Origin of the sequence: Lysobacter sp. cf310, assembly GCF_900114355.1 — a bacterium.
Classification (GTDB): Bacteria; Pseudomonadota; Gammaproteobacteria; order Xanthomonadales; family Xanthomonadaceae; genus Lysobacter.
On record NZ_FOSS01000004.1, the window covers coordinates 358,335 to 589,020 of the forward strand.

The 230,686-nt window shown below is 69.7% G+C and carries 180 protein-coding genes and 2 pseudogenes (1 of these 182 running past the window's edge); 129 read left to right on the forward strand and 53 right to left on the reverse strand.

Annotation, left to right across the window (positions count from 1 at the left end; all coding sequences use genetic code 11):
- From BMZ45_RS16155 to BMZ45_RS16180, 6 genes are all read right to left on the reverse strand, one after another.
- A protein-coding gene (locus BMZ45_RS16155; RefSeq protein WP_343124210.1) for an MlaA family lipoprotein crosses the window boundary here: on the reverse strand, window positions 1-64 show its start. The gene continues 1,268 nt to the left of window position 1, outside the view; only the first 64 of its 1,332 coding nucleotides appear in the window; it begins with the start codon at window positions 62-64; its stop codon lies off the left edge, out of view.
- A 74-nt stretch (window positions 65-138) separates the two neighbouring features.
- Window positions 139-420 (reverse strand): STAS domain-containing protein, encoded by a 282-nt coding sequence (locus BMZ45_RS16160; RefSeq protein WP_091637555.1) that lies wholly within the window; start codon window positions 418-420, stop codon window positions 139-141.
- Window positions 421-422: 2 nt separating this feature from the next.
- Entirely contained in the window at window positions 423-1,079 is a 657-nt protein-coding gene (locus BMZ45_RS16165) for an MlaC/ttg2D family ABC transporter substrate-binding protein (RefSeq protein WP_091637556.1), read from the reverse strand.
- Complete coding sequence (gene mlaD / locus BMZ45_RS16170; RefSeq protein WP_057161652.1) at window positions 1,076-1,654, reverse strand: outer membrane lipid asymmetry maintenance protein MlaD; 579 nt, start codon at window positions 1,652-1,654, stop codon at window positions 1,076-1,078. Before mlaD ends, BMZ45_RS16165 begins: the two co-directional genes overlap by 4 nt.
- A 37-nt stretch (window positions 1,655-1,691) precedes the next feature.
- A complete protein-coding gene (locus tag BMZ45_RS16175; protein WP_056177300.1) occupies window positions 1,692-2,441 on the reverse strand; it encodes an MlaE family lipid ABC transporter permease subunit in 750 nt (249 codons plus the stop codon).
- On the reverse strand, window positions 2,441-3,229 hold the full coding sequence (locus BMZ45_RS16180) for an ABC transporter ATP-binding protein (RefSeq protein WP_091637557.1): 789 nt from the start codon (window positions 3,227-3,229) through the stop codon (window positions 2,441-2,443). The genes BMZ45_RS16175 and BMZ45_RS16180 overlap by 1 nt, the downstream gene beginning before the upstream one ends.
- A gap of 320 nt (window positions 3,230-3,549) precedes the next feature.
- On the opposite strand from BMZ45_RS16180, the gene recC reads away from it, so the two are divergent.
- The 3 genes from recC to recD are packed head-to-tail and all read left to right on the forward strand — an operon-like array spanning window position 3,550 to window position 12,352.
- Complete coding sequence (gene recC, locus BMZ45_RS16185) at window positions 3,550-6,885, forward strand: exodeoxyribonuclease V subunit gamma (protein WP_091637558.1); 3,336 nt, start codon at window positions 3,550-3,552, stop codon at window positions 6,883-6,885.
- A complete protein-coding gene (locus BMZ45_RS16190) occupies window positions 6,882-10,538 on the forward strand; it encodes a UvrD-helicase domain-containing protein (protein ID WP_091637559.1) in 3,657 nt (1,218 codons plus the stop codon). Before recC ends, BMZ45_RS16190 begins: the two co-directional genes overlap by 4 nt.
- Complete coding sequence (gene recD / locus BMZ45_RS16195) at window positions 10,535-12,352, forward strand: exodeoxyribonuclease V subunit alpha (protein ID WP_091637560.1); 1,818 nt, start codon at window positions 10,535-10,537, stop codon at window positions 12,350-12,352. Before BMZ45_RS16190 ends, recD begins: the two co-directional genes overlap by 4 nt.
- Before the next feature lie 259 nt (window positions 12,353-12,611).
- Here the strand turns inward: recD and BMZ45_RS16200 are convergent, their stop codons facing one another.
- Window positions 12,612-13,697, reverse strand: a complete 1,086-nt coding sequence (locus BMZ45_RS16200; protein WP_091637561.1) for a LysR family transcriptional regulator — start codon at window positions 13,695-13,697, stop codon at window positions 12,612-12,614.
- A 168-nt stretch (window positions 13,698-13,865) separates the two neighbouring features.
- Here BMZ45_RS16200 and BMZ45_RS16205 point away from each other — a divergent pair, with 168 nt between their 5' ends.
- The 12 genes from BMZ45_RS16205 (at window position 13,866) to folE (ending at window position 29,078) form a co-directional block, all read left to right on the forward strand.
- The gene (locus BMZ45_RS16205) at window positions 13,866-14,135 is read left to right on the forward strand and encodes a DUF2798 domain-containing protein (RefSeq protein WP_175489107.1); all 270 of its coding nucleotides are present in this window, start codon (window positions 13,866-13,868) and stop codon (window positions 14,133-14,135) included.
- Window positions 14,132-15,073 carry an SDR family oxidoreductase gene (locus BMZ45_RS16210; protein ID WP_091637563.1) on the forward strand — a complete coding sequence of 314 codons (942 nt, stop codon included), beginning with the start codon at window positions 14,132-14,134 and terminating at the stop codon, window positions 15,071-15,073. The genes BMZ45_RS16205 and BMZ45_RS16210 overlap by 4 nt, the downstream gene beginning before the upstream one ends.
- Window positions 15,070-16,296: an efflux RND transporter periplasmic adaptor subunit gene (locus BMZ45_RS16215; RefSeq protein WP_091637564.1), complete on the forward strand. Its 1,227-nt coding sequence runs from the start codon at window positions 15,070-15,072 to the stop codon at window positions 16,294-16,296. The genes BMZ45_RS16210 and BMZ45_RS16215 overlap by 4 nt, the downstream gene beginning before the upstream one ends.
- A gap of 172 nt (window positions 16,297-16,468) precedes the next feature.
- Window positions 16,469-19,636 carry an efflux RND transporter permease subunit gene (locus BMZ45_RS16220; RefSeq protein WP_091637565.1) on the forward strand — a complete coding sequence of 1,056 codons (3,168 nt, stop codon included), beginning with the start codon at window positions 16,469-16,471 and terminating at the stop codon, window positions 19,634-19,636.
- A 100-nt stretch (window positions 19,637-19,736) separates the two neighbouring features.
- Complete coding sequence (locus tag BMZ45_RS16225; RefSeq protein WP_091637566.1) at window positions 19,737-20,474, forward strand: SDR family oxidoreductase; 738 nt, start codon at window positions 19,737-19,739, stop codon at window positions 20,472-20,474.
- Window positions 20,468-21,931: an efflux transporter outer membrane subunit gene (locus tag BMZ45_RS16230; protein WP_091637567.1), complete on the forward strand. Its 1,464-nt coding sequence runs from the start codon at window positions 20,468-20,470 to the stop codon at window positions 21,929-21,931. The genes BMZ45_RS16225 and BMZ45_RS16230 overlap by 7 nt, the downstream gene beginning before the upstream one ends.
- A 444-nt stretch (window positions 21,932-22,375) precedes the next feature.
- A complete protein-coding gene (locus BMZ45_RS16235; RefSeq protein WP_175489108.1) occupies window positions 22,376-23,449 on the forward strand; it encodes a 7TM-DISM domain-containing protein in 1,074 nt (357 codons plus the stop codon).
- Between the two features lie 270 nt (window positions 23,450-23,719).
- The gene (locus BMZ45_RS16240) at window positions 23,720-23,965 is read left to right on the forward strand and encodes a hypothetical protein (protein WP_139215540.1); all 246 of its coding nucleotides are present in this window, start codon (window positions 23,720-23,722) and stop codon (window positions 23,963-23,965) included.
- A gap of 241 nt (window positions 23,966-24,206) precedes the next feature.
- Entirely contained in the window at window positions 24,207-25,358 is a 1,152-nt protein-coding gene (locus tag BMZ45_RS16245) for a 7TM-DISM domain-containing protein (RefSeq protein WP_217643222.1), read from the forward strand.
- Window positions 25,359-25,441: 83 nt separating this feature from the next.
- Window positions 25,442-26,596, forward strand: coding sequence for a 7TM-DISM domain-containing protein (locus tag BMZ45_RS16250; RefSeq protein ID WP_254776682.1), 1,155 nt, complete (start codon window positions 25,442-25,444; stop codon window positions 26,594-26,596).
- Between the two features lie 140 nt (window positions 26,597-26,736).
- A complete protein-coding gene (locus BMZ45_RS16255; protein WP_175489111.1) occupies window positions 26,737-28,398 on the forward strand; it encodes a sensor domain-containing diguanylate cyclase in 1,662 nt (553 codons plus the stop codon).
- 86 nt (window positions 28,399-28,484) lie between these two features.
- A complete protein-coding gene (gene folE / locus BMZ45_RS16260) occupies window positions 28,485-29,078 on the forward strand; it encodes a GTP cyclohydrolase I FolE (RefSeq protein ID WP_091637573.1) in 594 nt (197 codons plus the stop codon).
- A gap of 160 nt (window positions 29,079-29,238) precedes the next feature.
- Here folE and BMZ45_RS16265 read toward each other — a convergent pair whose 3' ends face one another.
- Both BMZ45_RS16265 and gltB read right to left on the reverse strand, forming a co-directional pair.
- Window positions 29,239-30,762, reverse strand: coding sequence for an FAD-dependent oxidoreductase (locus tag BMZ45_RS16265; RefSeq protein ID WP_091637574.1), 1,524 nt, complete (start codon window positions 30,760-30,762; stop codon window positions 29,239-29,241).
- 277 nt (window positions 30,763-31,039) lie between these two features.
- Window positions 31,040-35,497: a glutamate synthase large subunit gene (gene gltB, locus BMZ45_RS16270; protein ID WP_175489112.1), complete on the reverse strand. Its 4,458-nt coding sequence runs from the start codon at window positions 35,495-35,497 to the stop codon at window positions 31,040-31,042.
- A gap of 404 nt (window positions 35,498-35,901) precedes the next feature.
- On the opposite strand from gltB, the gene BMZ45_RS16275 reads away from it, so the two are divergent.
- Both BMZ45_RS16275 and BMZ45_RS16280 read left to right on the forward strand, forming a co-directional pair.
- On the forward strand, window positions 35,902-37,158 hold the full coding sequence (locus BMZ45_RS16275) for a TCR/Tet family MFS transporter (RefSeq protein ID WP_091637575.1): 1,257 nt from the start codon (window positions 35,902-35,904) through the stop codon (window positions 37,156-37,158).
- A gap of 68 nt (window positions 37,159-37,226) precedes the next feature.
- Window positions 37,227-37,475, forward strand: coding sequence for a hypothetical protein (locus tag BMZ45_RS16280; RefSeq protein ID WP_139215541.1), 249 nt, complete (start codon window positions 37,227-37,229; stop codon window positions 37,473-37,475).
- 194 nt (window positions 37,476-37,669) lie between these two features.
- Here BMZ45_RS16280 and BMZ45_RS16285 read toward each other — a convergent pair whose 3' ends face one another.
- The 6 genes and pseudogenes from BMZ45_RS16285 to BMZ45_RS16310 all read right to left on the reverse strand — a co-directional run bounded on the left by BMZ45_RS16285 (window position 37,670) and on the right by BMZ45_RS16310 (window position 42,693).
- The gene (locus tag BMZ45_RS16285; protein ID WP_091637577.1) at window positions 37,670-38,104 is read right to left on the reverse strand and encodes a barstar family protein; all 435 of its coding nucleotides are present in this window, start codon (window positions 38,102-38,104) and stop codon (window positions 37,670-37,672) included.
- Window positions 38,101-38,535 (reverse strand): ribonuclease domain-containing protein, encoded by a 435-nt coding sequence (locus tag BMZ45_RS16290; RefSeq protein WP_091637578.1) that lies wholly within the window; start codon window positions 38,533-38,535, stop codon window positions 38,101-38,103. The genes BMZ45_RS16285 and BMZ45_RS16290 overlap by 4 nt, the downstream gene beginning before the upstream one ends.
- A gap of 60 nt (window positions 38,536-38,595) precedes the next feature.
- Entirely contained in the window at window positions 38,596-38,916 is a 321-nt protein-coding gene (locus BMZ45_RS16295) for an I78 family peptidase inhibitor (protein ID WP_091637579.1), read from the reverse strand.
- 97 nt (window positions 38,917-39,013) lie between these two features.
- On the reverse strand, window positions 39,014-39,310 hold the full coding sequence (locus BMZ45_RS16300; protein WP_175489113.1) for an I78 family peptidase inhibitor: 297 nt from the start codon (window positions 39,308-39,310) through the stop codon (window positions 39,014-39,016).
- A gap of 72 nt (window positions 39,311-39,382) precedes the next feature.
- Window positions 39,383-40,141: pseudogene (locus tag BMZ45_RS16305) on the reverse strand (ribonuclease H-like domain-containing protein); the annotation flags it as partial.
- A gap of 119 nt (window positions 40,142-40,260) precedes the next feature.
- Window positions 40,261-42,693, reverse strand: coding sequence for a DEAD/DEAH box helicase (locus BMZ45_RS16310; protein WP_091637582.1), 2,433 nt, complete (start codon window positions 42,691-42,693; stop codon window positions 40,261-40,263).
- 176 nt (window positions 42,694-42,869) lie between these two features.
- Here BMZ45_RS16310 and BMZ45_RS16315 point away from each other — a divergent pair, with 176 nt between their 5' ends.
- From BMZ45_RS16315 to BMZ45_RS16345, 7 genes are all read left to right on the forward strand, one after another.
- Window positions 42,870-44,549 (forward strand): NAD(P)/FAD-dependent oxidoreductase, encoded by a 1,680-nt coding sequence (locus BMZ45_RS16315; RefSeq protein WP_091637583.1) that lies wholly within the window; start codon window positions 42,870-42,872, stop codon window positions 44,547-44,549.
- A gap of 4 nt (window positions 44,550-44,553) precedes the next feature.
- Window positions 44,554-45,192: a DUF938 domain-containing protein gene (locus BMZ45_RS16320; protein WP_091637584.1), complete on the forward strand. Its 639-nt coding sequence runs from the start codon at window positions 44,554-44,556 to the stop codon at window positions 45,190-45,192.
- Window positions 45,193-45,301: 109 nt separating this feature from the next.
- The gene (locus tag BMZ45_RS16325; protein WP_091637585.1) at window positions 45,302-46,969 is read left to right on the forward strand and encodes a serine hydrolase domain-containing protein; all 1,668 of its coding nucleotides are present in this window, start codon (window positions 45,302-45,304) and stop codon (window positions 46,967-46,969) included.
- A gap of 135 nt (window positions 46,970-47,104) precedes the next feature.
- Window positions 47,105-49,000 carry a M61 family metallopeptidase gene (locus BMZ45_RS16330; RefSeq protein WP_091637586.1) on the forward strand — a complete coding sequence of 632 codons (1,896 nt, stop codon included), beginning with the start codon at window positions 47,105-47,107 and terminating at the stop codon, window positions 48,998-49,000.
- Window positions 49,001-49,291: 291 nt separating this feature from the next.
- Entirely contained in the window at window positions 49,292-50,287 is a 996-nt protein-coding gene (locus BMZ45_RS16335; protein WP_091637587.1) for a helix-turn-helix transcriptional regulator, read from the forward strand.
- A gap of 65 nt (window positions 50,288-50,352) precedes the next feature.
- Window positions 50,353-50,943, forward strand: a complete 591-nt coding sequence (locus BMZ45_RS16340) for a hypothetical protein (RefSeq protein ID WP_091637588.1) — start codon at window positions 50,353-50,355, stop codon at window positions 50,941-50,943.
- Window positions 50,944-51,031: 88 nt separating this feature from the next.
- Window positions 51,032-51,217, forward strand: coding sequence for a DUF1272 domain-containing protein (locus BMZ45_RS16345; RefSeq protein WP_217643223.1), 186 nt, complete (start codon window positions 51,032-51,034; stop codon window positions 51,215-51,217).
- Window positions 51,218-51,439: 222 nt separating this feature from the next.
- On the opposite strand, the gene BMZ45_RS16350 is transcribed toward BMZ45_RS16345, so the two are convergent.
- Window positions 51,440-55,132, reverse strand: a complete 3,693-nt coding sequence (locus tag BMZ45_RS16350) for an indolepyruvate ferredoxin oxidoreductase family protein (RefSeq protein ID WP_091637590.1) — start codon at window positions 55,130-55,132, stop codon at window positions 51,440-51,442.
- A 374-nt stretch (window positions 55,133-55,506) separates the two neighbouring features.
- Between BMZ45_RS16350 and BMZ45_RS16355 the strand changes: the two genes are divergently transcribed.
- The 3 genes from BMZ45_RS16355 to BMZ45_RS16365 all read left to right on the forward strand — a co-directional run bounded on the left by BMZ45_RS16355 (window position 55,507) and on the right by BMZ45_RS16365 (window position 56,888).
- The gene (locus tag BMZ45_RS16355) at window positions 55,507-55,863 is read left to right on the forward strand and encodes a hypothetical protein (RefSeq protein WP_091637591.1); all 357 of its coding nucleotides are present in this window, start codon (window positions 55,507-55,509) and stop codon (window positions 55,861-55,863) included.
- A gap of 3 nt (window positions 55,864-55,866) precedes the next feature.
- Window positions 55,867-56,205 carry a hypothetical protein gene (locus BMZ45_RS16360; protein ID WP_091637592.1) on the forward strand — a complete coding sequence of 113 codons (339 nt, stop codon included), beginning with the start codon at window positions 55,867-55,869 and terminating at the stop codon, window positions 56,203-56,205.
- 344 nt (window positions 56,206-56,549) lie between these two features.
- A complete protein-coding gene (locus tag BMZ45_RS16365) occupies window positions 56,550-56,888 on the forward strand; it encodes a hypothetical protein (protein WP_139215542.1) in 339 nt (112 codons plus the stop codon).
- 214 nt (window positions 56,889-57,102) lie between these two features.
- Here the strand turns inward: BMZ45_RS16365 and nagA are convergent, their stop codons facing one another.
- From nagA to BMZ45_RS16380, 3 genes are read right to left on the reverse strand one after another with little or no spacing between them, the layout of a single operon-like run.
- Window positions 57,103-58,245 (reverse strand): N-acetylglucosamine-6-phosphate deacetylase, encoded by a 1,143-nt coding sequence (gene nagA / locus BMZ45_RS16370; RefSeq protein ID WP_091637594.1) that lies wholly within the window; start codon window positions 58,243-58,245, stop codon window positions 57,103-57,105.
- Window positions 58,245-59,255 carry an SIS domain-containing protein gene (locus BMZ45_RS16375; RefSeq protein WP_091637771.1) on the reverse strand — a complete coding sequence of 337 codons (1,011 nt, stop codon included), beginning with the start codon at window positions 59,253-59,255 and terminating at the stop codon, window positions 58,245-58,247. The genes nagA and BMZ45_RS16375 overlap by 1 nt, the downstream gene beginning before the upstream one ends.
- Window positions 59,256-59,290: 35 nt before the next feature.
- On the reverse strand, window positions 59,291-60,043 hold the full coding sequence (locus BMZ45_RS16380; RefSeq protein ID WP_091637595.1) for a GntR family transcriptional regulator: 753 nt from the start codon (window positions 60,041-60,043) through the stop codon (window positions 59,291-59,293).
- 148 nt (window positions 60,044-60,191) lie between these two features.
- Here BMZ45_RS16380 and zwf point away from each other — a divergent pair, with 148 nt between their 5' ends.
- From zwf to eda, 5 genes are all read left to right on the forward strand, one after another.
- Window positions 60,192-61,709 (forward strand): glucose-6-phosphate dehydrogenase, encoded by a 1,518-nt coding sequence (zwf, locus tag BMZ45_RS16385; RefSeq protein WP_091637596.1) that lies wholly within the window; start codon window positions 60,192-60,194, stop codon window positions 61,707-61,709.
- Window positions 61,693-62,448 (forward strand): 6-phosphogluconolactonase, encoded by a 756-nt coding sequence (gene pgl, locus BMZ45_RS16390; protein ID WP_175489114.1) that lies wholly within the window; start codon window positions 61,693-61,695, stop codon window positions 62,446-62,448. Before zwf ends, pgl begins: the two co-directional genes overlap by 17 nt.
- 130 nt (window positions 62,449-62,578) lie before the next feature.
- Window positions 62,579-64,411 (forward strand): phosphogluconate dehydratase, encoded by a 1,833-nt coding sequence (edd, locus tag BMZ45_RS16395; RefSeq protein ID WP_091637597.1) that lies wholly within the window; start codon window positions 62,579-62,581, stop codon window positions 64,409-64,411.
- A 101-nt stretch (window positions 64,412-64,512) separates the two neighbouring features.
- Window positions 64,513-65,193, forward strand: a complete 681-nt coding sequence (locus BMZ45_RS16400; protein WP_091637598.1) for an HAD family hydrolase — start codon at window positions 64,513-64,515, stop codon at window positions 65,191-65,193.
- Between the two features lie 167 nt (window positions 65,194-65,360).
- Window positions 65,361-66,008 (forward strand): bifunctional 4-hydroxy-2-oxoglutarate aldolase/2-dehydro-3-deoxy-phosphogluconate aldolase, encoded by a 648-nt coding sequence (gene eda / locus BMZ45_RS16405; RefSeq protein WP_091637599.1) that lies wholly within the window; start codon window positions 65,361-65,363, stop codon window positions 66,006-66,008.
- A gap of 262 nt (window positions 66,009-66,270) precedes the next feature.
- Here eda and BMZ45_RS16410 read toward each other — a convergent pair whose 3' ends face one another.
- The 3 genes from BMZ45_RS16410 to BMZ45_RS16420 form a co-directional block, all read right to left on the reverse strand.
- The gene (locus BMZ45_RS16410; protein ID WP_056177210.1) at window positions 66,271-67,314 is read right to left on the reverse strand and encodes a LacI family DNA-binding transcriptional regulator; all 1,044 of its coding nucleotides are present in this window, start codon (window positions 67,312-67,314) and stop codon (window positions 66,271-66,273) included.
- 136 nt (window positions 67,315-67,450) lie between these two features.
- Window positions 67,451-68,170, reverse strand: coding sequence for a class I SAM-dependent methyltransferase (locus tag BMZ45_RS16415; RefSeq protein ID WP_091637600.1), 720 nt, complete (start codon window positions 68,168-68,170; stop codon window positions 67,451-67,453).
- Between the two features lie 91 nt (window positions 68,171-68,261).
- Window positions 68,262-69,578, reverse strand: coding sequence for a sugar MFS transporter (locus tag BMZ45_RS16420; protein WP_091637601.1), 1,317 nt, complete (start codon window positions 69,576-69,578; stop codon window positions 68,262-68,264).
- 433 nt (window positions 69,579-70,011) lie between these two features.
- On the opposite strand from BMZ45_RS16420, the gene BMZ45_RS16425 reads away from it, so the two are divergent.
- The 9 genes from BMZ45_RS16425 (at window position 70,012) to BMZ45_RS16465 (ending at window position 85,666) form a co-directional block, all read left to right on the forward strand.
- The gene (locus tag BMZ45_RS16425; RefSeq protein WP_091637602.1) at window positions 70,012-71,019 is read left to right on the forward strand and encodes a glucokinase; all 1,008 of its coding nucleotides are present in this window, start codon (window positions 70,012-70,014) and stop codon (window positions 71,017-71,019) included.
- Between the two features lie 137 nt (window positions 71,020-71,156).
- The gene (locus BMZ45_RS16430) at window positions 71,157-73,895 is read left to right on the forward strand and encodes a TonB-dependent receptor (protein ID WP_091637603.1); all 2,739 of its coding nucleotides are present in this window, start codon (window positions 71,157-71,159) and stop codon (window positions 73,893-73,895) included.
- Window positions 73,896-74,046: 151 nt separating this feature from the next.
- Window positions 74,047-76,440 (forward strand): family 20 glycosylhydrolase, encoded by a 2,394-nt coding sequence (locus tag BMZ45_RS16435; protein ID WP_217643224.1) that lies wholly within the window; start codon window positions 74,047-74,049, stop codon window positions 76,438-76,440.
- Between the two features lie 138 nt (window positions 76,441-76,578).
- Window positions 76,579-77,220, forward strand: a complete 642-nt coding sequence (locus tag BMZ45_RS16440; RefSeq protein ID WP_175489115.1) for a tetratricopeptide repeat protein — start codon at window positions 76,579-76,581, stop codon at window positions 77,218-77,220.
- A gap of 269 nt (window positions 77,221-77,489) precedes the next feature.
- Window positions 77,490-78,683, forward strand: coding sequence for an EAL domain-containing response regulator (locus tag BMZ45_RS16445; protein ID WP_175489116.1), 1,194 nt, complete (start codon window positions 77,490-77,492; stop codon window positions 78,681-78,683).
- A gap of 10 nt (window positions 78,684-78,693) precedes the next feature.
- Entirely contained in the window at window positions 78,694-81,579 is a 2,886-nt protein-coding gene (locus BMZ45_RS16450; RefSeq protein ID WP_091637605.1) for an ATP-binding protein, read from the forward strand.
- 230 nt (window positions 81,580-81,809) lie between these two features.
- Entirely contained in the window at window positions 81,810-83,540 is a 1,731-nt protein-coding gene (ggt, locus tag BMZ45_RS16455; protein WP_091637606.1) for a gamma-glutamyltransferase, read from the forward strand.
- Window positions 83,541-83,610: 70 nt separating this feature from the next.
- Window positions 83,611-85,275 (forward strand): putative 2OG-Fe(II) oxygenase, encoded by a 1,665-nt coding sequence (locus tag BMZ45_RS16460; protein WP_091637607.1) that lies wholly within the window; start codon window positions 83,611-83,613, stop codon window positions 85,273-85,275.
- A 28-nt stretch (window positions 85,276-85,303) separates the two neighbouring features.
- A complete protein-coding gene (locus tag BMZ45_RS16465) occupies window positions 85,304-85,666 on the forward strand; it encodes a gamma-glutamylcyclotransferase family protein (RefSeq protein ID WP_091637608.1) in 363 nt (120 codons plus the stop codon).
- A gap of 195 nt (window positions 85,667-85,861) precedes the next feature.
- On the opposite strand, the gene BMZ45_RS16470 is transcribed toward BMZ45_RS16465, so the two are convergent.
- Window positions 85,862-87,067: a TCR/Tet family MFS transporter gene (locus BMZ45_RS16470; protein ID WP_091637775.1), complete on the reverse strand. Its 1,206-nt coding sequence runs from the start codon at window positions 87,065-87,067 to the stop codon at window positions 85,862-85,864.
- Window positions 87,068-87,208: 141 nt separating this feature from the next.
- Here BMZ45_RS16470 and BMZ45_RS16475 point away from each other — a divergent pair, with 141 nt between their 5' ends.
- The gene (locus BMZ45_RS16475; protein ID WP_091637609.1) at window positions 87,209-87,832 is read left to right on the forward strand and encodes a TetR/AcrR family transcriptional regulator C-terminal domain-containing protein; all 624 of its coding nucleotides are present in this window, start codon (window positions 87,209-87,211) and stop codon (window positions 87,830-87,832) included.
- A gap of 235 nt (window positions 87,833-88,067) precedes the next feature.
- On the opposite strand, the gene BMZ45_RS16480 is transcribed toward BMZ45_RS16475, so the two are convergent.
- Window positions 88,068-89,558, reverse strand: coding sequence for an AAA family ATPase (locus BMZ45_RS16480; protein ID WP_091637610.1), 1,491 nt, complete (start codon window positions 89,556-89,558; stop codon window positions 88,068-88,070).
- 125 nt (window positions 89,559-89,683) lie between these two features.
- On the opposite strand from BMZ45_RS16480, the gene BMZ45_RS16485 reads away from it, so the two are divergent.
- Window positions 89,684-90,592: an AEC family transporter gene (locus tag BMZ45_RS16485; RefSeq protein WP_091637611.1), complete on the forward strand. Its 909-nt coding sequence runs from the start codon at window positions 89,684-89,686 to the stop codon at window positions 90,590-90,592.
- A 73-nt stretch (window positions 90,593-90,665) separates the two neighbouring features.
- On the opposite strand, the gene BMZ45_RS16490 is transcribed toward BMZ45_RS16485, so the two are convergent.
- Window positions 90,666-93,101: a S8 family serine peptidase gene (locus BMZ45_RS16490; protein ID WP_175489118.1), complete on the reverse strand. Its 2,436-nt coding sequence runs from the start codon at window positions 93,099-93,101 to the stop codon at window positions 90,666-90,668.
- Between the two features lie 464 nt (window positions 93,102-93,565).
- Between BMZ45_RS16490 and BMZ45_RS16495 the strand changes: the two genes are divergently transcribed.
- The 12 genes from BMZ45_RS16495 (at window position 93,566) to BMZ45_RS16550 (ending at window position 106,176) form a co-directional block, all read left to right on the forward strand.
- Window positions 93,566-94,699, forward strand: a complete 1,134-nt coding sequence (locus tag BMZ45_RS16495; RefSeq protein WP_091637613.1) for a hypothetical protein — start codon at window positions 93,566-93,568, stop codon at window positions 94,697-94,699.
- Between the two features lie 419 nt (window positions 94,700-95,118).
- On the forward strand, window positions 95,119-95,748 hold the full coding sequence (locus BMZ45_RS16500) for a ParA family protein (protein ID WP_091637614.1): 630 nt from the start codon (window positions 95,119-95,121) through the stop codon (window positions 95,746-95,748).
- A gap of 185 nt (window positions 95,749-95,933) precedes the next feature.
- A complete protein-coding gene (locus tag BMZ45_RS16505) occupies window positions 95,934-96,410 on the forward strand; it encodes a SixA phosphatase family protein (RefSeq protein WP_056177173.1) in 477 nt (158 codons plus the stop codon).
- Window positions 96,401-97,024 carry a YceI family protein gene (locus BMZ45_RS16510; RefSeq protein WP_254776669.1) on the forward strand — a complete coding sequence of 208 codons (624 nt, stop codon included), beginning with the start codon at window positions 96,401-96,403 and terminating at the stop codon, window positions 97,022-97,024. The genes BMZ45_RS16505 and BMZ45_RS16510 overlap by 10 nt, the downstream gene beginning before the upstream one ends.
- Complete coding sequence (locus tag BMZ45_RS16515; RefSeq protein ID WP_254776670.1) at window positions 97,021-98,955, forward strand: phospholipase D family protein; 1,935 nt, start codon at window positions 97,021-97,023, stop codon at window positions 98,953-98,955. The genes BMZ45_RS16510 and BMZ45_RS16515 overlap by 4 nt, the downstream gene beginning before the upstream one ends.
- A 676-nt stretch (window positions 98,956-99,631) precedes the next feature.
- Window positions 99,632-99,823, forward strand: coding sequence for a hypothetical protein (locus tag BMZ45_RS16520; RefSeq protein WP_056177169.1), 192 nt, complete (start codon window positions 99,632-99,634; stop codon window positions 99,821-99,823).
- 230 nt (window positions 99,824-100,053) lie between these two features.
- On the forward strand, window positions 100,054-100,488 hold the full coding sequence (locus BMZ45_RS16525; protein WP_091637615.1) for a hotdog fold thioesterase: 435 nt from the start codon (window positions 100,054-100,056) through the stop codon (window positions 100,486-100,488).
- Between the two features lie 67 nt (window positions 100,489-100,555).
- Window positions 100,556-101,362, forward strand: coding sequence for a lysophospholipid acyltransferase family protein (locus BMZ45_RS16530; protein ID WP_091637616.1), 807 nt, complete (start codon window positions 100,556-100,558; stop codon window positions 101,360-101,362).
- Between the two features lie 77 nt (window positions 101,363-101,439).
- The gene (locus BMZ45_RS16535) at window positions 101,440-102,429 is read left to right on the forward strand and encodes a YheT family hydrolase (protein ID WP_091637778.1); all 990 of its coding nucleotides are present in this window, start codon (window positions 101,440-101,442) and stop codon (window positions 102,427-102,429) included.
- A gap of 284 nt (window positions 102,430-102,713) precedes the next feature.
- On the forward strand, window positions 102,714-104,786 hold the full coding sequence (locus BMZ45_RS16540; RefSeq protein ID WP_091637617.1) for a tetratricopeptide repeat protein: 2,073 nt from the start codon (window positions 102,714-102,716) through the stop codon (window positions 104,784-104,786).
- Window positions 104,787-104,861: 75 nt separating this feature from the next.
- Window positions 104,862-105,485: a YbhB/YbcL family Raf kinase inhibitor-like protein gene (locus BMZ45_RS16545; RefSeq protein ID WP_091637618.1), complete on the forward strand. Its 624-nt coding sequence runs from the start codon at window positions 104,862-104,864 to the stop codon at window positions 105,483-105,485.
- Window positions 105,486-105,576: 91 nt separating this feature from the next.
- Entirely contained in the window at window positions 105,577-106,176 is a 600-nt protein-coding gene (locus BMZ45_RS16550) for an RDD family protein (protein ID WP_091637619.1), read from the forward strand.
- A 58-nt stretch (window positions 106,177-106,234) separates the two neighbouring features.
- Here the strand turns inward: BMZ45_RS16550 and BMZ45_RS16555 are convergent, their stop codons facing one another.
- Both BMZ45_RS16555 and BMZ45_RS16560 read right to left on the reverse strand, forming a co-directional pair.
- Window positions 106,235-107,047 (reverse strand): META and DUF4377 domain-containing protein, encoded by an 813-nt coding sequence (locus tag BMZ45_RS16555; protein ID WP_091637620.1) that lies wholly within the window; start codon window positions 107,045-107,047, stop codon window positions 106,235-106,237.
- A gap of 141 nt (window positions 107,048-107,188) precedes the next feature.
- Window positions 107,189-108,058 carry an undecaprenyl-diphosphate phosphatase gene (locus BMZ45_RS16560; protein ID WP_091637621.1) on the reverse strand — a complete coding sequence of 290 codons (870 nt, stop codon included), beginning with the start codon at window positions 108,056-108,058 and terminating at the stop codon, window positions 107,189-107,191.
- Between the two features lie 259 nt (window positions 108,059-108,317).
- On the opposite strand from BMZ45_RS16560, the gene glnA reads away from it, so the two are divergent.
- The 7 genes from glnA (at window position 108,318) to BMZ45_RS16595 (ending at window position 114,503) form a co-directional block, all read left to right on the forward strand.
- Complete coding sequence (glnA, locus tag BMZ45_RS16565; RefSeq protein WP_056177149.1) at window positions 108,318-109,727, forward strand: type I glutamate--ammonia ligase; 1,410 nt, start codon at window positions 108,318-108,320, stop codon at window positions 109,725-109,727.
- A gap of 64 nt (window positions 109,728-109,791) precedes the next feature.
- A complete protein-coding gene (locus BMZ45_RS16570; RefSeq protein WP_091637622.1) occupies window positions 109,792-110,247 on the forward strand; it encodes a GNAT family N-acetyltransferase in 456 nt (151 codons plus the stop codon).
- A gap of 202 nt (window positions 110,248-110,449) precedes the next feature.
- Complete coding sequence (locus BMZ45_RS16575) at window positions 110,450-111,235, forward strand: TorF family putative porin (RefSeq protein ID WP_091637623.1); 786 nt, start codon at window positions 110,450-110,452, stop codon at window positions 111,233-111,235.
- A 28-nt stretch (window positions 111,236-111,263) separates the two neighbouring features.
- Entirely contained in the window at window positions 111,264-111,602 is a 339-nt protein-coding gene (locus BMZ45_RS16580) for a P-II family nitrogen regulator (RefSeq protein ID WP_091637624.1), read from the forward strand.
- Between the two features lie 91 nt (window positions 111,603-111,693).
- Complete coding sequence (locus BMZ45_RS16585; protein ID WP_343124211.1) at window positions 111,694-112,995, forward strand: ammonium transporter; 1,302 nt, start codon at window positions 111,694-111,696, stop codon at window positions 112,993-112,995.
- 263 nt (window positions 112,996-113,258) lie between these two features.
- Window positions 113,259-114,119 (forward strand): helix-turn-helix transcriptional regulator, encoded by an 861-nt coding sequence (locus tag BMZ45_RS16590; protein ID WP_091637626.1) that lies wholly within the window; start codon window positions 113,259-113,261, stop codon window positions 114,117-114,119.
- A 24-nt stretch (window positions 114,120-114,143) separates the two neighbouring features.
- Complete coding sequence (locus tag BMZ45_RS16595) at window positions 114,144-114,503, forward strand: VOC family protein (RefSeq protein ID WP_091637627.1); 360 nt, start codon at window positions 114,144-114,146, stop codon at window positions 114,501-114,503.
- Window positions 114,504-114,513: 10 nt separating this feature from the next.
- On the opposite strand, the gene BMZ45_RS16600 is transcribed toward BMZ45_RS16595, so the two are convergent.
- Entirely contained in the window at window positions 114,514-115,446 is a 933-nt protein-coding gene (locus BMZ45_RS16600) for an AraC family transcriptional regulator (RefSeq protein WP_091637779.1), read from the reverse strand.
- Between the two features lie 240 nt (window positions 115,447-115,686).
- On the opposite strand from BMZ45_RS16600, the gene BMZ45_RS16605 reads away from it, so the two are divergent.
- The 3 genes from BMZ45_RS16605 to BMZ45_RS16615 all read left to right on the forward strand — a co-directional run bounded on the left by BMZ45_RS16605 (window position 115,687) and on the right by BMZ45_RS16615 (window position 122,766).
- Window positions 115,687-118,896, forward strand: a complete 3,210-nt coding sequence (locus tag BMZ45_RS16605; RefSeq protein ID WP_091637628.1) for an efflux RND transporter permease subunit — start codon at window positions 115,687-115,689, stop codon at window positions 118,894-118,896.
- Complete coding sequence (locus BMZ45_RS16610) at window positions 118,893-120,038, forward strand: efflux RND transporter periplasmic adaptor subunit (protein ID WP_091637629.1); 1,146 nt, start codon at window positions 118,893-118,895, stop codon at window positions 120,036-120,038. Before BMZ45_RS16605 ends, BMZ45_RS16610 begins: the two co-directional genes overlap by 4 nt.
- Window positions 120,039-120,132: 94 nt before the next feature.
- Entirely contained in the window at window positions 120,133-122,766 is a 2,634-nt protein-coding gene (locus BMZ45_RS16615) for an amino acid adenylation domain-containing protein (RefSeq protein WP_091637630.1), read from the forward strand.
- A 20-nt stretch (window positions 122,767-122,786) separates the two neighbouring features.
- On the opposite strand, the gene BMZ45_RS16620 is transcribed toward BMZ45_RS16615, so the two are convergent.
- Complete coding sequence (locus tag BMZ45_RS16620) at window positions 122,787-123,557, reverse strand: Crp/Fnr family transcriptional regulator (RefSeq protein ID WP_091637631.1); 771 nt, start codon at window positions 123,555-123,557, stop codon at window positions 122,787-122,789.
- Between BMZ45_RS16620 and BMZ45_RS16625 the strand changes: the two genes are divergently transcribed.
- Window positions 123,556-124,320 (forward strand): class II aldolase/adducin family protein, encoded by a 765-nt coding sequence (locus BMZ45_RS16625; RefSeq protein WP_091637632.1) that lies wholly within the window; start codon window positions 123,556-123,558, stop codon window positions 124,318-124,320. The genes BMZ45_RS16620 and BMZ45_RS16625 overlap by 2 nt on opposite strands.
- A gap of 70 nt (window positions 124,321-124,390) precedes the next feature.
- Window positions 124,391-125,278 (forward strand): bile acid:sodium symporter family protein, encoded by an 888-nt coding sequence (locus BMZ45_RS16630; RefSeq protein WP_091637633.1) that lies wholly within the window; start codon window positions 124,391-124,393, stop codon window positions 125,276-125,278.
- Between the two features lie 33 nt (window positions 125,279-125,311).
- Here the strand turns inward: BMZ45_RS16630 and BMZ45_RS16635 are convergent, their stop codons facing one another.
- The 3 genes from BMZ45_RS16635 to BMZ45_RS16645 form a co-directional block, all read right to left on the reverse strand.
- Window positions 125,312-126,637 carry a hypothetical protein gene (locus BMZ45_RS16635; RefSeq protein WP_254776671.1) on the reverse strand — a complete coding sequence of 442 codons (1,326 nt, stop codon included), beginning with the start codon at window positions 126,635-126,637 and terminating at the stop codon, window positions 125,312-125,314.
- A 68-nt stretch (window positions 126,638-126,705) separates the two neighbouring features.
- On the reverse strand, window positions 126,706-127,932 hold the full coding sequence (locus BMZ45_RS16640) for a M56 family metallopeptidase (protein WP_091637634.1): 1,227 nt from the start codon (window positions 127,930-127,932) through the stop codon (window positions 126,706-126,708).
- A gap of 2 nt (window positions 127,933-127,934) precedes the next feature.
- Window positions 127,935-128,315, reverse strand: coding sequence for a BlaI/MecI/CopY family transcriptional regulator (locus BMZ45_RS16645; RefSeq protein ID WP_217643225.1), 381 nt, complete (start codon window positions 128,313-128,315; stop codon window positions 127,935-127,937).
- 116 nt (window positions 128,316-128,431) lie between these two features.
- Between BMZ45_RS16645 and BMZ45_RS16650 the strand changes: the two genes are divergently transcribed.
- The 3 genes from BMZ45_RS16650 (at window position 128,432) to BMZ45_RS16660 (ending at window position 129,851) form a co-directional block, all read left to right on the forward strand.
- A complete protein-coding gene (locus BMZ45_RS16650) occupies window positions 128,432-129,151 on the forward strand; it encodes a glutathione S-transferase N-terminal domain-containing protein (protein ID WP_091637636.1) in 720 nt (239 codons plus the stop codon).
- A gap of 74 nt (window positions 129,152-129,225) precedes the next feature.
- The gene (locus tag BMZ45_RS16655) at window positions 129,226-129,606 is read left to right on the forward strand and encodes a VOC family protein (RefSeq protein WP_091637637.1); all 381 of its coding nucleotides are present in this window, start codon (window positions 129,226-129,228) and stop codon (window positions 129,604-129,606) included.
- Window positions 129,607-129,650: 44 nt separating this feature from the next.
- Window positions 129,651-129,851, forward strand: a complete 201-nt coding sequence (locus BMZ45_RS16660; RefSeq protein ID WP_139215543.1) for a hypothetical protein — start codon at window positions 129,651-129,653, stop codon at window positions 129,849-129,851.
- A gap of 82 nt (window positions 129,852-129,933) precedes the next feature.
- On the opposite strand, the gene BMZ45_RS16665 is transcribed toward BMZ45_RS16660, so the two are convergent.
- Window positions 129,934-130,377 (reverse strand): MarR family winged helix-turn-helix transcriptional regulator, encoded by a 444-nt coding sequence (locus BMZ45_RS16665; RefSeq protein ID WP_091637639.1) that lies wholly within the window; start codon window positions 130,375-130,377, stop codon window positions 129,934-129,936.
- A 158-nt stretch (window positions 130,378-130,535) separates the two neighbouring features.
- Between BMZ45_RS16665 and BMZ45_RS16670 the strand changes: the two genes are divergently transcribed.
- The 12 genes from BMZ45_RS16670 (at window position 130,536) to BMZ45_RS16725 (ending at window position 142,296) form a co-directional block, all read left to right on the forward strand.
- Window positions 130,536-131,330, forward strand: a complete 795-nt coding sequence (locus BMZ45_RS16670) for an alpha/beta fold hydrolase (protein ID WP_175489119.1) — start codon at window positions 130,536-130,538, stop codon at window positions 131,328-131,330.
- Between the two features lie 320 nt (window positions 131,331-131,650).
- The gene (locus tag BMZ45_RS16675; protein WP_091637640.1) at window positions 131,651-132,745 is read left to right on the forward strand and encodes a sensor histidine kinase; all 1,095 of its coding nucleotides are present in this window, start codon (window positions 131,651-131,653) and stop codon (window positions 132,743-132,745) included.
- A complete protein-coding gene (locus BMZ45_RS16680; protein ID WP_091637641.1) occupies window positions 132,742-133,356 on the forward strand; it encodes an ANTAR domain-containing response regulator in 615 nt (204 codons plus the stop codon). The genes BMZ45_RS16675 and BMZ45_RS16680 overlap by 4 nt, the downstream gene beginning before the upstream one ends.
- Before the next feature lie 177 nt (window positions 133,357-133,533).
- Window positions 133,534-134,529 carry a hypothetical protein gene (locus BMZ45_RS16685; RefSeq protein WP_091637642.1) on the forward strand — a complete coding sequence of 332 codons (996 nt, stop codon included), beginning with the start codon at window positions 133,534-133,536 and terminating at the stop codon, window positions 134,527-134,529.
- A gap of 9 nt (window positions 134,530-134,538) precedes the next feature.
- Window positions 134,539-135,102, forward strand: coding sequence for a GTP-binding protein (locus BMZ45_RS16690; protein ID WP_091637643.1), 564 nt, complete (start codon window positions 134,539-134,541; stop codon window positions 135,100-135,102).
- The gene (locus BMZ45_RS16695) at window positions 135,099-135,488 is read left to right on the forward strand and encodes a roadblock/LC7 domain-containing protein (protein ID WP_091637644.1); all 390 of its coding nucleotides are present in this window, start codon (window positions 135,099-135,101) and stop codon (window positions 135,486-135,488) included. Before BMZ45_RS16690 ends, BMZ45_RS16695 begins: the two co-directional genes overlap by 4 nt.
- Window positions 135,489-135,563: 75 nt before the next feature.
- A complete protein-coding gene (locus tag BMZ45_RS16700; RefSeq protein WP_091637645.1) occupies window positions 135,564-135,923 on the forward strand; it encodes a hypothetical protein in 360 nt (119 codons plus the stop codon).
- A gap of 159 nt (window positions 135,924-136,082) precedes the next feature.
- Window positions 136,083-138,473, forward strand: coding sequence for a putative bifunctional diguanylate cyclase/phosphodiesterase (locus tag BMZ45_RS16705; protein WP_175489120.1), 2,391 nt, complete (start codon window positions 136,083-136,085; stop codon window positions 138,471-138,473).
- Between the two features lie 100 nt (window positions 138,474-138,573).
- A complete protein-coding gene (locus BMZ45_RS16710) occupies window positions 138,574-139,635 on the forward strand; it encodes a two-component system sensor histidine kinase NtrB (RefSeq protein WP_091637647.1) in 1,062 nt (353 codons plus the stop codon).
- On the forward strand, window positions 139,632-141,044 hold the full coding sequence (ntrC, locus tag BMZ45_RS16715; protein WP_091637648.1) for a nitrogen regulation protein NR(I): 1,413 nt from the start codon (window positions 139,632-139,634) through the stop codon (window positions 141,042-141,044). The genes BMZ45_RS16710 and ntrC overlap by 4 nt, the downstream gene beginning before the upstream one ends.
- 91 nt (window positions 141,045-141,135) lie before the next feature.
- Window positions 141,136-141,702 (forward strand): superoxide dismutase family protein, encoded by a 567-nt coding sequence (locus BMZ45_RS16720; protein ID WP_091637649.1) that lies wholly within the window; start codon window positions 141,136-141,138, stop codon window positions 141,700-141,702.
- Window positions 141,703-141,804: 102 nt separating this feature from the next.
- Window positions 141,805-142,296 carry a GNAT family N-acetyltransferase gene (locus BMZ45_RS16725; RefSeq protein WP_091637650.1) on the forward strand — a complete coding sequence of 164 codons (492 nt, stop codon included), beginning with the start codon at window positions 141,805-141,807 and terminating at the stop codon, window positions 142,294-142,296.
- Window positions 142,297-142,317: 21 nt separating this feature from the next.
- Here the strand turns inward: BMZ45_RS16725 and BMZ45_RS16730 are convergent, their stop codons facing one another.
- Window positions 142,318-143,232 (reverse strand): hypothetical protein, encoded by a 915-nt coding sequence (locus BMZ45_RS16730; protein WP_091637651.1) that lies wholly within the window; start codon window positions 143,230-143,232, stop codon window positions 142,318-142,320.
- Between the two features lie 137 nt (window positions 143,233-143,369).
- On the opposite strand from BMZ45_RS16730, the gene BMZ45_RS16735 reads away from it, so the two are divergent.
- From BMZ45_RS16735 to BMZ45_RS16745, 3 genes are all read left to right on the forward strand, one after another.
- Window positions 143,370-144,647: an acetyl-CoA C-acetyltransferase gene (locus tag BMZ45_RS16735; protein ID WP_091637652.1), complete on the forward strand. Its 1,278-nt coding sequence runs from the start codon at window positions 143,370-143,372 to the stop codon at window positions 144,645-144,647.
- A gap of 128 nt (window positions 144,648-144,775) precedes the next feature.
- Window positions 144,776-145,282: an O-acetyl-ADP-ribose deacetylase gene (locus BMZ45_RS16740; protein WP_091637653.1), complete on the forward strand. Its 507-nt coding sequence runs from the start codon at window positions 144,776-144,778 to the stop codon at window positions 145,280-145,282.
- 123 nt (window positions 145,283-145,405) lie between these two features.
- Entirely contained in the window at window positions 145,406-145,966 is a 561-nt protein-coding gene (locus BMZ45_RS16745; protein WP_091637654.1) for a hypothetical protein, read from the forward strand.
- 30 nt (window positions 145,967-145,996) lie between these two features.
- Here BMZ45_RS16745 and BMZ45_RS16750 read toward each other — a convergent pair whose 3' ends face one another.
- The 3 genes from BMZ45_RS16750 to BMZ45_RS16760 are packed head-to-tail and all read right to left on the reverse strand — an operon-like array spanning window position 145,997 to window position 149,060.
- Window positions 145,997-147,250, reverse strand: a complete 1,254-nt coding sequence (locus BMZ45_RS16750) for a heme biosynthesis HemY N-terminal domain-containing protein (protein WP_091637655.1) — start codon at window positions 147,248-147,250, stop codon at window positions 145,997-145,999.
- 9 nt (window positions 147,251-147,259) lie between these two features.
- Window positions 147,260-148,285 carry a uroporphyrinogen-III C-methyltransferase gene (locus BMZ45_RS16755; protein ID WP_091637656.1) on the reverse strand — a complete coding sequence of 342 codons (1,026 nt, stop codon included), beginning with the start codon at window positions 148,283-148,285 and terminating at the stop codon, window positions 147,260-147,262.
- Window positions 148,286-148,322: 37 nt separating this feature from the next.
- Window positions 148,323-149,060, reverse strand: a complete 738-nt coding sequence (locus BMZ45_RS16760) for a uroporphyrinogen-III synthase (RefSeq protein WP_254776672.1) — start codon at window positions 149,058-149,060, stop codon at window positions 148,323-148,325.
- 103 nt (window positions 149,061-149,163) lie between these two features.
- Here BMZ45_RS16760 and BMZ45_RS16765 point away from each other — a divergent pair, with 103 nt between their 5' ends.
- From BMZ45_RS16765 to BMZ45_RS16790, 6 genes are all read left to right on the forward strand, one after another.
- Window positions 149,164-149,622, forward strand: a complete 459-nt coding sequence (locus BMZ45_RS16765; protein WP_091637658.1) for a YiiD C-terminal domain-containing protein — start codon at window positions 149,164-149,166, stop codon at window positions 149,620-149,622.
- Window positions 149,623-149,695: 73 nt separating this feature from the next.
- Complete coding sequence (locus BMZ45_RS16770; RefSeq protein WP_091637659.1) at window positions 149,696-150,112, forward strand: hypothetical protein; 417 nt, start codon at window positions 149,696-149,698, stop codon at window positions 150,110-150,112.
- A gap of 100 nt (window positions 150,113-150,212) precedes the next feature.
- Entirely contained in the window at window positions 150,213-150,650 is a 438-nt protein-coding gene (locus tag BMZ45_RS16775; protein WP_091637660.1) for a rhodanese-like domain-containing protein, read from the forward strand.
- Between the two features lie 160 nt (window positions 150,651-150,810).
- Window positions 150,811-151,323 (forward strand): protein-export chaperone SecB, encoded by a 513-nt coding sequence (secB, locus tag BMZ45_RS16780; protein WP_091637661.1) that lies wholly within the window; start codon window positions 150,811-150,813, stop codon window positions 151,321-151,323.
- 25 nt (window positions 151,324-151,348) lie between these two features.
- A complete protein-coding gene (locus BMZ45_RS16785) occupies window positions 151,349-152,392 on the forward strand; it encodes an NAD(P)H-dependent glycerol-3-phosphate dehydrogenase (RefSeq protein WP_091637662.1) in 1,044 nt (347 codons plus the stop codon).
- Window positions 152,393-152,492: 100 nt separating this feature from the next.
- Window positions 152,493-154,028, forward strand: coding sequence for a hypothetical protein (locus BMZ45_RS16790; RefSeq protein WP_091637663.1), 1,536 nt, complete (start codon window positions 152,493-152,495; stop codon window positions 154,026-154,028).
- A gap of 126 nt (window positions 154,029-154,154) precedes the next feature.
- On the opposite strand, the gene BMZ45_RS16795 is transcribed toward BMZ45_RS16790, so the two are convergent.
- The 3 genes from BMZ45_RS16795 to rtcR form a co-directional block, all read right to left on the reverse strand.
- Window positions 154,155-154,757: an outer membrane beta-barrel protein gene (locus BMZ45_RS16795; protein WP_057161580.1), complete on the reverse strand. Its 603-nt coding sequence runs from the start codon at window positions 154,755-154,757 to the stop codon at window positions 154,155-154,157.
- A 237-nt stretch (window positions 154,758-154,994) separates the two neighbouring features.
- Complete coding sequence (locus BMZ45_RS16800; RefSeq protein ID WP_057161581.1) at window positions 154,995-155,549, reverse strand: OmpO family porin; 555 nt, start codon at window positions 155,547-155,549, stop codon at window positions 154,995-154,997.
- Window positions 155,550-155,841: 292 nt separating this feature from the next.
- Window positions 155,842-157,464: an RNA repair transcriptional activator RtcR gene (gene rtcR, locus BMZ45_RS16805; protein WP_091637664.1), complete on the reverse strand. Its 1,623-nt coding sequence runs from the start codon at window positions 157,462-157,464 to the stop codon at window positions 155,842-155,844.
- A 293-nt stretch (window positions 157,465-157,757) separates the two neighbouring features.
- On the opposite strand from rtcR, the gene BMZ45_RS16810 reads away from it, so the two are divergent.
- Both BMZ45_RS16810 and rtcA read left to right on the forward strand, forming a co-directional pair.
- Window positions 157,758-158,984 carry an RtcB family protein gene (locus BMZ45_RS16810; RefSeq protein ID WP_091637665.1) on the forward strand — a complete coding sequence of 409 codons (1,227 nt, stop codon included), beginning with the start codon at window positions 157,758-157,760 and terminating at the stop codon, window positions 158,982-158,984.
- Window positions 158,985-159,065: 81 nt separating this feature from the next.
- The gene (gene rtcA, locus BMZ45_RS16815) at window positions 159,066-160,085 is read left to right on the forward strand and encodes an RNA 3'-terminal phosphate cyclase (RefSeq protein ID WP_091637666.1); all 1,020 of its coding nucleotides are present in this window, start codon (window positions 159,066-159,068) and stop codon (window positions 160,083-160,085) included.
- Window positions 160,086-160,162: 77 nt separating this feature from the next.
- On the opposite strand, the gene BMZ45_RS16820 is transcribed toward rtcA, so the two are convergent.
- From BMZ45_RS16820 to BMZ45_RS16855, 8 genes are read right to left on the reverse strand one after another with little or no spacing between them, the layout of a single operon-like run.
- Window positions 160,163-161,686: a glycosyltransferase family 87 protein gene (locus BMZ45_RS16820; protein WP_175489121.1), complete on the reverse strand. Its 1,524-nt coding sequence runs from the start codon at window positions 161,684-161,686 to the stop codon at window positions 160,163-160,165.
- A 49-nt stretch (window positions 161,687-161,735) separates the two neighbouring features.
- Window positions 161,736-162,500 carry an HAD family hydrolase gene (locus BMZ45_RS16825; RefSeq protein WP_091637668.1) on the reverse strand — a complete coding sequence of 255 codons (765 nt, stop codon included), beginning with the start codon at window positions 162,498-162,500 and terminating at the stop codon, window positions 161,736-161,738.
- The gene (locus BMZ45_RS16830) at window positions 162,497-164,593 is read right to left on the reverse strand and encodes a glycosyltransferase 87 family protein (protein ID WP_139215544.1); all 2,097 of its coding nucleotides are present in this window, start codon (window positions 164,591-164,593) and stop codon (window positions 162,497-162,499) included. Before BMZ45_RS16830 ends, BMZ45_RS16825 begins: the two co-directional genes overlap by 4 nt.
- Window positions 164,590-165,177, reverse strand: coding sequence for a phosphatidylinositol-specific phospholipase C/glycerophosphodiester phosphodiesterase family protein (locus BMZ45_RS16835; protein WP_091637670.1), 588 nt, complete (start codon window positions 165,175-165,177; stop codon window positions 164,590-164,592). The genes BMZ45_RS16830 and BMZ45_RS16835 overlap by 4 nt, the downstream gene beginning before the upstream one ends.
- Complete coding sequence (locus BMZ45_RS16840) at window positions 165,174-165,893, reverse strand: glycosyltransferase family 2 protein (protein WP_217643226.1); 720 nt, start codon at window positions 165,891-165,893, stop codon at window positions 165,174-165,176. Before BMZ45_RS16840 ends, BMZ45_RS16835 begins: the two co-directional genes overlap by 4 nt.
- Window positions 165,890-166,696: a class I SAM-dependent methyltransferase gene (locus BMZ45_RS16845; protein WP_056177051.1), complete on the reverse strand. Its 807-nt coding sequence runs from the start codon at window positions 166,694-166,696 to the stop codon at window positions 165,890-165,892. Before BMZ45_RS16845 ends, BMZ45_RS16840 begins: the two co-directional genes overlap by 4 nt.
- 57 nt (window positions 166,697-166,753) lie before the next feature.
- Window positions 166,754-168,412, reverse strand: a complete 1,659-nt coding sequence (locus BMZ45_RS16850; RefSeq protein ID WP_091637671.1) for an NTP transferase domain-containing protein — start codon at window positions 168,410-168,412, stop codon at window positions 166,754-166,756.
- Between the two features lie 28 nt (window positions 168,413-168,440).
- Window positions 168,441-169,475, reverse strand: a complete 1,035-nt coding sequence (locus tag BMZ45_RS16855; RefSeq protein ID WP_091637672.1) for a class II aldolase/adducin family protein — start codon at window positions 169,473-169,475, stop codon at window positions 168,441-168,443.
- 405 nt (window positions 169,476-169,880) lie between these two features.
- Between BMZ45_RS16855 and BMZ45_RS16860 the strand changes: the two genes are divergently transcribed.
- The 12 genes from BMZ45_RS16860 to BMZ45_RS21345 all read left to right on the forward strand — a co-directional run bounded on the left by BMZ45_RS16860 (window position 169,881) and on the right by BMZ45_RS21345 (window position 192,887).
- A complete protein-coding gene (locus BMZ45_RS16860; protein WP_175489122.1) occupies window positions 169,881-173,228 on the forward strand; it encodes a non-ribosomal peptide synthetase in 3,348 nt (1,115 codons plus the stop codon).
- Window positions 173,221-176,556: a non-ribosomal peptide synthetase gene (locus tag BMZ45_RS16865; protein WP_091637674.1), complete on the forward strand. Its 3,336-nt coding sequence runs from the start codon at window positions 173,221-173,223 to the stop codon at window positions 176,554-176,556. The genes BMZ45_RS16860 and BMZ45_RS16865 overlap by 8 nt, the downstream gene beginning before the upstream one ends.
- Window positions 176,557-176,587: 31 nt before the next feature.
- Entirely contained in the window at window positions 176,588-181,093 is a 4,506-nt protein-coding gene (locus BMZ45_RS16870) for a non-ribosomal peptide synthetase (protein ID WP_091637675.1), read from the forward strand.
- Window positions 181,090-182,421 (forward strand): MFS transporter, encoded by a 1,332-nt coding sequence (locus BMZ45_RS16875; protein ID WP_175489123.1) that lies wholly within the window; start codon window positions 181,090-181,092, stop codon window positions 182,419-182,421. The genes BMZ45_RS16870 and BMZ45_RS16875 overlap by 4 nt, the downstream gene beginning before the upstream one ends.
- 17 nt (window positions 182,422-182,438) lie before the next feature.
- Window positions 182,439-182,645, forward strand: coding sequence for an MbtH family protein (locus BMZ45_RS16880; RefSeq protein ID WP_091637677.1), 207 nt, complete (start codon window positions 182,439-182,441; stop codon window positions 182,643-182,645).
- A gap of 22 nt (window positions 182,646-182,667) precedes the next feature.
- The gene (locus tag BMZ45_RS16885) at window positions 182,668-183,525 is read left to right on the forward strand and encodes a DUF6875 domain-containing protein (protein ID WP_139215545.1); all 858 of its coding nucleotides are present in this window, start codon (window positions 182,668-182,670) and stop codon (window positions 183,523-183,525) included.
- On the forward strand, window positions 183,518-184,861 hold the full coding sequence (locus tag BMZ45_RS16890) for an FAD-dependent oxidoreductase (RefSeq protein WP_091637679.1): 1,344 nt from the start codon (window positions 183,518-183,520) through the stop codon (window positions 184,859-184,861). The genes BMZ45_RS16885 and BMZ45_RS16890 overlap by 8 nt, the downstream gene beginning before the upstream one ends.
- Before the next feature lie 483 nt (window positions 184,862-185,344).
- Window positions 185,345-190,174: an RHS repeat-associated core domain-containing protein gene (locus BMZ45_RS16895; protein WP_091637680.1), complete on the forward strand. Its 4,830-nt coding sequence runs from the start codon at window positions 185,345-185,347 to the stop codon at window positions 190,172-190,174.
- The gene (locus BMZ45_RS21330) at window positions 190,158-190,544 is read left to right on the forward strand and encodes a hypothetical protein (RefSeq protein ID WP_139215546.1); all 387 of its coding nucleotides are present in this window, start codon (window positions 190,158-190,160) and stop codon (window positions 190,542-190,544) included. Before BMZ45_RS16895 ends, BMZ45_RS21330 begins: the two co-directional genes overlap by 17 nt.
- 354 nt (window positions 190,545-190,898) lie before the next feature.
- Complete coding sequence (locus BMZ45_RS21335; RefSeq protein WP_139215547.1) at window positions 190,899-191,699, forward strand: transposase; 801 nt, start codon at window positions 190,899-190,901, stop codon at window positions 191,697-191,699.
- 195 nt (window positions 191,700-191,894) lie between these two features.
- Window positions 191,895-192,242 (forward strand): hypothetical protein, encoded by a 348-nt coding sequence (locus BMZ45_RS21340; RefSeq protein ID WP_139215548.1) that lies wholly within the window; start codon window positions 191,895-191,897, stop codon window positions 192,240-192,242.
- 330 nt (window positions 192,243-192,572) lie between these two features.
- The gene (locus BMZ45_RS21345; protein WP_139215549.1) at window positions 192,573-192,887 is read left to right on the forward strand and encodes a hypothetical protein; all 315 of its coding nucleotides are present in this window, start codon (window positions 192,573-192,575) and stop codon (window positions 192,885-192,887) included.
- 736 nt (window positions 192,888-193,623) lie between these two features.
- On the opposite strand, the gene BMZ45_RS16900 is transcribed toward BMZ45_RS21345, so the two are convergent.
- Both BMZ45_RS16900 and BMZ45_RS16905 read right to left on the reverse strand, forming a co-directional pair.
- Window positions 193,624-194,112, reverse strand: coding sequence for a DUF302 domain-containing protein (locus tag BMZ45_RS16900; protein WP_175489124.1), 489 nt, complete (start codon window positions 194,110-194,112; stop codon window positions 193,624-193,626).
- A 214-nt stretch (window positions 194,113-194,326) separates the two neighbouring features.
- Window positions 194,327-194,806: a tRNA (cytidine(34)-2'-O)-methyltransferase gene (locus BMZ45_RS16905; protein WP_091637682.1), complete on the reverse strand. Its 480-nt coding sequence runs from the start codon at window positions 194,804-194,806 to the stop codon at window positions 194,327-194,329.
- A 213-nt stretch (window positions 194,807-195,019) separates the two neighbouring features.
- Between BMZ45_RS16905 and BMZ45_RS16910 the strand changes: the two genes are divergently transcribed.
- The 20 genes and pseudogenes from BMZ45_RS16910 to ubiB all read left to right on the forward strand — a co-directional run bounded on the left by BMZ45_RS16910 (window position 195,020) and on the right by ubiB (window position 221,762).
- Window positions 195,020-197,899 (forward strand): M16 family metallopeptidase, encoded by a 2,880-nt coding sequence (locus BMZ45_RS16910; protein WP_091637683.1) that lies wholly within the window; start codon window positions 195,020-195,022, stop codon window positions 197,897-197,899.
- Between the two features lie 488 nt (window positions 197,900-198,387).
- On the forward strand, window positions 198,388-198,615 hold the full coding sequence (locus BMZ45_RS21350; RefSeq protein ID WP_139215551.1) for a hypothetical protein: 228 nt from the start codon (window positions 198,388-198,390) through the stop codon (window positions 198,613-198,615).
- 18 nt (window positions 198,616-198,633) lie between these two features.
- Window positions 198,634-199,758, forward strand: a complete 1,125-nt coding sequence (locus BMZ45_RS16915) for a hypothetical protein (protein WP_091637684.1) — start codon at window positions 198,634-198,636, stop codon at window positions 199,756-199,758.
- A gap of 369 nt (window positions 199,759-200,127) precedes the next feature.
- A pseudogene (locus BMZ45_RS16920) lies at window positions 200,128-200,448 on the forward strand (DUF4156 domain-containing protein); the annotation flags it as partial.
- Window positions 200,449-200,718: 270 nt separating this feature from the next.
- Window positions 200,719-201,735, forward strand: a complete 1,017-nt coding sequence (locus BMZ45_RS16925) for a 3-oxoacyl-ACP synthase III (RefSeq protein ID WP_056177001.1) — start codon at window positions 200,719-200,721, stop codon at window positions 201,733-201,735.
- A 170-nt stretch (window positions 201,736-201,905) separates the two neighbouring features.
- Window positions 201,906-202,148: a hypothetical protein gene (locus tag BMZ45_RS16930; RefSeq protein ID WP_217643227.1), complete on the forward strand. Its 243-nt coding sequence runs from the start codon at window positions 201,906-201,908 to the stop codon at window positions 202,146-202,148.
- Window positions 202,149-202,268: 120 nt separating this feature from the next.
- Complete coding sequence (locus tag BMZ45_RS22030) at window positions 202,269-202,760, forward strand: hypothetical protein (RefSeq protein WP_254776673.1); 492 nt, start codon at window positions 202,269-202,271, stop codon at window positions 202,758-202,760.
- A 67-nt stretch (window positions 202,761-202,827) separates the two neighbouring features.
- Window positions 202,828-204,666, forward strand: a complete 1,839-nt coding sequence (locus BMZ45_RS22170; protein ID WP_091637686.1) for an XVIPCD domain-containing protein — start codon at window positions 202,828-202,830, stop codon at window positions 204,664-204,666.
- A 226-nt stretch (window positions 204,667-204,892) separates the two neighbouring features.
- Entirely contained in the window at window positions 204,893-205,525 is a 633-nt protein-coding gene (locus tag BMZ45_RS16945; protein WP_091637687.1) for a biofilm formation regulator BacA, read from the forward strand.
- Between the two features lie 25 nt (window positions 205,526-205,550).
- The gene (locus BMZ45_RS16950) at window positions 205,551-206,243 is read left to right on the forward strand and encodes a PspA/IM30 family protein (RefSeq protein ID WP_091637688.1); all 693 of its coding nucleotides are present in this window, start codon (window positions 205,551-205,553) and stop codon (window positions 206,241-206,243) included.
- Window positions 206,244-206,344: 101 nt separating this feature from the next.
- Window positions 206,345-207,001 carry a hypothetical protein gene (locus BMZ45_RS16955; protein ID WP_217643228.1) on the forward strand — a complete coding sequence of 219 codons (657 nt, stop codon included), beginning with the start codon at window positions 206,345-206,347 and terminating at the stop codon, window positions 206,999-207,001.
- Between the two features lie 75 nt (window positions 207,002-207,076).
- Window positions 207,077-209,056: a flotillin family protein gene (locus BMZ45_RS16960; protein WP_091637690.1), complete on the forward strand. Its 1,980-nt coding sequence runs from the start codon at window positions 207,077-207,079 to the stop codon at window positions 209,054-209,056.
- Between the two features lie 127 nt (window positions 209,057-209,183).
- Window positions 209,184-214,502 carry a DNA repair ATPase gene (locus BMZ45_RS16965; protein ID WP_091637691.1) on the forward strand — a complete coding sequence of 1,773 codons (5,319 nt, stop codon included), beginning with the start codon at window positions 209,184-209,186 and terminating at the stop codon, window positions 214,500-214,502.
- On the forward strand, window positions 214,502-215,203 hold the full coding sequence (locus BMZ45_RS16970) for a phospholipase D-like domain-containing protein (RefSeq protein WP_091637692.1): 702 nt from the start codon (window positions 214,502-214,504) through the stop codon (window positions 215,201-215,203). The genes BMZ45_RS16965 and BMZ45_RS16970 overlap by 1 nt, the downstream gene beginning before the upstream one ends.
- A 145-nt stretch (window positions 215,204-215,348) precedes the next feature.
- Window positions 215,349-216,242, forward strand: coding sequence for an alpha/beta fold hydrolase (locus BMZ45_RS16975; RefSeq protein WP_175489137.1), 894 nt, complete (start codon window positions 215,349-215,351; stop codon window positions 216,240-216,242).
- Window positions 216,243-216,404: 162 nt separating this feature from the next.
- A complete protein-coding gene (oleC, locus tag BMZ45_RS16980) occupies window positions 216,405-218,105 on the forward strand; it encodes an olefin beta-lactone synthetase (protein ID WP_091637694.1) in 1,701 nt (566 codons plus the stop codon).
- The gene (gene oleD, locus BMZ45_RS16985; protein ID WP_091637695.1) at window positions 218,102-219,091 is read left to right on the forward strand and encodes a 2-alkyl-3-oxoalkanoate reductase; all 990 of its coding nucleotides are present in this window, start codon (window positions 218,102-218,104) and stop codon (window positions 219,089-219,091) included. The genes oleC and oleD overlap by 4 nt, the downstream gene beginning before the upstream one ends.
- A 93-nt stretch (window positions 219,092-219,184) precedes the next feature.
- Window positions 219,185-219,343, forward strand: a complete 159-nt coding sequence (locus tag BMZ45_RS16990) for a DUF1328 domain-containing protein (RefSeq protein WP_082576384.1) — start codon at window positions 219,185-219,187, stop codon at window positions 219,341-219,343.
- Between the two features lie 98 nt (window positions 219,344-219,441).
- Entirely contained in the window at window positions 219,442-220,101 is a 660-nt protein-coding gene (locus tag BMZ45_RS16995) for a ubiquinone biosynthesis accessory factor UbiJ (RefSeq protein WP_091637696.1), read from the forward strand.
- Window positions 220,098-221,762, forward strand: coding sequence for a ubiquinone biosynthesis regulatory protein kinase UbiB (gene ubiB, locus BMZ45_RS17000; RefSeq protein WP_091637697.1), 1,665 nt, complete (start codon window positions 220,098-220,100; stop codon window positions 221,760-221,762). The genes BMZ45_RS16995 and ubiB overlap by 4 nt, the downstream gene beginning before the upstream one ends.
- A gap of 209 nt (window positions 221,763-221,971) precedes the next feature.
- Here ubiB and BMZ45_RS17005 read toward each other — a convergent pair whose 3' ends face one another.
- A complete protein-coding gene (locus BMZ45_RS17005) occupies window positions 221,972-224,770 on the reverse strand; it encodes a M16 family metallopeptidase (protein WP_091637698.1) in 2,799 nt (932 codons plus the stop codon).
- Between the two features lie 98 nt (window positions 224,771-224,868).
- Here BMZ45_RS17005 and BMZ45_RS17010 point away from each other — a divergent pair, with 98 nt between their 5' ends.
- Window positions 224,869-225,600 carry a pseudouridine synthase gene (locus tag BMZ45_RS17010; RefSeq protein ID WP_091637699.1) on the forward strand — a complete coding sequence of 244 codons (732 nt, stop codon included), beginning with the start codon at window positions 224,869-224,871 and terminating at the stop codon, window positions 225,598-225,600.
- Window positions 225,601-225,624: 24 nt separating this feature from the next.
- Here the strand turns inward: BMZ45_RS17010 and BMZ45_RS17015 are convergent, their stop codons facing one another.
- Window positions 225,625-226,149, reverse strand: coding sequence for a DUF2059 domain-containing protein (locus tag BMZ45_RS17015; protein ID WP_091637700.1), 525 nt, complete (start codon window positions 226,147-226,149; stop codon window positions 225,625-225,627).
- A 120-nt stretch (window positions 226,150-226,269) separates the two neighbouring features.
- Here BMZ45_RS17015 and arfB point away from each other — a divergent pair, with 120 nt between their 5' ends.
- The 3 genes from arfB (at window position 226,270) to BMZ45_RS21355 (ending at window position 228,945) form a co-directional block, all read left to right on the forward strand.
- The gene (arfB, locus tag BMZ45_RS17020; protein WP_091637701.1) at window positions 226,270-226,686 is read left to right on the forward strand and encodes an alternative ribosome rescue aminoacyl-tRNA hydrolase ArfB; all 417 of its coding nucleotides are present in this window, start codon (window positions 226,270-226,272) and stop codon (window positions 226,684-226,686) included.
- A 10-nt stretch (window positions 226,687-226,696) separates the two neighbouring features.
- Complete coding sequence (locus BMZ45_RS17025; RefSeq protein ID WP_091637702.1) at window positions 226,697-227,305, forward strand: lysophospholipid acyltransferase family protein; 609 nt, start codon at window positions 226,697-226,699, stop codon at window positions 227,303-227,305.
- 269 nt (window positions 227,306-227,574) lie between these two features.
- Entirely contained in the window at window positions 227,575-228,945 is a 1,371-nt protein-coding gene (locus BMZ45_RS21355) for a glycosyltransferase (RefSeq protein ID WP_175489126.1), read from the forward strand.
- Window positions 228,946-229,715: 770 nt separating this feature from the next.
- On the opposite strand, the gene BMZ45_RS17035 is transcribed toward BMZ45_RS21355, so the two are convergent.
- Entirely contained in the window at window positions 229,716-230,684 is a 969-nt protein-coding gene (locus BMZ45_RS17035; RefSeq protein ID WP_091637703.1) for a LysR family transcriptional regulator, read from the reverse strand.
- Between the last annotated feature and the right edge of the window lie 2 nt (window positions 230,685-230,686).

Genomic DNA, 230,686 nt, shown 5'->3' on the forward strand with positions numbered 1-230,686 from the left:
GCGCGTTGGCCGCCAGCGGCAACAGGACGAGGGCGAGAGCGATTACGGGGGAGGGGGAGCGCATGGTCGCAGTCTATTCGCTAAGGGCGGCCCGGCCATGTCCCTGAGGCGATGGCGACCGCAACGGTGTGTTCGGGATCAGCTGGAAAAGCCCAGTCCCTCGTCGAGTCGGTACGCGGCGCGCAGCTCGGTCAGACCGGGCGGCGTGCCGATCACGCTAACGCCGGGCGCGCGCGCGGCGAGTTCGGCCAACAGCGCCAGACCGGCGCTGTCGACCTCGCTGACCGCGCTCAGGTCCAGCCGGCGCAGATCCTTCAGCAGCGGCTGCGTCTGCCGCCACAACGCCGCCACCGCCGCGCGCTCGAGCGCGCCGGCGAACACCAGCGCCTCGCCTTCGCGTCGGACCGTGGCCGCGCTCATGCTCAGTTGCCCTGGGCCTGGGCCTGCAGACGGCCGGCCTGGATGTCGGCGGCGACCTGGGCGATGGTCTTCTGCTTGAGCGGGGTGTCGAACTGGTTGCGGAAGGTCTGCACGAAGCTCACGCCTTCCACCATCACGTCGAACACCTTCCAGTTCGCGCCGACCTTGCGCATCAGGTAATCCACCGGCACCGGCTCGCCGCCCTGGCGCAGGTATTCGCTGGACACCTTGACGATGGCGCCGCCGCGCAGCGGAGTCTCGGACTTGATCCGCACCTGCAGCTTGGCGTTGAAGTCCAGCAGCGAGGAACCGTAGCGCTGCATCAGGCTGGTGCTGAGCGCGTCGGCGAACAGCTTGACGTCGGCGTCGGAGGCGCCGCGGCCGTGCGCGCCCAGGACCAGGCGCGCCGCGTAGTCGCGGTCGAACATCTGGTTGAACTCGGTGGCGATGAACTTGCTCAGCGCGCCGCGGTTCTTGGTGAACTCGGCGCGGCGCGCTTCCAGCGTGCTCAGGATGCGGGTGCTGTTGCTCAGCACCATCTGGCTGGGCGATCCGGCCGGCGCGGTCGCGGCCGGCTGCGCGGACTGCGCGAACACGATCGCCGGCGCGGCGGCGAGCAGCGCCGAGGCGATTACGAGGGAAATGAGGTTGCGCTTCATGGCTTGCTCTCGTCGTGGGTGGGGGCGGCGTCGCCCTTGGGGGCATCGCCTTGTAAATACGCCGGCACGTCTTCGGCGGCGGGGGTCGCGGCTTCCTTCTTGTCGCCGCCCTGGGCACCGCCACCGCTGAACATGTATTTGCCGACCAGCTGGATCAAGTCCACCGCCGGCTGGGTCAGGAAGATCTCGTCGCCGGGCTTGAGCGGCTCCGGATCGCCGCCCGGGGTCAGGCCGATATAGCTCTCGCCCAGCAGGCCGCTGGTGAAGATGCCGGCCGAGGTGTCGGCGGGCAGGTCCTTGTACTGGCTGTTGATCGCCAGGGTGACCTTGGATTCGAAGGTCTTGGGGTCGAGTTCGATGTTGGCGACCTGGCCCACCGCGACGCCGCCGATCTTGACCGGCGCGTTCGGGCGCAGCGCGCCGATGGTGGTGAAGCGGGCCTTGAGCGCGTAGCTGTCGCCGCCGAAGCCCCACTTGCCGTTGGTGGAGGCGATCGCCAGCACCAGCAGCGAGGCCAGGGCGAGCAGCAGGAACGCGCCGACGGCGAATTCGATGCGGGGACTGCGGACGGACATGAGGTAGGTCTCCGAAACTCTATGCGCGGGCGGTGCTTTACTTAAACAACAACGCGGACATGACGAAGTTGAACATCAGCACCAGCAGGGACGCGTTGACCACCGCCTTGGTGGTCGCGACCGAGGTGCCTTCGATGGTCGGTTCGGCGTGGTAGCCGACGTAGGCCGCGACCAGCGCCGCGATGGCGCCGAACACGCCCGACTTCAACAGGGCCACGCAGAAGTCGTCGACGAAATCGACGTTGTCCTTCAGCGCGGGCCAGAAATAGCCCGGGTCCAGGCCGATCACGTGCACCGCTTCCAGATAGCTGGCGGCGATCGCGAAGCTGCAGAAGAACCCGGTCAGCAGCGGCACGCTCAGCACCGCGGCCCAGAAGCGCGGCGCGACCGCCTTGCCGACCGGATCGATCGCCATCAGGCCCAGCGCGGTGATCTGGTCGGTGGCACGCATCAGGCCCAGCTCGGCCGCGATCGAGCTGCCGGCGCGGCCGATGAACAGCAGCGCGGTCAGCACCGGGCCCAGTTCGCGGTACAGCGACAGGCCCAGCAGGGTGCTCAGCGAGTTGCTGGCGCCGAAGGTGGCGAGCGTGCGGTAGCCCTGCAGGGTCAGCACCAGGCCCACGAACGCGCCGCCAACGGCGATGATCGGCAGCGAACGTGCGCCGATCTTGTAGATTTCGCGAATCAGCTCGCGGAAGAAGTCCGGGGTCGGCTTGGAGGCCCGGAACACCGACAGGGTGAACAGGCCGGCGCGGCCGAGCTGGCGGGTGGCGTCGACGAAGGCCATCACGCGGCCTCCGCCGTGCGCGGCGCGGCATCGAAGGCGATCGGGCCGTCGGGCTGGCCGCGCAGGAACTGCTGCACCAGCGGGTCGCTGCTGGCTTCCAGCTCCGCCGGGGTGCCGGAGAAGACGATGCCGCCGTTGGCGATCACGATGGCGTGGTCGGCCACCGGCAGGGTTTCGTGCACGTGGTGGGTCACGATGATGCTGGTCAGGCCCAGGGTGTCGTTGAGGCGGCGCACCAGGCTCATGACCACGCCCGAGGCGATCGGGTCCAGGCCGGTGAGCGGTTCGTCGTAGATCATCAGCGGCGGGTCCAGCGCCAGCGCGCGCGCCAGCGCGACCCGGCGCGCCATGCCGCCGGACAGTTCGCGCGGATAGGCGTCGGCGGCCGCGCGCAGGCCGACCGCGTTGAGCTTCATCAGCACCAGGCGGCGGATCAGCGCGTCCGGCAGATCGGTATGGGTGCGCAGCGGCAGCGCCACGTTCTCGGCCGCGGTCAGGTCGGTGAGCAGGCCGTTGCCTTGCAGCAGCACGCCCAGGCCCTTGCGCAGCTCGAGCAGGGCGCGCGAGCGCTGCGGCACTTCGCGGCCCAGCACTTCGACGCGGCCCGCGGCCGGCGCGAGTTCGCCGGTCAGCGCCGACAGCAGGGTCGACTTGCCGCTGCCGGAGGGGCCCAGCACCGCGACGATGCTGCCGCGCGGCACCGACAGGTTGATGTCGCGCAGCACGGCGCGGCCGCCGCGATCCAGTCGCAGGTCGGTCAGGCGGACGATGGGCGTTTCGGTCGTCATGCTGGGGGGCGTCATCCGGAAAGGTGCGGCCGCACGCGGCCCGCGCGGGGTCGCAAGTTTCGGCAGCTTGGCGGGCTGAGGCTGAACGGGGGATGCAGCACGGTCATTGTCGCAGGTTCGGCGGCGACGCTACGCAAGCCGACGTCGTCGTCGTGTCGGCCGATGTTGAGGGGGCGGGATTAAGACGGTTTTAAGCGCCGTGTTCCAGCCGGTCGCGCCGTCGCGCTCGATCCGTCGCTCCGGCTTTCGCGGGAATGACGAATCGGTGGTGCCCTTGGGGCATCGCTTTTCCGCAATCCCGATTCCGGCAAGATGTCGCGATGCCCGGCCGTCCCGACTTCCGCCTCTACCACTCCAATGCGCTGGACGTGCTGGCCGGATTGTTGGCGCAGGAACTGCGCACGCCCGCGCCCGGGCAGTCGGCGCTGGCGCCGGACGTGGTGCTGATCCCGCAGGTGGCGATGCGGCGCTGGTTGCAGGCGACCCTGGCCCAGGCCTACGGGATCGCCGCCAACCTGGAATTCCTGACCCCCGGCGAGTTCGTCCAGCGCGCGCTGGACGCCAACGTGCGCGGGATCGAGGACGACATCGGTGCCGAGGCGCTGCGCTGGCGGCTTTACAAGGAGCTCTCGCATCCGGCCGCGCTGCGCGAACCGGCGCTGGCCGAGCTGCGCGCCTATCTGTCCGGCGCCGACCCGCTCAAGCCCTGGTCGCTGGCCGGCGAGCTGGCGGGCCTGTTCGAGAAGTACCAGGCCTGGCGCCGCGACTGGCTGCGCGCCTGGGACGAAGGCCAGGACCGCGACGACGCCCAGGCCGCGCTGTGGCGCCGCGTCGCCGGCGCCAGCCGCTACCGCGCGCGCCGCATCGGCGACTACCTGGCGCGCTACGGCGGCGACGGCGCGGACGTGCCCGACGGCCTGCCGCCGCGCTTGTTCGCCTTCGCCACCCTCAACGTCTCGCCCGATGTGCTGCGCGTGATCGCGACCCAGGCCCGCGCCGGCGTGCTGCATTTCTATCTGCCCACGCCCAGCCGCAAGTACTGGGGCGATCTGGCCAGCTACGGCGAACGCCTGCGCCTGCTCGATGCCGACGCGTCGGCGCAGGAGGCCGACGAGAACCCGCTGCTGCAGGCCTGGGGCGCGGCCGGCCGCGACTTCATGGCGGTGCTGGGCGGTTACGAGGTTGTGCACCCCTCGGGCGAGATCGCGGCCTACGCCGATCCCGAAACCGACCCCGCCGACGATCCCGCGCGCGACAGCCTGCTGCGGCGCCTGCAGCGCGACCTGCTGCATCGGCGCGCGCCGGCGGTGCCGGGCTGGCGCGCGGCGGTCGATAGCGCCGACCCCAGCTTGCAGGTGCACGCCTGCCACACCCGCCTGCGCGAGGTGCAGGTGCTGCACGATCAACTGCGCGGCCTGCTCGAGGACCCGCGCTTCGATCCGCCGCTGCAGCCACGCGAGATCGCCGTGCTCGCGCCCGACATCGATCCCTACGCGCCGCACATCGCGGCGGTGTTCGGCGGCCTGGCCGGGCGCCCGGGCTTCATTCCGTATGCGCTGGCCGACGTAAGCCCGCTCGCGGCCGAGCCGCTGGCCGACGTGTTCCTGCGCCTGCTCGCGCTGCCGGTGTCGCGCTTCGGCCTCAGCGAGATCCTCGACCTGCTGGCCGCGCCAGCGATCGCCGACGCCGCCGGCCTGGATGCGCCGGCGCTGGAGCGCATGCACACCTGGCTGCACGAGGCCGGCGCGCGTTGGGGCATCGACGATGCCCACCGCGCGCGTCACGACGCCCCGGCCGACGACGCCTACACCTGGCGCTTCGCCCTGGACCGCCTGCTGATCGGGCACGCCAGCGGCGGCGACGAGGCCATCGCCGGCGTCGCGCCCTATACCGAACTCGAAGGCAGCGCGCTGGACGCGTTGGACGCGCTGATCCGGCTGTTGCGCGTGCTCGCGCGCAACGAGCGCGCGCTGGGCGCGGCGATGCCGCCCGCGCAGTGGCGCGACCGCCTGCTGGGACTGCTGCAGGCGCTGCTGCCGCGGCGCCCGCACGACGCCGGCGATCAACGCACCCTGGAGCGCCTGCGCCTGCTGGTGGAGACCTTCGCGCGCGAGGCCGAACGCGCCGGTTTCGATGCGCCGGTGCCGGCCGAAGTGGTGCGCGCGCATTTCCGCGCCGCCCTCAGCGAGGCCGACACCCGCGCGCCGCTGCTCACCGGCGGGGTGAGCTTCGGCCGCATGGTGCCTATGCGTCTGATCCCGTTCCGCGCGATCTGCCTGCTCGGCATGAACGACGGCGACTACCCGCGCCGCGACCCGGTCGGCGGCCTCAACCGCCTGGCCGCCGAACTGGGCACCGCCGCGCGCCGCCACGGCGACCGCTCGCTGCGCGAGGACGATCGTTTCCTGTTCCTGCAGTTGTTCATGGCCGCCTCCGAGGTGCTGTACCTGAGCTACCTGGGCGCCGATCCGCGCGACGGCAGCCTGCGCGAGCCCTCGCCGCTGGTGTCGGAACTGCTGGACGTAGCCGCGCGCTATCACCAGGCGCCGGACGCCGCGCGCGCGGCGCTGACCGTGCGCGAACCCTTGCAGCCGTTCTCGCCGGCCGCGTTCGGCGCCGGCGATCACGGCGAGGCCGCGCCGGAACCGCGCCGCTACAGCTATCGCGGCGAGTGGCAACCGGCCGCGCAGGCCGGCGGCGAGGCGCGTATCGAACTGGGGCCCTGGATCGACGCGCCGCTGGCGCCGCTGGAAGCGACCACCGCGCCGGCCGTCGCCCTGGCCGATCTGCGCGCCTTCCTGCGCGATCCGCCCGGCGCCTTCCTGCGCCAGCGCCTCAACCTGCGCCTGCCCGACGCCGGCGCCGCCGTCGACGATGTCGAGCCGCTGCTGCTGCCCGGTCGCGGCCTGCAGCGCCAGCAACTGCAATACGCGGTGTACGAGGCCTTGTTGGCCGGACGCGGCCAGGATCTGCAGGCGCAGCTGCGCGCGCGCGCTTTGCTGCCGTCCGGGCCCTTGGGCCGGCGCCAGCTCGACAGCCTGCTCGCCGAAGTGCGGCCGTACGCCGACGCCTTCGCGCAGTGGCGCGAACAGCAGGCGCCGCAGTCGCAGCACTTCGAACTCGAGCTCGGTGCCGGCCGCCTGCACGGCCGTGTCGACGATCTCTACGCCGCCGGGCTGGCGCGTCTGCGCTTCGGCAAACTGCACGGGCCCGCGCAGATCGCCCACGGGCTGGATTGGCTGGTGCTGTCGGCGCTGGGCGATGCGCGCCCCTTGGCGCAGTTCGCGGAGGCCGCCGGCGGCGTCGGCCCGCAGCTGCGCGCCGCCGCATCGCCCGCGCGGGCGCGCGCCGCGTTGGACGCGCTGCTGCGCCTGCGCGCGCACGGCCTGCGCGAGCCGTTGCCGTTTCTGCCGCGCGCCGGTTGGCTGTGGTACGCGGCCGATGCGGAGGGCCGCGACGCCTGGAACCAGGCCGCGCTGCAATGGCACGGCGGCAGCCACAGTTGGAGCGAAGCCGACGCCAGCGGCGCGCGCCTGGCCCTGCGCGGCCGCGATCCGTTCTCGACCGACATCGATCTGGCCGAGGAATTCCGCGCCATCGCGCGCCTGGTGTTCGACGCGGTCGTGCACGCGCGCAGCGAGGACGACGCGCGATGAGCGGGCACACGCGCGATCTGTTCGAGGAACGGCCACCGCCGCCGGCGTCCGGCGCGGACGACGCCTATCTGCATCTGCCGCTGCACGGCCTGCAGCTGATCGAAGCCAGCGCCGGCACCGGCAAGACCTACACCCTGGCCACCCTGGTCACGCGCCTGGTGATCGAGCGCAGCCTGCGCGTCGGCCAGATCCTCGCGGTCACCTTCACCGACGCGGCCACCCAGGAACTGCGAGAGCGCCTGCGCAAGCGCCTGCTGCTGGCCGCGCGCATTGCCGCCGACGATCCGGCTCTGCCCATCGGCGAGGACGACGGCGAACGCGCGGTCACGCGCGCGCTGATCGCCGCGCGGCGCGACCAGGAAGCCCCCGCCGCCCTGCGCGCGCGCCTGGCCCGCGCCGCGCGCGAGATCGACCTGGCCGCGGTGGTGACCATCCACGGCTTCTGCGCGCGCGTGCTCAGCGAACACGCCCTGGAAACCGGCCAGGCCTTCCTGGCACCCGAGATGATCGGCAGCGATCGCGAACTGCGCGACGAGGTCGCGGTGGACCTGTGGCGTTCGCTGGGTACCGACGCGGTCGCGGCCGAACTGCTGCAGGCGCGCTGGCCGGCCGGCCCCTCGGCGCTGGCGGCCGACCTGGGGCCGCTGCTGCGCGCCGCGCGCCTCAAGCCCGCGCTGCCCGTGCCCACGCCCGATCCCTGGCCGCTGCTGCAGGCGCGCGCGGCCGTCCTGCGCGACCGCTATCGCCAGCACGGCGCACAGGCCTTCGACGATATCGAAGCCGCGATGGCGGCCAAGGTGCTCAACGGCCAGACCTGGCGCGCCGAATTGCCCGCCGCGCTGCGCGAGGCGCTGACGCGCTGGTGCGCGAACGAAGATCCCGCCGCGCGCATCGAGCCGCGCATCGACCGCATGACCCCGGCCGCGCTCGCCGAGCGCACCAACAAGGGCAAGCAGGCGCAGACCCCGAGTTCGCCGCTGTTCGTCGCCATCGCCGACTATCTCGAAGTCGCGACCGCGCGCGCGCAATGGCTGGACGCGCAAGGCCTGGCCCTGGTCCACCGCGTGCGCGAGGAAGCCGCCGCGCGCCTGGCCGAGCTCAAGCGCGTGCGCCGCGTGCAGACCTACGACGATCTCATCGACGGCGTCGCCCAGGCCTTGAGCGGCCCGCATGCGGCCGCGCTGGTGGCGCGTCTGCGCGCGCAATACGCGGTCGCCCTGGTCGACGAGTTCCAGGACACCGACGCGCGTCAGTGGGCGATCTTCGAACGCGTGTTCGGGCCCGACGGGCGCGAAGGCGGCAGCCTGTTCGTGATCGGCGATCCCAAGCAGGCGATCTACGGCTTCCGCGGCGGCGACGTGCACACCTATCTGGCGGCCGCGGCGCAGGCCGAGCTGGCGCCGCCGCTGCTGCGCAATTTCCGTTCGCGGCCGTCGCTGCTGCGCGCCGTGCAGGCGCTGTACCAGCGCGCCGGCGCGGACGCCTTCGTCGACGCGCGCATCCGTTTCCTCGCGGTCGAACCCGGCGGGCGCGTGGCGGACGAGGCCCTGCTGCGTCACGGCCGGCGCGCGCCCGCGCTGACCCTGCGCCGCCTGCCCGCGCCCGACAACGGCGCCGCCGCGAAAAGCCGCACGCAGTGGAGTGCGCCGGAGTCGCGCGAGCTGGCCACGCGCGCCTGCGTGGCCGCGATCCACGCCTGGCTCGCCGATGCGCGCAAGGACGAGGCCACGCTCGACGGGCGCGCGTTGCAACCGGCCGACATCGCCGTGCTGGTGCGCAGCCACGACGAGGCCGCGCGCATGCAGCGCGCCCTGGTCGCCGCCGGCATCCCCGCGGTCGCGGCCGGGCGCCAGAGCGTGTTCGCGACCGAGCAGGCGCTGGAACTGCTGGCCCTGTTCGAGGCCCTGCTGCAGCCGGGCGATCACGGCCGTTTGCGCGGCGCCCTGGCCAGCGTGTTCCTGGGCCTGGACGCGCGCGCGATCGCGCGCATGGACGCCGAAGACGCCTGGCAGCGCGACTGGCAGCTGCGCGCGCTGGAATGGCGCGAGCGCTGGCAGCGCCACGGCCCGCTGGCCCTGGTCGCCGACCTGTGCGCGCAACAGGCGCCGCGCCTGCTCGCCCTGGGCGACGGCGAGCGCCGCCTGACCAACCTGCTGCAACTGGGCGAGGTCCTGCAGGAAGCCGACGCGCAGGCGCTGGGCCTGCACGGCCTGGTCGACTGGCTGCGCCTGCGCATCGCCGAGGCCGACGACAACGACGAACAGCAACAGCTGCGCCTGGAGTCCGACGCGCGCCGTGTGCAGATCCTGACCCTGCACAAGAGCAAGGGCCTGGAGTTCGGCCTGGTGTTCCTGCCGTTCGCCGCGATCGGCCGCGAGCCGCGCGGCGGGCGCCACTGCGAATACCCCGACGACGACGGCCGCGTGCTGCAACTGGAAGGCGAGCACGACGACGCCGGCACGCCACCTTGGAGCGAGGCGCGGGTCCGCAGCGCGCGCGAGTCGGCCGCCGAGGACGCGCGCCTGCTCTACGTCGGCCTGACCCGCGCCCGCCACGCGCTGTGGCTGGCGACCGGGCCGCTGTACCTGAGCGCCACCACGCCGCTGGCGCCCATGCTGGACGCGCCCGAAACCCTGGACAGCGGCGACGCCGGCGATGTCGAGGTCGACGATCGCGCGCTGGAAACACGCCCGGCACCGCTGCCCCCGATCGCACCCGCGGCGGTGCCGCCCGCGCGTAGCCTGCGCCGTGGGCTGCCGCGCGATTGGTGGGTGCACAGCTTCACCCAGCTCACCCGCGAGGACGCCGGCAGCAGGGTCCAGGACGAACGCGGCGCCGAGGATGAACCCGAACCGCTGGCGCTGCCCGCGCCCAGCGAACTGCCGATCGACGTGATGGAACTGCGCTTCTCCGGCAGCCGCTTCGGCAATGCCGTGCACACCGCGCTGGAGCGCTGCGACTTCGCGGTCTGGGGCGATTGGCGCCGCCTCCGCCTGGTGCCGGAGGGGCAGGAGCCGCTGTTGCGCACCGCCCTGCACGAGCAGGGCTACACCGATGCCGATATCGACAGCGGCGGCCTGGACACGCTGGCGCGCCTGGTCGGCGCGACCCTGACCGCGACCCTGCCCGAAGGCGCGCGCCTGGCCGACCTGCCGCCGGCCGCCTTGCGCGCCGAGATGGAATTCCATTTCGCGCTCAACGATGCCTCGACCACGGCCCTGCTGGAACTGCTGCACGCGCACGGCTGGCTGCGCGCGCGCCAGGCCTTCGGCCATCGGCGCCGGCTCGACGGTCTGATGACCGGCAAGATCGACTTGGTCTATGCGCACGAGGGCCGCTATTACCTGCTCGACTACAAGACCAACCGCCTGCCGTCCTACGACGCCGCCGCGATCGAGCGCGCGATGGACGACAGCGAATACACCCTGCAGTCGCTGATCTACACCCTGGCCCTGCACCGCTGGCTGCGCTTCCGGCTCGGCGCCGACTACGACTACGCGCGCGATTTCGGCGGCACCCGTTATCTGTTCTGCCGCGGTCTGGATCCGATGCGATCCGATGAAGAAGGCGCGGGCATCCACGCCGAGGTGCCGCCGCGCGCGCTGGTCGAGGCCTTGGACGCGCTGTTCGGCGGCGCCGGAGGCGCGTCATGAGCCTGCTCGACGCCCTGCTGCGGCGCGGCCTGGTGCGCAGCGTCGATCACGCGCTGGCGCAGTCGCTGCGCCGGCTGGATCCGGCCACGCCCGAACTGGTGCAGGCCGGCGTCGCCCTGGCCGCGCGCGCGATCGCCGACGGTCACGCGGCGTTCGATGTCGCCCGCCCCGACGAAGCGCTGGCGGCGGCGGTGCTGGTCGAACCCGCGCAATGGCTGACGGCCTTGCGCGGCTCGCCCTGGATCGCCGAGCCCGCCGACGACGGCGTCGCCGATCCCGGCGCACCGTTGGTGCTGGAGCGCGGTTTGCTTTACCTGCGCCGCTACCGCGAATACGAACGCCGCCTGGCCGCGCGCCTGCGCGCGCTGGCCGCGCAGGCGCCGCCGCCGGCCGACACCGCCGCGCTTGCGCCCTTGTTCGCGGCGCTGTTCCCGCACGCCCGCGACGGCGACCGCCAGGCGCGCGCCGCCGCCCTGGCCCTGGCGCGTTCGCTGCTGCTGGTCACCGGCGGTCCCGGCACCGGCAAAACCACCACGGTCGCGCGTCTGTTGCTGCTGTTGATCGCGCAGGCCCAGCGCGCGGGCGCAGCGCCGCCGCGGATCGCGCTGGCGGCGCCGACCGGTCGCGCCGCCGAACGCATGGCCGAGAGCCTGCGCGCCGCTTCGGCGACGCTGCGTCGGCTGCCCGGCGTCGACCCGGCCTGGTGCGATGCATTGCCGACCGAGGCGCGCACCTTGCACCGCTTGCTCGGCAGCCTGCCCGACAGCCCGCGCTTCCGCCACGACGCGCGCGACCCGCTGGCCTACGACGCGGTGGTGATCGACGAAGCCTCGATGGTCGATCTGCCGCTGATGTGCAAACTGGTCGAGGCCGTGCCCGACGGCGCGCGCCTGATCCTGCTCGGCGACCGCGACCAGCTGCCGTCGGTGGAAGCCGGCGACGTGCTGGCCGCGATCGTCGACGCGGCCGGCGAAGACGAGGCGTTGCCGGCGCCGATCGAACGCCTGCTGCAACCGCTGCTCGGCGAGGGGTCGATCGCGGAAACCGCCGGCGCGCCGCTGGCCGGTCACCGCGTGCATCTGCAACGCGGTTACCGCCAGGCCGACAGCCTGGACCTGGCGCCGCTGGCCGAAGCCACGCGCGCCGGCGATGCCGACGCCGCGCTGGCCCTGCTGCGCGACGGCGCGCTGCGCGGCGTGAGTTTCCACGAGGACGCGATCGATCCGCTGTCCGGCACCGGCCGCGAGCGCCTGCTCGGCGAATGGCGCGCGCTGGCCGCGGTCGACGATCCCCTGCAGGCTTTGGCGCTGGCCGGCCGCGTGCGCTTGCTGACCGCGCTGCGCGACGGCGCGCAGGGCGCCGCGCCCTTGAATGCGCGCATCGAAGAGGCGCTGGCCGGCAGCCATCGCGCGGCCTACTTCCATGGCCGCCTGCTGCTGATCACCGAGAACAGCTACCGCCACGGTCTGTTCAACGGCGACATCGGCGTCTGCCTGCGTCCGGCCGACGGCGAGGGCAGCGTGGTCTGGTTCGCCGGCGGCAGCGAAGGCGTGCGCGGCTATTACCCGGCGGCCTTGCCCGCGCACACCGGCGCGTTCGCGATGACCGTGCACAAGGCCCAGGGCTCGGAGTTCGACCGGGTGTGGCTGCAACTGCCGCGCGCCGACGCGCGCAGCCTGTCGCGCGAATTGCTCTACACCGGCATGACCCGCGCGCGCCGCGAGCTGCATCTGTGCGCGAGCGAGGCGGTGCTGCGCGCGGCGCTATCGCGCCACGCGATGCGGGTGTCGGGCTTGGCGGAGCGCTTGCGCTAGCCCCGCTCCCGCCGGTTATCAGTCCCTTCTCCCGCTGGCGGGAGAAGGTGCCCGAAGGGCGGATGAGGGCAGCGCATGAGGTTGAAGCCAAGCGCCTGCACCGACCCTCACCCCGCCAGCGGGAGAGGGGCTAAAGGAAGAGCACATCGGACTCGTAGGGTGCGGTGATAACCGCACCGGCGCGCCCGGCCGGGTATGGCATTGGCGCGGTTCGCTACGCTCACCGCACCCTACGGCCGCAGTCGCATTCGAAGCCGGCTCAGGCCAGCTCCGCATCCTCGCTGTCGAGCCGGGCATTGGCCACGATCGCATCGACCTCCACTTCCGGCGACGCCTTGCTTGGCCGCTGCTTGGCGACCTTGGCCAGCTCGGCCGCGATCGCCGCCGAAGCGTCCTCGGAGGCCTTGCGGAAGCGCTGGCGGTCCGGGCACAGCACCTGCATGTAGTCGGCGTCGAAGTTCAAACGCTCGACCAGGAAGTCGACGAAGGCGCGCACCTTGGGCGACTGCACCTGGCCGCGCGGGAACACCGCGTTGAAGTCCATCTCCGGGCCGGTCCAGCCGGCCAGCACGCGCTGCACGTAGCCTTGCTCGGCGTAGGCCTTGACGGTGACGTCGCTGGCCAGCATCAGGCCCTCGCCGCACAGCAGCGCGCCCTTGAGCGCGCCCGGGTCGTTGGCCACCAGCACTGGATCGACGCGGTAGTCGATGCTGCGATCGCCGTCGCTGAGCGTCCACACGTAGGCGCCGTTGCGCCGCGATTTCTGCATCGCCAGGGTGCGGTGATGCTGCAGGTCGTCCGGGTGCAGCGGCTCGCCGTGGCGGGCCAGGTAGTTCGGGCTGGCGTAGACCTGGGTGCGGAACACCGCCAGGCGGCGCGCGATCAGGTTGGAATCGGGCAGCTCGCCCACGCGCAGGGCGACGTCGATTTCCTTGTCGATGATGTCCAAGGGCTCGTTGGTCAGCAGCATCTCCAGGCGCACCTCGGGATGGCGCGCATGGAATTCGCCCAGCAGCGGCGCGATCCAGGTGATGCCGACCGAGTAGGGCGCGGTGAAGCGCAACCAGCCGCGCGGGCCGCCCTGGAGCTGGCCGACCGCGCTTTCGGCCTCGTCCAGCTCGCGCGCGATGCGCTGGCAGTGTTCGAAGTAGATGTTGCCGGCCTCGGTCAGGCCGAGCTTGCGGGTCGTGCGATGCAGCAGCTGCGCACCCAGGCGCGTCTCCAGGTCCTGCACCTTGCGGCTGACCGTGGTCTTGGGGAGCCGCAGCGCGCGCGCCGCGGAGATGAAGCTGCCGTGCTCGACCACCTTGACGAAGATCAGGGTGTCGTTGAGATCGCGGGCCATGGGGGACTCCGGATGTGGGATGACGGGAGGGGCCGTCTCGGGACTGGCTAGGGGGCCGAGCCGGGCATTAGCCCGATGTCGGGACAATTATTCCCTGAATCAACGGCTAATCAAGTGCCGTTTGGACGCCTAATCTTTGCCGCACACCCGAAACCCCCTCCCGCCCCCATGTTGACCGCCCGCCAAGCCCGCCTCGCCTTCCTGCCGCTGATGATGATAGCGATGTCAGCCTTGATCGTGCTGGCCGCCATCGTATTCCGCCAAGGCCTGTCCGAAGGCACCGAAGAAGCCTGGATGCTGGCCTGGGTGCTGGCTTTCACGGTCGCCCTGCCGACCGCGATGCTGGTGCTGCCGGCGATCAACGCCCTGCTGTCCCACCACACCCGTCGTGAAATCGTCCCGCTGATGGGAGAAAAAATCCCGGGAGCGGGACAATGAAATCCCCCCTGGTGATCCTGGGCGCCACCGGCGGCGTCGGCCGCGGCGTGGTCCGGGCCGCGGTCAAGGCCGGTTGGCCGGTGATCGCGGTGGCCCGCGGCGGTCGCGAGCTCAAGCTGTTGCAGGCGGCCTACCCCGAGGCCGACCTGACCGTGCTCAGCGGCTCGGTCGCCAGCGACGCCGACGGCGCCAAGCTCGCGCGCGCCCTGCGCAAGCTCGGGCGCCCGCTGGCCGGCGTGGTCGCCGCGGTCTGCGGCAGCAACGAGCGCGGCCGCCTACTCGATCACCCGGCCGCGTTCCTGCGCCGCAAGCTCGACGAAGACCTGCTGCCGCACCTGGCCGCCGCCCGCCACCTGCTGCCGCTGCTCGCCGAGGGCGACCGCGGCGGCAGCTACGTGCTGATCGGCGGCCCCGGCAGCGAACACCCCTGGGCCGGTTACGGTCATCGCTCGATCGGCGCGGCCGCCCTGCGCATGCTCGCGCGCGTGCTGCACGACGAGGCCCGGCAGATGTCGGTGCGCGTGCAGCTGCTCGCGGTCGACATGCCGGTGCGCACCGAGCTCAACGACTGCCATGCCTGCCCGGAATGGCCCAGCGCCCTGTCGATCGGCCAGCGTGCGCTGGCGCTGATCGAACAGGCCGAACAACGCAGCGAACCGGCGCGCGCGATCGTCACCTACGCGCGCACGCTCGGCCCCGGCACGCTGCCTTCCTATGCGGTCGATCTGTCCGACGACATCGACCTCGAACCCGCACCGCCCGCGGCCCAGACCGCGCGCTTGCAGCCAGCCGCCGCCGAATCGACGACGCCAGCGACCGCTACGCAAGATCCGGATAGCCCCGTCGACTCCAAAACGCAACGCTGTCTGCAAGACGCACGCGCGCTGCTGAAAGCGATCACCACTTCGAAAACCAACCAGGAACCCTCCCCACAATGAGCCCTCGCAAAGTCCTCGCCCGCTCCGGCCGCGCCGGCCCCGGGCTCCCCGTACTCGCGCTGGCCGCGAGCGTCGTCATTGCGCTGGCGATGGCCGGCTGCGGCAGCCAGGCCGCCGAATCCGAAGGCGGCGGCATGCCGCCGCCGGCGGAAGTCAGCGTCGCCCAGGTGCTGAGCAAGCAGGTCCGCCAGTGGGACGAATTCACCGGCCGCGTCGCGGCGGTGGAATCGGTCGAACTGCGCCCGCGCGTCAGCGGCTACGTCGAGCGCGTCGCCTATAAGGAAGGCCAGGAGGTCAAGAAGGGCGATCTGCTGTTCGTGATCGACCAGCGCCGCTACCGCGCCGAGCTCAACCGCGCCCAGGCCCAACTGGAACGCGCGCGCGCCGAAGCGCGTCTGGCCCAGACCCAGGACCAGCGCGCCCAGACCCTGGTCGAGGCCAAGGCGATCTCGCGCGAAGAGTTCGAGACCCGCCGCGCCGCGACCACCCAGGGCAACGCCGGCGTGCGCGCCGCCGAAGCCGCGGTGGCCTCGGCCCAGCTGGACCTGACCTTCACCGAAGTGCGCGCGCCGATCAGCGGCCGCGCGGGCCGTGCGCTGATCACCGTCGGCAACCTGGCCCAGGCCGATCAGACCCTGCTGACCACCCTGGTCTCGCAGGATCCGATGTACATCTACTTCGAAAGCGACGAGCAGACCTACTCGCGTTACAACGACCTGGCCCGCAAGGGCGAGCGCGCCGAGAACAAGAACCCGGTCCGCGTCGGCTTGGCCAGCGAAGCCGGCTATCCGCACGAAGGCGCGGTCGACTTCACCGACAACCAGGTCGATCCGACCACCGGCACCATCCGCGCCCGCGCGGTGGTGGCCAATCCGGACCGGATGTTCACGCCCGGCATGTTCGCGCGCGTGCAGCTGGAAGGCAGCGGCGACTTCAAGGCCATGCTGATCGACGACAAGGCCGTGCTCACCGACCAGGACCGCAAGTACGTCTACGTGCTCGGCGCCAAGAGCGAAGCGGTCCGCAAGGACGTGGTGCTCGGTCGCATGATCGACGGTCTGCGCGTGGTCCAGTCGGGCCTGGCGCCGACCGACAAGGTGATCGTGCACGGCGTGCAGAAGATCTTCTTCCCCGGCGCGCCGGTGGCCCCGAAGACCATCGTCATGGGCGCGTCCGCGCCGGTGCCGGGTCAGCCGGTCGCCAGCACCGCCGGCGCCAAGTGACGCACGACCGTATGACTGCGGACCGCTAGCCGAACACTAAGCACAGGCAGGCCGCCGACGTCCCGCACGCGCGGGCGTCGGCCGCCTTCCGGCCAGGTTTCCGCAATCAAGGCCGACGCCGCGGCGTCGGCCGGGGACTCATGCGGCTACATGCCGCACCAAGGAATCCGTTATGGACTTTTCCAAATTTTTCATCGATCGGCCGATCTTCGCTGCCGTGCTGTCGATCGTGATCTTCGCTGCCGGCCTGATCGCGATACCGATCCTGCCGATCAGCGAATATCCCGAAGTGGTACCGCCCTCGGTGATGGTGCGCACGGTGTACCCGGGCGCCAACCCGAAGGTCATCGCCGAAACCGTCGCCACGCCGTTGGAGGAAGCGATCAACGGCGTCGAGGACATGATGTACATCAAGTCGGTCGCCGGTTCCGACGGCGTGCTGGCCATCACCGTCACCTTCCGCCCGGGCACCGATCCGGACGACGCGGCGGTGCGCGTGCAGAACCGGGTCAGCCAGGCGCTGGCGCGACTGCCCGAGGACGTGCGCCGGCAAGGCGTGACGACCCAGAAGCAGGCGCCGGTGTTCCTGATGGTGGTGCACCTGACCTCGCCCAACGGCAAGTACGACACCCTGTACCTGCGCAACTACGCCCGTCTGCACGTCAAGGATTCCCTGGCGCGCCTGTCCGGCGTGGGCGACGCGCAGATCTTCGGTGGCGGCGACTACGCCATGCGCGTGTGGCTGGACCCGGACAAGATCGCCTCGCGCGGTCTGACCGCCAGCGACGTGCTGCGCGCCATGCGCGAGCAGAACGTGCAGGTCTCGGCCGGCCAGCTCGGCGCCGAGCCCATGCCCAACAGCGACTTCCTGACCCTGATCAACGCCAAGGGCCGTCTGCAGAGCGAGGAAGAGTTCGGCAACATCGTGGTCAAGAGCGGCAACGATGGCGAGATCGTGCGCCTGTCCGACGTCGCCCGTCTGGAACTGGGCGCCGGCGATTACAGCCTGCGTTCGCAGCTGGACGGCAAGAACGCGGTCGGCATCGGTATCTTCCAGTCGCCGGGCGCCAACGCCCTGGAGATCCAGGAGCAGGTGATCGCCAACATGGATCGCCTGTCCAAGAGCTTCCCGGAAGGCATCAAGTACGAAGCCGTCTACGACACCACCATCTTCGTGCGCGATTCGATCAAGGCCGTGGTGACCACGCTGCTGGAGGCGATCGCGCTGGTGGTGCTGGTGGTGATCCTGTTCCTGCAGACCTGGCGCGCCTCGATCATCCCGCTGCTGGCCGTGCCGGTCTCGGTGGTCGGCACCTTCGCCGCCCTGTACCTGCTGGGCTTCTCGATCAACACCCTGACCCTGTTCGGTCTGGTGCTGGCGATCGGCATCGTCGTCGACGACGCGATCGTGGTGGTGGAGAACGTCGAACGCAACATCGAGGAAGGCCTGACCCCGCTGGCCGCGGCGCATCAGGCGATGAAGGAAGTGTCCGGCCCGATCGTCGCGATCGCGCTGGTGCTGTGCGCGGTGTTCGTGCCGATGGCGTTCCTGTCGGGCGTGACCGGTCAGTTCTACAAGCAGTTCGCGGTGACCATCGCCATATCGACGGTGATCTCGGCGATCAACTCGCTGACCCTGTCGCCGGCCCTGGCCGCGCGCCTGCTGCGTCCGCACGGCGCCGAGAAGGACGCCCCGTCGCGCCTGATCGATCGTCTGTTCGGCTGGATCTTCCGTCCGTTCAACCGCTTCTTCGCGTCCAGCTCGCAGAAGTACCAGGGCGCCGTCTCGCGCGCGCTGGGCAAGCGCGGCGCGGTGTTCGTGGTGTACGCGGTGCTGCTGGTCGCGACCGGCTTCATGTTCAAGCTGGTGCCGGCCGGCTTCATCCCGCTGCAGGACAAGCTGTACCTGATCGCGGCGGTGAAGTTGCCGGAAGGTTCCTCGATCGCGCGCACCGACGCCCTGCTCAAGAAGGTCACCGACATCGCCGGCAAGATCGACGGCGTGCAGAACACCATGGCCTTCCCGGGCTTGAACGCGGTGCAGTTCACCAACACGCCCAACACCGGCGTGGCGTTCCTGCCGCTCAAGCCCTTCAGCGAGCGCAGCCGTAGCGCGGTGGAGATCACCGCCGAGCTCAACCAGAAGATCGGCGGCTTCCAGGAAGGCTTCACCTTCGCCCTGATGCCGCCGCCGATCCTCGGCCTGGGCAACGGCGCGGGCTACCAGATGTTCATCGAGGACCGCAGCAACCTGGGTTACGGCGCGCTTCAGAACGCGGTCAGCGCGTTCCAGGGCACGGTCATGCAGACCCCGGGCATGGGCTATGCCAACAGCACCTACCAGGCCAACGTGCCGCAGCTCGACGCCGAAGTCGACCGCGTCAAGGCCAAGGCGCAAGGCGTGCCGCTGACCGAGTTGTTCGACACCCTGCAGACCTACCTGGGCTCGGCCTACGTCAACGACTTCAACCAGTTCGGCCGCACCTGGCAGGTCATCGCCCAGGCCGACGGTTCGTTCCGCGACAGCGTCGAGGACATCGCCAACCTGCGTACCCGCAACGACCGCGGCGAGATGGTGCCGATCGGTTCCATGGTCAGCGTCAAGCAGACCTACGGCCCCGACCCGGTGCTGCGCTACAACGGCTACCCGGCCGCCGACATCGCCGGCGACGTCGATCCGCGCGTGATGTCCTCGGCCCAGGCCATGGACGTGGTCAAGGACGTGGCCGCCAAGGTGCTGCCGCACGGCATGGAAATCGAATGGACCGACCTGAGCTACCAGCAGGCCAGCCAGGGCAATGCCGCGCTGATCGTGTTCCCGTTGGCCATCCTGCTCGCGTTCCTGGTGCTGGCGGCGCTGTACGAAAGCTGGACCCTGCCGCTGGCGGTGATCCTGATCGTGCCGATGTGCATGCTGTCCGCGCTGCTCGGCGTGTGGCTGACCGGCGGCGACAACAACGTGTTCGTGCAGGTCGGTCTGGTCGTGCTGATGGGCCTGGCGTGTAAGAACGCCATCCTGATCGTCGAGTTCGCCCGCGAACTGGAACTGCAGGGCAAGGGCATCGTCGAAGCCGCGCTGGAAGCCTGCCGCCTGCGTCTGCGTCCGATCGTGATGACCTCGATCGCCTTCATCGCAGGCACCGTACCGCTGGTGCTGTCGCATGGCGCCGGTGCGGAAATCCGCTCGGTCACCGGCATCACCGTGTTCGCCGGCATGTTGGGCGTGACCCTGTTCGGTCTGTTCCTGACCCCGGTGTTCTACGTCGCCCTGCGCAAGCTGGCCGGCAGCAAGCCGCTGGTCAACCACTCCGCCGATCACGTCGCCTCCGCGCATGCCTGATCGGCGCACGCCCACGATGCAAGGTCTGGCGGTGGATTCCTCCACCGCCGGGCCCTCGGACCGGATCCGGTCCGTCCCCCACGAATCAAGGAATTCCCCCATGGCTAACCCACACGCTTCCAAGATCGCGCTGGTCACCGGCGCCACCCGCGGCATCGGCCTGGAGACCGTGCGCCAGCTCGCCAGCGAAGGCGTGCACGTGCTGCTGGCCGGCCGCGATCGCGGCAAGGCGGTCGAGGCCGCGCTGCAGCTGCAGGCCGAGGGCCTGCCGGTCGAGGCGATCGCGCTGGACGTCACCAGCGACAGCAGCATCGCCGCCGCCGCCGAAGAGGTCGCCGCCAAGCACGGCCGCCTCGACATCCTGGTCAACAACGCCGGCGTGTTTCGCGACGACGGCCAGCTCAAGCCCTCGCAGCAGAGCCTGGACATCTGGCTGGAAACCTTCAACACCAACCTGTTCGGTCTGATCGCGACCACCCAGGCCTTCCTGCCGCTGCTGCACAAGGCGCCGGCCGCGCGCATCGTCAACGTGTCCAGCATCCTGGGCTCGATCGCGTTGCACCAGGACCCGGCCTCGCCGATCTATCACTACAAGGTGCCGGCCTACAACGTGTCCAAGACCGCGGTGAACGCCTGGACCGCGCACCTGGCCTACGAGCTGCGCGACACCCCGCACAAGGTCAACACCCTGCACCCCGGCTCGGTGAAGACCGACATGAACGCCAACGGCGACATGAGCATTCCCGACGGCGCGCGCACCAGCGTGCGTCTGGCTCTGATCGATGCGGCCGGCCCCAACGGCGGCTACTACCACCTCGAGGAATCCCTGCCATGGTGATCCGTACCCTGGCGCTCGGCGTCGCCGCGGCGCTGCTGAGCGCGTGCGCGGTCGGCCCCGACTACGTGCGCCCGACCCTGGCCACGCCGGACAACTTCGCCCACGCCGGCGAAACCGCCGTGGTCGCCGCCACCGCGGCGTCCACCACCGCCAGCCCGGAAGCCGACATCGAGTTCTGGCGCGGCTTCAACGACCCGATGCTGACCCAGCTGGTCGACGACGCGCTGTCGGCCAACCACGATCTGCGCATTGCGCTGTCGCGCTACGACCGCGCCAACGCGTTGTTGCGCGGCGCCAAGTTCGATCGCTTCCCGACCTTGACCGCCAGCGCCAACGGCCAGGACGCGCGTTCCAGCAGCGACCAGATGCCGGGCGTGCCCGCCGCCGGCCGCGACAACGAAAGCTACAGCGCCGGCGTCAACGCCAGCTGGGAACTCGACCTGTGGGGCCGCGTGCGCCGCAACGTCGAGGCCCAGCGCGCCGACACCTGGGCCACCGCGGCCGACCTGCAGGCGCTGCAGGTCACCATCGTGGGCGAGGTCGCCAGCGGCTACGTCGAATTGCGCGGCCTGCAGGAACGCCTGCGGGTGGCGCGCGAGAACGCCGACAACCAGCGCGAGACCCTGCGCCTGGTCGACGCGCGCTTCAGCGCCGGCCGCGGCACCGAGTTCGACACCTCGCGCGCGCGCGCGCAGCTCGAAGCCACGCTGTCGCGCGTGCCGGCGCTGGAAGCCCAGGTCGCCGTCGCCATGCACCGCCTGGCCGTGCTGACCGGGCGCACGCCCGACGCCCTGATCGCCCAACTGGAACCGCAGCAGCCGCTGCCGGCCCTGCCGGCGCTGCTGGACGCGGGTACCCCGGGCGATCTGCTGCGCCGCCGTCCCGACGTCGCCGCCGCCGAGCACCGCCTGCACGCGTCCACCGCGCGCATCGGTGTGGCCACCGCCGACCTGTTCCCGCGCTTCACCCTGGGCGGGCTGATCGGCAGCCAGGCGATCGACAGCAGCGCGCTGTTCGAGCGCGCCAGCGAAACCCGTCTGGTCGCGCTGGGCATCGATTGGTCGTTCCTGGACATCGGTCGCGTGCGCGCGCGCATCGCCGCCAGCGATGCCGACGCCGCCGGCGAACTCGCGCGCTATCAGCAGACCGTGCTGCTGGCGCTGGAAGACACCGAGAACGCGTTGGTGCGCTATGGCCGCGCGCGCGTCGAGGACGGCCATCTGGAACGCGCCGCGATCGACAGCGCCAAGGCCGCGCAGCTCGCGCGCGTGCGCTACGAGGCCGGCGCGGCCGACCTGTTCGAAGTGCTGGACGCCGAGCGCACCCAGCTGCAGGCGCAGGACGCCTTCGCCGACGGCCGCACCCGCAGCGTCACCGGCGCGGTCGCGCTGTACAAGGCGCTGGCCGGCGGTTGGTCCTCGCGCACGCCCCTGCGCGAAGACGTGGCCTCGCGTTGAGTTGACGGTTTTGCGGCGGTCGGCCCGGCCGTCGCACGGCCCGCCTCCTGGTGGCGGGCCGGTTTTTCGCGGCTTGCGACGTTTCGGTCGATCGGACGTCGCGCGATGTTGGACCGATGGAACGACCGGCGGTCGGCGATGGCGCGACCCGTCAGTTCGATGCGGCGCCGCGCCGTCGTTCCGTCTTTTTTACCGATGAGCCGACGGATGGCGTCAGTCCCTCCCCCTCGAATGCGTCGCCGCCGGCTCATCGGTCTTCTTTTCCGCCACCGTCGTCGCGCAATGCCCAGCGAACGCCCTGAAAGCGGGCTCAACGGCTAGAATCTCCACCGCGATCGCAGTGGGAACCCGGGCATGCGTGGACATTGGACCTCGGCTTGGATCGCATGCCTGATTGCGCTGGCCGCAGCCTGCGCGCCGCCCGCTGCGGCGCAAGCTCTGACAGTGGAGTTGCTGAAGGTCGAGCGCATGCAGCGCGAGCGCCCGCTAGATGCCGCCGTCGTCGCGCGTTGGACCGCCGCAGTGCCGGCCGATGTGATCCGCATCGAAGTTCCGCGCAGGGCGGCCGGGCATTGGCTGCGCCTGAGCGTCGATCGCGACATCGGCGCCGACGAACAGCGCTCGTTGTCGATCGAGGGCGCGCGCGTGTTCGGCATGCTGCGCTATTACGCGCCCGGTACCGACCGCTTGATCGAGATCAGTCCGGTGGCGTCGGGGCAGGCGACCTTGCTGCGAATGGGCTGGGAGTTGCCCCTGCCGCAGGGATGGAAGCGCGGCGACCCGGTCTACGTGCAGATGCAGGGCCGGATCTCCAGCGCGTTCGCGATCAGCCTCTCGACGCGCGCCGAGCTGGCGCGTCGCTACGAGAGCGACCGGCGCTTCGCCGTAGTCACTTACTCCATTCTGCTGCTGATGACCCTGTTCGTCGCCGCATTGTGGGTGGCCACGCGCGAGACTGTGTATCTGCTCTATAGCGCCTACATGGTCTGCATGTCGGCGTACATGCTGTTGCTGTCGAGACTGATCGACATCCAGTGGGACCCGATGATCGTGCGCGACGGCGTCGGATGGGCGGCGGCGACGTTGGCGACGGTGTTCCAGCTCGCCTTCAGTCTGCGCTTCCTGGACCTGCCGCGCTGGGCTCCGCGCATCTCGATGGTCTTGCGCGCGATCGTCTGGATCAATGTGGCGTGGCTGCTGGTGCTGGCGCTGGCGTTCCGCCAGGTCTATTTCTACTGGTACATCGTTGGCAACGCCCTGCTGCTGCTGGCGATACCGCTGCTGCTCTATGCCGCCTTCAAGGCTTGGCGTCGCGGCGCCGAGTTCGCGGGCTACTACCTGCTGGGTTGGACCCCGTTGATGGTCTTCGCCTGCTTGAGCGCGCTAAAGGCCTTCGGCGTGGGTAGCGCCGAGTGGGCCGAGCGCGGCCTGGTGCTGGCGGTGGTGCTGGAATCGGGCGTGCTGATGATGGCGCTGACCCAGCGCGCGGCCGCGCGTCATCGGCGCGCGGCGCCCTGATGGCTTGGGCTCTGCCGAGACGGTAGAGGCGTAAGAGCTCGGCGGTGCGAGGCCACGAGCGCGCCGGGTGGATCGCGATGGCCCTGCCGGCGCGCACGACACGCGTGCAAAGGGCGGCCGCGGTGACCACGGGGACTACTCCGAGCGCCTGGCGACGCGCGCGGCAAGAATCCTTGCTCCTGTCCCGGTGGGGCGTCGATCCGGCCCGATCACTGCAAGCGCGACGGCTACGCCTGCATCCGCATGCAGGGCGAATGCCCGACCTTCAGCGTGCGTTTCCTCGATCCGACGCGGCCGCTGTCGCGCGCGGCACGCGCGTTGCACCTCCTCCTGCAAGTGAATTTGTTGTGGCCTCTACCTCGTTTTATGGCACGCAACATCACCAAGCATCGCGAGCGCCTGAGCGGAAACGCCGTGCCGCTATCGGCCTTCCCGACCGTGATCCACGCCGCGTCGCGGCCGCATGGCGCGGCGCCGAATACGCCGGCGGCTACCGGGTCGGCCGGATGCCGCTGATGATCTTCGCCGGTCTGATCCCGGCCAAGACCTTCGACGTCGACACCCTCCGGTTGCGACGAGCATGGCCTGGTATGGCGGAGTCGGGCGCGCCGATGAGGGCCGCGAATCAGCGCGCGGCACGTTGTCGGCGCATGTCGCAACGGCGGCCGGCACGGCCGTGAATGGTTAGACTCGGCCCTGCGCAGCGTGGGAGTCGAAGTGGGCCATGAGAAGGATCTTGGCGACAGTGTGGCTGGGGGTGTGGCTCGCGCTGGGGGGCGGGCCCGCGGCGGCGCAAACCGTGACGGTCGAGCGTCTGCAGGTCAAAAGCGCGCAACTAAAGCCCCCGGCCGCCGACACGCCGGTGCTGCAGCGCTGGACCGCGATCGCGCCCGCCACCCGCACCCGCGTCGAACTGCCGCGCCGACGCGGGGGGCATTGGCTGCGCCTCACCGTGGATCGCGATGTCGCCGCCAGCGAGCAGCGGGTGGTCGTCATGCAGGGCGCACGCGCTTACGGCATGGTCGGCTACTTCCCGCCAGGCTCCGAGCGGCTGCTCCTGCTGGGTTACACCCGCGAGGACGGACCGATGATGCTGCGGCGCGGTTGGGCGCTGCCGCTGCCGGAGGGTTGGAAACGCGGCGATGCAGCCTATGTGCTCACCAAGGGGCGTGTGCCCAGCGTGCTGAACGTGGGGTTCCTTACCCGCGCCGAGCTGGCGCAGCAGCGCGAAACCGACCGGCGTTACGCGATCGCCGCGTACGGCGCGATGCTGTTGATGACCCTGGTTGTGGCGGGGTTGTGGTTGTCGTTGCGCGAGGCGGTGTACCTGCATTACTGCGGCTATCTGATCAGCGTCTCGATCTACACGCTGATGATGTCCGGCTGGATGAAGGTACCGCTGAGTTGGGGAGGATTGGCGGTGCAGTACAACGCCGCGCCCTGGGTGGCCGCGACCATGGCCACGATGTTCCAACTCGCCTTCACCGTGCGCTTCCTGGATCTGCCGAAGCTGTTGCCGCGCGTGGCCACGCTGCTGCGCGTGATCGTGTGCGCCAATCTGGCGTGGCTGGCGATGCTCTTCATCGCTTTCGATCACCTTTACCAGACCTGGTATCTGGGCGGAAACGCTTTGTTTCTGCTGGCCATCCCGGTGGTGATCTATGCGGCGATCGCCGCATGGCGGCGCGGCGCTGAATATGCGGGCTACTACCTCCTGGGCTGGACCCCGTTGATCCTTTTCGCCGGCATGATCGCGGCCAAGACCTTCGGCATCGGCAACACCGATTGGGCCGAACGCGGGCTGCTGCTGGCGATCGTGCTGGAGTCGGGCATTTTGATGATGGCGTTGACCCAACGCGCGGCGGCCCGTCACAGACGGGCACTGAAAGTGAGGCCAGCGCCGCCCTGAGTCGTTAGACTGCCGCCAGGAACAGGCGGCACGAGACCGGCATGCGAAGGGACGTGAAGGCAGCATGGATCGCGATTTTGGCCGTGCTGTTAGGCCTGTTCGCGACGGCGGCCGGCGCCCAGACGCTGACGATCGAACGTCTGCAGGCCGACGGCGGCGGTTGGGCGCGTCCCGACGCCGGTCGGGCCGTCCAGCGCTGGACCGCCGCGGGCCCCGACGTCCCGTTGCGCATCGAGCTGTCGCGCAACCGCAAAGGCTACTGGCTGCGCTTGTCGGTCGATCGCGACATCGCGGCCGCCAGCCGGCGCGTGGTGGTGCTGCGCAGTCCGCGCGCCTACGGCATGGCCGCCTACTACCCGCCCGGATCGGAGCGTCTGTCGCTGATCGGTTACGTGCGCGACGACGGCCCGCAACTGCTGCGGCGCGGCTGGGCGCTGCCATTGCAGGAGGGTTGGAACGCCGACAACGTGGCCTACGTCCATGTGTCCACGCGCAACGCCACCACGCTCGACATCAGTCTGGCCAATCGCGACGACCTGGCGCGCGAACTGGAGAGCGACCGGCGGTTCGCCATCGTCGTCTACGCCCTGATGCTGACGATGACCCTGGTGGTCGCCGGCTTCTGGGTGGTTTCGCGCGATTCGGTGTACCTGTACTACTGCGGCTACATGATCTGCCTGTCGATCTATCTGCTGTTGATGACGGCCTGGATCAAGATACCGGCCGAATGGTTCGGTTCGGCGGTGCAGCGCGACGGCGCGGGCTGGTTCGTCGCCACCTTGACCACGATGTTCCAGCTTTGCTTCACGGTGCGTTTCCTCGAACTGCCCCGTCTGCTGCCGCGCGCGGCGAGCGCCTTGCACGCGATCGTGTGGGCCAACGCGATCGCGCTGGCGGCGCTGGTGCTGATGTTCGATTTCGTCTATCAGTACTGGTTCGTGGTCGGCAACGGCCTGCTGCTGCTGGTGATTCCGATCATCGTCTACGCCGCGATCGTGGCCTGGCGGCGCGGCTCCGCGTACGCGGGCTATTACCTGATCGGCTGGACGCCGCTGATGCTGTTCGCCGGGCTGGTCGCCGCCAAGACCTTCGGCCTCGGCAATTCCTACCTGATCGAGCGCGGCCTGCTGCTGGCGGTGGTGATGGAAACCGGCGTGCTGATGATCGCGCTGACCCAGCGCGCGGCCGAGCGGCACCGCCGCGCACAACGGCAGACCAGCGAGGGCGGTCGCCGCTGAGGCCGCCGGTGCGCGCGTCGGCCGCGGCGAGCCCCGATCGCGCACTGCCGCCCGCCGATGCGGCCGAGCGCGTCTGCAGACGCTAGACTCCATCCATGCCGCAGGGGAATCGACGGATGCGCAGGATCTGGGGGAGCGTCATGCTCGCGCTGACGTTGGCGTTCGCCTGCATGCCGGCCATGGCGCAATCGCTGAAGGCCGAGTTGCTGCTGACCGAAGGCGAACTGGACGGACCGCCGGCCTCGGCGCCGGTGACCGCACGCTCCATCGCCGAGACGCCCGGCGACCTGGTCTACCTGACCATGCCGCGCCGCGAGGCCGGCTACTGGATCCGCCTGACCACCGATCGCGATATCGCCGCCAGCGAAAGCCAGCTGCTGGTGCTGCGCGGCGCGCGTGCGCGCGGGCCGGTCACCTATTACCCGCCCGGCGCGCCGCCGCGCATCGTCAACGACGCCGAGAACGGCGGCCCGGTGCTGCTGCGGCGCGGTTGGGTGCTGCCGCTGCCCAATGGCTGGACCCGCGGTGACGTCGCTTATCTGCGCGTGGGCGGCAACACCGCCGAGGCGCTGAGCCTGCGCCTGGCGACCGTGCCCGAGCTGGCGCGCCAGGAACGCGGCGACTCGCGCTTCATGGTCGCCGCCTTCACCGCGATGATGCTGATGGCGGTGGCGATGATCGCGATCTGGTACGCCTTCCGCGACCTGGTCTACATGGCCTACGGCGCCTACCTGGCCTGCGCGGCGATCTATCTGCTGCTGGTGTCCGGCGACGCGGCCGAGATGTGGGGCCTGGCCGGGCTGGCCAGCGGGCGCCTGACCGTGACCTGGACCCTGGCCACCTTGGCCACGATCTTCCAGCTCGGTTTCAGCCTGCGCTTCCTGGAGCTGCCGCGCCTGCTGCCGCGCCTGGCGGTGCTGGTGCGCACGGTGCAGTGGGCCAACATCCTGTGGCTGGCGGTACTGCTGGCGCTGCGCGAGCGCGTGCACGACTTCTGGTACATCGGCGGCAACGCCCTGCTGCTGGTCGGCATTCCGCTGATGTTCGCCGCCGCGATCATGGCCTGGCGCCGCGGTGCGCCCTATGCGGGCTACTACCTGCTGGGCTGGACGCCGCTGCTGCTGTTCGTCGGCGTGCTCGCGGCCTATCCCTTCGGCGTCGGCCGCGCCGAGTGGGCCGACCGCGGCCTGGCGCTGGCGGCGGTGCTGGAATCGGGCGTGCTCGCGCTGGCCCTGAGCCAGCACGCGGCCAACCGCCACCGCCTGTCCCTGCTCGCGCGCCAGTCCGGCGACCGCGACCCGCTCACCGGCACCCTCAACGCCTCGGCGCTGCGCCTGCTGCTGGAGACCTGGTCGGCGCCGGGCAGCCTGGGCCTCAAGCATCACGGCCTGCTGCTGCTGGACCTGGACGGCTTCGGCGAGATCAACGCCCGCTACGGCCGCGCGATCGGCGACGCCCTGCTGCAGCAGGCGCTGGCGCGCATCCGCGGGGTGCTGCGTCCGGACGACACCATCGCGCGCATGGGCGGCGACAGCTTCGCGGTGGTGGCCGAGTGCGAGCGCGTGGATTGCGAGCTGCTGGGCCGGCGCCTGGCCGACGCCTTCGGCCAGCGGCCGTTCCGCATCGACGGCCACGAGATCGCGGTCAGCGCCAGCGTCGGCCTGGCCATGGCCCAGCGCGGCGAGCCCGTGCAGAGCCTGCTCGACCGCGCCGAGCACGCCCTGCTCAGCGCCCGCAACGCCGGCCGCAACACGGTCGGCATCGCGCCCGCGGCGGCGCTGCCGGCGCTGGAAGCGGGCTGAGCCGGCACGGGCACGGAACACAGTGTGTTTCCGATGCTTGAGCGCAGTGGAGTAGGATGCCCATCCCCCATTGCTGAGGCCGCGTCATGGCCGACGACAAGAACAAGCCGTCCCGCGATCAGGCCGAGGCGGCCGTGCGCACGCTGTTGGCCTGGGCCGGCGAAGACCCCGCCCGCGAGGGCCTGCTCGACACGCCCAAGCGCGTGGTCGAGGCCTACGGCGACTGGTTCAGCGGCTACGACGACGACCCGCGCGAGTACCTGGCGCGCACCTTCGAGGAAGTCGCCGGCTACGACGAGCTGATCGTGCTGCGCGACATCGAGTTCGAAAGCCATTGCGAGCACCACATGGCGCCGATCATCGGCAAGGCCCACGTCGGCTATCTGCCCAACGGCAAGGTCGTGGGCATCAGCAAGCTCGCGCGCGTGGTCGAGACCTATGCGCGCCGCTTCCAGGTCCAGGAAAAGATGACCGCGCAGATCGCGCAGTCGATCCAGGACGTGCTGCAGCCGCTGGGCGTGGGCGTGGTCATCGAAGGCGCGCACGAGTGCATGACCACGCGCGGCGTGCACAAGCGCGGCGTGAGCATGATCACCTCCAAGATGCTCGGCACCTTCCGCGAAGACGCGCGCACGCGCGCGGAGTTCCTGCGGTTTATCGATGTGGGGCCAGGGCGGTAAAGGCTGCCCTCATCCGCCCTCCGGGCAGCTTCTCCCGCAGGCGGGAGAAGGGACAGCAAGGCTTCGTGCTTCAGTCTTTTCCGCTCTGAAGCCCCTCTCCCGCTAGCGGGAGAGGGGTTGGGGTGAGGGCGCGCGGGGCAGCAAACTCACCTTGAGACTCTCAACCCATTTCCGTAGCCAAGATCTCCAGCGGCGCCACCACCGCCGCCTCCCGCAGCAACGCCACGATCCCCGCCGCCGCCTCGCGCCCCTCGTAAGCGGCCGTCACCACCAGGTCCGCGCCGCGCACGCCGTCGCCGCCTGCGAACACGCGCGGATGCGTGGTTTGATACGGCCGCGTCTGCGCCGCACCGTTGCGGCGCGACTTGCAGCCGCCGGTGTTGGGCACGCGGATGCGGCCGTCGCTTTCCAGCTCGATGCCGTGCGCGGCCAGCCAGGCCGGCGGATCGGGCTGGAAGCCGAACGCGATCACCACCACGTCCGCGTCCAGCACCGACTCGCTGCCCGCCACGATTTCGGCGCGCTGGCGGCCGCGCGCGTCGGGCGCGCCCAACACGGTCTCGGCCACGCGCACGCCGCTGACCCGGTCCTCGCCCAACAAGGCCAAGGGCTGACGGTTGAACAGGAAGCGCACGCCTTCCTCGCGCGCGTTGGCGACTTCGCGCGCCGAGCCGGGCATGTTGGCCTCGTCGCGGCGGTACACGCAGCTGACCTCGGCCGCGCCCAGGCGCACCGCGCTGCGCACGCAGTCCATGCCGGTGTCGCCGCCGCCGAGCACGACCACGCGCTGGCCGCGCAGGTCGGGCAGTTCGATATGGTCTTCCCAGCCCGCGATCGCGCGGCCGGCAGTCATCGCCTCGCCCTGCACCAGGCGCCCGTTCTGGACCAGGAACGGCAGCGCCGGCAGCACGTTGGCCAGGTCCTGGCCGGGCAGGCCGCCGTCGGTGTAGCGGTAGCTGCCCAGGCCCAGGAACACCGCGTCGAAGTCGCTCAGCAGGGTGTCGAAGGCGACATCGCGGCCGATCTCGACGCCGAGGCGGAACTCCACGCCCATGCCTTCCAGTACCTCGCGCCGGGTCGCGATCACCGACTTCTCCAGCTTGAAGCTGGGAATGCCGAAATGCAGCAGCCCGCCGATGGCCTCGTAGCGGTCGAACACCACCGCGTCGATGCCCGCGCGCGCCAGGCGGTCGGCGCAGGCCAGCCCGGCCGGTCCGGCGCCGACCACGGCCACGCGCTTGCCCAGGCGCTGCACGGTCGACAGGTCCGGGCGCCAGCCGCCGTCCAGGGCCTTGTCGACGATGTACTTCTCGACCGCGCCGATGGTGACCGCACCGAAGCCGTCGTTGAGCGTGCAGCTGCCTTCGCAGAGGCGATCCTGCGGGCACACGCGGCCGCAGATCTCGGGCAGCGGATTGGTTTCGTGGCACAGCGCAGCGGCTTCGTCGATGCGGCCTTCGCGCGCGAGTTCCAGCCAGTTCGGTATGTAGTTGTGCAGCGGGCAGGCCCAGCCGCAGTAGGGGTTGCCGCAGTCCAGACATCGCCCGGCCTGCTTCTTGGCCTCGGCCTCGCCGAAGCGCCCGTACAACTCGCCCCAGTCGCCGCCCTGACGCAGCGCCAGCGGAATCCGCGCCGGCATCTCGCGCGGCGCTTCGCGGAATTGGAACACCTGCTTCTTGCTCATCCTGCCTGACCCCGTGGGCTGCGTTGTCGCGTGCGGTCTGGGGTATTCGCAGTGAAAGCAAATCCCCCCCGGCCAGCAGGCATAGCCTGCTGGCGTTCGGTGGCGTACGAACCTGCGGTTCGTAAGCACGCCACTTCACCCTTTTTCAAAGGGGGGAGACGTACCGGTTTGTGGCGTGACGCGCAGACTTCAGGCGGCGACGAAAACCCAATTGCCTTCCCCCCCTTTGAAAAAGGGGGGCAGGGGGGATTTGCTCTTGCTGCGAAGACGATCGAATTCATGCTGCGCTCCTTAGCGTTTCCGCCAGCGACTCCAAGCTCGCCGCCTTCGGCTTCACCAGCCAGAACTTGCCCATGTAGTCGCGCATCTCGTCCAGGATCCGGCGCGCCCACACGCTGCCGGTGAGTTCGACGTGGGTCTCCAGCAGATCGCGCAGGTGCGAACGGTGGTGCTCGAAGCCGTCGGCGGAGATGCGCAGGATGTCGATCAGTTCGTGGTTGTAGCGGTCGACGAAATCGCGCTCGGTGTCCAGCACATAGGCCATGCCGCCGGTGAAGCCGGCGCCGAAGTTCAGGCCGGTGCGGCCCAGTACCGCGACCACGCCGCCGGTCATGTACTCGCAGCAGTGATCGCCGGCGCCTTCCACCACCGCGGTCGCGCCGGAGTTGCGCACGCCGAAGCGTTCGCCGGCGCGGCCGGCCGCGTACAGCTCGCCGCCGGTGGCGCCGTACAGACAGGTGTTGCCCAGGATCGGCGTCTCGTGGGCGACGTAGCGCGCGCCGCCGGGCGGGCGCAGCACGATGCGGCCGCCGGCCATGCCCTTGCCGACGTAGTCGTTGGCCTCGCCCTCGAGTTCGAAACGCAGGCCGCCGGCCTGGAACGCGCCGAAGCTCTGGCCGGCGGTGCCGGTGAAGCGCAGGTCCAGCGGCGCGTCGGCCATGCCGCGGTCGCCGTGCAGGCGCGCGATGCGCCCGGACAGACGCGCGCCGATGCTGCGGTCGGTGTTGCGGATCGGGTAGGCGTACGCGCCGCCGCGCTTGTGCGCGATCGCGTCGGCCAGTTCCAGCTCCAGTTGCGCGGACAGCCCCTCGGGCTCGATCGGCGGCGCCGGCATGCCGCAATGGCCGCCGTGGCTGAGGCCGGAACCAGCCAGCAGCGGCGCCAGGTCCAGGCGCTGCTGGCGCGCGCTGTCGCCGTCGCTTTGCAGCAGCAGATCGGTGCGGCCGACGATCTCGCCCAGCGTGCGCACGCCCAACGCGGCCAGCCACTGGCGCACTTCCTCGGCCAGCAGGCGGAAGAAGTTCTCCACGCGCTCGGGCAGGCCGGTGAAGTGATCGCGGCGCAGCTTGTCGTCCTGGGTGGCCACGCCGGTGGCGCAGTTGTTGAGGTGGCAGATGCGCAGGTACTTGCAGCCCAGCGCGATCATCGGCGCGGTGCCGAAGCCGAAGCTTTCCGCGCCCAGCAGCGCGGCCTTGACCACGTCCAGGCCGCTCTTCAGGCCGCCATCGGTCTGCAGGATCACCCGTTCGCGCAGGTCGTTGGCGATCAGGGCCTGGCGCGCTTCGGCCAGACCCAGTTCCCAAGGCGTGCCGGCGTAGCGGATCGACGACAGCGGGCTGGCGCCGGTGCCGCCGTCGTGGCCGGACACCGTGATCAGGTCGGCGCCGGCCTTGGCCACGCCGGTGGCGATGGTGCCCACGCCCGCGTGCGAGACCAGCTTGACCGAGATCAGCGCCTGCGGATTGACCTGGCGCAGGTCGTGGATCAGCTGGGCCAGGTCCTCGATCGAATAGATGTCGTGATGCGGCGGCGGCGAGATCAGGCCGATGCCGGGCATCGCGAAACGCAGGCGCGCGATCAGTTCGTTGACCTTGTGGCCGGGCAGCTGGCCGCCTTCGCCGGGCTTGGCGCCTTGGGCGATCTTGATCTGCAGCACTTCGGCGTTGACCAGGTACTCCGGGGTGACCCCGAAGCGGCCGGAGGCGATCTGCTTGATCTTGGACACCTTGTCGCTGCGATAGCGCGCGGGGTCTTCGCCGCCTTCGCCGGAATTCGAACGCCCGCCCAGCCGATTCATCGCGATCGCCAGCGCCTCGTGCGCCTCCGGCGACAGCGCACCCAGGCTCATCGCGGCGGAGTCGAAGCGCTTGACGATCGCCGACACCGGTTCGACTTCGTCCAGCGGGATCGGGGTCACGCCCTCGCTGCGCAGTTGCAGCAGGTCGCGCAGCGCCGCGGTCGGTCGTTCGTTCACCGCCTCGGCATAGGACTGCCAATCGGCCCAGTCGCCGCTGCCGACCGCGCGCTGCAGGCGGGTGACCACGTCGGGATTGAACAGGTGGTATTCGCCGCCGGGCACGTAGCGCAGCAGGCCGCCGATCTCGGGCAGGCGGTTGGCGTCCCAGCCCTGTTCGGCCAGGTGCGCGGCGTCGGCCTGCAGCTCGGCGAAGCCGGCGCCGCCGATGCGCGAGGGCGCGCCGTCGAAGCACAACGCCACCACTTCGCGGTCCAGGCCGATGATCTCGAACAGCTGCGCGCCGCGATAGCTGCCGATGGTCGCGATGCCCATCTTGGAGATGATCTTGAGCAGGCCCTTCTTGATCCCGCGCCGGTAGCTGCGGCCGATCTGCGCGACTTCGCCGTGCTTGGTCTTGAGGATGCCGCGCACGCCTAGGTCGTGCAGGGTCTGATAGGCCAGATACGGATACACCGCGGTCGCGCCGAAGCCGAGCAGGCAGGCGAAGTGGTGCGGATCGCGCGCGGTGCCGGTCTCGACGATCAGGTTGGATTCGCAGCGCAGGCCGGTGCGCACCAGGTGCTGGTGGACCGCGCCGGTCGCGAGCAGGGCGTGCAGCATCAGCGCGTCGCGACGCGGCCGGCGGTCGGTCAGGATCAGCAGCACCACGCCTTCGCGCGCGGCCGCTTCGGCCTCGGCGCAGATCCGGTGCAGCGCGGCCTTCAGGCCCTCGGCCGGATCGAAGTTGAGGTCGATGAAGCGATGCGAGCGGTCGAACGGCGCCAGCGCCAGCAACTGACGCAGCTTGCGTTGCGCCAGCACCGGCGAGTTGAGGTGGATGTGGCCGACGTTGCCGGGCCCGTCGACGAAGACATTGCCCTCGCGGCCCAGCTGCACCGCCAGCGACATCACGCAGTCCTCGCGCAAGGGGTCGATCGGCGGGTTGGTGACCTGGGCGAAGGCCTGGCGGAAATGGTCGTAAAGCGGACGCACCTGCTGCGACAGCACCGCCATCGGCACGTCGTCGCCCATCGAGCCGGTGGCTTCCTGCTCGGTCTCGGCGAGCGGGCGCAGCACCTGCTCGCGCTCCTCGCGGCTGAGCTGGAACAGCTTCTGGAAGCCGGCCAGGGTGTCCGGGTCGAAGGGCTCGGCGGCCAGGTTGGGATCGATCAGCTCGCTGTGCAGGTAGGTCATGCCCTGCTTGAGCCAACGCTTGTACGGCGCGCGCGCGCGGTTGATGCGGTCGATCGCCTCGGAGTCCAGCAGCTCGCCCTGATACAGATCGGCGGCGATCATCTCGCCCGGGCCGAGCTTGCCCTTGGCCTCGATCTCGCTGGCCGGCAGTTCCCACACGCCGGCCTCGGATGCGATCAGGAAATGGCGGTCGCGCGAGCGCAGCCAGCGCGCCGGACGCAGGCCGTTGCGGTCCAGCGTGCAGGCGGCGTAGCGGCCGTCGCAGGTGACGATGCCGGCCGGGCCGTCCCAGGGTTCGGTATTGAGCGCGTAGTACTCGTAGAACGCGGCGAGGTCGGCGTCCTTGTATTCCAGCGACTGGGTGGCCGGCGGAATCAGGATGCGCATCGCTTTCAGCAGGTCCATGCCGCCGGCCTGCAGCACCTCCAGCATGTTGTCCAGGCTCTGCGAATCCGAACCGTCGGTGCTGACCACCTGGTCGAACTCGCGCAGGTCCAGGGTCGGCGTGCGCCAGGCGTGCGCGCGCGCCTGCGCCCAGGCGCGGTTGCCGGCAATGGTGTTGATCTCGCCGTTGTGGGCGAGCAGGCGGAATGGCTGCGCCAGCGGCCAGCGCGGCGTGGTGTTGGTGGAGAAGCGCTGGTGGAACACCACCGCGCTGGCGACCAGGTCTTCGCGCCGCAGATCGGGATACAGCTGGGTCAGGCGATCGGGCAGGACCATGCCCTTGTAGCCGATGCTGGCCGAGGACAGGCTGACGACGTAGAAGTCCTGGATCGCGCGCAGGCGCTGCTCGGCGCGGCGCCGGGCCAGGAATAGCGAACGCTGGAAACCGGCCGGATCGAAGGGCGAAGCCGCCTCGACGAACACCTGCTCGATGCGCGGCATGGTGCGGCGCGCGAGTTCGCCGCAGGCGCTCAGGTCCACCGGCACGATGCGCCAGCCGGCCAGGCGCAGGTTCTCGTGCTCCAGGGTCTCAGTGAGGGTCGCGCGCGCCTGCGCGGCTTCCGCCTCGTCGTGCGGCAGGAACACCAGGCCGGCGCAGTAGTGCGCGCCCAGGGCGATGCCGCTTTCGCGCGCGAGCGTGCGCAGGAAGCTGTCGGGATGGCGGATCAACAGACCGCAGCCGTCGCCGCTGAGGCCGTCGGCGGCGATGCCGCCGCGGTGGGTCATGCGTGCCAGCGCTTCCAATGCGCGGTCGACCAGCGCGCGGCTGGGGCGGTCGTCTAGCTGCGCGATCAGGCCGAAGCCGCAGCTGTCCCGCTCGTCGCGAGGGTCGTACAGCATCGCTTGCTGGTTGGCTTGCATCGCTGCTCCGGAAGGCTCTCGGGGAACACGCCCGCGCGCTCGGCGCGGGCCTGTAAGAACACGGATGGATCGCTTGCTAGCTGCACGCGCGGGCAGACCTGCCAAGGGCGCGGGACAAGTCCCGTACCAGCGTGTCGTGACCGAGCGTGATTCGAATAAATCACAATTTGTGCGATGCGGCAATTCGTTCCGGTATGCGTTTGCGCGCGCTGGCCGCGAGGGCCTGGCAAGCGCGCGTGCCGGCCTCCGCGGTGCAGGCGCAAGTGCCTGATCGCAATCGTGAAATCCGTCGCGACGCGGGCAATTAGTAACGTCGGAAACCATCCCCGCGCGGGCTTCGGCACGGGTCGTGCGCGGCCGCGCGCGCTAGACTGCGCCATCGCTTCCGCTTCGACGCCCCCCACGTGACCGCATCCGTTCCCGGCGCGCGCCGCGCCGCGCTCGTTTTCATTTTCATTACCGTGCTGATCGACGTGCTGTCGTTCGGCCTGATCATTCCGGTGCTGCCGCGCCTGATCAAGGAATTCGCCGGTGGCGACACCGAACACGCGGCCTATTGGATCGCGGTGTTCGGCACCTTGTTCGCGGCGATCCAGTTCGTGTGCGCGCCGATCCAGGGTTCGCTGTCGGACCGCTACGGTCGCCGTCCGGTGATCCTGCTGTCCTGCCTGGGCCTGGGCCTGGACTTCATCTTCATGGCCCTGGCCAACACCCTGCCGTGGTTGCTGGTGGGCCGCGTGATCTCGGGCATCACCTCGGCCAGCTTCAGCACCGCCAACGCCTACATCGCCGACGTCACTGCGCCGGAAGAGCGCGCCAAGAGCTACGGCATGATCGGCGCCGCGTTCGGCCTGGGTTTCATCGTCGGGCCGGTGATCGGCGGCCAGCTCGGTCACTTCGACGTGCGCCTGCCGTTCTGGTTCGCGGCCGGTCTGGCGCTGTTGAACTTCTGCTATGGCTTGTTCGTGCTGCCCGAATCGCTGCCGCCGGACAAGCGCAGCGCCAAGTTCGACTGGTCGCACGCCAATCCGGTCGGCTCGCTGGTGCTGCTCAAGCGCTATCCGCAGGTGTTCGGCCTGGCCGCGGTGGTGTTCATCGCCAATCTCGCCCACTACGTCTATCCCAGCGTGTTCGTGCTGTTCGCCGATTACCGCTACGGCTGGGAGGAGCGCGAGGTGGGCTACGTGCTGGGCGTGGTCGGCGTACTCAGCGTGATCGTCAACGTGGTCTTGATCGGGCGCGCGGTGAAGGCGTTCGGCGAGCGCCGTACGCTGTTGCTGGGCCTGGGCTGCGGCGCGATCGGTTTCATGGTCTACGGCTTCGCCGATGTCGGCTGGCTGTTCCTGGTCGGCCTGCCGATCAGCGCGCTGTGGGCGATGGCCGCGCCTGCGACCCAGGCCTTGATCACGCGCCAGGTCGGCGCGGACGTGCAGGGCCGCGTCCAGGGCGCCTTGATGAGCCTGATCAGCCTGGCCGGCATCGTCGGCCCGACCCTGTTCGCGGGTAGCTTCGGCTACTTCGTCGGCAAGTCCTCGCCGGTGCACCTGCCGGGCGTGCCCTGGTTCATCGCCTCGAGCCTGCTGGTGCTGGGCGTGCTGATCGCCTGGCGCTATGCGCGCACCCAACCCGTCCCGGCCCACGTGGTCGCCGAGACCGCCTGACCGACGGGCCTTGCCGTCGCGCCACGCGCTGCGGCAAGGTCGGGTTTCCCCTCGTCACGGAGCCGTCCATGTCCCCGTTGCCCGCCCGCCTGTCACTGCTCGCGCCGCTGCTGTTGCTGGGCGCCTGCGCCAGCTCGCCCGACTATCTGGACACCAATGCCGCGGTCGACGCGCGTCCGGAATGCACCAGCCAGCCCGACCGCCCCGGCGAACCGGTGCCCAGCTGGTGCGAGCGCAAGCAGGAAGTGCGTTGGAGCGACAAGGAAGACAAGATCGATCTGAAGGGCAAGGACGACAAGGGCGACGATCGCCGTTGAGGTCTTCGCGCGTTCGATGCGCGCGGCGCGGTTCGATGCAGGGCATCGGTGCGGTGCGCCTGCGGCTTACCGCAGCCTGCGGCATCCACTGGCCGACTCATCTTCCTAGGGTGCGGCGCTGACCGCACCCTCGCGCAACCCGCCATCGCGGCGAAGGTGGCGTGGCGCGCAGCGTTCGCGCGCCCTGCGCGCCATCACCCCATCGCATCCAAGCGTTCGCTGGGCAGCGGAAACAACGCCCAGAACGGTTTGCGCGCCTCGGCCCATTGCGCCGAAGCCTCGTTGAGGATGTCGAGCAGGACCGCGGCGTCCTCGCCGGCCTGCGCCTGCCAATCCTGGGCGCGCTCCAGCAGCAGCAGATAGCCGCCGGCTGGCAACCAGGACAGGTCTTCCAGGCTGTCGGCGAGCGCGTCCCAGTTATGCCCGAACCAATCCGGGAAATTCAGCGCCGCCGCCATGCGCCGCAGCAGTTCGCGCTTGTCGCCGCAGCCGTCCAGGTCGATGCGCGCGACCGCGAACTCCAGGAACGCGCCGGCCTCGGCCAAGGCCTCGGTGTCGGCCGCATCGACGAAGTAGGCGCCGGCCTGGGCCGGATCGGCGAGCAGCTCGCGCAGCTCCTGTGTCTTCATGGCGACGCCCCGCTGGGATCGAAGCGGCGGAAGCTGCGGTAGTGATCGTCGGTGTAGTAGTACTCGCTGGGCGGGTCGCCGCCGGTGACGATGCGGCGCGCGCCGCGATCGCTCTCGCCCGGGGTTTCGACCGTGTACTCGCGGTAATAGCCGCGCGGTTGCGGCGGCAGGCGACGTTCGCGGTTCTGGAAGGTGCCGCCGTCCTGGCGATGCTGGTAGGGCCCGCCGCGCGCGATGCGCGCCAGCACCTCGTGAGCTTCGGCCGGCAGGAAGTCGGTGGCGGCGTTACCCGCCGCGGCCGGCGCCGGCGCGGGCGCCGAACGCGTGGCGGCGCTCGGCGCGCTCGGCGCGGGCAGGGGCGTCGGGCGCTGCCACCACAGCCACAGGCCGAGCAGGACGAGGGCGGCGATCAGCCAGGGCGCGCGACGCATGCGGAACTCCGAGCGGGGTCGCCGCCGAGTCTAGCGCGCGTCGGCGCCCGTGCGCGGGCCTCAGCCGCAGCGCAGATGGGTGATGACGTTGTTCTCGTCGACGTCGATGTTGAGGCGGCCTTCCTGGTACTCCATGGTCACCATCTGGCCCGGCTTGAGCACGCGCGCATTGCGCGCGCCGGCATCGGTGCGCGCGCGCTCGACCACGTCGGCGCTTGCGGTTTTGCCCAGCGCGGCGGCCTTGGCGGCGTCCGCGTTGCAGGTCAGCTCTTCCGGCGGCAGGGGGCGCGACATTTGCGGCGGATTGGCCTGGCTGGCGCAAGCGCCGAGGGCGACCACGGCGAGGGCGCCGACGGCGAGTGCGATACGGATAGAGGGCATGGCGGGGCTCCGGTTCGTGGGGCGCGCTCAGGGGTGCGCGCCCGTGGCTGTGCCGAAGATTAACCCGCCGCCGTGCGTTCTCGTTTCGAACTACCGCTCAACCGCAGCGCAGGCCGGTGATCGCGCCGCGGTCGTTGAGGTCGATGTTGATGCGGTCCTGGCGGTAGTCCATGGTCGCGCCCATGCCGGGCTTGAGCACACGCGCGTCGCGGCTGCCGGTGTCGCGCAGGATGCGGTTGGTGGTGTCGTCGTCGATGCCGCGGCCGATCGCCCAGCGCGCGCCTTCGGCATTGCATAGTCCGCTGGGCGGGACCGCGGCGCCCGGCGGCGGCGGGGCGGTGGCGCAGGCGGTCATCGACAACAGCAGCACGGCGGGCAGGACGAGGCGCGACATGGCACGGCTCCGCGAGGATGAGGTGGGCGCAGCCTGCGGCGACCGGCGTGTGCGCGGCATGAAGGCGCCGCCTCAGTGCGGCGTCGCGGCTTCGGCCTCGACCAGGCGCTGCAGCAGCCGCGCCAGGGTCACCACGTCCTGGTGGTTGTGGGCGACCACGCGCCGCAACAGGCCGGCGCCGCCGCCGCGCAGGTAGTGCAACCACGCGGCCGGCGCCTGCGAGCCGGGCAGGTCGTCCTCGCGCACGATCCGCAGCAGCTCGCGCTCGACCGTGGCCAGGCGGCAGTTCTCCCACGTGCCGCGGTAGCGGCGCCGGGTCGGGAACAGCAGGTCGACGTGGTCCAGCGCCTGCAGCGGATCCTCGAGGCGGGCCAGGCGATAGCGCGTCTTCAGCAGCGGCGCGTCGTAGCAGCGGCCGTTGTAGCTGGACAGCACGGTGTCCGGGCGCAGCCACTGGGCGAAGGCCTGCAGCATCGCCGGCTCGGCCGCCAGCGAGGCGATCAGCAACTGGCGCACGCGCAGGCCGTCGCCGTGCAGCGGATCGCGGTGCCAGTCGGCGGCGCCGATCATGAAGGCGCGGGTGCCGGTGCCGCCGGCCAGGCCGGTGGTCTCGGTGTCGAAGAACAGCAGCCGGCGCGGATCGACGCGGTCCTCGGCGCGCTTGGCGAAGGCCAGCGACAACGCCTGCGTGGGCAGCTCGCAGGGCAGATGCTGCTGGATCAGGCGCAGGCCGGGCGCGATCTCCTCGCCGGGCAGCTCGCGGTCCAGCGGCGCGCGCGGGGCGGCCCACGCGTTCGGCGCGCGCTCGCGCACGCCGAGCAGGCGGCGCAGCTGTTCCAGGCTGTGTTGCGTGTCGGGCGCTGCGGCCGGCGCGGGCGTGGGCGCCGGCATCGCTGCCGGCGCTCCGCGCGCCTGCCGTTGCAGCATCCGCAGCTTCTCGGCGCTGACGCTCATGCCGCCGGGTCCGCGCGCAGCAGGCTCAGCACCTGGCGCGCCAGCGCCTTGGGCGTGGCCGCGCCGTCGCGCTCGTCGGCGGCCAGGGCCGGGCCGACGCAGGCCGGGCAACCGGCGCGGCAGTCGCAGCGTTCGACCAGCTCGGCCGCGCGCGCCAGCAGTTCGGCCTGGCGCGTCCACAGCGGTTCGCTGAGGCCGACGCCGCCGGGAAAGTTGTCGTACAGATAGACCGTGGGCACGAACTGCTGGACTTCCGCCAAGGCGACCTCGCCGCCCTCGACACCGCGCAGCTGACCGCGGCCGTTGCGGTCGGCGGCGGCGAACCAGGCGCCGTCGCCGTTGCCGACCGCTTTCTGCAGGTCGCGGGCGTCGGCCATCACCGCCACCGTCGCGACCACGTGCAGGGCGTGGCCGGCGCCGAGGAACCCGTCCAGCGCGTCCTGGCGCGAAGCGAAGGCCGAGCGCAGCACCGCCGCCGGCAGCTGCCACCACACCGCGGTGGTGTGCAGCTCCTGGTCGGGCAGGTTGACCGGACCGTAGCCGATGTTCTCGTGGGTGTAGTAGCGGATCTTTTTGTAGCCGGCCACGCGCCGGACCACGTGCACCTCGCCGTGGTGGCTGTCGCCGAGGCCGGCCTCGCCACCGTCGAAGCGCTCCAGCACCTTGAGCTTGGTGTAGTCGATCGAGTCGGTGTAGTAGTCGACGTGGGTGCGGGTGACGTAGGCCTTGCGCCCTTCCCAGTCCAGCTTCTCCACTTGGTACGGCGTGGACTGGATCATGTGGATCGCGCCTTCGTACAAGGTCAGCGCCGCGGCCGAGTAATCGACCTCGGCGATGATGGTCTGGCGGCCGTCGCTGCGGTCGACCACGACGAAGTTGCCGTCGGCGACCGAGCGCAGGCTGACCGCATTGGCCGGGTAGCTGTCGGCGATCCATTCCCAGCGCTCGCCCTCGCGGTGCAGCACCTCGGTTTCCGCCAGCGCCTCCAGATACACCTGCGGATCGATCGGGCCGTAGGCCTCGCCGACCTGGAACGGCAGCTCGAAGGAGGCGCAGCGGATGTGATCGAACAGGATCAGCGGCTGGTCGGGCGCGATGCGCGCGTGCTCGGGCGGGCTGTCGGCGAAGAACTCCGGGTGCCGCACCACGTACTGGTCCAGCGGCTGCGAGCTCGCCACCAGCACGCCCAGGGCCGGACGCTGGCGGCGGCCGGCGCGGCCGAAGCGCTGCCAGGTCGCGGCGACCGAGCCCGGATAACCGTTGAGCACCACCGCATCCAGGCTGCCGATGTCCACGCCCAGCTCCAGCGCCGAGGTCGAAACGATGCCGTCGACGCGGCCGTCGCGCATCGCCCGCTCGGCCTCGCGGCGCTCGCCGGGCAGGTAGCCGCCGCGGTAGGCGCGGATCCGCGCCGGCTTGCGCGGGTCGTGGTCGAACACGTCCTTGAGGTACTTGGTCAGCACCTCGACCATCAGCCGGCTCTGCGCGAACACCAGGGTCTTGAGCCCGGACTTGATCGCGATGCGGGCGATGCGGTTGCTCTGCGAGCGCGCCGAGGCGCGCAGGCCGAGGTCGGCGTTGACCACCGGCGGGTTCCACAGCAGCACGTGCTTGTCGCCGCTGGGCGCGCCGGAGTCGACGATCGCGCGCACCGGCGCCTCGATCAGGGCCTGGGCATGCGCCTGCGGATTGCCGATGGTGGCCGAGCACAGGATGAACTGCGGATTGGCGCCGTAGAACGCGCACACCCGCTTCAAGCGCCGCAGCACGTTGGCGACGTGGCTGCCGAACACGCCGCGGTAGGTGTGGACCTCGTCGATCACCACATAGCGCAGGTTCTCGAAGAACTGCGCCCACTTGGTGTGATGCGGCAGGATCGCCTGATGCAGCATGTCCGGGTTGGAGACCACGATGTCGCCGTGCAGGCGGATCGCCTGGCGCGCATCGCCCGGTGTGTCGCCGTCGAAGGTGAAGGCCTTCACCCCGAGCTCGCCGGCGCGGTTGAGCTCCAGCAGTTCGGCGACCTGGTCCTGGGCCAGGGCCTTGGTCGGGAACAGATACAGGGCCTTGGCGGCGCCGGCCATCGCCGCCGACAGCACCGGCAGGGTGTAGCACAGCGATTTGCCCGAGGCGGTCGGGGTGACCACGGCGACGTGTTCGCCGGCCTGGGTCGCGGCCCAGGCCTCGGCCTGATGGCTGTACAAACGCTCGATGCCGCGCGCGCGCAGCGCCGCGCGCAAGGCCGCGGGCACGTCTTCGGGCATGGGCGCGTAACGGCCCTCGCGCCCGGGCAGCACGTAGTGGCCGGTGATGCGGTCGGCGTAGCGGCGGCCCAGGGCCTGCACCAGCGCGGCGCCGTCGCCGCGCAGGCCCTGCGCCGGCACCAGGCCGCGTTCGTCGTCGTCGTGACGCGCCAATGCCTGTGCCATGTCCGCTCCTGCCTGGGGTGAGCAGGGAGTTAAGCCCGCGGCCGTCTCAGCCTGTGAGACGTTCAGCAAGCCGGAGGGTGTCGCTACAGACCGTCGATTCGACGGCCGCGCCCCAGCCCGCGCGCGGCGCGACGGCCCCGACCCGCTAAAATGCGCCACCGTCCAGGCCCTGGCCCATGCTCCGACTCACCGACATCAAGCTGCCGCTGGACCATGCCGAACCGGCGCTGGCCGACGCGATCCTGGCCCGGCTGGGCATCGGCGCCGACGAGCTCAACGGCTACACCGTGGTCAAGCGCAGCTACGACGCGCGCAAGCGCGGCGCGATCGTGCTGATCTACACGGTGGACGTGGACAGCCCGCGCGCGCCCGAACTGCTGCAGCGCGCCCAGGCCGAGACCGCGTCGGCGAGCGGCGCGGGTTCGCCGATCAAACTGGGCCCCGCGCCGGACACCACCTACAAGTTCGTCGGCCGCGCACCGGCCCAGCTGCCGCTGCGGCCGCTGGTGATCGGTATGGGCCCCTGCGGCTTGTTCGCCGCCCTGGTGCTGGCGCAGATGGGCTTCCGCCCGATCGTGCTCGAACGCGGCAAGGCGGTGCGCGAGCGTACCGTCGACACCTTCGGCCTGTGGCGCAAAAAGGTGCTGAACCCGGAGTCGAACGTGCAGTTCGGCGAGGGCGGCGCCGGCACCTTCTCCGACGGCAAGCTGTACAGCCAGATCAGCGACAAGCAGCACCACGGCCGCAAGGTCCTGACCGAGTTCGTGGCCGCGGGCGCGCCCGAGGAAATCCTTTACGTCAGCAAGCCGCACATCGGCACCTTCCGCTTGGTGTCGATGGTCGAGCATATGCGCGCGACCATCGAGGCCTTGGGCGGCGAGATCCGTTTCTCGCACCGCGTCGACGACCTGCTGGTCGAGACCGATGCCGCCGGCGTGCGTCACGTGCGCGGCGTGACCCTGGCCAGCGGCGAGCAGCTGCGCGCCGACCACGTGGTGATGGCCCTGGGCCACAGCGCGCGCGACACCTTCGCGATGCTGCATGCGCGCGGCGTGTACGTGGAAGCCAAGCCGTTCTCGATCGGCTTCCGGGTCGAGCATCCGCAGTCGCTGATCGACCGCGCCCGCTTCGGCCCGCAGGCCGGGCACCCGATCCTGGGCGCGGCCGACTACAAGCTGGTCCACCACTGCCGCAACGGCCGCTCGGTCTACAGCTTCTGCATGTGCCCCGGCGGCACCGTGGTCGCCGCCGCCAGCGAGCCCGGGCGCGTGGTCACCAATGGCATGAGCCAGTACTCGCGCAACGAGCGCAACGCCAACGCCGCGATCGTGTGCGGGATCACGCCCGAGGACTACGCGCCCTACGGCGAGGGCCCGCTCGCGGGCATCGCCCTGCAGCGGCATTGGGAAGCGCTGGCCTTCGAGCTGGGCGGCGGCGAGTACGAAGCGCCGGCGCAGCTGGTCGGCGATTTCATCGCCCGCCGCGCGTCCAGCGAATTGGGCGAAGTGAAACCTTCCTACACGCCCGGCGTGCGTCTGGGCAGCCTGGACGCTTCGCTGCCCGGCTATGCGATCGACGCGATCCGCGAAGCGCTCCCGGCCTTCGACAAACAACTGCGCGGTTTCGCCATGCACGATGCGGTGCTGACCGGCGTGGAGACGCGCACCTCGTCGCCGGTGCGCATCGCGCGCGGCGCCGACGGCCACAGCCTCAATACGCGCGGCCTGTTCCCGGCCGGCGAAGGCGCGGGCTACGCCGGCGGCATCCTCTCGGCCGGCGTGGACGGCATCAAGACCGCCGAGGCGGTGGCGCTGAGCCTGCTGGCCGATCTGTCGCGCGCCGGCGCGCACGCCTGAGCGCATGAGCGACAAGCCGCACTCGCCGTCCTGCGAGCGCAACCGCGAGCCGATCCTGGCGGTGCTGCAGCGCTACCTGCCGGCGCGCGTGCAGGTGCTCGAGATCGGCAGCGGCACCGGCCAACACGCGGTGCATTTCGCCGCGGCGATGCCGGGCTGGGTCTGGCAATGCTCCGACCGTGCCGAGTATCTGCCCGGCATCCGCGCCTGGCTGGACGAGGCCGCGCTGGCCAATACGCCGCCGCCGTTCGAACTGGCGGCGGTGACCGCGCCGGCGCCGGGTTTCGCGCCACCGCCGCCCATCCCCGCCGACCCGATCGCGCGGCGCTCCGGCTACGACGCCGTCTTCAGCGCCAACACCCTGCACATCATGGACTGGCCGCACGTCGAGGCGACCTTCGCCGGCCTGGCCACGGTGCTGGCCGACGCCGCGACCGTGGCGATCTACGGCCCCTTCAATTACGCCGGCGCCTACACCAGCGACAGCAACCGCGACTTCGATGGCTGGCTCAAGCAGCGCGATCCGGTCTCGGGCATCCGCGATTTCGAAGCGGTCGACGCGCTCGCGCGCGGCATCGGTCTGGGCCTGGTCGCCGACGTCGCGATGCCGGCCAACAACCGTTGTCTGATCTGGCGGCGCTGATCCGACACTGGCGGGGCGCGCGGTCCTGAACGTATCGTCGCCTCGACGGCAGGGACGCTCGATCGACGGGCGTGGTCCCGGGCGCCGTCGTCTCACGGAGCTTCCCCGCATGCGTCTTTGGATTCTGTCCCTCGCGCTGGCCGCCGCATCCCTGCCCGCGTTGGCCGCCGCGCCGCCCGGCGCGGCCGAGGTCGCGCGTTTCGCCGAACGCCAGCTGCAGGACAACTACCCCGCCGACGGCCCCGGTGCCGCCTTGCTGGTCGCGCGCGGCGACCAGGTGCTGTTTCGCGGCGCGCGCGGCGAAGCCAGCGTCGAGCTGGGCGTGCCGCTCACGCCCGACAGCGTGTTCCGGATCGGCTCGGTGACCAAGCAGTTCGCCGCCGCCGGTCTGCTCAAGCTGGTCGAAGCCGGCAAGGTCAAGCTGGACGATCCGCTGTCCAAGTATTTGCCCGACTATCCCAACGGCGCCCAGATCAGCGTGCATCAGCTGCTCAATCACACCTCCGGCGTGAAGAGCTACACCGGCATTCCAGGCGTGATGGCCGGGCCGATCCGCATGGATCTGAGCACGGCGCAGCTGATCGACACCTTCAAGAACTTGCCGACGGATTTCGCGCCCGGCACGCAGTGGGCCTACAACAATTCCGGCTACGTGCTGGTCGGCGCGGTGATCGAAGTCGCCAGCGGCCAAGCCTGGCATGCGTATCTGCAGCAGGCGCTGTTCGAACCGCTGGGCCTGAAGCACACCCGCTGGGGCGACGACCACGCCCTGATCCCGGGCCAGGTCCAGGGCTACACGCTCAGCCAGGGCCGTCCGGCGCCGGCCAACTACGCCAGCATGAGCCAGCCGCACGCGGCCGGCGCGCTGGTGTCCACGGTCGACGATCTGCTGCGCTGGAACCGCGCGCTGCACGAAGGCAAGGTCGTGCGCGCCGATCTCTACGCCAAGATGATCCAGCCCGAAGGCGCGGCGCTGAAGGAGCACTACGGCTACGGCATCGAGCGTACCCGCCTGCGCGACGGCGACCTGCTCGCGCACGGCGGCGGCATCTTCGGCGCGATGTCGTTCCTGCTCTACCTGCCCGGCAGCGACGTGACCGTGGCGATCGTGCAGAACAGCGACAGCGTCGCGCCGGGCAAGCGACCGCCCGAGGTATTGGCGCGCAAGCTCGCCGCCTACGCGCTGGGCCAGCCCTATCCAGAGGCCCAGGCGACGGCGCCGGATCCGGCATACCTGAAATCGCTGGAGGGCGTGTACCGCTCCGACGCCAAGACCGCGCGTGCGATCCAGGTGGTCGACGGCCGCCTGGTCTCGCAGCGCTTCGGCGGCCAGCGCGTGACCATGGCCGCGATCGGGCCGGACGAGTTCCTGTTCGAGGACGGTCTGAGCCGGCTGCGCTTCGAGCGCGACGCCAAGGGCGCGATCACCGGCACGCGTTTCTATGCCGATGGCGAAGGCGAGGGTTCGTTCTCGCCGCGCACCGACGAGCCGCTGCCCGCGGCGACCGTCGCGATCGCGCTGCCCGCGGCCGCGCGCGAACGCGTGGCCGGGCGCTACACGCGCGAGGGCATGGTGCTCAACGTGTTCCAGCAGGGCGAGCAGCTGTTTGCGCAGATGGCCGGCCAGCCCTCGTTCGTGCTGGCCGCGAGCTCGCCCACGCGCTTCGCCATCGACTCGGTCGGCGCGGTGCTGGAGTTCGCGCCCGAGTCCGGCCCGGCCCAGACCCTGACCCTGCGCCAGGGCGGCGCGGTGCTGGAGTTCCAACGCGTGCCCTGAGCCCGCACTGCCGCCCGCGCTGTGCCGGACGCGGCATTCCGCGCGGCGGGCGCCGAAACGTGACCTATGGGAGGGGAGCGCGCGGCCAGCGCACGTAGGATGCGGATTCGTCCTCGTTACGCCGGAGCCGCTTCCATGTCCGTACGTCCGTCGCTCGCCGCGCTGCCCTTGCTGATCGCGGCGCTGCTGCCCCTGTCGTCCGCCGCCCAGACCGCGCCGCCGGCCGACACGCCGTACCCGGGCACGCTGACCCTGGAAGTCGACGCCACCGATCTCGCCCACCGCGTATTCCATGCCAAGCAGCGCATCCCGGTGCAAGCCGGCCCGCTGACCCTGCTGTATCCGCAGTGGCTGCCCGGCAACCACTCGCCGACCGGTCCGATCAACAAGCTCGCCGGGCTGGTCGTCACCGGCAACGGCCAGCGCATCGCCTGGACGCGCGATCCGCTCGACGTCTACGCCTTCAAGCTGGTCGTGCCCGAGGGCGTGAGCACGATCGAGCTCGCATTCGACTATCTGTCGCCCACCGGCGGCGATCAGGGCCGGGTGGTGATGAGCCAGGACCTGCTGAGCCTGCAATGGAACGCGGTCGCGCTGTATCCGGCCGGTCACGACGCCGGCCGCATCCAGATCGCGCCCTCGCTGAAACTGCCCGCGGGTTGGCAATCGGGCACCGCGCTGGAAGTCGAATCGCGCCAGGGCGACACCCTGCGCTACAAGCCGGTGTCGTTCGAGACCCTGGTCGACTCGCCGCTGTTCGCGGGCCGCTACTATCGCCAGATCGATCTCGCGCCCGGCGCCAAGGTGCCGGTGCGATTGAACGTGGTCGCCGATCACCCCAAATACCTCGAGGCCAAGCCCGAGCAACTCGCCGCGCACCGGCGCATGGTCGAGCAGGCGCTGCGCCTGTTCCGTTCCCAGCACTACGATCACTACGACTTCCTGTTCTCCCTGTCCGACCAGATCGGCGGCATCGGCCTGGAGCACCATCGCTCCAGCGAGAACGGCGTGGACCCGGCGTACTTCACCGACTGGGACAAGAGCGCGTTCGGCCGCGACCTGCTCGCGCACGAATACACCCACTCCTGGAACGGCAAATTCCGCCGTCCGGCCGACCTGGCCACGCCCAACTTCAACGTGCCCATGCAGGACAGCCTGCTCTGGGTCTACGAAGGCCAGACCCAGTACTGGGGCTATGTGCTGACCGCGCGCGCTGGCCTGTGGAAGCCGCAGACCGCGATGGACGCGTTGGCGATGACGGCCGCGGCCTACACCACCGACCGCCCCGGTTTCGCCTGGCGCAACGTCCAGGACACCACCAACGATCCCATCATCGGCCTGCGCCGGCCGCAGGCCTACCGCAGCCAGCAGCTCAGCGAGGAGTACTACTCCGCCGGCCAGCTGATCTGGCTGGCGACCGATGCCAAGCTGCGCGAGCTCAGCCGCGACCGGCGTTCGCTGGACGATTTCGCGGCCGCGTTCTTCGGCGTCGACGATGGCAGCTATGCGGTCAAGACCTACACCTTCGACGACGTGGTCGCGACCTTGAACGGCATCGCCGCCTACGACTGGGCTGCGTTCCTGCGCCAGCGTCTGGACGCCAACGCCGCGCCGCTGGACGGCCTGGCCGCGAGCGGCTGGAAGCTGGTCTACACCGACAAGCCCAGCGACTACGTCAAGCAGACCGAGGGCGCGCGCAAGGTCACCGATCTCAATTGGTCGCTGGGCCTGATCGTGTCCAACAAGGACGCGTCGGTCTCGTCGGTGCGCTGGGACGGCCCGGCCTTCAACGCCGGCCTGGCGCCGGGCTCGACCCTGCTCGCGGTCAACGGCTACGCCTTCGAGGGCGAGCGCCTCAAGGACGCCATCACCGCGGCCAAGGACAAGGGCGAGCCGATCGAACTGGTGGTCAAGCAGGGCGAAGTGGTGAAGACCGTGCGCATCGATTACCGCGAAGGCCTCAAGTACCCGAGCCTGGAGCGCATCCCGGGCACGCTGGATCGACTGACGAAGATCCTGGCACCGAAGTAAACGATTGCGGCGTCGGCGTCGGCGTCGGCGTCGTCGGCATCGGCCTCGGCGAAGGCTCGTTCGCGCGACGTGGTTTCGCGCCTTCTGTGGGAGCGGCGTAAGCCGCGATTGCGCAGTGGCCGAAGTTTCGTAATCGCGGCTGACGCCGCTCCCACAGGAAGCTGCGCGGCAGTCGTATGCCGTCCCATACGACTGCCGACAGGTCGGCCGCCACCGCGCGCCCGTTGATCGCCGCTGGCCCTTGGCGTAAATAACTGCCACCGCCTGTCATCTTTCCGGCGAGGAGGCACGATGCGCGCCAGTCGCCTGCTGAGCATCCAGATGTTGTTGGAAACGCGCGGCCGCATGAGCGCGCAGGCGCTGGCCGACGCCCTGGAGGTCTCGGTGCGCACCTTGTATCGCGACATCGACCAACTCTGCGCCGCGGGCGTGCCGATCTATGCCGAACGCGGCCGCAGCGGCGGCTTCGAGTTGATGGAGGGTTGGAAGACCACGCTCACGGGCCTCACCGCTTCCGAGGCGCAGGCGGTGTTCATGACCGGCCTGGCCGGGCCGGCCTCGCAGCTGGGCCTGGGCCACGAGGTCGCCGACGCCCAACTCAAGCTGATGGCGGCGTTGCCCACGCACCAGCGCCAGGATGCGCAACGCATGCAGGCGCGTTTTCATCTCGACACCCTGGAGTGGTACCGCGAGAACGACCCCACCCCGCATCTGGCCACCGTGGCCAGCGCCGTCTGGGAGGAACGCCAGCTCGCGATCGACTACCTGAGCTGGCGCGGCGAAGCGCGGCGCCGCGTGCATCCGTTGGGCCTGGTGCTCAAGGCCGGCGCCTGGTACCTGGTCGCCGCGGTCGACTCCAAGCCGCGCACCTACCGCATCTCCAACATCCTGCAGGCGCGCCGCCTGGACGCGCGCGCGCTGAGACCGCGACGTTTCGATCTGGCTGCCTACTGGGCCGCTTCGCTGCGCCGCTTCGAGCAGGACCTCTATCGGGGCAACGCGACCGTGCTGGCCACGCCGGCCGGCCTGCACGAATTGGCCAAGCTCAGCGCGGCGGTCGCGCGCGCGATCGCCGTGTCGCCGCGCCAGGCACAGGCGGACGGGCGCCTGCGCGTGACGATCCCGATCGAAACCGTGCAGCACGCCACCGGCCAGCTGCTGCCGCTGGCGCCGCAGGTGGTCGCGATCGAGCCACCGGCGCTGGTCGCGGCGATCGCGCAGCAGCTGGACGAGATCGGCGCCTGCTACGGCCTGCGACACAGGCGGCCGGGTCGGCCTAAAACCTGACCGTCGCTGTCAGGTATGGCCGGTTAGCTTGATCGCGAACCCAGCCACCGCCGAGAACCGCCGCCATGACCGACAACCCGCAGCGCCGTACCGTGCTCAAATCCGGCGTAGCCGGCGTACTCGCCGGGCTCGCCGCCGCGCCCTTGAGCGCGCTCGCGGCGGCCGCACCCGTCGCCGCCGCGCCCGAGGCCAAGCCCGTGCCGGGCACCGGCAAACCCGGCGAGTTCGACTTCCTCGCCGGCGAATGGCGCATCCACCACCGCCGCCTCAAGTCGCCCGGCGTCTGGGACGAGTTCGAGGGCGAGGCCACCTGCTGGACCATCCTGGGCGGCGTCGGCAGCGTCGAGGAACTGCGCATTCCCGCGCGCGACTTCAGCGGCATGGGCCTGCGCCTGCTGGATGTGGAGAACAAGGTCTGGTCGGACTTCTGGGTCAACGCGCGCTCCGGCGTGCTGACCGCGCCGGGCATGCCGGGCCGTTTCGTCGACGGCGACGGCGTCTTCGAGGCCGACGACGTCGACAACGGCCAGCCGATCAAGGTGCGCGGCGTCTGGGACCGCATCACCGCGCACTCCTGCCGCTGGTACCAGGCGGTCTCGCGCGACCAGGGCAAGACCTGGGAAGAGAACTGGCTGATGGACTGGAAGCGCGTTTGAGCGCCACTTGCGGCGGCGGTCGTCGTGGCCGTCGCAGCGCGCTACCCTGCGCGCATCCGTCGCGCCCGAGGCCGCCCGCATGCTCGAAATGAAATCCCAATGCGAACGCTGCAACGCCGCCTTGCCGCCCGACAGCGCGGCGGCGCTGATCTGCAGCTACGAATGCACGTTCTGCGTCGACTGCGTGCAGGGGCCCTTGGGCGGCGTGTGTCCCAATTGTGGCGGCCAGCTGCAGCCGCGTCCGACGCGCGTCGCCAAGTCGGCCACCGCGTAGGCGCTTGCTCTTCTGCGGGAGCCAGGGTTCGCGGTCGCGGCTTGCTCCGCTCCTACAGGCAGCTCTCGCATCGCAACGGGTCCGTGCCGTGTTCCGCTTTGGGGTAGGAGCGGCGCAAGCCGCGACCGCGACCCTTGGGCGGCATCGTAGCGACCTGCCGCCCGCGCAAAAAGAAAGCCCCGCATCCGCGGGGCTTCCGGTAACGGCGATCGTCGAAGCCGCTTACGCCGCCTGCACGATCCGCAGCGGATTGCGGTACTGCTTGATCAGCTCCGCTTCGCGCTCCTTGGCCTTGTGCAGGTGCGCTTCCTTGACGTGGCCGTAGCCGCGGATCTGTTCCGGGATCGAGGCGATCTCGGCCGCCAGATCGGCGTTGCCGTTGTCCAGGGTGCCCAGCAGCTCGCCCACGGTGCGCTCGTAGTCGGCGATCAGCTGGCGCTCCATCTTGCGCTCCTCGGTGTAGCCGAAGATGTCGAGCTTGCCGCCGCGCAGCTTGCGCAGCTTGGCCATCCACTTGAACGCGGTGAACACCCAGGGGCCGAATTCCTGCTTGATCAGGCGGCCCTGCGCGTCCTTCTTGGCCAGCAGCGGCGGGGCGAGGTGGAACTTGAGGGTGTAGTCGCCGTCGAACTGCTGCTGCAGGCGGCGCTGGAACTCGCCGCTGGTGTACAGGCGTGCGACTTCGTACTCGTCCTTGTAGGCCATGAGCTTGAAGAAGTATCGCGCGACCGCCTCGGTCAGGTCGGTCGAACCCGGCGCCTTGCGCTGCTCGGCCTCGCGCACCTTGGCGACGAAGTCGGTGTAGCGCTTGGCGTAGTTGGCGTCCTGATAGTCGGTGAGGAAGGCGACGCGGCGCGAGATCAGCTCGTCCAGCGAACGCGACAGGCGCAGGTCGTCCAGCGGCAGGAAGGCGACGTTGTCGCTGTCGGCCTGGGCCGGCACGTGGCGCAGTTCGTCTTCGTTGCGGGTCGCGCGCGGGGCCGAAGTGGCGCCCCATTCGTTGCCTTCCCACTCGCCCGGCGCCAGGTGCGGCAGGTCGTGCGGGGTGGCCTCGGCGCGGGTCGGCGCGTTGCGCACCAGGCCGGCGGCCTCGGCCACGGCGGCCGGATCGACCACCGCCAGACGGCCCCAGGCGAAGGCGGTCTTGTTCATCTCGATCGCCGCGCCGTTGAGTTCGACCGCGCGCATCAGCGCATCGAACGCGATCGGCACCAGGCCGCGCTGCCAGGCGTAGCCGAGGATGAACAGATTGGTCGCGATCGCATCGCCCATCAGCGCGGTGGCCAGCTGGGTCGCGTCGACCACGTGCGGGTCCTGGCCGCCCAGCGCCAGCTTGACCGCGGCGACGATGTCGGTGGCCGGGAACTGCATGTCCGGACGGGTGGTGAAGGTGCCCGGCATCGCCTCGTAGCTGTTGAGCACGACCGCGCTGCGGCCGGCGCGCACCTTGGACAGCGCCCAGTAGTCGTTGACCACGACCATGTCGCAGCCCAGTACCAGGTCGGCCTCGCCGGCGGCGATGCGCACGGCGTGGATGTCCTGCGGGGTCTTGGCGATGCGGATGTGGGTGGTGACCGCGCCGCCCTTCTGGGCCAGACCGGTCTGGTCGAGCACGGACGCGCCCTTGCCTTCCAGGTGCCCGGCCATGCCCAGCAGCGCGCCGATGGTGACCACGCCGGTGCCGCCGACGCCGGTGATCAGGATGTTCCAGGGCTGATCCAGCGCGGGCAGCTGCGGCAGCGGCAGATCGCTGAGGCGGTCCTTGGCGTTGCTGCCCTTCTTCTTCTTCAAGCCGCCGCCGTGCACCGTGACGAAGCTGGGGCAGAAGCCGTTGACGCAGGAATAGTCCTTATTGCAGTTGGACTGGTCGATCTCGCGCTTGCGCCCGAACTCGGTTTCCTTGGGCAGCACCGACACGCAGAACGACTTCTTGCCGCAGTCGCCGCAGCCTTCGCAGACCAGGCTGTTGACCATCACGCGCTTCTGCGGATCGACCATCTTGCCGCGCTTGCGGCGACGGCGCTTCTCGGTGGCGCAGGTCTGGTCGTAGATCAGCACGCTGACGCCCTTGACCTCGCGCAGGCGCTTTTGCACCTCGTCGAGTTCCTTGCGGTCGTAGAACTCCATTTCGCCCGGGAAGATCTCGCGCTTGTGCCACTTGGCGATGTCGTCGGACACCAGCACGATGGTCTGCACGCCTTCGCTGCGCACCTGGTGCGCGATCTGCGGAACCGACAGGGTGCCGTCGACGGGCTGGCCGCCGGTCATCGCGACCGCGTCGTTGTAGAGGATCTTGTAGGTGATGTTGACGCCGGTGGCGACCGACTGCCGGATCGCGAGCGAGCCGGAGTGGAAGTAGGTGCCGTCGCCCAGGTTCTGGAACACGTGCGGCGTTTCGGTGAACGCCGCCTGGCCCGACCAGGTCACGCCTTCGCCGCCCATGTGGGTGAAGGTGTCGGTGCTGCGGTCCATCCAGGTCACCATGTAATGGCAACCGATGCCGCCCAGCGCGCGCGAGCCTTCCGGCACCACGGTGGAGGTGTTGTGCGGGCAGCCCGAGCAGTAGTGCGGCACGCGCGGGAACGCGGCGCGCGGCAGGGCCAGTTCGGATTCCTTCTCCTCCATCCAGCGCAGCACCTCGCGCATGTGCTCGCTGTCGTGGAAGCGCTGGATGCGGCGCGCGATCACGCCGGCGATGCGGGCCGGGGTGAGTTCGCCGGTGGACGGCAGGATCCACTCGCCGCTCTCGTCGTACTTGCCGACGATCGACGGGCGCTGGCCGCCGTCCCAGTTGTACATCGACTCCTTCATCTGGCTTTCGATGAAGGCGTGCTTCTCCTCGACCACCAGGATGTCCTGCAGGCCGCGCGCGAACGCGCGCAGGCCGACCGGCTCCAGCGGCCAGGTCATGCCGACCTTGTAGACGCGGATGCCCAGCTCCGAGCAGGCGCGCGCGTCCAGACCCAGGTATTCCAGGGCCTGCAGCACGTCCAGGTAGCTCTTGCCGGTGGTGATGATGCCCAGGCGCGCGTTCGGCGAATCGATGACCAGGCGGTCGATCTTGTTGGCGCGCGCGAACGCCTGCGCGGCCTTGACCGCGTACTGGTGCAGGCGCATTTCCTGATCCATCGGCGGATCGGGCCAACGGATGTTGAGGCCGCCCGGCGGCAGCTGGAAGTCGTCGGGGGTGACGATCTGCAGCGCCAGCGGATTGACGTCGACCGAGGCCGAGGACTCGACGGTCTCGGCGATGGTCTTGAAGCCGACCCAACGGCCGGTGTAGCGCGACATCGCCCAGCCGACCAGGCCCATGTCGAGGATGTCCTGCACGCCGGCCGGGTTCAGGATCGGCATCATCGCGCTGACGAATTCGCCTTCCGAGCCGTGCGGCAGGGTCGAGGAGCGGCAGGCGTGGTCGTCGGCCGCCAGCGCCAGCACGCCGCCGTACTTGCCGGTGCCGGCCGCGTTGGCGTGCTTGAACACGTCGCCGGTGCGGTCCACGCCCGGGCCCTTGCCGTACCACATGCCGTACACGCCTTCGACCTTGGCGCCCGGGAACAGATTGGTCTGCTGGGTGCCCCAGACCATGGTCGCGCCCAGGTCCTCGTTGAGGCCGGGGGTGAACTTCACGCCCGCCGCCTCCAGATGTTTGCGCGCGCGCCACAGCTCCAGGTCGAAGCCGCCCAGCGGCGAGCCGCGATAGCCGGAGATGAAGCCGCCGGTATTCAGGCCGGCGGCCTGATCGCGCAGCCGCTGCATCAGCGGCAGGCGCACCAGCGCCTGCACACCGGACAGGTAGATGCGGCCTTCCTGACGGGTGTACTTGTGCTCCAGCCCGTAGTCCGGGTCGAGGACGCTGTTGGTCAGGGAGGTGTTCGCCGACGAGGGCGAGCTGAGTTCTGCGGTGCTGGTCATGGCGGGCTCTCGCGGCGGTGCCGCGGGTGGGCTGGCGGGGGAGGGACGACGGCGTCCGGCCGGGAGCCGGCGACCGCCGGGTCCGAGCAAAGACTCGGAATTATAGCCTTTGTGCGTATGGCGGCCGCGAGGCGGGTCGCCGCGGCCGCAATGGCCGAGGCGAAGCGGGCCTGCAGGCACGCGCAATGTGGCGGTGGTTTCAATTGAAACCGATTCCGCGCGGCCGCTCGCGTTCGCCGCGCCCTGTCGCTAAGGTCGCGCCCATGCGCGTGTACCTCGACGACGAATGGACGACCCTGGACGGCTGGGTACGGGTCTATTGGCCGGGCCCTAACGTCGCTGGCGCGAACGGATAACGGATCTGGAGTCGCAGCGTGGCCCAAGACCTCTACTGCTGGCGTTGCGACAAGGTCATGCCGATGCTGACCGAAGAGGAGTGGGCGGCGATGGAGCCGGTGCTTTCCCAGGCCATCGAGCGTGTTCAACGTCATCGCGCGGCCACCGGCAGCGACCTGGTGGAGGCGTTGCAGGCTTGCCGCAACGAGGCGCTCGATTTCTACGAGCGCTTGACCGGCTTTCATGAGTCCAACGCGAATGCGCTCTGGCATCACCGGTTGTCCTTGTACGGTCCAGCGTGTACCGGCTGTGGCAAGCCCTTGCGCACGCCGCAGGCGAGCTTTTGCCCGGCCTGCGGCGCGAAGCGCTCCGAGCTTGCATCGGGGAAGGGCTAAGCCATGAGTCGTTCGCCCGTGCCCGCTCATGCCACGGTGCTGTTCGAACTGACCGCGCGCACGCAGTCGGGTAACGTCAAGCGTGTGTTGTCCGGTTACCGGCCGCTGTACGCGATCGGGGCCGACGAGTGGACTTCCAGCTATCACGAATTTATCGGTGTGCCGCATGTGGAAACCGGCGGCCGTGCGCGTGCGGACGTGTGGTTTCTAGCGCCGGAGCAATATCCCGGCACGCTATGGGTGGGTCGCGTGCTGAAAGTGGCGGAGGGCTCACGCGATGTGGGCGTGGCGACGGTGTTGGCGGTGCATCATTCGGTGCTCGTGCGAGAGGGCAGTAGCTAGGCCAGGGCCCAGTTCTCGTGCAGGCGGACGCCGGTATCGGCGCTCGCGACATCGTGGGATGGATTGAACGATCGTTGTTCTCAGGCCCATGCGACATAGGCGCCGTTTTTTGATCCTGGCCCCACCAAGGGGGGCGCGCCGCCGTAGGATGCGGTGAGCGCAGCGAACCGCATCGCGCCGGAACTCGCGCGATCGCATCTGGAGGGCGGTTGAGCGACGCCAGCGCCGGATAGGGCGACGGTGCGTTTCGCTACGCTCAACACACCCTACGGCGTGACGGACCCCGTTCGGCGATGCGGCCAACCGGTGCGTCGGCATTGCGGGCTGCCGTTAAGATGCGCGCCATGAAAAACATCCTGATCGCCGCCTGCGGCGCGCTACTGACGGCCTGCGCCACCACACCGCAAGACTATCCGCTGGAACAACTGCAACACTTTGTGGGCACGCCCTACTCGGAGCTGCAGACGCGTCTGGGGCCGCCGCATCGCGAGAAGTCACTGGACGACGGAGTGATGGCCATCTGGGGTGGCAACGTAACCGGCGTCGAGGCGACCCTGGCCAACGACAATTGCCAGTTCGTGTTCGTGATTGGACCCGACCGTCGGGTGCGCTCGATCGATCTGACCGGTCGCGCCTCGGTGTGTCAGCGCTTCATCGACAGCAAGCGATTGGACCAGCCGTAAGCTCGCGCCGGAGCGTCCGATCTGCGCGGTAGGCGATCTGCGCAGGATGCGATGAGCGCAGCGAACCGCATCGTGTTCGCAGTCGTGGTCGATTCGTGAGTTGCGCGGCCGTGCTGCGAAGGCGCGGCGGGCGGCGGAGTGGCGCGATGGTGCGGTTCGCTGCGCTCACCACACCCTACGGGTGGCGCGGTTTGCGCGCTACCCGTACGCGAAGTCAGGCCTGGCCACCGATCCAGGTGCCGGCGACCTGCAGCGCTTCGTCCAGCACCACCAGATCCGCGCGATACCCCGGCGCGATTCGGCCCAGTTCGTGCCCCAGCCCCAGGAACTCGGCCGGATAGGTCGAGGCCATGCGGCAGGCTTCGTCCAGCGGCAAGCCCAGGCGCTGCACGGTGTTGCGCACCGCGGTGGCCATATCCAGCGCGGAGCCGGCCAGGGTGCCGTCGGCGGTGCTGCACTTGCCGTCGCGGCAGGTCATGGTCTGGCCGTAGAGCACGAAATCTTCGCGCTCACCGCCCACCGGCGGCATGGCGTCGGTGACCAGCATGATCTTGCCGCGCGGCTTGGCGGCGATGGCGATGCGCAGCGAGGCGTCGTGCACGTGTTCGCCGTCGACGATCACGCCGCACCAGCTGTTGGGGTCCTCGATCGCCGCGCCGACGCCGCCGGGTTCGCGGCTGCCCATCGGCGTCATCGCGTTGAACAAATGAGTCACGCCGCGCACGCCGTGGGCGAAGGCCGCGCGCAGGCGTTCGTAGTCGGCGGCCGTATGGCCGGCGCAGACCAGCACACCGCGTGCGGCCAGGGCCTGCAAGGTGGCGTCGTCGAAACGTTCCGGTGCCAGCGTGAGCATGGTCCTGCCGACGCCCAGCGAGGCGATGCGGTCGAGTTCGTCCGCGTCCGGGGTGTGGAACTTGTCGGGGTTGTGCACGCCCTTGCGCGCGCTGGCCAGGTAGGGGCCTTCGAGATGGATGCCGAGGATGCCGGGCACGCCCTGCGCGATCGCCTCGCGTACCGCCGCGATCGCGCGCAGCATCACCGCGACGTCGTCGCTGATCAGGGTCGGCATCAGGCCGGTGCTGCCGTAGCGGCGATGCGCCTGGGCGATGCGGCGCAGGCCGTCGACATCGGGCGCGTCGTTGAACAGCACGTCGCCGCCGCCGTTGACCTGGGTGTCGATGAAGCCGGGCACCAGATACCGGCCTTGCAGATCGATCGTCTCGGCACCGGCCGGCGCGGCGCCCGGGACCACGGCGACGATGTGGCCGTCCTCGACGATCACGCACAGGTCGGATTCGAAACCGCGTTCGCTGAGCACGCGGCCGTTGACGAAGGCGGTGGCGACGGAAGCGGACATCAGACGGTCTCGGTGACCTTGTTCAGATGCGGCGGCAGATCCGGATTGTGCCCGCGCGCCACCGACAGCGCATTGGCCGCCTTGTAGAAGCTGGCCACGGTCAGCAGCGGCGTCATCGCCGGATGCTGCGAGCGCGCCAGCGGCAGGCTGCCCGCGCCCGAGCGCCCGGGCGCGGCCAGCCACACCGGCGCGCCGCGCGCGCGGAACTCCTCGGCCACCGCGACCGTGCCGTCGCCGGTGCCGTCGTCCTGGGCGAAGGCCAGTACCGGGAAGCCGGGGCCGACGATCGCCATCGGGCCGTGCTTGACCTCGGCGCTGCTGAAGGCCTCGGCGTGCAGGCCGCAGGTTTCCTTGAACTTGAGCGCGGCTTCCTGCGCCGCGCCCAGGCCCAGGCCGCGCCCGACCACGAACAGATTGCGCGCGTCGACCAGGCCTTCGACCAACGGCGACCAGTCCTGTTCGAACGAAGCGCGCAAGGCCTCGGGCAGGGCATGCACGGCGTTGAACAGGGTGGCGTCGTTGCTCCAGCGCGCGGTCAGCTGCAGCAGCGCCGACAGCGAGCACAGATAGCTCTTGGTCGCCGCCACGCTGGTCTCCGGGCCCGCGTGCAGGCCCAGCACCGTGTCGGCGATAGCGGCCAGCGGCGAATCGAGCACGTTGACCAAGGCCAGCACATGCGCGCCGGCGGACTTGGCGATCTCGGCGTTGCGCAGCAGGTCCGGGCTTTTGCCCGATTGCGAGATCGCCACGAACAGGGCGTCGTCGAGCTTGGGCTGGATCGCGTAGACCGAGCCCACCGAGGGCGAGGCCGAGGCGGTGACCAGGCCCAGCTGGGTCTCGAACAGATACTTGCCGTAAGTCGCGGCGTGATCGGAACTGCCGCGCGCGCAGGTGACGATGAAGCGCGGCGGGCGCTGGCGCAGGCGATCGCTGAGGTCGTCGATCGCGTCGGCGTTGGCCGCGAACTGGCGTGCGACCGCGTCGCCGGCTTCCTGCGCCTCGGCGTACATGCGCGTGCTCGTCGGGTCCAGCAGGGTCTGTGTGCTCACGGCGTGGTTTCGCTCTGCAGTTCGGCGACGAAGTCGTAGGCGTCGCCGCGGTAGAAGGATCGGGTGAATTCGACGACGCGGCCGTCGTCGAGGAAGGTGCGGCGTTCGATGAACAGACCGGGCGCGCCCTCGGGCAGGCCCATCAGCCGCGCCTGTTCGGCGTCGAAGGCGATCGCGCGCAGGCGTTGCAGCGCGCGCGCCGGACGGATGCCGAGCTTGGCGAAAGCTTCGTACAGCGAGTTCTCGACCAGGCTGGGATTGGGCAGCACCGCCAGCGGCACCACCGTGCGCTCCAGCGCCAGGGCCACGCCGTCGGCGGTGCGCAGGCGGTAGTAGCGGATCACCGAGGCGCCCGGCGACAGGTTCAGCGCCATCGCCTCCTCGGGCGTGACCTCGCCGACGCCGCGCTCCAGGAAGGTCGAGCGCGGGTCCAGCCCGCGCGCGCGCAGATCGTCGGTGAAGCTGGTCAGGCGCGAGAAGGATTTGACGATGCGCTCGGCCACGAAGGTGCCCGCGCCCTGGCGCTGCACCAGCAGGCCGTCGGCGACCAGGCCGGCGATGGCCTTGCGCACGGTCACCCGCGACAGGTCCAGCAGCTTGCCCAGCTCGCGTTCGCCGGGCAGGGCCTGGCCGGCGGTGATCTCGCCGTTCTCGATCGCGTGCTGCAGGGTCCGACGCAGGTGCTGGTAGGCCGGCGCGCGACGCGTCTGGGCCTGGCGGCGGAACTCGCTGACGAGGTAGGGCTCCATGGGGAAAAGATACCAGTCACAGACCACTGGGGGCAACCTGGGCTTTGACCGCCAAGTTAAACGGTTGATTCTAGGTTAATTTGCTTAACTGGTATCTCACTGGTATCTTTCCTGGTATGGTTTTGCCCATACCAGTCCGAGCCCGTCCATGAGCGTGTATTCCGTGCCGTCCCCGTCCCAGGCGCCGCATTCGGCGCCGCTGGCCCCCTTCGACCTGGTGATTTTCGGCGGCACCGGCGACCTGGCCATGCGCAAGCTGCTGCCGGCGCTGTTCCACCGCTATGCCGACGGCCAGATCGTCGCCGGCACCCGCATCGTCGCGATCGCGCGCGACAGCCAGAGCGACGACGACTACCGCGGCCGGGTGCGCGAGGCGCTGGCCCAGTTCGGCAATCTCGACGCGCGCGAGTCCGACGCCGTCGACGGTTTTCTCGCGCTGCTGCTGTACCGCCGCCTGGACCTGAGTTCGGACGCGGCCTGGCCGGAGTTCGCGACCGAGTTCGCCGGCGACGAACGCGTACGCGTGTTCTACCTCGCGGTCGGGCCGGACCTGTTCGGCGTCGTCGGCGACCGTCTGCAGTCGCACGGCCTGGTCGGGCCGAAGACGCGGGTGGTGGTGGAGAAGCCGCTGGGCAAGGACGGCGCCAGCGCCGACGCGATCAACGACGCGCTCGGGCGCGTGTTCGCCGAAACCCAGATCTTCCGCATCGACCACTACCTGGGCAAGGAGACGGTGCAGAACCTGACCGCGCTGCGCTTCGGCAACGCGCTGTTCGAGCCGCTGTGGAAGGCCGAGCACATCGACCACGTCCAGATCACGGTAGCCGAAACGGTGGGCGTGGAATCGCGCGCGCCGTATTACGACAAGTCCGGCGCGCTGCGCGACATGGTCCAGAACCACCTGCTGCAGCTGCTGTGCCTGGTGGCGATGGAGCCGCCGTCCTCGCTGGCCGCCGACGCGATCCGCGACGAGAAACTGAAGGTGCTGCGCGCGCTGCGCCCGATCGAGAACGGCAACGCCGCTCAGTTCACCGTGCGCGGCCAGTACAAGGCCGGCGCGGTCGACGGCCGCGCGGTGCCGGGCTATGCGCAGGAGCTGGGCGCGAACTCGCACACCGAAACCTTCGTCGCGCTCAAGGCCGAAGTGAAGAACTGGCGCTGGGCCGGCGTGCCGTTCTATCTGCGCACCGGCAAGCGCCTGGGCGAGCGGGTGTCGGAGATCGTGGTGACCTTCCGCCAGGTGCCGCATTCGATCTTCGAGGAGCTCACCGAGCAGGACCCGTCCAGCCGCCTGGCGCCGAACAAGCTGGTGCTGCGCCTGCAGCCCGACGAGGGCGTGAAGCTGTGGCTGATGAACAAGGTGCCGGGCCCGGGCGGCCTGCGCCTGCGCCACGTGCCGCTGGACATGAGTTTCGCCGCGGCCTTCGGCGGCCGTCAGGCCGACGCCTACGAGCGTCTGCTGATGGACGTGGTGCGCGGCAATCCGATGCTGTTCATGCGCCGCGACGAGGTCGACGCCGCCTGGAAGTGGATCGACCCGATCCGCGCCGCCTGGGCCGCCGCCGCCGAAGCGCCGCGCCCCTATACCGCCGGCAGCTGGGGCCCCAGCGCCGCGGTCGCCTTGATCGAACGCGATGGGAGGACCTGGCATGAAGATGCAGGCTGAGCGCTTGACCGTGATCGAACCGCTGCCCCTGCCGCTGCACGAGCGTCTGTTCGAGGATGCCGGGCAACTGGCGCAGGCCTTGGCCAAGCAGGTCGCGGCCGATCTGCGCGGCGCGCTCGCGCGCCACGGCGAGGCCTGCATCGCACTGTCCGGCGGCAACACGCCCAAGCGCTTCTTCGAGGCCTTGGCGACGCAGACGCTGGATTGGGCGCGGGTGACCGTGCTGCCGGTCGACGAACGCTGGCTGCCGCCGGAGCATCCGCGTTCCAACGAGAAGCTGCTGCGCGATCACCTGCTGCGCGACAACGCCGCCGCCGCGCGTCTGTTGCCGATGTACCGCCCCACCGAAACCCCGGAAGCGGCGCTGATGCCGGTGCTGACCAAGATCGCCAACGAAGGCCTGCCGCTGGATGTGGCGGTGCTGGGCATGGGCGAGGACGGCCACGTCGCGTCGCTGTTCCCCGATCTGGGTCGCGACAATCCGGGGCTGCGCGAGATCGGCCTGCAGCCGCGCGGACGCGCGCCGGTGATGGCGGTGCGCACCGAGGCCATGCCGGAGCCGCGCATGAGCCTGACCCTGAGCGCGATCTTCACCGCACCGGCGCTATACCTGCATATCGAAGGCGCGAAGAAGCGCGCCTTGCTGGACGCCGTGCAGCGCGATCCGCGCAGCGTTCTGCCGATCCGCTCGGTGCTGGCGGGCGCGCCCGCGCCGCCGACCTTGTATTGGAGTCCGTGATCGCCACGGACCTCATAGGCCGCGCCGCCGCGGAGTTCGCCCCTCCCACCCGCGGCGCGCTGTCGCCCTATGCTGGACGGCGTACCGATCCGGACCTCCATCGCCAGCGCTTCGCAGCCAACGAGTCCCCGTGAACACCTCATTGCATCCCGTAGTCGCGCAAGTCACCCAACGCATCGTCGAACGCAGCCGCGCCCGCCGCGACGCCTACCTCGCGCGCATCGACGCCGCCCAGGGCGGCGGACCGCAGCGCCGGCGCCTGTCCTGCGGCAACCTCGCCCACGGCTTCGCGGCCTGCGCGGCCGGCGACAAGCAGGCGCTGCGCTCGGGTCACGCGCCCAACCTGGGCATCGTGACCTCCTACAACGACATGCTCTCGGCGCATCAGCCGCTGGAGCGCTTCCCCGATCTGCTCAAGGCCGCCGCGCGCGAGGCCGGCGCGACCGCGCAGGTCGCCGGCGGCGTGCCGGCGATGTGCGACGGCGTGACCCAGGGCCGCGAGGGCATGGAGCTGTCGTTGTTCTCGCGCGACGTGATCGCGATGTCGACCGCGATCGCGCTGTCGCACGACATGTTCGATGCCGCGCTGTACCTGGGCGTGTGCGACAAGATCGTGCCGGGCCTGCTGATCGGCGCACTGCACTTCGGCCACCTGCCCGGCATCTTCGTGCCGGCGGGGCCGATGACCTCGGGGCTGCCCAACGACGAGAAGTCGCGCGTGCGCCAGCGCTACGCCACCGGCGATGCGACCCGCGACGAACTGCTGGAAGCCGAGGCGCGCAGCTACCACGGCCCCGGCACCTGCACCTTCTACGGCACCGCCAATTCCAACCAGATGCTGATGGAGCTGATGGGCCTGCATCTGCCCGGCTCCAGCTTCGTCCACCCCAACACGCCGCTGCGCGACGCGCTGACCGCGCAGACCGCGCTGCGCGCGGCGCAGATCACCGCCCTGGGCGAGGACTACCGGCCGATCGGCCGCATCGTCGACGAGCGCGCGATCGTCAACGGCGTGATCGGCCTGCACGCCACCGGCGGTTCCACCAACCACCTGCTGCACCTGATCGCGATCGCCGCGGCGGCCGGGATCGAGCTGCGTCTGGAGGATTTCGACGCGCTGTCCTCGGCGATTCCGCTGCTGGCGCGCGTGTACCCCAACGGCAGCGCCGACGTGAATCATTTTCACGCAGCCGGCGGTCTGGCGTTCCTGATAGGCGAGCTGCTCGACGCCGGTCTTCTGCATGGCGATGTCGAGACGGTGGCCGGCCCCGGCCTTAACCGTTACCGCGTCGAAGCGCGGCTCGAAGGCGATGGGCGCATCGCCTACGTGCCGGCGACCGGCCGCAGCGGCGACCCCTCCGTACTGCGTCCGGTCGCCGAGCCGTTTCGCGCCGACGGCGGCCTGCGCGTGCTGGTCGGCGAACTCGGTACCGCCGCGATCAAGGTCTCGGCGGTGCCCGAGGACCGCTGGGTGGTCGAGGCGCCGTGCCGGGTGTTCAGCGAGCAGCACGAGGTCAAGCAGGCCTTCGAACGCGGCGAGCTCGAGCGCGACGTGGTGGTGGTGGTGCGCTTCCAGGGCCCGCGCGCGAACGGCATGCCGGAGCTGCACCAGCTCACTCCCACGCTGACCGTGCTGCAAAAGCGCGGCCATCGCGTCGCCCTGGTCACCGACGGCCGCATGTCCGGCGCCTCCGGCCAAGTGCCGGCGGCCATCCACGTCACACCCGAAGCCGCCTGCGGCGGCCCGCTCGCGCAGCTGCGCGACGGCGACGTGGTCCGCGTGGACGCGATCGCGGGCACGCTCAGTCTGCGCACCGAGGACGATTGGACCCAGCGCGAACATGCGCGCGCGGATCTGTCTTCGCACCATGTCGGCATGGGCCGCGAACTGTTCGCCGCGTTCCGCGATTACGCCGCACCGGCGGATCGGGGAGCGGGGGTGTTTGCGCGGGATGAGGGATAAGGCTGCGTTGGCGGCCCGTCTTTTCGGCAAAAGAACAAAGCGAAGCAGAATCCGCAAACCGCAACATCCGCACTCACCCTCGCCATCGCCCTGGAGCCCCCATGCCCGCCCCCGTCCGCACCGCCTTCCTGTTCGACCTGGACGGCACCCTGGTCGACAGCGTTTACCAGCACGTGCTGGCATGGAAGCAGGCCCTGGATGCCGACGGCATTCCGCTGTCGGTGTGGCGCATCCACCGCAAGATCGGCATGAGCGGCGGTTTGTTCACCAACATTCTGCTGCGCGAGACCGGTATCGACATCACCCCGGAACGGGTCGAGCGTCTGCATAAGCTGCATGCCCAAGCCTACGGCGCACAGGCCGCGCAGATCCGGCCGCTGCCCGGCGCGGTCGAACTGCTGGCCTACCTCAGCGCGAACGAAATTCCGTGGTCGATCGCGACCAGCGGACGCATGGAAACCGCGCGCCACAACCTGGTCGCGCTCGGCGTGGATCCGGAGAAAGTGCCGGTGATCACCCGCGACATGGTCCGCCACGCCAAGCCCGATCCGGATCTGTTCCTGGCCGCGGCCGACAAGCTGGGCGCCGACATCGAGCATTCCATCGTGGTCGGCGACAGCATCTGGGACCTGTTGGCCGCGCGGCGCGCACGCGCGCTGGGCGTGGGCCTGCTCTCGGGCGGTTACGGCCAGGACGAGCTCGAGCGCGCCGGCGCATTCCGGGTCTACGAAGACCCGGCCGATCTGCTCAAGCACATCGATGAGGTCGCCGCGCGCGCCTGAGCGTCGGCGGCGGTCGCGCGGCGACTGGCGCAAAGCGCAACGAGCCGGGTGACCGCCGGGTGCGCAGCCTCTACGATGCGGTTCGCTGCGCTCACCGCATCCTGCGCCGTCGACACGCCGCATTGCGTTTCGCCACACCTGCCGTGCATCTATCCATGGAGCTTGCAATGAACTCGATCCACGATCTGCAGGAACGCATCGCCGCGGTATTGGCGCTGGCGCCGGTGGTGCCGGTGCTGGTGATCGACGAGCTCGCGCATGCGGTACCGCTGGCGCGCGCCCTGGTCGCCGGCGGCCTGCCCGCGATCGAGGTGACCCTGCGCACGCCGGTGGCGCTGGACGCGGTGCGCGCGATCGCCAACGAAGTCGAGGGCGCCGCGGTCGGCGTCGGCAGCGTGCGAAGGCCGGCGGATTTCGCCGCCGCGCAGAAGGCCGGCGCGACCTTCGCGGTGTCGCCGGGCGCATCGGCCAGCCTGATCGCCGCCGCGCAATGCACCGACCTGCCCTGGTTGCCCGGCGCGGCCACCGCCTCGGAGGCCATGACTCTGGCCGATCAGGGTTACCGCTATCTGAAGTTCTTCCCGGCCGAGTCCATCGGCGGCACCGGCGCCTTGCGCGGCCTGGGCGGGCCGCTGCCGGAACTGCGTTTCTGCGCCACCGGCGGCATCGGCCCCGACAACGCGCCGCAGTACCTGGCCTTGGCCAACGTGCCCTGCGTGGGCGGCTCCTGGGTGTGCCCGCCGGCCGCGGTTCAGGCCGGCGACTGGGCCCAGATCGAAACCCTGGCGCGCGCGGCGTCGCAACTGCGCCGCTGATCGCAAGCTTAATTCGCTGCAGTGTAGGAGCGGCGCGTGCCGCGACCGCGCAGGCCGCCGAAGATTCGCAATCGCGGCTTACGCCGCTCCCACACGAAGCCAGCGCATCGCGCATGGATAGCGATGAAACGTCGTGCTCTCTGTGGGAGCGGCGTAAGCGCGATTGCGCAGTAGCCGAAGTTTCGCGGCCGCGGCAGGCGCCGCTCCTACGCCAAGGCTAGGGGCCTGAGGCTGTGAGGCTGGGCGTCGCTGATTGGCGCGCTCAAGCCTGCGGCGGACGCGGCGGCGCGGTCGAACCGCGCACCACCAGGATCGGGCTGAAACCTTCGTTCGCCGGCACCTGCAAGGGCTGGTCGGTTTCGCGGCGCAGGTCGGCGATCAGGCGGTAAGCGGCGTGACGCGCGATTTCCTCGGTGGCCTGGCGCGCGGTGGTCAGGGTCGGCCAGGACTGCTTGGAGAACGGGCTGTCCTCGAAGCCGGCGATCGACAGGTCGTAGGGCACGTGCATGCCGCTGGACTTGGCCGCCGCCAGCACGCCAGCGGCGATCTCGTCGTTGCTGCCGAAGATCGCGGTAGGCCGGTTGGGCAGCGCGAACAAACGGCGCGCGCCGCGGAAGCCGTCGTCGAAGGAGTAATCGCCCGGCAGCACCAGATCTTCGTCCTCGCCGATGCCGTAGTCGGCCAGCGCCTGGGCGTAGCCCTTGTAGCGCTCCCAGCTGGAACGATGCGACTTGCCGCCCCAGAGGAAACCGATGCGCTGGTGGCCGAGCTGGATCAGGTGTTCGGTGATGTCGTAAGCGGCGTCGCGGTCGTCGACCCAAACGCAGGGCGAGCCGTCCTTGGGGTCTTCGGCGGCGGAGACGATGCGCACCAGGCGTATCCCATGCGCGACCAGTTCGCTGACCAGCTCCATGCGTTCCGACATCGGCGGCGCCAGCACCAGGCCGGCCAGGCGCGCGCCCTGGACCAGATCGATCAGGTCGGCGGCCAGCAGCGGCGAGGACGAATCGCAGGGATGGATCTGCAGGCCGTAGCCGGTTTCGCGGCAGGCGGCGAGCACGCCGTTCTGCACGCTGATGATGTAGTAGGGGTTGGGGTTGTCGTAGACCACGCCCAAGGCATACGGCATCGCGCTGCGCAGGCTGCGCGCGGACGGGTCGGGGCGGTAGTCGAGCTCGGCGATCGCCTGGTTCACGCGCGCCCGGGTGCGGGCGCGCACGCTGGGTTCGTCGTTGATGACCCGCGATACGGTTTTCAGCGAGACCTGCGCGCGTTCGGCGACATCTTTGATCGTGGGTCGGCGCACCGCTGCCTCGGGGTAGTCGATCGGAGTCGCCGCCGCGTTCGCACGCGTGGGCGTTGCGCCTAGCCTACTCGGGCGCCGACGCGACGCAAGCGGCGCGCGCGGCCGGCCGGCTTAGGCACAGGCGCACGCTGGCGGTTCAGGTGTCCAGTTCCAGGGTCACGTCCTCGAACGCCCGGGTCTTGCGGATCGCCAGCTGGTAGCCGCGTTCGACCAGCTCGTACTGGCCTTCCAGCGTGCGCAGCAGGCCGTCGATGCCCAGCTTGGGCGTCTGCGCGGCGATGCGCGCGATCGCACGGTCCTGCCAGCGCTTGCCCAGCGCGCGCCAGAACTCGCGCACCAGCTTGTTGGGTTTGCTGGCCTCGTAATAGGCCGGCGGCATCCACAGGTAGTCGTCGAAGATCATCAGCCCGCCGACCTTGAGCAGCGGCCAGGACATCACGCCGTCGGCGAGCGCGCCGAACGCGGTATGCCAGCCGTCGACGTAGATCATGTCGTAGGGGCCGCGCACGCGGCCCAGCTGCTCGGCGCTGGGACCGGCGTACTCGGTCACCCGCTGCTTCCACGGTGCGACGTTGGCGCGGAAGCGCTGGTGGTAGTCGCCCTGCAGCGGGTCGGGGCGGAACAGGTCGATGCAGTCGATGCGGCTGTCGGGCTGGGTCAGCACGTTCTGCAGCAGCCACACCGTCGAGCGGCCCTCGAAGCTGCCGATCTCGAGGAAGCGCAGGCCCGGGCGGTCGCGGAAGCCGTCCAGCCAGCGTTCCCAGTTGCGCACATGGGCCTGGAACCAGTCCTTGGTGTACTGCGTGTCGCCGCCGGCGGCGCCGGTGGCGATCGAACTCGTATCCGCGTGCTGCATAAGTCCTGGCTGACCCTGGCGCCGGTATCGGCCGCCTATGGTATCGGCGTTCGCGACGGACCGGAGGTGCGCCCGGTCCGTCGCGTCGCGATCAGCCGCGCTGGGTCGCCGCGGCGCCGACACTGGCGCTGCGACGCAGTCCGACGCGATAGCCGCGCAGGGCGAAGTACAGGATGTAGAGGTAGCAGGGGATCATCAGCAGCGCGAACACGGCCTGGAAGTCGTAGTGCTGCTTGAGCGCGGCGAACAGCAGCGGAATCGTCGCGCCGCCGGCGATGCCCATGATCAGCAGCGCCGAGCCGTACTCGGTGAAGCGGCCCAGTCCACGGATCGCCAGCGGGAAAATCGCCGGCCACATCATCGCGTTGGCGAAGCCCAGCGCGGCCACGAAGCCGACCGAGACGATGCCGTGGGTCAGGTAGGCGCCGATCGTCAGGGCCACGCCGAGCACCGCCGAGTAGGTCAGGTAGCGCTCCTGCGAGATGAAGCGCGGGATGGTGACCAGGCCGACCAGGTAGCCGACCAGCATCGCGCCCAGCGTGAACGAGGTGAAGAACTTGGTCTGGTCCAGCGGCAGGCCGAAGCCGTGGCCGTAGGTGCCGATCGCATCGCCGGCCATCACCTCCACGCCGACGTAGGTGAAGATGCACAGCGCGCCCAGCCACACGTGCGGAAACTGGAACAGGCTGGTCTTGCGCGTGGACGCGCCGTCGCCGCCGTCGGCATTGGCGTCCTCGGCGCGTACGTCCGGCAATGGCGAGAACAAGATGCCGACTGCCAGCACGGCCATCGCGCCGGCCATCGCCAGATAGGGCGTGTGGATGCGCGCGGCGAATGCGTTCAACAGCGCCTGCTTGCCGGCGGCGTCGGCGGCGGCGATCTGCGCGGTCAGGTCGCCCATGCCGTGCAGCACCAGCGCGCCCAGCACGATCGGCGCCAGGATGCCGGCGACCTTGTTGCAGATGCCCATCACCGCGATGCGCTGGGCGGCGCCGTCGATCGGGCCGAGGATGCTGATGTAGGGATTCACCGCGGTCTGCAGCACCGCCAGGCCGGCGCCGATCACGAACACGCCGGTCAGCGCGCCCGGATACCAGCGCTGGGTGGTGAACTCGCCGAACAGCGCCGCGCCCACCGCCATCAGGAACAGGCCCAGGGCCATGCCCTTCTTCATGCCGGTCTTCTTGAGGATCACCGACGAGGGCAGGGCCAGGCAGAAGTAGGAGATGTAGAACGCGAACGGAATCAGGAAGGCCGCGGTCTCGTTGACGTCGAACGCCAGCTGCGCGAACGAGATCAGCGGGCCGTTGAGCCAGGTGACGAAGCCGAAGATGAAGAACAGCGCGCCGACGATCGCGATCGAGCCGAGATAGCGCTGCGGCGGGCCGCCGGTATTGGGCGTGGACATAGTGTTCAGGACTCCCCTCCAGGAACGCGGGGAGCGCCCCGCGGCGTTACGGCACTATCGCATTTGACCTGCACGACATCCGTTGGCTCAACGGTGTCACAACTTTGTCCGACAAGCCAGAAGGGGGCCTGAAACCCAGCCGGGGCCGGGCCCGCCGGAGCGCGTCCTTATGCTGCGCCGCATCATGGTAAATGCCGCCAGTTCGCAGTTTTCGTGCATTTGTTAGGGTCGTGTGACCTCAAGTTGACAACGTTGTCAAATGGTGGGCAATCTCGGCTCCGCCAGCGGGGGCTGGCCGGGATCAATGGAGGGAAGCGATGCAGTGGGATACCAAGCGGACGGCGGTTTCGCCCCGTGCAGCGCAGCCGATGCGCGCCGTCAGGGCGGACGGTCAAAACGCCGTCGCCGCAGCCACCGTCGCGGAGCGGACCGCATGAGCGCTGCCAGCAAGCTGGCTCCGGCCGCGTCCCCGTTCATCGCCGCCGACGTCGGCGGCACCCACACCCGGGTCGGCCTGGTGCGCGCGGGCGGTCCGGGCGAAAGCGCGGTCGCGGTGCTCGCGCATCGCAAGTACGTGTGCGCCGACTACCCCAGCCTGTCCGCGATCCTGGCCGACTTCCTGGCCGGCGCGGGCGCCGGCGCCGGCGCCGACCGGGTCGCGATCGCCTGTGCGGGCGTGGTCCTGGACGATGCGGTCATCAATTCCAATCTGCCCTGGCGGATTTCGCTGTCCGAGCTGCGTCGCGAGCTCGGCCTGCGCGAAGTGCTGTTCATCAACGATTTCCAGGCCGCCGCCCACGCCGCCCAGTGCATGGCGCCCGGCGATTCCACCCTGCTCACGCCCGGCGTCAGCGATGCCGCGCCGGGTCCGGTGCTGGTGATCGGCCCGGGCACCGGTCTGGGTGCGGCGGTGCGCATTCCGTTCCGCGACGCCACCGTGGTGCTGCCGACCGAGTCCGGCCACACCGCGTTCGCGCCCGGCGGCGCGCGCGAGATCGAGATCCTGCGCTGGATGCAGCAGCGCGGCGCGCACGTGTCCACCGAGCACCTGGTATCCGGTCCCGGTCTGGTCAACCTGTACGACGCGCTGTGCGCGATCGACGGCGTCGAACCCAGCCTGCGCGCGCCGGCCGCGATCACCCAGGCCGCGCGCCGCGGCGACGCGATCGCGCGCGAGGCGGTGCTGACCTTCTGCGCGCTGCTGGGCAGCGTGATCGGCGACCTGACCGTGGTCAGCGGCGCCAAGGCGGTGTTCATCGCCGGCGGCATCCTGCCGCAGCTCAAGGATTTCCTCGACGCCAGCGCTTTCCGCGAGCGCCTGCTCAACAAGGGCGCGATGCGCCCGGTGTTGGAGCGCGTGCCGGTGCGCCTGATCGAGAACGAACAACTCGGCGTCATCGGCGCCGCCAGTTGGTACCTGGAGCACGCCAATGAGGCCTGAGCCCGGCAGCGCGCTTCGCGTTATCCGCTGAATTGCCGGCGCCGGCCACCAACGGCGCTGGAACAGACGTACCAGGCTTCGCCCAATCGACGCAGATCGAGCGGCGGAGAGGACCATAGCCCGAGGGAGAGAACCCAATGAAAGTTCGCAAGACCATTCTGTCCGTCAGTATCGTCGCGGCCCTCGGCTTTGCCGGCCAGGCCGTGGCGCAGGACGCAAGCACCGCATCGCAGGACGCCAAGGACCTGGACACCATCGTGGTCAAGGGCATCCGCGGCGCGATCGAGCAGTCGCTGGACACCAAGCGCGACGACGTCACCCGCGTCGAGGTCATCACCTCCGAAGACATCGGCAAGATGCCCGACAAGAACGTCGCCGACTCGCTCGCGCGCGTGCCGGGCGTGAACATCTCGGCGGCCAGCGCCAACGAGGGCGCGTTCGACGAGAACGACCGCGTGTCCATGCGCGGCACCAGCCCCAGCTTCACCCAGACCCTGATCGACGGTCACAACATCGCCTCCGGCGACTGGTTCGTGCTCAACCAGACCGGCACCGTGGGCCGCAGCGTGAGCTACTCGCTGCTGCCGTCGGAACTGGTCGACAAGGTGGTGGTGCGCAAGTCGTCCGAGGCCAAGCTGGTCGAAGGCGGCGCGGTCGGCACCGTCGACATCGTCACCCGCAACCCGCTCAACTTCGAGAAGGGCTTCAGCATCTTCGGTTCGGTCGGCGGCGTTTACGCCGATCAGCCCGGCAAGACCGACCCGCAGATCTCGGTGCTGGGAAACTGGAAAAACGAGGACGGCACGTTCGGCATTACCGTGCAGGCCTTCAGCGAAGAACGTCATCTGCGCCGCGACGGCCAGGAAATCCTGGGCTACGAGCAGATCGGCGCCAACACCGCCGCCGGCCTCGCCCATCCCGACCTGGTCGGCGTGTTCTTCCCGACCATGATCGGCTCGGCGCTGTTCGAACAGGAGCGCAAGCGCACCGGCGGCATGTTCACCGCGCAGTGGAAGCCGGCCGACAACTTCGAACTGGAGGCCAACTACTTCCGTTCGGACATGAAGGCCGACAACTACAATCGCAACTACCTGATCTGGGGCGCGCGCATCATCAACGGCACTGCCGGCAACAACGGTCAGGTGCCGCTGCCGGGTTACGTGGTGCGCAACAACACCCTGGTCTCGGCCGACTTCGCGCCGACGCCGGGCGCCAACCCGTCCAATGCCTTCGGCATCTACGACCAGATCTCGCGCCCGGGATCCAAGTCCAGCACCGAGTTCTTCAGCCTGTCGGGCAAGTGGGACGTCAGCGACAAGCTGCGCTTCTCGGCCCAGGCCGGCACCTCCGAGGGTCACGGCGAAACCCCGACCCAGGACGTGGCCGAGTGGGACGTGGGCCTGAACAGCGGCGGCCACTGGCGCCTCAACGGCGTCGGCGCGGCCGACTGGGGCCTGGGCAACGCCAACACCGGCGCGCCGGGCATCCCCAACACCGACTACCGCCTGGATTGGATTTTCGGCTTCAACGACATCGACGTGGAAGACAAGGAAGACTGGGGCCAGATCGACGGCACCTACTTCTTCGACGGCGGCCTGGTGACCTCGATCGACTTCGGCGTGCGTCAGGCGCGTCATGAGCGCAACCTCGACCAGGTCACCGCGCAGGGCCCGAACTTCGCCCTGCCGGAAGATCCGTTCAATCCGGCCACCTGGCCGCAGGGCTACACCAACTACCCGGGCGATTTCGCCAGCGGCATCGGCGGCAACTTCCCGCGCAACATCTGGTACTTCTCGCCGGAAAGCCTGGCCAGGTTCGCGCGCCTGGCCAACCGCGATCCGGTCTCGCGCTTCTACTTCCTCGGCGCCTACGGCCTGGAGGAAAAGAGCACCGCCGCCTACGGCCAGCTCAACTTCCAGGGCGAGCGCTGGACCGCCAACATCGGCCTGCGTTATGTCGAGACCCAGGAAGACGTCACCAACTACGTGAGCACTTCGGCCACCGATCCGGCCGCGATCACCACCTCAGCGTTCGGCGCCTACAAGACCGTGCTGACCAAGAACACGTACAAGGACTGGCTGCCGAGCGCGAACCTCAAGCTCGACATCACCGACGACGTGGTCCTGCGCCTGGCCGCTTCGCGCACCCTGACCCGGCCGGACTTCTCGGCCATCGCGGGCGCGGTCTCGCTGAGCCCGCCGGCCGCGGTCAACGGTGTCGGTACCGGCACCGGCGGCAACCCCAACCTCGCCCCGATCCTGTCGACCAACCTCGACGCGACCGTGGAGTGGTACTACGGCGAGCGCGCGCTGTTCTCCCTGGGCGTGTTCAGCATGAACATCGACAACTACGTCTCGCTGGCCAACGTGCGCCGTCAGTACCTGACCATCGACGCGCAGCGTCCCAACGGCGCCATGGTCGACTACGACCTGACCATTCCGGTTAACTCCGGTGCCAAGGTCAACGGCTTCGAGATCGCCTGGGAAGGCCCGATCGGCGACTACTTCGGCGCGTTCGCCAACTACACCTACGCCGAGGGCGACACCGACGACGGCACGCCGATGCTGGGAACGTCCGAGAACACCTACAACGTCGGCCTGTGGTTCGAGAACGATCGCTTCAACGCCCGCGTCAACTACACCTACCGCTCGGAGTTCTACAGCGGTCTGGACCGTGCCTCGTCGTTCTACCAGGACGATATCGACAGCGTGTCGGCGTCGTTCGGTTACAAGATCAACGACCACATGGCGCTGAGCCTGGACGCGATGAACCTCAACAATCCCAAGACCAAGTACTACGCCGAGAACAAGGATCGCCCGCGTTCGATCTACGAGAACGGCCGTCAGTACTACTTGAACTTCCGCTTCAACTACTGAGGTCCGGGCGTGGGGTGCGGCACGCCGCACCCTGCGATCCAGGCACTACCGCGCCTTCGGGCGCTCCGGTAGCTTTCAGCTGCGACAACGGGCCCGGTTACGCCGGGCCCGCTTGTTGTATGAGTGTCGGACGGACAACGAGGGGGCGGGAATGAGCGGTAAACGCATGCGCGCGGCGGTGGCCGCGGCGGTAGCGCTGTCCATGGTGACGGCGATCACATTGTCGGCCTGCCAACGCGGCGGCCAGGACGCGACGGCGGACGTGCCCGCCGCCCAGGCATCGCAGATCACCCCGGTGATTCCGTTGCCGGCCAAGGTGCAAGCGCGCGAGGGCGCGTTCGTGCTGGACGTGAGCACGCGCCTGCAGGCCGCCGGCGGCAACGCCGATGCGGCGCGGATCGCACGCGACTTCGCCGCGCGTCTGCAGCGCCTGCGCGGTTTCGCGCCCAACGTCGACGCCAGCGGCAACGCCGCCGGCGAGGCCGCGCACACCGTCGTATTCGCGATCGATCCTCAGGCCGCGCTGCCCAACGACGAGGCCTACAACCTCGACATCGGCCCGCAGGGCGCGCGCATCGAAGCGCGTGCGCCGGCCGGTTTGTTCTACGGCGCGGTCACGCTGTGGCAGCTGGCCACCGCCGACGGCGGCCGCGGCGCGGCGACCATCGCCGCGCAACGCATCGAAGACGCGCCGCGTTTCGGCTGGCGCGGGCTGATGCTGGATTCGGCGCGCCATTTCCAGAGCGTCGAACAGGTCAAGACCCTGATCGACCAGATGGCGCTGCACAAGCTCAACACCTTCCACTGGCATCTCACCGACGACCAGGGCTGGCGGATCGAGATCAAGAAATATCCCAAGCTCACGCAAGTCGGCAGCTGCCGGATTCCGGCCGGTGCCTCCGGCCACGACCCGGTCACCGGCGCGCCGATTCCGTACTGCGGCTACTACACCCAGGAACAGATCCGCGAGGTGGTGCGCTACGCCGCCGAGCGCTATGTGACGATCGTCCCCGAGATCGAGATGCCGGGCCACGCCCAGGCCGCGATCGCCGCCTATCCCGAGCTGGGCGTGAGCGACGTGCTCAAGGCGCCGCCGCCGGTATCGCCGGACTGGGGCGTGCACACCTATCTGTTCAACACCCAGGACAGCACCTTCGTGTTCCTGGAGGACGTGCTGGCCGAAGTCACCGCGCTGTTCCCCGGCCGCTACATCCACATCGGCGGCGACGAGGCGGCCAAGGACCAGTGGCAGGCCTCGCCCAGCATCCAGGCGCAGAAGACGGCGCTGGGGCTGAAGGACGAGATGGCGATGCAGAGCTGGTTCGTGGCCCGCATCGAGAAGTACCTGGGCAGCCACAACCGCAGCCTGATCGGCTGGGACGAGATCCTCGAAGGCGGCCTGCCGCCGCGCGCGACGGTGATGTCCTGGCGCGGCATCAAGGGCGCGGTCGAGGCCGCGCGCGCCGGACACGACGTGGTGCTGGCGCCGGCGCCGGACCTGTATTTCGATCACGTGCAAAGCGACAACGACGACGAGGCCACCGGCCGCCTGGCCGCGATGACCTTGAAATCGGTGTACGGCTTCGAGCCGGTGCCGGCCGAGCTCACGCCCGACCAGGCCAAGCACGTGCTGGGCGCGCAGGCCAATCTGTGGACCGAGCATAAGCGGAGCTTCGAGGCGGTCGAGCGCGCCTACTTCCCGCGCACGGCCGCGTTGGCCGAAGCGGTGTGGTCGCCCAAGGGCGCACGCGACTGGGACGGCTTCCTGCGCCGGCTGGTGCCGCAGATGGGGCGCTATCAGGCGCAGAAGGTTCAGGCGTCGGATGCGGCGTTCGCGGTGCGCTTCGAAGTAGAGCGCGACGGCCAGGGCCAGCCCCTGCTGAAGCTGTCCAATCAGGTCGGTTTCGGCCAGATCCGCTATCTCGAAGGCAAGGGCGAGCTGAGCACGCAGTCGCCCTTGTATGGCGCGCCGCTGGCGCTGCGCCCGCCGACCGTGTTCCAGGCCGCGACCTACGTCGACGGCCGCGCGCTGTCGGCGCCGCGCCGCTACGCGCCGGCCGATCTGGCCGCGCTGAGCCAGCGCACCGGCAACCGCCTGCGCCAGTGCAAGGGCGGCTTGAACCTGCGCATGGAGGACGACGCCCCGGCCGACGGCATCGGCGGGCGTTCGCCGCGCGCGACCCTGTTGGCCGACGTGTTCGATCCGTGCTGGATCTACGAAGGCGCGGCGCTGGACCAGGTCGGCGCGATCGAGGTCCGGGTCGGCCAGGTGCCCTTCAATTTCCAGCTCTGGCACGACACGCCCAAGGTCGTCACCCGCGCCGCCAACGGGCCGGAAGGCGCGTTGGAAGTGCGTGCCGACACCTGCCAGGGCGCGCCGATCGCGGTGCTGCCGCTGGGTTCGGCGCGTCGCACCGCCGGTCTCACCACGCTGCGCGCCAAGCTCGCGCCGACCGCGGGCACGCACGACCTGTGCCTGGTGTTCGCCAGCGGCAGTCACGATCCCTTGTGGGCGATCGAGCGGGTGACTCTGCAGCCGCGCTGAGGCGGCTTCCCCGCCTGCACGCCCCGGCCCGCGCCGGGGCGTCGCCCTGCCCGATTCAGCGCAGAAAGCGTGATGAACGGCCCGATCCGGGCCCCGCTCGGGTTAGCATGTAGGGGTATCACGGGGGATCCATCGATCATGCGAATTCGTAGTGTGTTGTTGACGGCCGTGTTGGCCGTGTCCGGAACTGCCGCGGCCCAGACCGCCACCGCGCCGCTGCCCAAGCCCGCCGAGTTCTATTTCGACGCCGACGCCAACACCACCAAGCCGGTGGTGGTCGTGCGCGAGACCGGCGAAGTGGCGATGCAGAAGCTCAGCCGCATCATCGAACGCAAGGCCGGCGCCGACGCCGAAGCCGCGCAGCTCGCCCACCTGGCGATGGAAGCCGGCCGCGTCGATCTCGGCCGCCAGCTGTATGCGCGTTCGCTGTCCGGCCTGGACGCCACCGACGGCATCTGGCGCTCGGTGATGTGGAACTACGGCTGGGACCTGTACCGCGCCGGCGACGACAAGGGCGCTTTCGAACAATGGCGCGTCCTGGCCACCACGCGCGGCGTGACCGGCAGCTGGATGCCGCCGACCTTCGCCCTGGTGCTGTGGTCGATGGGCCGCAAGGACGAGGCCGTGCAGTGGTACGCCGCTGCCGTGCGCACCGAGCCGCTGCAGTGGAGCAACACCGCGCAGTACGCGCGCCTGCTGCCGGCCTGGACCGAGGCCGAGCGCAAGGCGCTGGCGGAAGTGCAGGCGGCCTGGGCGGCCAATCCGCCCAAGTATCCCTAAGCGCGCACGCGTCGCGATCCAACAAAAGCGGAGCTTCGGCTCCGCTTTTTTTATGCGTCGCAGGTGCCCGTCTGCCTGGCCGGCGGCCGGTGGCCTCGCCCTGAAAGGCAGGCGGGGCGGGCATCCGGGCCCCGTGCCCTCGTCCATGCCGGGGCCGCGACCGTTCGTCGGCGCCATTCCCGTTGAACGCTATGCACGGATACAGTCGGGCCGTTGCGATCGCGCCGCCCCGCATCGTGGCCACGGCAGGGCTCTCACCAGGGAACGGCATGTCGATTACGACGCTTAGCGTGATGGTGGTGGAAGATCACGGGTTCCAGCGCCGCATGGCGCTGCGCCTGCTCGCCGAGCTGGGCGTGGTCAACGTGCTCGAAGCCGCCGACGGCGCCGGCGCGCTGCGCCTGCTCGAGGAAGTGCGCACGCCGCCGGACGTGATCCTGGTCGATCTGGACATGCCCGGCATGGACGGCATCGAATTCATCGACCATGTCGCCCAGCGCAGCCTCGCGCGTTCGGTGGCGGTGGTCAGCGCGCTGGATCCGGCCCTGCTCAACACCGTGCAGACCATGGCCCGCGCCTACGGCCTGCGCGTGCTGGGCAATGTCGAAAAACCGCTGACCCTGGCCAAGCTGCAGCAGGCACTGGAAGGCTACGAGCATGCCTTGCATGCCGCCGAGACCGACGAGCCGGTCGAAGTCACGCCGCTGCTGATCCGCGAAGCGCTGGCGGCCGGCGAGATCGGGCCGTGGTTTCAGCCGCAGGTCGAATTCGGCAACGGCAAGCCGGTCGGGGTCGAGGCGCTCGCGCGCTGGCGCCGCCACGACGGCAGCATCGTGCGGCCGCAGCACTTCGTGCCGATGATGGAGCGCGAAGGCCTGGTCGATCTGCTCACCGATCACATGCTGGTCGAAGGCTGCCGCTGGAAGCGCCGTTGGGACCAGCAGGGCATCCGCCTGAATCTGTCGGTCAACGTCTCGCCCGCGACCCTGGCCGACAGCGGCGCGGCCGACCGCTTCCAGCACCTGGTGCGCGAGGCCGGGGTGGAGCCGGAGGAAGTGGTGCTGGAGATCACCGAGAGTTCGCTGATGAGCGACGCCGCGCGCGGTCTGGGCGTGCTCGCGCGCCTGCGCCTGAAGGGCTTCGGCCTGTCGATCGACGATTTCGGCACCGGCTATTCCTCGCTCTCGCAGCTGTCGCAGATTCCGTTCACCGAACTCAAGATCGACCAGGGCTTCGTGTCCGGCGCCAAGGAACAGCCGCGCAAGCGCGCGGTGATCGAGGCCAGCCTGGACCTGGCGCGCAAGCTCGGTCTGGACGTGGTCGCCGAGGGCGTGGAAACCGTCGACGACTGGCAGATGCTGGCCGAGTTGGGCTGCGGCATGGCCCAGGGCCATCTGATCGCCGAACCGGTGCCGGGCGAGGATCTGCCCAGCGTGCTCGGCCGCTGGCGGCGGCCGGAGTAGAGCGCGCCGCATGCGCGCCTGGCTGGGCTCGCTCAGCATCCGGCGCCAGCTGTGGGCCTTGTTCGGCCTGCTGCTGCTGACCGGCGCGACGGTGCTGGTGATCGACGAGATCGCCCAATACCGCGCACGCGAATCGCTGCTGACCCTGCGCGACGATTCGCTGCGCAGCCTGCGCCGGATCAAGATGGTCTCCGATGCCTACGGCCTGGACGTGGTCGACACCACTTTCCGCGTGCGCAACAACCTGGTGCCCTGGCGCGAGGGCGTGGCCACCATCGACGAGGCGCGCGAACGCATCGACGAAAGCTGGGCGGTGCTGGCGCAGCTGCCGCGCACGCCCGAAGAGCAGGTCCACTTCCGCGCCGCCGCCGAGGCACGCGTGGCCGCCGACGCGGCCGCCGCCGAATTGCGCGCGATCCTGCTGCGCGAGGACATCGATGCCCTGGGCGCGTTCGCCGACACGCGTCTGTATCCGGCCATCGATCCGGTCACCCAGCGCCTGAAGCTGCTGTCGGATCTGGCCCTGGTCGAGGCCGACAGCGTGGTGCGCGACGACATCGTGCGCAGCCGGCGCACCAGCGCGCTGCGCATCGGCCTGTCGGTGCTGGCGCTGCTGATCGCGGCCGTGGTCGGGCGCAAGGTGCTGCGCAACGCCTACCGCGGGGTCGAAAGCCTGACCTGGCTGGCGCGACGCATGCGCGAGCACGACTACACCGCCGTGCCCAAGCACGAGCCCAGCGGCGAGCTGGCCACGGTGATGCAGGCCTTCATGGAAATGCGCCGCGACGTGCTGGGCTTCGAGAACGAACTCACCGGCCAGCTGATCCGCAACGAACGCACGCGCGCCGAACTCGAGCGCCGCGAGCAGTTCCAGCGCTCGCTGCTGGACGCGGCCCAGACCGCGATCGTCGCGGTCGACGCGCGCGGCCAGTTCAGCCTGGTCAATCCCTTCGCCGAGCAGCTGCTGGGCTGGCACGCCACCGACCTGCTCGCGCGCGAGCGCCTGCACGCCCTGTTCGAGCCCAAGGCCCTGCAGACGCTGGCGTACGAACTCGGCGACCGCCTCGGCCGGCCGGTGCTGGCCGATTGGACCGCGCTGCGCGAGCTGGCGCGCATGCGCGCGGCGCCGCGCGAGATGATGCTGCGCCATCGCAACGGCACCTGGGTGCCGGCGCTGGTGGCGGTGTCGGCGATGAGCGAGCCCGACGGCGGCGACGGCGGCTTGTTGCTGGTGGCCGCCGACCTCAGCGCGATCCGCCGCCTCGAACGCGAACTGCGCGCGAGCGAGGCGCGCGCGCAGGAGGCCAGCCGCGCCAAGTCCTCGTTCCTGGCCGCGATGAGCCACGAGATCCGCACCCCGATGATCGGCGTGACCGGCATGCTCGAAGTGCTCGCGCATTCGCGCCTGGACCCCGACCAGCGCCGCGCGCTGAACGTGATCCAGCAGTCGTCCGCCTCGCTGCTGCAGATCATCGGCGACATCCTGGATTTCTCGAAGATCGAGGCCGGCCGTCTGGAGCTGTCGCCCACCGTGGTCGCGCTGCCGGCGTTGTTGCGCAGCACGGTCGCCAACTACGCGGGCGCGGCGTCCAGCAAGGGGCTGAACCTGTTGTGCGAAATCGACCCGCGCGTCGGCCCGGCGCACCGCGCCGACGGACTGCGCCTGCGCCAGGTGATCGGCAACTTTCTGTCCAACGCGCTCAAGTTCACCGCCGAAGGCCTGGTGCAGGCGGCGCTGGAGTGGCAGTCCAGCGCCAAGGACGCCGACGGCACGGTGCGCGACACCTTGTGCTTCCGCGTCACCGACACCGGCATCGGCGTCGGCGAGGAACAGCAGCGTCATTTGTTTCAGCCCTTCAGCCAGGCCGAGGGCGACACCACGCGCCGCTACGGCGGCACCGGCCTGGGCCTGGCGATCTGCCGGCGCCTGGCCGAGCTGATGGGCGGCGAGGTCAGCATGGAAAGCCGGCCGGGCCTGGGCACCAGCATGCGACTGGTGGTGAGCCTGGCGCGCGCGCCGGAGTCGGAACTGCCCGCAGAGCCCGACGGGTCCGAGCCGCCAGCCACGATCGCGCCGCGCCCCATGCCCAGCCTGGAGCAGGCCGAGCGCGAGCGCAGCCTGGTGCTGCTGGCCGACGATCATCCGACCAACCGCATGGTGATCGCGCGCCAGCTCGCCCTGGCCGGTTACGCCAGCGAATCGGCCGAGGACGGCCTGCAGGCGCTGGAGCGCTGGCGCAGCGGTCGCTACGCCCTGCTGTTGTCGGACGTGCACATGCCGGGCCTGGACGGCTATGCCCTGGCGCGCGCGATCCGCGAGCAGGAGCGCAGCGAAGGCCTGACGCACACGCCGATCGTGGCCCTGACCGCCTCGGCCCTGAAGGGCGAGGCCGAACGCTGCCTGGCCGCGGGCATGGACGACTACCTGAGCAAGCCGGTGTCGGTGCCGCAGCTGGCGACCTGCCTGCAGCGCTGGCTGCCGCACACGCGGCCTGGCGACGGCAAACCCGCGGGCACGGGCGCGACCGCGGCGACGGTCTTGCCGCAACTGGATCGCGATCAGGCCTTGGACACCGACGTGCTGGCCGCGCTCACCGGCGGCTCGCCCGCCGAGGCGCACAGCCTGCTCGAGGAATTCCTGGCCGCGACCGCGCAGGACCAGGCCGCCCTGCACGCCGCGCGCGAGGGCGGCGACACCGTCGCGCTCACCCGTCAGGCGCACAAGATCAAGGGCGCCGCGCGCATGGTCGGCGCGACCGAACTGGCGCAGGCCGCCGCCGCCCTGGAAGCGGCCGGGCGCGACGACGACTGGCCGACGATCCTGCCGCTGGCGGCCGATCTGGACACCGCCCTGCAGCACCTGCGCCTGGTCGCGGCGCAGATGCCGTCGGGCTGATATCGGGCGCGGCGGACCGGACCTCGCGTTGCATCGCCCCGTCCAGGCAGGAGCGGCGCAAGCCGCGACCGCGCAAACGCGAACGTCCGCGCCGATCAGGCGCACGCGAGACCGCGCATGCCACGCGCGATCGCCGCATACACCGCCGTCGGGACCCCATCCGCCAACCGCGTCGCTCCCTCGCGCGCCGGTCTGCGTTATCGTCGCGGTCCGATCCGCGGAGCCGCGCCATGACCTCACGCCTCGTGCCCCACCGCTTGCCGCTGCTCCTGCTCGGCATCCTGCTCGCCGCCGGCCACGCCGCGCCGGCCGCCGCCGCCGACCGCGTCACCGGCAAAGCCTTCGCGACCCGCAGCGAGATCTACGCGCCGCATGCGATCGCCGCCACCTCGCATCCGCTGGCCACCCAGATCGCGCTGGACGTGATGAAGCAGGGCGGCAGCGCGGTCGACGCCGCGATCGCGGCCAACGCCGCGCTCGGTTTGATGGAACCCACCGGCAGCGGCATCGGTGGCGACCTGTTCGCGATCGTCTGGGATCCCAAGACCAAGCAGCTCTACGGCTACAACGGCTCCGGGCGTTCGCCCAAGTCGCTGAGCCTGGCCGAGTTCCGCAAGCGCGGCCTCAGCGACGTGCCGTCCTACGGCCCGCTGCCGGTGACCGTGCCCGGCGCGGTCGATGCCTGGTTCGCCCTGCACGGCCGCTTCGGCCGCAAGTCGATGGCCGACGACCTCGCGCCGGCGATCCGCTACGCGCGCGAAGGCCATCCGGTGCACGAGGTGATCGCCTACTACTGGAACGCCTCGGTGCCGCGCTTGTCGAAGTGGCCCGGCTTCAAGGAGCAGTTCACCATCGACGGGCGCGCCCCGCGCACCGGCGAGACCTGGAAGAATCCCAACCTCGCCGCGACCCTGGAGAAGATCGCCAACGGCGGCCGCGACGCGTTCTACAAGGGCGACATCGCGCGCACCATCGACGCCTACTTCAAGGCCAACGACGGCTACCTCAGCTACGACGACCTGGCCTCGCACCAGGGCGAGTGGGTGGAGCCGGTCAGCAGCAACTACCGCGGCTACGACGTCTGGGAACTGCCGCCCAACGGCCAGGGCATCGCCGCGCTGCAGATCCTCAATATCCTGGAAGGCTACGACCTCAAGGGTTACGGCTTCGGCAGCCCCGAGCACGTGCATCTGTTCGCCGAAGCCAAGAAGCTGGCCTTCGCCGATCGCGCGCGCTGGTACGCCGACCCGGCCTTCGGCAAGCTGCCGGTCGAACAGCTGATCTCCAAGCGTTATGCCGAACAACGCCGCAAGCTGATCTCGATGGACAAGGCCGCGCGCGAGGTGCAGCCGGCCACGCCCAAGGAGCTCGACGAGGGCGACACCATCTACATGACCGTGGCCGACGCCGACGGCATGATGGTCTCGCTGATCCAGTCCAACTACCGCGGCATGGGCAGCGGCATGGCCGCGCCGGGCCTGGGCTTCATCTTCCAGGACCGCGGCGAACAGTTCGTGCTCAAGGAAGGCCACCCGAATTCGTTCGCGCCGGGCAAGCGTCCGTTCCACACCATCATTCCCGCCTTCGTGACCAAGGACGGCAAGCCCTGGCTGTCGTTCGGGGTGATGGGCGGCGCGATGCAACCGCAGGGGCATGCGCAGATCGTGATGAACCTGATCGACTTCGGCATGAACCTGCAGGAAGCCGGCGACGCGCCGCGCATCCAGCACGACGGTTCCACCGAACCGGCCGGGCAGGCCACGGTGATGAGCGACGGCGGCGAGCTGGATCTGGAAACCGGCTATTCCTACGAGACCGTGCGCGAGCTGATGCGCAAAGGCCACAGCGTGCGCTTCGCCAACGGCCCTTACGGCGGCTACCAGGCCATCATGGTCAATCCCCACGGCGGTTACGTCGGCGCCAGCGAATCGCGCAAGGACGGCCAGGCGGCGGGCTACTGATGAGCGATCGCGGGGCGCTCGCGCGACGGCGTTCGGGCGATCGTCCCGCGATCGGCGGCGGCAGGCCGACATGAGCGCCGTTGCGGCTCTGCTGCGCGAAGCCTACGCGGCCTTGCAGCGCGGCGATGCGGCGCAGGCGCGCCTGCGTTGCGCAGCGGTGCTCGCGCAGGATCCGAGCAGCTTCGATGCCTGGCGCATGCTGGCGGTGGCCGCGCAGGCGCTGGGCGACGCGCAGGCCGGCCTGGCGGCGGCGACGCGCGCTCAGCAACTGCGACCGGACGATGGCCCGGCCGCCTTGGACCTGGGCACGCGCCTGCTGCACGCCGGCCAGGCCGCGGCCGCGGCGCCCTTGCTGCAACTGGCTATGCGGCGTCTGCCGCAGGATGCGCGCGCGGCGTTCCGCTACGCCAACGCGGTCTTTCAGTTGGGCGATTACGCCGCCGCCGCGGCCGGGTTCGGCGCCGCGACCCAGCGCGATCCGAATTGGCCCGAGGCCTGGAACAACCTGTCGGCCGCGCACAGCCGACTGCAGGAATATCCGCAGGCGATCGCGGCCGCGCGCAATGCCTTGCGGCTGGCGCCGCAAGACCCGGAAGCGCACCAGGCCTTGGCCGTGCTGCTGTCCAATCTGTTCGATCGGTCTTCCTTGCAGGAGGGCCTGCGGTCGGCCGAACGCGCCCTGCAACTGGACCCGAACCTGGCCGCGGCGCATCGCAACGCCGCGGTGCTGCTGCGCAAGCTCGGCGAGCCCGCGCGCGCCGAAGCGCATGCGCGCCGCGCCCTGCAGTTGCAGCCGGACCATCCCGCCAGCGTCGAAATCCTCGGCGATCAGTTGATCTTGAACGGCCGCGGCGGCGATGCCGCCGCGATCTACGCCGCCGCGCTCGCGCGCGGCCTGGACACGCCGGTGCTGCAACGCCAGCACGGCATCGCACTGCTGCACGCCGGCCGGGCCCAGGCCGCGCACGAGCAGCTGAGCGCGGCGCTGCGGCGGCAAGGCGACGACCAGCGCAGCATCGCCCACCTCGGCGTGGCGCTGGCCGCCGATGGCCGCGTCGCCGACGCGGTCGACCTGCTGGGGCTGCAACGTCACATCCACGCGGTCGATCTGGCGCCGCCGCCCGCTTACGCCGATGCCGCGGCCTTCCATGCGGCGCTGGCGCAAGACATCCGCCGCCACAGCCAGCAGCGTTGGGAGCCGGCCGGACTGGCCGCGCGTCAGGCTTATCTGAGCGGCGACCTGCTCGTCGACCGCACCCCGGCCATCGTCGGTTTCGAGCAGCGTTTGCGCGCGGCGATCGACGCCTTCATCGCCGATGCGCAGCGGCGCATCGCCGCCGCGGACGCGCGCGACGACGTTTTCCTGCGCAACGCGCCGCGGCAGTACCGCCTGCACGTATGGGCGACCCAGGCCGCCGAGAGCGGCTACATCGACACCCACATCCACGAAGACTCCTGGCTGTCGGGTGCGTACTACGTCGAGCTGCCCGAGGCGATCGCCGACGCCGATCTCAATCAAGCCGGCCCCGATCACGCCGGCCCCGATCACGCCGGTTGGATCGAGTTCGGCCGACCCTATGCGGGCCTGCCGCAATGGCCGTCGGACGCCTTGCGCCTGGTGCGTCCGCACGTGGGCCGCCTGCTGCTGTTTCCGTCCTATGTGTTCCACCGCACCTTGCCCTACCGGGGCCGCGGCGAACGCATCAGCATTTCCTTCGACCTCGCGGCCGCCTGAGCGTCGCCGCATCCGCCCGGAACGCCGCATGAGCAGCGACGACGCCCGCGACCACGCCCTGTTCTCCTACGGCACCCTGCAGGACGACGGCGTGCAGCGCGCGACCTTCGGCCGCCTGCTGCACGGCCAGGCCGACGCCTTGCTCGGTTATCGGCGCAGCCTGCTCAAGATCGAGGACGCCCAGGTCGTGGCCACCAGCGGCCAGGCCTACCACCCCATCGTCGAGCGCAGCGACGACCCGGCCGACACCGTGGCCGGCACGGTGTTCGCGATCACCGCCGCAGAGCTGCGCCATGCCGACGCCTACGAAGTCGACGCCTACGAACGCGTCGAAGCGCCTTTGGCCTCAGGGCGACGCGCCTGGGTGTACGTGAAACGCAGCGGCGGCTGATCCGGTCGCTGGTTTCGATCACCGCTCAGCCGTCCCCTTTGCAAAAGGACGATTTATTTTTCGAGCCGCGCTTCCCGCCCGTAGGATGCGGTGAGCCCCAGGCGAACCGCATCGTCGCGCCGCTACGAACGCCCGCGCTCTCCGCCGACATCGTCGCGCAAGCTCGTAACTGCACGCCGCCACACACCACCGGCCTCAGCCCGTCGCGGCATCGGCGCTAGCGCCGCGTGCGGCCAGCCCGCGCGCGCCACGCAGGAGCGCACGCAAGGCCGGAATGCACGGCACATACAGCGCCGCGCCGACGACCCAGGCCCAGCCGTTCCAATGCCCGGCACCGGCGACGTAGACCGCGCCGAACACCAGCGGCCCGATCACCGCGGCCAGGCTGGCGAGGCTGGCCAGCACGCCCTGCAACGCGCCCTGGCGCGCTTCGTCGGTGCGCGCGCTGGACATCGCCAGCAAGGCCGGCCCGCCGATGCCGCCGCCCGCGGCCAGCAGCAGGCCGGGCGCCACCGTCCAGCCGCTGCGCGCGAATGCGAAGGTCAGATAACCCAGCACGTCGCTGACCACGCCGCCGACCAGGCTGCGGGCGGGGCCATAGCGTTCGCTGATGCGGCCGGTCGCCAGCGCCTGGAACAGCGCGTGCATCACGCCGAACGCGGCCAGCGACAAACCGACCGCGGTCGGGTTCCAACCGAAGCGGTCGTGGCCGTAGATCGCCCACAGCGTGCCCGGCACCTGCCCGGCCAGCTGCATGGCCAGGTACAGCCACAGCAGCGGCGCCAGGTCCGGCAGCCGGCCCAGTTCGCGCAAGGAATGCCAGGGCACCAGATCGCGCAGCGCCGGCGCGCGGCCGCGTTCGCGCGCCGGCTCGGGCAGCGCCAGCCAGGCCAGGCCGAAGTTCAGCGCCGCCAACGCGGCCGCGGCCGCGAACGGCGCGCGCAGCCAGATCGCGCCGAGCAGGCCGCCGATCACCGGCCCGGCCACCAGGCCCAGGCCGAAACTCGCGCCCATCCAGCCGTAGCGGCGGGCGCGCTGGGACTCGTCGGAGATGTCGGCGATGTAGGCGCCGGCGACCGAGCCGCTGGCGCCGCTGAGGCCGGACATGGCGCGGCCCAGGTACAGCAGCGACAGCCAGGGCGCGCAGGCCATCAGCAAATAGTCCAAGGCGCTGCCCAGCAGCGAGAACAGCAGCACCGGGCGGCGGCCATAGCGGTCGCTGAGCGCGCCCAGCGCCGGCGCGCACACGAATTGCATCAGCGCGTACAGCGCGGTCAGGGCGCCGGCGTGCAGGGCCAGATTGCGCTGCAGGCCGAAGGAATCGAGCAGCTGCGGCAGGACCGGCGCGATCAGGCCCAGGCCGATCGCGTCCAGCGCGACCGTGGCCAGGATCAGGGCCAGGGCGTAGCGGGTAGGGGACCGGGTCGGCGGCGCGGTCCGGGTGGGGGATGGGGTGCTCACGGCATTTCCCTATCAGTGATAGACGGTGCGCATGCTAATCTATCGCCGATAGAGGAACAAGGCCCCGACGGCCGGAGCGCGATGAAACTGCAACGGGACAAGGTGGTGGCGGCTGCCCTGAAGCTGCTGGACGAGGTCGGCATGGACGGCCTGACCACGCGCCGCCTGGCCGAGGCGCTGGGCGTGCAGCAGCCCAGCCTGTACTGGCATTTCAAGAACAAGCGCGAACTGCTCGATGCCCTGGCCGACGCGATGCTGGCCGAGCAGCGCCCGGTGGATCGCGCCGCCTACGCCGACTGGCGCGATTGGATGACCGCCCAGGCGCACGAGTTCCGGCGCTGCCTGCGCGCGCACCGCGACGGCGCGCGCGTGCACATCGGCACGCGCCCGCAGGCCGGCGAGTTCGGTGACGGCGAGGCCGAGCTGGCCTATCTGGTCGAGGCCGGCTTCGCCCCGGCCGACGCCTTGCGCGCGATGATTTCGCTGAGCTACTACACGATCGGCTGGCTGCTGGAAGAACAGGCCGCGACCGAAGCCGGACGCGGCCCCGGGCAGGCGCCGATGGCGCCGGATCCGCAGCGCTATCCGTTGCTCGCGCAGGCGCAGACGGTGTTGAGCCAGAACGACACCGAGGCCGACTACGACTACGGCCTGCGTGCGCTGATCGCGGGGTTCGAGGCGTTGATGGTGCGGCCGCAGGCGTAAGCGCTCACCGCGTCGCATCGCCAAGCGCCACGCAGGATGCGGTGAGCCCAAGGCGAACCGCATCGTCGCGCGACTTCGTAGCGATGCGACGGTGCGGTTACCGCCGCACCCTACGACACACGCTTTTCTCACGAAGCACGCGGAGCGCGCCCGCCTCGGGCCCCGCTTCGCAGGATGCGGTGGGCCCTAGGCGAACCGCATCGTCGCGGCGCCATAGGCACCCACGACCCACCGATCAATCCGCCGGCACCGTCCGCGAGCGCGCCCACTCGCGCAGGCCTTCGACCTGCTCGGCCATCATCACCGACAAGGGACGGGTCTGCTTGAGCTCGGCGCGCAGCTGGAAATCCGCCATCGGCGCACCGGCCGCATGCGCGGCGTACAGCGCCGCGACGATGGCCTGCTCGATCTCGGCGCCGGAGAAGCCGTCGCTGGCCGCGGCCAAGGCGGGCAGATCGAAACTGTCCGGCTCCAGCGAACGCTTGCGCAGATGCAGCGCGAACAATTCGATGCGCGCCGAGGCGTCGGGCAGGTCGACGAAGAAGATCTCGTCGAAACGGCCCTTGCGCAGCAGCTCCGGCGGCAGCGCGTCGATCTGGTTGGCGGTGGCGACCAGGAACACGCGCGACTTGCGCTCGGCCATCCAGGTCAGCAGATAGCCCAGCACGCGCCGCGACACCCCGCCGTCGCCGTCGCCGCCGTCGCTGGCCAGGCCCTTCTCGATTTCGTCGATCCACAGCACGCAGGGCGCGAGTTGTTCGGCCGAGGCCAGCGCCGCGCGCAGGTTCTTCTCGGTCTCGCCGTGGAACTTGTCGTAGAGCGTGCCGAAGTCCAGCCGCACCAGCGGCACGCCGAAGCCGGCCGCGACCGCCTTGGCCAGCATGGACTTGCCGCAGCCCTGCACGCCCAGCAGCAGCACGCCCTTGGGCGGGTCCAGTCCCGGCGGCGGCTCGCCGCCGGTGAACACCGCGCGACGCTGCTCGACCCAGCGCTTGAGCCGGCGCGCGCCGGCGACATCGCTCATGCGCGCGCTGTCGTATTCGTAATGCAGGTGCCCGGAGCGGTTGAGCAATTCGAACTTGAGCTTGGCCAGTTCCGGCAGGTCGTCGGCGGCGATCGCGCCGTCGCGGAAGATCAGATGGCGCGCGATCCGGCGCGCATCGACCGGGTCCAGGCCCTGCAGGTTGCGCACGATCTGCTTGACCACCTCGGCATCGGCCTCGACCCGGCGCCCGCCGTGCTCGCGCATGTAGTTCTCGGCTTCCTCGCGCACCAGCTTGAGCAGGGCGTTGGCGTCGGGCAGGCGCGGGGTGTAGCGCACCGCCAGCGAGTCCAGGTCCGGCGGCAGTTCGACTTTGTGCCCGATCAGCACCAGCACGTGCGGCTGGCAGCCGCGCCGCTGCACGATCTCGCGCAGCTGGCGCTGGGTGCTGGCGTAGCCCAGATAGGGATGGGCGTCGAACAGCAGGTAGATGCCGCGCTGGTCGGCGTCGCGGATCGCCTGCAGGGTCGCCGAGATGTCGGGCGCGACCCGGGTCTCCTCGTCGTCGCGATCGAAATCGACGCGGCGCAGGCCCTCGGTGATCGACCAGCGGTACAGCGCGCGCCACACCTGCATCAGCGCCTGCCGGAACAGTTCGACCACGCGGCTTTCGTCGCGGGTCTCGATCACGATCAGGGAGGTATTGGCGCGGATCAGCGCGGTCAGGTCTTGCAGGTCGGTCATGGAGGGATCTTCGAGGTCGCCGCCATGATATCGGCCCGGAGCGCGCGCCGCAGAGCGCTTGAGCGCGCGGGCCGCAACCGCGACCATGGCCCATCGCGCCCTGCGGCGCGCCGACCGCGAACGCGATGGCCTTCGACGCCTTTGCCCTGGTGCTGGCGATGCTGGCGCTGGGCTATCTGTTCCAGCGCCTGCGCGCGCTGCCGGACAACGCCGCCCAGACCTTGAACCTGGTGGTGCTGTACGTCTGCCTGCCGGCCGCGGTGCTGCGCTACGCGCCGCGCCTGCACCTGGAGCCGGCCCTGCTGGGTGTGGCCGCCGTGCCCTGGCTGCTGCTGGGGGCGACGGTGATCCTGGTCGGCGCGCTGTCGCGCTGGCTCAAGTTCCGCCGCGACGAGCACGCGGTGCTGCTGCTGACCGTGGCGCTGGGCAACACCAGCTTCCTCGGCTATCCGCTCACCCGCGCTCTGATCGGCGAGCACGCGCTGCCCTACGCGGTGGTCTACGACCAGTTCGGCGCCTTCCTGATCCTGTCCACCTTCGGCCTGTGGGTGCTCGCGCGCTACGGCGGCGACACCGCGCCGAACGCGCGCGACATGCTGCGCCGGGTGCTGCGCTTCCCGCCGCTGTGGGCCCTGCTGATCGGCTTCACGGTGATGCCGGCGCAGCCGCCGAGCTGGATCGCCGGCGGCCTGCAACGTCTGTCCGACGCCTTGCTGCCGCTGGCGATGCTCACCATCGGCCTGTCGGTGAAGCTGGCCCTGCCGCGCGACGAACTCAAGCCGCTGCTGTCGGGCCTGGCCTTGAAGCTGGCGGTGATGCCGGCGCTGGCCTGCGTGCTGGTGCCGTGGCTGGGCCTGCACGGCGAGATGGCGCGCGCGACGGTGTTGGAATCGGCGATGCCGCCGATGGTCACCGCGGGCGCCTTGGCGATCGCGCATCAACTGGCGCCGCGCCTGGCCGCGGCCATGGTCGGCTACGGCCTGCTGTTGTCGCTGGCGACCCTGCCGCTGTGGGCGCGGGTGGCGCTGGGTTGACGCGAAAAAAGCGGCGCCGGATCGCTCCGGCGCCGCCGACCTGCCCGCGCACGGGCCGCGGGCGTGGTCTGGCTCAGTTCACGGTCGAGCAGGTCGCGCTGTTGGCGCTGCGCAGCTGGTCGTAGCTCAGCTGGCCCGCCGGCAGCGGCGAGGCCTGCGCCGGTAGCAGGCTGCGGTACGCCGGTGCGTACAGCGCCGACAGGAAGCAGGCCTGCGACTGGGCGTGGAACTTCAAGCGCCCGTTGCCGAAACTGCTGTCGAAGCCCACCGCGCCCAGATCGTTGCCCTGAGTGCCGGCCACCTGCACCAGCGAGTCGTAGGTCGCATCGGCCAGCAGGCTGCGGCGCTGGCTCAACAAGGCCGCACGATCGGCCTTCTGCTGCGCCGTGGCGTTGGCCGGCAGCGCCGCCGGCTCGGTGGCGTGGCTGAGCTGGCGCTGGTGCTGCAGACCCAGCGCCGCCAACGCGGCGATGTGCGGAGCGGCGGCGGAGGTGCCGTTGAACGCGTTGTCGCCGTAGGACACCGTGTCGACATTGGCGAAGCTGCCCAGGTCCGGCTTGGCGTTGCCCGCCGCCTGACCGGCCGGGCGCGCGCCGCCCGCGGCCAGCACCGGCCCGCGCGAGCTGTACGCTTCCAACGCCGAATCGGCCGCGTTCAATGCCGCCACCGTGATTACGCTGGCCGAGTCGGCCGGATGCAGGATCGAGCGCTCGTTCTGGGCGTATTGCAGCGGCAGCTTGCCGGTGGTGATGCGCAGGAAGTTGGCCGCGCCGGCGCTCTTGCGCACCACGCGCAACGCGAACATGCCGCCGCCGGAGATGGCCGCGCCGCCCAGGCTCAGGCCGCGGTAGGCGTCGACGCAGCGCGCGGTGGCCATGTTCGAGGACGGCACGAAGCTGAAGCCTTCCAGCGGCTCCTGTCCGGCACCGCCGTTTTGCGATTGATCGGATTGCGTGGCCGCGACCCAGCCGGCCGGCGTGACGATGTTGCCCCAGCGGCCGGTGACCGGATCGCGCCCGAAGGTCTGGGTCTGGTCGCGCCAGCGCACCAGTTCCAGACGGTAATCGGTATCGACGAGGTTGCCGTTGGACACCCAGTCGTTCCAGCTCAGGTAGGCGGTGATGGGCAACTGGTTGGCGACGGCCGCGCCGGCCGCGGTGAAGAGCGGGTAGCACTGAGCGAAGGCGGCGCCCTGGCCGACATTGATCGAGAGGATGTTGGTGTCCTGGACGCCCGCGGTGGCGGTGTCGAAGTCCTGCGCCACGTTGGCGATGGCGGCGCCGCCGCTGTCGCCGTCCCAATGCGCCTGGGCGTGGTTGCCGGCGGCGTTGATCACGATCACGCCGTTGCGGCTGGCCGCGTCGATCGCGTCGTACAGGCCCTTGTAGACGCCCGAGGTGGCGGTGCCGTCGCCCGGGGCGCCGGCGATGCCGCCCTGCGAGGCGGTGATGACCTGGGCGCGCGGTTCGCCTTGCGGCTGGTTCTGCGCGTTGAGATTGGCGGCATCCTGGATGCCCCTGACCCAGTCGGCGTTGGCGCCGGCGTCGTAGACCCGGAACTTGGCCTTGGGGGCGATGTCGTAGACGATCTCGGTGACCGCGTTGCCGTGTTTCGCGCCGCCCGCGCCGAACGCCTTGCCGGTGGGCGGGGTCATCACCAGGTTGTCCGGCTCGGCGGCGGTGTTGCTGGGCCACTCGCCCGCATTCTGCAGCGCCGCGACTTCGCCGGCGGTGTTGCCGAACTGGTCCATGATCGCGATGGTCAGGCCTTCGCCCTGCAGGTTCTTGCGCAGCGCTTGCGGCAGCTCGGCGGCATTGCCGAGCGCGCGCAGCTGGTCGATGCCGCTGGCGGTGGCGCCGTCGGAGAACGCGACCGTGTCGGCCATGTGCATCAGGTCCACGCCCGCGACGGCGTCCTGGCCGGCCACCCATTCCAGTTGCGCCAGCGGCACCAGCGCTTCCAGCACCGGCGAGCCGGGGATGTCCTGGGCCTGGATGCCGCCGGCGCGCAGCACGGCAAGCAGTGCGCCCGAGGCCTGGGCCAGCAGGTGCGGGTTCTGGATGGCGGCGTAGTCCAGCGCCAGGTCGACGTTGACTTTGACCTTCTCGCCTTCGCGCCAACGCAGCGGGATGCCGGCGCGGTCCAGCGCGGCGATCTGCGCGCGCACCGACGCGACGGTCGTGGCCTGCGCGGAGGGCGTGCCCTGTGCGGCGGCCGCGAGCGCCTGCGCGCGCAGCTCCGGAGGCAGCGTCTGCACGGCCTCCAGCAACTGGCCGGCGCCCAGCTTGGCCTGCGCGGGCGAGCGCGGCGTCGGCGCGGTGTAAGCCACGCGCAGCGAGGCCGGGGGCGCGGCGATGCCGCTGGCATAGGTGCCGGTGCCGGCGTTGCCGTTCGTCTGCGATGCGGTGTCGTGGTTCGGAGTCGCATCGCGTTGCGTCCACAGCAGCACGGCGGCGCAGGCCGCCGTCAATCCGATCGCTGCGTTCTTCTTCAAAGTCGCCTTCTTCATTCGAGGTGTTCCTGATGACGGGCCGTAGGGGATCGCTGCGCCGCACGTTCGTGCGCACATAGGGAGACGGCGGATGGGCGTGGGCGATCGTTCGTGCCGAGCGCGACGCTCTTCGTCGCGATCGAAGGGCGGCGCTGTCGCTCGGCACACTTTGTGTAACGCGGGGAGGTCGGCCACCCCTACCCGAAAATTTCTCTACTGGAAAATTTTTTGCTGGGATGTCACGTCGCGTTCGTCGTTAGTGCGGCCAATACACACAAAATTTGTGTAGAAGGTGCGCCACGGAAAGGGCATCGACGAGCGCTCGCGCACGCCGCGATGGGCGCCACCGGTTCAGCGCAGCGCACGCTGGCGGGCGGGGTTGGCGTCTTGGCCGTGTGCGCCGGCTGTGCTCTGCTGCGTATCGCGGTGGACGCAATCAGCGGCATACAGGGACGAGGTCGATGAAGGGACGAAGGGCTTGGATGGGGATCGCGCTGCTGGCGGGCTGGGCGATCCTGGCCGTCGTCGGCCTGCGCCTGCTCTCGTCGCCGCCCGCGCAAGCGCGCGGCGCGGGTGTCGCGGTCCAGAACTCGGCCGCGCCGGAATCGCCGCCCGCGACGGCGGCCGAGTGCGATCCCGGGGTCTGGATCGACCAGTACCGGGAGGCCGGCGAGGCCTACGCGCGCGGCCTGCTGACCCAGCCCGACGCGCGCGCCCGCCTGATCGCGGCCAGCCTGCTCGGTCACTACGCGGACGACACGGATGCCCGCATCCAGGCCGCCGCCGCTTACGCCGACGCCGTGCGCTACGGCGCCGACGACCCGCTGGTGCGTTGGGTCGAAGCGCTGCGCTGTCTGGCCGCGTCCGCGGACTGCGACCCCGATGCGGCCTTGCGGCGCCTGCAACAACTCGAGCCCGACAACGCCGCGGTCTGGTTGCTGGGTTTGCAGGCGCGCAATCGCGACGAGGCGGCCGCGGACGCCGTGCTGCAGCGTGCGGCCAGCGCGCGCCGTTATCGATTGTTCGATTCCGAGTACGCGCAGGAGACGACCCAACTCCTGCGGCGCGTGCCCGGCCCGGCGATCGGCGCCTGCGCCGCCGCGCGCATGCGGCCCGAGACCGGCTACGCCGGCACCCAGGCCGGCGCGGTCGGATTTCTGGCGCAGGACTTCGTGAGCGCTCTGCCGACGCCCGTATTCACCCAGTTGTCCGCACTGTGCGCGCAGCCTCCGCCGCGACGCCGCCAGGCCTGCATCGATGTGCTGAGTCGGATGGCGACCGACGCCGACGACCTCGCCAGCCGCGGTCTGGCCACGGCGCTACTGGTGGGCTCGATCCCCGACGATTCCGATGCGCTCTGGCGCGAACGCCTGCGTCGCGATCGCTGGCTGGCCTTGCGCCTGTCCGAGTCCGCCGATCGTTTGCGCGCGGAGCAGCCCCTGCGTCTGTTGCTGGAGGGCGAGATCCCCGGATTCGAATCCTGGCTGGCCGAAACCGGCCAAGCCGACGCTCCGCCGCCGGACTGGCTGCCGTCCGATCCGGGCAGTCGCGCCTTGATCCTCACCGGCCGACCGGATTCCAGCGCCGCGGAGGAGTACCGCTTGGCGCCGCGTTAGGTTCGTGCAGCCCCGCTGAGCGGCGGCGCGCGTCGCGCGCCGATCACCACCGCATCCACCACGTCCATGAGCTCGGCAACGTCATGCACGCGGCCTTGGACGAACTGCCGCCATGGGCGGCGTCCGCATGCGCAAGGCGTATGCCGCGGCGTCCGACGTGACGATCAGCCGACGCAGCCGGACGGGTCCCTGCGGGTGTTCGCAAAGGGCGAAAGGCCGGTCGCGGAGGCCTGGCGGGTCGAGCGCGGCCGGCGCGTCGACCCGCCACGGGGCTGGTTGCCGGGACCATCCCACGCGGCGTGCGCCGATCCAGACCGTCCGCCGTCCGCCCCGGGCCACGCCGCCCCCGGCGCCCGCCCCGCGATAGCCCCAACCCCACCCCCGGTGTACGCTGCGGCTTCCGCCTAGAGGGAGCTCGCATGAAGACCGTGCTGGTGGCCAGTTCCAAGGGGGGCGTGGGCAAGACGACCATCGCCACCCATCTCGCCGCGCAGTCGGCGCTAGAAGGCCTGCGCACCGCGCTGGTCGATGCCGATCCGCAAAGTTCCTCCACCCGATGGGCGCAGCGCCGCGCCACCCTCGACAGCGCGGTACTGCCGCTGGACGGCACGCGCCGCAAGGCCTGGCGCAAGGGCCTGCCCGAGGACACCCAGCGGGTGGTGATCGACGCCCCGGCCGGCGCGATGGCCGAGGACCTGGAAGCCTTCCTCGAGGTCGCCGATGCGGTGATCGTGCCGGTGCAGCCCTCGACCCTGGACATCGAAGCCACGGTCCCGTTCCTGGACACCCTGGCCAAGCACCCGCGCGTGCGTCGCGGCCAGCTGCGCGTGGGCCTGGTCGGCAACAAGCTCAAGCCTTGGACCAACGCCTCCCAGCAGGCGGTGGAGCTGCTCAGCGAATGGCCGTATCCGGTGGTCGGGCAACTGCGCGACAGCCAGGCCTATGTGGTGATGACCGCGCTGGGTAAGAGCCTGTTCGACTACCACTCCGCGCAGATCCGCGAGCACCAGGCCGATTGGCAGTCGTTGCTGAAGTGGCTGAAGAAGTAAGCCCGAGCGGCAGCGCGCGCACCCCATGAAGGCAGTGGCGTATTGAGCGTGCCCCACGTCGCCGCGTTCACACGACCGGCGCAAGCCGACGGCTACCTTTCTGCGTCGCCGACAGGCATCCTCCTTCCCAAGGGCTGCGCGTTCGCGCGCGGCGCGTCCCCTTCCACTCGTCAGCGGCCTAATCCATGCGCGAATTGATCCTGCTCCGCCACGCCCATGCCGAGCCGGCCGCCCAAGGCCAGGCCGATCTCGACCGCCCGCTGTCGGCCGAGGGGCTGGCCGAAGCCGAGGCCGCCGGCCGCTGGCTGGCCCAGAACAAGCTGGTGCCCGACTGCGTGCTGTGCTCGCCCTCGCGCCGCACCCGCGAAACCCTGGAGGCGGTGTTGGCCGCGATCGGTTACGTCGATCAGCGCATCGAACCCTCGATCTACGAAGCCACCCCGGGCACCCTGATCGCCCTGGCCGATCTGCATGTCGAAGCCGAGCGGCTGATGCTGGTCGGCCACAACCCCGGCCTGGAGCGTCTGGCCGCGTTGCTGCACAGCGGCCAGTCCGGCGACTACCGCGGCATGCCGCCGGGCGGCATCGCGGTGCTGAACGTGCCGGCCGAGACCAGCCTGGAGCCGGGCGTCGCCCAGCTCAGCGCCTTCTGGTGGCCGTGAGGCCGCAGCGACCTAAGGCCGCACGCACCCCCGCCGCGATCGGCTTCCTGCTTTGCGCCCTGGTCTGCGCCCCGCTCGCGGCGCAGACACCGGCGCCGTCGTCGTCCGGTTTCGATCCGTTCTACACCCGCTTCGGCTTCGAGCTGCGCACGCGCTGGGGCCAGAAGGTGGAAGGCGCCTTCCCCAGCTACGAGGGCGAGGTCACGGTGCTGCCCGACGGCCGCCATCAGGTCCGCATCGCCCTGGCCACCGGCGCGGTCCAGGTCGGCGATTCGACCCGCTACACCGAGCTCGCGCGCGGCCGGCGCTTCTTCGACTCGGCGCGTTTCCCGCGCATCGAATTCCTGTCCGAGCCGCACCCCGCCGAATTGGTGCGCGCAGGCGGTAAGCTGCGCGGCCGCCTCACCCTGCACGGCGTCAGCCGGATGGAAACCTTCGTGCTCGCGCCCTCGACTTGTATGAGACCCGGCAAGGACTGCGACGTGCTCGCCCACGGCAGCGTCAGTCGCGACGACTACGGCCTGGACGGCTGGCAGCTGGCCTTGAGCGACCGCGTGCGCTTCACCCTGCGCGTGCGTCTGAAGAACGATCTGGTCGGGAGCGCGGCGCCGTGAAGCCCTGGCAGCGGATCGCGATCGCCGCGCTGGCGCTGAGCTTGTCGGCCTGCGCCGGCCTGTCGCGGGTGCAGCGCGATCGCGCCTCCGAGATCGCCCTGGCCGCGCGGCCTACCCAGATCGATTGCGCCGCGCCCAACGCCTGCGCCCAGCCTTCGCCGCTGCGCGATCTGGCCGCGCGCGCGCTGGACGAATCCACCGCGCAGGCGCCGCGCCACTACGCCCTGATCCTCGACCACGGCCAGGACGCCCTGCTCGCGCGCATCAATCTGATCCGCAGCGCGACCACCGCGATCGACCTGCAGACCTATATCTACGACGAAGACGACGCCGGCCGGCTGGTGCTGGACGAGCTGATCGCGGCCGCGCGCCGCGGCGTGCGCGTGCGCCTGCTGCTGGACCAGCTGGCCGCGCTCAAGCACCTCGATACCTTGGCCGCGCTGTCCGGCGCGCACGCCAATTTCGAGGTGCGCCTGTACAACCCGGTGCTCAAGCGCGCGCGCATCAGCTACCCGCAGTACCTGCTGGCCGCGGCCTGCTGCTGGCGCCGCCTCAACCAGCGCATGCACACCAAGCTGCTGCTGGTGGACGGCGCGGTCGGCATCACCGGCGGGCGCAACTACCAGGACGACTATTACGACTGGGACGACGAGTACAACTTCCGCGACCGCGACCTGCTGGTGGCCGGCCCGACCGCGCAGGTGATGGACCAGGACTTCGTGCGCTTCTGGGACGACCGCCGCAGCGTGCCGGTCGAGCGCCTCAAGGACGTGGGCACCTACCTGCTGCGCAGCGGCGTGCCGGCGCTGCCGCCGGCGAACTTCGAGCGCCCGGCGCGCGCCCAGGCCATGCGCCGCGACGCCAGCGATATCGAACTGGTGCGCGCGCGCCTGGTCGCGCGCGCGCTGCCGGTGGGCGCGGTCAGTTACATCGCCGACTCGCCGGACAAGCACCGCGGCAACGGCATCAACGGCTCGCAGTCCTCCGCTTCGCTGCGCGGCCTGATCGAATCGGCGCAGCGCGAAGTGCTGCTGCAGACGCCCTATCTGGTGCTGTCGGATGCCGCCCAGGACCTGTTCCGCGATCTGCGCAAACGCCCGCAGCCGCCGCGGGTGATCGTGTCCACCAACAGCCTGGCCGCGACCGACGCCTTCATCGCCTACGCGCTGTCGTACAAGTACAAGCGCCGTTACCTGCGCGAGTTCGGCTTCGACATCTACGAGTACAAGCCGTTCCCCGCCGACGCGCCGATCGACATCGCCGCCACCGGCGCGCCGCTGCCGGATCTGGGCCTGGACCTGCCGCCGCAGCCCGAGCCCGCGGCGCTGCGGCGCGAGCGCCTGGACCGCTCCAGCGTGATCTCGCGCGCCCAGTACCGCACGCCGTTGTCGCGCGAGTACGCGGCCATGCGCTACGCGCGCCGGCGCGCCAACGAACCGGTGCCGCTCAAGCGCGCCGGCGTGCGCATCGGCATGCACGCCAAGTCGATGGTCATTGACGAACGCATCGGCGTGGTCGGCACCCACAACTTCGATCCGCGCGGCGACCGCTACAACACCGAGAGCGCGGTGGTGATCGACGACGCCGCCTTCGCCGCCGAACTGGCCGCCAGCATCCGCCGCGACATCGCGCCGGCGAATTCGTGGGTGATCGCGCGCCGCGACAAGCCGCCGGTGTTCTCGGGGCTGGAGTACTCGATCACCAAAGTGTCCGAGCATCTGCCCTTGTTCGACCTGTGGCCGATCCGCTACGCCACCAGCTACGAGTTCGTGCCCGGGCCGAACTGCCCGCTGCCGCTGTACCGCAATCAGCCGGGCTTCCGCGCCTGCTACCGCCCGGTCGGCGACTTCCCGGAGGTCAGCCTGGGGCCCAAGCGCCTGATCACGCGCATGTTCACCGCCTTCGGGGCGGGGCTGGCGCCGATTCTGTAGTCGGCTGGGGCGGCCTGCGACCGCTTAAAGCAAATCCCCCCTAGCCCCCCTTTTTCAAAGGGGGGAAGCAAGGCCTGTGGCCGCTTATGGTTGCCAGGCCTTGAAGCATTGCGCTCCGACGCGTGCTCCCACCCGCCGCGAATCAGTTCCCCCTTTGCAAAGAGGAAAGCAAAGCCTGTGGTCGCTTATAGCCGCCACGGACTCCGAAACACTGCGCTCCGACGCGCGCTCCCACCCGCCGCGAATCAGTTCCCCCCTTGCAAAGAGGAAAGCAAAGCCTGTGGTCGCTTATAGCCGCCACGGACTCCGAAACACTGCGCTCCGACGCGCGCTCCCACCCGCCGCGAATCAGTTCCCCCCTTTGAAAAAGGGGGGCTAGGGGGGATTTGCTCCACCCCCAAGGTGCCGCTCCAGGCCCCAACCCGCCCCTCAACCCCCGCCACAGCCCCTCCCGGCGCGGTCACACCCGTCCGTATAGGTCGTCAGTCATGGGCGGATCGATGCAACCCCTGGCCCGCAAACCTCATCTCTATCAACAAGTTCCAGTGTTGCAGCCCCGCCGCAGGTGCTAGGTCTTAGGTGGGGTGACTTCCGGCATATGGAACAAGAGCTCAGGTGTTGTACTCTACCAACACACCGAAGCACTATCACTCCCCCACCGACCAAGGACACCGCCATGAACGTCTCCAAGCTCTTCGACCGCAACGTCGCTTCCACGAGTTCCCAGAACCGTACGGCTCCCGCCGCCCCGGTCCGCCACGTCCATCGCGAACGCGACTTCGGCGTCGGCTACGGCAACAGCTCCGGCTACGCCAGCAGCCGCCGCTACACCAACGACTGGGCGCAGCCCCGCTTCCGCTTCGCGTAATCACGGTGTCCTCCTGGTCGTGTGTCGGTCCGCTCCATAACGCCGGGACCGGCGCGCTGCGCCCCTCTCCACGCAGTGCGCCGGTCGGAAGGCCGAGCCCGCCGACGGTAAGCCCCACGAACACCGTCCCTCCCCCTAAACGCAGGGCAGCCCCGATTCCCGGCTAAGGAATCCCCCGGCTGACCCTGCGTTCTTTTTTTCCCGGGCCGCGCCTGGGCTATCGTGGCGGCATGAAAGCCAGCGACCGCCCCGTCTTCCGCAAGCCCAGCACCCTGGAACAGCTCAACGCCAGCTCGCGCAACACCGCGATGGAGCCCTTGGGCATCGTCTTCACCGAGATCGGCCCCGACTATCTGCGCGCGACCATGCCGGTCGACGCCCGCACCCACCAGCCCTACGGCCTGCTCCACGGCGGCGCCTCGGTGCTGCTGGCCGAAACCCTGGGCAGCTCGGCCGGGATGATGGCGGTGGGCGAAGGGCAGGGCGTGGTCGGGATCGAGATCAACGCCAACCACTTGCGCGGCGTGCGCGAGGGCACGGTCACCGGCACCGCGCGGCCGCTGCACCTGGGCGGGCGCACCCAGGTCTGGGAAATCCGGATCGAGGACGAGGCCGCGCGCCTGGTCTGCATCTCGCGCCTGACGGTGGCGGTGATCGCGATCTGAACCGGCGTCTGCCGCGATCGGCGCGTCGCGCTCGCCACGCCCTCGGCGCTTCGGTATCGTGCACACAATGAATGCGCCGTCTCCCCACGCCGGCGCGGCCGCGCGCTCCGGCGCGTCGTCCGCGCGCGCGCTGCGTTACCTGATCCGTGTGCCGCTGCTGTCGTGGCACCTGCTGGTCGACCTGCCGCTGGTATTGCTGCTGATCACGCCCCTGACCGCGGGCATCCGGGTCGGAGACGAGCGCCTGGAACATCGCGCGATCCGGGCCTGGTCGGCCGGGCTGATGCGCATCTTCGGTTTCCGCCTGCGCCGGGTCGGCACGCCGCTGCCGGGCGCGGCCATGTTCGTGGCCAACCACGTCAGCTGGATCGACATCGAGGCGCTGCACAGCCAGCGCATGATGGGCTTCGTCGCCAAGCGCGAGATCTCCAGCTGGCCGGTGGTGGGGTGGCTGGCCGCGCGCGGCGAGACCATCTTCCATCACCGCGGCAGCACCGAGTCCCTGGGCGGCGTGCTGCACGAAATGCTGGCGCGTCTGCGCGCCGGGCGTTCGGTCGGCGTATTCCCCGAGGGCGGCACCCGCGGCGGCGGCGAGATCGGCCCCTTCCACGCGCGCATCTTCCTGGCCGCGGTCGAGGCCGGCGTGCCGGTGCAGCCGGTGGCGCTGCGCTACGGCGACGGCGGCAACGCCCAGGCCGTGGTCGCGTTCCAGACCCGCGAAAGCTTCTTCGCCAATTTCGTGCGCCTGCTGGGCGAACCCTCGCGCAGCGCCGAGATCCATTTCCTGCAGCCGATCCTGCCCGGCGAGACCGACGGACGCCGTCGCATCGCCGACCTGGCGCGCCAGCGCATCGTCGAGGCGATGGGGCGTTGAAAGCCGGGGCCGGCGATCCCTACGATGGCGCTACGCGTACCCGCCGCGCACGCCCCCACGATGCCGCCGCCCCGATGCTGACCGCCGCCGACTACCGCCCGCCCCGCTGGCTGCGCAACGCGCATCTGCAGTCGGTGCTCGGCTCCAGTCCGCTGCGCCGCCGCCGCGCCGAACGCCGCCTGGCCGAACTCGGCGCCACCACCACCGAACACCTGATCGACGGCGGCGATGGCGTGCGTTTGCACGGCCTGCACAGCGTCGTGCCCGGGGTCGAGCCGCGCGGCCTGGTGCTGCTGCTGCACGGCTGGGAGGGCAGCGCGGATTCCAACTACATGCGCATGACCGCCGCGCAGCTGCTGGGCCGCGGCTTCGAAGTGTTCCGGCTCAACTTCCGCGACCACGGCAACACCCACCATCTCAACGAAGGCCTGTTCCATTCCAACCGCATCGGCGAAGTGCTGCACGCGGCCTGCGATGTCGCGCGCCGTTTCCCGTGCCGGCCGATGTCGGTGGCCGGTTACTCGCTGGGCGGCAACTTCGCCCTGCGCCTGGCCCTGCAGGCGCCCGAGGCCGGGCTGGCGCTGACCCACGCGGTCGCGGTGTGTCCGGTGCTGGATCCGGCCCGGACCATGGAATCGATGGAGCAGGGCCTGCCGATCTATCTGTGGTACTTCGAGCGCAAATGGCGCGACTCGCTGGCGCGCAAGCGCGAGCTGTTCCCGACCTTCCACGATTTCGACGACCGCACCCTGGGCCTGCGCATGCGGCCGCTGACCCAGTGGATGGTCGAGCGCCACACCGACTACGGCACCCTGGACCGTTATTTCGACGGCTACTCGGTGGCCGCCGATCGCCTGGCGCGGCTGCAGGTGCCGGTGAGCATCCTGATGGCCGAGGACGACCCGGTGATCCCGGTCGAAGGCTTCCGCGCGCTCACGCTGCCGGCGAACGCGAGCCTGGAGATCGCGCCCTGGGGCGGGCACTGCGGCTTCCTGGAGAGCGCGCGCCTGGACGGGTTCGCCGAGCGGTGGATCGCGGATCGGCTGGAAGCGGTGGCTTCGGCCTAGGCCATCGCCCCGAAGCGGGCCATGCTCCCATTCGCGGCGACCACAGGCAGGGCGAGGCTGAGAGGCTGCCCGGAGGGTCGCGGTCGAGGTTGCAGCTCGGCGCCTGCGACCGCTCTCACCCCAACCACCCCGGTCCGGCGCAGCGGTCGGGCGCCCGGCGCAGCGCGAGCCTGCGGCCCGCATTCCGCAAGCGGGAAAGGGGTTTAAGGGCCGCCATACCCCAGCGCCCGCCCCGCCCCGATCCTCCCGCTACAATGCGGGTTTGGCCTGAAGTCCCGAATCCCATGTACGAGACCACCCTCGATGCCCTGCGCCGTGGCGCGGCGGCAGAGGCACTGTCCGCCGCCCAGGAACTGGTGGCGGCGCAGCCGCAAGACCCGCACGCTCATCGTCTGCACGCTGCCGCCTTGCGCGCCAGCGGCGATCGCGACGCCGCCATCGCCGCGATCGATCGCGCGATCGCGATCGCGCCCGAGGACGCCAACCTGCATCTGGAGCGCGCCGGCCTCTTGCTCGACGGTCGTCAGCTCGATCAGGCCCAGGCCGCGCTCGCTCAGGCGATCGGCCTGGACCCGAACCAGTTTCCCGCCTACGTCGTGCAGTCGCAGCTGGCGATCTCGCGCGGCGATCTCGACGAGGCCGAACGCCTGATCCGCACCGCCGCGCGCATCGCGCCGGATCACCCGCAAGTCGCCGCCGTCGAAGGCAGCCTGCTGCTGCGTCGCGGCGACGCCGACGCCGCGCTGGCTCTGCTCAGCAGCGCCGCCGAGCGCGCGCCGGACGAACCGCAGCTGCGTCACGCGCTGGGCTTCGCCTATCTCGCCAAGGGCCACTACGCCTTCGCCGAGCAGGCCTTCCGCGGCATGATGGAGCGCTCGCCGGCGTCCTCGAAGTCGCTGCGCGTGCTGCTGGTCGAACTGATGCGCCTGCAGGGCCGCGCGGTCGAAGCCGCCGACGAACTCGCGCCGCTGGTCGAGGCCGATCCCAGCCCCGGCATGCAGCGCTGGCTGGGCGAGATCGAACTCGAAGCCGGCCGCGCCGACAGCGCGCTGCCGCGCCTGCGCAACGCGCTCGCCGCCGAACCGCGCGACCGCCGCACCCTGTCGGCGCTGATCGAAGTCTGGCGCCGCCTCGGCGACGCCGACGACGCGCGCGCCACCCTGGAAGCGGCCCTGGCCACGCATCCGCAAACCGACGACCTGTGGCGCGCGCGCCTGCTGTTCGAACCCTTCGCGGGCGACGAAGCGCGCGTCGTGGTCGAACGCTGGATGGCGGCGATGCCCGACTACATCCCGGCCATGGAAGCGCGCGCCACCATCCACGATCACGCCGGCGAGCGCGAACAGGCAGACGCCATCGCCCATCGCATCGTCGAGCTCAATCCGGGCGACACCCGTTCGGAGCTGCGCATCATCGACAGCCTGATGCAGAGCGATCCCGACGCCGCGGTCACGCGCGTGGAAAGCCTGCTCGCGCGCGCGCCGGACGAACAGGTCAAGCTGACCCTGCGTCACTTGCTCGCGCGCACGCTCGACAACGCCGGCCAGCCCGGCGCGGCCGCCGCGACCTGGGCCGAACTGCAGGCCGAAGTCGCGTCGCAGCGCCTGCCGCTGCCGCCGGTGACCACGCCGCGCACCAACTGGCCGGACCTGACTCCGTTGCCGGAGAACGCGCCGGGCGTGTTGCTGCTGTGGGGCCCGCCGGGTTCGCTGGTCGAGCGCATCGCGCTGACCTTCGACCTCGCCCAGGGCCCGCTGCGCGCCGACCGTTTCGGTTCCAACCCGCCCAACGATCCGCTGCAGCGCTACGGCACCGCCGAAAGCCTGCTCGACGGTTCGATGGATCCGGCCTACCTGGTCAACCTGTGGCGCGCGGCGCTGCCGACCCGCGGCATCAACGACGGCGCGATCTTCGACTGGCTGCTGTGGTGGGACAACGCGCTGCTGCTGGCGCTGCGTCCGCACCTGCCCGAAGCGGTGCTGATGATCGTGCTGCGCGATCCGCGCGACATGCTGCTGGACTGGCTGGCCTACGGCGCTCCCGCGCCGTTCAAGCTGGAGTCGCCGGAAGCCGGCGCGCGCTGGATGGCGATGGTGCTCAACCAGGTCGCCGCATTGCACGAGCAGGACCTGTTCCCGCACCGCCTGATCAAGCTCGACGCGATCTCGCAGAACCCGCAGGGCATGGCGGACGCGATCGCGCAGGCGCTGGACATCACCATCGCGCCGATGCCGCCGGAAGCGGTCGGCCCGCAGCGTTTCGCCCCCGGCCATTGGCGCGCCTTCGCCGAGCCGCTGGCCGAAGCCTTCGCGGCGCTGACGCCGGTGGCCAAGCGTCTGGGCTATCCGGAAGCCTGACGCGCATCGGCGCCGCGTTCGCGCGGCGCCGAGGGCGTAGAACCCGCAGTCATCATCCTTCGCCAGGGAGGCGGTATGCGTATCCACAGCGACAGTTTCGAACGCGGCCAGCGTCTGGCCGCCGAGTTCGCCGCCGGTCAGCCCAGCGCCGACGGCTACGGCTTCGCGCCCAACCGCAATCCGCATCTGGCCTGGATCGACGTGCCCGCCGGTACGCGTTCGTTCGCGCTGCTGTGCATCGACCCCGATGTGCCCACGGTGGCCGAGATGGTCGGCCGCGACGACGTGCAGATTCCGGTCGCGCAGCCGCGCGCCGATTTCTGCCATTGGGCGATGATCGACCTGGCGCCGGAGCTGCGCGAGATCGCCGCCGGCAGTTGCAGCGACGGCGTGGTCGCGCACGGCAAGGCCGATCCGGCCGGGCCGGACGGCGCGCGTCAGGGCCTGAACGACTACACCGGCTGGTTCGCCGGCAATGCCGACATGGCCGGCGACTGGCGCGGCTACGACGGCCCGTTTCCGCCGCCCAACGATCTGCGTCTGCACCGCTACTTCTTCCGCGTGTTCGCGCTCGACGTCGACCGCCTGGAGCTGCCGCAACGCTTCGGCGCCGCCGCCGTGCTGCGCGCCATGCACGGCCATGTGCTGGCTGAGGCGGCGACTTACGGGACCTACAGCCTGAATCCCGCGGTCGCCTAGCCGGCCTGCGTTCGCGCGGGCACGAGGGCGCGTCCCTCTAGGCGCCCACGCATCGGAACTGTTAGTTTTCCCTCATTCCTGGGGGGGAACGATGGACGAGCACAATCCTTACAGCGCCTCGACGGCGGCGATCTCCGACGCGCCGGAACTGTTGGACGTCGAGTCCACCACCAAGGTGCGGCGCTTCTTCAACTGGTTGATCGACAAGATTCTCCTCTATGCCTTGTGGGCCGTGGGCGGCGGAGTCGCCATCGCGATCTACGGCGAGCCGGTGCAAATCTGGTTCGAGGAGCTGCATTGGAGCCTCGACTACGCGCTCAGCTACCTCACGATCGTCGTCTACTACACCTTCATGGAAGGCGCGTTCGGCTTCACCATCGGCAAACTGATCACCCAGACTCGCGTCGTCGACCAGTACGGTCGGCAGCCCACGTTCTGGCGGGCCTTTCTGCGCAGCCTGGCACGCATCATTCCGTTCGAGCCGTTCTCGTTGTTGATGAGCGACGACGAGAACCGTCGCGGCTGGCACGATTCCTTGGCCAAGACCTATGTGATCGACCGTCCGCGCGGCGGCGCGCCCGTAGGCAAGCCACGTCATTCGATCAGCGCACAGTTCGGGGATGGCGTGCTGCCGCAGCACGCGCACGCGGCGGGCGTAGAGGCGACTGTGGCCGCTCCGGCTTCGCCTTAGCGGCCGTCACGCACTCGCCCGCGTAAGGGCGAGTGCGTTCCGCGATGCGTGGCGGGGCTTACTTCGAGACCTGCTCGCTCTCGACCACCATGTCCAGCACGTAAGCCACCGACGAAGCGTCGGCCGGCGGGTTCTTGATGTCGTACTTCTTCACCCGCAGCACGTTGCGCACGCCCGGTTCGTGGGTGTAGCCCTCGATGTCCTGGTACAGCGGCTGCCAGGCGGCGTCGCTCTTGATCGCCACGCCGTTGGCCTCGTAGCGGCGCTCGCGCACCTGCAGGCACTGCATGTTCGGGATCAGCGGGTGCGAGCACGGCGCGCGCTGCGGCGCGACCTCGAAGAACACCGTGCTGCCTTCGCCGCCGTAGCGGGTGGCCGGCGTCGGGCTGCCTTCGAAACGCAGCTGGTCGCCGTTGGCGGCGGTCAGCAGCAGACTGGGCGCGTCGCCGCCTTCGATCCGTGCCGGCAGCGCGCCGCGCAGGCGTTCGCCGATCGCGCTGTCCAGGTCCATCAGGCGCCGGTCCTGGCAGGCCATCAGGGTCTGCGCCATGTCGCTGAAGCTCAGCGTCTTGGCGTCGCGCGTATAGCCGCCGTTGGCGCCATTGCAGCCGCCGCTGACGCTGACGCGCTTGCCGTCGAAATCCAGCTGCAGCGGGCGTTTGGGATCCGGCGCCAACACGGCGATGGGCTGGCCGGCCTTGTCCTGCGCACTGGCCAGGCGCCAGTGATACGCGTCCAGACGGACGTCCGCGCTCGCGGTGCTGGCGGCGGCGCCGCTATCGGTGGCGACGGCGTTGCCGCCTTCGGGCGCGGTGTTGGACGCGCAGGCGGCCAGAGCCAGGCTGAGCAGGGCGGGGGCGAGGATCTTCATGGGTGCGTTTCCGATTGCGATGAACGAGCCGATACGAACGCAGCGGCGTAGCCATAGGGGTTGGCCCCATTCATCGTCGTTCAGCTCGCGACAAGGATGGGTGAAATCCGCAACGGTGAGCCCTGCGTGGGCGCTCGCGAATCAGCTGCCCGACGGCATCAACAGCAGCAGTGCCGCACCCAACGCGAAACGGTAATAAGCGAATGCGGTGAAGCGGTGGCTCTGGATGTAGTGCAGCAGCCATTTCACCGCCACGAACGCGGTGACCGCCGAGGCCACGAACGCGACCGCCAGCGCGGCCCAGTCCTCGTTCGCCGCCGCCGGCGTGCCGATCACGTCCAGCAGTTCGTAGGCGGTGGCCGCGAACATGGTCGGAATGCCGACCAGGAACGCGAATTCGGTCGCCGCCGCGCGGCTGGTGGTGCCCGCGAGCAGGGCCACGAAAATCGTCGCGCCCGAGCGCGAGGTGCCCGGGAACACGCCGGCGATCACCTGCGCCACGCCGACCAGGATCGCCACCGTCCAGGTGATCGTGGTGCGCTCGCCCAGGGTCTGCGCGCGCTTGGCCGCGTAGTGCTCGGCCAGCAGCATCCAGATGCCGCCCAGCACCAGCGCCCAGGCGATCGGCAGCACCTTGTCGGGCAGTTGGAAGCCCAGCTTCTTCACCGCGATGCCCAGCACCGCGGTCACGCCGAACGCCACCGCCAGCTTGAGCGCGTAATCGAAGTTGACCTTGCGCTCCAACGCCAGGGCTTCGTCGTAGGTATCCCGTTCCTTGAGGATGCGCTGCTGGGTGTACGGCAGGAAGCCGGTCGCGAGTTGCCACAGGCGCTGCCGGTAGATCAGCACCACCGCCAGGATCGCGCCGGCCTGGATCGAGATGTTGAACAGATCGGAGCGGGCGCCCAGCCAGTGCTGTGCGATCAGCAGGTGTCCGGTGCTGGAAATCGGCAGGAATTCGGTGATGCCTTCGATGATGCCGAGCAGCAGCGCGGCGAGCAGATCGGTCATTGAGAGGGTTCGTGCGAGGGAAGGGCGGTAACGGTGCCGAAGCGGCAGCAGGATATCCTAAAGGACGAATGCACTTAGTTGGTGCATTTTCTTAGAATTGCGCACCACTATGGATCAATGTTGCGACGCTGCGCGATCTATCTGTATTTGAATCAATAGCTTGCGATCAATCAAAACTTGGCACGCAGCTTGCTTTATCTAAGCCCAGGCAGCACTCCACGCACCGCACGCCCATTCCCTCCCAATCCGGATCCAGTCCATGTCCCTCGAACACGTCGAAAAGCTCATCAAGGACCACAAGGTCGAATTCGTCGATCTGCGCTTCACCGACATGCGCGGCGTCCAGCATCACGTGACCTTCCCCAAGTCCATCGTCGAGCCGGCGCTGTTCGAGGACGGCAAGATGTTCGACGGTTCGTCGATCAGCGGTTGGAAGGGCATCAACGAGTCGGACATGATCCTGCTGCCCGATTCGACCACCGCCTTCCTGGATCCGTTCACCGCCGATCCGACCCTGGTGCTGACCTGCGACATCCTCGACCCGGCGACCATGCAGGCCTACTCGCGCGATCCGCGCGGCGTCGCCAAGCGCGCCGAGGCCTACCTCAAGTCCAGCGGCGTCGCCGACCAGGCCTTCTTCGGCCCGGAGCCCGAGTTCTTCATCTTCGACTCGGTGCGCTACGCCAATGAAATGGGCCACACCTTCTTCCACATCGATTCGGAAGAAGCGGCCTGGAACTCGGGCAAGGAATACGAAGGCGGCAACAGCGGCTACCGTCCGGGCGTGAAGGGCGGGTACTTCCCCGTCGCTCCGCTGGATTCGCTGCACGACATCCGCGCCGAGATGTGCAAGACCCTGGAGCAGGTCGGCATCGAAGTCGAAGTGCACCACCACGAAGTCGCCAATGCCGGCCAGTGCGAGATCGGCACCAAGTTCAACTCGCTGGTCGCCAAGGCCGACGAGCTGCTGACGATGAAGTACATCATCAAGAACGTCGCCCACCGCAACGGCAAGACCGCGACCTTCATGCCCAAGCCCATCGTCGGCGACAACGGCAGCGGCATGCACGTGCACCAGTCCTTCGCCAAGGGCGGCGTCAACCTGTTCAGCGGCGACGGCTACGGCGGCTTGTCGCAGCTGGCGCTGTGGTACATCGGCGGCGTGTTCAAGCACGCGCGCGCGATCAATGCCTTCACCAACTCGGGCACCAACAGCTACAAGCGCCTGGTGCCGGGCTTCGAAGCGCCGGTGATGCTGGCCTACTCGGCCCGCAACCGTTCGGCCAGCTGCCGCATTCCCTACGTGGCCAACCCGAAGGCGCGCCGCATCGAGATGCGCTTCCCCGATCCGATCCAGTCGGGCTACCTGACCTTCGCCGCGCTGATGATGGCCGGCCTGGACGGCATCAAGAACCAGATCGACCCGGGCGCGCCCAGCGACAAGGACCTGTACGACCTGCCGCCGGAGGAAGAGAAGGGCATTCCCACCGTCTGCCATTCGCTCGACCAGGCTCTGGAAGCGCTGGACAAGGACCGCGACTTCCTCAAGGCCGGCGGCGTGTTCACCGACGACTTCATCGACAGCTACATCGCGCTGAAGATGCAGGAAGTGACCAAGTTCCGCGCTGCGACCCATCCGTTGGAATACCAGATGTACTACGCCGTCTAACGCGCGCCGGGGACGGCGGCCCACGCCGCCGTCCCGCGTTGCCGCACCGCAGTCAGGAGCACCGATGCAGATCCGTGCAGGCGAACTGGACCATCCCGAGGTGATCGCGCTGCTGCGCGAACACCTGCAGGGCATGGCCCAACTGTCGCCGCCGGAAAGCGTCCACGCCCTGGACCTGGACGGATTGCGCCAGCCCGAGATCAGCTTCTGGAGCGCCTGGCAGGACGGGCAATTGCTCGGCTGCGGCGCGTTAAAGCAGCTCGATGCCGGGCACGGCGAGATCAAATCGATGCGCACGGTTTCGCGGCATCTGCGCAAGGGCGTGGCGGCCGCGATGCTGGATCACCTGATCGACGAGGCAGGGCGGCGCGCCTATCGGCGGCTGAGCCTGGAGACGGGTTCGATGGACGGCTTCGAGCCGGCGCGCAGGCTGTATGCGCGCTACGGCTTCGAACCCTGCGGACCCTTCGCGGACTATGTCGACGACCCCAACAGCGTCTTCATGAGCAAGCACCTGTAGACGCACCCGACGGCCCGTGGCGAAAGCTACGGGCCGTTCGCTTTTCCAGTCCACCACCACAACCAGGAGGTCTCAACGACGGGCTCGCCCCGCCGCAAGGCGACTGCGTCCCAAAAAAGCCCGGGCAACGACGAAACGCCCGCGCCGCAACAGCACGAAGCACTGACCGGGGAGGGGCCACCGCTTATGAGGAGCCTGCGTCATGTCGTCTCGTACCAACGCCTGCACCACCGCGACCGCGCACGCCGCGCTCGCTCTGTCCGTGTTCGCCGTTTGCCTGGGCGCACCGGCACTCGCGCACGCCGGTACCTCGGGTTCGGTGAGCTTGACCAGCGATTACATTTTTAGGGGAGTGTCGCAGACCAACCAGGAGCCGGCCCTGCAGGGCGGCATCGAATACGCCGCCGACAGCGGCTTCTACGTCGGCGCCTGGGGCAGCAACGTGAGTTGGCTGTCCGACACCGTCGTCGTCGGCGACGACATCTCCAGCAGCCTGGAGCTGGACGCCTACGCCGGTTACCGCGGCAAGGCCGGCGAGCGCTTCGCCTACGACATCGGCGCCTTGTACTACTGGTATCCGGGCGACTACCCGGGCGGTTTCAACAGCCCGAACACCGCCGAGTTCTATCTGGGCGCCACCGTCACGCCGGTGGAGACCGTCGCCCTGGGATTGAAGTACTCCCACGCCCTCACCGATCTGTTCGGCTACGCCGATTCGGACGGCAGCGGCTATCTCGACGCCTCGGTCAACTGGACCTTCCAGCCCGGCTGGACCTTGAACCTGCACGGCGGCAAGCAGTGGATCAAGAACAACGACGCCTACGAATACACCGACTGGAAAGTCGGCGTGACCAAGGCCTTCGACCACGGGTTCTCGATCGCCGCCGCCTACACCGACACGGATGCGGAGCAGGCGCTCTACACCAACGCGCACGGCAACGACATCGCCGGCGACGCGTTCACCCTCACCCTCACCAAGGCGTTCTGATGCGCCAACGCACCTACGGAGCTGCGAGATGAAACTGATCACCGCCATCATCCGGCCGTTCAAGCTCGACGAAGTGCGCGAGGCGCTGACCGAGGTCGGCGTTTCCGGCATCACCGTCACCGAGGTCAAGGGCTTCGGACGGCAAAAGGGACACACCGAGCTGTACCGCGGCGCCGAGTACGTCGTCGATTTCCTGCCCAAGCTGAAGATCGAATGCGCGGTCGCCGACGGCCTGCTCGAGGCCGCGCTGGAAGCGATCCAGAACGCCGCGCGCACCGGCAAGGTCGGCGACGGAAAGATCCTTGTGCTGCCGGTAGAGAGCGCGGTGCGCATCCGCACCGGCGAACTCGACGACGACGCCCTCTGACCCTGACGCGAGATCCGATATGAAGACGCATGCATTGAAGTCCCGCTCGCGCGAGCGGTCGTTGCCCACCCTGGCCCTGGGCGCGCTGCCCCTGGCCGCCCTGCTGGCTCCGCTGGCGGCGCGCGCGCAGGACGCCGCCGCCGCGGTCGAGCCGGTGGTCGACAAGGGCGACGTCGCCTGGATGCTGACCTCGACCCTGCTGGTGCTGTTGATGACCGTGCCCGGACTGGCCCTGTTCTACGGCGGCCTGGTGCGCTCCAAGAACGTGCTGTCGGTGCTGATGCAGGTGCTGGCGGTGTTCTCGCTGATCGTGCTGTTGTGGGTGGCCTACGGCTACTCGCTGGCGTTCGGCGGCGGCGGCCCGTGGATCGGCAGCTTCGACAAGCTGTTCCTGGCCGGCGTGAACAAGGAAACCCTGACGGCGACCTTCACCGCCGGCGTGTCCTTGCCGGAGTACGTGTTCGTCGCCTTCCAGTCGACCTTCGCCGGCATCACCGGCGCGCTGATCGTCGGCGCCTTCGCCGAACGCATCAAGTTCTCGGCGGTGCTGCTGTTCTCGGCGCTGTGGTTCACCTTCGCCTATCTGCCGATCGCGCACATGGTCTGGTACGGGCCCGACGGTTATCTGTTCGCCAAGGGCGCGATCGACTTCGCCGGCGGCACCGTGGTGCACATCAACGCCGGCGTCGCCGGCCTGGTCGGCGCCTATTTCGTCGGCAAGCGCGTGGGCTACGGGCGCGAGGCGATCAAGCCGCACAACGTCGCCTACACCATGATCGGCGCCTCGTTGCTGTGGGTGGGCTGGTTCGGCTTCAACGCCGGTTCCAACCTCGAAGCCACCGCCGGCGCGGCCCTGGCCTTCCTCAACACCTTGCTAGCGACCGCGGCCGCGGCGCTGGCCTGGAGCCTGGTCGAGGCGGTGATCAAGGGCAAGCCGTCGATGCTGGGCGGGGCCTCGGGTGTGGTCGCCGGCCTGGTCGCGATCACCCCGGCCTGCGGCACGGTCGGGCCGATGGGCGCGATCGTGATCGGCGCGATCGCGGGCGTGGTCTGCGTGTGGGGCGTGCACGGCCTCAAGCGCCTGCTGCGCGCCGACGACGCGCTGGACGTGTTCGGCGTGCACGGCCTGGGCGGCATCGTCGGCGCCCTGCTCACCGCGGTGTTCAGCTCGCCCTCGCTGGGCGGCTACGGCCTGGGCGCGGGCAACGACAGCATCGCCGCGCAGTTGGGCGTGCAGGCGCTGAGCGTGGGCATCACCGTGCTGTGGTCGGGCCTGGTGTCGGTGCTGGCCTTCGCCGTGGTCAAGCTGGTGTTCGGCCTGCGCGTGGCGGAGGAAGCCGAACGCGAAGGCCTGGACATCACCTCGCACGGCGAATCGGCCTACGAGCATTGACGATGACGGGCCGGAGGCACGCCTCCGGCCCGGCAGGCGGCGCGCGCCGCCGACCCTTCGCAGCAGCGGCGCGGAGCGCGTCCGACTGCAAACGCCGTAGCGGCACGAACCGTAGCCTGCGCGTCTCCGCGCCGCTGCTGCGAAGGATCGGCCTCCCCCTTTGAAGAAGGGGGGCGAGGGGGATTTGCTCCTGCTCTGCAAGCGCGTCGTCCACGCAGACCGCCGACCCTACGCGCCGACACCCACGGTGCTAGCATCCGCCCATGCACGTCGCCACGCTGCTGCAGGGCCCGCTCACGGTGGTCGACTACCGCTGCCAGTCCGGCCCGGAGGACGCCCCCTTCGTCGAGGTGCACGGCCGCCATTCGCTGGCCTATGTGCGGCGCGGCAGCTTCGGCTATCAGGCCCGCGGGCGCCGCTACGAACTGGTCGCCGGCTCGGTGCTGGTCGGCCGCCCCGGCGACGAATACCTGTGCAGCCACGATCACCACCTGTGCGGCGACGAATGCCTGTCCTTCCATTTCGCCGAGGAACTGGTCGACGAACTGGCCGGCGCGCGCCGCGGCGCGGCCGCGCATTGGGCCGCGGCCGGCCTGCCGCCGCTGCCGGAACTGATGGTGCTGGGCGAGCTGGCCCAGGCCGCCGCCGACGGGCGCAGCGATCTGGGCGTGGACGAGCTCGGTCTGCTGTTCGCCGAGCGCTACCTGGGCGTGGTCGGCGCGCGCGAGACCGGTGCGATGCGCGCTCAGGCGCGCGATCGCCGGCGCGCGATCGAGGCCGCGCTGTGGCTGGACGCGCACGCGCACGAGGCGGTGGATCTGGAGCGCACCGCCGCCAGCGCCGGCCTCAGCGCCTTCCATTTCCTGCGCCTGTTCGCGGCCGTGCTGGGCGTCACCCCGCACCAGTACCTGCTGCGCGCGCGGCTGCGGCGCGCGGTGCCCCTGCTGGCCGACGAGGGCCGGCCGATCACGCAGGTCGCCTACGACAGCGGCTTCGCCGACCTGTCCAATTTCGTGCGCACCTTCCGTCGCGCCGCCGGGGTGTCGCCGCGCGGCTTCCGCCGCGCCGCGCGCGGCGACCGCAAGATTCTCCAAGAACGCATCGGCGCCTACGTCGCACGCTGAGCCTCCACTCAAGGAGGTTCCGCCATGTACGACCATATCGGCCTGAAGGTTCGCGATCTCGATGCCAGCCTGCGCTTCTACGAAGCCGCCCTGGGCGCGCTGGGCCATCGCCTGGACTCGCGCTACGAGGGCGGCGCCGGGCTGGGCCCGGACGGTGCGCCCGCGCTGTGGCTGTACGAGGACGCCAACGCCGTGGGCCAGAGCCACGTCGCCTTGCGCGCGCCCGACCGCGCCAGCGTCGATCGTTTCCATGCCGCCGGCGTGAAGGCGGGCGGGCGCGACAACGGCGCGCCGGGGCTGCGCGCGGATTACAGCCCGACTTATTACGCCGCCTTCCTGATCGACCCCGACGGCCACAACGTCGAGGCCGTGTGCATGGACTGAGCGGGCGCGTTCAGCCCAGGCGCGTGCTGCGCACCTGGCCGATCTCCGAGCGCGGCGGCGCGCCGAACAGACGCTTGTACTCGCGGCTGAACTGCGAGGCGCTTTCGTAGCCGACCTTGTGCGCGGCCGCGACCGCCTCGATGCCGTCGATCAGCATCAGCCGGCGCGCTTCGTGCAGGCGCAGCTGCTTCTGGAACTGCAGCGGCGACATCGTGGTCACGGCCTTGAACTGGTGATGCAGCGAGGAGGTGCTCATGTGCACCGACTGCGCCAGGTCGTCGATGCTCAGCGGCTGCAGGTACTGCTGGCGCAGCATCTCGACCGCGCGCGCGATCCGGTGCGAGCGGGTGTCGGCCACCGCCAGGTCGCACAGGCGATGGCCGAGGTCGCCGACCAGCACGCGGTAGAAGATCTCGCGCAGCGCGATCGGCGCCAGCACCGGCAGGTCGGCCGGCGTTTCCAGCAAGCGCATGAGGCGCAGCACCGCATCCAGCAGCGGCGCGTTCACGCGCGCGGCGTACAGGCCGCGGTCGATGCCGGTGGACGGCGCCTGCGGGCCGGCGTCCAGGATCAGCGCGGCGATCTCCTCCGGATCGATATCCAGGCGCAGGCACAGGTAGGGCTTCTCCGGCGTGGCCTCGGTGATCTGGCCGATCATCGGCAGGGTCACCGACACCACCAGATAGTTCAGCGGGTCGTAGTGGTAGGTCTCGCCGGCCAGCATCGCGACCTTGCTGCCCTGGGCGACGATGCACAGGCGCGGCTCGTACAGGGCCGGCTTGCACGGCGTCGGGGTGCTGGAGCGGATCAGGTACAGCTGCGGCACGGCGGTGGGGTGCACGCCGTCCTCGGGGGTCAATCGGGCAATCCGGTCGGCCAGCTCCGCCTGCGGGGCGCAGACCCCGTTGCGGGCGAGGGATTCGGCGGAAGTGTTGGCGTTCATGGCTTCCAGCATCCGGCAGGGACGTTGCGATTATGTTTGCGGATCCTGTCGTTCGGCAGGCCCAGCCGACGAAATTGCAGGATTGGGCAACGATTCGACAGCATCGTACTAACTGCCCGGGCCCCTCGGGGCCTAACGTACGCCTCACCCCCCGACCCGACCGGGCCCGCCCCGGCATGGCGCGCGCGCGCCACGCCCCGACGCCCCGGCCGAGGTTCCCTCGCACCGGGATACATCGCGATGTGGATCGTTCAATACGCGCTGGACCGCCGTTACACCATCGGCGTGCTGGCTATCCTGATCCTGCTGTTCGGTAGCCTGTCGGCGCGGCGCATGCCCACCGACATCCTGCCCGAGGTCGGCATCCCCTCGATCAACCTGATCTGGACCTACAACGGCCTGCCGGCCGCGGACATGGCCGCCAAGCTCACCTCGTTCTCCGAGGTCGCGATCATGAACACGGTCGACGACCTGCGCGAGGTGCGCTCGGAGTCGATCAACGGCGCCAGCATCGTGCGCATCGACTTCCAGCCCACGGTCAGCCTGGACCGCGCCCTGGGCCAGATCACCGCGGTCTCGCAGACCATCCTGCGGCGCATGCCGCCGGGCACCTCGCCGCCGCTGGTGATCCGCAACAACATGTCGAGCACGCCGGTGTTGCAGCTGGTGCTGTCCTCGGACTCGCTGACCGAAGCGCAGTTGTACGACTACGCGCGCCTGCAACTGCGCTCGCAGATCCAGACCATCCCCGGCATCCGCCTGACCCTGCCCTATGGCGGCGCGGCGCGCCAGATCATGGTCGACCTGGATCCCTCGGCGCTGCAGACCTACGGCCTGACGCCCAGCGACGTGACCTCGGCGCTGGAACGCGGCAGCCCGACCCTGCCCTCGGGCGCGATCCGCGAGGGCGGGCGCGAGCTGCAGATCTCGCTCGACACCAGCCCGGCGACCGCGGCCGACTTTCTCGATCTGCCGGTGACCGCGCGCAACGGCAGCGTGATCTACGTGCGCGACGTCGCCTCGGTGCGCGACGGCGGCGCGCTGCAGACCAACGTCGCGCGCATGGACGGCTCCAGCGCGGTGTCGGTGGCGCTGATCAAGCTCGGCGGCGCGTCGGCGGTCGAGATCGTGCGCGCGGTGCGCGAGCGCCTGCCCGAGATCGAAGCCTCGGCGCCGCCGGGCATGCGCATCCAGCCGATCTTCGACCAATCGGTGTTCGTCGATCACGCGATCGGTTCGATCCAGCACGAGGCGCTGCTGGTCGGCCTGCTGGTGGCGCTGGTGGTGCTGGTGTTCATCGGTTCCTGGCGCTCCAGCCTGATCGTGCTGTCGGCGATCCCGCTGGCGCTGCTGGCCTCGGTGTCGCTGCTGCACCTGCTGGGCTACACCTTCAACGTGATGACCCTGGGCGGTCTGGCGCTGGCGATCGGCATCCTGGTCGACAACGCGGTGGTGGACGTGGAGAACACCAACCGCAACATCGCCCTGGGCAAGGACGTGCGCACCGCGATCCTGGACAGCGCGCGCGAGGTGGTGTTCCCCGAGTTCGTGTCGACGGTGGCGATCTGCATCGTGCTCACCCCGATCCTGCTGATGACCGGCCTGTCGGCCTGGGTGTTCACGCCGCTGGCGCTGGCGGTGATCTTCGCCATGGCGGCCTCGTTCCTGCTCTCGCGCACGCTGATCCCGGTGCTGTGCTACCTGCTGCTGCCGGCCGACATCGAAAGCCGCGCGCGCCCGCGTTGGCGCGCCGAGCGCGCCTTGCTGGCGATCAATCACCGCGTCGAACACACCCTGGAATCGCTGCGCGAGCGCCATCACGACCTGTTGGTGCGGCTGGGCCACCACGGCGGCGTGCTCGCCCTGGCCGCCTTGCTGACCATCGGCGTGGGCGCGGCCTCGGCGCTGATGCTGGGCCGCGAATACTTCCCCCAGGTCGACGCCGGCCAGCTGCGCCTGCAGCTGCGCATGCCCTCGGGCATGCGCCTGGAGGAGACCGCCGCGCGCGTGACCCAGATCCAGCGCGAGATCCGCGACATCATTCCCGCGCACGAACTGGAAACCGTCTACGAACAGATCGGCGTGCCCGACGCGGTCAACCTGGCGATGGTCGACAGCACCGTGGTCGGCTCCTTCGAGGCCGAGGTGATGTTGCAGCTGCGCTCGCCGCACGCGCCCAGCCGTTTGTATCTGCAGCAGCTGCGCGAACGCATCGCGCAGAAGTTTCCCGACGTCAAAGTGTTCGAACGTCCGCCGGACGCGACCAGCCGCACCCTGTCCGGCTCGGCCGCGACCATGCTGGAAGTGCGCCTGGTCGGCCGCGACACCGCCGGCAACCTGACCCTCGCGCGCGAGATCGAACAGCGCCTGCGCCAGGTGCCGGGCGCGGTCGACGTGGCCTTGCGCCAGGTCCTGGATCTGCCCGAGTACCAGGTCAAGATCGACCGCACCCGCGCCGCCCAGCTCGGCCTGGACACCCAGCAGGCCAGCCGCGCCGTGCTCGCGGTGCTGGGCTCGGCCGGCACGGTGTCGCCGGTGTACTGGACCGACACCGTCAACGCGATCGCCTACACCGTCCAGGTGCAGGCGCCGCCCGCGCGCCTGGGCGATATCGACACCCTGTTGAACACGCCGTTGCGCATCGGCGCCAACGGCCAGGCGGTGCTGTTGCGCAATATCGCCACGGTCACCCCGCGCACGGTGCCGGCCAGCATCGGCCGCACCACCCTGGCGCCGACCATCAGCGTGCTGGCCAACGTGCAGGGCACCGACCTGGGTTCGGTCTACGATCGATTGACCGCCATCACCCACGAACTCGAAGCCCGCCTCAAGCCCGGCAACCGCATCGAGATCGCCGGTCAGGCCGGCGAGATGCAGAGCGCCTACGGCGAACTCGCGGCCGGTCTGCTGATGTCGGCGGTGCTGGTGTTCCTGGTGCTGGTGGTGAACTTCCAGTCCTGGATCCAGCCGCTGGTGGCGATGTCGGGCCTGCCGATCGCGATCGCCGGCGCCGCCTTCGGCCTGTTCGCGACCGGCACGCCGTTGAGCGTGCCGGCGCTGATGGGCGTGATGATGGTGATCGGCGTGTCGACCGCGAACAGCGTGCTGGTCACCAGCTTCGCGCGCGGTCTGATCGCCGAAGGCCACGATCCCGAGCTGGCCGCCTACGAATCCGCCGCGGTGCGCCTGCGCCCGGTGCTGATGACCGCCAGCGCGATGGTGCTGGGCATCGTGCCGATGGCGATCGGTCTGGGCGAGGGCGGCGAACAGAACGCGCCGCTGGGCCGCGCGGTGATCGGCGGCCTGCTGTTCGGCACCCCCGCCACCCTGGTGCTGGTGCCTTCGATCCTGGCCGTGCTCGGCCGCCACATCAAACGACGTGCGGCGCGCCACGCGTCCGCCGAATCCACCGCCGCCACCGGCATCGCCGAGGCAGGAGCGACCCCATGAATGCGCACGCCCCCTATACCGACCGCACGCTGGCCCGCGCCGCGGGCGTCCTGAGCCTGGCGATCGCGCTCGCGCTGGCCGCGGGCTGCGGCCGCAGCGAAGCCGAAACCACGCCGGCCAAGGGCCTGCCGGAAGTACTGGCGGTGGCGGTCAAGCCGGCCGACAGCGAACTCGAACTGCGCTTGCCGGCGCGCGCCTACGCCGGCGAGTCGGCGCAGATCTATGCGCGCGCCACCGGCTTCGTGCGCGAGCGCCAGGTCGACCTCGGCGATCGCGTCGCCGCCGGCCAGGTGCTGGCGACGATCTCCGCGCCGGAGGTCGATCAGGCCGTGCGCGAGGCCGCGGCCGATCTCAACCAGGCCAATGCCGATCAGGAACTGGCCCAGGTCAACTTCGACCGCGCCCAGGTGCTGGTGGGCTCGGGCGCGATCTCCAAGGAGATGTACAGCGACCGCAAGGCCAACCGCGACGCCGCCGCCGCCGCGCGCGCGGCCGCCGAGGCGCGCCTGACCAGCGCGCGCGAACGCAGCGCGTTCCAGAGCGTGCGCGCGCCGTTCGCGGGCGTGGTCGCGGCGCGCAACATCGAGCGCGGCGATCGCGTGGTCGCCGATTCGGCAGCCTCGGCGCTGCCGATGTTCGAGATCAACGCGCTGGATCCGCTGCGGATCGTGATCGACGTGCCGCAAAGCGCCGCGCTGCAGGTGCACGCCGGCCTGCAGGCGGAAGTGCGCTTCCCGGAATTGCCGGGCGAGACCTTCAAGGCCGAAGTCGCGCGCAGCGCGCAGAGCCTGTCGCGCGATCTCGGCGCGATGCGCGTGGAGCTGCGCCTGCCCAACGCCGACGGGCGCATCCCCGCCGGCATGGTCGGCGAAGTGCGCCTGAAGGTGGCGCGCGCCGCGCCGGCGGTGCTGGTGCCGATTTCGGCGGTGATCCAGGGCGGCGCCGGCCCGCGCGTGGCCACGCTGCGCAAGGACGCCACCCTGGAATTCCGCAGCGTCGCCCTGGGCCGCAACCTCGGCGGCGAGATCGAGATCGTGTCCGGCCTGGCGCCGGGCGACACCGTGGTGCAGGCGCCGAACGCGCTGCTGGGCGAAGGCGACAAGGTGCGGGTCAAGCCGCCGGCGGCGCCGAGCAAATCCTGAGCCCGGCATCGATCGCGCGGGCGCGGCGCCGGACGGGCGACGCGCCGTTTTCCGCTACCATCTGGCACGGACGCAGGATGCGCACGGAGCGGGCATGGACAGCGAGACGCGGGCAGCGGTAGCGGCGGATGAGGCGGGCGCAACGCCCGCCAGCTTGTTCGAGCGCCAGGCCGCGCGCACGCCCGACGACGACGCGCTGATCTGCGCGCAGCGCCGCTACGACTACCGCGAACTCAACGCACGCGCCAACGCATTGGCGCGGCAACTGAGCGCGGCGGGCGTCGCCGGCGAGCAGGTGGTGGCGATCTGGATCGAGCGCGCGCCCGAACTCGTGATCGCGATCCTGGCGGTGGCCAAGCTCGGCGCCGCCTATCTGCCTTTGTACGTCGGCGCCGCGCCCATGCAGCAGCGGCGCATGCTGGAGGAAACGGGCGCCGGCCTGCTCCTGGTCGCGCGCGACAGCGACGCGCCGGCGTTCGCCGCCGGCATGCGAACCCTCGCGGTCGATGGCGACGCGCCGCTGGTTCCGGACGACAGCGTCGATCCGTTGCGCGACGACGACCCCGCACGCCTGGCCTATGTGATGTACACCTCCGGCTCGACCGGTCTGCCCAAGGGCATCTGCACCACCGCCGGCAACATCGCCGCGTTCGCGCGCGACCGGCGCTGGCGCGAGGACGCGCCCGCGCGCGTGCTACTGCATTCCTCGCCCGCGTTCGACGCGTCCACCTACGAGCTGTGGACGCCCCTGCTCAACGGCGGTTGCGTGGTGCTTGCGCCGCCGGGTCCGCTGGACGCGGCGAGCCTGCGGCGGGTGCTGGCCGCGCACGGCGTGACCGACCTGTGGCTCAGCGCGGGCCTGTTCCACGCGCTGGCCGCGGATGCCGCCGACTGCCTGGACGGCCTGCGCCGCCTGATCGCCGGCGGCGACGCGCTGTCGGCCGCGGCGGTGCGGCGGGTGCAGGCGCGCTGCCCGGGCCTGCGCATCGTCAACGGCTACGGCCCCACCGAGACCACCACCTTCGCCACCACCTGCGAGTTGCCGCGACTGGCGTCGGACGAGGACGAAGTGCCGATCGGATGGCCGCTGGATGCCACCCGCGTACACGTGCTGGACGAGCGCTTGCGCGACCTGCCGATGGGCGAGGTCGGCGAGCTCTACATCGGCGGCGCCGGCGTCGCGCGCGGCTATCTGCGGCGCCCGCAGCTGGATGCCGAACGTTTCCTGCCCGATCCCTACGGCGCGCCCGGCGATCGCCTGTACCGCAGCGGCGATCGGGTGCGGCGTCGCGCGGATGGCGCGCTGTGCTTCGTCGGCCGCGCCGACCGTCAGGTCAAGCTGCGCGGCTTCCGGGTCGAACCGGGCGAGATCGAGACGCAGCTGCTGCGCCTGCCGCGCATGGCCCAGGCCGCGATCCTGGTGCGCGAGGACGCGCCGGGACGCAAGCGCCTGGTCGCCTACGTCGTGCGCGACGACGCGCGCTGCGACGACGGCGCCTGGCCGGACGCGCTGCGCACGGCGCTGGCCGAGCACTTGCCCGACTACATGCATCCGGCCGCCTGGATCGTCTTGCCGACGCTGCCGCTCACCGCCAACGGCAAGCTCGATCGCGCGGCCCTGCCGGCGCCCGCGGTCGCCGCCACCCAGGCGCCGGCGTCGCCGCCGCGTCCGCAGGAGCAGATCCTGAGCCTGCTGTTCGCGCAGGTGCTGGGCCTGGAGGCGGTCGGCGTCGACGACGATTTCATCGCCCTGGGCGGCGACAGCCTCAGCGCGGTGCGGCTGGCCGCGCTGGCCACCCGCGAAGGCGTGGTGATCTCCGCCCTGCAGGTGCTGCGCCACCGCAGTCCGGCGCGCCTGGTCGCGGCGATCGGCGAGGACGAAGGCGCCGAGCGTATCGAAAGCCGGATACCGCCGGAGCTGCTGACGCCGGTGCAGCGGCTGCGCGCGGGCGGCACGCCGGCCTTGTTTTGCATCCATCCCGGCAGCGGCCTGAGCTGGCCGTATGCGCGCCTGCTGCCGCATCTGGGCGGCGACTGCGCGGTGTACGGCCTGCAGTCGCGCGCGGTCAGCGACCCCGATCATCTGCCGGCCTCGATCGAGGCCATGGCCGAGGACTACCTGCGGCGCATCCGCGAACTGCAGCCGCGCGGCCCCTACCGTCTGCTGGGCTGGTGCCTGGGCGGCGCGATCGCTTCGGCCTTGGCCGCGCGCCTGGAAGCGCAGGGCGAACGCGTGGACCTGCTGTGCGCGGTCAACTATTTCCCCGGCCAGTACGACGAGGACGACCCGGCGCCGCCTGCGGACGCGTCCGAGGACGAATCGCCGGCGCAGGCGTCGACAGCGGGCGAGGCCGACGAGGCTGATGAGGTCGATGAGGTCGGTCCGCCGCCGCCGCCGCGCGTGGTCGCCGAAGTCGCCGGCGCCTATTACGACATCGCGCCGATCCTGTTCGACTTCCGCGGCGCCGAAAATACGCTGGCGATGGTGCGCCGTTATCGGCCGGCGCCGCTGGCTTGCGACTTGCTGCTGATCCGCGCCGCGCCGCCGCAGGGGCCCGAGCCGTTGGCCGCCGAGCGCTGGTCGCCGTTCGTGCGCGGCCGCATCCGCTGCCACGACCTGCCGTGCAGCCACAGCCTGGTGCTGAACCTGCGTTATGCCGAGCAGCTGGCCCGCATCGTCGGCGCGCATCTGTTCGAATGCGAAGGCGAAGCGCTGGCGATGTCCTGAGCCGCTGCCGCGTACCGGGGTCAGGTCTTCGATCCGGCCGTCAGCGCGCGCACGCGTTCGCTGTCCAACAACGTGATGCGGCTGTACTCGACCCGGATCAGGCCGCGCGCCTCCCAGACGTTGAGCTCCTTGCTCACGCTCTGGCGGCTCGCGCCTATCATGCGCGCCAGATCCTCCTGCGGCAGGTGCAGGTCGATCGCCACGCCCGCGCCCTGGCCGGCGCTGCCGTACACGCCGGCCAGCTCCAGCAACCGCTTGGCCAGTCGCGCCGACAGCGGCAGCGTCATCATGTCCTCGACGAAATCCAGCGACATGCGCAGGCGCCGGCACAGCAGTTTGGCGAAGGCGCGGTAGAGTTCGTGGTGCTGGTCCAGCAAGGCCATGAACTTCGCGCGCGGCAGCAGCATCACCTCGGTGTCGCCGACTGCGTGCGCGTCCTGCGGGCGCGGGCTGGCGTCGAACATCGACACCTCGCCGAACCAGCTGCCCGGTTCGAACCAGGTCAGCAGCACCTCGCGGCCGTCGGCATGGGTCAGGCTGATCCGGATCCGTCCGCTGACCACGCCGTACAGGCCGTCGGCCTCGGCGCCGCGCGCGTACAGCAGTTCGCCGTGGCGCAGGCGCTTGCGCAACGACATGCTGGCCAGCAGGGCCGTCACCTCCGGCGGCAGGTCGCGCAACCACGGGTCGGCGTTCGCGTTCGACAAGGGCATGGCCAGAGTGTCGGCAATCCGACGGTATCCGTCCACCGTCGCTGCTAGCGTGCTGCGCATCGGGTCGGAGACGGTCATGAACGCAAAACCGCACGCTGCGAGTGCCGGATATTCGGCGCAAGAATGGGCCCTGCGCGTCGATCTGGCCGCCGCCTATCGGCTGGTCGCCCTGTTCGGCTGGGACGATCTGGTGTTCACTCATCTGAGCGCGCGCATCCCGGGGCCGGAGCACCATTTCCTGATCAATCCCTACGGCCACATGTTCGAGGAGATCACCGCCTCGTCCCTGGTCAAGATCGACCTGCACGGCAACAAGCTCGACGACTCGCCGCACCCGGTCAATCCGGCCGGCTTCATCATCCACAGCTGCGTGCACGCCGCGCGCGAGGATGCGCAGTGCGTGATGCACATCCACTCGATCAACGGCATCGCGGTCTCGGCGCAGCAGCAGGGGCTATTGCCCTTGTCGCAGCAATCGACCCTGGTGCTGTCGTCGCTGGCCTATCACGACTACGAAGGCCTGGCCCTCAACGAGGACGAAAAACCGCGGCTGGTGCGCGACCTGGGCGACAAGACCTTTTTGATGTTGCGCAATCACGGCCTGCTGACCGCCGCGCGCAGCGTCGCCGATGCCTTTCTGGCGCTGTACGTCTTCGAGGCGGCCTGCATGATCCAGGTGCGCGCGCTGGCCGGTGATCGCGCGCTCACCCTGGTGCCGCAGCCCATCGTCGACGGCATGCAGGCCCAGGCCATGCAGGTCACGCGCGGATTGGGCGGCGCGCTGGTGTGGCCGGGCCTGTTGAGGCGCCTGCAGCGCGTCAACCCGGGCTACGACAGTTGACCTTGCGCTCGGTTCGGGCGTCAATCGGGGACTAGGTCGTTCCCAATCTCTAGCCCACGGGTGAGCAGGCATGGAAGACAGCCGTTTGTTGCAGGTGCTGCTGCCGATCGCGATCGCGCTGATCATGACCGGCATCGGCATGTCGCTGACGCTCGCGGATTTCCTGCGCATAGGCGAACGGCCCAAGCCGGTGCTGGTCGGCGTGCTCGGTCACTATCTGTGGCTGCCCGCGCTGGGCTTCTTCATCGCCTGGGCGTTCGCGCTGCCGCCCGAATTCGCGGTCGGCCTGGTTCTGGTCGCAGCCTGCCCCAGCGGTTCCTCCTCGAACGCGCTCACCTATCTGGCGCGCGGCAACGTGGCGCTGGCGGTCAGCCTGACCGTGATCAGCGGCCTGGTGACCTTCCTGAGCGTGCCGCTGCTGGTCAATCTGGCCCTGCACTGGTTCGCCGGCGCGCGCGCCGATCTGCAGGTGCCGTTCCGCAGCACCGCGCTGCATCTGGCCGCCCTGGTGCTGGTGCCGATTTTGATCGGCATGAGCGTGCGCCGCTTCGCGCCGGCGTTCGCGCTGCGGATCGAGAAGTGGACCGGCGCGTTCGCGTTGCTGGTGCTGTTCGCGATCATCGTCGCGCTGATCGTTCAACAGTGGGCGAACCTGCCGACCCTGCTGCGCGGCGTCGGCCTGCCCGCGTTCGCGCTGGCCTGCGGCGCCACCGCCGGCGGCGTGGCCCTGGGCCGCTTGCTGCGTCTGAACCTGCCCGATGCGCTGACCATCGGCATCGAGGTCGGCGTGCAGAACGCGACCCTGGCGGCCTTGCTGGCGCTGAGCCTGATGAAGTCCGAGCAGATCGCGGTGCCGGCGTTGATGTACGGCATGATGATGTATCTGCCGGCCGCGGCCGTGGTGATCTACGGCCGGCGCGCGGCGCGGCGCGCGGCCGAGGCCACGCCGGCGGCCTAGCGCAAAATCCCGTCGCGCCATCCCCGCGCCGATTTATGGCTTGCCGGCGGCGTCCTGCGGCGCTTGCACCACGATCAGATCGCCGGCGCGCGCGCCCGCCCGCACGGACCAGCCCGGCTTGAGCTCCAGCCGCCAGCCCGCGCCCTGGATTCCCGACGGCTCCACGCCTTGCGCGGACACCGTCGCCTGCGCGCCGGTCAGCAGCGCGCCGCCGCTTTCGACTTCCAATGCGCCCCATTCGCCGGTCAGGCGCAGGGTCGGATAGACCATGCCCAACTCGCCCAGCGGGATCAGGGTCTGCGGATTGAACTGGCGATTGGTCTTCTTCAGCGGAATGACCAGCACCGCGCCGTCCACCAGGCGCGCTTTCAGTTCCGCCGCCTGCTGGCGCTTGTGGCGGTCGCGCGCTTCCTCCGCCGCTCGCAGGGCGCCGTCGTCGTCGTATTGCGCGGCGCGCGTCTTGAGCGTCGACGGGTCCGGATCGGGCAAGCGCAGCGCCAGGCTCAGCAGCTGATCGAGCCGCTGTCCGGAACCGAGCTTGCCGCGCCAGGCCGGGTCGGCCTCGTCCAGCAGCAGGCCGTAGGCGGGGCCGGTGGCATAGGCGAACGAGCGCACGAAGCTGGGCGCCTGCACGAACGCGGACAAGTCGTACTCGGCGTGGGCGATGCGCGCCGCGGGATCGCGGAGGCCGACCTGGACGCCGGTGTATTCGGGCACGCCTTCGTTGATCTCGAGCAGGCCCTCTTCCGTCGCGGCCTGCGGGAACAGGCGATAGCGCTCGTGCCGGAACAGCATCGCGTCGCTCATGGCCGCCTGGCGCAGCGCGGGCGTCGGCGCCTTCAGGGCCCGCGCCAATGCGCGCCATTCCAGCTGCAACAGATAACGGCCTTCCAGCGAGTCCAGGTGCTGGTTGCCGATCTCGTTGCGCGTGAGGCCGAGCTGCGGCTGGACGCGATGGAACAGCTCGTGCGCGATCAGCACCTGGCGTTTGTTCGCCTCGGTCGGCAAGGGCCACAGCAGCTGGGTCCAGCGCACGCCCGCCCACTCGGTGGGCGTGTTGGCGATGATCACGCTCTCGGGCAGGGTGCCGGTGAACACGCTGCCGGCCGCGACCAATCGGCCTTCCTTGTCGGCGACGTTGCTCACCACCGCGCGATCGGTGTAGTCGACCAACAGGATCGGGCCGCACAAGGACGTCCCCCACAGCGCGCCGTCGTCGCGCTCGCACAGGGCCTGCGCTTCGGCGAACACGCGGGCCGCGTCGGCCGGATCGGGCGCGGCGGCGGCGGGCGACGGCAGCAGCAAGGCGGCCAGGCCGGCGGCCAGGGCGGAACGGGTCAGGCCGGAGAGCAGGTCCATGCGATCCCTCTACGATGGTTGTCGTACTTATCTACGACGCGCATCGTATATCAGGCCGGTGCGGGTGGCTAGCCGCGCGCGTTCCAGCGGATGCGCCCGTTCGGGAACACCCGCAGGGACACCGCCGGGCGCCGGTTCGAGCCCAGCAGGACGACGCTGTCGCCGCGCTGCAGGATGCGTTCGCTGGGCACCGATTGGCGTTCGATCGAGGCCTGCACCACCCGGCCTTGGCGGATGCGCAAAGCGAAGCTGCCGGCCGGATCGCGCGCGTTGACCACCACCGTGGGGCCGAAGCCGCTGGCGATATAGCGGTCCTGCATGCGCGCGGCGTTGAGGCCGGGCGCGGCCAGGGCCAGCGCCGCGCCGAGCACGCCCAGCACGGCGCCGGCGATGGCGACGCGACCGAGCAAGGACGGCGCGGGCTCGGGAGACAGCAGCCGATGCAGGCGCCGGCTGAGCGCGGCGCCGCCGGAGGACGCCATCGCGACCGTGCCCATGTCGCGCGTTTCGGCCAGCCGCAACAGCCCTTGCGCGAGCGTCTTCGGCGCCGCGCCCTGAGCCACCGCCATCGCGTCACAGGCGGCCTCGCGCTCGAAGGCGAGGCCGCGGTACAGCGCCCAGGCCGCGGGATGAAACCACACCAGCGCCAGGCCCAGCCGCTGCAGCAGGTTCCATGCGAAATCCTGCCGGCGCGCATGCGCCAGCTCGTGCAGCAGGACGGCGTCGCGCTGCGCCGCCGGCAGGCGGCCCATGAAGTCCGCGGGCACCATCAGGATCGCGCGTCGGTATCCGACCACTTGCGGGCCGGCGACCGCGGCGATGCGCGGCTCGACCCGACCGCGCATGCCGCTGCCGGCCTGCAGGCGATCGACGGCGGCGAGCAACGCGGCCGGCGCCGCCTGCAGTGGCGTGGCCGCCAAGCGCGCGACCTCGCCGCACAGCTTGAGCGCATGCGCGCCGGCGCCGAACCACCAGGCCACCGCGACGGACGCGAGCAGGCCGAGGTAGGCCGCGTTCACCGTCGGCGGCGGCAGCTCCAGCGCCGGCTTCTCGCGCGAGATCTCGCCGCCCATGGTCGCGAACCACAGATGCAACGATGCGATCGCGAGCACGGGCAAGGCGGCCAGCAGCGCGAAATGCAGGGCCGCGAGGCGATAGCGCAGGCCGGGCCGCGCGGCAGGAATCAGCCGGCTGGCTCCGCGCCACGACAGCCAGAGCAACGAACCCTGCAGCAGCGTCGCGCCCACCGCGAACGCCAGCAGTTCGAACACATACGCCAGCGTCGCGGCGTCCATGCTCAGTCGGAACCGGCTTCCAGCCGCTTGATCACGGCCTTGAGTTCGGCCAGCTCCTGCTGATCGATCGGGCGCGCGTCCAGGGCCTGCATGGCCAGGGCCAGCGAGGAGCCGGAAAACGCGCTGTCCATCCAGCCGCGCACCAGCCGGTTGAGGGTGGGGCGCTCGGACACCGCGGCCTTGTAGACGTGTTGGCGCGCGTCGGTGGCGCGCGAGACCAGGCCTTTGGCCAGCATGTTCTGCAGGATCTTCAGGGCGCTGGTGTAGCCGGTGTCGGTGCCCGCGTACACCGCTTCGTGCACCTGCTTCACCGTCGCCGGCCCGTCCCGCCACAGGATGCGCAGGATGGCGAGTTCGGCGGCGGTCGGCGGCGATGTCTTCACCGCGGCAGGATGCGACGATCGTGCCCGCAAGACAAGGCGCATACTGCGCGCGGGTCGGGCCGACGCGGCCCAGGCTGCGATCGCGAGCGGGGACAGGACGACTCCAGGTGGACGACATGGCGCTGCTGGTAGGCGAGGCATTCTCTCCATGGACCCTCAAGGCGCGCTGGGCGCTGGACCGCTGCGGCGTCGACTACGCCTATCGCGAATACACACCCGGCCTGAGCGAGCCCTGGCTGCGCTGGCGTCTGCGTCAGTGGCGCCAGCCGGTGTCGGTGCCGGTGCTGTTGAGGCGCGCGCAGGCGATCCGCGGCTCCTGGGGCATCGCCGAATACGCGGCGCAATGCGCGGGCGACGCGCGTCTGGGCGCGCTCGCCGAGGCGCGGCCCTGGGACGAGATCAGCGAACGCGGCCTGGCCGCCGCACGAACGCGAGTGGTGCGCGCGGTGCTCGCCGACGACCGCGCCCTGGACGAGTCGGTGCCGCTGCTGCGCGGCCGCAGCCGCGCGCTGCTCAGGCCGGTCGCGCGCCAGGTCGCGCGGCGTCTGGACCGCAAGTACGCGCATCTGCTGCGGCCGCATGCGCACCGCGAGGCGCTGCTCGCGCTGCGGGCGGGGCTGGCGCGCGCGGATACGGGCTATCTGCTGGAGCGTTTCAGCTACGCGGACATCAGCATGTCGGTGCTGCTGGAGGCGGTGCGGCCCACGTCCGGGCCCGCGGCCTTGGGCCCGGTCCAACGCGAGTGCTGGCACGACGCCGCGCTGGCGACGGAATTCGCCGATCTGCTGGACTGGCGAGATTCGCTGCATCGCAGGTTCGGATATCGCGCCGCATAAAGGCGTGGCCATGGCGTCGTCGGCGCATTGCCTCCGGCGACTTATCGACTCACCGCCGGAACGAGGAGGACCGCATGAAACGCACCTGGACCATCATCGGCGTCAGCGACGTCGCCGCCAGCTACAAGTGGTACCAGTCGCTGCTGGGCCTGCCGGCGACCGAGCCCGCGCATCGCTACTTCGGACAGATCCTGGATACCGACGGCACCGTGCTGCTGTGCTTGCACGAATGGGGCGCGCACGAGCATCCGACCCTGGCCAGTCGCGACCGCGCCGAACCCGGCAACGGCTTGCTGCTGTTCTTCCGCGTCGACGACTTCGCCGCGGCGCTGCCGCGCGCGCGCGCGCTGGTCGCGGCGCTGGAAGAGGAGCCCGGCGTGAATCCGAACACCGGCACCGAGGAGTTCGCCTTGCGCGATCCCGACGGCTACTACGTGATGCTCAGCGCGCTTTGAGGCGCGATACTGGGTCGACGACGGCGCGCGTGCGCGGATTGTCGGTGGATGCCGACGCCAACTACTGTGGCGCGCGCCGGACCGACGCGCTCAATCGCTACCAGACGCCGGGCTATGCGCTGCTGCGTATTGGTGCGCGCTACCGGTTCGACTGGCGCGGCACGCCGGCCGCGCTGCGCCTGCGCGTCTACAAGGTCGGCGACGAATATGCGTGGATCGCCGGCACCCGCGGCATTCAGGCCTAAGAGCCCGAGCGCCGGTTGATGCTGAGCCTCACACTCGGCGACTGAGGCGCGGACGCAAGGGTGGCGGCGACGTCCTCGCCGCTCATTCCAAGGGCAGGGCCAACGCATCGCGCAGGCGCTGCACCTGCTTGTTCAGCGCGCCCAACTCCTGCGCGCTCATGCCCGAACGTTCGCCCAGGGTCTCGGCCAGGCAGCGGGTGCGCGCGCGCAGCTCGCGCCCGGCGGTGGTCAGGCGCACATGCACCTGGCGTTCGTCCTGCGCGCTGCGCTGGCGCTCGACCAGGCCGGCCAGCTCCAGGCGCTTGACCAGCGGGGTGATGGTGCTGGGCTCCAGCGCCAAGCGCGTGCCGATCGCGCCGACGGTGAGCCCGTCGTGTTCCCACAGCGCACTCAGCACCAGGTACTGCGGGTAGGTCAGCCCCAGCGCGTCCAGCAGCGGTTTGTAGGCGCGATTGATCGCGATGCCGGCGCCGTACAGCGCGAAACACAGCTGCTCGTCCAGCGTAAACGGGGTCTTGCTGGCCATGGTAGGTGCCCTCGAAGCCTGTTCAGTCAATCACTTAGCTGAAATAAGCTTATCACGATAAAAAATATCTTGACAGTTTTTCGGGCTCGTGTAGTCTGATTGTTATCGCGATAAATGATATCGCGATATTCATCCCTCAGCCCTCCAGGAGTAGACCCATGAACACCTCGCGCCCCCGTGCTTCCGCCGTCCTGCTGCTCTCCCTGGCCCTGTCGGCGGCGATCTCCACCGCCTCGGCCGCCGAAGCGGCCGCTCCGGCCCCCGCCAAGGACGCCACCACCGTGGTCCTGGTCCACGGCGCCTTCGCCGACGGTTCGTCCTGGAACAAGGTGATCCCGCTGCTGCAGGCCAAGGGCCTCAAGGCGGTCGCGGTGCAGAACCCGCTGACCTCGCTGGAAGACGACGTCGCCGCCACCAACCGCGTCATCAATGCCCAGACCGGCCCGGTCGTGCTGGTCGGCCACTCCTGGGCCGGCACCGTGATCACCCAGGCCGGCGCTCACGACAAGGTCAAGTCGCTGGTCTACGTCGCCTCGTTCGCGCCTTCGCTGGGCGAAAGCTCGGGCGAGGGCACCAAGGCCTTCCCGGCCAGCCCCGGCCTGGCCCGCGTGATAGCCGATGCCGACGGCTACCTGACCCTGCCGGCCGATGCCGTCGCCCAGGACTTCGCCCAGGACGTCAGCGCGCAGGAAGCCAACCTGATCGCGGCCACCCAAGGCCCGGTGCGCGCCGCCAACTTCGAACAGAAGGTCACCGCCGCCGCGTGGACCGCCAAGCCCTCCTGGTACATCGTCGCCGCCCAGGACCGCATGATCGATCCGGGCGCGCAGCGTGCGCTGGCGAAGAAGCTCAAGGCCAAGACCACCGTACTGCAGACCAGCCATGTGCCGATGTCGTCGGATCCGGAAGCGGTGGCCGAGGTGATCGCCGACGCGGCTCGCGCCGCGCGCTGATCCAGGCGTGACGCAGGCGCGGCCTTGCGTGTCGCGTGGCGCCGCGAGGTCGCTCTTGTCGGTGCGCATCCCGACACTCGCCTCGCCGGGCAGTGGCAAGGAGAACCCGCGTCCGGGTTCTCCTTGCGTCTTATTGCGCAGTAGTTCGCGCCCGCGGCTTGCGGCCGTGTTGCTGGCGCTGGTCGGCACCGGTACCTTTGCCGAGGACGGCGGGTACGCGATACCCGGCCGATGCAGGGGTAGGAAAGGGCTGCGGCCTCGCCGGGATGCGATAAGGCGGGCGCCGCCAGGCAGTGCTCATCACCGGTCGCTTAGCTGGCATGAATTCTCTTGCGCTGCTGCTGATCCTCGCGTGTGCGCTGCTGCCGTTGGCGACCTGGCATGCGGCACGACGCCACGCGCGTCGCGACGCGTCGCGGCGCCTGATCGCGGCGCTGGACGCGCTGTCCTCGCATACGCCGGTCGCATTCGTCGCTTGGGAGCCGCGCGGTGGCATCGTGCTGTGGAGTGCCGGCGCGCAACGCCTGTTCGAGGTCGATGCCACGCGGATGCTGGGCCAACCGCTGCCCGCGGGCCTGGATGCGCTGCACCAGGCGGCCGCCGGACTGGAAGGCGCGCGGCCCGCCATGCGCCTGGAATTGCGACGCGCCAACGGCGCCACGGTGGACGCCATCGTCTCGTTCGCCGGCGGCGGCGATGGCCTGATCGTGGCCGCCATCGAGGACGCCGTGTCCAGCGCGGCCAATGCGCACTCGGCGGAGGTCGCGCGCGCGCAACGCGACGCCCTGGTGCGCGAGGTGCACCATCGCATCAAGAACAGCCTGCAAGGCGTGACCGGCCTGCTGCGCCAGCATCTGTCCGACAAGCCGCTGCTGAAGCCCCTGCTCGAAGCCGCCTCGGCGCAGGTATCGGCGATCGCGGCGGTGCATGGCCTGCACGGCGAGGCCAAGGACGGTCAGATCAATCTGCGCATGCTGATGGTGAGGGTGGCCGCGTCCGTTTCCGGCATCATGCACGTACCGATCACGGTATCGGAGCGGTGCGCGGTGCTGGAAAGATTCAGCGTCAACGAAGAGGAGTCCGTGCCGGTGGCGATGGTGCTGAACGAGCTGATCATGAACGCGGCGAAGCATCGGTCGCGCTCCGGCGTGAACGGCATCGTCGCCATCGACGCGATCGCGCATGCGCAGCGGGCGCAGATCCTGGTCAGCAATCCGGGCTTCCTGCCCGCGAACTTCGACTTCACGGCCGGCGTGAGTCTGGGCAACGGATTGGGTCTGATCCGCTCGCTGTTGCCGCGGCGCGGCGCCAGCATCGGTCTGGCCGAGGAAGGCCGTCGCGTCGTGGCCACCCTCGCGCTGCACGCGCCCGACGTGCTCAGCGAGAGCACGAAAGATCAAGAGGCCATCGCATGAACCGCACGCACCGTCTGCTGGTGGTGGACGACGATCGCCTGGTGCTCGCGACCGTCTGCCGCGGCCTGCAGGCCGCCGGATATCAGGTCGAATCGGCGCAGTCGGTGGACGAAGCGGTCGCGCTGCTCGACGACTGGCGGCCGGATCTGGCCTTGCTGGACATTCGCATGGGCGAGCGCGGCGGCTTCGAACTCGCGCGCGAATTGCAGGCGCGCGATGGCATTCCTTTCATGTTCCTCTCCGCCTATGGCGACGACGCCACGGTCGACGAGGCCACCGAACTGGGCGCGGTGGGCTTTCTGGTCAAGCCCATCGACATCCCCCAGATCATGCCCGCGGTGGAAGCGGCCTTGAAGCGCGCGGCCGATCTGAGCCGCTTGCGCAGCACCGGACGCCAGTTGGAACAGGCGCTGGACCAGCAGCGCGGCATCAGCGTCGCGATCGGCATCCTGATGGAGCGCCACCGGCTGTCGCGCAGCGAAGCGGAACTGCGCCTGCGCGACACGGCGCGTTCGCAGCGGCGGAAAATGACCGACCTGGCCGAGGGCATCGTCTTCGCGGTCGACGCATTGGCGGCCTCGGCGTTGAATGGCGACCGCTCCGATTCGTGACGTCCGGCGCATTTTCGTGAATTGACACGCGGTCGCGATCGGGACTAGCGTCTAGCCCAGCCCGAACGCCCCGCAAGCGCGCTCCGGCGTAACGACTGCCTCGAACCGGCAGACCATCCGTTCCACTCGGCCCCGCACCCGCCGATCGCATCCGCGATTCGAGGGGAGTGCGCGCCGATGAATACAGACGCCCTGTTCGACCCGACGCCCGGTTGCGCCGACGCCACGGCGTGCGCGCGCGAGGTCGCGCCCCTACGGCTGCTCGTCGACGGTCTCGAACCCGACGAACACGCCACGCTCGATGCGATCCTGAAGGTGGTCGCCTCCAAATCCCTGCGCGGCTGGACCTGGGCCGAGGGCTCGGACACGGATCTGTACCTGCACACGCGCGCCCTGCGCCGGCCCGGCGTGCGCGCCGGCGTGTCGGGCTTGCTGGTGCGCGAACACGAGCAAGCCGCGCCGGCCGAAGCGCTGGCGCTGGCGGTCCCGTTCCGCGTCATGGCGGTGCTCGAGCTGCTGGATGGCGCCGTCGACCGCCTGCAGCAGGAGCAGCTCGCCGTCCAGGGCCACGTCGCCGGGCCGGCCGAGGCCGTCGACGACGAAAAGACCCTGGCCTCATCGCTCGCGCGACTGCTGGTGCGCCCGGTCGAACACACCCTGCGCATCCGCGTGCTGGGCCACGGCACGGTGTACCTGTGCACGCGCAGCCGCATGTACTGCATGGACTTCGAGCAGGCGCAACTGGGCAAGGCGCTGGAGAGCAAGCGCTTCGTGCTCACCGCGATCGCGCCGGATTCGCCGGAACTGGCGGCCGAGCGCGATCGCGGCTCGCCGCTGGACGAGTTGCTGTGGCCGATCGGACTGCTGGCTTCGCGCGAGCATGCGGCCCGGCATGAGCGCCAGCGCCTGCGCCAGTGGCCGGATTTCGCGCGCCTGCCGCACGACCCCAGGCATTTGCAGGCCTGCGCGGCGCTGACGGCGGGCGCGATGGATGCGCACGAACTGGCCGCGGCCACCGGCATGAGCGAGACCGAAGCCGATCACTTCATGCACGCCTGCCAGTTGTGCGGCGTGCTGGAAACCGCCGTCGCCGAGTCGGCGCCGATCCTGCCCGCGCAGGACAAAGCGGCCGGCGGACTGTTCGACCGTCTGTGGCGACGCTGGCTGAAATAGGGGATATCGATGGCTCGCGAATACATCGTGCTGGTGGCCGGCCCCATGGGTGCCGGGAAGACCACGGCCATTTCCGCGCTCAGCGAAATACCGGTCGTGCGCACCGAAGCGCTCAACACCGATCCGCAGCGCAATGCCAAGGCCACGACCACGGTGGCGCTGGATTACGGCGAGATCTCGCTGGGCGACGGCGACAAGGTCCGTCTGTACGGCGTGCCCGGCCAGGATCGCTTCGACTTCATGTGGCGCATTCTCGAGAAGCGCGCGCTGGGAATGATGCTGCTGGTCGACAACGACGGACCGGACCCGCTGTCCGAGCTCGAGCGCTATCTGCATAGCTTCGAGGCCTTGGGCACGCGCGGCGCGCTGGTGATCGGCATCACCCGTCGCGACGTCGGCCGCGGCCCGGCCATGGACGCCTACTACGCGCGACTGACCCAGCTCGGTCGGGTCCTGCCGCTGTTCTCCGTCGACGCCCGCAACGCCGCGCAGGTGCGGACGATGCTGGGCGCCTTGATCGCGATGGTCGAAGCCAAGGCGGGCGCGGCGCTGCCCACGGGAGCCATCGCATGAGCGCGCACGATCTGTACCTGCCCTGCCGCGACGTACTGGAGGAGCTGGTCACCCAGACCTTGGGCGTGGATTCGGCGGCGGTCGTCACCGGCGACGGCTTCGAAGTCGCCGCCGTGCTGCGCGACGGCATCGCGGTCGAAAAGCTCGCCGCCATGGTCAGCTCGCTGCTGGCGCTGAGCGAGGCGGTGGCGCAGGAACTGCAGATGAGCGGTTGCCGCAACGTCATCGTCGAAACCGACGGCGGCGCGGTGGTGACCCTGCGCATCCCCGCGTCGGGCCACGAGTTGCTGATGAGCGTGCTGTGCAGCGACGCCGCCAGTCTGGGCTCGGTGCTGTACGCCGCGCGCGATACCGCGCACGCACTGGGGCGACGCCTGCTGACTTGATCCGCATACCGGCCGCGGACGTCGCATCGGGTCCGTGGCCGTTCCGTTTCCGGTGCGAAACCGAGGAGTAGGGCCATGGGCAATCTGACGCAATCCCTGGAAGAGCTGATGCTGATCGACGGGGCTTCCGCCGCCGCTGTGGTGGATTCCAACAGCGGCATGGTGCTGGGCAAGGCCGGCGGCGGCGTGGATCTGGACGTCGCCGGCGCGGGCAACACGGAGGTCGTGCGCGCCAAGCTCAAGACCATGAAGTCGCTGGGCCTCAAGGACAACATCGAGGACATCCTGATCACCTTGGGCAAGCAGTACCACGTGATCCGGCCCATGGCCGAGCGCTCGGGCATCTTCATCTACCTGGTGCTGGACAAGGCCAAATCGAGCCTGGCGCTGGCGCGCATCAAGACCGCGGAAATCGAGTCCGCGATGTCGCTCTGAGCGGGCTGTGCCCCGGCGACCGGCCCCGCGCCGGCGCCGGGTTGCGGCGTCGGCGGGGCCGCGCGCCGGACAGTTGAGATTCGCCGGCAAGGGCGTACATTTGCTGTACACATGCCACGCTCGGGGGGGCTGGCCATGCAGTACAGGGATGTGGCTGCTGTGCGGAACGGACCCTGGTGCGCGACGCCCGGCATCAAGCAGGCGCCCTGGCGCATCTGGCTGGGCTTCGTCGCCCTGGTGTTCGCGGCGGGGCTGGCCACGGCCATCTCCGCGGCGGTCATCGAGATCCAGGCGGGCGCGACCGCCTACCTGGTCGGCGAGGGCCATTGGTCCCGGGCCCGTCTGGAAATCGTTTACCACCTCGACCGCTACTCCCTGCGCGGCGATCCGCGCGAGTTGGCGCTGGCGCGCAAGGCGCTGGAAGTGCCCATGGGCGATCGCGAGGGCCGCCGGGCGCTGGAGCGCCGCCCCGTGGATCTGAAAGCGGCCGAACGCGGCTTCCGCGCCGGTCGCAACGCCGAAGCGGATATCCCGCGCCTGATCTGGGTGTACCGCGGTTTCTCGCGGGCCCCGTTCTTCGCCGACGCGGTCGCAATCTGGCGCGAGGCCGAGCCTCACATCTTCCGGCTGCAGACCATCGCCGATCAGCTGGAGGCGCATTGGCGCCAGCCGGGCGCGACCGCCGCCGGGCCGCAGGTGCGCGCGGAGCTGGATCGCATCGGCCGCATCCTGCAGCCGATGGAGCGCAAGTTCGCCGACACCCTGCTGGTGGGCGTGGCGCAAGTGCGCGCGCTGCTGCTGCTGGTCAGCGGCGTGCTGTTCGTCGTCATCGCCGCGTTGGCGGTGCTCGCCTATCACTCGTCGCTGCGCCGCATCCGCGCCACCGAAAGCCGGTTCCGCGCGGCGTTTCAACAGGCCAGCGTGGGCATGGCCAAGCTCAACAGCGAAGGCCTGGTGTTGGCGGCGAACGAAGAGTTGGCGGCGATGCTGTCCTATTCGGCCGAATACCTGGTGGGCACGCGCTTCAGCGACCACCTGGTCGATGCCGGCCCGGTGGGCGATACCTGGATGGACGGTACGGCTCCGGTCGAACGCCGGGTCCGGCGGTCCGACGGCAGCGAGTTCTGGGGGCGGGTCACGCCGTCGAACGTGCAGGTCGAGGCCGGAACCGGCCGGATCTTCCTCATCGTCGAGGACGTGTCCGAGGCGCGCGACCTGGCCCAGATCCTGACCTTCCAGGCCAGCCACGACGGATTGACCGGCCTGATCAACCGGCGCGAGATCGAGCATCGCCTGGACGAATTGCTGACCCAGGCGCACGCCGACGGCCGGCGCCACACCCTGTGCTTCCTCGATCTGGACCAGTTCAAGCTGATCAACGACACCTGCAGCCACGCCGCCGGCGACGAAGTGCTGCGGTTGATCGCGAACACGCTGCCCGGCCATCTGCGCCCCGAGGACTGGATCGGCCGCCTGGGCGGCGACGAGTTCGCGGTGCTGCTGCGCGACACGCCCGTCGAGGCCGCGACCCGGCTCGCCGGCCGCATCAATCAGGTGCTGGCCGACACCTGCCTGCTGTGGGAGGGCCACCATTTCGCCTTGACCGCGAGCATCGGGCTGGTCGAGATCAACGCCGAAAGTCCCAGCGTGGCCTGGCTGCTGCGCGCCGCCGACACCGCCTGCTACCTCGCCAAGGACGGCGGCCGCAACAGCGTTCAGGTGTATGTCGAAAGCGACACCGAGGTCACCCAGCACCGGCGCGAGATGCACTGGGTCGATCAGACGCGCTCGGCGATCGCCGAGGATCGCCTGCAGTTGTACGCGCAGCGCATCGCGTCGCTCACGGCGGGAGGCGGCGGGCTGCAATACGAAATCCTGGTCCGCCTGCGCGACGTCAACGGCAACCTGTGCAATCCCGGCGCGTTCCTGCCGGCGGCCGAGCGTTATGGCCAGGCCAGCATGATCGACCTGCAGGTGCTGAGCCTGACCTTGCAGGCGCTGTCGCGAAATCGCGCGCATCTGGACCAGCTGGAGCTGTGCCACGTGAACGTGTCCGGCCAGTCGGCGGCGTCGCGCGATTTCTGCCGGCGCGCCGAGGCCTTGCTGGACGCGCACCCCGAGGTCGCCCGCAAGCTGTGCTTCGAACTGACCGAAACCGCATCCATCGACCGGCTCTCCCAGGCCCACGCCTTCATCGACGCCGTGCACGCGCGCGGTTGCCTGGTGGCGCTGGACGACTTCGGCAGCGGGCTGTCGTCGTTCGCTTATCTGAAAAACCTGCCGGTCGACATCCTCAAGATCGACGGCTTGTTCGTGCGCGACATCGATCGCAACGATCTCGACTACGCCGTGGTCCGCGCGATCACCGAAGTCGCCCGCTCGCAGGGCAAGCGCACCGTGGCGGAGTGGGCCGAGACCGAGGCGGTGCTGCAGCGCTTGCGCGAGATCGGCGTGGACGCGGCGCAGGGCTATGCCATTCACAAGCCCTGTCCGCTGCAGGAGCTGATCCGACAAGTCAGCCTGGTCGTCGTCAGGGCCAACGTGGCCTGATCGCGGACGCGGCGCCGGTGGGCCGCTGCCGATGCGAGCCGGCGGAATTCGGTCTGCGATGCCGGGGTGAACCCGCTCGAACTTGCACTAAGATGGTGCAATGCCCCCCGATTCCATCCCCGCCCCGGCCCTGGACAGCCTCACCACCCCGCTCGCCTGGAGCGATGCCGGCGGGGCGATCCTGGGCTGCAACGCGGCGTTTTCGCGCTGGCTCGGGGTCAGCGCGCGGCGTTTGCCGGGCTGGCCGCTGGCCGGGCTGGATGCGGGCGACGGGCGGCTGGCCGCGGCGCTGGCACGCACCACGATGGACGAGTCGCTGCGCTTGCGCCGCACCCGCCTGCGCTATGCCGATGGCGAGGAGCGCTTCGCCGACCTGTGGCTGAGCCGGCTCGACGACGGCGGTTGGTTGCTGGAGGTGCACCCGGTCGACGAGTTCCCGGGCGACGATCCGGCCTTGTTGCTGCCCTCGGCCTTGTCGGCGTCGTTGAAGGGGCTGGCGCACGAATTGCGCAATCCGCTCGCGGGCGTGAAGGGCGCGGCGCAGCTGCTGGCGCGCCGGCTCGATCACGGCAATGCGGGCAACGGCGACTCGCGCGAGCTGGTCGCCCTGATCGGCAGCGAAGTCGATCGCCTGACCGCGCTGCTGGATCAGCTGCTCACGCCGGCGCCGCCGCGCGCGCATGCGGCGCTCAATATCCATGCGGTGCTCGAACGCGTGCTGCGCCTGGCCGAAAGCGAGGCCGGCTGGGCGGTGCGGCTGGTGCGCGATTACGATCCCAGCCTGCCCGAGTTCGCCGGCGACGCCGACCGCCTGATGCAGGCGGTGTGGAACCTGGTGCGCAATGCGATCGAGGCCGGCGCGACCCAGGTGACCCTGCGCACGCGCGCCGAACACAGCGTGCGCATCGCCGATGCCGTGCACGCGATCGCGCTGCGCCTGGAGATCGGCGACGACGGCCGTGGCGTGCCCGAAGAACTGGCCGAACAGTTGTTCCTGCCGCTGGTGTCGGGCCGCGCCGAGGGCAGCGGTCTGGGCCTGGCGCTTGCGCAGCAGGTCGCGCGCGAGCACCGCGGTTCCCTGGCCTACCGTTCGCGGCCGGGCCATACGGTATTCACCCTGCTGCTGCCGATGCCGATTGAACCGGAGGCTGTGTCCGAATGAACGCCACTTCCGCGCCGGCCCGGGTCTGGGTGGTGGACGACGACCGCAGCGTGCGCTTCGTGCTGGCCACCGCCTTGCGCGAGGCCGGCTACGCGGTCGACGGTTTCGAGAACGCGCAGGACGTGCTGGATGCGCTGGCGCTGCGCGGCGCGCCGGAGCTGTTGTTCACCGACGTGCGCATGCCCGGCGACGACGGCCTGGTCCTGCTGGACAAGCTCAAGGCCGCCGCGCCGCAGCTGCCGGTGATCGTGATGAGCGCCTACACCGACGTCGCCAGCACCGCCGGTGCGTTCCGCGGCGGCGCGCATGAGTTCTTGTCCAAGCCTTTCGATCTCGACGACGCGGTGGCGCTGGCCGCGCGCGCGCTCGGCGCCGAACGCGGCGCGCCGGCACCGGCCGAAGCCGCCGACGCGGCCGCGGCCGATGCCTTGATCGGCGACACGCCGGCGATGCGCACGCTGTTCCGCGCGATCGGCCGGCTCGCGCAGGCGCCGCTGTCGGTGCTGATCACCGGCGAGACCGGCACCGGCAAGGAGCTGGTCGCGCGCGCGCTGCACCGCGAATCGCCGCGCGCGCAGCGCCCGTTCGTGGCGCTCAACACCGCCGCGATTCCGGCCGAGCTGCTGGAAAGCGAATTGTTCGGCCACGAAGCCGGCGCCTTCACCGGTGCCCAGCGTCGCCACATCGGCCGCTTCGAACAGGCCGACGGCGGCAGCCTGTTCCTGGACGAGATCGGCGACATGCCGCTGCCGTTGCAGACGCGCTTGCTGCGCGTGCTGGCCGAGGGCGAGTTCTTCCGCGTCGGCGGCCGCGAGCTGATCCGCGTCGACGTGCGCGTGATCGCTGCCACCCATCAGGACCTGGAGGCGCTGGTCGGCGAGGGCCGCTTCCGCGCCGATCTGCTGCATCGCCTGGACGTGGTGCGCCTGCGCCTGCCGCCGCTGCGCGAGCGTCGCGCCGACATCGGCCAGCTCGCCGAGCGCTTCCTGGCCGCGGCCGCGGCCAAGTTCGCGGCCGCGCCCAAGCGCCTGTCGAAGGCGGCCCTGGAGCGGCTGCAGGCGCACGACTGGCCCGGCAACGTGCGCGAGCTGGAGAACGTGTGTTGGCGCCTGGCCGCGCTGGCGCCCGGCGACAGCATCAGCCGCGCCGATCTGGACGAGGTGCTGGCCACCCAGGCGACCGCGCGCGGCGACGACGACTGGGACGCGCGCCTGGCCGTGTGGGTGCGCGCGCAACTGGCCGAAGGCGCGCAGGACATCCATGCGCATGCGCGCGACCGCTTCGACCGCGCCTTGCTGGAAGCCGCGCTGGAGCACACCGGCGGCCGCCGCAGCGAAGCCGCGGCGCGCCTGGGCCTGGGCCGCAACACGCTGACCCGCAAGCTCGGCTCCGGCCGCAAGCGCAGCTAGTTTCACCGTCGCTGAACCGGCACCGCGCTAGCGTGCCGGCGTCGCCATTCCATTCGTCATCCAACGCATCCGCTCGTCCCCAGGAGTCGCCATGAACACCGCCGCCCGCACCGCCCTGATCGCCGTCACCGCCGTGGTTCTGACCGCCTGCGGTTCGGCGCCGAAGAAAACCGCGCCGCCGCCGCCCAAGCCGGTGTCCACCGCGCAGTCCGGGCAGGCGATCCTGGCCTCGGCCTCGGGCAGTCTGGTCAGCGGCAAGGTCCAGATCGTGCCCACCGCCGACGGCGTGCGCCTGACCGGCGTGATCGGCGGTTTCGCGCCGGGCAGCGTGCATGCGATCCACATCCACGAGAAGGGCGATTGCAGCGCGGTCGATGCCAGCAGCGCCGGCGGCCATTTCAATCCGGGCATGAGCGCGCACGGCAAGGTCGACAGCGGCAGCCACCACGGCGGCGACATGGACAACCTGGTCGCCGATGCCGACGGCGTGGCCAAGGTCGACGCGCACGCGCGCGCCGTGACCCTGGGCGGCGGCGCCGGCAACGACATCGCCGGTCGCGCGGTGGTGGTGCATGCGGCGCCCGACGACTACGTGAGCCAGCCGGCCGGCAACGCCGGCGCGCGCGTGGCTTGCGGCGTGATCTCGGTGTCGCACTGAGTTCGGTGATCGGCGGCGCCGCGCGTCGCCGTCGTCATGCAGCGCGCGCCGCATAGCCGCGGCGCGCGCTTATCCTGTCCGCCCCTGCCTAGACCCACCGCCATGACCCGTCTGCGCATCCGCGACGCCGCACCCGCCGACCGCGATCTGATCGCCGACTGGATGATCGCGATGGCCTGGGAAACCGAGCACAAGCGGCTGGATCCGGACACCGTGCGCGCCGGCGTCGAAGCCGGCCTGGCCGACGCGGCCAAGGCGCGCTATTTCGTGGCCATGCGCGAGGTCGAGGTCGCCGGCCGCGAAACCATCGCGGTTGCCGCCGGCACCTTGATGTTCACCCACGAGTGGAGCGACTGGCGCAACGGCGACTGGTGGTGGATCCAGAGCGTCTACGTCGCCCCCGAGCATCGCCGCCAGGGCGTGTACCAGGCCATGCACGGCCACGTCGCCGCGCTGGCGCAGGCCACGCCGGGCGTGATCGGCTTGCGTCTGTACGTGGAGCGCGCCAACACCGCCGCGCAAAGCACTTACCGGGCGCTGGCCATGGACGATGCGGGTTACGCGATCTTCGAAAGCGAGTTCGGCAAAAGCTGAGCGCGCCGGCTCGGGCGCGCTTCAAAGCTGATCGCGCGCCTGCTCACCGTCTTCGCAATGCACGAAGGTCACCGGCACGCCGTGCGCGCCCAGCACCGCGGCGATCTGGCGCAGGCGCGCCTCGAAATGCTGGTAGCGGCGATTGAGCTGGGCGCGGCAGTCGTCGCTGTCGCAGGGCGCTTCGGGCGCGTAGCGCGCATGCCAGGCCGGCGGCGAGAACATCGCGATCCGCGCTTCGCCGTCGGCGTAATGGATCAACGGCTCCGGCGGCGCGTCCAGCCATTCCTCGCCGTCGGGCTGCAGCAGCGCGGTTTCCAGGATCGGCCACAGCGGCGCCAGGCCGGCGTGCTCGTACTGCATGGCCATCATCGCGGCCAGGTCGTGCACGGTCAGGTAGCGCGCGTGCTCGACCTGCAGGCCGAACGCCTCCTGCGCGGCCAGGGCGGTGTCGGCGCCGGCCATGCCGCGTTCGAGCAGGCTGGTTTCGAAGGCGTCGCCCACGCGCGCGGCGATGTCGGGGTCGCCGCCGAGCAGGAACGGCACCAGCCGCAGCGGGCCGCCGGCGAAGTCGGGCGAGGGCGGCAGGGTGCCGGGCAGGCGGTCCTCGTGGGCGCCGAAGGCCACGATCCGGCCCTCGGCCTCGCGTCGGCCGGGCGCGCGCGCGGCCAACTGGTCGAGCTCGTGGTGCAGCGGCCAGCCCGGGCGCAGCACCTCGACCGGGTCGTAATGGGCGCCGACGACGACCAGCTCCAGCGCCGCGGCCTGGGGCGCGAAGCCGGCCAGATCGCGCGCGATCAGGTCGGCCAGCGGCCCGACCTGGGCCTGGGACAGGGCGTGGCGGGCCACGGCGGCGTCGCCCCGGAGCTCCAGCGCAAGCGCGCCGAGCACGTGCAGCGGGGCGGGAGGCGCTGGGCGGTGGCTGGCGTCTGAGGTCATCGTCGGGCTTGGATACGCTGGCGTTTGGTTGCGCGCGGAGGCGGCGCTACACTGCGCCATTATGCCCGCGATGATGCTGCGGGCCGGTCTCGAGCTTCACCCGCCTTCCCGCTGTCCCGCCAACCCGAGGTATCCCGATGCGTCCTGTCCGTCCCGTCGCCGTGCTCGGTGGCGTTCGCATTCCGTTCTGCCGCCAGAACACCGCCTACGCGGACGTCGGCAATCTCGGCATGTCGGTACGGACGCTCGGCGCCCTGGTCGAGAAGTTCGGCCTGCACGGCCAGCAGCTGGGCGAGGTCGCGATGGGCGCGGTGATCAAGCACAGCAGCGACTGGAACCTCGGCCGCGAGGCCGCGCTGTCCTCGGGGCTGTCGCCGCTGACGCCGGGCATCACCCTGCAGCGCGCCTGCGGCACCTCGCTGGATTCGATCGTGACCATCGGCAACAAGATCGCCACCGGCCAGATCGAGGTCGGCATCGGCGGCGGTTCCGACACCACCTCGGACGTGCCGATCGTGTACGGCAAGCGCCTGCGCCGCCGTCTGCTCGAGGCCGCGCGCGCCAAGACCACCAAGGACAAGCTGGCCGCGTTCAAGGGTTTCCATTTCCGCGAGCTCAAGCCCGAGTTCCCGGGCGTGGCCGAGCCGCGCACCGGCAAAAGCATGGGCGACCACTGCGAGGACATGGCCAAGGAGTGGAACATCTCGCGCGACTCGCAGGACGAGTGGGCGCTGTCCTCGCACCAGAAGCTGGCCGCCGCCTACGAGCGCGGTTTCTTCGAGGACCTGGTGGTGAGCTTCCGCGGCGTCTCGCGCGACAACAATCTGCGCGCCGACAGCAGCCTGGAAAAGCTGGCCACGCTGAAGCCGGCCTTCGACAAGGTCTCCGGGCGCGGCACCCTGACCGCGGCCAATTCGACGCCGCTCACCGACGGCGCGGCGGCCTGCCTGCTGGCCTCGGAAGAATGGGCGCAAGCGCACAACCACGAAGTGCTGTGCTACCTGCGCGACTCGCAGGTGGCGGCGGTCGACTTCGTGCACGGCGAGGGCCTGCTGATGGCCCCGACCGTGGCGGTGCCGGAGATGCTCAAGCGCAACGGCCTGACCTTGCAGGACTTCGATTTCTACGAGATCCACGAGGCCTTCGCCGCGCAGGTGCTGTGCACGCTGCGCGCCTGGGAGAGCGAGGACTACTGCAAGAACCGCCTGGGTCTGGACGCGCCGCTGGGCCGCATCGACCCGGCCAAGATCAATCCCAACGGTTCCTCGCTGGCGGCCGGCCATCCGTTCGCGGCCACCGGCGCACGCATCGTCGCCACCGCCGCCAAGGAGCTCAAGCAGCGCGGCGGCGGCCGTTGCCTGATCTCGATCTGCACCGCCGGCGGCATGGGCGTGGTGGCGATCCTCGAGCGCTGAGCCTCGCCCGCACGCGTCCTGCTTCCTGCGGGAGCGGCGTGAGCCGCGATCGGCGCCCGGCGCCCTCGCGACTCACGCCGCTCCCGCTGCGTTAACGGGCATCGAGTTTTTCACGCAGGAGCGCCGGCATGTCCCTCGAAGCGATCCAGGCCAACATCGTCACCCTGGACGTCGACGCCATCGTCAATGCCGCCAACAGCTCGCTATTGGGCGGCGGCGGCGTCGATGGCGCGATCCATCGTGCGGCCGGTCCCGACCTGGTTGCCGAATGCCGACTGCTCGGCGGCTGCAAACCCGGCGAGGCCAAGCTCACGCGCGGTTATCGGCTGCCCGCGCGCCATGTGATCCACACCGTCGGGCCGGTCTGGCGCGGCGGCGAGCACGGCGAGGCCGACACCCTGGCCGCGTGCTATCGCAATGCGCTGGAGCTGGCGCAGCGGCACGCGCTGCGCTCGATCGCGTTCCCCTCGATCAGCACCGGCATCTACGGCTACCCGATCGAAGCCGCCGCGCGCATCGCGATCGCGACGGTGACGACGGCCTTGGCCGCGCAGGCGCAGCCACCGCGCACGCTCTTCTGCTGCTATTCGGCCGAGGATCTTGCCGTATACCGCGGTTTGCTCGCGCCCGGCTAGGCAAGCCGCGGCGCGGCCCCGTATCCTCTTCGCAGGCACGACGCGCAGTCATGGGGATGGCGCGCGTCCACCGGCGCGGATCGCGGCCAGCGGCGCGCCGAATCGCCAGCCACAGGGGATCCGATGACCGCGTTCAATCCATATGAGGCGCCGAAGGCGCCGCTGTATGTCGCCCCGACCCGGGTCGTGCTCGACGGCGACTGCTGGCGCGAAGGTTCGGTGCTGGTGGTGCGCGCGGAGTGCAAACTGCCGTCGCGCTGCATCAAGTGCAATGCGCCCGCGCTCGAACCGGTCAAGCATCGGCGCTACTACTGGCACACGCCGGCCTGGTACCTGCTGATCCTGTTGAACCTGCTGATCTATGCGGTGGTCGCGGCGATGGTGCGCAAGCACACGCGCGTCGGCGCCGGCCTGTGCGAACGCCACCTGCGCCGGCGCCGGATCGGCCTGGGCATCGCCTGGGCCAGCGTGCCGGTGGGCATGGCGCTGATGTTCGCGGGCGTGGACATGGAACGCGGCTGGGTGATCCTGGCCGGCGCCCTGATCATGTTGGGGCTGTTGATCGGCGGCTTGGGCATGGCGCGGATCCTGACGCCCAGCCACATCGGCCCGGTGTACTCGCGCTTCAAAGGTTGCGGCAGCGAGTTCCTGGCGACCCTGCCGACCTACGTCGGCGGCCGCTGAGCGCGGCGCCCGCCGCGCTCAGCGCGAACTTCAGCCGCGCAGGCGCGGCATGCCGTGTTCGTCGCGTTCCTCGACCACGGCCTCGTCGAAAATCTTCTGGCGCAGATCGCGCCCCGGCAGTTCGCGGGTGGCCTCGCCGCGCGCGGCGAGCAGGGCATTGGCGTAGCTCAGGCGCGCGCGCGCATCGTCGCCGGCGGCGGCGAAACCGTGGCCCAGCTCTTCCCAGGCCTCGCTGTTGGCGCCCTGGGCGAGCGCGCGGTGCAGATAGGCCTCGGCCTGCGGCCATTGGCCCTGGGCACGGGCCAGACGCGCCAGCGTGACCAGCAGCGCCGGGCTGGCCGGGTGCGCGGACAGCCAGCGCTCGGCATTGCCGCGGCGCGCGTCGAGGCGGCCGATCGGCAGGCGGCCGTAGAGCGCGGCCAGGGATTCGTCCCAACGCGTGTCCAGCGCCTGCTCCAGGCTCTTGGCCGCGGCCTCTTCCCAGCGCAGCGCGGCGGCGCGTTCGGCGTAGGCGGCGACCGCCGCCGGTTCGCTCTTGAGCGGTTTGGGCAGCGCTTCCCAACGATCGGCCAGCACGTTGGCGTCGGCGGCTTCGCGCAGCGAAGCCTCGGCCCACTGCGCTTCCAGACGGCTCAGACGATCGGCCGGCACGGCCTGCTGCTGGCGCAGCGGGCCGAGCAGCCCGTAGGCCTCGCCGGCACACCCCAACGCAGCCAGTGCGCGGGCGCGCAGGATCAGGCCGCGCGGCGGCAGCGGCTGCGCGGCGGGCGCGTCCAGCGCGGCCAGGGCGTCGTCGGCGCGGTCCTCGGCCAGCGCCAGTTCGGCCGCGGCCAGCGCACGCGCGGTCGGGTAGCCGCTGCTGCCCAGGCTGTCCAGGTGTTGCGCGCTGGCGGCGGCATCGCCGCGCGCGGCCGCGGCCTGGGCGGCGCCGACGTGCGCGATCGCGGCGACGTCGTCGCTGCGCGCGGCCAGGGCCAGGGATTTTTCGGCGCGCGACCAATGGCCCTGATGCAGCGCATCCAGACCGTCGATCAAACGCGCGCGCGCCTGCTTCTTGCGATGCCGGCGCACCGCCGCGAACGGCAGCGACAGCACCTTCCAGGCCAGCCACAGGCCGATCAGGGTGGCGCCCGCGATCAGGATCGCCTTGGGGACGTTGGTGGTGTAGTCGTTGCCGCCGTAGCGCACCAACACGTAACCGGGGTCCTGCACCAGCAGTTGCGCGACCAGGGCGCCGGCCAGGGCCAGCACGATCCAGAACAGCAGGTTGCGGAACAGATTCATCCGGGCTCCTCAGCGCGTGGTGCGCAACTGGCGCAGTTGCTGCAGTGTGCTGCCCAGCGTGGGAACCGTCGGTGAAAGCGGCATGGCGGCCAGCGATTTCAGGGTGTCGCGCTGACGCGTCTGCGCGGCCGAGGCCGGCGCCAGGCGTTGCAGCCAGCCGTCGGCACGGGCCAGCGCATTGCGGTAGCCGGCGTCGTCGCGACGTTCGGCGGCGGCGCGCGCGAGCGAAATTTCCAGTTGCAGGCCGGCCAGCGCGATCGCGCGATCGGCCGGGCGCAGCGCGACCGCGCCGTCGCTGGGCTGGATGTCGACGATGTTGCCGAACGCGCGCTGCCACCACGGCGCGCGCGGCGCCGCGGGTTGGGCGTCGCGCACCGGCGCCAGGCTCAGCGTGCGCGCGAACGCGTCCAGCTCGGCCATCGCGCGCACGCGCGGGTCGATGCCCAGCGCGTCCAGCGCGGCGCGCTCCTGCATCAGGGTCTGGCGCAGGCTCAGGTAGGCGGGGTCGTCGATGCCGTCGAGCACGCCGCCGGCCAGCGCATAGGCGCGGCGCGCGCCGGCCAGGTCGCCGGCGATCTGCAGGCGTTGCTGGCCCAGGGTCAGCAGCAGTTCGGTTTCGTCCAGGCGCAGGGCCTGGGCGCCGTGGCGGTCCGGATCGGCGAGCTTGGACACGCTGTCTTCGATCAGGCTGGCGCGCGTGCCGATGCCGTGCAGTTCGTCGCGCAGCACGCGGTTGGTGGTGTCGGCCTGCTGCAGGCGGCGGTTCTGCGAACGCTGGTCGTTGCGCAGCGCGTTGATGCGTTCGTCCAGCGCGTCCAGGCGCAGGTCGGCGTCGGCGACCGCGGCGCGTTCGCGCGCGGCGCGCACCTGCAGTTGTTGCCAGGCGTACCAGCCGCCGGCCGCGAGCAAGGCGAGCAACAGCAACCACAGCCAGGAGTAAGAGGAACGTCGGGGGGCGGGCGAGGGAGAGGACACGTCGGAGGCGGGCCGGGAGGTGGGGGAGGCCGGGGCGGAAGAATCGGGGGAGGCGCTCATGACACCGCCATGCTACCGGAAGGCCCGTGCTCGCAAGTCATGCGGATCCACGCAACTCGTCCGGCACCACCGCCAGCAGCTCGCGCGGACGCGGGCCGGCGGCGACCCGGACCCGGGCGAAACCCAGTCCGCGGGCGAGCTCGCCCAGGCGCGGGCTGGCGGCCAGCGCGGTGGCGCCGCGCAGGGCGCGCGCGGCGTCGTCGGGCAGGGTTTCCAGCACGCGCTGCAACGCTTCGCCGCTGGACAGGGCCAGCACCGCCGGCGCGTCCAGCGCGCGCAGCCGCGCGATCGCGCGCGCCGCGGGCGCGATCGGCTCGCGCGCATAGACGTCGGCGCGCAGCACCCGCGCGCCGCGCGCCTGCAATTCCGGGGTGAGCAGGCCGCGGCCGCCGGGGGCGGTGATCAGGCCGAGCGCGTGGCCGGCCAGTTCGCGGCTATCGAGCAGGGCGAGCAGGCCTTCGCTGTCCATCCGCCGCGGCGCCTGCACGCGCGCGATGCCGGCCCGGCGCAAGGCCGCCGCGCTGCCGGCGCCGACCGCGAACCATTCGCGCCGGCCGTCGTCGCGCAGCGGCCGCAAGGCGTGCGCGGCGCGCACCGCTTCGGGACTGGTGAACACCGCGTAGGGCGCGCTCAGCGCGGCCGCCAGGGCGGCGCGCGCGGCCTCGTCGTCGCGTCGGCGCCAACGCCACGGCGACAGCGCGATGAAGTCGGCGCCCAGCCGCGCCGCGGCCCGGCGCAGGGCCGCGTGCGCGCCGCTGGGCCGTAGCGAGATCACGTACCATCGCGGCGGTTGTGGCGGTGTGTGCGGACGCATGCCGGCAGCTTGGCATAGCCGCGCAGGCCGCGGCATCCCGTCCGCCTCCCCCAACGCGTGCCCCATGAGCCTCGAAGAAGCCCTGCAACGCCTGCGTCACCACTATCAATCGATGCCGCCGGTGGCGGCGATGCAGCTCAACGTCGCCGACTACGACGGCCAGCGCCTGCGCCTGCACGCGCCGCTGGCCCAGCACGTCAACGACAAGGGCTGCGCCTTCGGCGGCAGCCTGGCTTCGATGATGACCCTGGCCTCGTGGGGGCTGGTCTCGCTGCGCCTGGAACAGGCCGGCATCGACGCCGACGTTTATGTGGCCGACAGCCAGATCCGCTACCTCGCCCCCCTGTACGCCGACATCGACGTCGACGCCGAGCTCGCCGCCGACGCCGACTGGGACAGCTTCCTGAGCACCCTGCGCGAGCGCGGACGCGCCCGCACCGGCCTGGTGGCGCGCGTGCGCCTGCCCGAGGGCGGGGTCGCGACCGACTTCACCGCCCGCTACGTCGCCATCGCGCGCGGCTGAGGCGCGCGACACAACACCGGACGCGGAACCGGCTAGCATGTCGGCCGACGCGGTCCCTTGCTGGAGACACCCGATGCGCCTGTTGAAAGTCCTGCTGCTGCTGTGCCTGTGCGCGGTCGCCGGCGGCGCCCTGGCCAGCAAGAAGACCAACGAACTCGAACGCAACCAGTACGCCTGGTCCGGCGCGGTGCGCTGGGGCGAGTTCGAACAGGCGCAGAACCTGATCGATCCGATCTACCGCAAGGCCCACCCGGTCACCGCGCTGGAGTTGGAGCGCTACAAGCAGGTGCAGGTGTCGTCCTACCGCGACGTCGGCTCCAGCCTGGACAAGGAACGCGGCCTGGCCGTGCGCGACATCGAGATCGGCGTGATCAACCGCCACACCCAGGCCGAGCGCACCGTGCGCTACCGCGAGGAATGGCGCTGGGACCCGATCGCCAAGACCTGGTGGCTGACCTCGGGGCTGCCGGACCTCTGGGACGGCATGTAAACCCCGCCAGGGCCCGTCGCGACGGGCTCGCCCCGGCTTTTTTGCGCCGCCCGCCGCCGTGGGCGACAATCGCGCCCCCATCCGTCGTCCCCGTGATCCTGTGACCCTAGAAGAACTGCTCGCCTTCGGCAGCCGCCACATGTTCCTGTCGATGGGTCTGGTCGGCCTCACCGTCGCGCTGGTCTACACGGAAGGCGCGCGCCTGTTCCGCGGCTACAAGGCCCTGCGCCCGGCCGAGCTGACCGGCCTGATCAACCGCGAGAACGCGCTGGTGGTCGACCTGTCGGCGACCGGCGATTTCGAGAAGGGCCACATCGCCGGCAGCCGTTCGGTCTCGCCCGGCCAGTTCGATCCCGAGAACAAGCTGCTGGCCAGCGCCAAGTCGCTGCCGGTGGTCATGGTCTGCCGCAACGGCCAGGCCTCGGCCGACGCCGCCAAGCGCCTGAAGAAGGCCGGCTTCGAGCAGGTCTACTGGCTCGATGGCGGCGTGCAGGCCTGGCAGCAGGCCGATCTGCCGCTGGTCAAGGGCCGCGCCTGATCCCGCCGCGCGGCGGCCGCCGTGCGCGGCGGCCCCTTGCGTGCGGCGCGCGGCGCCCCCACGCCTGAACGCGGGGCGTGGTTCGCACGCATGCCATAATCGGCCTCTTTCCGCGGTTTCGACCGCATCATCAAACACTTAACACCGCTGGAGTCATCCGATGTCCGAAGAAAACGTCAACGGCGCCGTCGCGCCGGTCGAAGCCGCCGGTCCGGCGTTCACGGTCGAAAAGATCTACGTGAAGGACGTCTCCTTCGAAGTCCCCGGCGCGCCGGCGGTGTTCAACGAGACCGCGCAGCCGCAGCTGCAGATGAACCTCAACCAGAGCGTGCAGCGCCTCAACGACGCCGCCTTCGAAGTCGTGCTGGGCATCACCCTGACCTGCAGCGCCGGCGACAAGCCGATGTACCTGGCCGAAGTGAAGCAGGCCGGCGTGTTCGGCCTGGCCGGTTTCGACGAGGCCACCCTGGACGGCATGCTGGGCACCCATTGCCCGAACGTGCTGTACCCGTACGCGCGCCAGCTGATCAGCGACCTGATCCAGTCCGGCGGCTTCCCGCCGTTCTTCCTGCAGCCGATCAACTTCGACGCCCTGTACGCCGAAGGCCTGCGTCAGCGCGCCTCGCAGCAGCAGGGCGGTCTGGCCGACGCGGAGACCGCGGGCAACGCCTGAGGGCCGCCCGCGATCGGACCACGGCATGGGCACGGACACGAATTCCGATGATGCCTCGCTGCGCGTGGCGGTATTGGGCGCGGGCTCCTGGGGCACCGCGCTCGCCGCCCTGATCGCGCGGCACGGTCACCCGACCGTGCTGTGGGGCCGCGACGCCGACGGCGTCGCGGCGATCGAATCGCAACACGAAAACCCGCGTTACCTGCCGGGCATCGCCCTGCCGGACACGCTGCGCGCGACCGCCGACATGGCGACCGCGCTGGCCGGCGCCGATCTGGTGCTGGTGGTGGTGCCCTCGCACGCCTTCGCCGAAACCTTGCGCGCGCTCGCGCCGCATCGTCCGGCGCGGGCCGGCGTGGCCTGGGCGACCAAGGGCTTCGAACCCGGCAGCGGCCGCTTCCTGCACGAAGTCGCGGCCGAAGTGCTGGGCGACGACGTGCCGCTGGCCGTGGTCACCGGCCCGTCCTTCGCCAAGGAAGTCGCGCAGGGCCTGCCGACCGCACTGACCGTGCACTCCGACGATGCCGCCTTCGCGCGTGCGGTCGCCGGCGTGCTGCATGGCCCGACCTTCCGCGCCTACACCGGCGACGACATGCTCGGCGCCGAACTCGGCGGCGCGATGAAGAACGTGCTCGCGGTCGCCACCGGCGTCGCCGACGGCATGCAACTGGGCCTCAACGCCCGCGCCGGCCTGATCACCCGCGGCCTCAACGAGATGCTGCGCCTCAACCACGCCATCGGCGGCCAGCCGGAAACCCTGATGGGTCTGGCCGGCCTCGGCGATCTGGTCCTGACCTGCACCGGCGACCTGTCGCGCAATCGTCGCCTCGGCCTGGCGCTGGGACGCGGCCAGAGCATCGAAGCGGCGGTGCGCGAGATCGGCCAGGTGGTCGAATCGGTGCAGACCGCCGACGAAGTCATGCGCCAGGCCGAACGCCACGGCATCGAACTGCCGATCTCCAGCGCGGTCCAGGCCGTGCTGCACGGCACGATCACGCCCGCCGACGGCCTGCGCCAGTTGCTCGCGCGCGAACAGAAGCCCGAATACCCGCACGAACTGTTCGGCTGAGTGCGGCATCGCGCGGCGCGTGGCTGCGCCGTCGTCCGGCTTGGCCTGAGCGCCGGCCGAGGCCACACTAGCGCGCCTCCCCCGCCGAAACGGACTTCCGATGCGCGCGCTACTCGCGGTTCTGCCGCTGCTGCTGTGTTTTTCCGCGCCCGCCCGTGCCGCCGTGCCGCCCTGCGGCGAGTATCGCCCCGACGACGAATACGCGCCGCTGCTGAGCTTCGCCGGCAACAGCGTGAGCGCGCGCGACCGCCAGGGCTTTGTCAGCACCAGCGCCTGGCGCTACCGCATCGACGGCGACACCTTGTTGATGCGTCACGCCGACAGCCCGCTGCTCGACGTCTACCGCATCGAGGCCGACGGCGAGCGGCTGGTGCTGCAACCCGACCGCATGCGCAGCCAGGCGCTGACCTATCGCCGCAGCGCGCCCGCGGTCTGCGTCCCCACGCTGGGCGCGGGTGTCGCGAACGCGCCGCAGGGCACGCCCGAGGCCGAGCAGGATCGCCTGGCCTGCGCCGCCGGCGACATCCAGGCCTGTGTCGGCGAGCTCGCCTACGACCGCGAGACGCCGGACGATCAGCGCGCCAAGCGCTTGGAGGCGTATTGCCGGCAGGACGCCAGCCCCTACGCCTGCGAAGAATGGGCCAAGGCGCTCGCCCCCAAGGATCCGAACGCGCCGCTGTACCTGTTCCGCACCGCGGCGGTATCGGCGCCGGAACTGGCCGCCTTGCGCGCGGGCTGCCGCGAAGCGCGCTCGGCCAAGGCCTGCACCGCGCTGGCCGAGCAGGACTGGATCGCCGGCCGCTACGCCAGCGCGCGCGACACCCTGGTCGCCGCCTGCGAATGGCGCCTGGACGCGCAGGCCTGCGAGCATGCGCAGGGCCTGAAGGTGATCGCGCTCAGCGACGCGCCCGCGCGGCGCAAGCCGCAGCAGCCCTGTGGCACCTACGCCAGCGGCGCCGGCGGCTTGTTCGACGTGTTCCGTTTCGGCGACGACCGCGCGGTGGCCGCCTCCAGCGACGGCGAAGCGACCATGCGCTATCGCCTGCGCGAGGACCAGGTGCTGGTGCGCCACGACAAGGGCGACGACTTCGTGCTGCGCTGGCTGGGCGACGACACCCTGGTCGGCATGGACGACTGGACCCGATTCACCGTCTATCTGCGCGGCATGCCCGAGACCTGCGCGGCGGTGCCGCTGCCGATCGCCAGCGACCGGATCATCGAAACGCCCTACCGCGTCGACCACTGCGCGCTCGCCGCCGGCGCCAGCGTCGAGGCCTGCTGCGCGAGCGGCTCGATGTCGGCCTGCATGGGCGCCGGCCACACCGCCGCGCTCGGCGGCGACTGGGCGCGCGCGGCCGGCTACTACGATCGCGTGTGCGCGATGCACGTGCGCGAGGGCTGCGGCAACGTGGTCGAGGCCTATCACAACAGCGGCGACGACCAGCTCCTGGCCGGCATCCGCAAGGTCTGCCACGACGAGCCGCGTTCGGTTGCCTGCGAGGAACTGGACCTGGCCAGCGCCGCGACGATCACCCGCAAGCAGTTGGAGCGCGATGTCGAACAGTCGCTGCGCGAACTGCTGGAGCGCGTGCCGGCGGAGGCGCAGGAGGAAGCGCAGGACGATAGCGGGGACTGAGCAGGCCGCGGCGATGCCCGCGGCTCACCGCGTCCCACGCGCCAGGGCGCTTGCGCGCCTGTCGATCGCCCAAAGAAAAAGCCCGGCATGCCGGGCTTTCTCTTGTCGTTCGACCGCTACGCTGGATCAGAAGCTGGCGCGAGCGCCGATCATGTACTGCGTGGTGTCTTCGACGAACTCGACCTCGGCCACGACGCCCCAGGTCTGGTTGAACTTGTACTGGCCGCCGAGGGTGCCGACGAAGTCGCCTTCGAAGTCGCCGCCGTCGATGTAGCCGGCCTTGACCCAGCCTTCCAGGTTGTCGGTCATCTCGCCGCGGATACCGAGGTTGAGCTTGCCGCCCTTGCCTTCGCCGCTGCTGTTCTCGACCGAGATTTCCTGACGCAGGTACGACAGCTCGGCGATGAAGTCGGCGCGGTCGCTGATGTCGGCGTGGTAGCCGAAACCGATTTCGGCGGTTTCGAAGTCGGTGTCGAAGGTGCCGGGGATGCCGTTGACGCGGACATCGTCCTGGGTCTTGCTGTAGTGACCGAAGACGGTGAAGTTTTCGCCCAGCTCGACCGAGCCGCGGATGTAGCCGCCGTCCAGCTCCGGATCGAAGCCGGCGACGCCGGTGTCGACGTCAACGCGGGTGTAGCCGCCTTCGACGTAGGAATAGCTCAGGCCCTCGGCCGAGGCGACGAACGGGGCGGTGGCCAGCAGCGCTGCCAGCACGAGTTGCTTCTTCATGAATTCTCAATCCTGATGTTTGGTTTGCGTCCATGCCGCAATGCGGCGGGGCGCACGATAACGAAACATTCACATCCCCACAACTGCCAAAGGCAACACAGATTCCGTGTGACCGCCTTTGGAATGGGGTTTAACCGGTTCGGCGCAAAAAAAGAGCCCGGCCGGGGCCGGGCTCGATCGCGACGTTCGGGGGAGAGAGAGAAAAATCGCGATTGGTACGGGGTGACGCGCTCGCGCTTAGAAGCTGACGCGCGGGCCAACGAAGAACTGGGTATCGCCGTCGACGAACTTGACGTCGCCGTTCACGCCCCAGGTGTCGTTGAACTTGACCAGAGCGCCGACGCGGCCGTAGAACTCGCCGTCCGACTTCTCGTAGTCCTCGTAACCGGCCAGCGCATAACCCTGGATGTTCGGGGTCAGCGTGCCGTTGACGCCGGCTTCGACGCTGTAGCCGTTGAAGTCCAGACCCTGGCCGGCGTCGAACTTCTCGTAGGCCACGCGGGTCAGCAGGTCAACGCGCGAGTTCAGCTCGTGGTTGTAGCCCAGGCCGACGCGCCACTGGTCGAAGTCGATATTGGTGTTGTCGATCTCCTGCTTGCTGTAGCCGCCGAAGATGTGGAAGTTGTCGGCGATCGCGCCCGAGCCGTTCAGGGCCCAGCCGTCGGCGTCGCCGCCATCGGTGTTGGTCTTGGCGTAACCGCCTTCGACGTAGGTGTAGGACACGCCCTCGGCCGCGGAGGCGGCGAACGGCAGGGCGGCGAGCAGGGTCAGGGCAAGCAAAGTGCGCTTCATAAAGGTCTCAGCCTCTTATTGGTTTTGTGCGTCCGAATCGCGGCGCCTCGGGGTGGGGCGGCTCTTGTGATTCGGATGTGGCGCAGTATCCAAGCGCCGATTCAATCGAAGCTGAATTTTGTACTTGAAAGTTTAGGAACTCTGCGGTTCGTGCACGGTCGCGACGAAAGTCATGCCTGTTAAATGCTTGTAAACAAAGGGTTTGCGGCGTATTCGCCGAACAAAACGGCGGATGAATGCGCGCTGGCAACGTTTACAGACGCGTCCGAAAGGCACCGGATATGCGCGGCTTTTACCGCTCCGTATCGTGTCGGACGAGGCTGGCCGCGGCCTCGCGCAGCTGTTCCCAGTCCAGCCCGTAGCGCCCCAGGTATTTGCGCAGGCGGTCGGCGTCGTTGGTGCTGGCGCGCTGGCTGCGCGAGACCGCGAACAGCTCGCGTCCGGCCTGCGACAGCGATTTCGCGCGTGCGCACACGCGCGCCACGTCTTCCAGTTGCACGCGGTCGAAGCGGTCCAACTCGTCCCAGCGCTGGCCCAGCAGGGCCTGCAGCGGCGACAGCGGCCGGCCCGAACGCCACAGCCGGCGCAGGCGCTCGATTTCCTCTTCGACTTGCGCGGTCTGGATGCGCCCGGCGTTGGCCAGGGTCGCCATGCGCATCACCGAGGCGCCCAGGTCGCGGAAGTTGCCGCTCCAGGCGGCCTCGGCGCTGGTGGCGTAGCGCAGGTAGCGCTCGCGCGCCTCGCGGTTGAAGGTCACGCGCTGGTGCTGCTCGCGCGACCAGCGTTCGAGCTCGAAATCCAGATTCGGCTCGATGTCCTCGGCGCGCTCGGCCAGGCCGGGCAGGCGGTAGGTCCACAGGTTCAGGCGCGCCAGCAGGTCGTCGCGGAAACGGCCCTGCTGCACCGCCTCGTGCAGGTCGCGGTTGGTGCCGGCGATCAGCTGGAAGTCGCTTTCGACCTCCTTGTCGCTGCCCACCGGCAGAAAGCGCTTCTCTTCCAGCGCGCGCAGCAGCATCGCCTGTTCGTCCAGGCCCAGCTCGCCGATCTCGTCCAGGAACAGCAGGCCGCGATGGGCCGAGCGCAGCAGGCCGGCGCGGTCGCCGGCCGCGCCGGTATAGGCGCCTTTGACGTGGCCGAACAGCGAGCTCATCGCGCCGTCGCCGCGCAGGGTCGCGCAGTTGACCTCGACGAACTGGCCGGGCAGCTGGTGCTTGAGCTTCTTCAGCTCGAACACGCGCTTGGCCAGCTGGCTCTTGCCGGCGCCGGTCGGGCCCATCAGCAGCATCGGCGCGCGCGAGCGCGTGGCCACGGTTTCGATCTGCTCGATCATGCGGTTGAAGGCGGCGTTGCGGGTGGCGATGCCGCTCTTGAGCAGGTCGCGGTCGTGCAGCTGTTGTTGCTGGAAGCGCTGCGCGATCAGGTCGTAGCGCGACAGGTCCAGGTCGATCACCGCGTAGGTGCCCGGATCGGCGCCGCCCTGCTTGCGCGGCGGCGAGGTCTGCAGCAGGCGGCCTGGGAAGTGCCGGCTCTCGGTCAGCAGGAACCAGCAGATCTGGCTGACGTGGGTGCCGGTGGTGATGTGGACGTAGTAGTCCTCTTCCTCCGGCTTGAACTCGTAGCCGGCCAGGAAATCGTGCAGCGCCGCGTACACGCCTTCGAAGTCCCAGGGGTCGGCCAGATAGGTGTCGTGGATGCGGACTTGCGTCTCCGGCGAGGCCTGGCCCAGGTCCTCGCGCACGGTCGCGGCGAGCTTGCCGTAGCGGCGCTGGTCCAGCAGCAGTTCCAGGCGGTCGAGCAGGAAGTCCTGGTGCATGCCCAGCGACACCGTCGGCCGCCATTTCTCCCAGCGCCCGGGCCCGGTACCACTGTCCAGCGTGGTGCCGAGCATGCCGATCACGACCTGGCGCTTGCGCATATCCATTCCTATAAGAGACGCGCCGAGAATATACGAAATTCAGATGGCTACCGGATTCCATCCGCCCAGATATCGAAAATAGTCCTTCAATATCAATTGGATATCGCGTCGGCGCGAAGTTGGCATGGCGATTGCTCTAGTACCTGAGCACCCGGCGGATTCCGGCGGGTGCGAGCAGGCAGCGGCGCCTGGCTGGCAATGGGGCCAGCCGGGCCGGCCGGAACGGCGCGCCAAGGCGGCGGCCACCGGCCCGGCGCCACGGCGCGGTACCACCAACGAATAGAGTGAAGGCCATGAGCACCCAGAATTACGACGTCATCCAGGAGCCCGGCTCCGCCCCGATCAAGCTGTGGACGCGCGGCGTGCCGCTGGAGGACGAGGCGCGCCAGCAGTTGCAGAACATCGCCAAGCTGCCCTTCATCCACCGCTGGATCGCGGTGATGCCGGACGTGCATCTGGGCAAGGGCGCGACCGTGGGCTCGGTGGTGCCGACCATCGGCGCGATCGTGCCGGCCGCGGTCGGCGTCGACATCGGCTGCGGCATGATCGCCGCGCGCACCAGCCTGATCGCGAGCGACCTGCCGGACGATCTGGCCGGCCTGCGCAGCGCGATCGAGCGCGCGGTGCCGCACGGCCGCACCGCCGGCCGCGGCGTGCGCGACAAGGGCGCCTGGCAGAACCCGCCCGAGCGCGCGATCGAGGGCTGGTCGCAGCTGGTCGCCGATTTCCAGCGCATCTGCGAGCGCCACCCGCGCCTGAAGAACACCAACAACCTCAACCATCTGGGAACCCTGGGCACCGGCAACCATTTCGTCGAGGTCTGTCTGGACGAGGAGCAGCGTGTGTGGTTCATGCTGCACTCCGGCTCGCGCGGCGTCGGCAACGCGATCGGCACCCACTTCATCGAGCTGGCCAAGCAGGACATGCGCCGGTGGATGATCAACCTGCCCGATCAGGACCTGGCGTACCTGCCCGAAGGCAGCGAGCATTACGCGGACTACGTGTTCGCGGTCGACTGGGCGCAGCGTTACGCGCGCATCAACCGCGAGATCATGATGCAGCACGTGGTCGCGGCCGCGCGTCAGGTGATCGCCAAGCCTTTCGAGGCCGCGGCCGAGGCGGTGAACTGCCACCACAACTACGTCAACCGCGAGCAGCACTTCGGCAAGGACGTGTTCGTGACCCGCAAGGGCGCGGTCAGCGCGCGCAAGGGCGAGTTGGGCATCATCCCCGGCAGCATGGGCGCGAAGAGCTTCATCGTGCGCGGCCTGGGCAATGCCGACAGCTTCCATAGCTGCAGCCATGGCGCGGGCCGGGTGATGAGCCGTACCCAGGCGCGCAAGCTGATCAGCGTGGCCGATCACGTCAAAGCGACCGCGCACGTGGAATGCCGCAAGGACGCGGAGGTGGTCGACGAGTCGCCGGCCGCGTACAAGCCGATCGAAGCCGTGATGGCCGCGCAGAGCGACCTGGTCGAGATCGTGCATACGCTGCGTCAGGTGGTGTGCGTCAAGGGTTGAGCGCGTCGCCCACGGGCGACACGGTATTTACATGGAAACGGACGGGGCGGGCCCCGTCCGCATCGTTATTCGGAATTGGCAATGGACATGATCGAACTGGACGGCTCGGCGGGCGGCGGGCAACTGCTGCGCACCGCCTTGAGCCTGAGCCTATGCACGGGCATCGGCTTCACCATGCAGCACATTCGCGCCCAGCGTTCGCGCCCCGGCCTGATGCGCCAGCACCTCACCGCCGTCAACGCGGCCGCGACCGTCGGCCGCGCCTTCGTGCACGGCGTCGACCTGGGCGCGACCCGCCTGCGCTTCGAGCCGGGCCAGGTCGTGCCGGGCGACTATCGCTTCGCCACCGGCACCGCCGGCTCGACCACGCTGGTGCTGCAGACGGTGTTGCCCGCGCTGTGGGCTTGCGACGCGCCCTCGCAACTGCGGCTGGAGGGCGGTACCCACAATCCGCTCGCGCCCAGCGCCGACTTCATCGCCGACAGCTACCTGCCGGCCCTGCGCAAGATCGGCGTGGACGCATCGCTGCGCCTGGAGCGCCACGGCTTCTACCCGGCCGGCGGCGGCGTGCTGCACGCCACGGTCCAGCCCGGCGCGCGCCTGCAGCGCTGCGTATTCGATGCGCGCGGCGAGCGCGAGTCGGTGCGCGCGACCGCGCTGCTGTCGGGGCTATCGGCCGCTATCGGCCGCCGCGAGCTGGACGTGGTGGGCGAGCGTCTGGGCCTGGGCGAGAGCGAGCTGGACCTGCACCAGGTGCGTCCGGCGATCGGCCCGGGCAACGCCTTGAGCGTGCAGGTGCGCCACGCCGCGCACTGCGAGACCTTCACCGGTCACGGCGAGCGCGGCGTGCTGGCCGAGCAGATCGCGCGCAAGCTCGCCGACGAGGTCCGGGTCTATCTGGATTCGCCGGCCTGTGTGAGCGAGCACCTGAGCGATCAGTTGCTGCTGCCGATGGCCCTGGCCGGCGGCGGCGCGTTCACCACCACCACGATCAGCGAGCACCTGAGCAGCAACGCGCGCCTGATCGAGAAGTTCCTGCCGGTGGAAATCGACTGGCAGGCGCTGGGGCCGGATCACTGGCAGGTCGCGGTAAGCGCCTAGCCGACCCACGCGGTCGCCCGTCGATCAAGCTCTTGCTGCAGCTGCAGAGGCAGCTGAGCGAGTAACGCCGGGCTCGCTCACCCCATCGACAGCGCCGGACTCGGCGCTGTCGATGCGCGTGCGACCGGCTCTCCCTGCGGCCGACGCAGCACCACCCACAGGCACAGGCCCAGCGCGACGAACTGGCTGAAGCTGGACAGCGCCAGACGGCCCATCAGTTCGGGCAGGGGCATGCCGCCGAACGGCAGCACCGCGCTCAGCGCGAGGTAGGCGATGGCCAGCGCGACGATGCGCGGCGGCTGCAGGCGGCTGCCTGCGGCGACCAGCAGCCACAGCCAGATCGGCGCGAACAGGCCGTTGTGGTCGGGCACGAAGGGGCTGCGGTAGGCGGCCAGGGCCAGCAGCGCCAGCCAGGTCGAGACCAGTTCCAGCCGCGACATTCTCGACGCCCGGCGCGCGGCGAAGATCGCCAGCGCGAACACCGCCAGCGTCCAGACCCAGGACACCGCCTTCTCCACCGCCGGCGTCATGCCGCCCACGCCCAGCAGCTCCAGCTTCAGGGTCAGGCCGGGCACCGAATCGTTGATCGCCACCACCGGTTCCAGTCCGTCCAGCCACAGGAAGGCCCAGGACTCGTTGCTGAGGATGCGCGGCGCCTGGAACTGGAAGAAGGCCTCGAACGGCGCCGTACCCAGCCAGAGCATCGCGATCACGCTGTACAGCGCGGCGAACGCGATCGTCCACGCCGCCTCGCGCCAGCGCCGTGCGGCCAGCAGGTACAGGCCGAGCAGACCGGGGAACAGCTTGAACACGGCGAAGCCGAGCAGGGCGCCGCCGGCGATCGGGCGGTCGCGCCAGAACAGCATCATCGCCAGCAGCGACATCGCGATCGCGGCGATCTGGAAATTGCCCAGCTGCAGGGTCAGCAGCACCGGCGTGCTCAGCCACAGCGCCGGCATCAGCAGAGCGACGCGGCGCCCGGCGGCGCCGCCGATCCAGCGCCCGAGCACGAACACGCTGGCGGCCAGCACCGCGCCCTCGATCGCGAACCACAGCGCGCGCAGCTCGATGAAGCCGTCGCTCACCGCCAGGCCGGCGCGCGGCAGTATCAGGAACTGCGGCAGGTAGAGGAAGTCGTCGAGCTTGAAGCGGCCTTCCATGCCGGCGTAGTGCTCGGGGTCGTAGAGGTTGGGCACGCCCTGCGCGGCCAGGCCGGCGGCCTTCCACATGCCGGAGAAGCAGTTGTGGCGCACGTAGAACTCGTCGAACCAGTAGGCCGAGGCCTGCGCCTGCGCGGGGTCGAGCATGAACAAGGCGACGCCGGCGGTGCGCGCGATCGCGGCCAGCGCGATCAGCAGCCACAGCGCGCTCCAGATCGGATGCGCGCGGCGCAGTCCGTCCCATTCGGCGGGCAGCCGGCGCGCCAGCCAGGGCGTGGCGAAGGCCGCCAGGGCCAGCGCGATCGCCAGGGCGACGCTGGGCGCGAACGCGGTCGGCAGATACGCGCCCACCGCCACCGCCGGCAGGGTCGCCAGCAGCAGGCTCAGCAGGGCGGCGACGACCCAGCGTTCGCTGGAGATCCGGTGCGCGGCGAGGTTCATGCGGTCTGGCTCCGAAGGACGGTGCGACGCGGGCGACGGCGGGCGGCGTTCACTGCGCGGCCCAGCCTTCGACCTTGCCCGAGAACACGTAGCGGCTGAGTTCCTCGAAGTCGTCGAACACCAGGTCCGGCGCCGACTCGCGCGCATGGCCGTTGTGGGCGCGGTCGACGCGCAGCAGGGTGGTGATGCCGAAGCGGCGCGCGCCGGCGATGTCGCTGGCCGGGTCGTCGCCGATCATCCAGATGCGCTCCGGATCGATGCCGAGCTTGTCGATCGCCAGCTGGAACGGCGCCTCCTGCGGCTTGTCGGCGCCGGCCTCCTCGGAGGTCACCACGTAGTCGAAGCAATCGTCCAGGCCGAAGTAGATGATCTTGCGGAATTGGATCTGCGAGGTGAGGTCGGTGATGATCGCCGTGCCGATGCCGCGGCTGCGCAGCGCCATCAGGAACTCGCGCACGCCCGGGAACAGCTCGCAGTGGGCGAGGAAGGTGCGCCAGTAGGTCTGTTCCAGATCCAGCGTGATCACCAGCTGGGTCTTGCGCCCCAGCAGTTCGATGCCGCGCTGGAAGTACAGCAGGCGGCTGTGCGAACTGGCGGTGCGGCCCAGGCGCTGCTTCACCTCCAGCCGCGCCTGCGAGAAGGCCTGGCGCACGTCGGCGACCTCGCAGCCCAGCAGGCGCACCGCTTTCTCCTCGGCGGCCACGGTCGCGCAGGCGTGCGGATGGCCGTAGGCGTAGAGGGTGTTGTCGGTGTCGAAGATGATCGCCTGCGGCGCGCGCAGGGCGGTGTCCGCGGTGTGGATGTTCAGGCTCATTGGATTCGGTTCTTCAGGGCTTCTTCGGTGTGCACCAGGACCAGCAACTGCATGATCCCGCTCATGCCGTCCTCCCACTGGGGACGGATGTCCAACATCTCCTGCAGGCCGGGCACCAGACTGCGCGCGGCCAGGGCGATGTCCTCGGCGACCACGTCGCCTTCGATCTCCATTTCGACCTCGCCCGACTCGTCGGCCAGCTGCACGTCCAGGTGCAGGCCGCACACGCCGATCAGGATTCGCGCCACGCGCTCGTGGTAGGTGCCGTTGCGGATCAGCGCGACCAGCTTCAGGCGCACCTGGTCGGGCGCGATGCCGCGCTCGAGCTGCTGCGGATTGACCGGCTGCAGGCGCAGCACCAGGCTCGCCACCGCCTTCTGCGGGTGGATGTAGCGCTGCGAATCCGGCGCGCGCCGCTCCAGCGAGCCGGTGACCGCGGCCAGGTCGTGGCCGCGCTGATGCACGTCCCGATGGATCTTCCAGGCCCGGCGCAGCGATTCGTCCACGTCCAGGAACACGCTGACGTCGTAGCGCCGGCGCAGGCGCGGGAAGTGCAGCGCGTGCAGGCCCGAGGCGATGATCACATCGTTCTTGGCCAGCAGGGTCGGCTTCTCGAAACGTCCGGCGCTGTGGTCGTAGCGGCGGCAGACGATGGCCTTGCCGTCCATCAGCGCCAGCACGTCGTTGCCGAAGCGCTGCAGGTCGTTGGCGCGCGGATTGAGGTGGGTCAGGCCCTTCCACATCGGCGCGTAGCGGTCCCAGATGTGGTAATCGTCGCCGGACACGTGCACCACCGAGTGGTCGCCGAACACGCCGGCCAAGGCGCGGCTCAGGGTGTCCTTGCCCGAGCCCGAATCGCCGGCGATGCCCAGCGCCAGCGGCTTCTGGGCGATGCGGTAGTAGTCGTTGCGGCCGACGCGCTCGCGCAGCATCTGCACGATCAGCACCAGGCCCGAGGCCACCACCAGGGTCATCCACAGCGAATGGATATGCGGGGTGATGCGCGCGGCCACCGTCGCGATCGCCGGTGCCGGGTCCCAGCCCAGCGACGGTACGGCGGCGCCGCTGGAAATGAACACGTGCATCGCGATCAGCAACAGCGAGAAGCCGCCGGCCAGCACGCGCGCGCTGCGGTCGCCCTGCAACTGGTGCGCGACCAGGAACGGCACCAGCCACAGGTACCAGCCCGGCGGCGCCGGCGTGCCCAGCACCACCAGGAAGAACGAGAGCCCGGTGCTGGCGATCAGCAGCTCGAAGCTGATGCGGCGGAAACGCCAGGCCGCGTAGGCCGCCAGCAGGTACAGGGTCGGCGTCAGATAGAGCTTGAGTTCATCGCCCAGCGGCAGGGCCAGGTCGAACACGCGCCCGAATTCGCGCGAGCCGAAGACCATGCTCACGAAGCCGGACGACGCCAGCCAGGGCAGCGTCAGCAGCGTCGCCAGCACCGCGCAGGCCAGCGCGAACGGCGCCAGCATCGAGCGCAGGCGCTTGTTGCGCCACAAGTAGATGCCGATGAAGGGCGCGGCCAGGCCCATGCTGAGCTTGGCCGCCAGCGCCAGGCCCAGCGTGGCGCCGGAGGCGACCGGGCGATAGCGGCGGATCAACAGCAGCGACAGCAGCAGCAAGGCGATCGGCACGATGTCGGTCTGGCCGTTCCAATAGGTCACGAACAGCACGATCGGCGACCACCAGTACAGCCACAGCAGCATGCGCGGCTGCTCGGTCGGCAGCAGGCGCCGCAACAGCAGCAGGCAGGCCAGGTCGGCGCCGAGCAGGCCCAGGCGGAAGCCGATGCCGGTGTAGGCGCCGCTGCCGGTGGCGGCGTCGATCAGCCAGCCCAGCACGCTGCCCGGCGCGTGCGCGAGCAGCATCACCGGGCCGTAGGGATAGGCCAGCGGCGTGCCGCCGGCGGCGAGGAAGCTCGACCACGGATCCAGGCTGGGGAATCGGATCGCGTGGTCCAGGAACGGCAGGAACCACTGCTGCTGGATCTTCGGCACCAGCAGCACGATCAGCAGCGCGCGCAGCAACAGGCCGGCGCGGAACTCCCAGGTCCGCAGCATCGGGTCTCGCCACAGCCGCGCCGCGCTCATCGCCAAAGCTCGGTCTCCTTGGTGCAGACCGCGTCCACGGCGATGCCTTCGCGCGCGAGCAGCTCGCGCATTTCGGCGATGCCCTGGGCGGCGTCGCGGCCCTGCAGTTCCGGCGAAACCAGACACAGGCGGAAGCCGGCCGCGCGCAGGCGCTCGGCCTGGGCGCGATCCAGCGGAAAGCGGGTGAAGCAGTCCACCCAGATCCAGTTCACCCGCCCGGCCAACGCCAGCGCGGTGTCGATCGATTCGTACTCCGACACCCGCACCGCGCAGCGCGCTTCGCCGCGCGCGGCGGTGCGGACCAGGAACGGGAAGGACTGGTCCAGGAAAAACCAGTCCTGGATGCCGCGCTCGCGCATCAGCGCGATCAGGCGGTCCTCCAGGCCTTCTTCCTTGACGTTGAGGATCAGCAGGCGATGGCGGTAATCGTCCAGCCAGTCCTCGAACTCCTCGCCGTCGGCGAAGGCGTCGTGGTGAACGATGATGGTCTCGCCGCGGCTGCGCAGATCGAGCTCGATCCCGAACTCCGGCGAGGTCGCGCGCAGTTCCGCGCGGGTGTTGCGGCGGTGGCGGACGATGATCATGCGGGGTGCGAGAGGTCTTTGCGCAGGCGCAGGCTGAAATCCAAGGTGCGGCGGATGAAGCGCGCCTTGGCGCGCCAGTTCACGTTCCAGTGCGAGCTGCCGTAGGCGCGTTCGCCGAAGCGGACCCGGAAGCGGCGCACTTGCAGGCCGCTGCGACGGGCCTGGTAGTAGGCGTACAGGTCCAGCGAGAAATCGTGCGGCGGCGCCTGCCAGCGTTCGAAGAAGGCACGCGCGAACAGGGTCGGCTGGGCGTTGATGTCCCACAGCCGGCGTCGCAGCAGCAGGGTCTCGAACAGCGACATGCCGATGGTGAAGACCACGTCCGCCAGCGGCCGGCCGTAGCGGCGGCCTTTGACGAACAGCGTGCTCGGGTCGCGGTCGTCGAACAGGTCCAGGCCTTCCAGCGCATCGGCCGGATCGGTCTGCATGTCGGCGTGGGTCCAGCCCACGATCAGGCCGCGCGCGGCGCGCAGGCCGGCGAGGATGCCGTAGCCATAGCCCTGGTTGCGTTCCACGCGCACGCTGCGGATGCGCTCGGCGCCCTGCAGCAGCGCGGCCAGCACCGCCGGGGTGTCGTCGGTGGAGCCGTTGTCGACCAGGATCGCTTCCACGTCCTCGCGCACGAAGGTCTGGTGCAGGCGCGCCACCAGCAACGGCAGGTTGCGGGCTTCGTTGTAGCAGGGGATCACCAGGGACAGGCGCAGGGAGGTGGTCACGGCGTTTCGATCTTCCTCAGCACCACCGAACGTCCCATCGCGAACACCGACGGCAGCAGCCGCACCAGGGCGCGGTCGGTGGCGTCGATCAGCTTGAGCAGGAAGCGCGGCAGCTCGACGGTCTTGGCCTGCACCACCACGCCGCCGGAAACCAGGAACACGAAGCACTCGTTGAGCTGGTTGCGCTCGATCGCGAAGCCGGGCAGGTGACGGCGGAACGCGTCCTCGTCGCGGAACAGCAGCAGCGGGATCGCGCAGTTGGCCGACCAGGGGTCGCGCGGGTCGTTGGCGACCACGTTCTCGTCGAACACGTCGATGTCGTAGGACCAGCCCTCGTGGCGCATCGCGCGCAGGGCCAGGCGCAGCAGGAAGCAGGTGTTGAGGTCCTGGATCAGGATCAGCCCGCCCGGGGCGAGCTTGCGCTGCATGACCTGGAAGAAGCGCACCGGATTGGGCAGGTGGTGGATCATGTGGCTGAACACCGCCACGTCGATCGAACCGTCCGGATACGGAGGGTCCATGGCGTCGGCGACATCGTCGATCCACGGCCGCGCTTCCACGTCGGTGATGCGGAAATTGTCGTGGCGGATGAATTCCTTGCTGAAGCCGGAGCCGGCGCCGAACTCGACCACGCGCTGGCCGGGCTTGAGGTAGGCGTTCATCCAGTCGTAGCGCTTGTGCAGCAGGAACTCGAGATTGCGCGGGCGGTGCTTGAGGAAGAACTCGCGCGCCAGTCCGACTTCGCCTTCGTGCGCGAAGCGGTTCTCCTCGTGCGTGGGGAAGTAGGTGCTAGGCAGGACCATGGGACGACTCTCCGGCGGAACGGGCAGCGATGTTGCGAACGGCGGCGAAAGCAGGGATCAGCATCGGAAGCGCTCCGGCTCGCGCATGCGGTAGCGCTCGGCCAGGGCCGGGCGCGCGTGCGCGGGCACGCGCGGATCGTGTTCGATGCGGTAGGGGTGGGCGTCCCACTTGTGGAAGCAGGACTGCCAGTACTCGAAGGTGCGCAGGTCGTCCGGCGTGCCCCAGCACAGGTAGTGCGCGACTTCGAATACGCGGCAGTTGAGGCCGGCGGCGACCGCATCGTTGATGCAGCTGTCGACGTAGAACTCGCCGTTGACGCGGCCGTCGCGCGCGATCATCGCGTCCGCGGCGGCGGCGAAATCGGCGGCGCGGCGGAAGGTGAAGGTGCCCAGCACGATCGGGTCGCGGGTCGGGTCCGCCAGCGGCTGCTTGACCGACACCGACAGCACCCGGCCGTCGACCTCGTCGACCCAGCCGTAGTGCGTGGGGCGGCGCGCCGCGCCCGGATAGCCGCGCGCGACCCAGACGATCACGTCCACGTCCTCGTCGTCCAGCAGCGCCGACAGCGCCTGCGCGTCGAACACCGCGCCGTTGTCGCAGGCGCCGATGGTCAAGGGCTGCTCGGGATCGACATCGTCCAGGCCGAGCAGGCAGGTGCGGGCCTGGCCGTCGGTCACGCGTTCCAGATCGACCAGGGCGCAGCCGGGGAAACGCGCGCGCAGCGCATCGGCGATGCGCGCGGCGCCTTCCAGGTCGCGGCGCTGCACGAACACGCGTCGCGCAGGCTCCGGCAGATCGCGCGCGGCCTGCACCACCATCGGTTCGCCCGAGACCGGGATCAGCGGCTTGGGTTCGCGATAGCCCTCGTTGGCGAAGCGCGCGCCCAGGCCGGCCATCGGTACCATCACCGCGCCGCGTTGGCGCGTCGGCGTCTGCGGGCGGGCCGGATCGGCCAGACGCCGGAACGCGTCGGACCAGTAGCGGTATTCCTCCAGGTCCTGCGGCGTGCCCCACTGCATGAAGTGGTTGAGCTCGTACACCGCGACGCAGGCGCCGTCTTCCAGCAGCGGCTTGTAGGCCAGGCTGACGTAGTGCTCGCCGCCCAGGCTGAGGTCCGCGCGCGCGCTGCAGCGTTCGAAGGCGTCGCGCATCAGCGCGCCGGAGCGGAAGTAGTAGCTGCCGCTGGAGGCGTATTCGCGCGTGGGCTGGTCGGTGTAGGGCTGCTTTTCCTGGATGTCGAGCACGCGCGCGCCGTCGGTGCGCACATAGGCGTAGTTGGTCGATCCCATCATGTGCGGATGGAAGCCGGTGTAGCAGGGGATCGCGCCGTCGCAGCCGCTGTCGAGCACGAACGACTTGAAGTCGCGGTAGTCCCAGGCGCAGGCGAAATCGCAGTAGTTGACCAAGGTGGGCGCGTCCGGATCCAGCAGCTCCATCGCCTGCAGCACCGCGTGCACCGGGCCCAGCTTGTGCGGCGCAATCCCGAGCACGCGCCCGCTCGGGCAGATCCGCGCCAACTGCTCGGCCATGCGGTACTCGTCGCGGTCCAGGTGGTCCTGATTGCACACGAACACGAAATCGGTCTCGCCCGGGAACAGGTCGACCACGTGGGCGATGATCGGCTTGCCGTCGACCTCGATCAGCGGCTTGGGCACGCGATAACCGGCGCGGCGGAAGCGCTCTCCGAAACCTGACATGGGGACGACGATCTGCATGGGCTCCTTCCGTGGCGTCGTGCGGGGTTCAGTGCGCGGGCCGCGCCAGGGCGCGGCGATAGGCTTCGGCTTCCCAGTCCACCAAGGCGGCGACGTCCTCGTCGCCCAGGTAGACCAGCGGCGCGTCGCCGCGCAAGCGCAGCGCGACCAGCGCCAGGCACAGCAGCATCGCCTGCGCGCCGGCCGACAGCCCCGGCGCGACCAGCACGCCGGCGCCGGGCAGCAGCGCGAACGCGGGTGCGACGCCGCCGGCCGCGGTGCAGCGCGCGACCGCGTCCGACAAGGCGTCGGCGCCTTCCAGCACCGCCGCGTGCGCGCCCAGGAACACCGCATGGTCGGGATACAGCGCGCCGTCGCGCGCGATCGCCAGCGCGGCCGCGTCGGTTCCCAGCGCGTGCACGCGCGGGTCCTGCGGTTCTTCCCAATTCAGGTCGTTGACTGCACGCAGGCGCGCCGGATCGGCGCTGCGCGTGGAGCGTTCGGGTAGGGCCAGCCGACGCTCGACTTCGCTCAGCAACGCATCGGCCGCGGCGCAATCGCCGGCGCCGACGACCAGGCCGTGATTGGCCAGCACCAGCACATCGGCGGCGCGCGCATTCAGGGCTTCGCGCACCGCCTGGGTGAGCGGATAGCCCGGGCGCCGATACGGCACCCAGGCCCAATTCAGGTCCTTCAACAGGGCATCCAGTCGCGTGCGCGCATCCGCGCGTACCGCCCAGGCGATGGTGTTCACCGAATGCACGTGCGCGACCACCGGATGCGGCAGCAGCGCGTGCAGCGAGGTTTCGATCGAGGGCCGCAACGCCTGCGCGTCGCCCAGCCGCGCCAACCGCGCTTCGCCGTCGGCATGGCCCAGCGCGGCGCGCGCCTCGTCCAGCGGCAGCGGCACGAAGATATCGCGCTCGCGCGCCTGCGCGAGCCAAGTGCCGGAGGCCTTGACCCACAAGGTGCCGTCCTGTTTGACAGACGTATTACCGCCGCCGCCCTGTACCAGCAACGGATCGGCGCCGATCCGCGCCGACCAGGCGATCAACGCGTCGAGAGCGGCTGCGATGTGTCCCATCACGCCCCCGCCGACGCGGTGTCCGTGCGTGGTTCGGGCGTTATTCGGTGCTGCGAGAACGGTCGATCCATGTGTTCCCCCTCCCTGCTGGCTGCTGCTCCTGAAACCCCTAATACTCGGTTTGGGCTTGCAACCGGCCGTCCCACGGCCGGATATCGCACTGCCCACATCGGTTTCCCCTGCCGGCGCTGGACGCCCCGGCAACCGATGTGGTCCGCATTTGCCCCCTGACCACGTTATGTGGATAGGATATGGACGGGGGGGCACCACGGATGGAACGCCAAGGATGATCGCGAACATGGTTCGCGTGCAAGAGCATCTCCGAAGCGACGCGTGCTGGATGCCAAAGGGGTGCCGATCGGATCAGGTCGGCCGAGGATGCTCGTAAGTCAAGGAAGTTCAGGGATGAGTGATATCGACCCGCGTATCGCCGAGCTGTCGCCTGCGAAACGCGAACTGCTGCGTCAGTTGAGCGCGCGTCAGCGCGTGGGCCAGAACCGTATTCAGCCGCGCACGCGCCCTGAGCGCATCCCGCTGACCTTCGGCCAGCGCCGGCTGTGGTGGCTGGACCGTTTCCTGCCCGGCATGACCGCCTACAACCTGCCGGTCGGCCTGTGGCTGGACGGCGAGCTCGATCGCGTCGCCTTGCGCGCGGCCCTGCAGGCCCTGCTCGATCGCCACGAAACGCTGCGCACGGTGTTCCGCGCGCACGACGGCGACCCGTATCAGCACATCCTCGCGCGCATCGATCTGCCCTGGCAGGAACTGAGCGCGAGCGGCGCCAATGCCGACGAGCGCGAGGCCGAAGCCCTGCGTCTGGCGCGCGTGGAAACCGCGCGCGCGTTCGACCTGGGGCGCGACGCGATGATGCGCGCGACGCTGATCGACGTCGCCGCGCAGCGTCATCTGCTGGTGCTGGGCTTCCACCACATCGCGATCGACGGCTGGTCCACCAACGCGCTGCTGGAGGAACTGCAGCGCGCCTACGACGCCCTGCGCGCCGGCGGCGCGGCCGACACCGGCGCGCCCGCGTTGCAGATCGCCGACATCGCGCTGTGGCAGCACGAAACCCTGGGCGGCGACGGCCTGCAGCCGCAGCTGGATTACTGGAGCGAACGCCTGGACGGCGCGCTCACCTCGCTGGATCTGCCCGCCGACCGGCCGCGTCCGGCCGCGCAGAGTTTCCGCGGCGCGCTCTACCTGAGCGAAGTGCCGGCGCCGGTCTACGAGCAACTCGAACGCCTCGCGCGCGAGCGCCAGGCGACCCTGTCGATGGTGTTCCTGGCCGCGTATCAGGCCCTGCTGTCGCGCTACACCGCCCAGGACGACATCACCGTCGGCATGGGTGTGGCCGGGCGCGCGCGGGTCGAACTGGAGCCGGTGATCGGCTTCTTCGTCAATACCCTGCCGATGCGCACGCGCATCGAAGGCGATCCCAGCTTCGCCCAGCTGCTGGCGCAGGTGCGCGAGAGCGTGCTGGGCGCGATGGAGCATGCCGACGCGCCGCTGGACCGGATCCTCGAGACCCGCCGCCTGCCGCGCTCGGCCAGCCACACGCCGTTCGCGCAGGCGCTGTTCTTCTTCCAGAACTACCCCGCGCTGGGCCTGAGCATGGGAGGCCTGCAGCTGCGTCAGGCGCATCTGACCGATCTCAGCCACGGCACCGCGCAAGGCGATCTGAGCCTGTTCGTGAACCAGCACGCGCCGCGCGAGCTGATGCTGGAATACAGCACCGACCTGTTCGACCGTGCGCGCATCGAACGCCTGTGCGGGCATCTGCTGCGCCTGTTGGCGTCGGCCGCGGCCACGCCCGACGCGCCGCTGAGCACGCTGGAACTGCTGACCGAGCAGGAGCACGAAGAGCTCGCGCGCTGGAACGACACCGCGCGCGAACTGCCGGCCGATCCCACCATCGCCGCGCAGATCCAGGCCCAGGTCGAGCGCACGCCCGACGCGATCGCGCTGCGCTGCGGCGCGCGCGAGATCGGTTATCGCGAACTCGACCGCCGCGCCAACGCGCTCGCGCACGAACTGCGCGCGGCCGGCGTCGGCCCCGGCGAGCTGGTCGGCCTGTACGTGGAACGCACGCCGGAAATGCTGATCGGCCTGCTCGCCATCCTCAAGGCCGGCGGCGCCTACGTGCCGTTGGATCCGACCTATCCGGCCGATCGCCTGGCCTACATGCTGGAAGCCTCGGCCGCGCGCGTGCTCGTGAGCCAGCGCGCGCTCGCCGACAGCCTGCCCGGCGACGTGGCCACGGTGATCTACGCCGACGCCGATGCGGCGCTGGACGCGCGCGCCGAACGCGCGCCCGACGGCGGCGCGGGTCCGCGCGATCCGGCCTATGTGATCTTCACCTCCGGCTCCACCGGCAAGCCCAAGGGCGTGGAAATCCAGCAGCGCTCGGCGGTGAACCTGCTGCGCTCGGTCGCGCGCGAACCGGGCCTGGCGCGCGGCCAGGTGCTGTGCGCGATCAGCACGCTGTCGTTCGACATCGCCCTGTTCGAGCTGGTGCTGCCGCTGACCGTGGGCGCGACCATCCTGCTGGTCGACCGCGACACCGCGCGCGACGGCCTGCGCCTGCGTCGTCTGGTCGACGAGACCGCGATCGACGTGATGCAGGCCACGCCCGCGACCTGGCGCATGCTGCTGGAGCTGGGCTGGAGCGGCAAGGCCGGGATCAAGATCATCTCCACCGGCGAAGCCCTGCCGCGCGAACTCGCCGACCGCCTGCTGCCGTGCGCGCGCGAGTTGTGGAACCTCTACGGCCCCACCGAAACCACGGTGTATTCGGCGCTGTGCCGGGTGCACGCCGGCAGCGGCCCGATCCTGGTCGGCAAGCCGGTCGACAACACCCAGATCCACATCGTCGATCGCCACATGAAGCGGCTGCCGGCGGGCGTGCCGGGCGAACTGCTGATCGGCGGCGACGGCCTGGCCACCGGCTATCGCGGCCGCCCGGATCTGACCGCGGAGAAGTTCATTTCCGATCCCTTCGGTGCGCCGGGCGGTCGCCTGTACCGCAGCGGCGACCTCGCGCTGTGGCGGCGCGACGGCACCATCGAGGTGATCGGCCGCATCGATCATCAGATCAAGCTGCGCGGTTTCCGCATCGAGCTGGGCGAGATCGAATCGGTGCTCGCGCAGCTGCCGGCGGTGACCCAGGCGGTGGTGCATTGCCGCGAGGACCGGCCCGGCGACCAGCGCCTGGTCGCCTACGTGACCGCGAGCGGCGAGGCGCCGAGCACGGCCGCGCTGCGCGATCACCTCAAGGCCGCGCTGCCCGATTACATGGTGCCCAGCGCCTTCGTGGTGCTGGAGCGCTTCCCGCTCACGCCCAACGGCAAGGTCGATCGGCGCGCATTGCCGGCGCCGGAGGCCGTGGCCGGCGGCGACGAGGCGAATTACGACGCGCCAGTCACGCCCGAAGAGCAGACCCTGGCCGCGATCTGGCAGCAACTGCTGGGCGCGCCGCGGATCGGCCGCGGCGACAATTTCTTCGACCTCGGCGGGCATTCGCTGTTGGCCACGCGCCTGCTGGCGCGGATCGAGCAGCAGTACGGCATCGAGCTGCCGCTGCGCGCGCTGTTCGAGGACGCCACCCTGGAACGTCTGGCCGCGCGCGTGGCCGAGGCCAGCGCCGAGCTGGCGCCGGAGGATCTGGAAAGCCTGCTCACCAGCCTGGAACACCTCAGCGACGAGGAGGCCAGCGCGCGTCTGGCCGCGACCCTGTCCGGAGGCGCGCATGGCTGAAATCAACGAGCGTCTGGCCGGCCTGTCGCCGGAGAAACGCGCGCTGCTGCTGCAGCAGCTGGCCAAGCAGGCGCCGTCGGCGCCGCGCAGCGAGATCGGCCGGCGTGCGCGTCCGGCGCGGATTCCGCTGTCGTATGCCCAGCAGCGCCTGTGGATCCTCGACCAGATCGATCCCGGTTCGGCGGCCTACAACGTGCCGACCTCGCTGTGGATGCAGGGCCGCCTGGATCACGCCGCATTCGCCCGCGCGCTGGACGAAATCCAGCGCCGCCATGAAAGCCTGCGCACCCTGATCGCCGCCGACGAGCACGGCCCGCATCAGGTCGTGCAGCCGCCGTCGGCGGTGCCGGTCGAGCGCCAGGACCTGCGCGCGCTGCCCGTCTCGGAGCGTGAGGCCGCGGCGTTCGCGCTGGCCCGCACCGAAGCCCGGCGCGCGTTCGATCTCGCGCGCGGGCCGCTGCTGCGCGCGCTGCTGGTGCAGGTCGAGGACGAGCGCTATCTGTTCACCCTCAATGCCCACCACATCGCGGTGGACGGCTGGTCGCTGGGTCTGCTGCACGACGAGCTGCGCCAGTTGTACGGCGCCTACCAGGCCGGCGCGGTCTCGCCGCTGCCCGAGCTGCCGGTGCAGTACGTGGACTACACGCTGTGGCAGCGCGAGTTGCTGGAGGGCCCGACCCTGCAGACCCAGCTCGACTACTGGCGCCAGCGTCTGGCCGGCCCGCTGCCGGTGCTGGAGCTGCCCGGCGATCGTGCGCGTCCGCCGGTGCAGAGTTACCGCGGTGACGTACTGCGCAGCACCCTGTCGATGCAGACCTGGGACGCGATCAAGCGCCTGAGCCGGCAGGAGGGCGCGACGCCTTTCATGACCGTGCTGGCCGCCTATCAGACGCTGCTGATGCGCTACTCCGGCCAGACCGATCTGGTGGTCGGCGTCGGCGTCGCCAATCGTCGCCGCGAGGAACTCGAATCGCTGGCGGGGTTCTTCGTCAACACGCTGGCGCTGCGCAACGACCTGTCCGGCAATCCGAGTTTCCGCACCCTGCTGGCGCAGGTGAAGGACACCACCCTGGGCGCCTATTCGCACCAGGATCTACCCGCCGAACGCCTGATCGAGGAACTGCAGCCGGAGCGTTCGCTCAGCCACGCGCCGCTGTTCCAGACCATGCTGTTCTTCCAGAATTTCCCGGCCGAAGAGAGCGATCTGGCCGGGCTGAGCCTGGTGCCGGTGGATTTCGACACCATCAACCCCGGCACCGCGCGCTCGGACCTGGCCTTGTTCGCGAGCGAACACGAAGACGGCCTAGCCCTGTTCTTCGAATACGCCAGCGACCTGTTCGACGCCGCCACCGTCGAGGCCTTCTCCGCTCACTTCCAGCAGCTGTTGCGCTCGATCGCCGAAAATCCGGACCAGCGCATCGGCGAACTCGAGATCCTGCCGCGCGAGGAACGCCAACGCCTGCTGTCGGAATGGAACGACACCGCGCTGGACGCGCCGCTGGATACGCCGCTGCATCGTCTGTTCGAGCGACAAGCGCAGCGCCGGCCCGATGCGATCGCGGTCGAATGCGGCGCCCAGCGCCTGAGCTACGCCGAACTCGACGCCCAGGCCGATGCGCTGGCGCGCGCGCTGGTCGCGCGCGGCGCCGGCCCCGGGCAGTTGGTGGGCCTGTTCGTCGAGCGCTCGCCGCGCATGCTGGTCGGCCTGCTCGGCGTGCTCAAGGCCGGTGCGGCCTACGTGCCGATGGACCCCAGCTACCCGGCCGAGCGCCTGGGCTACATGGTCGAAGACGCGCGCATGCGTCTGATCGTGAGCGAACGCGCGTTGCAGGCGCAGCTGCCGTCCTCGGACTGCGAAGCGCTGTGGCTGGACGAGGTGGATGCCGTCCCCGGCGCGCGCGTCGACAGCGGCGTCGGCCCGGAAGACCTGGCCTATGTGATCTTCACCTCCGGCTCCACCGGCCGGCCCAAGGGCGTGCAGATTCCGCACCGCGCCGCGGTCAATTTCCTCAGCGCGGTCGCGCGCGCGCCCGGCCTGGGCGAAGACGACGTGATGTGCGCGGTCACCACCCTGTCCTTCGACATCGCGGTGCTGGAATTGCTGCTGCCCTTGAGCGTGGGCGCGCGCATCGCCCTGGCCGATCGCGCCACCGCCGCCGACGGCGCGGCGCTGGCGCGCCTGATCGACAGCGCCGGTGCCAGTGCGATGCAGGCCACGCCGGCGACCTGGCGCATGCTGCTCGACGCCGGTTGGCGCGGGCGCCCGCAACTGCGCCTGCTGTGCGGCGGCGAAGCGCTGCCGCGCGAACTGGCCGATCGCTTGCTCGCCTGCGGCGCGCAACTGTGGAACCTGTACGGCCCCACCGAAACCACGGTCTGGTCGGCGGTCGAGCGCGTGCGCGCCGACGACGCGCCGATCAGCATCGGCCGGCCGCTGGCCAACACCGAGATCCACCTCGTCGACGCGCGCGGCCAGCTGGTGCCGGTGGGCGTGCCCGGCGAGCTGCTGATCGGCGGCCTCGGCGTCGCCCGCGGCTACCTGGCGCGGCCCGAACTCAGCGCCGAAAAATTCGTGCCCGATCCTTACGGTACGCGCCCCGGCGCGCGCCTGTACCGCACCGGCGATCTGGCGCGGCGCCTGCGCGACGGCCGCATCGAGGTGCTGGGACGCATCGACCATCAGGTCAAGCTGCGCGGCTTCCGCATCGAACTGGGCGAGATCGAGGCCGTGCTGGCCGAACACCCGCAGGTCCGCCAGGCGGTGGTGGTCTGCCGCGAGGACCGGCCCGGCGACAAGCGCCTGGTCGCCTACGTGATCGGCACCGCCGACGCCGCCGAGCTGCGCGCGCATGCGCGCCAGCGCCTGCCCGAATACATGCTGCCCTCGGCCTATGTGGCGCTGGCGCAGTACCCGCTGACCCCGAACGGCAAGGTCGACCGCAAGGCGCTGCCGGCGCCGGACGCTGAGGCGCTGGAGACCCAGGCCTATGTGGCGCCGCGTAACGGCGAGGAAGAGACCCTGGCGCGGCTGTGGGCCGAGGTGCTGGGGCTGGAACGCGTCGGCATCCACGACGATTTCTTCGAGCTCGGCGGCCATTCGCTGCTGGCCACGCAGCTGATCACCCGCGTGCAGAAGGCCTTCGGCGGCGAGATCGCGCTGCGCAGCCTGTTCGAGGCGCCCAGCGTGGCCGGCTTCGCCGAGCTGCTGCTGCGCCAACGCATGGACGGCGTCGACGCCGACGCGCTGGCGGGCATGCTCGACCAGCTCGAAGGCCTGTCGGACGAAGATATCCAGCTGTTGCTGGCCAGCGAGGGCGCAGAACGATGAGCGCCACGATCACCCTGGCATTGGATTGCGCATGAGCCGGACCGACGACAACGCGCCCGGCGCGATGGCCGAGCGCCTGGCCCGACTGACCCCGCAGCAGCGCGAGCTGTTGCGCCGCCGCCTGTCCGCGCACGACGCCGAGACGCCGCAGGACAATGCGATCCAGCGCCGCAGCCGACCCGGCGAGTCCTTGCCGCTGTCGGCCGCGCAGCAACGCATCTGGTTCTTCGAACGCCTGCAGCCCGGCAGCGGCGCCTACCACGTCTACGGCCATCATCTGCTGCGCGGCGCACTCGATCCGGTCGCGCTGGAACGCGCGCTGGCCGATGTGATCCAGCGCCACGACGGCCTGCGCATGTCGTTCGCCGAAGTGGCGGGCGAGCCGCGCCAGACCGTGGCCGCGCAGGTCGAAGTTGCCGTGCCGCTGATCGACCTGCGCGGCCTGGATCCGGTCGCGCGCGAGGCCGCGGCACGCCAATACGCCGACGAGGAAACCGAGAGCCCCTTCGATCTGGCGCGCGCGCCGCTGGTGCGCGCGAGCCTGCTGCGCCTGGACGAGGAAGAACACCTGCTGTTGCTGGTGATGCACCACATCGTCTCCGATGCCTGGTCCGCCGGCGTGCTGTTCGACGAACTCTCGCGCTGCTACGACGCGCGCCTGGATGGCCAGACCCCGGCCCTGCCGGAACTGCGCCTGCAGTTCGGCGACGCGGTGCTGTGGCAGCGCGAGGCCGCGCAGGAGCGCCAGGTCGCCGACCAGCTCGAGTTCTGGCGCCAGGCCCTGGACGGCAGCAGCGGCCTGCTCGACCTGCCCGGCGATCGTCCGCGCTCGCCCACGCCCACCGGCCGCGGCGCGCGCCATCACCTGCGCATTCCGCTCAGCGTCGCCGCCGGCCTGGCCGATCTCGCCCGCCGCGAGCACGCCACGTTGTTCATGGCGCTGCTGGCCGCACTCCAGACCCTGCTGGGCCGGCATGCGGGTCAGGACGACGTGGTGATCGGCTCGCCGGTCGCCAACCGCGGCGTCGACGGCGTCGCGCCGCTGATCGGTCTGTTCGTGAACACCCTGGCCCTGCGCGGCGATCTGTCCGGCGACCCCAGCTTCCGCGAACTGCTCGCGCGCACCCGCGCCCACTGCCTGGACGCGTTCGAGCATGCGCAGGCGCCGCTGGAGCGGGTGATCGATCAGCTGCGCCTGGAGCGCGTGCCCGGCCGCACACCGCTGTTCCAGACCATGTTCGTGCTGCAGAACGCCGGCACCGCGCCGCTCACGCTGCGCGGCTTGAACATCGAATGGTTCGAGCCCGACGTACACACGTCGCGCTTCGAACTCACCCTGTCGCTGGGCGCGTCCGAGGCCGGCCTGGACGGCGTGCTCGACTACGACAGCGATCTGTTCGACGCCTCCACCATCGCGCGCCTGGCCGATCAGTACGGGGTGCTGCTGCATCGCGTGCTCGCCGATCCCGACCTGCCGCTGTCGCGCTTGTCGCTGCTGGACCAGGACGCGCGCCACGAAGTGCTGGCGCTGGGCGACGGCGGACCCGCGCCGCAGCCGCCCGCGCCGACCTTGTACGGCTTGTTCGAACGCCAGGCCCAGCGCAGCCCGGAGGCGATCGCGATCGTCGAGCCGGGCCGCGAACTGAGCTATCGCGACGTCTACCGGCGCGCCAACGGCATCGCCCAGCGCCTGCGCGCCTTGGGCACCGTGGCCGAAACCCGCGTCGCGGTGCTCGCCGACCGTTCGGCCGAGGCGCTGATCGGCGTGCTCGGCGTGCTCGCGGCCGGCGGCGCCTACGTGCCGATCGATCCCGCGCATCCGGACGAACGCATCGCCTTCCTGCTCGCCGACGCCGGCGCGCTGGCCCTGGTCGCGCCCGCGGCCCTGGTCGCGCGCGCCGACGCGGTCGCCGGCACCGTGCCCTGCGTGATCACCGACGGCGTGCCGCCGGCCGAGCAGCCGCCGGCCGACCTCGCCGGCGCCGACAGCGCCGCCTATGTGATCTACACCTCCGGCTCGACCGGCGCGCCCAAGGGCGTGGTGATCGAGCACCGCGGCGTGGTCAATCTCACCCTGGGCTTCATGGCCCGCCACGACTTCGTCGCCCAGCGCCTGTTGATGATTCCGCCGCTGGTATTCGACGCCTCGGTCGGCGACATCTTCCCGGCGCTGGCCAGCGGTTCGGCGCTGGTGCTGCATCCGGCCCCGGCCGAGCTGGGTCCGTACGAACTGGAAAGCTTCTGCCGCGATTACGGCGTCACCGCGATCGACGCGCCGGCCGCGCTGTGGCGGCGCTGGAGCGAGGGCTGGTTCGCGGCCCAGCGCACCCGCCCGCTGCTGCCGGCTTTGCGTCTGATGATGATCGGCGGCGAGAGCGTGCCGCTGGAACAGGTGCGTCGTTACGCCGGCGTCAGCGGCGGCCGCGTCGCCCTGTGCAACCACTACGGCCCGACCGAGGCCTCGGTCTGCGCGACCATGCTGTCGACCCGCGACGGCGGCGAGTTCGCCGGCGCCGAATTGCCGATCGGCACGCCGCTGCCGGGCGTGCGCGTGTACGTGCTCGACGCCGAACTCGGCCTGGCGCCGCGCGGCGTGATCGGCGAACTGTGCATCGGCGGCGCCGGCATCGCGCGCGGCTATCTCGGCCAGCCCGCGCTCAGCGAAGCGGCGTTCCTGCCCGATCCTTACGCCGAGACGCCGGGCGCGCGCCTGTACCGCACCGGCGATCTGGCGCGCTGGAACACCGACGGCAGCCTGCAGTTCCTGGGTCGCCGCGATCACCAGGTCAAGCTGCGCGGCGTGCGCATCGAACTGGGCGAGATCGAGACCGCGCTGGCCGCGCACCCGCAGGTGCAGGCCGCCGCCGCCGCGTTGCGCGAGGACCGCCCCGGCGACAAGCGTCTGGTCGCCTACGTGGTCGCCGACGCGGGCCTGGAGCCGGCCGCGCTGCGCGAATTCCTGGCCCAGCGCCTGCCCGAGGCCTTGCTGCCGTCGCTGTTCGTGACGCTGCCGGCGCTGCCCTTGAATCGCAACGGCAAGGTCGATCGCCACGCCCTGCCGGTACCGCCGGCCGCGGCGGCGGCCGAGCGCCGCGTGCGCGCGGCGCAGGGCGAGGTCGAAACCGGCGTGCTCGCGGTCTGGCGCCAAGTGCTGGGGCGCGAGGATATCGGCGCCGACGAGGATTTCTTCGCGCTCGGCGGCGATTCGCTGTCGACCCTGCCGCTGGTGTTCAAGCTGCACGCCGCGTTCGGCGTCGAGCTGCCGCTGGCGGCGGTGTTCGCCAGCCCGACCGTGGCCGGCCTGGCGCGCGCGATCGAAGCCCAGCGCGCCGGCGTGGCCGACGCGCGCACCGATCTGCGCGCGCGCGTGGTGCTGCCGCCGGACATCGATCCCAGCGGCGCGCTGGCACCGGCGGCGCGCGCACAACCGGCCTCGGCCCTGATCACCGGCGCCACCGGTTTCCTCGGCGCCTACCTGGTGCGCGAGTTGCTCGACACCACCGGCGCCGAACTGCTGTGCCTGGTGCGCGCCGACAACGAGACCGAGGGCCTGCGCCGCATCCGCGCCAACCTCGACACCTACGAGCTGTGGCGCGCCGGCGACGAACAGCGCCTGGTGCCGGTGTGCGGCGATCTGTCCGCGCCGCGCCTGGGGCTGAGCGCCGAGGCCTTCGACGCGCTCGCGCAGCGCGCCGAGGTGATCTTCCACAACGGCGGCCAGGTCAATTTCCTCGCGCCTTACGAACATCTGGAAGCGGCCAACGTCGGCGGCACCCTCGAGGTGCTGCGCCTGGCCGCGCGCCATCGGGTCAAGCCGGTGCACCTGGTCTCGACCTTGGGCGTGTACCTCACCGAGCGCCATCTGGACCGGGTGGTGTGCGAATCCGATCCGCCGCCGGACGCCGAAGGCCAGATGGGCGGCTACAACCAGAGCAAATGGGTCGGCGAACAACTGGGCCTGGCCGCGCGCGAGCGCGGTCTGCCGGTGGCGATCTACCGACCGGCGCGCATCACCGGCGACAGCCGCCTGGGCACCAGCAACCTGGGCGATTACTTCAACGCCTGGATCAAGGGCTGCGTGCAGCTGGGCTATGCGCCGCACCTGCCCGACGAGTCCTTCGACATGGCGCCGGTGGACTACGTCGGTCGCGCGATCGTGCGTCTTGCGCTGGGTGCGGGCGAGGCCAACGGCCAGTACCACTTCTTCAATCCGCGCCGCCTGCCCATCGTCGACGCGGTCGAGACCATGCGCGACGCCGGCCTGGCGGTGGAGGAGATCGACTATCCGTCCTGGCGCAAGGCGCTGCTGGCCGAAGCGGCGGTGTCGCGCGAGAACGCGCTGGCGCCGTTCGCCGGCCTGTTCCCGCAGGATCCCGACCCGCGCGAACCGCGCTTCGATTGCAGCGCCACTCTCGACGCGGTCGCCGCGCTGGGCCTGGTGTGTCCGCCCGCCGATCGCGTGCTGTTCGCGACCTACCTGGACTTCCTGCGCAGCCGCGGCGCCCTGCCGCTCGCGGTCGAGGAGGAGGAAGCGTGAACCGCTACGCCGGCCTGCGCGATTTCCTGCTGATCTGGGTCGGCCAGTTGGTGTCGGGCGTGGGTTCGCGCCTGACCTCGTTCGCGCTGGGCATCTGGGTGTACCAGAGCACCGGTTCGACGACCCAGTTCGCGTTGATCTTCGTCGCCATGGCGGTACCGGCGCTGCTGATCTCGCCGATCGCCGGCGCCCTGGTCGATCGCTGGGACCGGCGCCGCACCATGATCGTCTGCGACGCGGTCTCGGCGCTGACCATGTTCGCGCTGGCCGCGCTGTACGCGACCGACCGCCTGGCCTTGTGGCATGTCTATGCGGGCGTCGGCATTTCGGCGGTCGCCAACGCCTTCCTGCAGCCGGCCTATGCGGCCAGCATTCCGTTGCTGGCCAGCCAGGAACAGCTGACCCGCGTGAACGGCCTGGTCCAGACCGGGTTCGCGATCGCCCAGGTCGGCGGCCCGCTGCTGGCCGGCGTGCTGGTCAGCACGATCTCGATGCAGGGCGTGCTGATCGTCGACGCGCTGACCTTCGTGATCGGCGTGGTCGCATTGTGCTTCGCGCGCGTGCCGCGCCCGCAACGCAGCGTCGAGGCCGAGGACAGCCTGTGGCGCGAAGCCGCCACCGGTTTCCGCTACGTGCACGACCGCCCCGGCCTGTACGGTCTGCTGCTGGTGTTCGGCGCCACCAACTTCCTGTTCGGCATCGCCAGCATCGCGATCACGCCGTTGGTGCTGTCGTTCGCCGACGCCGCCCTGCTGGGCGTGCAGATGGCGGTCGGCGGCTGCGGCCTGCTGCTGGGCGGCCTGGCCATGAGCACCTGGGGCGGACCGCGCCGGCGCATCCACGGCGTGCTCGGTTTCTCGCTGGCCGCCGGCGTGCTGCTGGCGGTGCACGGCCTGGCACCCTCGTTCGCGCTGGTGCTGGTGGCCGGTTTCGGCTTCTTCCTGACGTTACCTGTGCTCAACGCGTCGAATGCCGCGCTGTGGCAAAGCAAGGTCCCCGCCGATTTGCAGGGCCGCTGCTTCGCGATCCAGCGCGTGCTGTCGGAAGCGGCGATGCCCTTGGGCTATTGCCTGGCCGGTCCGCTGGCCGAACGCGTGTTCGAACCGTTGATGGCGCCCGGCGGCGCCCTGGCCGGCACGGTCGGGGCCTGGATCGGCGTCGGTCCAGGCCGCGGCCTGGGCCTGATGTTCATAGTCCTTGGGGTCCTGATGACGGCGGTCGCGGCCAGCGCCTATGCGGTGCGCGCGATCCGCCGGGTCGAGGACGAATTGCCCGATGCGCCGATCCTGGCGACGGGTTCGGCGGCGGGAGTCGGTGCCGCGGCTTGAGTTGGGATGGAGGTTGCATGCAAGGAGAAGAGATGGATCTCGGCGCGCATCGGGTGGTGGTCAATCACGAAGACCAGTACTCGATCCTGCCGGTGGCACATGCGATTCCGCAGGGCTGGCGCGACGCCGGCTTCCAGGGATCGAAGGACGAATGCCTGGCTCGCATCAGCGAGTTGTGGACCGATATGCGCCCGCTCAGCGTGCGCGATGCGGCACGCGGCTGAGCCAGGAACCAGGAGCGAGGCGATGAGCCCAGATAACGATTCCTTCCAACTGCCCGACCCGGACGCGGCCATGATGGCCGGCCGCACCCATGTCGAGAGCGCGGGCGCGGCCGCGCGCGGCCAGCTGCTGCGCGCCTCCGACGTCGAGCGCAACCAGCACCCGAGCGCGCCGCTGCCCACCATCGTCAGCTGGGTGCGCGAATTCCTCGCCCAGCCGCATCCGGAGCTGGGCCGGACCGGGCCGGTGTGTCCGTTCACGCCGCTGGCGCTGGGCCTGGACACGATCTGGCTTACCGAGGTCGCCGATCCGGATCCCGATCCGGAGCGCATGGCCGAGCTGATCGCGCACTACCGCGGCCTGTTTCTGGAGATCGAACCGCGCTCGGGCGCGGCCGCGGTCAACAAGTCGATCCTGATCGTGTTCCCCAACCTGGGCGTCGACGGCGCCAGCGTGGTCGACCGCATCCAGGCCGAGAACAAGGGCGGCTTCGTCGAACTGGGCCTGATGCTGGGCGAGTTCCACGCCCACAACAGCAGCCCGGGCCTGCGCAATCCCGATTTCTTCCCGCTGCGCAGCCCGGTGCCGATGCTCGCGATCCGGCACATGGTCGAGTCCGATCTGCCGTTCCTGCGCCGCGAGATCGATGCGCCGGAAACGCGCGCGGCCTATCTGCGCTCGTATCTGCGCCGGCTCGGGCCCAACCTGCGCCGCAACAATTTCGAGCAGGCGATCGAAGCCCTGGTCGAGGCCGAACTGCAACTGCGCCTGGCCGCGCTGGCGGCCGAGACGCCGCGCCTGAGCGCGTTGCCGCGCAGCGCCGCGCGCACGGGCAGCGCACGCACGGCGCGCGCCGCCGCGGGATCCGCGCTCGATGACTGACGCCAACGCCACGTCCACCGCCGCGCGCGTGGCGATCGTCGGCGGCGGCCTCGCCGGTTCGCTGCTGGCCCTGCGCCTGGCCGCGCTCGGCCACGGCGTCGACGTTTACGAACGCCGTCCCGATCCGCGCGTGAGCGGCGCCGAGGGCGGCCGCTCTATCAACCTGGGCCTGTCCAAGCGCGGCATCCAGGCGCTGACCGAGGCCGAGTTGATCGACGCGGTGATGCCGACCTCGGTGACCATGGCCGGCCGGGTGATCCACGCGCCCGACGGCAGCACCCGCTACCAGCCCTACGGCAAGGACCGCGGCGAAGTGTTGCACTCGATCGACCGCAACGAACTCAATCGCCTGCTGCTCGACCGCGCCGAACGCCATCCGCAGGTGCGCCTGCATTTCGGCCATCGCCTGGTCGCGGCCGACAAGGCCGCGCGCGAACTCGAATTCGACGTCGGCGGCGCGAGCTTGAAGGTGCGTCCGGATTGGGTGGTCGGCGCCGACGGCGCGTTCTCGCGCACGCGCCAGGAAATGCAGCGCGGCGAACGCGCCGACTACCACCAGGAATACCTGGAGTGGGGCTACAAGGAGCTCACTCTGAAACCGCTGGCCGACGGCAGCTCGGCGATCGAGCTGGAAGCGCTGCACGTGTGGCCGCGCAGCCACGGCCTGTTCGTCTCGCACCCCAATCGCGACGGCTCGCACACGCTCACCCTGTTCCTGCCGTTCGAGGGCCCGGACAGTTTCGCCACCACCCGCGGCGAAGACGAGGTGCGCGCGCTGTTCACCAAGTACTTCCCCGACCTGCTGCCGCTGCTGCCGCAACTGGTCGAGGAGTGGATGGCGCATCCGGTCGGCGCGCTGGTGACCACGCGTACCGCGCCCTGGAGTCGCGAGGATTGGATGGTGCTGGTCGGCGATGCCTGCCACGCGGTCTATCCCTTCTACGGCCAGGGCATGAACTCGGCGTTCGAGGATTGCTCGGCGCTGATGGCCGCGCTCGCGCGCCATCCGGGCCGGCGCGCGGACGCGTTCGCCGACTACGAGCGCTCGCGCCGCCCGCACACCGACACCCTGGCCGAGCTGTCCAAAGCCAACTTCGTCGAGCTGCGCCAGAAGGTGCAGTCGCCGTGGTTCCTCGCGCGCAAACGCCTGGACGTGGCCCTCAACCGGCTGCTGCCGCATTCCTGGCTGCCGCTGTACACCATGATCGCGCACACCACGATGCCCTACGGCGATGCGCTGGCCAAGGCGCAACGGCAGGAACGCATCCTGGTCGGCGCCGGTGCCGGCATGCTGGCGATCGTCGCGGTCGGCGCGTGGTGGGCGTTGGGCAGATAGGTCCACCGTTTCGGCGCGTTTTATGCACGGTTTGGCGTTGTGTTTTGTCGCGCGAAGTGTGCGTACTGCGTGCCATCAATGGCGACGTTTAAAACAGGTTCGAAACCTGGGTGCGCGGCACTTGACGCCGCGCGCCGCCCGGTAGGAGCATCCGCTTGCATCGTGCCTGGGGCGTGCCCCGGCGCGATGGCAACGGAAGCGCTGCATCCCATCGGGAGCATGGAAGTGACGTACACGGAAGGTGGATCGGCCGGCCAGCCCTCGTCGGCCTCATCGCGGCGCCCCGGCGCCGGTAGCTTCTCCGTCGCGCGCCGGTCTTGGCGCTGTCCGAATTCCTCCGCAGGCTGGCCATCGCGCCGGCGCCTGCGGCATTGAGCGCAAGCCACCGCCCGATCGTGCGCGTGCCCCCGAGGGGCGCCGCCGCCCGATAGCGACACTAAGCAATCGCCGCCGCACCGGTACTTACAACAAGAAGGGGATGGTATGGGTTTCGATAGAACGAGCCGCCGCCGCGCCGCCGCCGCGCGCCCACACCGCATGGCGGCCGCATGCCTGGCCTTGTCCTTGATGAGCGGGAGCGCTTTCGCGCAGGAGATCGGACAGCTCTGGGTCAGCCCCTGGGCGTTCAACGGGCCTCATACCAACGAGCGCGCGGTGCAGCAGGACATGGAGAGCCTGCATGCCGCCTCGCTGCCCTACGGCCCCTTCAGTTTCGAAGTGACCAAGCAGACCGTGCTGAACGACCGCACGATCTACCAGTACGAGTTCGAGCGCGTACCGCCGGTGGTGGGCGAGTGGAGCCACCACAGCCTGCTCGACCCGCAGCAGCCGAATGCGACCCTGCAGATGGTGGTGGACCAGATCAAGCAGCGTCTGGACGCGGACAGCACCGGGCAAGGCTGTCCTGCGTCCACTGTCGTGACCGTGTCGCCGAACTGGCAGGTGGACAGCAGTTGGGACAACGGACAGAGCCTGAACGAGAACACCACCTACACGGCCAGCTATGCGGTCGGCTCGCCCGGCAGTTGCACCAGCACCAACGAGAATGGGTCGATCCTGCGTAACCGCTCCATTCAATGCCCCAACATCACCGTGCATGCGTGGAGCGCCGCCAAGCAGGCCTGCGCCGGCGTGCCGGGCTCGGAGATGGTCTACGCCAGCGACCCGCCGCGCGTCTGTCCGTCCGAAGAGGGCTGTCAGACCACCAGCGGCGCCAAGACCGAAACGACGCACGATTTCGACCTGGGTTGGATCGCCTTTCAGCGCAGCTACCACTCGGGCGGCTCCGCCGCGGGCGGCGGCTTCGGCGGTGGCTGGACGCATTCGCACAACATCCGCCTGGCCATCGGCACCGATCCGGCCAGCGGCAACGCGACGCTGCATTACGGCCTGATCGAGGGCAACGGCGCGCACGTCGCCTACAAGCCCGTCGGATCGGCCTATGAGGCGACCGACGGCAGCGGCGACCGTCTGCTCGCGTCCGGTGCGCAATGGAAGCTCTACCGCGCCGATCGGCTGCTGACCTTCGACGCCGAAGGCCGGCTGCTGGAGCAGCGCTACGACGACGGCACCTTCCTGAGCTACAGCTACGACACGCTCAAACGCCTGGCGACCATCGTGCACAGCAGCGGCCGCACCCTGGAGTTCGTCTATGCATCGGGCAAGGGCGCCGCGCCGGTGACGTCGATCAGCTCCGGCGGCGCGGTACTGGCCAGCTACGGCTACACCTCGCAGGGGCAGGTGCAGACGGCGACGTATCCCGGAGGCGCACAGCTGGGCTACCACTACAGCAAATCCAATGCGCCGATGCTGCTGACCGGCGTCACCGCCGAGGACGGCCGCCGCCTGAGCAGCTACACCTACGACGACAAGGACCGCGTGAAGTACAGCGAGCTGCAAGACGCGGGCGCAGGTTTGTTGCTGGAGTACACCGCGGGCGGCACGGCCAAGGCCACCGACGCGATCGGCCGCGTGAACACCTACGCCCTCACCGCCACGCCGCCCAGTGGCGCGCCGCGCAAGGTCGCCTCCGTCAACAACAGTGCCGGTACGCTCAGCTACACCTACTACCCCGAGAGCACCGACTTCCGCCGTCGCATCGACACCGTTACCGACCGCAACGGCACGGTCGCCAAGCACCAGTACGCCGAGCTCACCGACACCGTGTCCGGTCTGCAGGTCCGTGCCCATACGGTCACCGAGGCGCAGGGCACGGCGCAGGCGCGCACCACCGAGCAACGCTCGGAGTTGGCGAGCAACCGCGTAGTGATGATCCTGGCCGGCAACCGGGAAACCCGCATCACCCGCAATGCGCGCCAGCAACCGACCGCCGTGAGCGTGCGCGACACCGCCACCAACGCCACCCGCACCACGGCCTACGCCTACTGCGAAGCGGCCGACGTTGCCGCCAGCAACAGCACTTGTCCGCTGTTGGGTCTGCTGAAGTCGGTGGACGGCCCGCGCACGGATGTCAGCGACGTCACCGCCTACGCCTATTACCCCAGCGACGACACCAGCTGCTCATCGGCGCCCACGACCTGCCCGCACCGCAAGGGCGATTTGTGGAAGACGACCAATGCGCTGGGGCAGGTCACCGAGGTCCTGCAGTACGATGCTCAGGGTCGCGTCTTGTCGCTCATCGACATCGCCGGTGTGGTCACGGACTATCAATACCACCCTCGCGGCTGGCTGACCGCCACCAAGGTGCGCGGTCCCAACAACGCCACCGAGACCGACGACCGCATCACCACGGCGATCTACGAGCCCACCGGGCTGATCCAGCGCCTGACCCAGCCCGACGGCAACTATGTCAGCTTCACCTACAACGCCGCACAGCGCCTGACCGACGTCACCGACAACGCCGGCAATACCATCCACTACACCCTGGATGAGGCGGGAAACCGCACCAAGGAAGAGACCAAAGACAGCGGTGCCGTCTTGCGCCGTACCCTGTCGCGCGCGTTCAACGCCCTGGGCGAGCAAACCCAGCACAAGGACGCCGGCAACCATATCACCGGCACCACCTACGACGCCGACGGCAACCCCAACCTGGTCACCGATCCGCTCAGCCGCGTGGTCGATCACGACTACGACCCGCTCAACCGCGTCTCGCGCACCGTGCAGGACCCGGGCGGCATCGCCGCCGAAACCGGCTACCTCTACGACGCGCTCGACAACGTCACCCGCGTGACCGACCCCAAGGGGCTGCAGACGAACTACAGCTACAACGGCTTCGGTGACGTGACCCAGATGACCAGTCCGGACACCGGACTGACCCAGTACGGTTACGACAGCGCCGGCAATCTGGACAGCCGCCTGGATGCCAACGATGTTCAGGCGCATACGTATGAATACGATGCGCTCAATCGCCTGACCTCGATCTCGATGTCGCCCACCGGTGGCGGTAGTGACGTGGTCTATCACTACGACGGAGCCAGCACCGGGTGCGGCGCCGAGGAGTCCTACGGGCAGGGCCGCTTGAGCGGGACCAGCAAGAACTTCGGCGCTACCTTGCTCTACTGCTACGACCGGTTCGGCCAAGTCGCACGCAAGATGCAGATCGTCGGCGGCCGATTCTTCACGGTGGAGTACACGTACACCGCGACGGGCAAGGTGAAGTCGATCAATTACCCCGATGGCGCCGTTGTCGATTACGTGCGCAACGCTCAGGGCCGCATCACCGAAGTTGGCGTGACCCCGAACGGCGGCAGCCGCACGATGCTGCTCAATCAGGCCGGCTACGCCCCATTTGGCCCAGCCGTGGGCTGGGTTTACGGCAACGGCCGCACCCTGGCGCGCCAGCACGATCTCGACTATCGGCCCGCCACGATCCAGGACAACGCCAGTGGCGGCCTGTCGTTGCACTACGGCTACGACGCCGCCGGCCAGCTCAGTGAACTCAAGGACGGCCTGCAGAGCGCATTCCTGGCCCGCTACGACTACGACAACCTCGGTCGCCTGACCATCCTTCGCGACGGTCCCAGCAGCACGCCCATCGAAACCTACACCTACGACGCCACCGGCAATCGCACCAGCCTGTCGCATGGCGGTGTCACCACCAGCTTCACCTACCCCAGCACCAGCCACCGTCTCAGTTCGGCCGGCGGCATGGCGCGCACTTACGATGGCGTCGGTAACACCACGGCCATCGGCGGCTCGGCGAAGCAGTTCAACTACGGTGAAGACGACCGCATGCGCAGCGTGCAGCAAGGCGGCACGGTCCTGCGTGGCTACGCGCATAACTCGCTGGGCGAGCGCGTGCTCTCCACGGTTCCGGGGCTGGTCGGCAACCCCGACGGCAGCGGCGGCACGCCGGACGTCCACACCTACACGGTCTACGACGAATCCGGCCGCTGGCTGGGCGACTACGACACCACCGGCGCCGTCCTGCAGCAAGCGATCTGGCTGGACGATCTCCCGGTCGGCCTGCTGGCCGGCGCCGGCGCCAACCAGAAACTCCACTACATCGAGCCCGACCACCTCGGCACCCCGCGTGCCGTCATCGACCGCAGCCGCGATGTCGCGATCTGGACCTGGGCGCTACAGGGCGAGGCGTTCGGTAACAGTCCTCCGAATCAGGACCCGGATCTGGACAGCACGAACTTCGTGTTCGACATGCGGTACCCGGGGCAGCGGTATGACGCGGCTACTGGGCTGAATTACAACTACTTTCGGGATTACGATGCGGGGAGTGGGCGGTATGTGCAGAGTGATCCGATTGGGTTGAAGGGCGGATTGAATACCTACGCATATGTGGGGGGTAGGCCCACTGCTCTATCCGACGCGTTCGGGCTCCGTCCGCCGAATGCAAAAGAGTCCGCGTTTATTAAAGGAATTTTTGGCGATTGCTTCAATGTGGATTCTCTGGATATTCGAAAGAGGAAGATCGGAAATACAGGAAGGGCTTGGTCGCCTATTGGTACGATGGTTTCCCTTTCGCCAACTTCTTTTATAAACGGGGATTTAGGCCAGGGGGTGGATCTGTCAATTGCGGATGGCGTTTTTTTACACGAGGTGTTTCATGTGTGGCAACGCTATCAAGGAGCCGCTGTATTTACCAGAATGGCTATTCCGCAAGCTCTTTATTCCCTTGGTGGGCCCAGTCCATATAGTTATCAGATCCCGCGTGGGGCAGAGCCAGAGATTGCGATAGAGTACTTCGAGGCACTTTTTGCAGCTGGTCGATATGAGGCGCAGGCGCAAATGTTGCACAATTCATATCTTCAAGCACTTGGTGGCGGCTGGGATTCTGTGTCTCTATGGAATAATTTGACCGAATATTTAAGGAGAACGAGTTGTGGATGCGGGAATTAAATCGATCAGGGCGGCGGGGGTGGCAATTGGGTTGCTGTTTTTTCTAATGTCTTCTGGCTGCGTTGCACCTGGAGAAGGGAAAAAAGCGAAGCTCGGAAGGGAGGAGGGTGATCGAATAGTAGAGGCGCTAGCAAATTACCACGCCAAATATGGAGGGTATCCGGATCAGCTTGAAGCGCTTGTGCCAGATTTCCTTAAGGCGGTTCCGGTGATGGATCATAACAATGCGGAGCAAGTGCAGTTTTTCTATATTAAAACTAGTGATGGGCAGTATAGGTTGATCTTTAAGTACATCGGCCCCGGAACGAACGAGTGCAATCACTACCCTTCCTATCCTGACGGTTCCTGGAAGTGTGTGGGCGCATATTGAGGTCCAAGAATTAGAGTGAACAAGGACACCCACAGTTCTGCAGTAGCCTGACATCCAGATCAGACTTTCTTGGCTGTGCAAACGAGGTGGGTCGGCGAAGCTGGTCATATGAGCGAACAAGGACACCCACGTTCCACACTAGCCTGACATCCGATTCAGACTTTTCTGGCTGCGCAAGCACGGCAGACCCGAGATGCTGGCCTCATGACACAGGCCCGCTCTTCGCTAATCCCGCCCGGCCAGGCCGGCACGTTTCATTGCATACAGCGCTGCGTGCGTCGAGCGTTCCTATGCGGGGTTGATCGCTACACAGGTCGATCTTTCGAGCATCGGAAGGTTTGGGTCGAACAGCGATTGGCATTGCTGGCTGAGTGCTTTGCCGTCGCCATTCATGCTTATGCCGTGATGAGCAACCATCTGCATTTGGTCGTGCAGTTGGAGCCGACCCTCGTGCGGCAATGGGCGGATGCCGAAGTGGCGGCGCGCTGGATACGACTGTTTCCGCCCCGTGAGGGCACTCCTGCAGCCCATGAGCGCAAGCGCGATGCGTTGATGGCTGACCCATCTCGCATGTCGGCTGCGCGTGCTCGCCTCGGGGACCTGTCCTGGCTAATGCGTTGCCTGGCGGAGCCGATCGCTCGTGCGGCCAATGCCGAAGACGATTGCAAGGGGCGGTTCTGGGAGGGGCGATACAAAGCGCAAGTGCTCTGCGACGATCGCGCGGTGCTAGCCGCCATGGCCTATGTCGATCTGAATCCCATCCGCGCAGGCATGGCGAACGATCTGGCCCAGTCGCATCACACCAGCGCGCACGTACGACTGAGGGGCGTGAGCCACGATGCGACTAAGGCAATGCTGCAGCCCGTTGCGGGCTCTTCGGTGACCTGTCTGCCGATCCGATTAGGTGAGTATCTGGCGCTATTGGAGTGGACTGGAAAACAGGTTCGCCCAGGCAAACGAGGTTCCATTGCTCTAAGTGCACCGAGCGTGCTGGCGAAGTTCGATGCGCGGCCCGATCGCTGGGTGGCACGGGTGAAGTCGATTGGCTCGGGCTACTGGCGTGCGGTCGGTGAAGTTCAGGATCTGCTGGAGATAGCGCAGCGTCTGGGTCTACGTTGGCTCAAAGGCGTCGGCATCGCAGCCAAGCTTGCTTAGAGGGTGTTTCGCGGCTGCTCCGCCCCTCGTGCCTTGCCGTTAGAGGACACGTTATCCTCTTCTGCTGTTTGGGCCCGTGTGCTTGGCCTGATGGAAATTACTTCTCACAGCCTTCGCGACGGTGTCGCCTCCTACTCGCAGACGAGAGGTCTGTGGGTGTCCTTAATCGCTTCGGACGACATGCGGATGTGAAAAATGAATTATTACTACGTGACCATTTCTGCAGCTCTCGTTCTTGTGGTCTTGTCTCTTTCTTTGTTTTTTAGAAGAGTGTGGGTGAGGGTTGCGGCAATAGGCCTGCTGTACTTCGGTTGTCTGTTCGCAATTGTCGTCGACATGGGAGGGTTGCGAGCGAAAGTCGACGCGGCGCGCAAGCATGGAAAATCCGAGGACTTCGTTTCCGGGATTGTGGCCGAGCATCATGAGGTCAAAGCTGCAAGGATCGAGGCGCTTTTGTATGTCACTGGCTTGTTAGTGTTGGGCGCTAGCGGTTGGCTTCGACGTCATAGGGGCGGAGCCGACACTGAATCGCCCATGCTCTAGTCTGATAAAAGCGCTGGATGGCTCGCCAGCACGCAGCCTCTGTCGCTCGCGTGCCCCGCACGCCAAGGAGAAGACCAGGTCCTCTTTAGGTGCCTGATGTGAGGAGGGTGTGGGTCTGTAACTTGCGATCTAGGTGGCTGCTAACGACATCCCGCTTCTGCGGATTCTGGATGTCGTTAAGCGCATTGATGGGAAAGGCCGGCGATGCCAGGGTGAACGAGGTGCACCGGAAACGAGGACACCCACAGTTCCGCCTATCGGTTGCTCTGGGCGGCAGCAGTCTAATCTTCATCCCAACCGTGTAGGCGGTTATCGTGAGTGGGGGGACGTATGGTGAAAAATATTGATCTCAATGAAGCGCTTTCGATGATTATCGAAATGCCTGATGATCACGCGATTTTTGCAAAGAAGCCGTTTCTGCCTGATTCAATTGCTCAAATAGGTCCGCTGGATGCTGATTTTAGTACCCCTACGTCTGTTAAGGCTGCTGGTTTTCACTACGTAATAGGTGCAATTTCCGCGCAGGAAGCGGCGGAAGTATTTGGTGCCTATGTTCCAACGAAGGAGGAGGTCAGCAGGTTCTTGCTGCACTACGCGGTTTATGATTCGTTTCCTGATTGGGTCTATGAAGTTCAGAGCGAGTGATGCCGAACTAAAGAAGTCGGCGAACAAGGACACCCACAATTCCAGCAGCGAACAAGGACACCCACAATTCCATACTAGCCTGACATCCGATTCAGACTTTTCTGGCTGCGTGAGCACGACAGACCCGAGATGCTGGCCTCATGACACAGGCCCGCTCTAGGTGGGGCACCATGTGGACCAGATGAGGGCGTGTTGCTAGTCGCGGATGCAGAATATGAAAGTTGCGATCCTTTCTTTGTGCTTCGCCGTCATCGCTGTGTCTGCATGTTCAGATGGGATGCCAAAGGAACTGCGGAAGTTGGAGGGTATGAGCGTGGAGCGGGCGCGAACCCAGTTTCAGACGCTGCCGCCAGACATCCAGGTTCGAATAGTCGTTTGGGAGCTGGAGCATCGGCGGCCGTCGTCCTCGCGATTTGACTATTTGTTGGACAAGAACGGCACGCGTGTTGGGCCGCTACTTCTTGCAGAGGCAGTCCAAACAGCCAATTTCACCGTCAATGTGACTTTGTTGCTGGAGTTCGCGCAACTGCAGCCGCTATCCATTTCGGACAGAGATGGGCGGCTCTCAGCGGCCTTGTCTCGTTGCTTCGAGCTGGGCGGGCGGGATAACCGTGAATGCTGGGAGCTTCAGCGGAAGCTTGCACAGCGAACAAGGACACCCACAGTCCCGCATTAGCCTGACATCCAGATCAGCCTCTGCTGGCTGCACGAACGGCCTGAAAGAATCGGCGCCGATTTAGCCCACCGCCGCCAGACGGCACGCGCGCGGCTCCGGCACCGGGCATACGCGCAAGGACACTTCGCGCGAGGCGGCCGCGCGCACCAGCGCGCGCAGGCTCTGGTTCACCGCCTGGGTGATGTCGCGTTGCGCGTCCGGCAGGGCATGCCGGTCGGCCATCCAGTCCAGATCGAGATAGCCCACGCGGGTGTGGCCGTCGTCGTGGCGCCAGGCCAATACTTTCATCGGCAGATCGATCGCCAGGGTCGGTTGTTCCAGCATCGCCACCGACGAGGCCAGCGGATTGCCGAACAGCAGCAGTTGCGTCGGCGGCATGCGCAGGCCGCAGCCGTCGGCGATGCGGGCGTGGTCGATGCGCGCGTACACGCGCAGGCTGCGGTGTTCGACCATCGCCACCAGGCGGTCGATGGTGGTGGTGACGGTGTAGGCGCTGCGCATGATCTGCATGCCGGGCGGCGCGTGCGGGTTCGAAACCTGTTCGTTCATGCGGCGGCTCTCACTGTGCTGCGATCGCGGGGGATCGAGTCGGCGCAGGTCGCCCGAGGGGTCGGATTTCCTGCGCTCTAACCACAACATCGCCGCGCCGCCGCGCAAGCGGACGCGCGCGGCGCAACCGCATCGCGCAAAGCACAGGTCTACGACCAAAGTCTAAGCAGCGCCCAGGCACGGGCCTTGCGCATGACCGGCACGGTCGCCGGGCTTATTCGCCGCCGGCGTAACCGAGTTGGCGCCAGGCCTCGAATACCACCACCGCGACCGCATTGGACAGATTCAGGCTGCGGTTGTCGGGGCGCATCGGCAGGCGCAGGCGCTGTGCTTCGGGCACGGCCTCCAGCACCTCGTGGGGCAGGCCGCGGGTTTCCGGGCCGAACAGGAAGGCGTCGCCGGCGCGGTAGGCCGGGCGGTCGTGGCGGGTGCGGCCGCGTGTGCTCAGCGCGAACAGGCGCGGCGGGGCGCCCTGGTCCTGGGCGATCGCCGCCAGCGCCGCATCCAGGCCGTCGTGCACGCGCAGGCTGGCGTACTCGTGGTAGTCCAGGCCGGCGCGCTTGAGCTGCTTGTCCTCCAGGCCGAAGCCCAGCGGCGCGACCAGGTGCAGGCGCGCGCCGGTGTTGGCGCACAGACGGATCACATTGCCGGTGTTGGGCGGGATCTCGGGCTGGTAGAGGATGACGTCGAACATGCGCGCATTATGCGGGGCGGGCCTCGCGCGGGACCGGGCCCGGCGCGTCCAGGCATGGAAAATGGGCAACGCAGGCCCGCCGCGATCCCCTACCTAACTTGTGGCCTAGTGCCCCGGGGCGCCCGCCGCGACTAGGATGCAGGGTCCTGCGCCCGCGTTTGCGCCGCGCTTTGCCCTCGTTCGCACCTATCCGACCGTATCCAGGAGCTGCACATGTCCCCGATCTCGCCGACGTCCCGCGCCCGCCCGCGCGCCGCCGCCCTCGCTCTCGCCCTGACCGCCGTGCTGGGCGGCGGTGTCGCCGCGTCGGCGCCCGCGTACGCCGCCGCGCCCAAGGCCTCGGTCGCGATCCCGTACGAAGAATTCACCCTGCCCAACGGCCTGCGCGTGATCGTGCACACCGATCGCAAGGCCCCGATCGTCGCGGTCAACCTGTGGTACCACGTGGGCAGCAAGAACGAGCAGCCCGGCCGCACCGGCTTCGCGCATTTGTTCGAACACCTGATGTTCCAGGGCTCGGAGAACCACAAGGGCGAGTTCTTCGCGCCGTTCGAGCTGGTCGGCGTGACCGACCAGAACGGCACCACCAACCAGGACCGCACCAACTACTTCCAGAACGTGCCCACCACTGCGCTGGACATGGCGCTGTGGATGGAGTCCGACCGCATGGGCCACCTGCTCGGCGCGATCGACCAGAAGACCCTGGACGAGCAGCGCGGCGTGGTCCAGAACGAGAAGCGTCAGGGCGAGAACCAGCCTTACGGCCGCCGCATCAACGCCAAGATGTTCGAGGCCCTGTACCCGGTCGGGCACCCCTACCACTGGCAGACCATCGGCTCGATGGCCGACCTCGACGCGGCCTCGCTGGACGACGTCAAGACCTGGTTCCGCAGCTGGTACGGCCCCAACAACGCGGTGCTGGTGCTGGCCGGCGACATCGATCTGAAGACGGCCAAGGAAAAGGCCCTGCGCTACTTCGGCGACATCCCCGCCAGCGCCACCCTCAAGGACATGCCGACCAACATTCCCAAGCGCGCTCAGGACACCCGCGAAACCGTGCCCGACCGCGTGCCGCAGGTGCGCGTGTACCGCGCCTGGCCGGTGGCCGAGAACGGCAGCAAGGATTCGACTCTGCTGACTCTGTTGAGTCAGGTGCTGGGCGGCAGCGCGTCCTCGCGCCTGGACACGCGCCTGGTCCACCAGGACAAGCTGGCCGATAACGTCGGCACCTCGGTCTGGAACAGCGAGATCAGCGGCACCTTCTTCATCACCACCACCGTCAAGGAAGGCGTGGACTCGGCCAAGGTCGAGAAGATCGTCGACGAGGAACTGCAGCGTCTGCTGACTCAGGGCCCGACCGCCGAGGAACTGGATCAGGCCAAGACCGCGATCCGCGCCGACTTCGTACGCGGCATCGAGCGCATCGGCGGTTTCGGCGGCAAGTCCGACGTGCTGGCCGAATGCGCGGTCTACAGCGGCAAGCCCGACTGCTACCGCGAAGAGCTGGAAACCCTGTTGGCCGCGACGCCGGAGAGCGTGCGCGCGGCCGGCCAGAAGTGGCTGGGCGTGGGCTCGCACACCCTGGTCGTGCAGCCCAGCGACAAGCCGGCTTCGTCGCTGCCGGAAACCGCCGCCGCCGCTCCCGCCAGCGCGCCGGCCGCGGTGCCCGCGCCGGATCCCAAGTTCAAGACCGTCAAGTCCGACGTCGACCGCAGCGCCGGCGTGCCGGTCACCCAGACCTTCCCGGCGCTGAGCTTCCCGACTCCGCAGCGCGGCAAGCTGTCCAACGGCATGGAAGTGGTGCTGGTGGAGCGTCACGAAATTCCGGTGGTGCAGCTGCTGATGGAATTCCCGGGCGGCTACACCGCCGATCAGGGCCGCAAGCTGGGCACGGCCAGCTTCGCCATGTCGATGCTGGACGAGGGCGCCGGCGACTACGGCGCGCTGCAGCTGGCCGCGCGCAAGGAGGCCCTGGGCGCCGAGCTCGGCGCCGGCGCCAGCCTGGACAGCGCCTCGATCAGCCTGTCGGCGCTGAAGGACAAGCTCGATCCCTCGCTGGATCTGTTCGCCGACGTGGTCCGCCGTCCGCGCTTCGACGCCGCCGAGATCGAGCGCGTGCGCGCGACCTGGCTGGCCGGCATCAAGCAGGAGAAGGCGCGTCCGCAGACCGCCGCCCTGCGTGTGCTGCCGCCGCTGCTGTACGGCGCCGACCACGCCTACGCGATTCCGTTCACCGGCAGCGGCACCGAGGCCTCGATCGCCTCGTTGACCCGCGACGACCTGGTCGCCTTCCACCGCGACTGGTTGCAGCCGGACAAGGTGCGCATCGTCGTGGTCGGCGACACCAGCCTCAAGGACATCGTGCCGCAGCTGGAAAAGCGTTTCGGCGATTGGAAGCCGGCGCCGAACGCGCCCGCGCTGCCTGAAGTGGCGACGGTGCCGCGCCCGAAGGCGCCGCGCGTGTTCCTGGTCGACCAGCCCGGCGCGATCCAGTCCAACCTCTACGTCGGCGAAGTGGTGCCGCCGACCTCGGACGCCGGCTCGATCGATTTCGACTTCGCCAACGGCGTGCTCGGCGGCGAGTTCAGCTCGCGCCTCAACATGAACCTGCGCGAGGACAAGCACTGGGCCTACGGTTCCTACAGCGGCGCCAGCAACACCAAGGGCCAGCGCCCGTGGATCGCGTCGGCGGCGGTGCAGAGCGACAAGACCGTGGATTCGATCAAGGAGCTCAAGCGCGAGATCGACGCCTTCACCAGCGGCCAGACCCCGATCACCGAGGCCGAGGTGGCCAAGATCCGCGCCAGCAACACCCTCAGCCTGCCCGGCGCCTACGAGACCGCGAACGCGGTGCTGGGCCAGGTCGCCGGCAATCTGCGCTACGGCCGTCCGGACGACTACATCGTCCAGTACAAGGCCCGCAACGATGCGATGACCCCGGCGCTGGCGCAGGCCGCGGCCAAGACCATCGACCCGGCCGCGGTCACCTGGGTGGTGGTCGGCGACTTGTCGAAGATCGAACAGCCGATCCGCGATCTGAAGCTGGGCGAGGTGCAAGTGGTCGATGCCGACGGCAAGGCGGCGAAGAAGTAAGCGCGCCAACGCGTACCGCGCCGCGCCGCCTGCGCGGCGCGGTCGCTTCAGGCCCCTGCCGCCGCGGGGTGTTGCGCGCCCGCGGGGCTGTCAGCGCCGCTTGGCCGTTCCGTATCGCTGCCTTCGTCGGCGGGCCGCGCGCGATCATGGCCCGTCGCCTGTCCGATGCCATGCCACGTGCACGGACCGCGCGCGCCGTGACCGCGCAGGCTGGGGCGGCGAGGTCGAGGCGATGTTGGACGCAGCGGATTCGTGTCCGGATAGCGCCTCAGTCGATGATCGAGCCCATCACGGTTGTGCGTTCGCGTCGATGACGCATCCCTGCGAATACGTATGAGCGAGCGAGGTAAAGCGCCGCTCCGACAAGAGCCATGATGCCCCTAGGTGCCGTCGTCATTCGCGATGACGCGGGATTCCCGCCCGCATCGCTCGCTGGTGGGTGAAAGGCGGCGAGTGTCGGCAAGGTGTGCGGGCGTTTGAGCGCGCTCATGCACGGTTCGCTGGCTTTGGAATGCCATGCCTCCGTCTTGAGTGACATACGGCACACATTCGGCGTTGTGGCGCTGGGTCTGCGTGGCGGCCTGCTCGCCGGGGCATTGAACGGCTTTGATGGCCGTTCCACGTGGCGCAGCCAAAAACACGGGTTTTTGTGGCGTTCTGCACCGGCGATGCAAGGCTCTGCCGGGGCGAAGTCTGTTATTGTTTCAGTTATGTAACAGTATGTGACAAATTTTATGGTGAGACAGATTCAAACTTCCGTGGCGGCGGAGCGCTTCGTCATCCTGCACTACCACATTTTCAAGAATGCGGGGAGCACGATCGACTACGCGCTGCACCGCAACTTCGGCGAGGGTTTGGTCGCGTTTCATGGGGGTTACGACGACGCAGTGCTGGTCGCCGACGATGTTTCAGGTCTGGTGAACAGCGATCTGTCCATTCGTGCGATCACCAGCCACCATCTGCGCTATCCGAAGCCGGTGGTTCGAGGCGTGCGCTTCATCGATGTCTGCTTCATTCGCCATCCGCTGGATCGGATCCGATCGCTTTATCACTACGGCCTGAAGTTGGAACCCACGACATGGCTGGGCGGGGTTGCGCAGTCGTTCGATGAGCAAGGGTTTGTCGCCCACCTGGTCATGCATGCGCCGCATGTGATCAACGATGTGCAGGTCAATCTGCTGGCCAGCGGCGGTTTCTATGCGCGCCCACCCGGCGCTGCCGATCTGGAAGACGCTTACGCGATCGTCGAACGGGCGTGTGCCTTGGGTGTCGTCGATATGTTCGACATCAGCATGGTCTCGATCGAGCATCACCTGAGGCCGATGTTTCCGACTCTTTCGATGGAGTATGTCCCGCAGAACGTCTCGTCTCCGCAAGCGTCCGAGCACGAGGAGGGCGGGGATGGTCTGGCCGCTGCGTGCCGGCAAGTGTGGGGGGATGCCCTGTATGCTCAGGTCGTCGCCTTGAACGAGCACGACCTGCGGCTGTATGCGAAGGCCAGGGAAGAAGTGTCCCGTCGCTTCGCACTGGTGCCCGATAGTCAGGAGCGGCTGATTGAATTCGGCGAACGTCGCATCGCATTGGCGGAGGCGCTGAAGCCGCCGCCGCCGAGCCCCGACCCGGCGGCGCCTGGCCTCGACTCAGCGGAGCTCAGCCCCGATCAGGCGGAGCCGAGCCTCGACCCAATGGAGCCGAGCCTCGACCCAGCGCAGCCGAGCTCCGACCTGGCGGAACTGAGCCCCGGCCCAGTGGAGCCGAGCCTCGACCCAGTGGAGCAGAGCCCCGACCCAGCGCAGCCCGACGCGGAATCTCGCAGCGAGGGATTCGAGGGCTCGACGGAATCTGCCGAACGCCAGTGAGGCCTTGAATCAGACGCCGAAGCAAGGCGATGCCGGCCTTGCCCCGCCGTGCCTGGCTTGGCGCTTTCGGCGTATTCGTTACGATCGCCGTCCGGTCGCGCACTTGCCATCGTTGAGCCAGGCTTGCTCGCCGACCTGATTGCGGTGTCGTCCGACGTTCCAAGAGGATCGGCTTGCCTTGCCGTGATGACGAGACGAGAAATGCGCTCGGAAAAGGCGGGCGCACGCCATCGCCGAGCACGTACGCGCCAGTCCGCGCCGATTCACCTCGACCCGTCCAGAATCGATGCGGTACATGATCGGCGCCATCCGGTTCGGTCCATCTGGATAGAATCGCCGTCACCCACGATCGCCCGCCGGAGTTTGCGCATGAACCGACTGCTCGCCACCGCCTCCCTGTCCTGCCTGCTGATCGCCGGCGGTTGCACCTGGGTGCAGATGGCCCCCGGCGCGTCCTCGGTGCGCGTGCTCAGCGGCGGCGCCGCGCCGGCCTGCGAGAAGCGCGGCGAAGTCGCGGTCTCGGTCAAGGACTCGGTCGCCTTCTACGAACGCAACGCCCTGCGCGTGAGCGAAGAACTGGAAACCCTGGCCCGCAACGAGGCCCCGGGCCTGCAGGCCGACACCATCCAGCCGCTGGCTCCGCCCGCCAACGGCGAGCAGCGCTACGCGGCCTACCGCTGCGGCGGCCAAGTGCCTACCGCCGGTCGGCCGGCCGCGGCTCCGGCCGAGTCCGCCAAGACCTACCCGGTCGGCGGCTGAGACCCGGGCCCCGGCCCCTTGGGGCCCGCCTGGAGGCCGCCAAGGCCCGGCCCAGCGGCCCTTGCGTGCTTTCCGTGCCCCTCGGCACGGCCTGAACGCTTCAGCCCCCGGCGCCCATTCGATGCCCGGGACGACACCATTTAATGCAGGGCGGCCTGGAACCCGTTAATCTTTCGTGTTTCCGCTCACGGTTCGCCGCCCATGCTGTTCCAACATGTCGCCATCGCCGGTCTCGCCCATATCGACGCGCCGCGTCGCCTGAGTTCGGACGAGATCAACGAACGCCTCAAGCCGACCCTCGACCGGCTCGGTATCAAGGCCGATGTGCTCAAGGACATCGCCGGCATCCACGCGCGCCGCCTGTGGGACGGCGACATGCTCGCCTCCGACGCGGCCACCCTGGCCGGCGTGAAGGCGCTGGCCGACGCCGGCATCGAACCCGACCGCGTCGGCCTGCTGGTCAACACCTCGGTCAGCCGCGACTACCTCGAGCCGTCCACCGCCAGCATCGTCAGCGGCAACCTCGGCCTGTCCGAGCATTGCCAGAACTTCGACGTCGCCAACGCCTGCCTGGCCTTCATCAACGGCATGGACATCGCCGCGCGCATGATCGAGCGCGGCGAGATCGACTACGCCCTGGTCGTGGACGGCGAGACCGCCGGCCTGGCCTATGAGAAGACCCTCGAGCGCCTGACCTCGCCCGACGCCACCGCCGAGCAGTTCCGCAACGAGCTGGCCACCCTGACCCTGGGCTGCGGCGCCGCGGCCATGGTGATGGCGCGTTCCGAGCTCGCGCCGGGCGCGCCGCGCTACCGCGGCGGCGTGACCCGCGCCGCCACGCAGTGGAACAGCCTGTGCCGCGGCAACCTCGACCGCATGGTCACCGACACCAAGATGCTGCTGACCGAGGGCCTCAAGCTCGCCCAGCGCACCTGGATCGCCGCGATCGGCGCCCTGGGCTGGGTCGCCGACGAACTCGACGAGTTCGTGATCCATCAGGTCAGCCAGGTCCACACCCAGGCCTTCATCAAGGCCTTCGGCATCGACCCGAAGAAGGTCCTGACCATCTTCAACGAGCACGGCAACATCGGCCCGGCCTCGGTGCCGATCGTGCTGAGCAAGCTGCGCGAGATGGGCCGCCTGAAGAAGGGCGACCGCGTCGCTCTGCTCGGCATCGGTTCGGGCCTGAACTGCTCGATGGCCGAAGTGGTCTGGTAAGCACGATAAACGTGCGCGGCGACGCGCGCGTTGCACCACGAAAGCCCGCGCCAGCCAGCGCGGGCTTTTTCTTTGGCCGCGCGCGGCCGCCTTCGCATCGGTCTGATCGAAATCTTCATGTGGGCCGCGCTAGCATCGGCACTCACATCGCACCCAGCACAGGACTGCCCATGACCACCCCCAAGAGCCACCTCGAAATCGCCCTGGCCTCGATCCCGGTATTCACCAACGACGGCGAACTCGACGCCCAGGAATTCGACAAGCTGCTCGCGCTGGCCCTGCGCGACCAGGACATCGACGACGACGAGAAGCGCGTGCTCGGCAACATCTTCAAGCAGGCCGAATTGGGCGAGCTGGACGCGACGGTGAAGGCCCGGATCGCCGAGGCGCGTCGCCTGCACGGCATCGCCTGAGTCCCGCGACCGGCCCGACGGGTCGCGGCCACGCCCTGCCGCGAACCCGCCCGGCCGAGGTTGAACTTTCACGCGCGCCTGCCGCACTCTGACCGTCTGCGTTCCGCACAAGGAAGGGGCATGCGTCAGGCCGTTGCTTGGGTGTTGTTGCCGTTGTTGGCCGCGTGCGCGTCGACCGCGCCCGCCGTGGATAAGGACGTCGCCGGCAAGACCGGCGCATCCGCCGATCTGTGCGCGCAGGTGCGCGCCTGGAAGGCTTCGGGCGAGTACGAGCGCCTGCGCCTTGCGCCCAGCGGCGGGTCCGACGAGGGCGGCCTCAACTCCCGCTTCGATTTCGACGGCCGCCACGGCCTCAAGTCGCTGTCCGCCGAATGCGGCGCCGGCAGCTATTCCGAATGCGAATTCTCGGTCGAGCGCGCCGACGGCGGCCGCTACGCCTTCAGCGAACTGTCGCGCTTCGGCCTGATCGAGCGCGACGGCCGCTATTACCTGGTCTACGGCATCGTCGGCGCCCATAAGGGCAAGGACCCGCAGGCCCAGCGCGTGGTCGAGCTGGGCGACCCGCCCAAGCCCGTGTGCGACCAGATCGGAGATTACGCCGATCTGATGTGAACCACCGCGGTTCACATCGGAGTTACCCACGCCCTAGGAAGGGCGGATCACCAGGAGCGAGAGCGTCATGGATTACAACGAGCTGACCCAAGAGCAATACAACGAACTGATCAAGCGATTGGTCAAGATCACCGAGTCGCTGCACGCGCGTTCGCAGGACGTCGGCGACGACCGCGCCACCATCGGCTACGGCTACACCTTCAACCGTTCCAACAACGTCGAGATCTGGGAGCGCTCGGGCATCGAGCTGACCCGCGGCGAACGCGAGCTGCTGCAGCGCATCGACGAGGCGCCCGCCGCCGACCGCACCCGTCTGGGCCTGACCTTCCCGCGTACGCTGGATGCGGCGCAGGCCGATCGCTTGCTGGAAGCGTCGATTCCCGAGTACGAGGCGCCGGTCAACGCCTTGGGCATGCCGATGTCGCGCGAGAAGGCGGCCGCGGTATCGGTGGTCTACAACCGCGGCGTCGGTTCCTACAACCGCAACATGGAGCCGTTCCGCGATGCCGTCGAAGCCGGCGATCGCGCCGAGGCCTGGTTCGAGCTGCGCTACAACTCCTGGGGCTCGCACGCGCCGTCCGAGGCCGGCCTGCGCAAGCGCCGCTACATGGAAGGCCAGCTGTTCGGCCTGTACGACGATCCGGCCAACGTCGATGCCGCCGAGGCGCGCGACGTCTACCGCAGCTTCCAGCTGCACCGCGACCGCATCGTGCGCGACGAGCGCAACTGGGGCGAATCCATCGACGGCCGCAACGAAGGCCGCAACATGATCGACCAGGCCAACCGCGACTTCAGCAACATCACCGCCGACTACGGCGAGGTCCAGACCATCCGTGAGGCGTTGGCGCCGGCGCGCGACGCCCTGCTCACCGATCTGCGTCGCGAGCATCCGGATCTGGCCGATCGCCTCACCAACGAATCCTTCGAGGCCGGCGCGATCTATCTCGATCCCGGCCGCAACACCGCCACCGTCGCGGTCGACGCCGAGCACGCCGCCACCCTGGACGCGCGCCGCACGCGCAACGGCGCCGAGGTGTCCAGCAACGATCTGCTGATCGGCGAGGGCGGCGACGACACCCTGCGCGGCGCGCGCGGCGACGACATCCTGATCGGCGGCGCCGGCCGCGACCGTCTCGAGGGCGGGCAGGGCCGCGACACCTACGTGGTCGGCGACGGCGACACCGTGCTCGACAGCGACAAAGTCGGCGAAGTGCGTTGGGGCGGGCGCGTGCTCAGCGGCGGTGTGCGCAACGAGGGCGATCCCGAAAACACCTACCGCAGTGCCGACGGTCTCTACACCTACCAGCTGCAAGGCACCGACCTGCGTATCACCGATCGGGCCGGCGCCACGGTCACGGTCAAGGAATTCGAAAGCGGCAACCTCGGCATCACCCTGGCCGCGAATCCCGGTGGCGGTACGCGCGAGGTGCCGGGCGGCGGCGTGCCCGCCAACGACGCGCCGGTGACCGCGCCGGGCGAGCGCAGCACCGGCCAGCGCAGCGAGGCCGTGCCCGAGCATCCGATGTACCGCGAGGCGCTGGGCCAGGTGGAGTCGCTGTACGAGCGTCACGGCAAGCAGGTCGGCAACGAAGAACTGCAGCGCACCGCGATGGGCGTGGCGGTGGACGCGAGCCGCGCGCGCATGACCGGCATCGACCATCTGGTCTTCAGTCGCGATGCCCAGCACGGCGGCCCGGACCTCAACGGCAACCTGATCGCCGTGCAAGGCCGTCTCGACGACCCCGGCCACCGGGTCAGCGCGACCGCCTTGCAGGAGGCCGCACGTACCCCGGTGGCCGAGTCGCAGCGCCAGCTCGACCGGGTCGGCCAGGAGCAGCAGAGCCAGGACCGCGCCCTGGCCCTGGCCCAGGAACAGCAGACCCTGGGGCCGCGCCGCCTCGGCTGAAGCGCTCCCGGCACGCGCTGAGTGCCGGGAACCTCCCATCATTCGCTCCTCAGGCACACCGCGACCGTCCGAAGGCGGTCCGGTGTCGCCGCGCTTCGGCCGAGCCATCGATAACTAACTGTTTTCGATCGGATTCTGTGTCGCGCCAGGTCCCGCTCTGCCGTTCGTCGGAACATCACATGTGAGTACTTGAAGTCGTTACATGTGATGCGATAACGTGCGCTCCATGGAACGCAAATCCTCCGCCTACTACCAGCGCCTGCACCGCGAACGCCTGCGGCAGAAAGGGCTGGTCAAGAAGGAGGTTTGGATCCTGCCGGAGTTCGGCGACGAACTGATGGCGGTCGAAAAGCGCATGCGTCAGCCGCGCGGGGCCATGGGCCCGTCGTCGGCACGACCCGATAAGGAGAGTGGAATGAGCGAATCGAAGACCTGGACGGCGACGGCTCTGTACGAGGCCCTGTCGGCGACCGAAGAGTTCCGCAACGGCGAGTCCCAGATCGAACTGATCGACGGCGCCGAGCCGGGCTTGCACGTGACGATGTCCGAATACGGCGACCTGCCGCTGTTCATGGCCGTGGTCGGCGAACAGATCGTGGTCGAGGCGCTGCTGTGGCCGGTGTCGCAGGTGCGCGACTCGGCGGCGTTCAACGACGAAGTCCTGCGCACCCACAAGATGTTCCCGCTGTCCACGGTCGGTATCGAGACCCTGGCCGACGGCGAGCGGGTCTACATCATGTTCGGTGCGCTCAGCGCCGGTTCCTCGCTGTCGAACGTGCTGTTCGAAATCGAGACCCTGGCCGACAACGTGATCAAGGCCACCGAAGCCTACGAACCCCAGCTGCGTCAGGCCGCGTGACGCGGCCGGGCCAGGAGACGAGACGATGAACATCTGGAGCAAGCTGTTGACCGCCCTGCGCGGCGGCGCCAACGAAGTCGGCGAGTCGCTGGTCGACGGGCAGGCGCTGCGCATCCTCGATCAGGAGATCCGCGACGCCGACCTGGAGCTGCGCCGCTCCAAGGAAGCGCTGGCCGAGATCATGGCCAAGCACAAGCTGGCCGAGGACCGCCTGGCCGGCTCGCGCGACAAGGTCGCCGAATACGAGGCCTACGCGATGAAGGCACTGGAAGGCGGCGACGAGTCGCTGGCGCGCGAAGTCGCGGCCAAGATCGCCCTGCTCGAAGGCGGCCGCAACGGCGACGAGCACCAGGTCCAGCAGTTCGCGGCCAGCATTGTCGACCTGCGCAAGGCGATCGCCCAGGCCGAGGGCAACATCCGCCGCCTCAAGCAGCAGCTGGACACGGTCAAGGCCACGGAAAGCGTGCAGCGCGCCCAGGCCACCGTCGCCCACCGCTACGCCGGCTCGCAGAGCCGCATGCAGACCGCGGTGGAATCGCTGGAGCGGATCAAACAAAAGCAGGCCGAGCGCGGCGCGCGCATGGACGCGGCGGCCGAATTGGCCAAGGATGAGGACCAGGACGCGCTGGACACCAAGCTGCGCGAGGCCGGCATCATCGCCGATGCTTCCAGCGCGGATTCGGTGCTGGAGCGGTTGAAGCAGAAGAGCGCGGGCTGAGCGCGCCGGCGCGCGCTATGGCGCGCCGCGTAAGCTAAGCGCGATGCGCGCCGGGATGGCGCGCACGGGGTGGCGGCACAAACGGGGAGAAGGGTGTGTTCGTGTTCCTGCAGATCGTATGGTCGTTCCCGACCGTCATCTTCAGCCTGCTGATGATGATGGTGGTGCTGTACTGGCTGATCGCCGCCACCGGCCTGATCGACCTGGACATCCTCGACGGCGTGTTCGGCATCGGCGCCGACGGGGCCGATGCCGCGGGCGGCGACGGCGGCGGGCTCAGCGGCGCAACCGGTCCCCTGATGCGTCTGGGTCTGGGCGGCATTCCGCTGACTGTGGTGTTCACCGCGCTGGTGTTCTTCAGCTGGTTCCTGACCTACTTCGCCGAGTACCTGGTGCTGCGCCACCTGCCCGGCAACTGGATGCATACCGTGCTGGGCGTGGCGACCATGGCCGGCGCGCTGATCGCCTCGGTGTTCCTGAGCGGCATCGCCCTGCGCCCCTTGCGGCGCTTCTTCGCCCAGCTCAAGCCGCTGCCGGCGCGTCCGCTGCTGGGACAGCTCGCGATCGTGCGCAGCCCCACGGTGACCGCCAGCATGGGCAGTGCCAGCGTCGAGGACGGCGGTGCCGGCCTGATCCTGCAAGTGCGCGACGACGTTCCCGACCGCTTCAAGCGCGGCGATCGCGTGGTGCTGATCGAATACTTCGCCGAGCAGAACGCCTACCGCGTGATCGGCGAAGACGAGTTCAACGGGCCGTAGCAGCCGCGTCGGCCATCCGCCGCGCGCTCGGTCGTCATCCGTTATCGAATTGATTGGGTCAAAGGGGAGTCTGAAATGAATCTTGAAATCATCCTGCCGGGGCTGATGATCGCGGGCGCGGTCATGGTCGCGATCTTCGGCTTCTTTGGCCTGTTCAAAGCCTTCTACATCAAGGTGCCGCAGGGCACGGCCTTGATCGTGAACGACCTGTCGGCGACCCCGAAGGTGCATTTCACCGGCGCGCTGGTCTACCCGGTGATCTACAAGAAGGAGCTGATGCAGATCTCCTTGATCACGCTGGAGGTCGACCGCCGCGGCAAGGACGGCCTGATCTGCAAGGACAACATGCGCGCGGACATCACCGTGGCCTTCTACCTGCGCGTCAACGAGACCCAGCAGGACGTGCTCAAGGTCGCCAAGGCCGTGGGCACCGAGCGCGCCTCCGACCGCGGCGCGGTAAACGAGCTGTTCAACGCCAAGTTCTCCGAGGCGCTGAAGACGGTGGGCAAGAAGTTCGAGTTCACCGATCTGTTCGAGAACCGCCAGGACTTCCGCGACCGCGTGCTGGAGACCATCGGCAACGACCTCAACGGCTACCTGCTGGAGGACGTGGCGATCGACTATCTGGAGCAGACGCCCAAGGACTCGCTGGATCCGAACAACATCCTCGACGCCGAAGGCATCCGCAAGATCACCGAACTGACCGCCACCCAGAACGTGATCACCAACGAGCTCGAGCGCAACGAGCAGCTGGCGATCACCAAGAAGAACGTCGAGACCCGCGAGGCGATGCTGGCGCTGGAACGCCAGCAGGCCGACGCCGAGGCGCGCCAGAAGCGCGAGATCGAGACCATCAAGGCGCGCGAGGAAGCCGAGACCGCCAAGGTCCGCGAGGAAGAGCGGCTGAAGGCCGAGCAGGCGCGCATCGGCGTGCAGGAGCAGCTGGACATCCGCGAAGAGAACCGCATGCGCGAAGTCGAAGTCGCGCAGCAGAACCGCCAGCGCGCGGTCGTGATCGAGGTCGAAAAGGTCACCCGCGCCAAGGATCTGGAGATCGTCTCGCGCGAGCGCGAAGTCGAGTTGCAGAAGATCGACAAGGAAAAGGCGCTGGAAGAGCAGCGCAAGGACATCGCCAACGTGATCCGCGAGCGCATCGCGGTCGAGAAGACCGTGGCCCAGGAAGAGGAGCGCATCAAGGAAGTGCGCGCCGTGTCCGAAGCCGATCGCGCCAAGCAGGTCACCGTGCTCAACGCGCAGGCCGTGGCCGAAGAGGAACTGGTGCGTCTGGTCAAGCAGGCCGAGGCCGACGAGGCCGCGTCCAAGCACAAGGCGGTCGAGATCACCACGCTGGCGCAGGCCGAGCTGGACGCCGCCGGCAAGCAGGCCGAGGCCAAGAAGCGCCTGGCCGAAGGCATCGAGGCCGAGCGCGCCGCGCCCGGTCTGGCCGACGCGCGGGTGCGTGAAATCACCGCCGGCGCGATCGAGAAGGAAGGCCTGGCCGAGGCGCGCGTGATCGAAGCGCATGCCGACGCCAAGCAGAAGCAGGGCCTGGCCGACGCCAAGGTGCTGGAAGAGAACCTGTTCGCGCAGGCCCGCGGCGAAGAGCAGCTGGGCGTGGCCAAGGCCAAGGCGACCAAGGACCTGGGCCTGTCGGAAGCCGAGGTGCTGCTGCAGAAGTTCAAGTCCGAGGCCGAGGGCCTGGCGCAGAAGTTCGGCGCCCTGGACGGGCTCAGCGACACCGCGCGCGCTCACGAAGAGTTCCGCATGCAGCTGGAGAAGAGCTTCGAGCAGGCGATCGCATCGATCGAGGCCAACAAGGAAGTCGCCAAGGAGCAGGCCGACGTGCTGGCCGCCGCGCTCAGCAAGGCCAACATCGACATTGTCGGCGGCGAAGGCGAGTTCTTCAATTCCTTCGCCAAGGCGCTGTCGGTGGGCAAGGCGATCGAAGGCGTGGCCGGCAAGAGCCCGATCGTGCAGGACGTGCTGCAGAAGCTGCTGTCGCTGCAGGGCGACAAGCCCGCCAAGTCCGGCGACGGCGCTTCGCTGGCGTCCTGACGCGGTAGCGCGGCGCATGCGGCGGCGACGGTCGTGAGGACCGTCGCCGCCAGGACAGGCACGCGGGCGGATCGGGTCCGGCAAGGGCAACCCGAGCGCCGTTCGCGGCAACGAAGGTGAAGCGAAGATGTCGGAAACCAAGCCGCAGGCGCCGGACGCATCGGCCGCCGAAGCCATACTCGACCAGGCGGTCGCCCAGGGCGGCGCCTACGAGGTGCTGCGCAAGCGCCTGGGCGAACAGGGCGCGCGTCTGCGCGCGATCGCCGACGCGCTCAACGCCCAGCGCCTGAGCGAGTTCGGCAGCAGCCGCATGGACGTGGTCGGGCGGCTGCGCATGCGCACCGAGAACAACTGCGTCGCGCGCGACATCGTCCAGGTCGGCGACTGCCTGCTGTTCGGCTACAACGTCTTCATCGGCCTGAAGAAGGAAACCCGGGTCGAGGACGTGTTCTCGCTGCACCGGCTGGTCGAGACCGCCGAGGGCTACGACGTCGAGGCGGTGGACCTGGCCAGCAGCTTCCTCGCCGCGGGCAGCTTTCCGCAGGACTTCCGCGAGCTCTACGCCTATTACAAGAACACCCGCCTGCTGCAGCTGGAGGCGCGCGACGGCAAGCTGCTGGCCGCGTTCCAGATCGGCGAGCGCCTGGACGACGTGCGCGTGTTCCGCTGGTCGGTCGAGGCCGACGGCCAGGTCCGCTACATCGACAACCGCGGCGAGCGCGACATCGCGCTGCCGGCGCCGTTCGACTTCGAATGGACACGCGCCACCCGCGAGATGGCGGTCGAGGGCCGCCATCCGCATCTGAACATTCTCGACACCGTGTTCGTCGAGACCGTCGGCGGCGACCTTACGGTCAAGATCGAGAACAACACCCAGGACGGCCTGGGCATCTACCGCGAGCCGGTCGCCGATCGCACCCAGTCGCTGGACGACGCCCAGGTCGAGTTCGCGCGCGTGGGCAGCCTGATCCTGCTGCGCGTGCTGCCGTATCGCGAGGAGCAGTGGCGGCACCTGGTGTTCAACACCCTGACCCGCAATGTCCAGCGCATCGACGCGATCGGGCTGGCCTGCGTGCAGCTGCCCGAGGACCACGGCATCGTGTTCCCGGGCGGCTATTACCTGCAGAACGGCGAGTACAAGACCTTCGACTCGGCCATGGACGGCATGCGCTTCCAGCGCGCGATCCGTTCGCCCAATGGCGAAGACGTGCTGTACGTGTTCTACGAGCCGCAGGCCGGCCGCTCGGCCTTGTTCACCTACAACATGATCGAACGCCGGCTGCAGACGCCGGTGTACGCGCACGGCCACGCGCGCTACGAAGACGGGCGCATGGTGGTGTTCACCGCCGAGAGCGAAGAGCCGACCCGTGTCCATCCGATGCAGGTCTGGCAGACCCCGTTCTCCAGCGACGAACACGCCGCGCGCCAGCCCGCTGGCAACAGCTTCATGGGCCGGATCGGCAACGCCGAGCTGGTGCGCGGCATCTCCGACCTGCTCAGCCTGTGCCGCGAGATCGACGCCACCGAAGTCTCGGTGCAGCGCTACACCCAGCTCAGCCAGGCCACCCACCGCCTGTTCGACATCCACCATTGGCTGGGCGACCCCAAGGGCGGCGACGCCGCCTCGGTGCTGCGCGAGATCGCCGCCACCAGCGAGTCGGTGATCGACGAGTACGAAAAGGTCGAGGGCATCCGCAGCCAGTCCGAGCGCGCGATGCGCGAGGGCCAGAGCCGCCAGAAGGCGCTGCTGGACTCGCTGCTGCCCGACGGTTGGGACACCGTGCAGCAGCACGTCGATGCGCTCAACGGCATCGCCGCCCAGCGCGGGCATCTGCTGACCATCCGCGACTACCGCTACATCGACGTCGCCGCGATCGACGCGATGGAGACCGAATTGCTGGCCGCGCAGGAGCGCGTGGCCGCGGCCACCGGCGCCTTCCTGTCCGGCGACAAGGCCCTGCTGCCCTACGCCGAGCGCCTGCAGGCGCTGGATGCGCAGGCCCAGCAGGCCGGCAGCGTGGCCCAGCTGGAAGTGCCGCTGAAGCAGATGCAGGCCATGTCCGGCGACCTGGACATGCTGTCGCAGCTGATGGCGACGCTGCGCGTGGACGACGCCACCCAGCGCACCCGCATCGTCGAGGCGATCTCCGGCATCTATTCGCGCCTCAACCAGGCCAAGGCGCGCGCGGATCTGCGCCGCAAGGGCCTGGGCTCGGCCGAGACCGTGGCCCAGTTCGGCGCCCAGTTCACCCTGTTCGGCCAGGGCGTGGCCAGCGCGCTCGCGCTCGCGCGCGATCCGGAGAAGTGCGACGAGCAGCTCTCGCGCCTGATGGTGCAGCTGGAGGAACTGGAGAGCCAGTTCGGCGAGCACGAGAACTTCCTCAACGACATCCTCAGCAAGCGCGAGGAGCTGCTCGAGACCTTCGAGACCCACAAGCAGGCGCTGCTGGACGACCGTCAGCGCAAGGCGCAGTCGGTGCTGGACGCGGCCACCCGCATCCTCGAAGGGCTCGGCCGGCGCACCGCGCGCTTCGAGCACGCCGACGAGCTCAACGCCTTCTTCGCCGGCGATCCGCTGATCCTCAAGCTGCGCGAACTGGCCGAGCGCCTGCGCACGCTCAAGGACAGCGTCAAGGCCGACGACGTCGAAGCCCGCCTCAAGGGCGCGCGCGACCAGGCGGTGCGCGCCTTGCGCGACCGCAGCGACCTGTTCGAGGCCGGCGGCGAAGTCATCAAGCTCGGTCCGCGCCACCGTTTCAGCGTCAACACCCAGGAACTGGACCTGACCCTGCTGCCGCGCGAGGACGGACTGGCCCTGCACCTGACCGGCACCGATTTCCTGGAGCCGCTGCGCGACGAGGCCTTCGACGCCCTGCGCGAGTACTGGCAGGTCGCGCTGGATTCCGAATCGCCCACGCTGTACCGCGCCGAGTATCTGGCCGGCCTGGTGCTGGAAGCCGCCGCGGCCAATCGCGAAGGCTTGAGCATGGACGCGCTGCGCCAGCAGCTGGCGCAGCCGGAGGCCCTGGCGCGCAGCGTGCGCGACTTCGCCGCGCCGCGTTACCGCGAGGGCTATGAGAAGGGCATCCACGATCACGACGCCAGCCTGATCCTGCAGGCGCTGATCCCGCTGGCCGACAGCGCCGGCACCCTGGCCTACAGCGCCGACGCGCGCGCGTTCGCCAGCGTGTTCTGGAGCCAGGTCATGGCCGGCGAAGACGCCGCGCAATGGCCGGAGCGCGCGCGCACCGCCCGCGACATCCAGCGCCTGTTCGGCAGCGACGCCGGCCTGCTGGCCCTGCGCGCCGAAGTCGAAGCGGCGATGCGCGCCTTCCTGCAGGCGCAGCCGCTGGACCTGGATCCAGCATCCTGCGCGCACGCGGCCGACTACCTGGTCGCCGAGCTGTCGGCCGAGCACGTCCAGTTCGCTTTCAGCAAATACGCCCAGGCCCTGCTCAAGACCTTGCAGGAGCGCCTGACCGCCGCGCGCATGTGGGACGGTTTCGTGCAGACCCTGCGCCGCCTCGGCGATCGCCTGCCCGCGCGCTGGTCGCTGGCCGCGAACTGGTTCGACGCGCTATGCCGCGAGCCCGCGCACGCGGCCCTGGCCGGGTATGCGCGCGAAGCGGTGGCCTTGTTGCTGCTGGACGAGCGCGTGCCGCATCGGGTCAGCGAAGTCGAGCTGCGCGCGCCGATCGAGGGCCTGCTGGGCGAGCATCCGCGCGTCATGGCGCAGCGCATGGACCTGGGCGTGGACGACTTCCATGCCCGCTTGCGCGCGCATCGCGAGCGCTTCCTGCCCGGCGTGCGCCGCTACCAGGCCCTGCGCCAGGAAACCGTCGCGCGCGAACGCGAGGCGCTGCGACTGACCGAGTTCAAGGCGCGTCCGCTGAGCTCGTTCGTGCGCAACAAGCTCATCAACGACGTCTACCTGGGCGTGATCGGCGACAACCTGGCCAAGCAGATGGGCACGGTCGGCGAGGGCAAGCGCAGCGACCTCATGGGTCTGCTGATGATGATCTCGCCGCCCGGCTACGGCAAAACCACCTTGATGGAATACGTGGCGCACCGCCTGGGCCTGATCTTCATGAAGATCAACGGCCCCGCGCTGGGCCACGAGGTGCGCTCGCTGGATCCGGCGCGCGCACCGGACGCGACTTCGCGTCAGGAACTGGAGAAGCTCAACCTGGCCCTGGAGATGGGCAACAACGTGATGCTGTACGTCGACGACATCCAGCACACCCATCCCGAGTTCCTGCAGAAGTTCATCTCGCTGTGCGACGGCACGCGCCGCATCGAAGGCGTGTGGAAGGGCCGCACCCGCACCTACGACCTGCGCGGCAAGAAGTTCTGCGTGGTCATGGCCGGCAACCCGTACACCGAGTCCGGCGAGGTGTTCAAGATTCCGGACATGCTGGCCAACCGCGCCGACATCTACAACCTCGGCGACGTGCTCGGCGGCATGGAGGACGCGTTCAAGCTCAGCTACCTCGAGAACAGCCTGACCTCGAATCCGGTGCTGGCGCCGCTGGCCACGCGCGAGCTGGCCGACCTGTACCGTTTCGTCGACAAGGCCGCCGGCCGCGCGTTCTCGGCCAACGAGCTCAGCCATGCCTACGGCGGCGCCGAGATCAACGAGATCGTCGCCACCCTGGAGCGTTTGATGCGCGTGCGCGACGTGGTCTACCGCGTCAACCAGCAGTACATCGCCAGCGCCGCCCAGGCCGCGCAGTACCGGGTCGAACCGCCGTTCAAGCTGCAGGGCAGCTACCGCAACATGAACAAGCTGGCCGAGAAGATCTCGCCGGTGATGAACGAGGCCGAGCTGCAGCAGCTGATCGCCGACCACTACCTGGGCGAGGCCCAGCTGCTGACCGCGGGCGCCGAAGAGAACCTGCTCAAGCTGGGCGAGCTGCGCGGCACTCTGGACGCGGCCCAGACCGAGCGCTGGGCGCAGATCAAGCGCGACTTCCTGCGCAACAAGGCCATGGGCGCCTCCGACACCGATGTCGGCGGCCGCGTGGTCGCGCAACTGGCCGATCTGGTCGAGGGCGTACGCGCGCTGGACGCACCGGCGCCTGCGCCCGAGGCGCCCAAGCCGGTACCGGTGGAAGCGCCGTGGCCGCAGATCGTGGCCCTGCTGGAACGCGCCGCCAATCGCCCGCCGCCGCCGCCGGCGCCGGTCGCCGAGCCCGATCCGCAGGCCTTGCTGGACGGCCTGCGCGCCGCGCTCGAAGCCGCGCTGGGCCCGCTGATCGGCCGCCTCGGCGACGGCGCCGAACAGCAGGCGCAGTGGCAGGCACGCCTGGTCGAGGCGATCCAGCACATGGGCGAGCGCGGCGCGGTCGCGACCGCGCACGTCCAGCACGCGACCGAACAGCAGTTGCAGCTGCAGCGCGCGCTGGCCGACTTCGCCGACCGCCTCAACGAGCGCACGCCGCGCTGATGGGAACCGTCGACTACAGCGAACTCGACCGCGCCCTGCGCGAGAGCGCGGCCGACCGCCGGCTCGACAACGAGGAGAAGTTCGAGCTGCGCGAGCTGGGCGCGCGCCTGGATCCCGAACGCGTGCGCTACCTGCGCAACCGCGCCTTCGACATGGCGCGCGAACTGATCGTGGAGCGTCCGGCCGAATGCCTGGATGCGTTGCGCTGGCTGGAACAGGTGGTGCGCACCCTGGATGTGGTCGGAGCCGCGCCCAGCATCGAGTCCAGCGCCTGTTTCACCCCGGGCGACGATTGCCTGCGCAAGCTGCGCGCGCTGTGCATGGGCGCGCGCCGCAGCGTGGATATCTGCGTTTACACGATCTCCGACGACCGCATCACCGAGGCGATCCTGGACTGCCACCGGCGCGGCGTCGCGGTGCGTCTGCTCACCGACAACGACAAGCGCTACGACGACGGCAGCGACATCGCGCGCCTGCGCGAGCTCGGGGTGACGGTGCGGATCGACGACAGCCCCTTCCACATGCACCACAAGTTCGCTCTGTTCGACGGCCGCACCCTCGCCAACGGCAGCTTCAACTGGACCCGCAGCGCCAGCACCGGCAACCAGGAGAACCTGGTGGTGACCGACGACCCGGCCCTGGTGCGCAGCTTCGCCGGCCGCTTCGAGACCCTGTGGGACAAGTTCGCGCAGGGCTACTGAGCGCCGCTCCTGCCCCAGGGCCAGGCGAATCGGGCCTTTTCGCGCCCGAAATCCCCCGCGCCGCCGCAATGCGACCGATAATGGCGCCCCTGTCCGCCCGGCCCGCGCTCCTGCGCGGGCGCCGCACGAGCCACCGATGACGTCGATCCGCGATCTCCCCGACTACCCGTTCCAGCCGCAACGTTTCGAGGTCCGTCCGGGCATCGCGATGAGCTACCTCGACCAGGGGCCCAAGGACGGCGAGGTCGTGGTGATGCTGCACGGCAATCCGTCGTGGAGCTATTACTGGCGTAAGCTGGTGCTGGGCCTGCGCGATCGCTACCGCTGCATCGTGCCCGACCACGTCGGCATGGGCCTGTCCGACAAGCCGCGCGACGATCGCTACACCTACACCCTGCAGTCGCGCGTCGACGACGTCGAACGCCTGCTGCAGTACCTGCGCATCGACGGCCCGATCACCCTGGCGGTGCACGACTGGGGCGGCGGCATCGGCTTCGGTTGGGGCCTGAAGCACTCCGATCAGATCAAGCGCCTGGTCATCACCAACACCGGCGCCTTCCCGCTGCCGTCGGCCAAGCCCTTGCCGAAGCGCCTGCGCCTGGGCCGCGACTCGGCGATCGGCACCGGCCTGATCCGCGGCCTCAACGCCTTCGCCGGCAGCGCCGCGCGCGTGGGCGTGGTCTCGCCGATGCCGCGCGCGGTGCGCCGCGCTTATCTGGCGCCGTACGACTCCTGGGCCAACCGCATCGCGACCTCGCGTTTCGTGCAGGACATTCCGCTGGCCGAGGGCGACGCGGCCTGGCCGCTGGTCCAGGCCATGGGCCGCAAGCTGCCCGAGTACGCCGACCGTCCGGCCTTCATCGGCTGGGGCCTGCGCGATTTCGTGTTCGATCACCACTTCCTCAAGGGCTTCACCGACGCGCTGCCGCAGGCGCAGGTGCGCGCTTTCGAGGACGCCGGCCACTACGTGCTGGAAGACAAAGCCGCCGTGCTGGTGCCGGAGATCCGCGCCTTCCTCGACGGCCATCCGATCGGCTGATCGCGTCGGCGGCGTGCGCCGCGCTCGCCTTCTGCGGGAGCGGCGCAACTCGCGATTGGTCTCCCGCTTGCGTCGCGACCGGCAGCCAATCGCGGCTGACGCCGCTCCCACGGGGGGGCGATGCGGCAGCTCGGATTCGCCCGGACCCCCTACAATCCACGCATGAGCAACGAACCCTCCGCGGCGGACACCGCCACGCGCGCGCCGGGCGCGCCCTGCAATATCGCCGCCTCCTTGCCGCGCCGCGCCGCCGAGGCGCCCGAGCGCGTGGCGATGCGTTGCCCGGGCACGCGCGACGCCGATGGCTTGCCGCGTTACGACCAGGTCCTGACCTACGCCGAGCTCGACGCGCGCAGCGACGCGATCGCGGCCGGCCTGGCCAAGCGCGGCATCGTGCGTGGCACCCGCACCGTGATCATGGTGCGGCCCTCGCCCGAGTTCTTCCTGCTGATGTTCGCCCTGTTCAAGGCCGGCGCGGTGCCGGTGCTGGTGGACCCGGGCATCGACAAGCGCGCGCTGCGCCAATGCCTGGACGAGGCGCTGCCGGAGGCCTTCATCGGCATTCCGCTCGCGCATATCGCGCGGGTGATCTTGCGTTGGGCGCGGACCGCGCGCATCCGCATCAGCACCGGCCGCCGCGCCTGGCTCGCCGACGCGACCCTGGCCGAAGTCGAGCGCGACGGCGCCGGCGCCGGCGGTCAGCTCGCCGATACCCAGCCCGACGACGTCGCCGCGATCCTGTTCACCAGCGGCTCCACCGGCGTGCCCAAGGGCGTGGTCTACCGCCATCGCCATTTCGTCGCCCAGATCGAAATGATGGGCCAGGCCTTCGGCATCGTGCCCGGCGGCGTCGATCTGCCGACCTTCCCGCCGTTCGCTTTGTTCGATCCGGCCCTGGGTCTGACCTCGATCATTCCCGACATGGACCCGACACGGCCCGCGCAGGCCGATCCGCGCAAGCTGCACGATGCGATCGCGCGCTACGGCGTCGACCAACTCTTCGGCTCGCCCGCGCTGATGGCGGTGCTGGTCAAGCACGGCGCGCCGCTGACCGGCCTCAAGCGCGTGACCTCGGCCGGCGCGCCGGTGCCGCCCGACACGGTCGCGGCGCTGCGCGCGCTGCTGCCCGAGGACGCCCAGCTGTGGACGCCCTACGGCGCCACCGAATGCCTGCCGGTGGCGGTGATCGAAGGTCGCGAGCTGCAGTCCACGCGTGCGGCCACCGAAGCCGGCGCCGGCACCTGCGTCGGCCATGCGGTGGCGCCCAACGAGATCCGCATCATCGCCATCGACGACGCGCCGATCGCGCAGTGGTCGGACGCGCGTACGCTCGCGGCCGGCGAAGTCGGCGAGATCACCGTGGCCGGCCCGACCGCGACCGACAGCTATTTCAATCGCGAAGCCGCGACCCGCATCGCCAAGATCCGCGAAACCCTGGACGACGGCAGCGAGCGCGTGGTCCATCGCATGGGCGACCTGGGCTACTTCGACGGCGAAGGCCGGCTGTGGTTCTGCGGGCGCAAGACCCATCGCGTCGAAACCGCGCAGGGCCCGCTCTACACCGAGCAGGTCGAGCCGGTGTTCAACGCCCATCCGCAGGTGCGGCGCACCGCGCTGGTCGGTGTCGGCGCCGCCGGCGCGCAACGGCCGGTGCTGTGCGTGGAGCTGGCCGAGGGCGTGCACGCGCGCGACTGGCCCGCGATCGAGCGCGCGCTGCGCGCGATCGGCGCGGCGCACGCGCATACCGCGGGCATCGCCGATTTCCTGCGCCACCCGCGCTTTCCGGTCGATATCCGCCACAACGCCAAGATCGGTCGCGAAAAGCTCGCGATCTGGGCCGCCAAAGAGGGAGCGTGGAGATGAAGGTACTGGTCACCGGCGGCGGTGGTTTTCTCGGCCAGGCCCTGTGCCGCGGCCTGGTCGAGCGCGGCTATGAGGTCGTCAGTTTCAACCGCGGCCACTATCCGGCCCTGGACGCGCTGGGCGTGATCCAGATCCAGGGCGATCTGGCCGATCGCGAGGCGGTGATCGCGGCCGCGCGCGGTTGCGAAGCGGTGTTCCACAACGCCGCCAAGGCCGGCGCCTGGGGCAGCTACGACAGCTATCACCAGGCCAACGTGGTCGGTACCGACCACGTGCTCGCGGCTTGCCGCACGCATGCGATCGGGCGCCTGGTCTATACCTCCACGCCCAGCGTCACCCACCGCGCGACCCATCCGGTGGAAGGCGGCACCGCCGACAACGTGCCCTACGGCGAAGGCTTCAAGGCGCCGTACGCGACCACCAAGACCATCGCCGAGAAAGCGGTGCTGGCCGCGAACGCGTCCACGCTGGCCACCGTCGCGCTGCGCCCGCGCCTGATCTGGGGCGTGGGCGACAACCAGCTGCTGCCGCGCCTGGTCGCGCGCGCGCGGGCCGGACGCCTGCGCTTCGTCGGCGACGGCTACAACAAGGTCGACACCACCTATATCGACAACGCCGCGCAGGCGCATTTCGACGCCTTCGATCATCTGGCGCCCGGCGCGGCCTGCGCGGGGCGCGCCTACTTCATCAGCAACGGCGAACCCAAGACCATGCGCGAGACCTTGAACGGCCTGCTCGCCGCGGTCGGCGCGCCGCAGGTCGACAAGACCCTGCCGTTCGGCGCGGCGTACGCGATCGGCGCGGTCTGCGAAGGTTTGTGGCATGCCTTGCCGCTGAAGGGCGAGCCGCCGATGACGCGCTTCCTGGCCGAACAGCTGGCGACCTCGCATTGGTACGACATGGCCCCGGCGACCCGCGATTTCGGCTATGTGCCGCGGGTGAGCTTTCACGAAGGCCTCACCCGGCTGAAGGCCGCCTGCACGTAAACGGGCGTCGTCACCGCCTGAGCACCTGCGACTGAGCACGATCGGGGCACACCCTCGGTCCTGCCTGGTGCAGGGCCTCCTCAGGAGATCTCCATGCTCAGTTACGCCGTCATCTTCTTCATCATCGCCATCGTCGCCGCGGTCCTGGGCTTCAGCGGCATCGCCGGCGCCGCCACCAACATCGCCTGGATCCTGTTCGTCGTCTTCGTGATCCTGGCCATCATCTCGCTGCTGCGCGGCCGCAAGGTCTGAGCCGCCGGACCGGGCGGTGCTGAACGCAGTCCCGGCCCGCTCGCGGGCCGGGACACTGCGGTCTCGGGCCCGCCGGGGCGCGGGGCTACAATGAGCGCATGAACACCTCCGCAGACGCCCTGTTCCCGCCCAAACTCAAAAGCTACGCCGGGGGCGCGCTGGAAGCCGCGCTCAACCGCGCGCTGGCGCTGGACCCCGATACGCGCGACGCGCTGCGCACCCTGGACGGCCGCCGCGTCGCCCTGCACCTGGCAGCACCGCCGCTGGCGCTGCAGGTGCGCGTGGACGGCGACCGCCTGCGGGTGGGCCCGGTCGAGGCCGAGGTGGAAGCCGATCTGTCGGTGCGCAGCACCCTGGCGGGGCTGGTCTCGCAACTGCCGTTCCTGCGCAACGACGACGCGCCGCCGGTCGGCAAGCTGCGCATCGAGGGCGACGCCGACCTGGCCCGCCGCCTGCAGCGCCTGGCCGAGCGTTTCGATCCGGACTGGCAGGGTTCGCTGACCGGCGTGTTCGGCGAGGTGATGGGCGTGCAGATCGCCAACGCGGTGGCCGGCGGGCTGCGCCACGCGCGCGGCGCGGCCGGCGCCTTCGCCCGCAACGCGGCCGAATTCGTCACCGAGGAATCGCGCGACGTGGTCGCGCGCGACGAGCTCAACGCCTTCCACGACGACGTCGACGCGGTGCGCGACGACGTCGAGCGCGCCAGCGCGCGCGTAGCGCGCCTGCGCGAGCGCATCGCCGCGCGGAGCGGCGCATGAAGTCGGCGTTGCGCGCCTGGCGCATCGGCCGGGTTCTGCTGCGTTACCGGCTCGACGACCTGCTCGACGGCACCCCGGCCGAGCGCTGGCTCAAGCTCGCGCGTCCGTTCGTGCCGCGCGCCTCGGCCGAGATCGCGGCGATGTCGCGCGGCGCGCGCCTGCGCCTGGTGCTGCAGGAGCTGGGCCCGATCTTCGTCAAGTTCGGCCAGATCCTGTCCACCCGTCGCGACCTGGTGCCGCCGGACGTGGCGATCGAACTGGCGCTGCTGCAGGACCGGGTCAAACCCTTCGACGGCGAGGCCGCGCGCGCGATCGTCGAGACCGCGCTGGAACGCAGCATCGCCGAGGCCTTCGAGGCCTTCGACACCACCCCGCTGGCTTCGGCCTCGATCGCCCAGGTGCACGCGGCGATCCTGCCCGGCGGCCGCGAGGTGGTGGTCAAGGTGCTGCGCCCCAACATCGAAAAGCAGATCGCCGGCGACATCGCCCTGCTCAAGACCATCGCCAGCGTGGTCGACCGCGCCCATCCCAGCGCCGACAAGATCCGTCCGCGCGAGATCGTGGCCGAGATCGAGAGCACCCTGGCCGCCGAGCTGGACCTGCAGCGCGAGGGCGCCAACGCCAGCGTGCTGCGCCGGTTCTGGAAGGACAGCGAAGACCTCTACGTGCCCGAGGTGATCTGGTCGCACACCGCCGAGCGCGCCCTGACCCTGGAGCGCGTGTACGGCATTCCGTCCGACGACATCGCCGCGCTCGACGCCGCCGGCATCGACCGCAGCGCGCTGGCGGCCAAGGGCGTGCGGGTGTTCTACACCCAGGTGTTCCGCGACAACTTCTTCCATGCCGACGCCCACGCCGGCAACATCTGGGTCGACAGCGATCCCAAGCGCAAGAGCAATCCGCGCTTCATCGCCCTGGACTTCGGCATCATGGGCCAGCTCTCCGACGAGGATCAGTACTACCTCGCCGAGAACTTCATGGCGATCTTCAACCGCGACTACCGCCGCATCGCCGAGTTGCACGTGCAGGCCGGCTGGATGCCCGCGCATATCCGCATCGACGAACTCGAGGCGGCCACGCGCGCGGTCTGCGAGCCCTATTTCACGCGCCCGCTCAGCGAGATCTCGCTGGCCGAGGTGCTGGTCAAGCTGTTCCGTACCGCGCAGCGCTACGAGCTGACCCTGCAGCCGCAGCTGATCCTGCTGCAGAAGACCCTGCTCAACATCGAGGGCGTGGGCCGCTTGCTCGACCCCAAGCTCGACATCTGGGCGGTGGCGCGGCCGGTGCTGCAACGCATCCTGGTCGAACGCTACAGCCCGCAGCGCCTGGCCTCGGAATTCCGTAAGCGCCTGCCCGAGCTGGTTACGCATGCACCCGAGATGCCGCGCCTGCTGCACGCCTGGCTGACCCAGCAGGTCAGCGGCGGCCACGAGCTGCGCATGCGTTCGCAGGACCTGGCCGAGCTCACGCGCACGGTGAAGGACGCGCAGCGGCGCACGGTCGCGGCGATCCTGGGCACCGGCCTGTTGATCGTGGCGGCGGTGCTGTATGGCCTGGAAGCCGGCGGTCCGCGCTTCTGGTCGATCCCGGCCTCGTCGTGGATCGCGGGCATCGGCGGTTTGTGGGCGCTGCTGGCGGCGTGGCCGCGGCGCAGCGCTTAGTCGCTACGCGGTCCGGGCGTAGAGCAAATCCCCCTCAATCCCCCTCTACAAAGGGGGAGGACAAGCATCATTTTTTAATGGGAGAGGCACGCCCTGTTGTCGAAGCGCGAGACAAGCGGGTGCAGCGAAGCATTCCGACGCGTGCGGTTCCTCCCTTTGTAGAGGGGGGCTAGGGGGGATTTGCTTTCGCGCCTACTTGCGAGCGCCGGTCAAGGCTTCGCTCCCCCCGCCGCCGCCGCCGGCTTCGCCGCCGCGTCGAAATCGCCGGCCATGTACACGCTCAGCGTCTCGGGCTTGAAGTGCTTGCGGATCGCCGCGTTCACCTCGTCCGCGGTCAGCGCCTGCAAACGCGCATCGATGTCCGCCTGATACTTCATGTCGCGGTCCAGGAACAGATTGCCCGACAGGATGCCGGCGATCGCGCCATCGGATTCGCGGCCCTGCGCGCGCTGCGTCAACAGGCCGGCGACCGCGTCGCGCAGTTCGTCGGCGCCGACGCCGTCGCGGATCCAGCGCGCGTATTCCTCGCGCATCGCCGCCTCGGCCTTGTCCAGGTTCTGCGGCGCGGCGATGGCCTGGATCATCAGGCTGCCGTCGTCGTCGCGGCCGGCCCGGCTGGCGTCGGCGTCGAGGTTGCTGCCCACGCCGTAGCTGAGGCCGTCCTTCTGGCGGATGCGGTCGTTCAAGCGCGATTTGCCGCCGCCGCCGAGGATGGTGTTGGCGACCATCAGCGCCGGGTAGTCGGCGTCGCGGTCGTTGAGCGAGAGGTTGCTGCGCGCGAGCAGCACGCCGTTGGCCTTGTCGGGCGTTTCGAAGCGTTCGCGGCGCGCGGCGACGGCGTTGTAGTGCGTGGCCATGGGCGCGAACGCGTGCGGCGTGCGCCAGTCGGTGAACAGGCTTTGCAGCTGCGCCTTCAGCGCGACCGGATCGAAGTCGCCGACCACGCTGATCTCGCCTTCGGCGGTGCCGTAGAAATCACGATGGAAGGCGCGCAGGTCCTCGACCTTGAGCGCCTTCAGGTCGGCGATCGACTGGTCCAGGCTGCGCCAGCGCAGCGGATGGCCCTCGGGCCAGGGGTCGAAGTACTGCGACATGGCCATGCCGGCGACGGTGCCGGGTTCCTTGCGCGCGGCTTCCAGGCCGGTGATCGCCTGCAGGCGGAACTGTTCGAACTCGCTCTGCGGATACTCGGGCTTGCGCAGGATCTGCACCGCCAGCGCCAGCGCTTCGGCAAGTTGGGCGCGGCGCGTGGTCATGCCGATGTTGGCGCTCTGCAGGCCGCCGCCGATGCCGGCCTCGGTCTTCAGGGCCTCGAAACGCTGGTCGATCTGCTCGCGGCTGAGCCCGGCCGCGCCGCGCATGATCAGCGAGCCGGCCACGTTGCCCGCGGCCACGCGGCCCTTGAGCGAATCGGCGTCGCCGAAGCGGAAGCGCGCGCTCAGCACCACGGTCTCGCCGCGGGTCTTCTTCGGCAGCAGGGCCACGCGCAGGCCGTCGCCGAGGGTGAAGGTTTCGGTACGCGCCTGGATGTTGGCCGGGGTGGGGTCGAACTGTTCGCCCGCGGCCACCGCCGCCTTGCCGGTGTAGCCCTGCAGCACGGTCGCGGCCGCGGGCGCGGCGGCGATCTCGGCGCGGTCGGCGCGGTCGGTGGGCACGAAGCGGCCCAGCGTACGGTTGCTGGGCTTGAGGTAGTCGCGCGCGACCCGGTTGACGTCGTCCAGAGCGACGTTGTCGAGCGCGTCGCGGCGCAGGAAGTACAAGCGCCAGTCGCCGGTCGCGATCGCCTCCGACAGGCCCAGCGCGACCGCATTGACGTTGGTGTAGCCCAGTTCGTAGCCGTTGCGGATGCGCTGCTTGGCCGCGTCCAGTTCGGCCTGGGTGATCGGCGTGGCGGCGATGCCTTCCAGTTGCGTCAGCAAGGCGGCCTCGGCCTTGGCCGCGTCGCCGTCGCGCGGCAGGCCGATCATCGCCGTCATCAGGCCCGGATCGCGCAGGCTGTCGGCGCCGGCGCTGGCGCCGGCGGCCAGCTTGGTCTCGACCAGGCTCTTGTGCAGGCGCCCGCCCGGCACGTAGCCCAGGATGTTGGCGAGCAGACCGAGCGCGGCGCTGTCGGGGTGGGTTTCGGCGGGCACGTGGTAGGCCGCCATCACCAGTTGGATGTCGCCGCTGCGGCGCACCGTCACGCTGCGCTCGCCGTCCTGGGTGGGGTCGACGGTGTAGAACGCGCGCAAGCCGGTCTTGGGCCGCGCCACCGGCGCGAAGGCCTGAGCGATTTCGCCCAGTGTCTTGGCCGGATCGATGCGGCCGGCGACGATCAGGGTGGCGTTGTCGGGGCGGTACCAGCTCTTGTAGAAGGCCTGCAGGCGTTCGATCGGCACGCCCTCGACATCGCTGCGCGCACCGATCGTGCTGTGGCCGTAGTTGTGCCAGAGATAGGCAGTGGACCGCACGCGCTGGGCGAGGATGCCGCTGGGGCTGTTCTCGTTCTTTTCCATCTCGTTGCGGACCACGGTCATCTCGCTGTCGAGGTCCTTCTTGGCGACGTTGGAATTGACCATGCGGTCGGCTTCCAGGCCCAGCAGCCAGCGCAGGGTGTCGTCGTTGGCCGGGAACGAGGCGTAGTAATTAGTGCGATCGACATTGGTGGTGCCGTTGAAGCCGATGCCGCGCTTCTTCATCTCGGCCGGGATGTCGGTGTGGGTCGGCGTGCCCTTGAACAGCAGATGCTCCAACAGGTGGGCCATGCCGGTCTCGCCATAGTTCTCGTGCATGGAGCCGACCTGGTAGGTCAGGTTGACCGTCACCGTGGGCTTGCTGGCGTCCGGGAACAGCAGCACGCGCAAGCCGTTGCCCAGGGTGTATTCGCAGATGCCTTCCACGCAGGGCCCGGCGGCGACGCCCTTGGGCGGCGCGAACGCAGGCTCGGCCGCCTGCGCGGGCAGGGCCAGCGCCAGGGCCAGCGTCAGCGCGGAAAAAACCGGTCGGGAGGGCAACGGAAACGATCGCATGGGCGGTCCTGAATGAAAGACTGGGGGAGCAAACGTGTGGCGGACGCTGCTATAGACGAAAATACCCGCTGAGCTCCCTACCGCCTGTGCCATAGAGCATGTCCGAAACCTACAGTTCCCTCGATGCGCCCAGCGAGCTGCCGGTGCTGTACGCCGACGACAGCCTGGCGATCATCGACAAGCCGGCGGGGCTGATGGTGCACGACAGCGCGCTGGCGCGCGGCGAGACCGACTTCGTCGCCGACCGCCTGCGCGAACAGTTCGGCCGGCCGGTGTTCCTGGTCCATCGCCTGGACCGCGCCACCAGCGGCTGCCTGCTGCTGGCGTTCGAGCGCGAGGTGGCCTCGGCGCTGGGCAAGGTGCTGATGTCGCGCGAGTTCGAGAAGGATTATCTGGCGGTCTGCCGCGGCTGGCCGGAGGATGCGTTCACCATCGATTACGCGCTCGACGGCGGGCCGGGCAAGCCGCAGAAGAAGCCCGCGATCACGCGCTTCCGATGCCTGGGCCGCTGCGAGCTCGCGCACCCCTCCGGCGGTTTCGAAACCTCGCGCTACGCGCTGTTGCTGGCGCAGCCGGAGACCGGGCGCTTCCGCCAGATCCGGCGCCACCTCAAGCACGTCTCGCACCACCTGATCGGCGACACCAGCCACGGCGACGGTCGCCACAACCGCGCCTTCCGCATGATGGGCATCCATCGCATGCTGCTGCACGCGCAGCGCCTGGCCTTTCTGCACCCGGTCAGCGGCGCGCGCATCGTCGCCACCGCGCGGCCGGACCGCGAACTGGCCAAGGCGCTGGCGCTGTTCGAGCCGGCCGCGCCGGCCGCTTGAGGGCGGGCGCGGCGCGGGCCGCGCCTACTTGGTTTCGGCGCCGGCGCTCTTGCGCTTGACCGCGTCGTTGCGCGCTTCGGCTTCGATGTCCTTCTGCAGCTCCTGCATCATCGGCACCACCAGCTTCTGCATCGCGCTCATGGTGTTCTGCATCAGCGCCGGCATCTTGTCGAGCAGGCGCTGGCCGGTCGGGCTGGCGTAGAACGCGATCAGGGCATCGGTGTCCTGGCCGTCGAAGGTGTCGCGATAGATGTCGCGGTAGATCGGTTCCAGCTTGTCCCAAGCCAGGCTCTTGCGCATCTGCGCGCTGGACCGGGCGATCACGCTGTTCAAGCGCTCGCGTTCGGCCGGCGTGATCTCGCGGCCGGCCATCATCTGCTCGACCATCTGCTGCTGCGAGGCCTCGATCTGCGGCAGCATGGTTTCCACGGTCTGGCGCGCGCGCATGACCTCGAGCAGGCGGGACACCTGGGCGTCGCTGGGCGGCGCGGCCAGGGCGGCCAGCGGCGAGGCCAACATCAGCGCCAGGGCCAGGGCATAGGACTTCATCGGGGGCGATCCTCCTTGATGGGAACCGCATGGTCGTCGGCGGGTGCAGGCGGCGTCAACGAGCGGACGCGGGCCCGCACTACAATCGCTCCCGTCTACAATCGGGGCCGGAGGGACGCAATGGCCGATCCTGAAATCACCATACCCGAGCAGGAACTGGTCGAGCGCTTCGTGCGTTCGACCGGGCCGGGCGGGCAAAACGTCAACAAGGTCGCGACCGCGGTGGAGCTGCGCTTCGACGTGGCGCAGTCGCCGTCGCTGCCCGAACCGGTGCGCGAGCGCCTGCTCGCCAAGCGCGACCGCCGCGTGACCGGCGACGGCGTGCTGGTGATCAGCGCGCAGCGTTTCCGCACCCAGGAGCGCAACCGCGATGATGCCCGCGAGCGCCTGGCCGCCTTCATCGAAAGCGGCCTGCACGCGCCCAAGCCGCGCATCGCCACCCGTCCCAGTCGCGCCTCGAAGGAACGCCGCCTGGGCGCCAAGCGCGAGCGCAGCACGGTCAAGCGCGGCCGCGGCCCCACGCGCGATTGGGACTGACGGAGACCGCATGCCGACGACCGCCGACAACGTGGTGCTGCCGCTGCCGCCGAACGCACCGCGGGTGCGCTCCAACCGCCTGACCCGCTGGATCGGCCGCAGCGTGCTGCGGCTGGGCGGCTGGCGCATGGTCGGGGCCTTCCCCGACATCCCCAAGCTGGTCCTGATCGGCGCGCCGCACTCGTCCAACTGGGACGGCGTCTGGGGCTTCGCGGCCAAGGCCGCGATGGGGCTGGACATCAAGATCCTGGGCAAGGACTCGCTGTTCAAGGTGCCGCTGCTGGGTGCGCTGCTGCGCTACCTGGGCGTGATTCCGGTCGACCGCAGCGCTGCCCACGGCGTGGTCGAACAGGCCGCGGCGATGATCCGCAACGCCGAACGGTTCTGGTTCGGATTGGCGCCGGAGGGCACGCGCAAGCCGGTGGAGCGCTGGAAGGCGGGCTTCTGGAAGATCGCCAAGGCCGCCGACGTGCCGGTGCTGCCCGCGTACTTCCACTACCCCGACAAGATCATCGGCATCGGCGAGCCGTTCTGGCTGGGCGACGACATGAACGCCGATCTGGCGCGGATCCGGGCCTGGTACCGGCCCTGGCAGGGCAAGCACCACGGCACGACTTAAGCGCACGGGCTGCACCTAAACCGCACACGATCGGCCGGACGGCCGATCCCGCCCGCCGCCCGCCGCGTATCGGCGGCCCGTTTCGCCCGCGCTTTACGTGTAGCTTCATTACGGGGCGGCGCGTCGCGGGGGGTGGCGCGGGTTCCCGATCAGGGGCAGGAGGTCGGTCGTGCCGGGCAGGATGTCGCTAGGGGAGGTGGCGGAGGCCACGATCGCCGCGCATGCGGAGTTGTCGAGCGCGGCCCGCGCCTGCGTGCGGGAGGTGGCCGGTGCCCGCCTTGCCCTGGTTCGCGCTTAGTCCCAACGGCCTGCTCAGCGCCGTCGGCCTGTGGCGGGGCTCCGAGGAGACCGTGCCCACGCCGGTGGAGGACTGGCGCCAGGCCGTGGTCGACGTGGTCATTCCCGCGCGCCTGCAGCAGCACGACATCGCCCATTGCCTGGCGGCCCTGCTGGCGCAGACCCTGCAACCGCGCAAGGTGGTGCTGGTGGACGACGGCGGCACCGAGCGCGACGGCACCGCCGCGATCGCGCGCGAGTTCGCCGCCGCCAACGGCCTGTCGCTGCGCGTGATCGAGCGCATGTGGTCGATCGGGCGCGGGCCCACGATCAAGCGTCAGGCGCGCGAATCCGACGCCGATGTCGAGTTCGTGCTCGACGGCGACACGCTGCTGCATTCGGCCGACTACATCGAGCGCTGCGTGCGCGAGCTCTACGAAGGCGTGGGCATCGCCAGCGTCTGCGGCGTGGTCCAGCCGATGCGCGGCGAGCACCGACGCGCGCTGGAGCGTTCGCCGGCGTTCCAGCGTTGGCTGCACGGCGAGGCCTACCGCGATCCGCGCACGCGCCGCGGCCGGTTGCGGCGCAGTCTGCAGTGGCTGGGCGATATCCATCGCGAGACCAGCTGCCTGCTGCAGCAGTGCTTCATCAATCGCGGCCAGATGGCGCTGTTCGGCGGGGTGGTGGTGCCGCGCGGCAATGCGATCGCCTATCGACGGCGCTACATCAAGGATCTGTTCGATCGTTACGAGCCGGTGCACGGCGATCAGTTCGACGGGGCCGAGGACGTGTTCGTCGCGCTGGCGTTGGCGCAGGAGGGCTATCGCAACGTGCAACTGTTCGGCGTGCTCGCGCATGCCGAGCAGCCGCCGCTGGACCGTCTGCCGGGCCAGAGTTTCCGCCAGGCCGGGGCGTTCCTGCGCGGCTGCCGGGAGTTCAATGCGCTGTTGCTGACGCCGTTCAAGGTCTGGCGGCGCTGGCTGCGTCCGCGCCCGCGCGTCGTGGCCGAGCAGCGGCGGGTGCGCGAGGCGTATCGGCAGCCGTTCGGTGGGCGGCTCACGCACGAGTACGGGCGGCCGATCGGGTGGGCGCTGTTCCTGATGGCGGGCGAGCGTTTGGCGTATCCGCTGTTGTTGTTGTGGTTGGTCTTCAGCGGGCGTTGGTGGTGGTTGGGTGGGGTGGTGCTGGCGGAAATTCTGGCGACGGCCTTGGTGTTGGCGTCGGTGGCGCGCGATGGGCGGGGGGCGGCCTTGGGCAAGGCCTTGCTGGTGGCGCCGGTGCGCTATGCGATGGTGTTCGTGGAGCTGGCGGCGGCGGTGGCGTTTTTGCCGCAGCGGTTTCGCAGGCCGCGGCGTGGGCGCTAGCGCCTTCGCTCACGCGCACTTCGTAGCTTTGCTCCCTCTTTTGTCTTTGCTTTTGACTCCCTCCTTTGGAAAAGGGTGAAGCCGTGCGTTTACGAACCGCAGGTTCGTGCACGGGTGAACGCCGGCAGGCTATGCCTGCTGGCCGGGCGGGTTGGGGAGGTTTGCTTTTGCTTTGTTTTGCTCCTAGCTCCCTCCTTTGTAAAAGGAGGGTTGGGGAGGATTTGCTTTTGCTTTGCTGTCGCTTCTTCTGACCGAAGGTCAAGAGCTTCCGCCTGCTGCGCATGCGGGTCACTTTCTCTTGCTAGCCCAAGAGTCCGTCTGGATTCCCTTCGGTCAAAAGTAACCAAAGAGAAGGGCTAGCGGGACCAAACCTCCCCTGCGGGTTCGGGGCTGGCGCCGGGATTTTTCGATAGGACATCCTTGTCCTATCGAAAAACGGCGCGCGTCCTGCGCGCCGCCCTTCGGGTCTACGGTTGGTCGGGTGAGTGCGGGGCTTTTGGATTTGAATGCCGCGGCAACGGCAACGGCAACGGCAACAACAGCCGCAACAACAGCCGCAACAACAGTCGCAACAACAGTCGCAACAACAGTCGCAACAACAGTCGCAACAAGGTGACTGGAGTCTTGCCGTCTTCGTGCGAAGGCAGGGATCGGGTGACTTTAGAGTGCGGCTTGAGCCCCGGCGTCATTCGCCTCGATCGTAGGATGCGGTGAGCCGTAGGCGAACCGCATCGTCGCGATGTCGCAGCCGTATGCGCGGCTCCAGGCCTTCAACGATCCGACTGGCCCGTCGCGTAGTAATCGCCGCGGAAAAACAGATCCGGCTGGATCAATTCGGTAAACGCGCGCGCCTGCGGCGACAGGTATTTGCCCTTGCGCACCACCACGCCGTAGCTGCGCGAGGGGAAGTAGTCGGCCAGCGAGCGGGCGCTCAGGCGCGAGCGGTCGGCGTCGGTCAGGCAGATCGCGGTGACGATACTGATGCCCAGGCCCATCGCCACGTACTGCTTGATCACCTCCCAGCCGCCGACCTCCAGCGCGACCGTGTACGGCACTCGGTTCTGCTGGAACACCAGGTCGACCATGCGATAGGTGGTCAGGCGCTGCGGCGGCAGGATCAGGCCGTAGGGCGAGAGGTCCTGCAGGCTGAGGTCGGGCTTGAGCGCGAGCGGGTGGTCGCGCGGGGTGATCAGCATGGGCTCGAAGCGGTAGACCGGGGCGTAGCTGAGGTCGCCGGGCACGTCCAGCATCGAGCCCACCGCCAGGTCGACCGCGTCCGAGCGCAGCAGGTCCAGGCCGCCGGCGCCGGTGACGTTGTGCAGGCTCAGGCGCACGTCCGGGTGGGCGGCGCGGAAGGCTTCGACGATCTTGGGCAGCAGATACAGGATGGTCGAGCTGCCGGCGGCGACGTTGAGCTCGCCGCCGTCCAGCCCGCGCACCCGCTCGCGGAAGGCCCCGTCCAGGCCGTCCAGGCCCTCAACCAGCGGGCGCGCGAGTTCGTAGAGCTCCTGGCCCTCGCGGGTCAGGCTGAGCCGGCGGCCGCTGCGCTCGAGCAGACGCACCCCCAGATCGCGCTCCAGCGCCTGCAGCTGCAGGGTCACCGCCGGCTGGCTGAGGTACAGCGCCTCAGCCGCGCGTGAGACCGAGCCCAGGCGGGCGGTCTGGCAGAACGCCCGCAGCGGCTTCAGGCGGTCGCCCTTGTACGCAAAACGGGGGCTGGCGGCGCGCGTCGTGGTCACGT

What these genes read in the sequence shown, in the direction of transcription:
- BMZ45_RS16160 (WP_091637555.1), bottom strand. Translation starts at nt 420, where the DNA reads ATGAGCGCGGCCACGGTCCGACGCGAAGGCGAGGCGCTGGTGTTCGCC.
- BMZ45_RS16165 (WP_091637556.1), bottom strand. Translation starts at nt 1,079, where the DNA reads ATGAAGCGCAACCTCATTTCCCTCGTAATCGCCTCGGCGCTGCTCGCC.
- mlaD (WP_057161652.1), bottom strand. Translation starts at nt 1,654, where the DNA reads ATGTCCGTCCGCAGTCCCCGCATCGAATTCGCCGTCGGCGCGTTCCTG.
- BMZ45_RS16175 (WP_056177300.1), bottom strand. Translation starts at nt 2,441, where the DNA reads ATGGCCTTCGTCGACGCCACCCGCCAGCTCGGCCGCGCCGGCCTGTTC.
- BMZ45_RS16180 (WP_091637557.1), bottom strand. Translation starts at nt 3,229, where the DNA reads ATGACGACCGAAACGCCCATCGTCCGCCTGACCGACCTGCGACTGGAT.
- recC (WP_091637558.1), top strand. Translation starts at nt 3,550, where the DNA reads ATGCCCGGCCGTCCCGACTTCCGCCTCTACCACTCCAATGCGCTGGAC.
- BMZ45_RS16190 (WP_091637559.1), top strand. Translation starts at nt 6,882, where the DNA reads ATGAGCGGGCACACGCGCGATCTGTTCGAGGAACGGCCACCGCCGCCG.
- recD (WP_091637560.1), top strand. Translation starts at nt 10,535, where the DNA reads ATGAGCCTGCTCGACGCCCTGCTGCGGCGCGGCCTGGTGCGCAGCGTC.
- BMZ45_RS16200 (WP_091637561.1), bottom strand. Translation starts at nt 13,697, where the DNA reads ATGGCCCGCGATCTCAACGACACCCTGATCTTCGTCAAGGTGGTCGAG.
- BMZ45_RS16205 (WP_175489107.1), top strand. Translation starts at nt 13,866, where the DNA reads ATGTTGACCGCCCGCCAAGCCCGCCTCGCCTTCCTGCCGCTGATGATG.
- BMZ45_RS16210 (WP_091637563.1), top strand. Translation starts at nt 14,132, where the DNA reads ATGAAATCCCCCCTGGTGATCCTGGGCGCCACCGGCGGCGTCGGCCGC.
- BMZ45_RS16215 (WP_091637564.1), top strand. Translation starts at nt 15,070, where the DNA reads ATGAGCCCTCGCAAAGTCCTCGCCCGCTCCGGCCGCGCCGGCCCCGGG.
- BMZ45_RS16220 (WP_091637565.1), top strand. Translation starts at nt 16,469, where the DNA reads ATGGACTTTTCCAAATTTTTCATCGATCGGCCGATCTTCGCTGCCGTG.
- BMZ45_RS16225 (WP_091637566.1), top strand. Translation starts at nt 19,737, where the DNA reads ATGGCTAACCCACACGCTTCCAAGATCGCGCTGGTCACCGGCGCCACC.
- BMZ45_RS16230 (WP_091637567.1), top strand. Translation starts at nt 20,468, where the DNA reads ATGGTGATCCGTACCCTGGCGCTCGGCGTCGCCGCGGCGCTGCTGAGC.
- BMZ45_RS16255 (WP_175489111.1), top strand. Translation starts at nt 26,737, where the DNA reads ATGCTCGCGCTGACGTTGGCGTTCGCCTGCATGCCGGCCATGGCGCAA.
- folE (WP_091637573.1), top strand. Translation starts at nt 28,485, where the DNA reads ATGGCCGACGACAAGAACAAGCCGTCCCGCGATCAGGCCGAGGCGGCC.
- BMZ45_RS16265 (WP_091637574.1), bottom strand. Translation starts at nt 30,762, where the DNA reads ATGAGCAAGAAGCAGGTGTTCCAATTCCGCGAAGCGCCGCGCGAGATG.
- gltB (WP_175489112.1), bottom strand. Translation starts at nt 35,497, where the DNA reads ATGCAAGCCAACCAGCAAGCGATGCTGTACGACCCTCGCGACGAGCGG.
- BMZ45_RS16280 (WP_139215541.1), top strand. Translation starts at nt 37,227, where the DNA reads ATGTCCCCGTTGCCCGCCCGCCTGTCACTGCTCGCGCCGCTGCTGTTG.
- BMZ45_RS16285 (WP_091637577.1), bottom strand. Translation starts at nt 38,104, where the DNA reads ATGAAGACACAGGAGCTGCGCGAGCTGCTCGCCGATCCGGCCCAGGCC.
- BMZ45_RS16290 (WP_091637578.1), bottom strand. Translation starts at nt 38,535, where the DNA reads ATGCGTCGCGCGCCCTGGCTGATCGCCGCCCTCGTCCTGCTCGGCCTG.
- BMZ45_RS16295 (WP_091637579.1), bottom strand. Translation starts at nt 38,916, where the DNA reads ATGCCCTCTATCCGTATCGCACTCGCCGTCGGCGCCCTCGCCGTGGTC.
- BMZ45_RS16300 (WP_175489113.1), bottom strand. Translation starts at nt 39,310, where the DNA reads ATGTCGCGCCTCGTCCTGCCCGCCGTGCTGCTGTTGTCGATGACCGCC.
- BMZ45_RS16310 (WP_091637582.1), bottom strand. Translation starts at nt 42,693, where the DNA reads ATGGCACAGGCATTGGCGCGTCACGACGACGACGAACGCGGCCTGGTG.
- BMZ45_RS16315 (WP_091637583.1), top strand. Translation starts at nt 42,870, where the DNA reads ATGCTCCGACTCACCGACATCAAGCTGCCGCTGGACCATGCCGAACCG.
- BMZ45_RS16320 (WP_091637584.1), top strand. Translation starts at nt 44,554, where the DNA reads ATGAGCGACAAGCCGCACTCGCCGTCCTGCGAGCGCAACCGCGAGCCG.
- BMZ45_RS16325 (WP_091637585.1), top strand. Translation starts at nt 45,302, where the DNA reads ATGCGTCTTTGGATTCTGTCCCTCGCGCTGGCCGCCGCATCCCTGCCC.
- BMZ45_RS16330 (WP_091637586.1), top strand. Translation starts at nt 47,105, where the DNA reads ATGTCCGTACGTCCGTCGCTCGCCGCGCTGCCCTTGCTGATCGCGGCG.
- BMZ45_RS16335 (WP_091637587.1), top strand. Translation starts at nt 49,292, where the DNA reads ATGCGCGCCAGTCGCCTGCTGAGCATCCAGATGTTGTTGGAAACGCGC.
- BMZ45_RS16340 (WP_091637588.1), top strand. Translation starts at nt 50,353, where the DNA reads ATGACCGACAACCCGCAGCGCCGTACCGTGCTCAAATCCGGCGTAGCC.
- BMZ45_RS16345 (WP_217643223.1), top strand. Translation starts at nt 51,032, where the DNA reads ATGAAATCCCAATGCGAACGCTGCAACGCCGCCTTGCCGCCCGACAGC.
- BMZ45_RS16350 (WP_091637590.1), bottom strand. Translation starts at nt 55,132, where the DNA reads ATGACCAGCACCGCAGAACTCAGCTCGCCCTCGTCGGCGAACACCTCC.
- BMZ45_RS16360 (WP_091637592.1), top strand. Translation starts at nt 55,867, where the DNA reads ATGAGTCGTTCGCCCGTGCCCGCTCATGCCACGGTGCTGTTCGAACTG.
- BMZ45_RS16365 (WP_139215542.1), top strand. Translation starts at nt 56,550, where the DNA reads ATGAAAAACATCCTGATCGCCGCCTGCGGCGCGCTACTGACGGCCTGC.
- nagA (WP_091637594.1), bottom strand. Translation starts at nt 58,245, where the DNA reads ATGTCCGCTTCCGTCGCCACCGCCTTCGTCAACGGCCGCGTGCTCAGC.
- BMZ45_RS16375 (WP_091637771.1), bottom strand. Translation starts at nt 59,255, where the DNA reads ATGTACGCCGAGGCGCAGGAAGCCGGCGACGCGGTCGCACGCCAGTTC.
- BMZ45_RS16380 (WP_091637595.1), bottom strand. Translation starts at nt 60,043, where the DNA reads ATGGAGCCCTACCTCGTCAGCGAGTTCCGCCGCCAGGCCCAGACGCGT.
- zwf (WP_091637596.1), top strand. Translation starts at nt 60,192, where the DNA reads ATGAGCGTGTATTCCGTGCCGTCCCCGTCCCAGGCGCCGCATTCGGCG.
- pgl (WP_175489114.1), top strand. Translation starts at nt 61,693, where the DNA reads ATGAAGATGCAGGCTGAGCGCTTGACCGTGATCGAACCGCTGCCCCTG.
- BMZ45_RS16400 (WP_091637598.1), top strand. Translation starts at nt 64,513, where the DNA reads ATGCCCGCCCCCGTCCGCACCGCCTTCCTGTTCGACCTGGACGGCACC.
- eda (WP_091637599.1), top strand. Translation starts at nt 65,361, where the DNA reads ATGAACTCGATCCACGATCTGCAGGAACGCATCGCCGCGGTATTGGCG.
- BMZ45_RS16415 (WP_091637600.1), bottom strand. Translation starts at nt 68,170, where the DNA reads ATGCAGCACGCGGATACGAGTTCGATCGCCACCGGCGCCGCCGGCGGC.
- BMZ45_RS16420 (WP_091637601.1), bottom strand. Translation starts at nt 69,578, where the DNA reads ATGTCCACGCCCAATACCGGCGGCCCGCCGCAGCGCTATCTCGGCTCG.
- BMZ45_RS16425 (WP_091637602.1), top strand. Translation starts at nt 70,012, where the DNA reads ATGAGCGCTGCCAGCAAGCTGGCTCCGGCCGCGTCCCCGTTCATCGCC.
- BMZ45_RS16430 (WP_091637603.1), top strand. Translation starts at nt 71,157, where the DNA reads ATGAAAGTTCGCAAGACCATTCTGTCCGTCAGTATCGTCGCGGCCCTC.
- BMZ45_RS16435 (WP_217643224.1), top strand. Translation starts at nt 74,047, where the DNA reads ATGAGCGGTAAACGCATGCGCGCGGCGGTGGCCGCGGCGGTAGCGCTG.
- BMZ45_RS16440 (WP_175489115.1), top strand. Translation starts at nt 76,579, where the DNA reads ATGCGAATTCGTAGTGTGTTGTTGACGGCCGTGTTGGCCGTGTCCGGA.
- BMZ45_RS16445 (WP_175489116.1), top strand. Translation starts at nt 77,490, where the DNA reads ATGTCGATTACGACGCTTAGCGTGATGGTGGTGGAAGATCACGGGTTC.
- BMZ45_RS16450 (WP_091637605.1), top strand. Translation starts at nt 78,694, where the DNA reads ATGCGCGCCTGGCTGGGCTCGCTCAGCATCCGGCGCCAGCTGTGGGCC.
- ggt (WP_091637606.1), top strand. Translation starts at nt 81,810, where the DNA reads ATGACCTCACGCCTCGTGCCCCACCGCTTGCCGCTGCTCCTGCTCGGC.
- BMZ45_RS16460 (WP_091637607.1), top strand. Translation starts at nt 83,611, where the DNA reads ATGAGCGCCGTTGCGGCTCTGCTGCGCGAAGCCTACGCGGCCTTGCAG.
- BMZ45_RS16465 (WP_091637608.1), top strand. Translation starts at nt 85,304, where the DNA reads ATGAGCAGCGACGACGCCCGCGACCACGCCCTGTTCTCCTACGGCACC.
- BMZ45_RS16475 (WP_091637609.1), top strand. Translation starts at nt 87,209, where the DNA reads ATGAAACTGCAACGGGACAAGGTGGTGGCGGCTGCCCTGAAGCTGCTG.
- BMZ45_RS16480 (WP_091637610.1), bottom strand. Translation starts at nt 89,558, where the DNA reads ATGACCGACCTGCAAGACCTGACCGCGCTGATCCGCGCCAATACCTCC.
- BMZ45_RS16485 (WP_091637611.1), top strand. Translation starts at nt 89,684, where the DNA reads ATGGCCTTCGACGCCTTTGCCCTGGTGCTGGCGATGCTGGCGCTGGGC.
- BMZ45_RS16490 (WP_175489118.1), bottom strand. Translation starts at nt 93,101, where the DNA reads ATGAAGAAGGCGACTTTGAAGAAGAACGCAGCGATCGGATTGACGGCG.
- BMZ45_RS16495 (WP_091637613.1), top strand. Translation starts at nt 93,566, where the DNA reads ATGGGGATCGCGCTGCTGGCGGGCTGGGCGATCCTGGCCGTCGTCGGC.
- BMZ45_RS16500 (WP_091637614.1), top strand. Translation starts at nt 95,119, where the DNA reads ATGAAGACCGTGCTGGTGGCCAGTTCCAAGGGGGGCGTGGGCAAGACG.
- BMZ45_RS16505 (WP_056177173.1), top strand. Translation starts at nt 95,934, where the DNA reads ATGCGCGAATTGATCCTGCTCCGCCACGCCCATGCCGAGCCGGCCGCC.
- BMZ45_RS16520 (WP_056177169.1), top strand. Translation starts at nt 99,632, where the DNA reads ATGAACGTCTCCAAGCTCTTCGACCGCAACGTCGCTTCCACGAGTTCC.
- BMZ45_RS16525 (WP_091637615.1), top strand. Translation starts at nt 100,054, where the DNA reads ATGAAAGCCAGCGACCGCCCCGTCTTCCGCAAGCCCAGCACCCTGGAA.
- BMZ45_RS16530 (WP_091637616.1), top strand. Translation starts at nt 100,556, where the DNA reads ATGAATGCGCCGTCTCCCCACGCCGGCGCGGCCGCGCGCTCCGGCGCG.
- BMZ45_RS16540 (WP_091637617.1), top strand. Translation starts at nt 102,714, where the DNA reads ATGTACGAGACCACCCTCGATGCCCTGCGCCGTGGCGCGGCGGCAGAG.
- BMZ45_RS16545 (WP_091637618.1), top strand. Translation starts at nt 104,862, where the DNA reads ATGCGTATCCACAGCGACAGTTTCGAACGCGGCCAGCGTCTGGCCGCC.
- BMZ45_RS16550 (WP_091637619.1), top strand. Translation starts at nt 105,577, where the DNA reads ATGGACGAGCACAATCCTTACAGCGCCTCGACGGCGGCGATCTCCGAC.
- BMZ45_RS16555 (WP_091637620.1), bottom strand. Translation starts at nt 107,047, where the DNA reads ATGAAGATCCTCGCCCCCGCCCTGCTCAGCCTGGCTCTGGCCGCCTGC.
- BMZ45_RS16560 (WP_091637621.1), bottom strand. Translation starts at nt 108,058, where the DNA reads ATGACCGATCTGCTCGCCGCGCTGCTGCTCGGCATCATCGAAGGCATC.
- glnA (WP_056177149.1), top strand. Translation starts at nt 108,318, where the DNA reads ATGTCCCTCGAACACGTCGAAAAGCTCATCAAGGACCACAAGGTCGAA.
- BMZ45_RS16570 (WP_091637622.1), top strand. Translation starts at nt 109,792, where the DNA reads ATGCAGATCCGTGCAGGCGAACTGGACCATCCCGAGGTGATCGCGCTG.
- BMZ45_RS16575 (WP_091637623.1), top strand. Translation starts at nt 110,450, where the DNA reads ATGTCGTCTCGTACCAACGCCTGCACCACCGCGACCGCGCACGCCGCG.
- BMZ45_RS16580 (WP_091637624.1), top strand. Translation starts at nt 111,264, where the DNA reads ATGAAACTGATCACCGCCATCATCCGGCCGTTCAAGCTCGACGAAGTG.
- BMZ45_RS16590 (WP_091637626.1), top strand. Translation starts at nt 113,259, where the DNA reads ATGCACGTCGCCACGCTGCTGCAGGGCCCGCTCACGGTGGTCGACTAC.
- BMZ45_RS16595 (WP_091637627.1), top strand. Translation starts at nt 114,144, where the DNA reads ATGTACGACCATATCGGCCTGAAGGTTCGCGATCTCGATGCCAGCCTG.
- BMZ45_RS16600 (WP_091637779.1), bottom strand. Translation starts at nt 115,446, where the DNA reads ATGAACGCCAACACTTCCGCCGAATCCCTCGCCCGCAACGGGGTCTGC.
- BMZ45_RS16605 (WP_091637628.1), top strand. Translation starts at nt 115,687, where the DNA reads ATGTGGATCGTTCAATACGCGCTGGACCGCCGTTACACCATCGGCGTG.
- BMZ45_RS16610 (WP_091637629.1), top strand. Translation starts at nt 118,893, where the DNA reads ATGAATGCGCACGCCCCCTATACCGACCGCACGCTGGCCCGCGCCGCG.
- BMZ45_RS16615 (WP_091637630.1), top strand. Translation starts at nt 120,133, where the DNA reads ATGGACAGCGAGACGCGGGCAGCGGTAGCGGCGGATGAGGCGGGCGCA.
- BMZ45_RS16625 (WP_091637632.1), top strand. Translation starts at nt 123,556, where the DNA reads ATGAACGCAAAACCGCACGCTGCGAGTGCCGGATATTCGGCGCAAGAA.
- BMZ45_RS16620 (WP_091637631.1), bottom strand. Translation starts at nt 123,557, where the DNA reads ATGACCGTCTCCGACCCGATGCGCAGCACGCTAGCAGCGACGGTGGAC.
- BMZ45_RS16630 (WP_091637633.1), top strand. Translation starts at nt 124,391, where the DNA reads ATGGAAGACAGCCGTTTGTTGCAGGTGCTGCTGCCGATCGCGATCGCG.
- BMZ45_RS16635 (WP_254776671.1), bottom strand. Translation starts at nt 126,637, where the DNA reads ATGGACCTGCTCTCCGGCCTGACCCGTTCCGCCCTGGCCGCCGGCCTG.
- BMZ45_RS16640 (WP_091637634.1), bottom strand. Translation starts at nt 127,932, where the DNA reads ATGGACGCCGCGACGCTGGCGTATGTGTTCGAACTGCTGGCGTTCGCG.
- BMZ45_RS16650 (WP_091637636.1), top strand. Translation starts at nt 128,432, where the DNA reads ATGGCGCTGCTGGTAGGCGAGGCATTCTCTCCATGGACCCTCAAGGCG.
- BMZ45_RS16655 (WP_091637637.1), top strand. Translation starts at nt 129,226, where the DNA reads ATGAAACGCACCTGGACCATCATCGGCGTCAGCGACGTCGCCGCCAGC.
- BMZ45_RS16665 (WP_091637639.1), bottom strand. Translation starts at nt 130,377, where the DNA reads ATGGCCAGCAAGACCCCGTTTACGCTGGACGAGCAGCTGTGTTTCGCG.
- BMZ45_RS16670 (WP_175489119.1), top strand. Translation starts at nt 130,536, where the DNA reads ATGAACACCTCGCGCCCCCGTGCTTCCGCCGTCCTGCTGCTCTCCCTG.
- BMZ45_RS16675 (WP_091637640.1), top strand. Translation starts at nt 131,651, where the DNA reads ATGAATTCTCTTGCGCTGCTGCTGATCCTCGCGTGTGCGCTGCTGCCG.
- BMZ45_RS16680 (WP_091637641.1), top strand. Translation starts at nt 132,742, where the DNA reads ATGAACCGCACGCACCGTCTGCTGGTGGTGGACGACGATCGCCTGGTG.
- BMZ45_RS16685 (WP_091637642.1), top strand. Translation starts at nt 133,534, where the DNA reads ATGAATACAGACGCCCTGTTCGACCCGACGCCCGGTTGCGCCGACGCC.
- BMZ45_RS16690 (WP_091637643.1), top strand. Translation starts at nt 134,539, where the DNA reads ATGGCTCGCGAATACATCGTGCTGGTGGCCGGCCCCATGGGTGCCGGG.
- BMZ45_RS16695 (WP_091637644.1), top strand. Translation starts at nt 135,099, where the DNA reads ATGAGCGCGCACGATCTGTACCTGCCCTGCCGCGACGTACTGGAGGAG.
- BMZ45_RS16700 (WP_091637645.1), top strand. Translation starts at nt 135,564, where the DNA reads ATGGGCAATCTGACGCAATCCCTGGAAGAGCTGATGCTGATCGACGGG.
- BMZ45_RS16710 (WP_091637647.1), top strand. Translation starts at nt 138,574, where the DNA reads ATGCCCCCCGATTCCATCCCCGCCCCGGCCCTGGACAGCCTCACCACC.
- ntrC (WP_091637648.1), top strand. Translation starts at nt 139,632, where the DNA reads ATGAACGCCACTTCCGCGCCGGCCCGGGTCTGGGTGGTGGACGACGAC.
- BMZ45_RS16720 (WP_091637649.1), top strand. Translation starts at nt 141,136, where the DNA reads ATGAACACCGCCGCCCGCACCGCCCTGATCGCCGTCACCGCCGTGGTT.
- BMZ45_RS16725 (WP_091637650.1), top strand. Translation starts at nt 141,805, where the DNA reads ATGACCCGTCTGCGCATCCGCGACGCCGCACCCGCCGACCGCGATCTG.
- BMZ45_RS16730 (WP_091637651.1), bottom strand. Translation starts at nt 143,232, where the DNA reads ATGACCTCAGACGCCAGCCACCGCCCAGCGCCTCCCGCCCCGCTGCAC.
- BMZ45_RS16735 (WP_091637652.1), top strand. Translation starts at nt 143,370, where the DNA reads ATGCGTCCTGTCCGTCCCGTCGCCGTGCTCGGTGGCGTTCGCATTCCG.
- BMZ45_RS16740 (WP_091637653.1), top strand. Translation starts at nt 144,776, where the DNA reads ATGTCCCTCGAAGCGATCCAGGCCAACATCGTCACCCTGGACGTCGAC.
- BMZ45_RS16745 (WP_091637654.1), top strand. Translation starts at nt 145,406, where the DNA reads ATGACCGCGTTCAATCCATATGAGGCGCCGAAGGCGCCGCTGTATGTC.
- BMZ45_RS16750 (WP_091637655.1), bottom strand. Translation starts at nt 147,250, where the DNA reads ATGAATCTGTTCCGCAACCTGCTGTTCTGGATCGTGCTGGCCCTGGCC.
- BMZ45_RS16755 (WP_091637656.1), bottom strand. Translation starts at nt 148,285, where the DNA reads ATGAGCGCCTCCCCCGATTCTTCCGCCCCGGCCTCCCCCACCTCCCGG.
- BMZ45_RS16765 (WP_091637658.1), top strand. Translation starts at nt 149,164, where the DNA reads ATGAGCCTCGAAGAAGCCCTGCAACGCCTGCGTCACCACTATCAATCG.
- BMZ45_RS16770 (WP_091637659.1), top strand. Translation starts at nt 149,696, where the DNA reads ATGCGCCTGTTGAAAGTCCTGCTGCTGCTGTGCCTGTGCGCGGTCGCC.
- secB (WP_091637661.1), top strand. Translation starts at nt 150,811, where the DNA reads ATGTCCGAAGAAAACGTCAACGGCGCCGTCGCGCCGGTCGAAGCCGCC.
- BMZ45_RS16785 (WP_091637662.1), top strand. Translation starts at nt 151,349, where the DNA reads ATGGGCACGGACACGAATTCCGATGATGCCTCGCTGCGCGTGGCGGTA.
- BMZ45_RS16790 (WP_091637663.1), top strand. Translation starts at nt 152,493, where the DNA reads ATGCGCGCGCTACTCGCGGTTCTGCCGCTGCTGCTGTGTTTTTCCGCG.
- BMZ45_RS16795 (WP_057161580.1), bottom strand. Translation starts at nt 154,757, where the DNA reads ATGAAGAAGCAACTCGTGCTGGCAGCGCTGCTGGCCACCGCCCCGTTC.
- BMZ45_RS16800 (WP_057161581.1), bottom strand. Translation starts at nt 155,549, where the DNA reads ATGAAGCGCACTTTGCTTGCCCTGACCCTGCTCGCCGCCCTGCCGTTC.
- rtcR (WP_091637664.1), bottom strand. Translation starts at nt 157,464, where the DNA reads ATGCGCAAGCGCCAGGTCGTGATCGGCATGCTCGGCACCACGCTGGAC.
- BMZ45_RS16810 (WP_091637665.1), top strand. Translation starts at nt 157,758, where the DNA reads ATGAGCACCCAGAATTACGACGTCATCCAGGAGCCCGGCTCCGCCCCG.
- rtcA (WP_091637666.1), top strand. Translation starts at nt 159,066, where the DNA reads ATGGACATGATCGAACTGGACGGCTCGGCGGGCGGCGGGCAACTGCTG.
- BMZ45_RS16820 (WP_175489121.1), bottom strand. Translation starts at nt 161,686, where the DNA reads ATGAACCTCGCCGCGCACCGGATCTCCAGCGAACGCTGGGTCGTCGCC.
- BMZ45_RS16825 (WP_091637668.1), bottom strand. Translation starts at nt 162,500, where the DNA reads ATGAGCCTGAACATCCACACCGCGGACACCGCCCTGCGCGCGCCGCAG.
- BMZ45_RS16830 (WP_139215544.1), bottom strand. Translation starts at nt 164,593, where the DNA reads ATGAGCGCGGCGCGGCTGTGGCGAGACCCGATGCTGCGGACCTGGGAG.
- BMZ45_RS16835 (WP_091637670.1), bottom strand. Translation starts at nt 165,177, where the DNA reads ATGATCATCGTCCGCCACCGCCGCAACACCCGCGCGGAACTGCGCGCG.
- BMZ45_RS16845 (WP_056177051.1), bottom strand. Translation starts at nt 166,696, where the DNA reads ATGGTCCTGCCTAGCACCTACTTCCCCACGCACGAGGAGAACCGCTTC.
- BMZ45_RS16850 (WP_091637671.1), bottom strand. Translation starts at nt 168,412, where the DNA reads ATGCAGATCGTCGTCCCCATGTCAGGTTTCGGAGAGCGCTTCCGCCGC.
- BMZ45_RS16855 (WP_091637672.1), bottom strand. Translation starts at nt 169,475, where the DNA reads ATGGGACACATCGCAGCCGCTCTCGACGCGTTGATCGCCTGGTCGGCG.
- BMZ45_RS16860 (WP_175489122.1), top strand. Translation starts at nt 169,881, where the DNA reads ATGAGTGATATCGACCCGCGTATCGCCGAGCTGTCGCCTGCGAAACGC.
- BMZ45_RS16865 (WP_091637674.1), top strand. Translation starts at nt 173,221, where the DNA reads ATGGCTGAAATCAACGAGCGTCTGGCCGGCCTGTCGCCGGAGAAACGC.
- BMZ45_RS16870 (WP_091637675.1), top strand. Translation starts at nt 176,588, where the DNA reads ATGAGCCGGACCGACGACAACGCGCCCGGCGCGATGGCCGAGCGCCTG.
- BMZ45_RS16880 (WP_091637677.1), top strand. Translation starts at nt 182,439, where the DNA reads ATGCAAGGAGAAGAGATGGATCTCGGCGCGCATCGGGTGGTGGTCAAT.
- BMZ45_RS16885 (WP_139215545.1), top strand. Translation starts at nt 182,668, where the DNA reads ATGAGCCCAGATAACGATTCCTTCCAACTGCCCGACCCGGACGCGGCC.
- BMZ45_RS16890 (WP_091637679.1), top strand. Translation starts at nt 183,518, where the DNA reads ATGACTGACGCCAACGCCACGTCCACCGCCGCGCGCGTGGCGATCGTC.
- BMZ45_RS16895 (WP_091637680.1), top strand. Translation starts at nt 185,345, where the DNA reads ATGGGTTTCGATAGAACGAGCCGCCGCCGCGCCGCCGCCGCGCGCCCA.
- BMZ45_RS21340 (WP_139215548.1), top strand. Translation starts at nt 191,895, where the DNA reads ATGAATTATTACTACGTGACCATTTCTGCAGCTCTCGTTCTTGTGGTC.
- BMZ45_RS21345 (WP_139215549.1), top strand. Translation starts at nt 192,573, where the DNA reads ATGGTGAAAAATATTGATCTCAATGAAGCGCTTTCGATGATTATCGAA.
- BMZ45_RS16900 (WP_175489124.1), bottom strand. Translation starts at nt 194,112, where the DNA reads ATGAACGAACAGGTTTCGAACCCGCACGCGCCGCCCGGCATGCAGATC.
- BMZ45_RS16905 (WP_091637682.1), bottom strand. Translation starts at nt 194,806, where the DNA reads ATGTTCGACGTCATCCTCTACCAGCCCGAGATCCCGCCCAACACCGGC.
- BMZ45_RS16910 (WP_091637683.1), top strand. Translation starts at nt 195,020, where the DNA reads ATGTCCCCGATCTCGCCGACGTCCCGCGCCCGCCCGCGCGCCGCCGCC.
- BMZ45_RS21350 (WP_139215551.1), top strand. Translation starts at nt 198,388, where the DNA reads ATGCACGGTTCGCTGGCTTTGGAATGCCATGCCTCCGTCTTGAGTGAC.
- BMZ45_RS16915 (WP_091637684.1), top strand. Translation starts at nt 198,634, where the DNA reads ATGGTGAGACAGATTCAAACTTCCGTGGCGGCGGAGCGCTTCGTCATC.
- BMZ45_RS16925 (WP_056177001.1), top strand. Translation starts at nt 200,719, where the DNA reads ATGCTGTTCCAACATGTCGCCATCGCCGGTCTCGCCCATATCGACGCG.
- BMZ45_RS16930 (WP_217643227.1), top strand. Translation starts at nt 201,906, where the DNA reads ATGACCACCCCCAAGAGCCACCTCGAAATCGCCCTGGCCTCGATCCCG.
- BMZ45_RS22030 (WP_254776673.1), top strand. Translation starts at nt 202,269, where the DNA reads ATGCGTCAGGCCGTTGCTTGGGTGTTGTTGCCGTTGTTGGCCGCGTGC.
- BMZ45_RS22170 (WP_091637686.1), top strand. Translation starts at nt 202,828, where the DNA reads ATGGATTACAACGAGCTGACCCAAGAGCAATACAACGAACTGATCAAG.
- BMZ45_RS16945 (WP_091637687.1), top strand. Translation starts at nt 204,893, where the DNA reads ATGGAACGCAAATCCTCCGCCTACTACCAGCGCCTGCACCGCGAACGC.
- BMZ45_RS16950 (WP_091637688.1), top strand. Translation starts at nt 205,551, where the DNA reads ATGAACATCTGGAGCAAGCTGTTGACCGCCCTGCGCGGCGGCGCCAAC.
- BMZ45_RS16960 (WP_091637690.1), top strand. Translation starts at nt 207,077, where the DNA reads ATGAATCTTGAAATCATCCTGCCGGGGCTGATGATCGCGGGCGCGGTC.
- BMZ45_RS16965 (WP_091637691.1), top strand. Translation starts at nt 209,184, where the DNA reads ATGTCGGAAACCAAGCCGCAGGCGCCGGACGCATCGGCCGCCGAAGCC.
- BMZ45_RS16970 (WP_091637692.1), top strand. Translation starts at nt 214,502, where the DNA reads ATGGGAACCGTCGACTACAGCGAACTCGACCGCGCCCTGCGCGAGAGC.
- oleC (WP_091637694.1), top strand. Translation starts at nt 216,405, where the DNA reads ATGAGCAACGAACCCTCCGCGGCGGACACCGCCACGCGCGCGCCGGGC.
- oleD (WP_091637695.1), top strand. Translation starts at nt 218,102, where the DNA reads ATGAAGGTACTGGTCACCGGCGGCGGTGGTTTTCTCGGCCAGGCCCTG.
- BMZ45_RS16990 (WP_082576384.1), top strand. Translation starts at nt 219,185, where the DNA reads ATGCTCAGTTACGCCGTCATCTTCTTCATCATCGCCATCGTCGCCGCG.
- BMZ45_RS16995 (WP_091637696.1), top strand. Translation starts at nt 219,442, where the DNA reads ATGAACACCTCCGCAGACGCCCTGTTCCCGCCCAAACTCAAAAGCTAC.
- ubiB (WP_091637697.1), top strand. Translation starts at nt 220,098, where the DNA reads ATGAAGTCGGCGTTGCGCGCCTGGCGCATCGGCCGGGTTCTGCTGCGT.
- BMZ45_RS17005 (WP_091637698.1), bottom strand. Translation starts at nt 224,770, where the DNA reads ATGCGATCGTTTCCGTTGCCCTCCCGACCGGTTTTTTCCGCGCTGACG.
- BMZ45_RS17010 (WP_091637699.1), top strand. Translation starts at nt 224,869, where the DNA reads ATGTCCGAAACCTACAGTTCCCTCGATGCGCCCAGCGAGCTGCCGGTG.
- BMZ45_RS17015 (WP_091637700.1), bottom strand. Translation starts at nt 226,149, where the DNA reads ATGAAGTCCTATGCCCTGGCCCTGGCGCTGATGTTGGCCTCGCCGCTG.
- arfB (WP_091637701.1), top strand. Translation starts at nt 226,270, where the DNA reads ATGGCCGATCCTGAAATCACCATACCCGAGCAGGAACTGGTCGAGCGC.
- BMZ45_RS17025 (WP_091637702.1), top strand. Translation starts at nt 226,697, where the DNA reads ATGCCGACGACCGCCGACAACGTGGTGCTGCCGCTGCCGCCGAACGCA.